General features: G+C 70.6%; 201 protein-coding genes, 3 tRNA genes, 5 pseudogenes and 1 riboswitch (2 of these 210 cut by a window edge). Of the genes and pseudogenes, 95 read left to right on the top strand and 114 right to left on the bottom strand.

Going from position 1 to position 228619, the window contains the following annotated elements; all coding sequences use genetic code 11:
- Positions 1 to 179, top strand: partial view of a DUF3105 domain-containing protein gene (locus CGL27_RS25170; protein ID WP_119990183.1) — the 3' end only. It extends 490 nt beyond the left edge of the window; only the last 179 of its 669 coding nucleotides appear in the window; its start codon lies off the left edge, out of view; its stop codon occupies positions 177 to 179.
- The gene (locus CGL27_RS25165) at positions 176 to 889 is read left to right on the top strand and encodes a DUF305 domain-containing protein (RefSeq protein WP_119990181.1); all 714 of its coding nucleotides are present in this window, start codon (positions 176 to 178) and stop codon (positions 887 to 889) included. The genes CGL27_RS25170 and CGL27_RS25165 overlap by 4 nt, the downstream gene beginning before the upstream one ends.
- Positions 890 to 925: 36 nt before the next feature.
- On the opposite strand, the gene CGL27_RS25160 is transcribed toward CGL27_RS25165, so the two are convergent.
- The 7 genes from CGL27_RS25160 to CGL27_RS25130 all read right to left on the bottom strand — a co-directional run bounded on the left by CGL27_RS25160 (position 926) and on the right by CGL27_RS25130 (position 5792).
- Complete coding sequence (locus tag CGL27_RS25160; protein ID WP_240450626.1) at positions 926 to 1519, bottom strand: TetR-like C-terminal domain-containing protein; 594 nt, start codon at positions 1517 to 1519, stop codon at positions 926 to 928.
- Between the two features lie 348 nt (positions 1520 to 1867).
- Entirely contained in the window at positions 1868 to 2200 is a 333-nt protein-coding gene (locus tag CGL27_RS25155; protein WP_119990177.1) for a hypothetical protein, read from the bottom strand.
- A gap of 256 nt (positions 2201 to 2456) precedes the next feature.
- Positions 2457 to 2867 carry a GNAT family N-acetyltransferase gene (locus CGL27_RS25150; protein ID WP_119994536.1) on the bottom strand — a complete coding sequence of 137 codons (411 nt, stop codon included), beginning with the start codon at positions 2865 to 2867 and terminating at the stop codon, positions 2457 to 2459.
- A 56-nt stretch (positions 2868 to 2923) separates the two neighbouring features.
- Positions 2924 to 3853 (bottom strand): protein kinase, encoded by a 930-nt coding sequence (locus CGL27_RS25145; protein ID WP_119990175.1) that lies wholly within the window; start codon positions 3851 to 3853, stop codon positions 2924 to 2926.
- Positions 3843 to 4457, bottom strand: a complete 615-nt coding sequence (locus CGL27_RS50195) for a hypothetical protein (protein WP_162953065.1) — start codon at positions 4455 to 4457, stop codon at positions 3843 to 3845. The genes CGL27_RS25145 and CGL27_RS50195 overlap by 11 nt, the downstream gene beginning before the upstream one ends.
- Before the next feature lie 65 nt (positions 4458 to 4522).
- The gene (locus CGL27_RS25140) at positions 4523 to 4969 is read right to left on the bottom strand and encodes a hypothetical protein (RefSeq protein ID WP_119990173.1); all 447 of its coding nucleotides are present in this window, start codon (positions 4967 to 4969) and stop codon (positions 4523 to 4525) included.
- A 478-nt stretch (positions 4970 to 5447) separates the two neighbouring features.
- Positions 5448 to 5792 (bottom strand): hypothetical protein, encoded by a 345-nt coding sequence (locus CGL27_RS25130; RefSeq protein ID WP_119990168.1) that lies wholly within the window; start codon positions 5790 to 5792, stop codon positions 5448 to 5450.
- A gap of 282 nt (positions 5793 to 6074) precedes the next feature.
- Between CGL27_RS25130 and CGL27_RS25125 the strand changes: the two genes are divergently transcribed.
- Together CGL27_RS25125 and CGL27_RS25120 are read left to right on the top strand one after the other, a co-directional pair.
- Entirely contained in the window at positions 6075 to 6818 is a 744-nt protein-coding gene (locus CGL27_RS25125) for a helix-turn-helix transcriptional regulator (RefSeq protein ID WP_119990166.1), read from the top strand.
- A gap of 3 nt (positions 6819 to 6821) precedes the next feature.
- Positions 6822 to 7292 (top strand): NUDIX domain-containing protein, encoded by a 471-nt coding sequence (locus CGL27_RS25120; RefSeq protein WP_119990164.1) that lies wholly within the window; start codon positions 6822 to 6824, stop codon positions 7290 to 7292.
- 75 nt (positions 7293 to 7367) lie between these two features.
- Here the strand turns inward: CGL27_RS25120 and CGL27_RS25115 are convergent, their stop codons facing one another.
- From CGL27_RS25115 to CGL27_RS25090, 6 genes are all read right to left on the bottom strand, one after another.
- The gene (locus CGL27_RS25115; RefSeq protein ID WP_119990162.1) at positions 7368 to 8702 is read right to left on the bottom strand and encodes a cytochrome P450; all 1335 of its coding nucleotides are present in this window, start codon (positions 8700 to 8702) and stop codon (positions 7368 to 7370) included.
- Complete coding sequence (locus tag CGL27_RS25110; protein WP_119990160.1) at positions 8699 to 9310, bottom strand: ATP/GTP-binding protein; 612 nt, start codon at positions 9308 to 9310, stop codon at positions 8699 to 8701. Before CGL27_RS25110 ends, CGL27_RS25115 begins: the two co-directional genes overlap by 4 nt.
- 13 nt (positions 9311 to 9323) lie before the next feature.
- Positions 9324 to 9683, bottom strand: a complete 360-nt coding sequence (locus tag CGL27_RS25105; protein WP_078642513.1) for a DUF742 domain-containing protein — start codon at positions 9681 to 9683, stop codon at positions 9324 to 9326.
- Positions 9680 to 10108 carry a roadblock/LC7 domain-containing protein gene (locus CGL27_RS25100; protein ID WP_078642512.1) on the bottom strand — a complete coding sequence of 143 codons (429 nt, stop codon included), beginning with the start codon at positions 10106 to 10108 and terminating at the stop codon, positions 9680 to 9682. Before CGL27_RS25100 ends, CGL27_RS25105 begins: the two co-directional genes overlap by 4 nt.
- 14 nt (positions 10109 to 10122) lie before the next feature.
- Positions 10123 to 11724 (bottom strand): ATP-binding protein, encoded by a 1602-nt coding sequence (locus CGL27_RS25095; protein WP_119990158.1) that lies wholly within the window; start codon positions 11722 to 11724, stop codon positions 10123 to 10125.
- A gap of 246 nt (positions 11725 to 11970) precedes the next feature.
- On the bottom strand, positions 11971 to 14685 hold the full coding sequence (locus CGL27_RS25090; RefSeq protein WP_240450625.1) for a SpoIIE family protein phosphatase: 2715 nt from the start codon (positions 14683 to 14685) through the stop codon (positions 11971 to 11973).
- 289 nt (positions 14686 to 14974) lie between these two features.
- Here CGL27_RS25090 and CGL27_RS25085 point away from each other — a divergent pair, with 289 nt between their 5' ends.
- Both CGL27_RS25085 and CGL27_RS25080 read left to right on the top strand, forming a co-directional pair.
- A complete protein-coding gene (locus CGL27_RS25085; protein ID WP_119990154.1) occupies positions 14975 to 15433 on the top strand; it encodes a hypothetical protein in 459 nt (152 codons plus the stop codon).
- Positions 15434 to 15481: 48 nt separating this feature from the next.
- Positions 15482 to 17020, top strand: a complete 1539-nt coding sequence (locus tag CGL27_RS25080) for an ATP-dependent DNA ligase (protein ID WP_119990152.1) — start codon at positions 15482 to 15484, stop codon at positions 17018 to 17020.
- Positions 17021 to 17131: 111 nt separating this feature from the next.
- Here the strand turns inward: CGL27_RS25080 and CGL27_RS25075 are convergent, their stop codons facing one another.
- Positions 17132 to 18337, bottom strand: a complete 1206-nt coding sequence (locus tag CGL27_RS25075; protein ID WP_119990151.1) for an alginate lyase family protein — start codon at positions 18335 to 18337, stop codon at positions 17132 to 17134.
- Positions 18338 to 18494: 157 nt separating this feature from the next.
- Here CGL27_RS25075 and CGL27_RS25070 point away from each other — a divergent pair, with 157 nt between their 5' ends.
- Entirely contained in the window at positions 18495 to 19559 is a 1065-nt protein-coding gene (locus CGL27_RS25070) for an endonuclease/exonuclease/phosphatase family protein (RefSeq protein WP_119994535.1), read from the top strand.
- Positions 19560 to 19636: 77 nt separating this feature from the next.
- Here the strand turns inward: CGL27_RS25070 and CGL27_RS25065 are convergent, their stop codons facing one another.
- Together CGL27_RS25065 and CGL27_RS25060 are read right to left on the bottom strand one after the other, a co-directional pair.
- Entirely contained in the window at positions 19637 to 20686 is a 1050-nt protein-coding gene (locus CGL27_RS25065; RefSeq protein ID WP_240450624.1) for a LysR family transcriptional regulator, read from the bottom strand.
- Between the two features lie 264 nt (positions 20687 to 20950).
- Positions 20951 to 23035 (bottom strand): PhoX family phosphatase, encoded by a 2085-nt coding sequence (locus CGL27_RS25060; protein WP_119990148.1) that lies wholly within the window; start codon positions 23033 to 23035, stop codon positions 20951 to 20953.
- Positions 23036 to 23305: 270 nt separating this feature from the next.
- Here CGL27_RS25060 and CGL27_RS25055 point away from each other — a divergent pair, with 270 nt between their 5' ends.
- The 3 genes from CGL27_RS25055 (at position 23306) to CGL27_RS25045 (ending at position 27876) form a co-directional block, all read left to right on the top strand.
- On the top strand, positions 23306 to 25468 hold the full coding sequence (locus tag CGL27_RS25055) for a VWA domain-containing protein (RefSeq protein WP_240450623.1): 2163 nt from the start codon (positions 23306 to 23308) through the stop codon (positions 25466 to 25468).
- A 160-nt stretch (positions 25469 to 25628) separates the two neighbouring features.
- The gene (metG, locus tag CGL27_RS25050; RefSeq protein ID WP_119990146.1) at positions 25629 to 27362 is read left to right on the top strand and encodes a methionine--tRNA ligase; all 1734 of its coding nucleotides are present in this window, start codon (positions 25629 to 25631) and stop codon (positions 27360 to 27362) included.
- A 118-nt stretch (positions 27363 to 27480) separates the two neighbouring features.
- Positions 27481 to 27876 carry a response regulator transcription factor gene (locus CGL27_RS25045; protein ID WP_119990144.1) on the top strand — a complete coding sequence of 132 codons (396 nt, stop codon included), beginning with the start codon at positions 27481 to 27483 and terminating at the stop codon, positions 27874 to 27876.
- Between the two features lie 55 nt (positions 27877 to 27931).
- Here CGL27_RS25045 and CGL27_RS25040 read toward each other — a convergent pair whose 3' ends face one another.
- Positions 27932 to 28861: an intradiol ring-cleavage dioxygenase gene (locus CGL27_RS25040; protein ID WP_119990142.1), complete on the bottom strand. Its 930-nt coding sequence runs from the start codon at positions 28859 to 28861 to the stop codon at positions 27932 to 27934.
- A 148-nt stretch (positions 28862 to 29009) separates the two neighbouring features.
- Positions 29010 to 30845 (bottom strand): aspartate--tRNA ligase, encoded by a 1836-nt coding sequence (gene aspS / locus CGL27_RS25035; RefSeq protein ID WP_119994532.1) that lies wholly within the window; start codon positions 30843 to 30845, stop codon positions 29010 to 29012.
- A gap of 117 nt (positions 30846 to 30962) precedes the next feature.
- On the opposite strand from aspS, the gene CGL27_RS25030 reads away from it, so the two are divergent.
- Complete coding sequence (locus tag CGL27_RS25030; RefSeq protein WP_119990141.1) at positions 30963 to 33149, top strand: SpoIIE family protein phosphatase; 2187 nt, start codon at positions 30963 to 30965, stop codon at positions 33147 to 33149.
- Between the two features lie 27 nt (positions 33150 to 33176).
- Here CGL27_RS25030 and CGL27_RS25025 read toward each other — a convergent pair whose 3' ends face one another.
- Positions 33177 to 33365 carry a hypothetical protein gene (locus CGL27_RS25025; RefSeq protein WP_119990139.1) on the bottom strand — a complete coding sequence of 63 codons (189 nt, stop codon included), beginning with the start codon at positions 33363 to 33365 and terminating at the stop codon, positions 33177 to 33179.
- Between the two features lie 281 nt (positions 33366 to 33646).
- On the opposite strand from CGL27_RS25025, the gene CGL27_RS25020 reads away from it, so the two are divergent.
- Positions 33647 to 34072, top strand: a complete 426-nt coding sequence (locus CGL27_RS25020; protein WP_119990137.1) for an ester cyclase — start codon at positions 33647 to 33649, stop codon at positions 34070 to 34072.
- Between the two features lie 135 nt (positions 34073 to 34207).
- Here CGL27_RS25020 and CGL27_RS25015 read toward each other — a convergent pair.
- Both CGL27_RS25015 and CGL27_RS25010 read right to left on the bottom strand, forming a co-directional pair.
- Positions 34208 to 35178 (bottom strand): annotated as a pseudogene (locus tag CGL27_RS25015) (pirin family protein).
- Positions 35179 to 35308: 130 nt separating this feature from the next.
- Positions 35309 to 35806, bottom strand: a complete 498-nt coding sequence (locus CGL27_RS25010) for an SseB family protein (protein ID WP_014053638.1) — start codon at positions 35804 to 35806, stop codon at positions 35309 to 35311.
- A 138-nt stretch (positions 35807 to 35944) separates the two neighbouring features.
- Here CGL27_RS25010 and CGL27_RS25005 point away from each other — a divergent pair, with 138 nt between their 5' ends.
- A complete protein-coding gene (locus CGL27_RS25005) occupies positions 35945 to 37771 on the top strand; it encodes an acyl-CoA dehydrogenase (protein ID WP_078642497.1) in 1827 nt (608 codons plus the stop codon).
- Between the two features lie 84 nt (positions 37772 to 37855).
- Here the strand turns inward: CGL27_RS25005 and CGL27_RS25000 are convergent, their stop codons facing one another.
- Together CGL27_RS25000 and CGL27_RS24995 are read right to left on the bottom strand one after the other, a co-directional pair.
- Complete coding sequence (locus CGL27_RS25000) at positions 37856 to 38239, bottom strand: hypothetical protein (protein ID WP_119990135.1); 384 nt, start codon at positions 38237 to 38239, stop codon at positions 37856 to 37858.
- Between the two features lie 17 nt (positions 38240 to 38256).
- Positions 38257 to 38805 (bottom strand): TNT domain-containing protein, encoded by a 549-nt coding sequence (locus CGL27_RS24995; RefSeq protein ID WP_237299045.1) that lies wholly within the window; start codon positions 38803 to 38805, stop codon positions 38257 to 38259.
- 391 nt (positions 38806 to 39196) lie between these two features.
- Between CGL27_RS24995 and CGL27_RS24990 the strand changes: the two genes are divergently transcribed.
- The 5 genes from CGL27_RS24990 to CGL27_RS24970 all read left to right on the top strand — a co-directional run bounded on the left by CGL27_RS24990 (position 39197) and on the right by CGL27_RS24970 (position 45608).
- Entirely contained in the window at positions 39197 to 40486 is a 1290-nt protein-coding gene (locus CGL27_RS24990) for a M18 family aminopeptidase (RefSeq protein ID WP_078642495.1), read from the top strand.
- A gap of 1 nt (position 40487) precedes the next feature.
- Positions 40488 to 42455 (top strand): BTAD domain-containing putative transcriptional regulator, encoded by a 1968-nt coding sequence (locus tag CGL27_RS24985; RefSeq protein ID WP_119990133.1) that lies wholly within the window; start codon positions 40488 to 40490, stop codon positions 42453 to 42455.
- 122 nt (positions 42456 to 42577) lie between these two features.
- Positions 42578 to 43282 (top strand): DUF4232 domain-containing protein, encoded by a 705-nt coding sequence (locus tag CGL27_RS24980; RefSeq protein ID WP_119990131.1) that lies wholly within the window; start codon positions 42578 to 42580, stop codon positions 43280 to 43282.
- A 391-nt stretch (positions 43283 to 43673) separates the two neighbouring features.
- Positions 43674 to 44663, top strand: a complete 990-nt coding sequence (locus CGL27_RS24975) for a hypothetical protein (RefSeq protein ID WP_119990129.1) — start codon at positions 43674 to 43676, stop codon at positions 44661 to 44663.
- A gap of 90 nt (positions 44664 to 44753) precedes the next feature.
- Positions 44754 to 45608 (top strand): helix-turn-helix transcriptional regulator, encoded by an 855-nt coding sequence (locus tag CGL27_RS24970; RefSeq protein WP_119990127.1) that lies wholly within the window; start codon positions 44754 to 44756, stop codon positions 45606 to 45608.
- A 14-nt stretch (positions 45609 to 45622) separates the two neighbouring features.
- Here CGL27_RS24970 and CGL27_RS24965 read toward each other — a convergent pair whose 3' ends face one another.
- Positions 45623 to 47437 carry an NHL domain-containing thioredoxin family protein gene (locus CGL27_RS24965; protein WP_119990125.1) on the bottom strand — a complete coding sequence of 605 codons (1815 nt, stop codon included), beginning with the start codon at positions 47435 to 47437 and terminating at the stop codon, positions 45623 to 45625.
- Between the two features lie 245 nt (positions 47438 to 47682).
- Here CGL27_RS24965 and CGL27_RS24960 point away from each other — a divergent pair, with 245 nt between their 5' ends.
- Positions 47683 to 48507, top strand: coding sequence for a maleylpyruvate isomerase family mycothiol-dependent enzyme (locus tag CGL27_RS24960; RefSeq protein ID WP_078642490.1), 825 nt, complete (start codon positions 47683 to 47685; stop codon positions 48505 to 48507).
- A gap of 152 nt (positions 48508 to 48659) precedes the next feature.
- Here the strand turns inward: CGL27_RS24960 and CGL27_RS24955 are convergent, their stop codons facing one another.
- From CGL27_RS24955 to pdhA (CGL27_RS24935), 5 genes and pseudogenes are all read right to left on the bottom strand, one after another.
- Entirely contained in the window at positions 48660 to 49955 is a 1296-nt protein-coding gene (locus CGL27_RS24955; RefSeq protein ID WP_078642489.1) for an MFS transporter, read from the bottom strand.
- Positions 49952 to 50611 (bottom strand): GntR family transcriptional regulator, encoded by a 660-nt coding sequence (locus CGL27_RS24950; protein ID WP_078647534.1) that lies wholly within the window; start codon positions 50609 to 50611, stop codon positions 49952 to 49954. Before CGL27_RS24950 ends, CGL27_RS24955 begins: the two co-directional genes overlap by 4 nt.
- Before the next feature lie 82 nt (positions 50612 to 50693).
- Complete coding sequence (locus tag CGL27_RS24945) at positions 50694 to 52112, bottom strand: dihydrolipoamide acetyltransferase family protein (RefSeq protein WP_119990123.1); 1419 nt, start codon at positions 52110 to 52112, stop codon at positions 50694 to 50696.
- A 22-nt stretch (positions 52113 to 52134) separates the two neighbouring features.
- Positions 52135 to 53115 carry an alpha-ketoacid dehydrogenase subunit beta gene (locus CGL27_RS24940; protein ID WP_078642487.1) on the bottom strand — a complete coding sequence of 327 codons (981 nt, stop codon included), beginning with the start codon at positions 53113 to 53115 and terminating at the stop codon, positions 52135 to 52137.
- Between the two features lies 1 nt (position 53116).
- Positions 53117 to 54282 (bottom strand): annotated as a pseudogene (gene pdhA, locus CGL27_RS24935) (pyruvate dehydrogenase (acetyl-transferring) E1 component subunit alpha).
- Positions 54283 to 54604: 322 nt separating this feature from the next.
- Between pdhA (CGL27_RS24935) and CGL27_RS24930 the strand changes: the two are divergent.
- Both CGL27_RS24930 and CGL27_RS24925 read left to right on the top strand, forming a co-directional pair.
- Positions 54605 to 55273, top strand: coding sequence for a response regulator transcription factor (locus CGL27_RS24930; RefSeq protein WP_119990121.1), 669 nt, complete (start codon positions 54605 to 54607; stop codon positions 55271 to 55273).
- 220 nt (positions 55274 to 55493) lie between these two features.
- Positions 55494 to 56531, top strand: coding sequence for a phosphotransferase (locus CGL27_RS24925; protein ID WP_119990119.1), 1038 nt, complete (start codon positions 55494 to 55496; stop codon positions 56529 to 56531).
- A 118-nt stretch (positions 56532 to 56649) separates the two neighbouring features.
- Here CGL27_RS24925 and CGL27_RS24920 read toward each other — a convergent pair whose 3' ends face one another.
- Positions 56650 to 58224 carry a protein kinase gene (locus CGL27_RS24920; RefSeq protein ID WP_119990116.1) on the bottom strand — a complete coding sequence of 525 codons (1575 nt, stop codon included), beginning with the start codon at positions 58222 to 58224 and terminating at the stop codon, positions 56650 to 56652.
- Positions 58225 to 58535: 311 nt separating this feature from the next.
- On the opposite strand from CGL27_RS24920, the gene CGL27_RS24915 reads away from it, so the two are divergent.
- Positions 58536 to 60179 carry a protein kinase gene (locus tag CGL27_RS24915; protein WP_078642482.1) on the top strand — a complete coding sequence of 548 codons (1644 nt, stop codon included), beginning with the start codon at positions 58536 to 58538 and terminating at the stop codon, positions 60177 to 60179.
- Positions 60180 to 60312: 133 nt separating this feature from the next.
- On the opposite strand, the gene CGL27_RS24910 is transcribed toward CGL27_RS24915, so the two are convergent.
- The 9 genes from CGL27_RS24910 to pdhA (CGL27_RS24875) form a co-directional block, all read right to left on the bottom strand.
- Positions 60313 to 60882: a bacterial proteasome activator family protein gene (locus CGL27_RS24910; protein WP_078642481.1), complete on the bottom strand. Its 570-nt coding sequence runs from the start codon at positions 60880 to 60882 to the stop codon at positions 60313 to 60315.
- Between the two features lie 63 nt (positions 60883 to 60945).
- The gene (locus CGL27_RS50190; RefSeq protein WP_162953064.1) at positions 60946 to 61500 is read right to left on the bottom strand and encodes a hypothetical protein; all 555 of its coding nucleotides are present in this window, start codon (positions 61498 to 61500) and stop codon (positions 60946 to 60948) included.
- A gap of 178 nt (positions 61501 to 61678) precedes the next feature.
- Positions 61679 to 62656, bottom strand: a complete 978-nt coding sequence (locus tag CGL27_RS24905) for an NAD(P)H-quinone oxidoreductase (RefSeq protein WP_119990114.1) — start codon at positions 62654 to 62656, stop codon at positions 61679 to 61681.
- 10 nt (positions 62657 to 62666) lie between these two features.
- A complete protein-coding gene (locus tag CGL27_RS24900; RefSeq protein WP_119990112.1) occupies positions 62667 to 63722 on the bottom strand; it encodes a potassium channel family protein in 1056 nt (351 codons plus the stop codon).
- Entirely contained in the window at positions 63719 to 65701 is a 1983-nt protein-coding gene (locus CGL27_RS24895) for a molybdopterin molybdotransferase MoeA (protein ID WP_240450622.1), read from the bottom strand. Before CGL27_RS24895 ends, CGL27_RS24900 begins: the two co-directional genes overlap by 4 nt.
- Positions 65698 to 66525 carry an NTP transferase domain-containing protein gene (locus tag CGL27_RS24890; protein ID WP_119990110.1) on the bottom strand — a complete coding sequence of 276 codons (828 nt, stop codon included), beginning with the start codon at positions 66523 to 66525 and terminating at the stop codon, positions 65698 to 65700. Before CGL27_RS24890 ends, CGL27_RS24895 begins: the two co-directional genes overlap by 4 nt.
- Before the next feature lie 29 nt (positions 66526 to 66554).
- Entirely contained in the window at positions 66555 to 67895 is a 1341-nt protein-coding gene (locus tag CGL27_RS24885; protein ID WP_119990108.1) for a dihydrolipoamide acetyltransferase family protein, read from the bottom strand.
- Complete coding sequence (locus CGL27_RS24880; RefSeq protein ID WP_059143781.1) at positions 67895 to 68944, bottom strand: alpha-ketoacid dehydrogenase subunit beta; 1050 nt, start codon at positions 68942 to 68944, stop codon at positions 67895 to 67897. The genes CGL27_RS24885 and CGL27_RS24880 overlap by 1 nt, the downstream gene beginning before the upstream one ends.
- The gene (gene pdhA / locus CGL27_RS24875) at positions 68944 to 70086 is read right to left on the bottom strand and encodes a pyruvate dehydrogenase (acetyl-transferring) E1 component subunit alpha (protein ID WP_119990106.1); all 1143 of its coding nucleotides are present in this window, start codon (positions 70084 to 70086) and stop codon (positions 68944 to 68946) included. Before pdhA (CGL27_RS24875) ends, CGL27_RS24880 begins: the two co-directional genes overlap by 1 nt.
- Positions 70087 to 70269: 183 nt before the next feature.
- Here pdhA (CGL27_RS24875) and CGL27_RS24870 point away from each other — a divergent pair, with 183 nt between their 5' ends.
- On the top strand, positions 70270 to 70758 hold the full coding sequence (locus tag CGL27_RS24870) for an Lrp/AsnC family transcriptional regulator (RefSeq protein WP_078642474.1): 489 nt from the start codon (positions 70270 to 70272) through the stop codon (positions 70756 to 70758).
- Positions 70759 to 70838: 80 nt separating this feature from the next.
- Here the strand turns inward: CGL27_RS24870 and CGL27_RS24865 are convergent, their stop codons facing one another.
- Complete coding sequence (locus tag CGL27_RS24865; protein WP_078642473.1) at positions 70839 to 71432, bottom strand: TetR/AcrR family transcriptional regulator; 594 nt, start codon at positions 71430 to 71432, stop codon at positions 70839 to 70841.
- Between the two features lie 2 nt (positions 71433 to 71434).
- Entirely contained in the window at positions 71435 to 72952 is a 1518-nt protein-coding gene (locus CGL27_RS24860; RefSeq protein WP_119990104.1) for a 3-hydroxyacyl-CoA dehydrogenase, read from the bottom strand.
- A 129-nt stretch (positions 72953 to 73081) separates the two neighbouring features.
- On the opposite strand from CGL27_RS24860, the gene paaN reads away from it, so the two are divergent.
- Positions 73082 to 74806, top strand: a complete 1725-nt coding sequence (paaN, locus tag CGL27_RS24855; RefSeq protein WP_119990102.1) for a phenylacetic acid degradation protein PaaN — start codon at positions 73082 to 73084, stop codon at positions 74804 to 74806.
- Between the two features lie 278 nt (positions 74807 to 75084).
- Here the strand turns inward: paaN and CGL27_RS24850 are convergent, their stop codons facing one another.
- Genes CGL27_RS24850 through CGL27_RS24840 form a run of 3 tightly spaced genes read right to left on the bottom strand, consistent with a single transcriptional unit; the run spans position 75085 to position 77817 of the window.
- Complete coding sequence (locus CGL27_RS24850; protein WP_119990100.1) at positions 75085 to 75846, bottom strand: TrmH family RNA methyltransferase; 762 nt, start codon at positions 75844 to 75846, stop codon at positions 75085 to 75087.
- Positions 75836 to 77083 carry an HTTM domain-containing protein gene (locus CGL27_RS24845; RefSeq protein ID WP_119990098.1) on the bottom strand — a complete coding sequence of 416 codons (1248 nt, stop codon included), beginning with the start codon at positions 77081 to 77083 and terminating at the stop codon, positions 75836 to 75838. Before CGL27_RS24845 ends, CGL27_RS24850 begins: the two co-directional genes overlap by 11 nt.
- Positions 77080 to 77817, bottom strand: a complete 738-nt coding sequence (locus CGL27_RS24840; RefSeq protein ID WP_119990096.1) for a DUF5819 family protein — start codon at positions 77815 to 77817, stop codon at positions 77080 to 77082. The genes CGL27_RS24845 and CGL27_RS24840 overlap by 4 nt, the downstream gene beginning before the upstream one ends.
- A 224-nt stretch (positions 77818 to 78041) precedes the next feature.
- On the opposite strand from CGL27_RS24840, the gene paaA reads away from it, so the two are divergent.
- The 6 genes from paaA to CGL27_RS24810 all read left to right on the top strand — a co-directional run bounded on the left by paaA (position 78042) and on the right by CGL27_RS24810 (position 82867).
- Positions 78042 to 78992 carry a 1,2-phenylacetyl-CoA epoxidase subunit PaaA gene (gene paaA, locus CGL27_RS24835; protein WP_119990094.1) on the top strand — a complete coding sequence of 317 codons (951 nt, stop codon included), beginning with the start codon at positions 78042 to 78044 and terminating at the stop codon, positions 78990 to 78992.
- Positions 78989 to 79285: a 1,2-phenylacetyl-CoA epoxidase subunit PaaB gene (gene paaB / locus CGL27_RS24830; protein ID WP_046088802.1), complete on the top strand. Its 297-nt coding sequence runs from the start codon at positions 78989 to 78991 to the stop codon at positions 79283 to 79285. Before paaA ends, paaB begins: the two co-directional genes overlap by 4 nt.
- Complete coding sequence (gene paaC, locus CGL27_RS24825; protein WP_078642466.1) at positions 79282 to 79983, top strand: 1,2-phenylacetyl-CoA epoxidase subunit PaaC; 702 nt, start codon at positions 79282 to 79284, stop codon at positions 79981 to 79983. Before paaB ends, paaC begins: the two co-directional genes overlap by 4 nt.
- Positions 79977 to 80516, top strand: a complete 540-nt coding sequence (gene paaD, locus CGL27_RS24820) for a 1,2-phenylacetyl-CoA epoxidase subunit PaaD (RefSeq protein ID WP_119990092.1) — start codon at positions 79977 to 79979, stop codon at positions 80514 to 80516. Before paaC ends, paaD begins: the two co-directional genes overlap by 7 nt.
- On the top strand, positions 80516 to 81625 hold the full coding sequence (locus CGL27_RS24815; RefSeq protein WP_119990090.1) for a 2Fe-2S iron-sulfur cluster-binding protein: 1110 nt from the start codon (positions 80516 to 80518) through the stop codon (positions 81623 to 81625). Before paaD ends, CGL27_RS24815 begins: the two co-directional genes overlap by 1 nt.
- Positions 81626 to 81718: 93 nt before the next feature.
- Complete coding sequence (locus CGL27_RS24810; RefSeq protein ID WP_119990088.1) at positions 81719 to 82867, top strand: acyl-CoA dehydrogenase family protein; 1149 nt, start codon at positions 81719 to 81721, stop codon at positions 82865 to 82867.
- A gap of 31 nt (positions 82868 to 82898) precedes the next feature.
- Here the strand turns inward: CGL27_RS24810 and CGL27_RS24805 are convergent, their stop codons facing one another.
- The 4 genes from CGL27_RS24805 to CGL27_RS24790 form a co-directional block, all read right to left on the bottom strand.
- The gene (locus tag CGL27_RS24805; protein ID WP_119990086.1) at positions 82899 to 83252 is read right to left on the bottom strand and encodes a rhodanese-like domain-containing protein; all 354 of its coding nucleotides are present in this window, start codon (positions 83250 to 83252) and stop codon (positions 82899 to 82901) included.
- A 43-nt stretch (positions 83253 to 83295) separates the two neighbouring features.
- On the bottom strand, positions 83296 to 84291 hold the full coding sequence (locus CGL27_RS24800) for a hypothetical protein (RefSeq protein ID WP_162953063.1): 996 nt from the start codon (positions 84289 to 84291) through the stop codon (positions 83296 to 83298).
- A gap of 58 nt (positions 84292 to 84349) precedes the next feature.
- A complete protein-coding gene (locus CGL27_RS24795; protein WP_119990083.1) occupies positions 84350 to 85894 on the bottom strand; it encodes a DUF2252 domain-containing protein in 1545 nt (514 codons plus the stop codon).
- Positions 85895 to 86126: 232 nt separating this feature from the next.
- The gene (locus tag CGL27_RS24790) at positions 86127 to 86504 is read right to left on the bottom strand and encodes a helix-turn-helix domain-containing protein (protein WP_078642460.1); all 378 of its coding nucleotides are present in this window, start codon (positions 86502 to 86504) and stop codon (positions 86127 to 86129) included.
- Positions 86505 to 86618: 114 nt separating this feature from the next.
- On the opposite strand from CGL27_RS24790, the gene CGL27_RS24785 reads away from it, so the two are divergent.
- Positions 86619 to 87272 carry an NAD(P)H-dependent oxidoreductase gene (locus CGL27_RS24785; protein WP_119990081.1) on the top strand — a complete coding sequence of 218 codons (654 nt, stop codon included), beginning with the start codon at positions 86619 to 86621 and terminating at the stop codon, positions 87270 to 87272.
- Between the two features lie 266 nt (positions 87273 to 87538).
- On the opposite strand, the gene CGL27_RS24780 is transcribed toward CGL27_RS24785, so the two are convergent.
- A tRNA-Leu gene (locus tag CGL27_RS24780) sits at positions 87539 to 87625 on the bottom strand.
- Positions 87626 to 87951: 326 nt separating this feature from the next.
- Between CGL27_RS24780 and CGL27_RS24775 the strand changes: the two genes are divergently transcribed.
- From CGL27_RS24775 to pknB, 6 genes are all read left to right on the top strand, one after another.
- Positions 87952 to 88794, top strand: a complete 843-nt coding sequence (locus CGL27_RS24775) for a DUF3662 and FHA domain-containing protein (RefSeq protein ID WP_078642458.1) — start codon at positions 87952 to 87954, stop codon at positions 88792 to 88794.
- 10 nt (positions 88795 to 88804) lie between these two features.
- Positions 88805 to 89323, top strand: a complete 519-nt coding sequence (locus CGL27_RS24770; RefSeq protein ID WP_078642457.1) for an FHA domain-containing protein — start codon at positions 88805 to 88807, stop codon at positions 89321 to 89323.
- Positions 89324 to 89398: 75 nt separating this feature from the next.
- Positions 89399 to 90985 (top strand): PP2C family serine/threonine-protein phosphatase, encoded by a 1587-nt coding sequence (locus CGL27_RS24765; protein ID WP_078647532.1) that lies wholly within the window; start codon positions 89399 to 89401, stop codon positions 90983 to 90985.
- 22 nt (positions 90986 to 91007) lie between these two features.
- Complete coding sequence (locus CGL27_RS24760) at positions 91008 to 92420, top strand: FtsW/RodA/SpoVE family cell cycle protein (RefSeq protein ID WP_078642456.1); 1413 nt, start codon at positions 91008 to 91010, stop codon at positions 92418 to 92420.
- On the top strand, positions 92417 to 93889 hold the full coding sequence (locus tag CGL27_RS24755) for a penicillin-binding protein 2 (protein ID WP_119990079.1): 1473 nt from the start codon (positions 92417 to 92419) through the stop codon (positions 93887 to 93889). The genes CGL27_RS24760 and CGL27_RS24755 overlap by 4 nt, the downstream gene beginning before the upstream one ends.
- A 167-nt stretch (positions 93890 to 94056) precedes the next feature.
- Complete coding sequence (gene pknB, locus CGL27_RS24750) at positions 94057 to 96069, top strand: Stk1 family PASTA domain-containing Ser/Thr kinase (protein WP_119990077.1); 2013 nt, start codon at positions 94057 to 94059, stop codon at positions 96067 to 96069.
- Between the two features lie 105 nt (positions 96070 to 96174).
- Here pknB and CGL27_RS24745 read toward each other — a convergent pair whose 3' ends face one another.
- From CGL27_RS24745 to CGL27_RS24725, 6 genes are all read right to left on the bottom strand, one after another.
- Entirely contained in the window at positions 96175 to 96915 is a 741-nt protein-coding gene (locus tag CGL27_RS24745; RefSeq protein WP_119990075.1) for a class E sortase, read from the bottom strand.
- A 40-nt stretch (positions 96916 to 96955) separates the two neighbouring features.
- Positions 96956 to 98437, bottom strand: a complete 1482-nt coding sequence (locus CGL27_RS24740; protein ID WP_205587746.1) for a class E sortase — start codon at positions 98435 to 98437, stop codon at positions 96956 to 96958.
- Positions 98434 to 99084 (bottom strand): aminodeoxychorismate/anthranilate synthase component II, encoded by a 651-nt coding sequence (locus CGL27_RS24735; protein WP_078642451.1) that lies wholly within the window; start codon positions 99082 to 99084, stop codon positions 98434 to 98436. Before CGL27_RS24735 ends, CGL27_RS24740 begins: the two co-directional genes overlap by 4 nt.
- Positions 99081 to 99257 (bottom strand): hypothetical protein, encoded by a 177-nt coding sequence (locus CGL27_RS50185; RefSeq protein ID WP_086710638.1) that lies wholly within the window; start codon positions 99255 to 99257, stop codon positions 99081 to 99083. Before CGL27_RS50185 ends, CGL27_RS24735 begins: the two co-directional genes overlap by 4 nt.
- Positions 99258 to 99341: 84 nt before the next feature.
- A complete protein-coding gene (locus CGL27_RS24730) occupies positions 99342 to 100019 on the bottom strand; it encodes a class E sortase (protein ID WP_119990073.1) in 678 nt (225 codons plus the stop codon).
- Between the two features lie 68 nt (positions 100020 to 100087).
- Positions 100088 to 100858, bottom strand: coding sequence for a DUF881 domain-containing protein (locus CGL27_RS24725; protein WP_119990071.1), 771 nt, complete (start codon positions 100856 to 100858; stop codon positions 100088 to 100090).
- Between the two features lie 145 nt (positions 100859 to 101003).
- On the opposite strand from CGL27_RS24725, the gene crgA reads away from it, so the two are divergent.
- A complete protein-coding gene (crgA, locus tag CGL27_RS24720) occupies positions 101004 to 101261 on the top strand; it encodes a cell division protein CrgA (RefSeq protein WP_030827826.1) in 258 nt (85 codons plus the stop codon).
- 335 nt (positions 101262 to 101596) lie between these two features.
- On the opposite strand, the gene CGL27_RS24715 is transcribed toward crgA, so the two are convergent.
- Both CGL27_RS24715 and CGL27_RS24710 read right to left on the bottom strand, forming a co-directional pair.
- Complete coding sequence (locus tag CGL27_RS24715; RefSeq protein ID WP_119994530.1) at positions 101597 to 102481, bottom strand: rhomboid family intramembrane serine protease; 885 nt, start codon at positions 102479 to 102481, stop codon at positions 101597 to 101599.
- 111 nt (positions 102482 to 102592) lie between these two features.
- The gene (locus tag CGL27_RS24710) at positions 102593 to 103126 is read right to left on the bottom strand and encodes a peptidylprolyl isomerase (RefSeq protein ID WP_078647530.1); all 534 of its coding nucleotides are present in this window, start codon (positions 103124 to 103126) and stop codon (positions 102593 to 102595) included.
- Between the two features lie 296 nt (positions 103127 to 103422).
- On the opposite strand from CGL27_RS24710, the gene CGL27_RS24705 reads away from it, so the two are divergent.
- On the top strand, positions 103423 to 104145 hold the full coding sequence (locus tag CGL27_RS24705; protein WP_119990069.1) for a DUF5324 family protein: 723 nt from the start codon (positions 103423 to 103425) through the stop codon (positions 104143 to 104145).
- A gap of 157 nt (positions 104146 to 104302) precedes the next feature.
- Here CGL27_RS24705 and CGL27_RS24700 read toward each other — a convergent pair whose 3' ends face one another.
- Positions 104303 to 105454 carry a response regulator gene (locus tag CGL27_RS24700; protein ID WP_078642447.1) on the bottom strand — a complete coding sequence of 384 codons (1152 nt, stop codon included), beginning with the start codon at positions 105452 to 105454 and terminating at the stop codon, positions 104303 to 104305.
- A gap of 187 nt (positions 105455 to 105641) precedes the next feature.
- Positions 105642 to 105714, bottom strand: a tRNA-Ala gene (locus CGL27_RS24695).
- Positions 105715 to 105832: 118 nt separating this feature from the next.
- Between CGL27_RS24695 and CGL27_RS24690 the strand changes: the two genes are divergently transcribed.
- Together CGL27_RS24690 and CGL27_RS24685 are read left to right on the top strand one after the other, a co-directional pair.
- Complete coding sequence (locus tag CGL27_RS24690) at positions 105833 to 106381, top strand: DNA-binding protein (protein ID WP_078642446.1); 549 nt, start codon at positions 105833 to 105835, stop codon at positions 106379 to 106381.
- A gap of 45 nt (positions 106382 to 106426) precedes the next feature.
- The gene (locus tag CGL27_RS24685; RefSeq protein WP_119990067.1) at positions 106427 to 108133 is read left to right on the top strand and encodes a serine/threonine-protein kinase; all 1707 of its coding nucleotides are present in this window, start codon (positions 106427 to 106429) and stop codon (positions 108131 to 108133) included.
- A gap of 152 nt (positions 108134 to 108285) precedes the next feature.
- Here CGL27_RS24685 and CGL27_RS24680 read toward each other — a convergent pair whose 3' ends face one another.
- From CGL27_RS24680 to dnaA, 11 genes are all read right to left on the bottom strand, one after another.
- Positions 108286 to 109641: a hypothetical protein gene (locus CGL27_RS24680; protein WP_119990066.1), complete on the bottom strand. Its 1356-nt coding sequence runs from the start codon at positions 109639 to 109641 to the stop codon at positions 108286 to 108288.
- A 211-nt stretch (positions 109642 to 109852) separates the two neighbouring features.
- A complete protein-coding gene (locus tag CGL27_RS52215; RefSeq protein ID WP_003958712.1) occupies positions 109853 to 109987 on the bottom strand; it encodes a DLW-39 family protein in 135 nt (44 codons plus the stop codon).
- Positions 109988 to 110179: 192 nt separating this feature from the next.
- Positions 110180 to 110253, bottom strand: a tRNA-Ile gene (locus CGL27_RS24670).
- A 61-nt stretch (positions 110254 to 110314) separates the two neighbouring features.
- The gene (locus CGL27_RS24665; RefSeq protein WP_119990064.1) at positions 110315 to 111094 is read right to left on the bottom strand and encodes a DUF3566 domain-containing protein; all 780 of its coding nucleotides are present in this window, start codon (positions 111092 to 111094) and stop codon (positions 110315 to 110317) included.
- Between the two features lie 3 nt (positions 111095 to 111097).
- Positions 111098 to 113722 (bottom strand): DNA gyrase subunit A, encoded by a 2625-nt coding sequence (gene gyrA, locus CGL27_RS24660; protein WP_119990062.1) that lies wholly within the window; start codon positions 113720 to 113722, stop codon positions 111098 to 111100.
- Between the two features lie 42 nt (positions 113723 to 113764).
- Positions 113765 to 115795, bottom strand: coding sequence for a DNA topoisomerase (ATP-hydrolyzing) subunit B (gene gyrB, locus CGL27_RS24655; protein ID WP_078642441.1), 2031 nt, complete (start codon positions 115793 to 115795; stop codon positions 113765 to 113767).
- A 310-nt stretch (positions 115796 to 116105) separates the two neighbouring features.
- Positions 116106 to 116648, bottom strand: coding sequence for a DciA family protein (locus tag CGL27_RS24650; protein WP_043237513.1), 543 nt, complete (start codon positions 116646 to 116648; stop codon positions 116106 to 116108).
- A gap of 8 nt (positions 116649 to 116656) precedes the next feature.
- A complete protein-coding gene (recF, locus tag CGL27_RS24645) occupies positions 116657 to 117799 on the bottom strand; it encodes a DNA replication/repair protein RecF (RefSeq protein ID WP_078642440.1) in 1143 nt (380 codons plus the stop codon).
- Positions 117800 to 117854: 55 nt separating this feature from the next.
- Positions 117855 to 118736 carry a phosphogluconate dehydrogenase (NAD(+)-dependent, decarboxylating) gene (gene gnd / locus CGL27_RS24640; protein WP_078642439.1) on the bottom strand — a complete coding sequence of 294 codons (882 nt, stop codon included), beginning with the start codon at positions 118734 to 118736 and terminating at the stop codon, positions 117855 to 117857.
- Positions 118737 to 118840: 104 nt separating this feature from the next.
- The gene (dnaN, locus tag CGL27_RS24635; RefSeq protein WP_119990061.1) at positions 118841 to 119971 is read right to left on the bottom strand and encodes a DNA polymerase III subunit beta; all 1131 of its coding nucleotides are present in this window, start codon (positions 119969 to 119971) and stop codon (positions 118841 to 118843) included.
- A gap of 828 nt (positions 119972 to 120799) precedes the next feature.
- Positions 120800 to 122608, bottom strand: coding sequence for a chromosomal replication initiator protein DnaA (dnaA, locus tag CGL27_RS24625; protein ID WP_119990059.1), 1809 nt, complete (start codon positions 122606 to 122608; stop codon positions 120800 to 120802).
- A gap of 437 nt (positions 122609 to 123045) precedes the next feature.
- Between dnaA and rpmH the strand changes: the two genes are divergently transcribed.
- The 9 genes from rpmH to CGL27_RS24580 all read left to right on the top strand — a co-directional run bounded on the left by rpmH (position 123046) and on the right by CGL27_RS24580 (position 129793).
- On the top strand, positions 123046 to 123183 hold the full coding sequence (rpmH, locus tag CGL27_RS24620) for a 50S ribosomal protein L34 (protein WP_009716483.1): 138 nt from the start codon (positions 123046 to 123048) through the stop codon (positions 123181 to 123183).
- A 24-nt stretch (positions 123184 to 123207) separates the two neighbouring features.
- On the top strand, positions 123208 to 123591 hold the full coding sequence (gene rnpA, locus CGL27_RS24615; RefSeq protein WP_078505643.1) for a ribonuclease P protein component: 384 nt from the start codon (positions 123208 to 123210) through the stop codon (positions 123589 to 123591).
- The gene (yidD, locus tag CGL27_RS24610; protein WP_014061973.1) at positions 123588 to 123905 is read left to right on the top strand and encodes a membrane protein insertion efficiency factor YidD; all 318 of its coding nucleotides are present in this window, start codon (positions 123588 to 123590) and stop codon (positions 123903 to 123905) included. The genes rnpA and yidD overlap by 4 nt, the downstream gene beginning before the upstream one ends.
- A gap of 3 nt (positions 123906 to 123908) precedes the next feature.
- Positions 123909 to 125048, top strand: coding sequence for a membrane protein insertase YidC (gene yidC / locus CGL27_RS24605; RefSeq protein WP_078642437.1), 1140 nt, complete (start codon positions 123909 to 123911; stop codon positions 125046 to 125048).
- A 15-nt stretch (positions 125049 to 125063) separates the two neighbouring features.
- A complete protein-coding gene (locus CGL27_RS24600) occupies positions 125064 to 125573 on the top strand; it encodes a R3H domain-containing nucleic acid-binding protein (protein ID WP_059143744.1) in 510 nt (169 codons plus the stop codon).
- Positions 125574 to 125684: 111 nt separating this feature from the next.
- Positions 125685 to 126398: a 16S rRNA (guanine(527)-N(7))-methyltransferase RsmG gene (gene rsmG, locus CGL27_RS24595; RefSeq protein WP_078642436.1), complete on the top strand. Its 714-nt coding sequence runs from the start codon at positions 125685 to 125687 to the stop codon at positions 126396 to 126398.
- A gap of 226 nt (positions 126399 to 126624) precedes the next feature.
- Positions 126625 to 127710, top strand: coding sequence for a ParA family protein (locus CGL27_RS24590; RefSeq protein ID WP_078642435.1), 1086 nt, complete (start codon positions 126625 to 126627; stop codon positions 127708 to 127710).
- Complete coding sequence (locus tag CGL27_RS24585; RefSeq protein ID WP_119990057.1) at positions 127707 to 128849, top strand: ParB/RepB/Spo0J family partition protein; 1143 nt, start codon at positions 127707 to 127709, stop codon at positions 128847 to 128849. The genes CGL27_RS24590 and CGL27_RS24585 overlap by 4 nt, the downstream gene beginning before the upstream one ends.
- 326 nt (positions 128850 to 129175) lie before the next feature.
- Complete coding sequence (locus CGL27_RS24580; RefSeq protein WP_078642433.1) at positions 129176 to 129793, top strand: GNAT family N-acetyltransferase; 618 nt, start codon at positions 129176 to 129178, stop codon at positions 129791 to 129793.
- 75 nt (positions 129794 to 129868) lie between these two features.
- Here CGL27_RS24580 and trxA (CGL27_RS24575) read toward each other — a convergent pair whose 3' ends face one another.
- The 7 genes from trxA (CGL27_RS24575) to CGL27_RS24545 all read right to left on the bottom strand — a co-directional run bounded on the left by trxA (CGL27_RS24575) (position 129869) and on the right by CGL27_RS24545 (position 139626).
- Entirely contained in the window at positions 129869 to 130198 is a 330-nt protein-coding gene (gene trxA, locus CGL27_RS24575) for a thioredoxin (RefSeq protein WP_078642432.1), read from the bottom strand.
- A gap of 42 nt (positions 130199 to 130240) precedes the next feature.
- Positions 130241 to 131191, bottom strand: coding sequence for a thioredoxin-disulfide reductase (trxB, locus tag CGL27_RS24570; protein WP_119990055.1), 951 nt, complete (start codon positions 131189 to 131191; stop codon positions 130241 to 130243).
- A 154-nt stretch (positions 131192 to 131345) separates the two neighbouring features.
- Positions 131346 to 132314, bottom strand: coding sequence for a hypothetical protein (locus CGL27_RS24565; protein WP_119990054.1), 969 nt, complete (start codon positions 132312 to 132314; stop codon positions 131346 to 131348).
- Complete coding sequence (sigM, locus tag CGL27_RS24560; RefSeq protein WP_119990052.1) at positions 132311 to 133000, bottom strand: RNA polymerase sigma factor SigM; 690 nt, start codon at positions 132998 to 133000, stop codon at positions 132311 to 132313. The genes CGL27_RS24565 and sigM overlap by 4 nt, the downstream gene beginning before the upstream one ends.
- 36 nt (positions 133001 to 133036) lie before the next feature.
- Complete coding sequence (locus tag CGL27_RS24555) at positions 133037 to 134752, bottom strand: protein kinase family protein (RefSeq protein ID WP_119990050.1); 1716 nt, start codon at positions 134750 to 134752, stop codon at positions 133037 to 133039.
- A gap of 110 nt (positions 134753 to 134862) precedes the next feature.
- The gene (gene murJ / locus CGL27_RS24550; RefSeq protein ID WP_119990048.1) at positions 134863 to 137220 is read right to left on the bottom strand and encodes a murein biosynthesis integral membrane protein MurJ; all 2358 of its coding nucleotides are present in this window, start codon (positions 137218 to 137220) and stop codon (positions 134863 to 134865) included.
- Between the two features lie 48 nt (positions 137221 to 137268).
- Positions 137269 to 139626 (bottom strand): DUF6049 family protein, encoded by a 2358-nt coding sequence (locus CGL27_RS24545; protein ID WP_119990046.1) that lies wholly within the window; start codon positions 139624 to 139626, stop codon positions 137269 to 137271.
- 181 nt (positions 139627 to 139807) lie between these two features.
- Here CGL27_RS24545 and CGL27_RS24540 point away from each other — a divergent pair, with 181 nt between their 5' ends.
- Entirely contained in the window at positions 139808 to 141298 is a 1491-nt protein-coding gene (locus CGL27_RS24540) for a CCA tRNA nucleotidyltransferase (RefSeq protein WP_119990044.1), read from the top strand.
- Here the strand turns inward: CGL27_RS24540 and CGL27_RS24535 are convergent.
- The 3 genes from CGL27_RS24535 to CGL27_RS24525 form a co-directional block, all read right to left on the bottom strand.
- Positions 141283 to 142641 carry an MFS transporter gene (locus tag CGL27_RS24535; protein ID WP_119990042.1) on the bottom strand — a complete coding sequence of 453 codons (1359 nt, stop codon included), beginning with the start codon at positions 142639 to 142641 and terminating at the stop codon, positions 141283 to 141285. The genes CGL27_RS24540 and CGL27_RS24535 overlap by 16 nt on opposite strands.
- A gap of 85 nt (positions 142642 to 142726) precedes the next feature.
- Entirely contained in the window at positions 142727 to 143809 is a 1083-nt protein-coding gene (locus CGL27_RS24530; RefSeq protein ID WP_078642424.1) for an inositol-3-phosphate synthase, read from the bottom strand.
- Positions 143810 to 143858: 49 nt separating this feature from the next.
- The gene (locus tag CGL27_RS24525; protein WP_078642423.1) at positions 143859 to 144575 is read right to left on the bottom strand and encodes a PadR family transcriptional regulator; all 717 of its coding nucleotides are present in this window, start codon (positions 144573 to 144575) and stop codon (positions 143859 to 143861) included.
- Between the two features lie 357 nt (positions 144576 to 144932).
- Here CGL27_RS24525 and CGL27_RS24515 point away from each other — a divergent pair, with 357 nt between their 5' ends.
- Both CGL27_RS24515 and CGL27_RS24510 read left to right on the top strand, forming a co-directional pair.
- Positions 144933 to 147617 carry a transglycosylase domain-containing protein gene (locus CGL27_RS24515; RefSeq protein ID WP_162953062.1) on the top strand — a complete coding sequence of 895 codons (2685 nt, stop codon included), beginning with the start codon at positions 144933 to 144935 and terminating at the stop codon, positions 147615 to 147617.
- 218 nt (positions 147618 to 147835) lie between these two features.
- Positions 147836 to 149323 (top strand): glycosyltransferase 87 family protein, encoded by a 1488-nt coding sequence (locus CGL27_RS24510; RefSeq protein WP_078642421.1) that lies wholly within the window; start codon positions 147836 to 147838, stop codon positions 149321 to 149323.
- A 34-nt stretch (positions 149324 to 149357) separates the two neighbouring features.
- Here the strand turns inward: CGL27_RS24510 and CGL27_RS24505 are convergent, their stop codons facing one another.
- The 3 genes from CGL27_RS24505 to CGL27_RS24495 all read right to left on the bottom strand — a co-directional run bounded on the left by CGL27_RS24505 (position 149358) and on the right by CGL27_RS24495 (position 152009).
- Complete coding sequence (locus tag CGL27_RS24505; protein ID WP_119990035.1) at positions 149358 to 150389, bottom strand: alanine racemase; 1032 nt, start codon at positions 150387 to 150389, stop codon at positions 149358 to 149360.
- 66 nt (positions 150390 to 150455) lie between these two features.
- Positions 150456 to 151574, bottom strand: coding sequence for a peptidoglycan bridge formation glycyltransferase FemA/FemB family protein (locus CGL27_RS24500; RefSeq protein WP_014061952.1), 1119 nt, complete (start codon positions 151572 to 151574; stop codon positions 150456 to 150458).
- 117 nt (positions 151575 to 151691) lie between these two features.
- Positions 151692 to 152009 (bottom strand): hypothetical protein, encoded by a 318-nt coding sequence (locus tag CGL27_RS24495; RefSeq protein WP_078642418.1) that lies wholly within the window; start codon positions 152007 to 152009, stop codon positions 151692 to 151694.
- 229 nt (positions 152010 to 152238) lie between these two features.
- On the opposite strand from CGL27_RS24495, the gene rpsF reads away from it, so the two are divergent.
- The 4 genes from rpsF to rplI all read left to right on the top strand — a co-directional run bounded on the left by rpsF (position 152239) and on the right by rplI (position 154019).
- A complete protein-coding gene (rpsF, locus tag CGL27_RS24490) occupies positions 152239 to 152529 on the top strand; it encodes a 30S ribosomal protein S6 (RefSeq protein WP_014061950.1) in 291 nt (96 codons plus the stop codon).
- Positions 152530 to 152611: 82 nt separating this feature from the next.
- Positions 152612 to 153208, top strand: coding sequence for a single-stranded DNA-binding protein (locus CGL27_RS24485; protein WP_059143727.1), 597 nt, complete (start codon positions 152612 to 152614; stop codon positions 153206 to 153208).
- A gap of 109 nt (positions 153209 to 153317) precedes the next feature.
- A complete protein-coding gene (gene rpsR, locus CGL27_RS24480) occupies positions 153318 to 153554 on the top strand; it encodes a 30S ribosomal protein S18 (RefSeq protein ID WP_003978893.1) in 237 nt (78 codons plus the stop codon).
- An 18-nt stretch (positions 153555 to 153572) separates the two neighbouring features.
- The gene (gene rplI, locus CGL27_RS24475; protein ID WP_014061948.1) at positions 153573 to 154019 is read left to right on the top strand and encodes a 50S ribosomal protein L9; all 447 of its coding nucleotides are present in this window, start codon (positions 153573 to 153575) and stop codon (positions 154017 to 154019) included.
- 130 nt (positions 154020 to 154149) lie between these two features.
- Here rplI and CGL27_RS24470 read toward each other — a convergent pair whose 3' ends face one another.
- Entirely contained in the window at positions 154150 to 155490 is a 1341-nt protein-coding gene (locus CGL27_RS24470; protein ID WP_119994529.1) for an MATE family efflux transporter, read from the bottom strand.
- Positions 155491 to 155950: 460 nt separating this feature from the next.
- On the opposite strand from CGL27_RS24470, the gene dnaB reads away from it, so the two are divergent.
- Positions 155951 to 157432 (top strand): replicative DNA helicase, encoded by a 1482-nt coding sequence (gene dnaB / locus CGL27_RS24465; RefSeq protein WP_078642416.1) that lies wholly within the window; start codon positions 155951 to 155953, stop codon positions 157430 to 157432.
- A 365-nt stretch (positions 157433 to 157797) separates the two neighbouring features.
- On the opposite strand, the gene CGL27_RS24460 is transcribed toward dnaB, so the two are convergent.
- Positions 157798 to 158907 carry an FAD-dependent monooxygenase gene (locus tag CGL27_RS24460; RefSeq protein WP_119990034.1) on the bottom strand — a complete coding sequence of 370 codons (1110 nt, stop codon included), beginning with the start codon at positions 158905 to 158907 and terminating at the stop codon, positions 157798 to 157800.
- 71 nt (positions 158908 to 158978) lie between these two features.
- Between CGL27_RS24460 and CGL27_RS24455 the strand changes: the two genes are divergently transcribed.
- On the top strand, positions 158979 to 159659 hold the full coding sequence (locus tag CGL27_RS24455) for a TetR/AcrR family transcriptional regulator C-terminal domain-containing protein (RefSeq protein WP_119990032.1): 681 nt from the start codon (positions 158979 to 158981) through the stop codon (positions 159657 to 159659).
- Positions 159660 to 159691: 32 nt separating this feature from the next.
- On the opposite strand, the gene CGL27_RS24450 is transcribed toward CGL27_RS24455, so the two are convergent.
- Complete coding sequence (locus CGL27_RS24450) at positions 159692 to 160456, bottom strand: IclR family transcriptional regulator (protein WP_240450621.1); 765 nt, start codon at positions 160454 to 160456, stop codon at positions 159692 to 159694.
- A 62-nt stretch (positions 160457 to 160518) separates the two neighbouring features.
- On the opposite strand from CGL27_RS24450, the gene CGL27_RS51060 reads away from it, so the two are divergent.
- The 3 genes from CGL27_RS51060 (at position 160519) to CGL27_RS24440 (ending at position 162345) form a co-directional block, all read left to right on the top strand.
- On the top strand, positions 160519 to 160644 hold the full coding sequence (locus tag CGL27_RS51060) for an FAD-dependent monooxygenase (RefSeq protein ID WP_205587745.1): 126 nt from the start codon (positions 160519 to 160521) through the stop codon (positions 160642 to 160644).
- A gap of 30 nt (positions 160645 to 160674) precedes the next feature.
- Entirely contained in the window at positions 160675 to 161604 is a 930-nt protein-coding gene (locus tag CGL27_RS24445) for an alpha/beta hydrolase (RefSeq protein WP_078642412.1), read from the top strand.
- Positions 161605 to 161742: 138 nt separating this feature from the next.
- Positions 161743 to 162345 (top strand): class I SAM-dependent methyltransferase, encoded by a 603-nt coding sequence (locus CGL27_RS24440; protein WP_119990028.1) that lies wholly within the window; start codon positions 161743 to 161745, stop codon positions 162343 to 162345.
- Positions 162346 to 162399: 54 nt separating this feature from the next.
- Here the strand turns inward: CGL27_RS24440 and def are convergent, their stop codons facing one another.
- The 3 genes from def to CGL27_RS24425 all read right to left on the bottom strand — a co-directional run bounded on the left by def (position 162400) and on the right by CGL27_RS24425 (position 163975).
- Complete coding sequence (gene def, locus CGL27_RS24435) at positions 162400 to 163038, bottom strand: peptide deformylase (protein WP_119990026.1); 639 nt, start codon at positions 163036 to 163038, stop codon at positions 162400 to 162402.
- A gap of 99 nt (positions 163039 to 163137) precedes the next feature.
- Positions 163138 to 163476, bottom strand: coding sequence for a thioredoxin (gene trxA, locus CGL27_RS24430; protein WP_078642409.1), 339 nt, complete (start codon positions 163474 to 163476; stop codon positions 163138 to 163140).
- Positions 163477 to 163543: 67 nt separating this feature from the next.
- Complete coding sequence (locus CGL27_RS24425; protein WP_014061942.1) at positions 163544 to 163975, bottom strand: MerR family transcriptional regulator; 432 nt, start codon at positions 163973 to 163975, stop codon at positions 163544 to 163546.
- 129 nt (positions 163976 to 164104) lie between these two features.
- Between CGL27_RS24425 and CGL27_RS24420 the strand changes: the two are divergent.
- Positions 164105 to 165492 (top strand): annotated as a pseudogene (locus CGL27_RS24420) (serine hydrolase domain-containing protein).
- A 319-nt stretch (positions 165493 to 165811) separates the two neighbouring features.
- On the top strand, positions 165812 to 167095 hold the full coding sequence (locus CGL27_RS24415) for an SGNH/GDSL hydrolase family protein (protein WP_119990024.1): 1284 nt from the start codon (positions 165812 to 165814) through the stop codon (positions 167093 to 167095).
- A 62-nt stretch (positions 167096 to 167157) separates the two neighbouring features.
- Here CGL27_RS24415 and CGL27_RS24410 read toward each other — a convergent pair whose 3' ends face one another.
- From CGL27_RS24410 to CGL27_RS24400, 3 genes are all read right to left on the bottom strand, one after another.
- Positions 167158 to 167613, bottom strand: a complete 456-nt coding sequence (locus CGL27_RS24410) for a GNAT family N-acetyltransferase (RefSeq protein ID WP_078642406.1) — start codon at positions 167611 to 167613, stop codon at positions 167158 to 167160.
- 98 nt (positions 167614 to 167711) lie between these two features.
- Positions 167712 to 168188, bottom strand: coding sequence for a MarR family transcriptional regulator (locus tag CGL27_RS24405; RefSeq protein WP_119990023.1), 477 nt, complete (start codon positions 168186 to 168188; stop codon positions 167712 to 167714).
- Between the two features lie 67 nt (positions 168189 to 168255).
- A complete protein-coding gene (locus tag CGL27_RS24400) occupies positions 168256 to 168762 on the bottom strand; it encodes a DUF2269 domain-containing protein (protein ID WP_119990021.1) in 507 nt (168 codons plus the stop codon).
- A 204-nt stretch (positions 168763 to 168966) separates the two neighbouring features.
- Between CGL27_RS24400 and CGL27_RS24395 the strand changes: the two genes are divergently transcribed.
- The 3 genes and pseudogenes from CGL27_RS24395 to CGL27_RS24385 form a co-directional block, all read left to right on the top strand.
- Complete coding sequence (locus CGL27_RS24395; protein WP_078642403.1) at positions 168967 to 169599, top strand: HAD-IB family phosphatase; 633 nt, start codon at positions 168967 to 168969, stop codon at positions 169597 to 169599.
- A 351-nt stretch (positions 169600 to 169950) separates the two neighbouring features.
- A complete protein-coding gene (locus CGL27_RS24390; protein WP_119990019.1) occupies positions 169951 to 171480 on the top strand; it encodes a globin domain-containing protein in 1530 nt (509 codons plus the stop codon).
- 151 nt (positions 171481 to 171631) lie between these two features.
- Positions 171632 to 172264 (top strand): annotated as a pseudogene (locus CGL27_RS24385) (pyridoxamine 5'-phosphate oxidase family protein); the annotation flags it as partial.
- A gap of 1085 nt (positions 172265 to 173349) precedes the next feature.
- Here the strand turns inward: CGL27_RS24385 and CGL27_RS24375 are convergent.
- The 5 genes from CGL27_RS24375 to CGL27_RS24355 all read right to left on the bottom strand — a co-directional run bounded on the left by CGL27_RS24375 (position 173350) and on the right by CGL27_RS24355 (position 177199).
- Complete coding sequence (locus CGL27_RS24375) at positions 173350 to 173907, bottom strand: NUDIX hydrolase (RefSeq protein WP_119994528.1); 558 nt, start codon at positions 173905 to 173907, stop codon at positions 173350 to 173352.
- Positions 173908 to 173949: 42 nt separating this feature from the next.
- On the bottom strand, positions 173950 to 174849 hold the full coding sequence (locus CGL27_RS24370; RefSeq protein WP_078642401.1) for a LysR family transcriptional regulator: 900 nt from the start codon (positions 174847 to 174849) through the stop codon (positions 173950 to 173952).
- A 197-nt stretch (positions 174850 to 175046) separates the two neighbouring features.
- Positions 175047 to 176186 (bottom strand): cystathionine gamma-lyase, encoded by a 1140-nt coding sequence (locus CGL27_RS24365; RefSeq protein WP_119990017.1) that lies wholly within the window; start codon positions 176184 to 176186, stop codon positions 175047 to 175049.
- Positions 176183 to 176794 (bottom strand): low molecular weight protein-tyrosine-phosphatase, encoded by a 612-nt coding sequence (locus tag CGL27_RS24360; RefSeq protein WP_119990015.1) that lies wholly within the window; start codon positions 176792 to 176794, stop codon positions 176183 to 176185. The genes CGL27_RS24365 and CGL27_RS24360 overlap by 4 nt, the downstream gene beginning before the upstream one ends.
- Before the next feature lie 24 nt (positions 176795 to 176818).
- Positions 176819 to 177199 carry a phage holin family protein gene (locus CGL27_RS24355; RefSeq protein WP_020870012.1) on the bottom strand — a complete coding sequence of 127 codons (381 nt, stop codon included), beginning with the start codon at positions 177197 to 177199 and terminating at the stop codon, positions 176819 to 176821.
- 65 nt (positions 177200 to 177264) lie between these two features.
- On the opposite strand from CGL27_RS24355, the gene CGL27_RS24350 reads away from it, so the two are divergent.
- The 3 genes from CGL27_RS24350 to CGL27_RS24340 all read left to right on the top strand — a co-directional run bounded on the left by CGL27_RS24350 (position 177265) and on the right by CGL27_RS24340 (position 178861).
- Positions 177265 to 177582 (top strand): cupin domain-containing protein, encoded by a 318-nt coding sequence (locus CGL27_RS24350; RefSeq protein WP_078642398.1) that lies wholly within the window; start codon positions 177265 to 177267, stop codon positions 177580 to 177582.
- A gap of 232 nt (positions 177583 to 177814) precedes the next feature.
- The gene (locus CGL27_RS24345) at positions 177815 to 178009 is read left to right on the top strand and encodes a DUF5326 family protein (RefSeq protein WP_078642397.1); all 195 of its coding nucleotides are present in this window, start codon (positions 177815 to 177817) and stop codon (positions 178007 to 178009) included.
- A 414-nt stretch (positions 178010 to 178423) separates the two neighbouring features.
- Positions 178424 to 178861 carry an SsgA family sporulation/cell division regulator gene (locus CGL27_RS24340; RefSeq protein ID WP_037954688.1) on the top strand — a complete coding sequence of 146 codons (438 nt, stop codon included), beginning with the start codon at positions 178424 to 178426 and terminating at the stop codon, positions 178859 to 178861.
- Positions 178862 to 179143: 282 nt separating this feature from the next.
- Here the strand turns inward: CGL27_RS24340 and CGL27_RS24335 are convergent, their stop codons facing one another.
- Positions 179144 to 180571, bottom strand: a complete 1428-nt coding sequence (locus tag CGL27_RS24335; RefSeq protein ID WP_119990013.1) for a YibE/F family protein — start codon at positions 180569 to 180571, stop codon at positions 179144 to 179146.
- A gap of 71 nt (positions 180572 to 180642) precedes the next feature.
- A riboswitch (TPP riboswitch) is annotated at positions 180643 to 180760 on the top strand.
- Between CGL27_RS24335 and thiC the strand changes: the two genes are divergently transcribed.
- Positions 180753 to 182522, top strand: coding sequence for a phosphomethylpyrimidine synthase ThiC (gene thiC / locus CGL27_RS24330; RefSeq protein WP_119990012.1), 1770 nt, complete (start codon positions 180753 to 180755; stop codon positions 182520 to 182522). (Overlaps the previous riboswitch by 8 nt.)
- Before the next feature lie 135 nt (positions 182523 to 182657).
- On the opposite strand, the gene CGL27_RS24325 is transcribed toward thiC, so the two are convergent.
- Positions 182658 to 184010, bottom strand: a complete 1353-nt coding sequence (locus CGL27_RS24325; RefSeq protein WP_119990010.1) for a tetratricopeptide repeat protein — start codon at positions 184008 to 184010, stop codon at positions 182658 to 182660.
- A gap of 574 nt (positions 184011 to 184584) precedes the next feature.
- Between CGL27_RS24325 and CGL27_RS24315 the strand changes: the two genes are divergently transcribed.
- The 3 genes from CGL27_RS24315 to CGL27_RS53215 all read left to right on the top strand — a co-directional run bounded on the left by CGL27_RS24315 (position 184585) and on the right by CGL27_RS53215 (position 186099).
- Positions 184585 to 184860 (top strand): hypothetical protein, encoded by a 276-nt coding sequence (locus tag CGL27_RS24315; RefSeq protein WP_119990005.1) that lies wholly within the window; start codon positions 184585 to 184587, stop codon positions 184858 to 184860.
- A gap of 200 nt (positions 184861 to 185060) precedes the next feature.
- Positions 185061 to 185351, top strand: coding sequence for a hypothetical protein (locus CGL27_RS24310; protein ID WP_119990003.1), 291 nt, complete (start codon positions 185061 to 185063; stop codon positions 185349 to 185351).
- A gap of 616 nt (positions 185352 to 185967) precedes the next feature.
- The gene (locus tag CGL27_RS53215; protein ID WP_267950672.1) at positions 185968 to 186099 is read left to right on the top strand and encodes a hypothetical protein; all 132 of its coding nucleotides are present in this window, start codon (positions 185968 to 185970) and stop codon (positions 186097 to 186099) included.
- A 206-nt stretch (positions 186100 to 186305) separates the two neighbouring features.
- Here CGL27_RS53215 and CGL27_RS24305 read toward each other — a convergent pair whose 3' ends face one another.
- Positions 186306 to 187076 (bottom strand): GntR family transcriptional regulator, encoded by a 771-nt coding sequence (locus CGL27_RS24305; protein ID WP_119990001.1) that lies wholly within the window; start codon positions 187074 to 187076, stop codon positions 186306 to 186308.
- Positions 187077 to 187245: 169 nt separating this feature from the next.
- Here CGL27_RS24305 and CGL27_RS24300 point away from each other — a divergent pair, with 169 nt between their 5' ends.
- From CGL27_RS24300 to CGL27_RS24285, 4 genes are all read left to right on the top strand, one after another.
- Positions 187246 to 187608, top strand: coding sequence for a hypothetical protein (locus tag CGL27_RS24300; RefSeq protein ID WP_119989999.1), 363 nt, complete (start codon positions 187246 to 187248; stop codon positions 187606 to 187608).
- The gene (locus tag CGL27_RS24295) at positions 187608 to 188918 is read left to right on the top strand and encodes an FtsK/SpoIIIE domain-containing protein (RefSeq protein ID WP_119989997.1); all 1311 of its coding nucleotides are present in this window, start codon (positions 187608 to 187610) and stop codon (positions 188916 to 188918) included. The genes CGL27_RS24300 and CGL27_RS24295 overlap by 1 nt, the downstream gene beginning before the upstream one ends.
- Positions 188915 to 189112, top strand: a complete 198-nt coding sequence (locus CGL27_RS24290; protein WP_014054507.1) for a hypothetical protein — start codon at positions 188915 to 188917, stop codon at positions 189110 to 189112. Before CGL27_RS24295 ends, CGL27_RS24290 begins: the two co-directional genes overlap by 4 nt.
- 300 nt (positions 189113 to 189412) lie before the next feature.
- Positions 189413 to 190786, top strand: coding sequence for a replication initiator (locus CGL27_RS24285; protein ID WP_119994527.1), 1374 nt, complete (start codon positions 189413 to 189415; stop codon positions 190784 to 190786).
- A 138-nt stretch (positions 190787 to 190924) separates the two neighbouring features.
- Here CGL27_RS24285 and CGL27_RS24280 read toward each other — a convergent pair whose 3' ends face one another.
- Positions 190925 to 192490, bottom strand: a complete 1566-nt coding sequence (locus CGL27_RS24280; protein WP_240450620.1) for a recombinase family protein — start codon at positions 192488 to 192490, stop codon at positions 190925 to 190927.
- A gap of 78 nt (positions 192491 to 192568) precedes the next feature.
- On the opposite strand from CGL27_RS24280, the gene CGL27_RS24275 reads away from it, so the two are divergent.
- Entirely contained in the window at positions 192569 to 192709 is a 141-nt protein-coding gene (locus CGL27_RS24275; protein ID WP_240450619.1) for a hypothetical protein, read from the top strand.
- A gap of 133 nt (positions 192710 to 192842) precedes the next feature.
- On the opposite strand, the gene CGL27_RS53575 is transcribed toward CGL27_RS24275, so the two are convergent.
- The 6 genes and pseudogenes from CGL27_RS53575 to CGL27_RS24250 form a co-directional block, all read right to left on the bottom strand.
- Positions 192843 to 193400: a DNA-binding protein gene (locus tag CGL27_RS53575; RefSeq protein ID WP_346345792.1), complete on the bottom strand. Its 558-nt coding sequence runs from the start codon at positions 193398 to 193400 to the stop codon at positions 192843 to 192845.
- Between the two features lie 9 nt (positions 193401 to 193409).
- Positions 193410 to 193667, bottom strand: a pseudogene (locus CGL27_RS53570) (Bro-N domain-containing protein); the annotation flags it as partial.
- 414 nt (positions 193668 to 194081) lie between these two features.
- The gene (locus CGL27_RS24265; RefSeq protein ID WP_119989991.1) at positions 194082 to 195236 is read right to left on the bottom strand and encodes a serine hydrolase domain-containing protein; all 1155 of its coding nucleotides are present in this window, start codon (positions 195234 to 195236) and stop codon (positions 194082 to 194084) included.
- Between the two features lie 104 nt (positions 195237 to 195340).
- The gene (locus tag CGL27_RS24260; RefSeq protein ID WP_119989989.1) at positions 195341 to 196189 is read right to left on the bottom strand and encodes a hypothetical protein; all 849 of its coding nucleotides are present in this window, start codon (positions 196187 to 196189) and stop codon (positions 195341 to 195343) included.
- A gap of 190 nt (positions 196190 to 196379) precedes the next feature.
- Positions 196380 to 197666, bottom strand: coding sequence for a metallophosphoesterase (locus CGL27_RS24255; RefSeq protein WP_119994525.1), 1287 nt, complete (start codon positions 197664 to 197666; stop codon positions 196380 to 196382).
- A gap of 231 nt (positions 197667 to 197897) precedes the next feature.
- Positions 197898 to 198998: a LacI family DNA-binding transcriptional regulator gene (locus CGL27_RS24250; protein WP_078642390.1), complete on the bottom strand. Its 1101-nt coding sequence runs from the start codon at positions 198996 to 198998 to the stop codon at positions 197898 to 197900.
- Positions 198999 to 199403: 405 nt separating this feature from the next.
- On the opposite strand from CGL27_RS24250, the gene hisC reads away from it, so the two are divergent.
- The 6 genes from hisC (at position 199404) to CGL27_RS50180 (ending at position 211264) form a co-directional block, all read left to right on the top strand.
- Complete coding sequence (hisC, locus tag CGL27_RS24245) at positions 199404 to 200483, top strand: histidinol-phosphate transaminase (protein ID WP_119989987.1); 1080 nt, start codon at positions 199404 to 199406, stop codon at positions 200481 to 200483.
- Positions 200484 to 200679: 196 nt separating this feature from the next.
- Complete coding sequence (locus CGL27_RS24240) at positions 200680 to 202287, top strand: cytochrome ubiquinol oxidase subunit I (protein WP_119989986.1); 1608 nt, start codon at positions 200680 to 200682, stop codon at positions 202285 to 202287.
- Positions 202288 to 202302: 15 nt separating this feature from the next.
- On the top strand, positions 202303 to 203304 hold the full coding sequence (gene cydB / locus CGL27_RS24235; RefSeq protein WP_119989984.1) for a cytochrome d ubiquinol oxidase subunit II: 1002 nt from the start codon (positions 202303 to 202305) through the stop codon (positions 203302 to 203304).
- Between the two features lie 22 nt (positions 203305 to 203326).
- Complete coding sequence (gene cydD, locus CGL27_RS24230; RefSeq protein WP_119989982.1) at positions 203327 to 207412, top strand: thiol reductant ABC exporter subunit CydD; 4086 nt, start codon at positions 203327 to 203329, stop codon at positions 207410 to 207412.
- Positions 207413 to 208205: 793 nt separating this feature from the next.
- A complete protein-coding gene (locus CGL27_RS24225) occupies positions 208206 to 209891 on the top strand; it encodes a GAF domain-containing protein (RefSeq protein ID WP_119989979.1) in 1686 nt (561 codons plus the stop codon).
- A gap of 533 nt (positions 209892 to 210424) precedes the next feature.
- Positions 210425 to 211264 carry a hypothetical protein gene (locus tag CGL27_RS50180; RefSeq protein WP_162953060.1) on the top strand — a complete coding sequence of 280 codons (840 nt, stop codon included), beginning with the start codon at positions 210425 to 210427 and terminating at the stop codon, positions 211262 to 211264.
- 58 nt (positions 211265 to 211322) lie between these two features.
- Here CGL27_RS50180 and CGL27_RS24210 read toward each other — a convergent pair whose 3' ends face one another.
- Positions 211323 to 212204, bottom strand: coding sequence for an HAD hydrolase family protein (locus CGL27_RS24210; RefSeq protein ID WP_240450618.1), 882 nt, complete (start codon positions 212202 to 212204; stop codon positions 211323 to 211325).
- A gap of 112 nt (positions 212205 to 212316) precedes the next feature.
- Here CGL27_RS24210 and CGL27_RS24205 point away from each other — a divergent pair, with 112 nt between their 5' ends.
- From CGL27_RS24205 to CGL27_RS24170, 8 genes are all read left to right on the top strand, one after another.
- Positions 212317 to 213225, top strand: a complete 909-nt coding sequence (locus tag CGL27_RS24205; protein ID WP_078642381.1) for an LLM class flavin-dependent oxidoreductase — start codon at positions 212317 to 212319, stop codon at positions 213223 to 213225.
- Positions 213226 to 213386: 161 nt separating this feature from the next.
- Positions 213387 to 214295: a zinc metalloprotease HtpX gene (gene htpX / locus CGL27_RS24200; RefSeq protein WP_078642380.1), complete on the top strand. Its 909-nt coding sequence runs from the start codon at positions 213387 to 213389 to the stop codon at positions 214293 to 214295.
- A 2-nt stretch (positions 214296 to 214297) separates the two neighbouring features.
- Positions 214298 to 214882 (top strand): hypothetical protein, encoded by a 585-nt coding sequence (locus CGL27_RS24195; RefSeq protein WP_078642379.1) that lies wholly within the window; start codon positions 214298 to 214300, stop codon positions 214880 to 214882.
- Between the two features lie 181 nt (positions 214883 to 215063).
- Positions 215064 to 215627 carry a hypothetical protein gene (locus tag CGL27_RS24190; protein WP_119989974.1) on the top strand — a complete coding sequence of 188 codons (564 nt, stop codon included), beginning with the start codon at positions 215064 to 215066 and terminating at the stop codon, positions 215625 to 215627.
- Between the two features lie 115 nt (positions 215628 to 215742).
- On the top strand, positions 215743 to 216822 hold the full coding sequence (locus CGL27_RS24185; RefSeq protein WP_078642377.1) for an ABC transporter ATP-binding protein: 1080 nt from the start codon (positions 215743 to 215745) through the stop codon (positions 216820 to 216822).
- A complete protein-coding gene (locus CGL27_RS24180; RefSeq protein ID WP_078642376.1) occupies positions 216812 to 217711 on the top strand; it encodes a hypothetical protein in 900 nt (299 codons plus the stop codon). Before CGL27_RS24185 ends, CGL27_RS24180 begins: the two co-directional genes overlap by 11 nt.
- Positions 217708 to 218634: an ABC transporter ATP-binding protein gene (locus tag CGL27_RS24175; RefSeq protein ID WP_059143685.1), complete on the top strand. Its 927-nt coding sequence runs from the start codon at positions 217708 to 217710 to the stop codon at positions 218632 to 218634. Before CGL27_RS24180 ends, CGL27_RS24175 begins: the two co-directional genes overlap by 4 nt.
- Before the next feature lie 15 nt (positions 218635 to 218649).
- Positions 218650 to 219378 (top strand): ABC transporter permease, encoded by a 729-nt coding sequence (locus CGL27_RS24170; protein ID WP_078642375.1) that lies wholly within the window; start codon positions 218650 to 218652, stop codon positions 219376 to 219378.
- Between the two features lie 562 nt (positions 219379 to 219940).
- Here the strand turns inward: CGL27_RS24170 and CGL27_RS24160 are convergent.
- From CGL27_RS24160 to CGL27_RS24145, 4 genes are all read right to left on the bottom strand, one after another.
- A complete protein-coding gene (locus CGL27_RS24160) occupies positions 219941 to 221233 on the bottom strand; it encodes an MFS transporter (RefSeq protein ID WP_119989972.1) in 1293 nt (430 codons plus the stop codon).
- Between the two features lie 79 nt (positions 221234 to 221312).
- On the bottom strand, positions 221313 to 222023 hold the full coding sequence (locus CGL27_RS24155; RefSeq protein WP_119989970.1) for a FadR/GntR family transcriptional regulator: 711 nt from the start codon (positions 222021 to 222023) through the stop codon (positions 221313 to 221315).
- Between the two features lie 111 nt (positions 222024 to 222134).
- Positions 222135 to 222884, bottom strand: coding sequence for a hypothetical protein (locus tag CGL27_RS24150; protein ID WP_119989968.1), 750 nt, complete (start codon positions 222882 to 222884; stop codon positions 222135 to 222137).
- A gap of 314 nt (positions 222885 to 223198) precedes the next feature.
- Positions 223199 to 224743, bottom strand: a complete 1545-nt coding sequence (locus CGL27_RS24145) for an MFS transporter (protein ID WP_119989966.1) — start codon at positions 224741 to 224743, stop codon at positions 223199 to 223201.
- Positions 224744 to 224918: 175 nt separating this feature from the next.
- Here CGL27_RS24145 and CGL27_RS24140 point away from each other — a divergent pair, with 175 nt between their 5' ends.
- Complete coding sequence (locus CGL27_RS24140; protein ID WP_078642369.1) at positions 224919 to 225923, top strand: Lrp/AsnC family transcriptional regulator; 1005 nt, start codon at positions 224919 to 224921, stop codon at positions 225921 to 225923.
- A gap of 198 nt (positions 225924 to 226121) precedes the next feature.
- A complete protein-coding gene (locus CGL27_RS24135; RefSeq protein WP_078642368.1) occupies positions 226122 to 226571 on the top strand; it encodes a phospholipase in 450 nt (149 codons plus the stop codon).
- A 133-nt stretch (positions 226572 to 226704) separates the two neighbouring features.
- Here the strand turns inward: CGL27_RS24135 and CGL27_RS24130 are convergent, their stop codons facing one another.
- Together CGL27_RS24130 and serS are read right to left on the bottom strand one after the other, a co-directional pair.
- A complete protein-coding gene (locus tag CGL27_RS24130) occupies positions 226705 to 227559 on the bottom strand; it encodes an HAD family hydrolase (RefSeq protein ID WP_119989964.1) in 855 nt (284 codons plus the stop codon).
- A protein-coding gene (gene serS / locus CGL27_RS24125) for a serine--tRNA ligase (protein WP_078642366.1) crosses the window boundary here: on the bottom strand, positions 227556 to 228619 show its 3' portion. It continues 214 nt past the right edge of the window; 1064 of the gene's 1278 nt are visible here — the last part of the coding sequence; its start codon lies off the right edge, out of view; its stop codon occupies positions 227556 to 227558. Before serS ends, CGL27_RS24130 begins: the two co-directional genes overlap by 4 nt.

The following is a 228619-nucleotide window of genomic DNA, read 5'->3' as shown; positions in this document are numbered from 1 at the left end:
ACTCGATGATCAGCCCCTACCAGGAGCAGGACGCGCCGATCGTCCTCAACGCCTGGGGCAACCAGCTGGACATCCAGAAGGCGTCGGACCCGCGGGTGGCCGCCTTCTTCAAGAAGTTCGTCCAGGGCAAGCAGACCCCCGAGCCCGGCGCCTACTGCACCAACGGAAAGACCTCGTGAGCGACGGAACCGCCGTCGGCCGCGCCGCACGCCGGCCGCTGGTGGCGGGGATCGCCGCCGCCCTCGCGCTGGTGACCCTGGTGGCGGTGGCCGTGCTGTGGCTGACGAGCGACCGCTCGGAGGGCACAACCGACACGGGTACGCCGAAGGACACCTCCGCCGAGGCCGGTTTCGCCCGCGACATGTCCGTCCACCACCAGCAGGCGGTGGAGATGTCGTTCATCGTGCGCGACCGCACCAGCGACGACGAGGTGCGGCGGCTGGCGTTCGACATCGCCAGCACGCAGGCCACCCAGAGCGGGATGCTGCAGGGCTGGCTGGACATGTGGGGGCTGGGCAAGACGTCCGAGGACCCGCCCATGACGTGGATGAAGAACGGCATGGACGGTATGGAGGGCATGGACCACGGCTCGATGAAGGGCATGGACGGCGGTGGCGCGTACAAGCCGCACGACGGCTCACTCATGCCGGGCATGGCCACCAACACCCAGCTCGACGAGTTGCGCAAGGCCAAGGGCAAGGCGGCCGAGGTGCTCTACCTGAAGCTGATGACCGCCCATCACAAGGGCGGCGTCGAGATGGCGAAGGGCGCGGTCGAACTGGTCAAGAACCCGACCGAGAAGCATCTGGCCACGACCATGGTCCAGGGCCAGCAGTCGGAGATCCAGCTCATGGCCGACATGCTCAAGGCACGCGGCGCGTCCTCCTGACGCCCCGCCGATGGCGCCCCCGCCCCGGGGGCGCCATCACCCCTCGCGATCCCCCTCGCGATCCCCCTCGCGATCGCCCTCGCGATCGCCCTCGCGTACGAACACCCCCGAGCGGGCGGCCTGATACGTCGTCTCCACGCTGGTGTGCACCAGCCGCTCGTCGATGAACCCGCGCAGAACGAGCACCCGGTAGTAGAGGGGCGCCGCCAGTGCGGCGATGACCTCCCGCGTCTCGGTGCCCTCGGGGATCTCCCCCCGTTCGACCGCCTGCCGCGCGATCAGGGTCACCTCCTCGGTGCGCCGCACGAACGCGGCGCGGACGATCTCCTCGACCCGGGAATCGTGCGCGGCGGCCGCGAGCAGCCCCTGGATGACGTTGCGGTTGCGCAGCGCGTTGTTGAAGTCCGCGATGGCCTGGGCGAGTTGCGTCAGGTCCCGCCGGAAGTCACCGGTGTCCGGGGTCGGCAGCGTCGCACTGTGCTCGGCCAGCAGATCGACGACGACCCCCTCCACCGTGCGCCAGCGCCGCCGGATGGTCGACACATGCACCCCCGACCGCCGGGCGAGCCGGTCAAGGGTGAGCGCGGCGAACGAGTCGCGGTCGAGCTCCTCGTACGCGGCCGCCAACACGGCGGCACGAGTCCGGGCCGTACGCCCCCCGGGGCGAGCAGACCCATGCGGTGGTCGCTCTGTCATGACGCGCCGACTCTACGGCCCCTCCACCTTCGTGAGCACCAGATCTTCACGACATCCGGGCGCCCTACGCCCGGTAACCCATTGCACGGCGTACACGCCCCTCGCTATTGTGACACCCGTTACCTAATGCGCGCGACAGCGCATTAGGCCAACAGGGCGCAGGTTTGCCGGACCTTCCTCACGAGGGGAAGGAAGGTCCAGCACGCCCCCTTCTAACGCGCTTCCGCTCCCCCGCGCTTACCGCTCCCGCTCGACACCAACAGCGCGGCAGGATCACCCCAATCAGCCCTGGTCCAAACGCTCGCCGAGCCTCGCTGACCGCCGCTCGGAGCCCTTGGTGTGCCACCACTCGAAGAGGCGGATGCGGAGCGACATGGCCACCGCCTGTACGAGTTCCTCCGGCGGGCTGCCGTCGAAGATCCGGTGCTCGGAACTGTCACAGTCCAGACGGACTCTCCAATGCCCGTCCGAGGCGATCAGTTCGACCGCCACCGTGAACCCCCGCCCCTGGTCGATGACCTCAAGCCCGAGGACTTCAAGACGGACCGAGCCGTCCTCAAGCCGCCCCGTCAAATACCGGGCGAGGAGGCCACGGACACCTTCGACAGATGGCACGGATTCCTTCTCCTAACAGGCAAGCGAGGTCAGCGATGCGGGCTTGTAAGCAGTGATGATCCCCTGCGGCTTGATTCGGGGGTCGGCTCCATAGGGATCCGGGTTGGTCACCACCCGGAACAGGATCCTCGGCGGACACGGGATCACTCGCCGCTCGTGGACACGAGCCGTGGCAACGCTTTGGGCCGTGCGTGGGCCACGTCCGGCGCTACCCTGCGCCCGGCTCCGCTCGAGGATCGCTCGCCGGCCCCCAAGCTCACGTCGTCGGCGTCATCCACACCATATGGACGTCGTTCACGGTGTTGAAGCCGAGTTGTTCGTACAGCGCGTGCCCTTCGGCAGACGCACGGAGCTGTACGTGTGAGCAATCGTGTTCGGCGAGCCACTGCAAGAGGGCGATCAGGCAGGCTCGGCCGTGGCCGCGACGCCGGTGCGAGGGGTCGGTGATCACGGAGTACACGTGTCCGACGTTGGCGGCGGTGGATCGAGGACTGGGGAGGCGTCTTGTGTATTCGCCAACGGCACAGGACAGCAGTGGGCCAGAGCCGGGGACACCGATCACGAACGCTGCGAACGACGGATCATGCTCCAGACGCTCGGCGAAGGCACCCAGGCACCTTCGCGCCCAGGTGTCGTCCGAGGGCGCCGGCCCCAGGCTGGTGAACATGACGTGCCGCAGCCGTACGAGCTCTCGTGCGTCGGTGCTGGTGGCACGCCGAACCTTCACGGGGCCATTCCGTCGACGAGGGCTGCCAGTTCGCCGGATGTGGGGCGCTTGTGCGGATCCGGACGCAGACAGGCCATCAGGGCCTCTTCGAACGCCGGGAAAGGCCACGGCCGCACCAAGGCGAGATCACGTGTAAGTCCCTCGGCGATATCCCGCAGCTTCCGCTCTCGCGGACCGTTCGGCTCGTGATAGGGCACGGGCCGCTGCCCGGTCCAGCACCAGAACAGCGACGCGCCCAGCGCCCATACATCGGACGCCGCTGCGACGGGGATGTGCTCGGACTCGGAGGTGTCCAGCACGGCCTGGGCGATTTCCGGGGCCGTGGTGTGGGTGAGAGCCCCCCGGTACGGCACGCGGTCGGTCTCCAGATCGGGCCGACCGGGGGTCACAGGACCGCACGCCAACGCATAGTCGATCAGCGTTGCCGTTCCGTCCTCGGTGACCAGCGTGTTGGTGGGCTGGATGTCGGCATGGGTCCAGCCAACGGCGTGGAGGGCCGCTCCGGCACTCGCCATCGACCGGGCACATGTGGTGAGGAGGAGGCGAGTGCGTGGGCTGCCATCATGCCGAGCCGGGGCGAGGGCGTTCCACATGGGGGCGCCCGGAGCCCAGGTCACGGCCAGCCAACGGCCCGCCTCCCAGTGCCCGGCCGCGACCAGGTAGCCGGAGGGGACGGCGGCCAGGCGATCGAGTTCGGCGATGACACGCGCCTCCCGATCGAGCTCGGCACATTTGTCGCGCTCCGCGTGGCCGCCTTCGGCATTGGCCTTCAGCGCGTACTGGCCGTTGGCAGCCACTACCTGCCATGCCCTCGACCCGCGCCGGTCCGAAACCCTCCGGGCCCCGGTGATCTGTTCACCACGCTCGGCCAGGTACGCGGCCAGGGCTCTTACCGGAGCCGCCCACAGCGCTCTCTCATCGGTCATGGAGTACCTCTCCTTCAAGCTGATGAGCCGCCCAGGACCGCACTCGCGACCATGTCACATCAAGATCCCCGCTCAGCCCGTCGGCCACGGCGAAGACGTCCCGGCCATCGTCGTGGGCCTGCGCGACGACGGCGGCCAGACGCGGCGTGCGGGATAAAAGTCGGGCGTCCACGGCGGGCACCGCGGCACGCACTGCGAGCAGTGGAAGCGGTGGCGGGACCACAGGCCGTCCCATGCGGTCGGTTGCCGTCTGCTCTGGCCAGAACTTGCCCGCCACGACGCCCACCGGGCCGTAGGCGGCTTTGAGAACCCAGTGCGGCCAGGTCAGCACACGTTCGCCAAGGTGCGGGGCGAGCTCGAGTGCGATCGCGGCGCACGCCAGTCGGGCACCTGCCGCTCGGCGCGTCCGTACGTCCTCGGCGGCTTCCACAGCGACGGCGAACACCTTTGACGCAATGGTCTCCAGGTCGGTGCCCGGAGTCGGCCGGTAGCGCATCCACCGGGTCTGCCCGGTCCGCGTCGCCGGGGACAGATACGGGCAGTTCGCTGTCACCGCATCCGTGTATGGGCCGAGGCCCACCGCCGCGGCATCGCCGACGCTCACCTGGCCGAGTAGAGGAGGTGAGAGCAGGGCCCTGGCGGATTGGGTCCGCCGAGGGCCTGCTGGCGTCATGGCCATCGTACGGGCGTGGTCCGAGTCGGTGTCGCAACCTCGTCGTCACCCTCGCCACCGCTCGGCACCGGCGAGCAGTCCCAGTCGGTGACCACGATGCCGGTGCGTTCGTACCGGCTGAGGGTGTCCCTGTCGATCCGGCCCGATGCGTCGGCGAACCACACCGGGGGCAGGGCGCCAAAACGGACGGTGTATTCGGCGACCCAGTCCACGCGACCCGCCCCCTTGACCGGCGCGTGGCCGATGGGAATGCCCGCGTAACGGAGGCAGAACGCGGCTATGGCACCCGAGTCGGCTGCCAGGTGGTGCCAGGCGGCATCGATGCGGGCGGAGAACATCGGCATCACACGGTCATCACCGCGTGACTGGCGTTCGGCGTAGAGAGTGAGGAACTTGCCGAGCTCGTCGAGTTCGGTACCGACAGGGCTGGTTGGTACATCCATGACGTTCCCTTTCTTGTCGGAGACGGGGGAGCAGGTTCAACGTCGCGCCGCCTCTCTCGGGGCGGCGCCGCATATACGAGGTGCAGGCTGCGTGTGGCCGTCGCCAAGGGCGGCAGCATCGTCCCCTGGTTCGCTGAGTCGCGGAGGTGGTCCAGCGTTGGTTCTGCGGTAGTTGTGCGTGCGGCCCACCCAGGCTGGGCCGGGCCTCAGTACCGCTGTCGGCCTCCGGGGTAGCGGACCGGTTCACGGCACTCCGGTGCGTCCGCAGGAGCGGGCTCAGCGCCCAGCGCATAACACAGAGCCGCGTGCAGTTGCTCCGCCTCGGCCACCGTCAGTATCAGCGAGGCAAGTGCGACGTGCTGCCCGGAGCGGACGACCTGAAGCGGCAGTGCCAGGTGTCCGTCCCGCGAGTGGCGCAGACCGCGACCCGGGACAGGCCCGACCTGCCACTCCTCTGCCCCAACGGATTGGGATCGGCTCATTCGCACGCTCCCCTCGCAAGCTTCGGGCCGTCTTCCGGGCCGTCCTGCGGCTCACCGTCGGCAACAGGCAGCCGCCCGCCCCGACTCTCGGCGACCAGTAGCGCATCACTCAGCGCCTGGCACAGGCACTTGGCGAGAAACCGCAGTTCCCGCTTACCGGCCTTGTGGTCGACCAGCATCTCGCCTGCATGACCAAGGAGTTGGTCACCTGCGTTGAGCTGCGCTGCCTCCATCTCATCGGCGAGCCTCGACAGCCGGCTCTTGCTGTTGTCATCCGTCACCAGATAGCAGCGCTTCCCGGCCGAGTTCGGCCACGGCAGCAGACGGGGCCGCGTGCTCACGGGGCCACCGCCTTCACGCCGAGCCCGACAGCCTCACGCCGGGGATCAGGCAGCGACAGCTCTAACAGCCATTCCACGAATCGAGCAGTAGCCTTCCGCACGTTGACGCCCCTTCACAGCGTTGACCACGCTCCCGGGCCGCCCACAGCGGTCGCGGGAGTCTTCTTCCGGATCATCGCGCTGTGACCAGGACGTAGGAACCTCTCCTAAACCCCACTTCGGGACGTCCCGCGTCGGGTAAAACGTCCCTAGTGCAGTCCCGACTTGTGGGGAGAGACTCAGGTGCCGAACGAGAGGCTACGCGCCGCAATGGCAGCCGGAGGCTGGACGTACGCCACCCTCGCGGGAAAGGTCGAGGTAGACCCCAAGTCCGTTGAAAGGTGGGTCAACCTCAACCGTACGCCGCGACGCAGCACGGCCATCCTGGCAGCGGAGACGTTAGGAGAAGACGTGCATGCCCTATGGCCAGCGCTCCGTCAAGCGCGCCCCGCCCGCGCGGTCAGCCCCGAGCTCGTGGCGCTCTACGAGCAGCGTGCGGACATCCCGGTATCCGCGTTCGTGGAGATGCTGACGCAGGCCCGCGAACGGATTGACGTGCTCGTGTACGCCGCTGTCTTCCTGCACGAGGCATATCCTCGCCTCAACGACCTTCTACGGGAGCGAGCCGCCGAAGGCTGTGCCGTACGTATCGCGGTCGGCGACGCCGACAGCCCCAACGTCCAGCAGCGGGGCCAGGAAGAGAAGTTCGGCCACGGCATCGAATCCCGCTGTCGGCTCGCTCTCCTGCACTACCGCGCCCTCATCGGCACCCCGGGCGTCGAGGTGCGGACTCACGGAACGACTCTCTACAACTCGCTCTATCGTGCGGATGATCAAGCCATGGTCAACGCCCACGTCTGGGGCGTGAACGCGTACGGAGCTCCCGTCTGGCACCTGCGCCGACACCGCGAGGGCAGCATGTTCGACACCTACGCCCAGAGCTTCGACGCCGTATGGACGACGGCGACGCCGGTACAGGGAGTGTGACTCGTGGCGCGGACCGAGTACTACGACGATCCGAAGGCACCCAAGCCGAACACCTTGGTTGTGGCCGCGTCCGCTGTCGTCACCGACGAAAGCGGATCCATCCTGCTCCAGCGCCGCCGAGACAATGATCTATGGGCACTGCCCGGCGGCGGCATGGAGATGGCTGACTCCCTACCGGGAGCGGCAGTCCGCGAGGTCAAGGAAGAGACCGGACTCGACGTAGAGATCACCGGACTCGTCGGCACGTACACCGACCCGCGCCATGTCATCGCCTACACGGACGGCGAGGTCCGCCGACAGTTCAATGTCTGCTTCACCGCCCGCATTGTCGGCGGCCAGCTCGCGATCTCCGACGAGTCCACGGAACTTCGCTTCGTCCCGCCCGAGGAACTTGCCGAGTTGTCCATGCACCACACACAGCGGCTCCGACTCCGCCACTTCCTGCAACACCGCGACCGGCCGTATCTCGGCTGACCCATGAATAACCAGGTCTCCTGGTTGTCCGGGTCCTCCGGTGATGCGCGACGCACCGCCGGGGACGGCGAAGGGTCAGTGCAGGTGGGCCGGGGTGAATCGGACCGGGAGGGCGGCCACGCCGCGCATCATCAGGGTGACCCGCCATTCGAGGTCGTCCGGGGCGACGGACAGGGTGACGTCCGGGAGGCGGTCGAGCAGGACCTCGACCGCGGCGCCGGCGATGACCTGGGCGATCTCACGGGCGGCCGGGGGGCAGCCGTGCTTGCCGTGGCTGAAGGCCATATGGGCCTGGTTGCCGCCCGCGCCGGAGTGGAAGTCCGGGCGTACGTCGGGGTCGGCGTTGGCCGCGGCGAGGCCCAGCATCAGGCAGTCGCCCTTTCTGATGCGGCGTCCGCCGAGCATGGTGTCCTCGGCGGCCCAGCGGCCGATCCAGAACGGGACCGGGGTGTCCTCCCACAGCACCTCGTTGAGCGCCTGGCCGACACTGCGCCGGCCGCCGGAGAGGGTGATGGCGAACCGTTCGTCCGTCAGCATCAGCCGGAGGGCGTTGCCGATCAGGTCGCTGGTGGGCTGCTGGACGGCGTAGACGCTGCCGAGCAGGTCGTTGACGATCTCGTCGTCGGTGAGCCCGGCCGGGTGGGACACCAGATGGGCGGCGACGTTGGCCTGGTCGGGGTTCTCCCGGACGCGCTTGATCAGCGCCTCCGTCCTGGTCTGCATATTCCGCAGCGCGAGGGGGGCGTCGGGTCCGGTGAGGTGGAGCGAATCGTCCTGGATGGCGGCGGATTCGGTGTCGTCCAGTCCGTACAGCCGGGTCACCACCCGCAGCGGGATCTGGCTGGCGTACTCGGCCACCAGATCGGCCCGGCCGCTGCCCGCGAAGGTGTCGATCAGCCGGTCGGCGACGCGCTCGCACTGCGCGCGCAGTTCGAACTGGTCCACCGACGCCAGGCCGTCCCAGATCGCCTCGGCCCGCCGCTGGTGCTCGGCGCCCTCGCTGAAGAGCATGGTCGGGCGGTAGCCGACGAAGGTCATCAACTCCCAGTCGGGCGGCACCAGATGCCAGGAGTGCCAGCGGCGGGAGTCGCGGGCGAACAGCCGGGCATCGGTGGTGACCCGGACCACCTCGCGGTAGCCGAGCACGGCCCAGACGGGGATCTTGCCGTCCAGCAGGACGGGCACGACCGGGCCGTGGTCCCGGCGCAGCTCCCGGTAGAGGTCCAGCGGCTCGTCCCGGAACCGCTGGTAGTCCAGCGGCAGCGACCCGGTGGGCACCACCCCGTCGGGCGGCGCGGGGGCGGACCGGAAGACGGGCTCGGGCGGGTCCTCGGACGAGTCCTCCGACAGGTCCTCGGGCAGGTCCTCCGACGGGTCCTCGAACGAGGGCGTGGGGTCAGGGGTGGTCACGCGGTGCCCTCCCCGGCGGCGCCGTTGGTGGAAAGGGAGTAGAGGTAGCGGGCGAGCGCGACCAGTACGGCCTTGCTGGAGTCGCGCTTACGGGCGTCGCAGTCGATCATCGGCACCTCGGGCGGGAGGTCGAGGGCCTCCCGCACCTCCTCCAGCGAGTGCTGCGGCTCGGTGAAGTTGTTGCGGGCCACGATGAACGGTGTGCCGTGGTGTTCCAGCCGGTCCAGCGCGTACCAGGAGTCGGAGAGGCGGTTGGTGTCCACCAGGACGACCGCGCCCAGGGTCCCGGAGAAGAGCCGGTCCCACAGGAACCAGAACCGCTCCTGGCCCGGGGCGCCGAACAGATAGAGCACCATCTGCTCGTCCAGGCTGATCCGGCCGAAGTCGAAGGCCACCGTGGTGGTGGTCTTGTGCCGCACGAACGAGGCGTCGTCGATGCCGACGCCCGCCTGCGTCATCGTCTCCTCGGTGCTCAGCGGGCGGATCTCGCTGACCGACCGCACCATCGTCGTCTTGCCGACGCCGAACCCGCCCACGATCACGATCTTGAGACCGTTGCTCGCGCTCTCCCGCAGCGGAGCGTGTCCGGTGCTGCCGGGGAGCGCCATGCTGACGGTGTCGTCAGAGATTCTGGAGTGCAACGAGCACCTTCTTCAGGGTTTCGGGCCCGGGCAGCCGGCCGCCGGGGCGGGCCGCCTGCGGATGGCGCGCGGTGATCCGGCCGGTGTCCAGCAGATCGCACAGCAGGATCTTGACCACGCTGACGGGCAGTTCCAGATACGAGGAGATCTCCACGACCGACAGGGGGCGGCGGCACATCCGCAGGATCCGGACGTGCTCGGACTGCATCCCGGGGGTGGGGTCGCTTTCGCTGACGATCAGCGTGACCATGTCGAACCGGCTCTCGTCCGCCCGGCTGCGGCCGCCGGTGACGGTGTACAGCCGGTCCGGCCCCTCCTTGTCCAGCGGCCCTCGGATCATGCCTTCGCCCCGCCGCCGCTGTCGCCCGCGGCCGCCCTCGGGGCGGCCCGCAGATGGTCGCCGATCTGCTCGACCAGCTCGTTCATGTTGTGGCCGATGATGCCGACATCGGCGTCGTCATGGGCCACCACGGCGAGATGGGCGCCTTCGCCGGCCTCGACGATGAACAGAATTCCCCCGTGGAACTCCGTCATCGACTGCCGTACGCCGCCGCTGCCGTCGCCGAACTCGATGGACGCGCCATGGGCGAGGCTCTGGATGCCCGACGCGATGGCCGCCAGCTGATCGGCCTGGTCCACGGACAACCCGGAGGAGAGGCACAGTTTGAGCCCGTCCCGCGACAGCACCAGCGCGTGGCGTGACCCCGGGGTCTTCTCCAGCAGGTTCTCCAACAGCCAGTCCAAGCTGCGGTCGGTGGTGTTCATCGGCGTTCCTTCTGTCACGGCTTGTCGTTCTCGGCAGGCTCGGCGGACTCGGCGGATACGGCAGGCTCGGCGGACTCGGCGGACTCGTTGTGCTCTGCGGATACCGAAGGCTCGGTGTCACACGGGGCACCGGTGGCGGAACCACCGCGGGCCGCCTGGCGGAAGGCGCCGAAGCGGGCTCCGGCTTCCTCGGGTCGTGGACGGCTGGTCTTGGCCTTGGGTTCCGCCTCGGCCGCCTGGGCGGCCGCCCGGGTGGCGGCGGCCAGCGTCTCGCCACGGCGCCGCTTGGGCAGTCCGTTGACGGGCCGTGGGGGCTGCGCCGCGGGCTCCGGCGCGGTGGGCTCCGGCGCGGACGACGGCGAAGGGGACGGCGAGGTGGCGGGTGCGGGGGCCGCCGCGGCGGGGGCCGCGGTGGTGGTGGCCGTGGACGCGACGGCCTGGGCGGACGCCTGCCGGGGGACCCCGGAGCGGACGGAGCCCGGTGCGTCGAGGACGACGGCGTCCTGGTTGACGTGCGTGATCAACTGCTGCGGGATCAGGACGACCACACCGGTGCCGCCCCGCGCGGACGGCCGGAAGGAGACGGTGAGCCCGTGCTTACGGGCCAGACAGCCGACGACGGCCAGGCCCAGCCGGGTGCCGGACAGGCTCATCAGGTCCAGGCTCTCGGAGGAGACGGACTTCTGGGCGCGGTCCAGGGCGGCCGGGCCCATCACGAGTCCGCCGTCCTCGATGGTCACCACGACGCCCGCGTGCGTCTCCTCGACGTACACATGCACCTCCTCGGTGGGAGGCGAGAAGCTGGCGGCGTTGTCCATCAGTTCGGCGAGGGCGTGCATGACGCCCTCGGCCGCGTAACCGGCCACCGCGGCGTTGCTGGCCGAGTGGACCCGTACCCGCTGGAAGGCGCTGATCCGGCCGATCGCGCCGCGCAGCACGGACTCCATGACGATCGGCTTGGTCCAGCGGCGCCCGGAGCGCGCACCGGTCAGCACCGCGATACTGTCCGCGATCCGGCCCGCCTGGGCGGTGGTGTGGTCCAGCTTCAGCAGATCGCCGAGGACGGTCTCGTCGTGGCGGTTCTCCATCTCCCGCAGATCGGCCAGCATGCTGGTGGCCAGCGCCTGGACACGGCCCGCGGCGTTGGCGCACGCGGCCATCGCGGAGGCGCGCATCCGCTCACCGTCGCCGATCTCGCGCAGCAACGCCCGCAATAGCTGCTGATGGGCCCTGCTGGTGGGGCGCTCCATGCGGGTGATCACGGTTTCCGCCGAGCCGCCCTCGCGCAGTCTCCGCACCGCGGACGGAATCGTTTCCTCGGCGAGCCGGGTGGCCTCGATCTCCTTGGCGGCGGCCGCGGTCTCCAGCTCTGTGACCCGCTCCTGGAGACGGCCGATGGTCCGCGAGCGGTTGGTGGCGACCGCGAGCGCCACCCCCAGCAGCACGGCGGCCACTCCGCAGAAGACGGCGACGGAGGCGCGCTGGGCGGAGGGCACGGCGGTGGTCACCCACAGTCCCGCTCCACCCGCGACGACGGCTGCCAGCAGGGGGACGGTCAGGGCCCCACGTGTCACCGAGGGCCCTTTGTGCGGATGGCTGGATATGTGTGCTGACATCTATCAGGTCCTCATGGGCGCGTTGAGGGTTTTTGGCTGGACCACGCGGACATCAAGCCGTGGGCGCCACATGTTAGTAGAGTCACGTCACTTTGACCGGTCCCGCTCATCACATGGAGCATGACGGTCCGTCAAATCGGAGCGTCGAGAAGCGTCACCTTCCGGACGCATATGCCGCTGCCATCGCTCGCAAGCGTTGCCGACCCGGAAACGTCACGGATCCGGAAGCGTCCCGCCCCCGAAGCTTCACGGAATCGCCAGCTCGGCCCAGATGACCTTGCCGTTCGAGGTGTAGCGGGTGCCCCAGCGCTCGGCGAACTGGGCGACCAGGAAGAGCCCCCGGCCGCCCTCGTCCGTCGTCGCCGCGTACCGCAGATGCGGGGAGGTGCTGCTGGTGTCGGAGACCTCGCAGATCAGGGCCTTGTCGCGGAGCAACTGCACCCGGATCGGGCCGGTGGCGTAGCGGATCGCGTTGGTGATCAGTTCGCTGAGCACCAACTCGGCGGTGAACGCCCCCTCGTCCAGCCCCCACTCCGCCAGCTTCCGCATCACCTCGGCGCGCACCCCGGCCACGGCGGCGGGGTCGGACGGCACGTCCCAGGAGGCCACCCGGTCGCCGCCCACGACCCGGGTACGGGCGGCGATCAGGGCGATGTCATCGCTCGGGTTGCTGGGCAGCAGCGCGTCCAGCACCTCGGTGCAGATCTCGTCGGGCGTCCGGCCGGGGTGGGACAGGGCGTCGCGCAGCATCTCAAGGCCGGTGTCGATCTCCCGGCGGCGGTCCTCGATGAGCCCGTCGGTATAGAGGACGAGATGGCTGCCCTCGGCCAGTTCCACCTCGGCGGTCTCGAACGGCAGCCCGCCCAGGCCCAGCGGGGGCCCGGCCGGGAGATCGAGGAACTCCACGGAGCCGTCCGGACGCACCAGCGCGGGCGGCGGATGACCGGCCCGCGCCATCGTGCACCGCCGCGTCACCGGATCGTAGATCGCGTACAGACACGTCGCCCCCGTGATCCCCTCGCTCCCACCGCCGTCACTGTCGAGTCCGCCAGGGCCCTCGTCCTGGTCGATCCGGGCGATCAGATCGTCGAGGTGCGACAGGATCTCGTCGGGCGGGAGATCGAGCGTGGAGAAGTTGTGCACCGCCGTCCGCAACCGCCCCATCGTCGCCGCCGCGTGCAGGCCATGCCCGACGACATCGCCCACCACCAGCGCCACCCGCGCCCCCGGCAACGGGATGACGTCGAACCAGTCGCCCCCGACCCCCGACTCGGCCGGCAGATAGCGGAAGGCCACATCCAGCGCGTTCTGCTCGGGCAGGGCGCGGGGCAGCAGGCTGTGCTGCAGGGTCACCGCCATGGTGTGCTCGCGGGTGTAGCGCCGGGCGTTGTCGATACAGACCGCGGCGTGCGCGGCGAGCTCCTCGGCGAGGGACACCTCCTCCTCTTCGAAGGGCTCGCGCTGCTTCATCCGCCAGAAGTTGACCACGCCCAGCAGCACGCCCCGGGCCCGCAGCGGCACGGTGACCAGGGACCGGATGCCGTATTCGATGACCTTGGCGGTCTGCTCGGGGTCCTGCGCCTGCCAGCCGGTGGCCTCGGTGAGATCGTCCTCGACGACCGGCTCACCCTCGCTCAGCCCGAACGCCTGGGGGGAGGTCGGGACGAACGAGAACACCCGGCCGACCGGATAGAAGGGGTGGCCCTGGCCGGGCCGGATCCCGTGGACCGCCTCCCGGCGCATCTCGACACCGCCGACCGCCAGCGGCTCATCGCCGCGCGCCACGGGCTCGGCCAGGTCGACCGTGACGAAGTCGGCGAAGCGGTCCACCGCCACCTGTGCCAGCTCCTCGGCGGTCCGGGCCACATCGAGGGTGGTGCCGATCTCCACGCTCGCGTCGTACAGCAGCTTGAGCCGCTTCTGGGCCACGTCGGCACGGCCGGAGAGGGCGCGCAGTTCGGTGGAGTCGCGCAGCGTGGCGACGCTGCCGGGCGGGCCGCCGTCGCGGTCGGTCAGCCGGTTGTTGATGGCCAGCAGCCGGTCGCCGGCCACCAGCACCTCGTCGGTGACATCGCGCCCGGAGGCCAGGACGTCGGCGACATGGGGATCCAGGCCCAGATCGTCGACCAGCCGCCCCTCCGGCCGCGGCGGCAGATCGAGCAGCCGGGACGCCTCGTCGTTGGCGAGCACCAGCCGCCCGTCGCCGCCGACGATCAGCACGCCCTCGCGCACCGAGTGCAGCACCGCGTCATGGTGCTCGTACATCCGCGTCATCTCGATCGGGTCCAGGCCGCGGGTCTGCCGCCGCAGCCGTCTGCTCACCAGGGCGGTGCCGCCGGTGGCGAGGACGAGAGAGGCGGAGACGGCGCCGACGAGCAGCGGGAGCTGGCGGTTGGCGAGCCCGCTCACCTTCCGGATCGTGATCCCCGCGCCCACCAGGCCGACGACCTTGTGATGGCTGTCGAAGATGGGCGCCACCGCATCCATCGCCTCGCCCAGTGTGCCAGGGCCGGTATCGACGGTGGTGTGCCCGCGCAGCGCCGGCTCGATGTTGCCGACGTAGTGCTTGCCGATCCGGTTGAGCTTGGGGTGGGTGAGCCGGATGCCCTTGTCGGTCGTCACCACAACGAAGTCGAGCCCGGACTTCTTCCTGACAGCCTCGGCCTTCGGCTGGAGCACCTTGGTCGGGTTGCGGGCGTGCAGGGCCTGCACGATGCCGGGGGAGTTGGCGAATGCCTCGGCGACCGCGACGGACCGGCCGCGGGCCTCGTCGGTGGCGTCGTGCCGCACCTGGAGCACCAGGGCGATGGTCGCCGCCGCGCCGAGCAGCAGCACGATCACGAGTTGGAGGACGAAGACCTGGCCGGCGACGCTGCGGACGCTCAGCCACGATCGAAAGCGCCGGCCCGCCACCTCCGGGCGCTCCCGGCGCCGACTCCGTGGGCGCCGACCGGGGATCATGCGGGCAGCCCACGATCGACCCATAAACCGGGCCATACACATACATCTACACCGGGAAATCCTGGAAGGCGAATCTCCGCTTCCGTCGGCTGGCACGAAACGACAAGGCACATACGGTACGCGACTTTCCGTGCCGGACCGATCACGGAACGCTGTGGCGGGGCGTATTCACGGTGGCGAGGTGCCGAAGCCGGGCGTCTATGCAAATCTGAGAAAAAGGGCAATTCACCCTTATTGCCGTCAATGGGCGCCGACTCGGCACCTATTGCGCCTGACGAAGGAGCCCGACATGGCCAGTCACGCCGGTGGAGTTCAGACAGGGGCCGCCCCGGGCCACGCGCACCGGGCGGTGAGCGGATGGCTCGTCTTCGCGGCGGTCATGATGATCTTCAGTGGGCTGATGAACCTACTCCAGGGCATCTCGGCCATCCGGACCGACCGGGTGTTCCTGGTCACGCAGAGCTATATCTTCCAGTTCGACCTCGCCGGATGGGGATGGGTCCACTTCGGCGTCGGCATCGCCCTCCTGCTCGCCGGGTTCGCGGTGTTCACCGGTGCGATGTGGGCCCGGGTCGCGGGGGTGGCGCTGGCCGGGCTCGCGCTGGTCGCCAACTTCCTGTGGCTGCCGTACTACCCGGTCTGGGCCACCGTGCTGCTCATCGTCGACGCCCTCGTCATCTGGTCGCTGTGCGCCGGGCCGGGCCGCAGCGGCGCGGAAGGACGCGGCGAGGCGGGACGTACCGCCTGAGAGCCGGGGTACCTGGCTTCCCGGCGGGGTGCGGGGCAGGCTGGAGCCATGCTGCTGGCTGATGTCGCGCTGACCTCCCGCCAGGTCGCGGCCACCTCCGCCCGCTCGGAGAAGATCGCCGCGCTGGCCCGGCTGTTCCGGCGTACGGAACCGGCCGAGGCGGCCGTGGTGATCACCTACCTCGCGGGCAAACTGCCCCAGCGCCGGACCGGAGTGGGCTGGTCCACCCTGCGCCACCGGCGGGAACCCGCCGCCGGGCCGACGCTCGCGGTGCTCGATGTGGACGAGGCCCTCACCCGGGTCGCGGCGGTCTCCGGCACCGGCGCGACGGCGGCCCGCAAGCGGCTGGTGGGCGAGCTGCTGGCCGCCGCGACCAAGGAGGAGCAGGGCTTTCTGCTCGGGCTGATCGGCGGGGAGCTGCGGCAGGGGGCGCTGGAAGGGCTGGCCGTGGAGGGGCTCGCCGAGGCGGTGGGCGCACCGGCCGCCGGGGTGCGGCGGGCGGTGATGGTCGGCGGTTCGCTGGGCATCGTCGCCGAGGCGCTGCTGGCGCGCGGCCCGGAGGCGCTGGCCGACTTCCGGCTCGAGGTGGGGCGGCCGGTGCTGCCGATGCTCGCGCAGAGCGCCAAGGACCTGGATGAGGCCATGGACCGGCTGGGACCGTGCGCGGTCGAGGAGAAGCTGGACGGGATCCGGGTCCAGGTGCACCGCGACGGCGAGGACGTACGGATCTACACCCGCACCCTCGACGAGATCACCGACCGGCTCCCGGAGGTCGTCACGGCGGCGCGGGAACTGGCGGTGGACCGGGCGATCCTCGACGGTGAGGTGATCCTGCTGGACGCCGAGGGGCGGCCACGGCCGTTCCAGGAGACCTCCGCCCGGGTCGGCTCCCGGCTCGATGTGGCCGGGGCGTCGGCCGCGCTGCCGCTGTCCCCCGTCTTCTTCGATCTGCTCGTCGTGGACGACCGCGATCTCCTCGACCTCACGGCCCACGAGCGCCATGCCGAACTCGCCCGGATCGCCCCCGGGCCCCGGCGGGTGCGGCGGCTGGTGGCCGACGACCCGACGGATCCGGAAACCCGGCGGGCGGCACGGGAGTTCGCCGCCGACGTGCTGGCCCGGGGGCATGAGGGGGTGCTGGTCAAGGCGCTGAAGGCGCCGTACGGCGCGGGCCGGCGCGGGGCGTCCTGGCTGAAGGTCAAACCGGTGCACACGCTGGATCTGGTGGTGCTGGCGGCGGAGTGGGGACACGGCCGCCGCACCGGGAAACTGTCCAACCTCCACCTGGGCGCGCGAGCGGCGGACGGCACGTATCTGATGCTGGGCAAGACCTTCAAGGGGCTCACCGACGCGATGCTGGAGTGGCAGACACAGGCACTGCTGGGCATCGCGGTCAGCGACGACGGCTGGGTGGTGCGGGTGCGCCCGGAGCTGGTGGTGGAGGTGGCCTTCGACGGGCTGCAGCGCTCGTCCCGCTATCCGGCGGGCGTCACGCTGCGGTTCGCGCGGGTGCTGCGCTACCGGGAGGACAAGCCGGCGGATCAGGCGGACACGGTCGAGGCGGTGCTGGCGCTGCGCGGCGAATGACCGGCCGGGGCCGGGAGAGCGCGAGATCTCGGGCGGTCCGGGGGCCAGGACCGCGAGACCACGAGACCCCGGGCCGCCAGGCGGTCCGGGGTCGGGCGGGATCGGGAGCGATCAGGAGGGGTTCTCCGCGTGGGTCAGGGTCTCCCAGCCCAGGAAGAGGCTGTTGGTGCCCGCCGGGCGCTGCTGCTCGGTGAGCTTCTGGGTGTTGGCCATGGCGATGCCGAGGCGGGTGTGCAGGGCGTTGTAGCCGACCTCGGTGATCGGGCCGAGGCCCCGCTTGACGCTGCCGCCGCACAGCCAGGACGGCACGCCCTCGCCGAGTTCGTACTTCGACTGGAAGCCCAGCGCCTGCCGCAGCCGCTCGCCCACCTCGGGGTAGAGGTCCTGGCCCTGGATGCGGCTGGTCTCGGCGACATGCGCGATGGAGGCGATGCCGTATCCGGTGTGAGTGAAGTCGCGGCAGGTCTCCTGGGTGAGGCCGGTGACGAAGGTCGTCTGGCCCTGCCAGTACTTGACGATCTTGTCGCGGGTGTCCAGGCCGCTGCCGGGCGCGGTCCTGGGCAGGGAGCCGTCGGACTGCAGGTAGATATATGCGGGGACGCGGCCGCGGAACTTCGCGACGGCCTTGTCGTAGCCGGCCCGGTCGTCGAGGAAGACGGAGATGCCGGTGGCGGCCTCCATCATCACCAGTTCCCAGTTGCCGTTGGAGTTCGAGCCGCCGATGACCTTCGGGAGGTAGACGTTCCGCAGCATCGTGGAGAAGCGGCTGATGGAGGCGTCCGACCAGCCGTCATAGGTGTAGCGGATGATCTCGGCCGCCCGGGGCCAGGAGGATCCGGCCCAGCCGGTCTGCAGCGGGGCGTTGCTGTTGGTGTGGTCCTTGATGGTGGCCGACCAGGCGTCCATGATCTGGATCGCCTTCTCGGCGTAGCGGCTGTCGCGGGTGATGTACCAGGCCAGCGAGAGCGAGTAGGCGGCGAGCGCGTCCTGGCGCTCATCGGTGCAGCCGAGGTTGGGGTCGGAGTACGGACCGCATTCGACGACCGCCCGCGGCTTGGGGGTGCGCGACAGCGAGGCGTACGGGCTCGACAGCATCGCGTCGTACGCGCCCTTCCAGGGCTGCGCGCCGGCGTTCACCTTGGAGCGGACGAAGTCGAGCTGGGCCTGGCTGACCAGAACGCCGGGGTGGGTGAAGGCCGCGGCCTTGGGTTCGGCGGACCGCTTGGTCTGCCCGGCCGTGGCCGGGCCGCTGAGGACGCCCGCGAACAGCGCGGCCAGCGCTGCGGCGAGGGCGAGATACAGGGCTCTGGTGCGCATGGGGGCGGCTCCTGACGGTGGGGTTCGCGTATGTGAACGACGGATGCCGACATGAACTCCTGCGATGCTCCGGGAAGTTAGCTCATGAACACGTCAAGGTCTAGACCTGCGGGGCGTAGGAGAGAATGTGCGCCCCGCCCCGATCGAGAGGCCCAGCGTGGAGACGACAGTCGCGGAGGACCAAGGCACAGGCCCCGGCGCCCCGCGCGGCGCCCGGGGCACCTGGGGCGCGGTCGCCCGGCTGCTCCGGCTCCCCGGCGGACGGGCCCGGCGGACGGCGGCCTGGTCCGCGATGGTGCCGCTGGCCCTGGTCAGCGTGGTGGTGCTGTGCCGGGCCGCGGACATCGACGGCATCACCCCCATACCGCAGCTACTGGCCTTTCTGCCCTGGCTGCTGGTCCCGGCGGCGCTCGGGCTGCTGCTCGGCACGGCCGCCCGCTGGCCGCTGGGGTGCGGCTGGGCGCTGGCGGCGGCCGCGGCCACCGGGTGGTTCATCCAGCCGTACGACGGCGGCACCCCGCCCGAGCCGCACGGACCGGTCCTCGCCCGGCTGCGGGTGATGACCGCGAACCTCGAGTTCGGCCAGGCCAGGGACGGGCTGCTGACCGCGCTGCGCCGGGAGCGGCCCGACCTGGTCGCGGTGCAGGAGTGCGACACGGAGTGCGCCGAGGCGCTGGACTCGGCCGCCGTCCGCGCGGCCTACCCGTACCGGAGCATCGCCCTCGGCGACAGCCCCGCCGCGGGCTCGGCGATCCTGAGCCGCCACCCGCTGACCCGCGCGGAGGGGGTGCGCGGGACGCTGCGGATGCCGGGGGCGGTCGTCCGGATCGCCGGGCAGCGGCTGCGGCTGCAGGTCGCGCATCCCATGCCGCCGATGCCGGGCCAGTTGGACGTCTGGCGCACCGAGCTGGGGCGGCTGCGGGCCTACGCCGCCGGGCGGGGCGAGGAACCCACCCTGATCGCGGGCGACTTCAACGCCACCCAGGACCATGCCGCCTTCCGGTCCGTCCTGGACACCGGGCTGCGGGACAGCGCACGGGCCACCGGGGTCTCCCGCACGCCGAGCTGGCCGAGCGCCACGGCCCCGGTGCTGGGGGCGCAGATCGACCATGTGCTGGCCAGCCGGGCACTGCGGCCGCGCACGGCCCGCTTCCTGGAGCTGCCGCACACCGACCACCGCGCGCTGCTGGTGGAGCTGGACCTGTACGGACCGCAAGGCTGACCGGCGGCTCAGCTCTCTCTCGGGTCGCGGCTCAGCCCTCGCTCGGGTCGCGGCTCAGCCCTCGCCCGGGTCGCGGCTCAGCTCTCGCTCGGGTTGTAGGAGTTGGCCAGCTCGAACGGATCGGGCTCCAGGCCCGCCGTGGGCCAGCGCTGCTCCCGCTGCCAGCGCGCGTTCTCCTGGGCGAGCGCGTCCCAGAGCAGATTGAGCGGATGGGCCGCGTCATAGGACGCGCGCTCACCGCGCCGGGTGAAGGCGCCCAGCAGCACCTCCAGCCGGGGCCCGGTGTCATTGACCAGCTCGACCGCGCGCAGCCCGCGTCCGTACGCCACCCGCGGATCGCCCGCCGCGTCCGCGACCCCCTTGGTGACCAGCATGCAGCCGCGCAGCAGACCGGAGCGCAGCAGCTCGAAACCGTAGTTGACGGTGTCGATCTCGGCGGCGATGCGCAGCTTGTTGCGGTAGTCGCCGCCGAACCAGGTGTGCAGCACCCCGGCCATCAGCCCGCTGGCCGAGACCACCAGCGGCAGGGAGCGCAGCGCGCTGCTCGGGGCGGTGGGGCCGGGCAGCTCGGCCTCGGACAGATTGGTCAGCAGCGAGACCCCGCTGCGGCGCCACTCCATCACATCGAAGGCGGCGAGTTCATCGTCGCCCTCGGGCCGGGTCACCACGGAGCCGCACACCAGGTCGACATCCTTGGCGCGCAGCTTGGCCAGTACGTCCCGGGTGCGCACATGGCCGACCTTGAGGTCGATGGCGCGCTGCCGGAACTCCTCGGACACCCGCTCCCCGGCGCCCGCCAGATAGCTGAGGGTAAATCGCGTGGTGCCCACCACCAGGGTTTTTCCCAGGCGGCGCCGTGACTCATGGATGCCGTCCAGCCACTCGCCGAGAGTTCCGCGCGCCAATTCGACCAGGGCTTCTCCGGTGCCGGTGAACAGCACGTCCTTGCCACGCCCCTGCTTGAGTATGAGGGGTTCGCCGCAAAGCTCGCGAAAGTTCCGGTTCATGGTGTCGATCTGCTTTTGCACGCTGGACTGTTCGCGGCCAAGAATCCGTGCGGCGCCCAGTGCGGTACCGGCCTCATGGACCATGATCAAGGTGCGCAACTGGTCCATCGTGGTGTCCATGAGCGCGAGTGGACTCTGCGCCCAACGGCCACGCCGATCCGTCGTCGGTGGTCCGAGCGACCCGGGTCTCACCATGAATTCCCCCCGCTTTTCAACTTCTGCCGTTTTCCTGACTCCAGAGTTTAGTCAGCTGTCCACCCGGATATCCGGGTCCGATATGAGCGAGAGCAACCCCGCTTTTCCGGACTCCTTACGCGCGCGCCCCCCGCGAGCCGCTGCGGCGGCTCGCGGGGGGCGCGGGCTGGGGCACGAGGCCCTTGCGGGTCAGGCGCCGATGTCGCCGCCGTCCCGCCGCCAGACGCTGACCACGGACGGCCGGGTCAGCTTGCCCGGGCCGTCGGGCCAGGTGGACGCGGGCTTCTCCACGCTCGCGCCGTCGAGCTCGCCCGGGTGCTGCACGGCCACCAGCACCCGCCGCTCCTGCACGATCGGGCCGCAGGTCTCGGCGCCGCTCGGCACGGTCAGGAACTGCTTGACCTGGCCGCGGCGGCTGCCCGCCGTCGCCACGCCGAACAGCCCGTCGTGGCTGCCGAGCGCGTTGCCGTCCGTGGAGATCCACAGATTGCCGTGCACATCGAAGGTGATGTTGTCCGGGCAGGAGATCGGGCTGACCTGGTCCTTGGGGAAGCCGCCGAAGTAGGTGCTCGGGTCCTCGGGGTCGCCGCAGACCAGGAACAGCCGCCAATTGAAGCGGGTGGAGCCCGGGTTGTTCCAGCGCTCGGTCAGCTCCAGGATCTGGCCGTGCTTGTTGGCGTTGCGCGGGTTGGCCTCGTCGGCCGCGGCCTTGCCCGTCTTGCCACGGTCCGAGTTGTTGGTCAGCGCGATGTACACACGACCGGTGCGCGGGCTCGGCTCGACGTCCTCGGGGCGGTCCATCTTCGTCGCACCGGCCTTGTCGGCGGCCAGACGCGTGAAGACGTACACCTCCTCGGCGGTCATCCCGTCCACGAAGGAGCGGTCGCCGCAGGCCAGCGGGATCCACTCACCGGCGCCGTCGAACTCGCCGTCCTTGGGAAGCTGTCCGGTGCCGTCGATCTCGGCGGACGGGCTGTCACCGGTGAACTTGGCGACGTACAGCGTGCCCTCGTCCAGCAGCGTGCGGTTGTGCTCACGGGCGATGCGGCTGTTGCCCTTCATCATCCGCTTGGCGGAGACGAACTTGTAGAAGTAGTCGAACTTCTCGTCGTCGCCCATGTAGAGGACCGGACGGCCGTCGGTGGTCAGCCGGGGCTCGGCGGCCTCGTGCTTGAAGCGGCCCAGCGCGGTCAGCTTGCGCGGGGTGGAGTCGGGGTCGAACGGGTCGACCTCGATGACCCAGCCGAAGCGGTGCGCCTCGTTGGGCTCCTTGGCGAGGTCGAAGCGGTCATCGAAACGCTCCCACTTGCGCTCGGAGGCGCCGTCCTTGAAGCCGTAGCGCTTCAGGCCCGCCTTGACGGTCGGGTCGGTGACCTTGTCGGGGTTGGCGAAGTACTGGTTGAAGTTCTCCTCGCCGGAGAGCACCGTGCCCCACGGGGTGATGCCGCCTCCGCAGTTGTTCAGCGTGCCGAGGACGCGCTTGCCGGACCGGTCGGCGGAGGTACGCAGCAGCTTGCTGCCCGCCGCCGGGCCGGTGACCTCGAACGGAGTGGTCGCGGTGATACGGCGGTTGAGGTGGTGGCGGGGCACGGCGGTGAGCCGGCCCAGCCGGCGCTCCTCGGCCGTCATCACCACGGACAGCCCGTGCGCGGCCCAGGCGATCTCGGCCTGCTCGCGGGTGGGGTTCTCCGGGTCGTACCCGGCGAACATCAGCACCTCGTCGGTGTACTCATGGTTGACCACGAGGAGCTGATGGCCGCGCTCGCCGGGGACGTCCAGCACCGCCATGTAGTCGTTGTTGTAACCGAACTGGCCCGCCTGGGCCTTGGCGCTCTGCTTGGCCGGGTCGAACGCGGGCGCACCGCGCAGGATCGGGTCGCCCCAGCGGAGCACCACGTTCTGGTCGTGGCCCTCGGCGGTGACCACGGTGTCCTGGGTGTTGGGGGCCACCGGCGAGAAGCGGAGGCCGCGGGCGGCCTTGCTGTCCTTCGCCTCGGCGGCGGCACCGGCGGTGGCGGCCGCGTCGCCCGACGCGGCGGCTGCCTGCGGCGCCCGCTCGAGCGCCACGGCTCCGGTCGCGGCAGCCACGGTCATCACCGCACCGGCCCGCAGAAGGGAACGGCGGGAGGCGGCAGCGGCGACAACGTCGCCCACGTAGGCGTTGTCAGAGGTGTTCGGCGTCTCGTGAAAGCAGGCGTCGCCACAGCGGTACCGGCACGTCAGCGCGGAACGACCGCCCGGGTGTGAGCTGATGAGCGGCAGAAGGTTGCGCACGTCTTCCCCTCCGTAAGGGTGTCACGTATGAGCTTCGAAGGGCCCCGCATGGGCAGTACGCCGACGCGGTCCGGGCCGACATGACGTCGGGATCCTTTGGCGGCGAAGCTATGGGCGTAGAACCGCACGGTGGCGACGAACGCCTGAACCAGAGGTGAACGAAGCGCGAGCGGAATCGGCGGAAGAGGGCCGCCGGGCGGCCAGCTAGCCTTTCGGCACCACGGTCATGCACCGCCATGCACCGCACTCGACACGTGAGAGGTATCTCCCATGGGCATACGGGACCTACTGCGCAAAGTTTTCGGCCGCTCCCGAACCACGGGGGTGGACGAAGCTTCTGCCGCGCCGGAGGCGGAGGTTGTCCCGGACCCCCAGTCGGCCGAGAAGTCGGCACAGCCGACGGTAGAGCAGACGGCAGACGAGAAGGCCGAGTCCAAGGCGTCGTCGGACGCCGAGCCGAAGGCCGAGTCCGACGTCGAGCCGAAGGCCGAGGTGGAGGCCGAGCCCGAGCCGAAGGCTGAGCCGAAGCCTGAGCCGGCCGCGGACATGACCCCGGCCCCGGACTCCCCCGACGACGAATCCGCGCACGACCCGGCCCTGTCGGCTCCGCTGAAGTCCCTCGACGAGATCCTGAAGTCCCCGGCGCCCGAGGACACGACAACCTCCGGCGACGACGCACCGATTGAGGCAACGGCAGCGGCCGACGCGAAGGAAACGGCCCCCGCTGAGGCGAAGGCAGAGGCGGACGAGCCCAAGCCCGCCGCCGAGGCCGAGGCAAAGGCCACGCCCGAGCCGGACGTTGAAGCCCAGCCCACGCCTGCGGACACTGCCGACGCCACGTCCCCCACCACCCCCGCAGCCGACGCCGAACCCGAGCCGACGCCCGAACCGGCAGCCGAGGCCGAAGCCGAAGCGGAGGCGGATGCGGAGCCCGCCACCGCGCCTGAGGCTGCCGCAGCCGCGGACGCCCCGTCTGCGGAGGCGAGTGCCGACGCCGGAGCCGAGGCGAAGGCAGGCGCCGAGGCCCCTGCCGAGACCAAGACCGACGACGAGCCCGCCGAGACCACGGCCAAGGCCGTGGCGGAGGCCGAGCCTGCGCCCGCAACCGACCCCGCGCCGGAGACCGCCGAGCCGGTGACGGAGACCGCCGACGCATCCTCGGCGGAGGCCGACACCACGCCCGAGGCCGAGGTTGCGGAGGACCCCGCGCCGGAGACCGCCACGGCGGAGACGGCAACCTCCGCAGCGCCCGAGGCGGCCGCAGAGACCGCCGCGCCCGAGGGTGAGGCAGCGGCAGAGGCTGGCGACGAGGCCATGCCCGCGGCCACGAGCGACGACAAGCTCGCTGCGGCAGAGGCCGAGGCCAAGGCCAAGGCGGAAGCCGAACCGGAGGCCACGGCGGAGGCCGAGCCCGCGGACGACGGCGATGCCGCGGCGGCTCCGGCGGCGGCGAGTGCCGATGCCGAGCCCAAGGCCGAAGCCGAGGCGGCAGCAGAAGCTGACGACGAGGCCGCCCCCGCGGCCACGAGCGATGACGAGCCCGCCGAGGCGGAGACCGAGCCCGAGCCCGAGGCCGCGGCCAAGGCCGACGACAAGCCCGCCGAGGCGGAGACCGACCCCGCGCCCGAGGCCACCCCCATGGCCGACCCCGCGCCGGTGGCGGTCGCTGCCGCCGCCCCCACCGCCGCCAAGACCGACGCACCCACCACCGCCACCGCATCCGCGATCACGCCCGCCGACCTCGAATCGCGGGCGCCCGGGCTGGTCGGGGCGTTCGCCGCCGCGGGGGAGGCCATCCAGGCGCATGGGCTGGCCGGGCAGCGGGCGGTCGTCTACCTCGTGCTGGACCGGTCCGGGTCGATGCGGGGGTACTTCAAGGACGGCACCGTGTCGCACCTCGCCGAGCAGGCGCTCGCCCTGTCCGCGCAGTTCGACGCCACCGGCACCGTGCCCGTCGTGTTCTTCTCCACCGACATCGACGGCACCGCCGACCTCGAGCTGGACCAGCACACCGGCCGTATCGAGGAGCTCCACGGCTCGCTCGGCCACATGGGGCGGACGAACTACCACACCGCCGTCAACGCGGTCATCGAGCACTACAAGGCGTCCGGCACCACCGACCCCGCGTTCGTGATCTTCCAGACGGACGGCGCGCCCACCGCCAAGACCGCCGCCGAGAAGGCGCTGTGCGAGGCGGCGGGACTGCCGCTGTTCTGGGAGTTCCTGGCGTTCGGGGACCCGGAGGCGAAGGGGTTCGACTTCCTCCGGAAGCTGGACACCGCGCCCGCGCTCGCCGTCCCGGAGAAGCGGGCGGTCGACAACACCGGCTTCTTCCACGCCGGGCTCGACCCGCGTACGGTCGCCGACGCCGAGCTGTACCGGGAGATCCTGAAGAAGTTCCCGGGCTGGCTGGCCGCCCGTACGCAGGGCTGACCAGGGGGCCGCACCACACCCGGCAACCCACCGAGCACCACACCGGGGGCCATCCGCCGCGGAAAAAACGCCGCGCGGGTGGCCCTCGTCACTCGGATACGATATGGGCGGCTCAGTAGAGCCAGACGCACTTACCGTATCGACTCGGGAGCAGCCTGCAATGGCTCGACACCTCATCACCAGCGCCCTTCCCTACATCAACGGGATCAAGCACCTGGGCAACATGGTGGGGTCCATGCTCCCGGCCGACGTCTACTCCCGCTATATGCGCCAGCGCGGCCATGACGTCCTCTACATCTGCGCCACCGATGAGCACGGCACCCCGGCCGAGCTGGCCGCCAAGGAGGCCGGGCTGCCGGTCGACGAGTTCTGCGCCCAGCAGCACGAGGCACAGAAGGCGATCTACGACGGCTTCGGGCTCGCCTTCGACTACTTCGGCCGCAGCTCCTCCGCACAGAACGTGCAGATCACCCAGACGATCGCGCGTGAGCTCAAGGCGAACGGCTTCATCGAGGAGCGCTCGATCCGCCAGGTGTACTCCAACGCCGACGGCCGCTTCCTCCCCGACCGCTATATCGAGGGCACCTGCCCGCACTGCGGCTACGACAAGGCCCGCGGCGACCAGTGCGAGAACTGCACCCGCGTGCTCGACCCGACCGACCTGATCGACGCCCGCTCCGCGATCAGCGGCAGCAGCGATCTGGAGGTCCGGGAGACCAAGCACCTCTTCCTCCTCCAGTCCAAGCTGGCGGAGGAGGTCGCCGCCTGGGTCGACGAGCGCGGCAAGGACTGGCCGACGCTGGCCTCCTCGATCGCCCGCAAGTGGCTGACCGAGGGGCTGCAGGACCGGGCGATCACCCGCGACCTGGACTGGGGCGTGCCGGTGCCGGCCGACACCTGGCCGGAGCTGGCGGCCGAGGGCAAGGTCTTCTACGTCTGGTTCGACGCGCCGATCGAGTACATCGGGGCGACGAAGGAGTGGGCGGACCTGAACCCGGAGCACCGCGACTGGAAGTCGTGGTGGTACGACGTGGACGAGGCGGTCCGCTACACCGAGTTCATGGCGAAGGACAACGTCCCGTTCCACACCGTGATGTTCCCGGCCACGCTGCTCGGCACCCGGGACGCCTGGAAGAAGGTCGACTACGTCAAGGCGTTCAACTGGCTGACGTACTACGGCGGGAAGTTCTCCACCTCCCAGAAGCGCGGGGTGTTCACCGACGCCGCGCTCGAGGTGCTGCCCGCCGACTACTGGCGCTACTTCCTGATGGCGAACGCCCCGGAGTCCGACGACACCTCCTTCACCTGGGAGCACTTCACCGCCACCGTCAACAAGGACCTGGCCGACACGCTCGGCAACTTCGTCAACCGCGTACTGTCCTTCTCCCGTAAGCGGTTCGGCGACGAGGTCCCGGCCGGGAAGGCCGCCGGGGAGGCGGAGGGGCGCCTGGGCGAGGAGATCGCGCGGCTGCTGGCGGAGTACGAGGAGCACATGGACACGCTCCAGTTCCGCAAGGCCGCTGCGGCGCTGCGCGCCCTGTGGAGCGCGGGCAACTCCTACCTGGAGGAGAAGGCCCCCTGGCTGGAGATCAAGACCGACCAGGAGGCCGCGGCCCTCACCCTGCGTACGGCGATGAACCTCATCCACCTCTACGCGATCGTCTCCGAGCCGTTCATCCCGGCCTCGGCGCGGGCCATGCGGTCGGCGTTCGCGCTGAGCGAGGACACCGCGGTCTGGGTCGGCCGGGAGGAGGCGAAGGCGCTGGCTTCGGTTCCGGCGGGCACGGCCTTCACCGTTCCCCCGGTGCTCTTCGCGAAGATCACCGAGGAGGACCTGGGGTCCTTCCGGGAGCGCTTCGGGGGCGCGGAGCAGAACGGAAACGGCGCCGCGTAGCAGGTCGGCGAGCGGCGCCGGATAGCCGCTCATGCGCGTGTTGATCGCGCGGCAACCGTTCGTTTAGTCCTCTCGGTGACCCTGTGGAGTCCATAACCACCGGGGAGTCGAGGAAGCAGTGCCGGACGCACGTGTCACGGTGACGGTCCACGGCCCCGACCCGCTCAGCCGGGCCGGGGTCGTGCGTCATCTGCAACAGCAACCCAGCGTCGAGCTGGTCGACCGGCCAGGCCCGCCCGGCGACGAACCCCGCGGCGCCGTCGCCGTCATGCTCGCCGAGCGCCTCGACGACCGCGCCGGGGCGGAGCTGCGCCGCCTGGTGCGGGGCGGTCGGCAGCGGGTGGTGTTGATCGCGGGCGAGCTCCGTGAGACGGAGCTGATGGCGGTGATGGAGTACGGCGTGCAAGCCGTCTTATGGCAGCACCGGACCACGCCGAAGCGGCTGTTGCGCGCCGTGCACCGGGCCGCCCGCGCGGACCGTGGCACACCGTGCGGCGTGGACCGGAGGCTGTGACCCGACGACGCCCCAGGGCTTCACCTCACCTCAGGGCTTACTTCACCCCAGGGTTTCAGAGGTCCGTGCCCTCGTGTGTCGCGTCGGGGTCGACCCCCAGGGTGAGGCTTCCGGTGACGCCCTTCTCGATCTTTCCCTTGCGGTACTCGAGGTTCAGCAGACCACCCTGCGCGCCGTTGCCGGGGTAGATCCCGTCCTCGTCGAGGGTGGTGCGCTCGGTGGTGCTGGTGTTGTACGGGGCCGCCTCGGCCGAGGCGAGCACCGCCTCCTCGGCGAAGAAGAGCTGACCGGTGTGGCAGGTGTGGCCGCCCTCGTAACCGGCGTCCGTGAGCTTGCCGCCGACGTGCACCTTGGTGTGGATGTGCACACAGCGGCCCCGGTACCAGCCGGGGAAGACCGTGGTGAACTCGACGAAGCCGTGCCGGTCGGTGAGCTGGGTGCCGCGCAGATACCGCTTGTCGTCGGTCGGCTCCTGGTGACCGCCGCCGGGCGGGGCACCGGTCGGAGCGCCCGTCGGGGCGTCGGTGGGCGGCGTCCCGGTCGGCGGCGTCCCGGTGGGCGGGGTGCCGCCCCCGCCGCTGCTCGAGCTCTCATAGCCCGAGTAGAGCCCCAGCGCGTCGCAGTGCCAGATGTCGACGGCGGCCCTCGCCACCGGTTTGCAGCTGTCGGAGTCGATCACTTTGAGGCGGAGGGTCATCGGAATGCCCTCCTTGTGCTCGGTGATGTCCTTTCTGATCTTGTCCGCGTCGATGTAGTACGGCCCCTCGGTCGTCTCCGAGGTGAGCCGGTAACAGACCTCCCCGGACGGGGAGGAGGCGGAGGCCGAGGGAGTGGTGGAGGTCGCGGACGTCTCGCCCGCCGAGGCGGTGGTGGCGATGGCCGTTCCCAGGCCCGCCACCGCGACGGCCGCGCCGCCCGCCACCACGACCCGCCGCCTCGTCAGATCCCGCTGGGGATCGACGTCGTTGCTCTGCTGTTCGGTCATGGCCCGGGACAGTAGGGAGGCAACCTGGCAGCCCCATGGGTGCCGGCTGTGAATGGCTGTGCGAAGCGCGTCATTCGGCCATCCGCAGACGCAGGGCGGGGGCGCGCCGTTCGGCACGCCCCCGCCCTGTGGGTCTCGTCCGGCCCGTCTACTCGGCGGACTTCTCGGCCTCGGCGGCCGTCTTCGCCGCGTTCTCTGCCTTCTCGGGGCTCTCGGCCTTCTTGACCTGCGGCGGCTTGCGCACCGACAGGTGCAGCTCCCGCAGCCGGGCCTCGTCCACCTCGCTGGGCGCGCCCATCAGCAGGTCCTGCGCGTTGCCGTTGAGCGGGAAGGCGATGGTCTCGCGGATGTTGGGCTCATCGGCCAGCAGCATCACGATGCGGTCGACGCCGGGGGCGATACCGCCGTGCGGCGGGGCGCCGAAGTGGAACGCGCGCAGCATGCCGCCGAACTCGCGCTCGACCTCTTCGCGGTCGTAGCCCGCGATCGCGAACGCCTTGTACATGACGTCCGGCTCGTGGTTCCGGATGGCGCCGGAGGACAGCTCCACGCCGTTGCAGACGATGTCGTACTGCCAGGCCAGAATGTCCAGCGGGTCCTTGGTCTCCAGGGCCTTCAGACCGCCCTGCGGCATGGAGAAGGGGTTGTGGGAGAACTCGATCTGCCCGGTGTCCTCGTTCCGCTCGAACATGGGGAAGTCCACGATCCAGCAGAAGCGGAAGACGCCGTCCTCAAAGTGGCCGGTCCGCTTGGCGGCCTCGACCCGCACCGCGCCCATGATCTTGGAGACCTCGTCGAACTCACCCGCGCCGAAGAAGATCGACGTGCCGGGCTTGCCCTGGACTTCGGTGATCAGCTTCTCGACGTCCTCGTCGGTGAGGAACTTCGCGATCGGCCCGGTCAGCTTGGCGTCCTCGCCGATCCGGACCCAGGCCAGCCCCTTGGCGCCCTGCTCGACGGCGAACTCGCCGAGCTGGTCGAAGAACTTCCGGGGCTGGTCGGCGGTGTCGGGCACGGCCAGCGCACGCACATGCTTGTCCGCGAACGCCTTGAAGCCGGAGCCCTCGAAGATGTGGCTGACGTCCCGCAGCTCGAGCTGGGCCCGCAGATCCGGCTTGTCGGAGCCGTACTTCAGCATGGCCTCGCGGAACGGGATCCGCGGGAAGGGCGAGGTCACATGACGGCCGCCGCCGAACTCCTCGAAGAGCTCGGTCATCACCTTCTCGATGACGCCGAAGACGTCCTCCTGCTCGACGAAGCTCATCTCGACGTCGAGCTGGTAGAACTCGCCCGGCGAGCGGTCGGCGCGGGCGTCCTCGTCGCGGAAGCAGGGCGCGATCTGGAAGTAGCGGTCGAAGCCCGCGATCATCAGGAGCTGCTTGAACTGCTGCGGGGCCTGCGGCAGCGCGTAGAACTTGCCCGCGTGCAGCCGGGAGGGGACCAGGAAGTCCCGGGCGCCCTCCGGCGAGGTGGCGGACAGGATCGGGGTCGCCAGCTCGTTGAACCCCTGCGCGGTCATCTTCTGCCGGATGGCGGAGATGACGGCGGAGCGCAGCATGATGTTGCGGTGCATACGCTCGCGGCGCAGGTCCAGGAAGCGGTACTCCAGGCGCCGTTCCTCGCCGACCCCGTCCTCGGGGAAGACCGTGAAGGGCAGCGGGTCGGCGGCGCCGAGCACCTCGACATCGGCGACCTCGACCTCGATCTCGCCGGTGGGCAGTTCGGGGTTGACGTTGTCCGCGCCGCGCGCGATGACCCGGCCGTCGATGCGGACGACGGTCTCCTTGCTGATCGAGCTCAGCGCCTCGTTGGCGGCGGTGTCGGGGCGCACCACGAGCTGGACCAGGCCGTAGTGGTCGCGGAGATCGATGAAGAGGATGCCACCCAGGTTCCGTCGATTGTGGAGCCAGCCGGAGAGCCGGACGTCGGTGTCGACGTCAGCGGCGCGGAGCTGACCACAGGTGTGCGACCGGTACCGATGCATCATTCATCCAAGTCGTCTGATCGGGAGGCGTGCGTACCCTCGTGAACTTCCGGCCAAGCCTACCGGCGCCGCGACCCTCACTGGTAAGCGGTTGGCAAATCCCCATAAGGTAGCGCAATGCGCACCGAGGACCTGCTGGCCGCCATAGCGACCGGCCTATGGCGTTGGGACAGTGTCTCGGGCGCCGTCAGCTATGACGCGGAGGCGGCCCGGCTGGTGGGCCTGCCCGCCGAGGCCGTCACCCTTCCCGAGGCCGCCGCCCGCGCGTGTTTCCACCCCGCGGACTGGCTGGAGGTCAAGGCGATCGTCGACCTCGCGGTGGCCGAGGGCACCCTGGCCGAGGCCCGGCTGCGCGTCGTGGACGAGAAGGGCACCGTGCTGCGGACCGTGCGCACCCGGTCCCGGCCGATAGCGCGGGGCGGCAGCGAGGACGGCTACTACCTGCTCGGCACCCTCCAGGAGGTCCCCGACCCGCTGCCCGGCACCTCGGCCGCGGGGCCGCCGGTCACCGGCGACTGGCGGCGCAACCGCGAGGCGTTCCTGCTGGACGCGGGGCGGGCGCTGGCGGAGGCGATGTCCACCGCCGAGGTGCTGCGGGTCGCGGCGGGGCTGTCCATGCCGGGCTTCTCCCCGGAGGGGCTCGCGGTCTTCGGCGTCCAGGGCGAGCGGATCTCGGTGATCGGCCACCACGGGCCGCGGACGGGCGCCGATCACCCCTTTCACGACATCGGGCTGGGCACCGACTATCCGGCGGCCGAGGTGGTCCGCACCGGCCGGGCGGTCTATCTGCCCACGCCGGAGGAGTACCGCGGCCGGTTTCCGGCCGCCTGGTCGCTCGGCCGGCCCCGTAAGCGCCGGTCCTGGGCGTTTCTGCCGCTGATCGTCGCGGGCCGCACCATCGGCGCGTGGATGGCCGGATTCGCCCATCCGGTGTCGTTCTCGCCCGATGAGCGCTCGGTGCTGACCACCATCGCGCGGATGCTGGCCCAGGCGCTGTCCCGCACCGCGCTCCAGGAGACCGAGCGGGAGCTGGCGGACGGGCTGCAGCGCTCGATGCTGCCCGCCAGCAAGCCCGATATCCCGGGGCTGACGGTGGCCGCGCGCTATGTGCCGACCGGCGGCGGACTGCAGGTCGGCGGCGACTGGTACGACGTGATCGGGCTGCCCTCGGGGCGTACCGCGCTGGTGATCGGCGATGTGCAGGGCCACGATGTGCGCGCCGCGGGGATCATGGGGCAACTACGGATCGCGGTCCGGGCGTACGCCTCCGAGGGACACCACCCCGACGCGGTGCTCTCCCGCGCCTCCCGCTTCCTCGCCGGGCTGTCGGCGCCGGACGGCCCTGACGGCCCGGACAGCCGGTACGACCCGAGGTTCGCGACCTGCCTCTATATGGAGGTGGACCCGGTCGCCGGCACCCTGGACATCGCCCGCGCGGGCCACCCCGACCCGGCGGTCCGGCTCGCCGACGGCACGATGATGGTCAGGCCCACGGCGGGCGGGCTGCCGCTGGGCATCGACCCGGACACCGACTATCCGACCACCCGGGTGGTGCTGGAGCCCGGCGAGACGCTGCTGATGTGCACCGACGGGCTGATCGAGACCGGCGGGCACGATCTGGAGACCGGCTGGGACCGGATCCGTAAGGTCTTCGAGCGGCCCGCCACCCTCACGAACGACACCGGCACCCTCCCCTCCGACGACCTCGACTCCGACGACCTCGAAGCCCTCGCCGACTCCCTGGTGCAGGCCGTGCACGGGCCGCCCTCCCACCACACCACCGGGCCGCTCGCGGACCGGCGCGAGGACGACATAGCGCTGTTGCTGATCTGCCGGGAGGCGGAGGTGTGCCTGGTCGGGCCCGGTTCGGCGCCGGTGCGGCGGACGGCGGTCACGGTCGCGCAGGCCGAGCCGGAGCGCATAGCGGGCACCCGGCAGCAACTGCGCGACATGCTGCACGACTGGGCCGACCCGGACCAGGTGGAGTCGGCGGTGCTGATGCTCTCCGAGATGGTCACCAACGTCCTGGTGCACACCGACGGGGACGCCCTGCTGGTGGCCGAGGTCAGCGGGCGGCACGGGGCCCGGCGGCTGCGGCTGGACGTCGCCGACAGCAGCGATGAGCTGCCGCACCGCCGGCGGCCGGGCGAGCTGGCCTCGTCGGGGCGCGGGCTGCTGCTGCTGGAGATGCTCGCCGACAACTGGGGGGTGGATCCGCGCGGCGACGGCAAATGCATCTGGTACGAGCTGCACGAGGCCGCGCCGGATGGCGCGGCCCCTTCGTCCCCGCCCGACGGCGCCTAGTCCTCCTCGGCCGTTCGTGGTGTCGGCTCAGGAGACCGGCGCGCTCGAAGGTCCGCACACGGCGTGTGTCATGGCGCGGGCGCTGCCGAGATAGGCCATGGGGTCGGCGAGTTCACGGATCCCGTGGTCGCCGAGAGCGGCGACGGTTTCCGGGCGTGTGAGGAGTTCGTCGACCAGCGGCCTTCTGGTCACCGCGTTCGTCAAGGAGAGCGGCATGGTCTTCCACGACGGCCACTGGCAGCCCGTCGAGCCCTGAACCAGCGGCGGGGAACACAACGGGCGCCGCGCGGGCTTGACCTTGCCGCGGCGTCAACGATTTCACTGGAGTCATGCGGATCGAAGAGGGGCGACACAACCGCCTGACCGTGGCCGCGAACCGGCCACCGGCAGCGGGAGCCGCATGCCGTGCTCAGGCCGTCGGCAGCCGCCCGCCGCATTTCACGGAGCGGCACCCCGTACTCGACCCGAGCCCCTGAGCCGTCCGAGGAAGGATCCCGATGAACACCACCACGGCCGAGAAGAGCTTGGCCCTCATGCGCACCGCGTACCAGCGGTTGCAGAGCGGCGACGTCGACGCGTGCGAAGCACTGCTGGCGGAGAAGTTCATCGCCAACCTCCCCGGGATGCCCGACCCGCTGTACGGACGGGAGGTCTGGAAACAGGGCACGCAGGCCATGTTCGAAGCATTCCCCGACCTGCGGATCGATGTCGAGGACATGTTCGGCGTCCACGACAAGGTCGCGGTACGCGTCCACTTCCGTGGCACCCACCAGGGCATGTTCCAGGGCGTGGCCGCGACGCACCGGCCGGTCAGCTTCCGCAGCATCGAGCTCTACCGCATCGAGGGCGACAAGATCGCCGAAGAATGGGTGGCCCCGGACATGACGAGCCTCACGCAGCAGATCTTGCCGCCCGGCTCATGAATGTTCAGGGCGACGAACAGCCCGAGAACGGCGGTGACGACCACCGCACCGATCCGTCGTAGGCCGCCCCACGGCCCGCGCCGGTTCGCGGGCCGAAAGACCGGGTCAGCGACCCACAGGAAGCGTCGGCGAGCCCTACAGTCCGCCCTCGGACATCCCGTGCACGGCCGGGATCGTGCCCAGCCGCCCCTTCTGGAAGTCCTCGAACGCCTGCTGGAGCTCCTTGCGGGTGTTCATGACGAACGGGCCGTAGTGGGCCATCGGCTCGCGGATGGGCTGTCCGCCCAGGAGGACGACTTCGAGCTCCGGAGTGTGGGAGTCCTGCTTTTCGTCCGCGCGGACGGTCAGCGCGCCGCCGTCGCCGAAGACCGCCGTCTGCCCCAGCTCGACAGGGCGGCGCTCGGTGCCGACGGTGCCGCGGCCCGCGAGGACGTACGCGAGGCCGTTGAAGTCCTCCCGCCACGGCAGGGTGATCTCCGCACCCGGTGCCAGCGTGGCGTGGATCATCGTGATCGGCGTGTGGGTGACACCGGGACCCTGGTGGCCGTCCAGCTCACCGGCGATGACCCGCAGCAGCGCGCCGCCGTCCGGGGTCGTCAGCAGCTGCACGTTGCCGCCGCGGATGTCCTGGTAGCGCGGCGCCATCATCTTGTCCCTGGCCGGGAGGTTCACCCACAGCTGCAGACCGTGGAAGAGGCCGCCCGACACGACCAGCGACTCCGGCGGCGCCTCTATGTGGAGCAGCCCCGAGCCGGCCGTCATCCACTGGGTGTCGCCGTTGGTGATGGTGCCGCCACCGCCGTTGGAGTCCTGGTGGTCGAAGATCCCGTCGATGATGTACGTGACGGTCTCGAAGCCGCGGTGGGGGTGCCAGGGGGTGCCCTTGGGCTCGCCCGGCGCGTAATCCACCTCACCCATCTGGTCCATCATGATGAACGGGTCGAGGTGCTGGTAGTCGATGCCCGCGAAGGCCCGGCGCACCGGGAAGCCCTCCCCTCGAAACCGCCGGGGGCGGTGGTGACGGCGAGCACGGGGCGCGGTCGCGCCTCGGCGGGTGCCGCGACGCGCGGCAGGGTCAACGGGTTCTCTACGGTCACTGCGGGCATGACGGCCTCCTCGGTCGTTCACGATTCAACTTAATTGAATGGTGAACGACTCGCAAGAGGGCCTTTATTTCCACCCGAGCACCCCGCGAGGCGAACGGCGATATCAGGACCTATCCGGGCCTGGCCGGGCCTATCCGTACATACGCCGCATGGCGAAGTCCACCATCTGCTCCACCGCCTTCGCGTCGAAGACGATCCGGTGCTCGCCCTCCATGTCGAGGACGAAGCCGTAGCCGGTGGGCAGCAGGTCGATCACCTCGGCGCCGGTGATCACGAAGTACTTGGACTCCTTGCCCGCATACCGCCGCAGCTCCTTGAGCGAGGTGAACATGGGGATCACCGGCTGCTGGGTGTTGTGCAGCGCCAGGAAGCCGGGGTTGTCACCGCGCGGGCAGTAGACCTTCGAGCCCGCGAAGATCTGCTGGAAGTCCTCGGCCGGCATCGAACCGGTGGTGAAGGCGCGCACCGCGTCGGCGAGCGACGGCGGCGAGGGCTCCGGGTAGAGCGGCTGCTGGCCGTAGCCCGCACCCGCCTGCGCGTGATGTGACGCATGCGGCTGCTGTTGCGGCGGAGGTGGCGGAGCGGCATAACCCTGCCCTGCGCTCGCGTTCTGGTCGTAGCCGTACATGCGAAGAAGCGTACTGAGTCACAGTTACCCGGTTGAGGGTTGCCCTTTATTACCCACGGGTAGCATCATGGCGACAGCTGATCCGATACGCGTCAACGCAGAGGTCCTGGCCTCCCGATCCCTTACGGAGCCGTCGCCATGGGGCACTACAAGTCGAATCTCCGCGACATCGAGTTCAACCTCTTCGAGGTGCTCGGGCGCGACACGGTGTACGGCACCGGCCCGTTCGCGGAGATGGACGTCGAGACCGCCAAGAGCGTGCTCGCGGAGATATCCCGGCTCTCCGAGCACGAGCTGGCCGAAAGCTACACCGACTCCGACCGGAACCCGCCCGTCTTCGACCCCAAGACCCACACGGCGCCGCTTCCCGAGTCGTTCAAGAAGAGCTACCGGGCCTACATGGAGGCCGAGTGGTGGCGGCTGGGCGTCCCGGAGGAGCTGGGCGGCACGGCCTGCCCCCGCTCGCTGCTGTGGGGCTCGGCCGAGACCATCCTCGGCTCCAACACCCCGATCTGGATGTACGCCTCGGGCCCGGCCTTCGCGGGCGTGCTGCACGACGAGGGCACCGAGGAGCAGCTCAAGATCGCCCAGCTGATGGTGGACAGGCAGTGGGGCTCCACCATGGTGCTGACCGAGCCGGACGCCGGCTCCGACGTCGGCGCGGGCCGCACCAAGGCCGCCCAGCAGGAGGACGGAAGCTGGCACATCGAAGGTGTGAAGCGGTTCATCACCTCCGGTGAGCACGACCTTTCCGACAACATCATCCACTTCGTGCTGGCCCGGCCCGAGGGCGCGGGGCCCGGCACCAAGGGGCTGTCGCTGTTCATCGTCCCCAAGTACGACTTCGACTGGGACTCCGGTGAGCTCGGCGAGCGCAATGGCGTCTACGCCACCAACGTCGAGCACAAGATGGGTCTGCGGGTCTCCAACACCTGTGAGCTGACCTTCGGCGCCGACCACCCGGCCAAGGGCTGGCTGCTGGGCGACAAGCACGACGGCATCCGCCAGATGTTCAAGATCATCGAGTTCGCCCGGATGATGGTCGGCACGAAGGCCATGGCCACCCTCTCCACCGGCTACCTCAATGCCCTGGAGTACGCCAAGGAGCGGGTGCAGGGCCCGGACCTGGCGGCGTTCACCGACAAGACCGCCCCGCGCGTCACCATCACCCACCACCCGGATGTGCGTCGCTCGCTCATGACGCAGAAGGCGTACGCGGAGGGCCTGCGCGCCCTGGTCCTCTACACCGCCTCCGTCCAGGACGAGATCCTGGTCAAGGAGGCCGCGGGCGAGGACGCCTCCGCCCTGAGCCGCCTCAACGACCTGCTGCTGCCCATCGTCAAGGGCTACGGCTCGGAGAAGGCGTACGAGCAGCTCGCGCAGTCCCTGCAGACCATCGGCGGCTCCGGCTACCTCCAGGAGTACCCGCTGGAGCAGTACATCCGGGACGCCAAGATCGACACGCTCTACGAGGGCACCACCGCCATCCAGGGGCAGGACTACTTCTTCCGCAAGATCGTCCGGGACCAGGGCCAGGCCCTGACCGTCGTCTCGGAGGAGATCAAGAAGTTCCTGGCCGAGGCCGCCGGGGGCGAGGAGCTGGAAGCCGCCCGCGACCAGCTCGCCCAGGCCGCGGTGGACCTGGAGGCGATCGTCGGCGCGATGCTCACCGACCTGGCCGCCACCGAGCAGGACGTCAGCTCGATCTACAAGGTCGGTCTCAACTCCACCCGGCTGCTGCTGGCCTCCGGCGACGTGATCATCGGCTACCTGCTCCTCAAGGGCGCGGCCGTCGCCACCGAGAAGCTGGGCACCGCCTCCACGAAGGACCGGTCCTTCTACGCGGGCAAGATCGCCGCCGCGAAGTTCTTCGCCCACGAGGTGCTGCCGGGCGTCTCGGTGCAGCGCTCGATTGCCGAGTCGGTCGACAAGGGGCTCATGGACCTGGACGAGTCCGCGTTCTGAGAGCTCTCTTCCCTCGTCCAGGGGGCCGGCCGTCCCATCCTCCAGCGGGGCGGCCGGCCCCCTGGCCTGTGCGCGTGGATGTCGTCACCGCTCCTGGTCACCGTTCCGCGTTTCGTCGGGCGGCCGCTCCCGCAGGGCCCGTTCGACCTCCTCCCGGGCCCACCGCCGGAGGTCCTCGCCCTGGGCGAGTAGCTCGTCGACCGACTCGCCCCCGCCCTCCGGCGGGCGCGGGCGGGCCCTCAGCTTCTCCAGCAGATCCCGGCACGCCTCGTCCTCCGTGGCGAACCGGCTGATGTCCCGGTCCAGGGAGCGCTCCCTCAGCCCGGTCTCCCAGCCGCCGTCCGCAGCGGGGCGCAGATAGTAGTAGGCGTCTGGCTGCACCGGGATGTCCTGCACTCCCGGGATGTCGTACAGCGCGTCCGGCACCTGTTCGTCGCGCAGGGTTGTGACGAGTTCCGTTCTGTCCACCGGTTCAGGATCCGCCCTCAGTTGAGTGCGCGCAGATTACCCGCCGCGACAAGCTGGGGGATCGAAGGACCGGTCAGATACTGGAGCCCGAAGCCGGGTTGTCCGAACCATGGCCGGATGGGACCCGCCTCGACCAGGAAGGGCTCGGTGACCTCATAGAGGTGATAGCCGTTCGGATACGCCGGGTCGATGGTGTTGAGGTTGCTGGGCGGCAGCGCGCGCTCCTCGTAGGGCGTACCCGCCGGGGCGAGGAAGTGGCCGAAACCGCTCCCGAAGAGATCGACCTTCTGACCGACCTTCATCCTGATCGTGGTGTGCAGCGGTGACCCGTTGAGCAGAACCCAGCCGTCGGGGTAGGGGAACCACCAGCCGCTCGTCTGCTCGTTCCAGTAGCAGTCGAGGAACGCGGAAGAGGTGCGGAAGTGGTCGAGCCGTTCATAGTTTTCGAGCATCCGCCCGATCGCGCCGTACCGGGGGAGCTGGGCGGGGCCGAGCCGCCAGTCACCCTGGTAGTAGCGCTCACGCGGCGGGTTGGGTGCGATGCTGGTCCCCCCGATGCGGTCCATGGTCGGACAGGGAGGGTGGCCCTTGCCCTCACCATCCCCGCCGTTCCCCGGACGCGGGCCGGGCGAGGGCGCGGCTGCCGGCTCCGGAGAGGCCACGGGCGCGAGCCCCGCGGCGAAATCCGTGACAGGCTTGGCCATGGCAGGTCCGCCTGCGCACAGCAGCAGCAGCGACCCCAGAACGACAAGCAGGTGGCGAAGAACGCGCATCCGGTATCCCCTTGAGTTACGACTCAGTGCGGCGTTGCTCGGTACACGGGGAATATCGACCGATTCTCCCGAATTCTCGCCTTACCTGACGTGCTTTCATCAGATTGGATCAACGTGGCCCCACGGATGGATGCCACGACCCGCACCAGGGCGAGCCACCCCCCGGCGAATCTATGCTGAGCACATGAGCGCACAACCCGGCATCGACCGCGGCCACACCGATGACCTGATGTCCTTCCTCCGCGCCAGCCCATCGCCATACCACGCTGTGGCGAGCGCCGCTGAGCGGCTGGAGAAGGCCGGGTTCCAGCGGGTCGAGGAGACCGCGCCCTGGGACGGCGCGGCCGGTGGCCGGTTCGTGCTGCGAGGCGGTGCGATCATCGCGTGGTACGTACCGGAGGGGGCGGACCCCGCCACTCCGTACCGAATTGTCGGTGCTCATACCGACTCTCCCAATTTGCGAGTCAAGCCGATTCCCGACACCGGTGCGCACGGCTGGAGACAGATCGCCGTCGAGGTCTACGGCGGGGTGCTGCTCAACACCTGGCTCGACCGCGACCTCGGGCTCTCCGGCCGGATCTCGCTCAGGGACGGCTCACACCATCTCGTCACCATCGACCGGCCGCTGCTGAGAGTGCCCCAGCTCGCCGTCCACCTCGACCGGTCCGTCAACACCGAGGGCCTCAAGCTGGACAAGCAGCGCCATATGACGCCCATCTGGGGGCTCGGCGGCGTCGAGGAGGGCGACCTGATCCGCTTCGTCGCCGAGGAGACCGGTGTCGCGGCCGAGGAGATCGCCGGCTGGGACCTGATGACGCACAGCGTCGAGCCGCCCGCCTACCTCGGCCGGGACCGCGAGCTGCTCGCCGGGCCCCGGATGGACAACCTTGTCTCCGTGCACGCCGGTACGGCCGCGCTCATCGCCGCCGCCCGCCCGGAGCTGCCGTACATCCCCGTACTGGCCGCCTTCGACCACGAGGAGAACGGCAGCCAGTCCGACACCGGCGCCGACGGCCCGCTGCTCGGCACGGTGCTGGAGCGCTCGGTCTTCGCCCGCGGCGGCGCGTACGAGGACCGGGCCCGCGCCTTCGCGGGCACCGTCTGCCTGTCGTCCGACACCGGCCACGCCGTTCACCCCAACTACGCCGAGCGCCATGAGCCGGGCCACCACCCACGGCCCAACGGCGGCCCGATCCTCAAGGTGAACGTCAACCAGAGATACGCCACCGACGGCGCCGGGCGGGCCGTCTTCGCCGCCGCCTGCGAGCGCGCCGGGGTGCCCTGGCAGAGCTTCGTCTCCCATAACTCGATGCCGTGCGGCACCACGATCGGTCCGATCACCGCCGCCCGGCACGGCATCGCCACCGTCGACATCGGCATCGCGATCCTGTCCATGCACTCGGCACGGGAACTGTGCGGAGTGCAGGACCCGCGGCTGCTGGCCAAGGCACTGCACGCCTTTCTGGAGGGCTGAGTTGGACTTCTCCGTGCTGGGACCGGTGACCGTCATCGCGGGACCGCCGGCAGCGCCCATCGAGCTTCCGCTGGGGCCCGCCAAACGGCGCAGCGTGCTCGCGATGCTACTGCTGCGGCCCAACGCGACGGTGTCCGTGGAGCAGTTGATAACCAGCCTGTGGGAGGACGAGCCGCCCGCCCACGCCCGGACCGTCATCCAGGGCCATGTCTCCCGGCTCCGCGCCGTGCTGGCCGAGGGCGGCGCCGAGGACCACGGTGTGGAGCTGGCCACCCACAGCTCCGCCTATCTGCTGCGCATCCCCGAGTCCCTGATCGACACCCAGCGCTTCGACCAGCTGACCGCGCAGGCCAGCCCGGAGTCCGCCCCCGGCGAGGCGGTCCGGCTGCTCCGCCAGGCGCTCGGCCTGTGGCGCGGCCCGGCGCTCACCGGGACCGTGGCCAGCCCGCCGTTCGCGGCGGCCGCGCACGCCCTGGAGGAGCGCCGGCTGAGCGCCGTGGAGGCCCTGGCCCGGGCGCACAAGGCGCTGGGCGAGCATGAGGAGGCGGTGCGCGCCCTGCACCCCGCCGCCGTCGCCAACCCGCTGCGCGAGGGGCTGATCGCCGCCCTGATGCTGGCTCTGTACCGCTCCGGACGGCAGTCCGACGCGTTCGCCTGGTTCCACCGCACCCGGCAGTTGCTCGACGACGATCTGGGGGTCGACCCGGGCCAGCGGCTGAGCGCCGCGTACCAGGAGATCCTGCGAGCGGCCCCCGAGGCGGACGGGCCGCAGGGCGGCGCCGAGAGCGCCGGAGCGCCGGGCCCCTCGGGGCAGCCGGTGCCGTCGGCCCCGTCGCACCAGCAGTCCATGGCCGCCGCATCGGCCGCCGCGCCCGTACCCGAGCTGCTCCCCCGGCCTCCGGCGGGCTTCCACGGCCGGGGTGCGGAGCTGGCCGAGCTGACCCGGCTGACCCAGGGCAGCGCCGAACCGGCCCAGGGCGGCGCGGCGGGCGGCTCCGGCGGCTATCCCCAGGAGGGCGGTATCGCGCTGCTCACCGGGCCCGCCGGGGTCGGCAAGACCGGTCTGGCGGTCCACTGGGGCCATGCCCAGGCCGCCGCCTTCCCCGACGGACGGCTCTTCGCGGATCTGCGCGGCTTCAGCGGCGGCGAGGCGACGGTGCCCGCCGAGGTGCTGCGCGAGTTCCTGCTCGCCCTGGGCACCCCGGCCGAGCAGATCCCCACCTCGACCGAGGCCGCGTCCGCGCTGTACCGCTCGCTGGCCGCCCGCCGCCGGCTGCTGGTGGTGCTGGACAACGCGGGCAGCTCCGCCCAGGTGCGCCCGCTGCTGCCCGGCGGACCCCACTGCGCCACGCTGGTCACCAGCCGCAGCAGGCTGGACGGGCTGATCGCCACCGACGCCGCCCGCCCCGTACGGCTGCACGCCCTCGGCACCGAGGACGGGGCGGCCCTGCTGGGCGCGCTGCTGGGCCCCGCCCGGGTCGCCGAGGACCCGGAGGCCGCGCGGGAGCTGGTGGCCCTGTGCGACGGGCTGCCGCTGGCGCTGCGCGCCGCCTCCGCCCAGCTGATGGCCCGGCCCCGCTGGCGGCTGGCCCGGCTGGCCACCGCGCTGCGCGACGAGCGCCGCAGGCTGGCGTTGCTGTCGGCGGAGGACACCGGAGTGGCCGCCGCGCTGCGCAACTCCGTGGCCCGGCTCTCGGCGGACGACGCACAGCTGCTGCGGGCCCTGGGCACCGGTTTCGCGCGGGAGGTCAACACCGCCGAGGCGGCCGCGCTGTCGGGGGCGGACCCCGAGCTGATCCAGGACTCCCTGGAGCGGCTGGCGGAGATGCATCTGCTGGACGAGGAGGCCACCAACCGCTACGTCATGAGCGACTTGGTGAAGCTCTTCGCCCAGGGCGACGGGAGCGGGCGCGGCGAGGGGTCCGGCGGGGCCTCCGGCGAACCGTCACAGGGGCCTGAGCAGCGGTGAACAGCGGGGCGTTAGCGGGACGTTAGCGGGCGGCAGCCGTTCACCAGCCGAACGGCAGCGGGTCCGGACAGGCTTGAGCCGTACCGGAAAACGCCCGAACGCCCGCTGAGGGGAGACCCGCCATGCCGCTCACCACCGCTCGCCTCGCCCACCGCTCCGGCACCCTGCGCTCGGTCGCGGCCGGCCTTACGGTCGTCGCCGCGGGCATCACCCTCGCGGCGTGCGGCACCGCCGACGCGTCGGGCGTGAAGACGGCCGGCAAGGCCGAGAGCATGGCCTCGGCCGTCCCCACCGTCCCCACCGCCAACGAGGAAGGCCTCCAGGGCGGCGCCCAGCAGGCCGCGCGGGGGACGGTGGCGGGCGGGGCCGACGCCGGGGCCCAGGGCGGTCTGCGGGCCGACGGCGGCGTCGAGGGCGATACCGGCGTCTGCCGTCTCGACACGATGTCGGTGAGCGTCACCTCCGTCCCCCGGCCGGCCAACCATCTGCTGCTGGAGATCACCAACCAGTCCGGGGTGACCTGCCGTCTCATCGGCTCCCCCGTGGTGCGGTTCGACGACGGGCGGGCGGCCGTGCCGCAGGACGGGGACACCCGGCCCCAGACGGTCGTCACGCTGCCGCCCGGCGAGAGCGGTTACGCGGGCCTGACCACCTCCGCGGCGAACGCCCCGGCCGCCGACGGCCGTAAGGCCACCGGGTTGACCGTGTCCCTCCCCGGCGAGGACAGCCGCCGCGCCGTCGATCTCCCCGGCGACTCGGTGGAGGTCGGGGACGGGACGGAGGTCGGCTACTGGCAGAGCGACGCGTCCGACGCCCTGCTCTGGTGACCGCTTGACCTTCCCTCCGGTGATCGCTCGCCCCCTCCGGTGATCGCTCGACCTTCCACTCCGGTGACCGCTCGATTCCGAGCCACCCAGCTGGGCAGCTAGCCGCCTCCCCCCGGCTACCTGCCCCGGACGGCCCCCGCCTCGGCGGGGGCCGTCTCGTCATGTCCCACGGCACCGCCCTCCGTGTCCCGCTCCTGGCCTCTCCCGTGGGCGTCTTGGCAGGTCATCAGGGGCGCGCCCGGATGGGACCTCCCAAAGGACGGCTCGGCCCCCGAAAGGCCCCGCCCCGCGGCCCACAGTGGTTCCCGTCGCCGCGGCGAACGGCCCGACGGCCTCGACCGAGCCGTGCCGACGTCCGCCGTCGGCGCTCTCACCAAGGGGGAATCCAGAGATGACGCACTCCATCAGCGGCGGCCGACGCCGGATCTTCCTGCGCAGGGTGGTCCCCGCGATCGCCGCGGCGGGCATCGGCGCCACCGGACTCGTGGGCTGCTCGGGCGGAGCCGACACCGCGGGCCATGACGCCAAGGCGGCGAAGGCCGGGAAGGTCGCCGAGAAGGGCCTGACGAGCCGCGACACCACATCGGCCCAGGGCGGGGCCGCGGCGCTCAAGCTGAAGACGACCACGGGGGAGTTCGGCACCAAGGCCGCGGCCACCGCCGACTTCCCCACCTGGGGCACCCGCTGGGTGGTCCATCAGAGCGCCGACACCGGCTCCCCGTCCGTCGGCATGCTCAACAAGGACGCCCCGGGCCAGGACCGCATCACCGCCGACTACCAGGTCAACACGGGCAAGAAGGTCTGCGAGGACGGGGCCTGCTCCACCTACATGGCCCATATCACCGGGCCGGTCAGCGGCTTTGTGACCGTCGTCGCGGTGGACATCCCGCAGGACTCGCTGCCCGGCGTCCCGGTGCAGAACGGCGGTGGTGAGCCGCCGGAGCCGCCGCAGACCGGCGGCACCCGCGCGGAGGCGCTGCAGCGGGCCGCCACCTGGCTGACCGCCAACAACGGCGGCCGGGTGCCGTACAGCCAGGCCCAGGTCTGGAAGGACGGCTACCGCCAGGACTGCTCGGGCTATGTCTCCATGGCGCTGGGCCTGCGGGCGCCCGGCCCCAACACGGTGGGCCTCACCGGCTCCGGCATCACCAAGCCGATCGCCCTGAACGACCTGCGGCCCGGGGATCTGCTGATCGACGCGTCCGGGAACAACAACACCCGCCATGTCGTGATGTTCGAGAAGTGGAACGACGCCGCCCACACCTCGTACACCTCCTACGAGCAGCGCGGCGACTTCGGGACGGATCACACGACCCGTCGCTACGGACTGGAGCCGGGCAGCGAGTACCAGCCCTACCGGCCGCTGAAGTTCACGGACTGATGCGTTCCTGACCCGGTTCCTGTAACGAGCGGCACGTCCACCTCGGGGGTGTGGACGTGCCGCTCGGCATGTTCATGATCCCGTGCTGCAATGGTGTACGTGCCAGCGCATCCGAATCGCCCAGAGAACCCGCGACGCAAGCCGCTTGCCCCGCTGCCCGAGGAACTCTCCGGCCCGGTACGGGAATTCGTGACCGCACTGCGCCGGATGCACGGCGAACTGGGACTCAGCCTGAAGGAACTGGAGGGGCGGCTGCCCGCGAGCCGGTCCTCCCTCTCCCGCTATCTGCGCGGCCAGAGCCTCCCCGACGAGCGGCTCCTGGTCCAGTGGGGCAAGCTCTCCTTCACCGCCGAGGACCGGCTGCCCGAACTGGTGACCCTGCTGCACCGGGCCACCGAAGCCGAGGCCGCCGGGCAAGGCGCCGAGGGGACCGGGCCGGAGCCCGGCCCGGCCGCGCCGCCGCCCCCGGGGCAGTCTCCGGAGGGCCGGCCGGCCCGGCGCCGGCTGCGGCTCACGCTCGCGGCGGTGGGCGCCGTCGTCGTCATCGCCGGGGGCACGGCCGGCGTGATCGCCCTCCGGTCGTCCGACGACGGCGGGTCCCCGGGCGGCGCGGCGGGCTCCTCGCCCCTGGGCGACGCCCGGATCACCGTCTACAACGCCGAGAAGGACTGCCGGCACCAGCGCGTCCGTGCCTGCTCCCTGGGCCTGGCCGAGGATCCGTATGTGGCCTACCGCCCGTCGAACATCGTGGGCCGGGCCTGGCACGGCGACGTGCTGCGCGCCGACTGCCGCATCGCCAACGGCGTCACGGTGACCGACGAGGCGGGCGGGCACAGCAGCATGTGGTTCCGCGTCTTACAGGACGGCAAGCGGATGTGGGTGCCGGGCATCCGGATCCGCCAGGACCAGGTGCAGTACTCCACGCTGCCCAACTGCCCGGACTGACCGCCGGTCCGGACTCAGCCGTCCATCCCGGCGAGCACCAGCGGCAGCCGCCTCGCGCCGCCCTCGGTGATCCGCACCGGGACGCCCCAGTCCTGCTGGTGCACATGGCAGGCGGGGTACTCGTTAGCTGGATCGTCGTCGCAGGAGGCGGCCATCGCCGAGACGTGCAGCACGCCCTCGGTCATGCCCTCCGTAAGGACGAGCTCACGGTTCAGATCCGTGCCCGCGCCGTCTCCTTCGGCCAGCAGCTCGGGCGGGGTGGAGCTGACCAGCAGCCGGGTGGAGGGGCCGTAGCGGGTGTCCAGCTTCTGTCCCTCGGGCGCCTGGAAGACCACGTCCAGCCGGAGCGTCCCCGGGGCGATGTCGGTCGCCGCCCGCTGGGTGCGGTGGGCCACCGCGTCGACCCTTACGGCCTCCTCCGGAAGCCGCAGCCGGGTCAGCCGGTGCCGGGCGGACTCCACCACGACGATGTCCCCGTCGGCCAGGACCGCGCCGGAGGGCTCGCGCAGATCCGTGGCGAGCGTGGAGACCTCGCCGGTGGCCGGGTCGAAGCGGCGCAGCGCGTGGTTGTAGGTGTCCGAGATCGCCACCGAGCCGTCGGGCAGCGCGGTGACGCCCAGCGGATGCTGGAGCAGCGCCTGTTCGGCGGCGCCGTCCCGGTGGCCGAAGTCGAAGAGCCCGGTGCCGACGGCCGTACGGATGGCGAAGCCGTCGCCGTCCCGCTCGACGTACCGCACCGCGGACGTCTCGGAGTCCGCGATCCACAGCCGGTCCTCGGTCGCGGCGAGCCCGGAGGGCTGGGCGAACCACGCCTCCTCGGCGGGGCCGTCGACCAGACCCTCGTTGGTGGTCCCGGCGGCGGCCCGTACGGTCCCGGCCTCCGGGTCGTACGTCCACAGCTGGTGGACGCCCGCCATGGCGATCCACAGCCGGCCGGCGAACCAGGCGACGTCCCAGGGGGAGGACAGGTCGACCTCCCGGGCGGGCCCCTCGGTGGGCGACCCCTGCCACCACTGGCGGCCGGTCCCGGCGAGCGTGGTGACCTCGCCGGTGGCCGGGTCGAAGCGGCGCAGCGCGTGGTTCACGGTGTCGGCGACGGCCACGGTGCCGTCGGGGAGCAGGGCGAGCCCCTGGGGCTCGCTGAAGCTGGCCCGCTCGCTCGTGCCATCCGTAAGGCCGCGCTCGCCCGCGCCGATCCGCCGCACCACGCTCTCGCCGTCCGCCGCGAGTTCCACCAGCTGATGGCGGGTGGTGTCCGAGACGAGGAAGGTGCCGCCGGGCAGCAGCAGCGCCTTACCGGGGAAGCGCAGCTCGGTGGGGACCGGCTCCGGCGGCACGTACGGGCCGTCGCCGCGCCGCAGGGTGCCCTTGGCGGCGTGCTCGGCCTCGAGCTGTCCCACGAGGGTCTCCAGGGCGTGTGCGTGGCCCTCGCCCGCGTGCTGGGCGACCACATAGCCCTCGGGGTCGATGACGACGAGGGTGGGCCAGGCCCGTACCGCGTACTGCTTCCAGGTGGCCAGCTCGGGGTCGTCGAGGACCGGGTGGTGCACCTCGTAGCGCTCGACCGCGTCCACGACCGCCTGGTGCTCCGCCTCGTGGACGAACTTCGGCGAGTGCACCCCGACGATCACCACGGTGTCGCGGTGCTTCTCCTCCAGCTCGCGCAGCTCGTCCAGGACATGCAGACAGTTCACACAGCAGAACGTCCAGAAGTCGAGGATGACGATGCGCCCTCGCAGGTCGGTGAGGGTGAGGTCGTTGTCGCCGGTATTGAGCCAGCCGCCCCGGCCGATCAGTTCGGGGGCGCGGACGCGTGCACGTGGAGCCATATCCCCATGAAACAGCAGCCCCACCCGCGTCATTCCCCCCGCCCCCCGATAGCTTTCGACCGATATGCGGGAGTCTGTCCGGAGATAAGGCAGGGGCGGGCGCACACTACCATCGCGAGCGGGCCGCCGGCCGCCGATCCCGGCCTACGATCAGAGCCGAAAGCACTGCCCGTGCGCTCGTGGGCAGCGTAACTTGAACGCACACACCAGCACCCAGCCCGCGCACCAACCGCCCGAGGGGTCCCGTGACCGTCCATCCCAGCCTTCAGACTTCCATCGACGCCTGGACGCACTCCATCGACGCGATATCGGAGTTGGTGAATCCGCTCGCGGAGCGCGAGTGGAACCTCGCCACCGAGTGCCCGGGATGGTCGGTGCGGGACGTCGTCTCGCATGTGATCGGACTCGAATGCGAGATGCTCGGCGACCCCCGCCCCATCCACACACTGCCGCGCGACCTTTTCCACGTCACCAACGAGCTGTCGCGGTACATGGAGGTCCAGGTCGACGTCCGGCGCTGTCACACCGCGCCCGAGATGACCTCCGAGCTGGAGTACACCGTCATCCGGCGGGGCCGCCAGCTACGGAACGAGAAGCGCGCCGCGGATGCCATGGTGCGCTGGCCCGGCGGCTCCGAGGTGACGCTGGGGGAGGCCCTGATGAAGCGGGTCTTCGACGTCTGGGTGCATGAGCAGGATCTGCGCCGGGCCCTGAACAAGCCCGGCAATCTGGACTCGCCGGGCGCCACGATCACCCGTGACCTACTGCTGTCGGCGCTGCCGAAGGTGGTCGCCAAGGACGCGGGCGCGGCGCCCCAGTCGGCCGTCGTCTTCGATGTGAACGGCCCGCTGGAGTTCATGCGGACGGTGCGGGTCGACGCGGACGGCCAGGGCAGCATCGACGGCAGCGTCTCGCTCGGGCCGACGGCCACCCTGTCCCTGGACTGGGAGACCTACGTCCGGCTGGCCTGTGGGCGGGTGCGGCCCGAGGCGGTCTCCGAGCGGCTGAAGATCGAGGGCGATCAGCAGCTCGCCGAGGCGATCCTCGGGCACTTCGCGATCACGCCGTAGCGCGGCCCGGAGGGTCGGGGCGCACAGCGTCTGGGATCACGCCGTGGCGGCACCCGGAGAGTCGGGCCGTACAGCCCGTGAGGTCACGCCGTAAGCCCCCTGGGGTCACGCCGTGAGCCGCCTCGGGGAGCTCGCCGTGACGCCCCTGGGGGTCACGCCGGTACGTGCACGGCCTCGACACGGCTCGCGACCACGCGCTCGCGCTCCCGGCGGTGCGCCCGGCCGCGCAGCCGCAGGATCTGGCTGATGCCGAGCGCCTGCAGCACGAACACCGAGGCGAACGCGATCCGGAAGTTCTGGCCGGTCAGGTCCAGCAGCACGCCGACGGCCAGCAGTGTGGTCATCGAGGCCGTGAAGCCGCCCATGTTGACGATTCCCGACGCGGTGCCGATCCGCTCGGGCGGATTGGCGGGCCGGGCGAAGTCGAAGCCGATCATCGACGCGGGCCCGCAGGCGCCGAGCACCACACACAGCACCACCAGCAGCCACATGGGCGCGTGGGCGGACGGCCAGACCAGCACGGTGCCCCACAGCAGCGCGGTGGCGCCGACCGTGCCGAGGGCCAGCGGGGCGCGGGCGGCGTGGTGCCGGGCGATGACCTGTCCGTAGACCAGGCCGACCGCCATGTTGGAGAGCACCACGAGGGTCAGCAGCTGGCCCGCGGTCGCCTGGGACAGCCCCTCCGCCTCGACCAGGAACGGCATCCCCCACAGCAGCAGGAAGACCATCGCCGGGAACTGGGTGGTGAAGTGCACCCACATGCCGAGCCGGGTGCCGGGCTCGCGCCAGGCGTCCGCGATCTGCCGGCGGACGTAGTCGGCGCCCAGGTGCGTGGCGGGCGCGGGCTCGAAGCCCTTCGGGTGGTCCTTGAGGAAGAACAGCACCAGGACGAAGACGGCCAGGCCGCCGAGCGCGCTGCCCGCGAAGGTCGTGGTCCAGCCGACGCCGTGCAGGGCCCGGGCGATCACCAGCGTGGAGACCAGGTTGCCCGCCATGCCGAAGAGCCCGGAGATCTGGGCGATGAGCGGCCCCCGGCGGGCCGGGAACCAGCGCGAGCCGAGCCGCAGCACGCTGATGAAGGTCATCGCGTCACCGCAGCCGAGCAGCGCCCGGGAGCCCAGCGCCATCGCGTAGGAGTGGGAGAACGCGAAGCCGAACTGCCCCAGGGTGAAGAGCACCACTCCGAGCATGAGCACCTTACGGGTGCCGAGACGGTCGACCATGAGCCCGACCGGTATCTGCATCCCGGCGTAGACCAGCACCTGCAGGATGGAGAAGGTCGACAGCGCCGAGGCGTTGATGTGGAAGCGCTCGGCGGCGTCGATACCGGCGACGCCGAGGCTGGTGCGATAGGTGATGGCGACGAAGTAGACGGCGACGCCCAGACCCCACACGGCGACGGCACGACGGCCGCCGGGCGGATCCCCGGGCAACTGGGCCGAGGTCATCGCTCCTCACCCCGGGCGAGGTTGTTCACCCAGCTGATGTGGCGCTGCACCAGCCCGGACGCGAACCCGGCGTCCCCCGCGCGCAGGGCCCGGAGGATCTCCGTGTGCTCGGTGATGTTCTTGGCGATACGGCCGGGCTCGGCGTGCATGGTGGCCACGCCCATCCGTAGCTGGCGGTCCCTCAACTGGTCGTAGAGCTGAGCCAGGATGGCGTTTCCCGCCGCCCTGACGATCGCCGCGTGGAAGCAGCGGTCGGCGGCCGCGAAGGCGGCCAGGTCCCCGGCCGCCGCGTGCACCTTCTGCTCCTCCAGCAGCTCCTCGAGCCGCCCCAGGAGCTGCTCCCCGGCCGGGACGACCTTGGCGACCGCGTGCTGCTCCACCAGCAGCCGGGTCTCGACCACGTCCGCGATCTCCTGGGAGGAGACGGGCAGCACCAGGGCGCCCTTCTTCGGATAGAGCTTGAGCAGCCCCTCGGCCTCCAGGCGCAGCAGGGCCTCCCGGACGGGCGTACGGGAGACCCCGACGGCGTCCGCGAGTTCGCCCTCGCTCAGCAGTGTGCCGCCCTCGTAGCGGCGGCCGAGGACGGCTTGTTTGACGTGGTGGTAGACGCGTTCGGCGGCAGGGGGCGGCTTGGTGGCCGTATCGGCGGGACTCATGATGCGCACATCATAGATACAAGATGCATGCGCACTCATCCCCCGTCCGCGATGCGGACGGGGGATGAGGTCTGCCGCTACATCACGCCCAGGTGATCAGGCGCTTGGGGCGCTCAAGGACGGCCGCGACGTCCGCGAGCACCTTGGAGCCCAGCTCGCCGTCGACCAGCCGGTGGTCGAAGGAGAGCGCGAGCGTGGTCACCTGGCGGGGCTTGACCTCGCCCTTGTGGACCCACGGCTGGAGCTTGACGGCGCCGAAGGCGAGGATCGCGGACTCACCGGGGTTGAGGATCGGCGTGCCCGCGTCGATGCCGAAGACGCCCACGTTGGTGATGGTGACCGTGCCGCCGGACATCTCAGCCGGGGTGGTCTTGCCCTCACGGGCGGTGGTGACCAGCTCACCCAGGGCGGACGCCAGTTCGGGCAGGGTCTTGGCGTGGGCGTCCTTGATGTTGGGGACGATCAGCCCGCGCGGCGTGGCCGCCGCGATGCCCAGATTGACGTAGTCCTTGTAGACGATCTCCTGGTTGTCCTCGTCCCAGGTGGCGTTGACGTCCGGGTTGCGCCGGATGGCCACCAGCAGGGCCTTGGCGACCAGCAGCAGCGGGTTGACCCGCAGCCCGGCCATCGCCGGGTCCTGCTTGAGGTCGGCGACGAGCTTCATCGTGCGGGTCACGTCGACCGTCACGAACTCGGTCACATGCGGGGCGGTGAAGGCGCTGTTGACCATCGCCTGCGCGGTGGCCTTCCGTACGCCCTTCACGGGCACCCGCCGCTCCCGGCCCTCCACGGCCCTGGACGGGGCCGCCACGGGCGTCTCCCGGGCCGTCTGGACGGCCTCGGCGGCCGCGTGGACGTCCTCGCGGGTGATGATCCCGTCCGGCCCGCTCGGGGTGACCGCCTCCAGGTCGATGCCCAGGTCCTTGGCCAGCTTGCGGACCGGCGGCTTGGCCAGCGGCCGGGCGGGCCGGCCACTGCCGTTCAACTCGGGCGAGGGCGCGGCCTCGGGGCGCGCGGGCGCGGGGGCGGGCTCCTGGGGCGCGGACGCCCCGGCGGAGGGGGCGGGCGCGGAGCGCTGGGGGCCCGGCAGCGGCTTGCGCGGACGGCGCTTGGTGGAGGCGGGCGCCGCCCCGTAGCCGACCAGATTGGCCTGGCGGCCCTCCTTCTCCGCGGGCTCGGCGGCGGGCTCCTCGGCGGGCTTCCCGGCGGCGGGAGCGGCCTGGGGCGCCGCCTCCCCCGCACCGGGGTCGGTGTCCACCGAGATGATCGGCGTGCCCACGTCCACGGTGGTGCCCTCGTCGAAGCGCACCTCGTGCACCACGCCGTCGAAGGGGATGGGCAGTTCGACGGCGGCCTTGGCGGTCTCGACCTCGCACACCACCTGACCGTCGGTCACGGTGTCGCCCGGCGCCACGAACCACTTGAGGATCTCGGCCTCGGTCAGCCCCTCGCCCACATCGGGCATCTTGAACTCACGGAAGCGCTGTTCGACTGCGGTCATCGTCACGATCTCCTCAAGCCCTTCAGTACGCCAACGCACGGTCTACGGCGTCGAGCACCCGGTCCAGCCCCGGAAGGTACTCGTCCTCGAGCCGTGACGGCGGGTACGGCGAGTGGAAGCCGCCGACCCGCAGCACCGGGGCCTGGAGGTGATAGAAGCACCTCTCGGTGATGCGTGCGGCGATCTCCGACCCGGTGCCCAGGAATACCGGAGCCTCGTGGACGACGACCAGCCGCCCCGTCCGCTCCACGGAACGCTGGATGGTGTCGAAGTCGATCGGCGACATCGACCGCAGGTCCACGACCTCGATCGACTTGCCCTCCTCGGCGGCGGCCGCGGCGGCGTCCAGGGCGACCTTCACCATCGGGCCGTAGGCCGCGAGGGTCAGGTCCGCCCCCGGCCGCACCACCCGGGCGGCGTGCAGCGGACCGGGGATCGCGGCGGTGTCGACCTCGGACTTGTCGTGGTAACGGCGCTTGGGCTCGAAGTAGATCACCGGGTCGTCGCTGCCGATGGCCTGCTGCAGCATCCAGTAGGCGTCGGAGGCGTTGGCGGGCGAGATCACCTTCAGCCCGGCCACATGCGCGAACAGCGCCTCGGGCGACTCGCTGTGGTGCTCCACCGCGCCGATGCCGCCACCGTACGGAATGCGGATGACGACCGGCAGCTTGACCTTGCCGAGCGACCGGGCGTGCATCTTGGCGAGCTGGGTGACGATCTGGTCGTAGGCGGGGAAGACGAAACCGTCGAACTGGATCTCCACGACCGGGCGGTAGCCGCGCAGCGCGAGCCCGATCGCGGTGCCCACGATGCCGGACTCGGCGAGCGGGGTGTCGATGACCCGGTCCTCGCCGAAGTCCTTCTGCAGCCCGTCGGTGACGCGGAAGACGCCCCCCAGCTTGCCGACGTCCTCGCCCATGATCAGGACCTTGGGGTCGGACTCGAGGGCCGTGCGCAGTGACGCGTTGATCGCCTTGGAGAGCGACATCTTCTCGGCGGCCATGTCAGATGCCCTCCTCAGCGGTGACGAACGAAGCCTGGTACTCGGCGAACTGCGCCCGCTCCTCGTCGACGAGCGCGTGCCCGTCGGCGTAGGTGTGCTCGAACAGCGCCATGTCATCGGGGTCGGGCATGGCCCGCACCGCGTCCCGTACCCGCTTGGCCAGCGCGTCGCTCTCCCGCTCCAGCTCGGCGAAGTACGCGTCGTCGGCCAGGCCCTCGCGGGTCAGCAGGGTGCGCAGCCGCAGGATCGGGTCCTTGGTCTCCCACAGCTCCCGCTCCTCGGGGGAGCGGTAGCGCGTCGGGTCGTCGGAGGTGGTGTGGGCGCCCATGCGGTAGGTGAACGCCTCGATGAGCATCGGGCCCTGCCCGGTGCGCGCCCGCTCCAGCGCGGCCTTGGTGACGGCCAGACAGGCGAGCACGTCATTGCCGTCCACCCGCACCCCGGGGAAGCCGTAGCCCTGGGCGCGCTGGTAGAGCGGGACCCGGGTCTGCTTCTCGGTGGGCTCGGAGATGGCCCACTGGTTGTTCTGGCAGAAGAAGACCACCGGGGCGTTGTACACCGCGGAGAAGGTGAACGATTCGGCGACATCGCCCTGGCTGGAGGCGCCGTCGCCGAAGTAGGCCAGGACCGCGGCGTCGGCGCCGTCCTTGGCGACACCCATCGCGTAGCCGGTCGCGTGCAGCGTCTGCGAGCCGATCACGATGGTGTACAGGTGGAAGTTGTTGCTGTTCGGGTCCCAGCCGCCGTGGTTCACCCCGCGGAACATCCCCAGCAGGTTGGTCGGGTCGACGCCCCGGCACCAGGCCACACCGTGCTCGCGGTAGGTGGGGAAGACGTAGTCGTCGTCGCGCAGCGCCCGGCCGGAGCCGATCTGCGCCGCCTCCTGGCCGAGCAGCGACGCCCACAGGCCCAGTTCGCCCTGGCGCTGCAGGGTGGTCGCCTCGGCGTCGAACCGCCGTGTCAGCACCATGTCCCGGTACAGACCGCGCAGCTCCTCCGGGGTGGGGTCGATGGCGTATTCGGGGTGCTCGACACGCTCGCCCTCGGGGTCAGCAGCTGTACGAGTTCGGTCTGGCCCTCAGGCTGCTTCTTGGCGTCCCGCGCGGTGGTGCTGCGCTTGGCTCCGCTGCGGCGCGGCTTGCGCGCGGCAGTGCTCTCCACGGTCACGTGTGCTCCTCCGTCTGTCCGGCCCCCGGGATCCGCCGGCGGCCAGTTGCGGCTCGCCCGTTCCGTCTCGGCACACGGGGTGGGTGCGCCGAGGCATGGCCGGGCGTGACAGGTTCCCGGCGGCTGGCCCTGCACAAGGCACGTTACCCAGTGCGTCGCATGTCTGCGAAACCCCACCTGACCTGCAATTTTGCTTGGATTTCCAAGTAAACCGCGCGAGGGGGGAAACATCCACTGGTCACAGCCCCGCAGGCCGCCGGACAAGCGCACGTTATCCCGCAGGACAAGGGCACGGGAAGACATCGTGTGTGAGACTGGATCCGTGCGCGAAGAAGGAAAAATAGGGATTTTCCTGGTTGACGACCATGAAGTCGTCCGACGCGGCGTACGGGACCTGCTCGCGAGCGAGCCGGACATGCAGGTGGTCGGCGAGGCGGGCACCGCGGCCGACGCCCTGGCACGGATCCCGGCCGCCCGGCCGGATGTCGCCGTCCTGGACATCCGGCTGCCCGACCGCAGCGGGGTCGAGGTCTGCCAGGAGATCCGCGCCCGCTACGAGAACATCCGCTGCATGATGCTCACCTCCTTCGCCGACGACGAGGCGCTCTTCGACGCCATCATCGCGGGCGCCTCCGGCTACGTCCTGAAGGACATCCGCGGCGAGGAACTGCTCTCCGCCGTCCGGGACGTGGCCGCGGGCCGGTCGCTGCTCGACCCGGTGGCCACCGCCCGGGTGCTGGAGCGGCTGCGCGGCCAGACGGCCGCCAAACCGGACGACCGGCTCGCCGCCCTCACCGAGCAGGAGCGCCGGATCCTGCTGCTGATCGGGGAGGGGCTCACCAATCGGGCGATCGGCGAGCGGCTCCATCTCGCCGAGAAGACGATCAAGAACTATGTCTCCAGCCTGCTCGCCAAGCTGGGCATGGAGCGCCGGTCGCAGGCGGCGGCCTATGTCGCCCGGATGCAGGCGACACAGCCGCAGAAACGCTGACCCCCGCCTCCCGACCCGCCACCTCGATCAACCGCCGGTCCCGGTCAGAGGGGCGCCCCAGTCGACCAGCCGCACCACACCGGCGCCGCGCCCCGTCTCCGCGCCCCGTCTCCGCCCACCGGCGCCGCGCACCGTCTCCGCGCCCCGTCTCCGCGCCCCGGCGCCGTGCCCCGTCTCGGCGCGCCGTGGCGGTGATGCCCGGTGATCTAACATCTGGCAGGTGCCGCGCTCACATGTACACTCCGCCGAGGCCGCTCCCGACGGGGAAACCCTGGGCGCCCTGCTCCGCCGCTACGACGGCGCCGGTGAGGCCGTCTCCTGCGAACCGCTCACCCAGGGGCTGCTCAACCGGGGCTACCGCCTCGCCACCACCCGCGGCTGGTTCTTCCTCAAACACCACCTCGACGGCGACCGCACCGCCATCGCCCGCCAGCACCGGGTCACCCAGCGGCTGGACGCGCTCGGGGTGCCCGTCGCCCCGCCGGTCCCCGACGCCGACGGCCGTACGGTCGCCGTCATCGGCGGCCGCTGCTACGCGTTACACCCCTGGATCGACGGACAGCACCGCGCCGGCGGTGAGCTGACCGCCCCCCAGTGCTGGCGGCTGGGCGGGCTGCTCGGGCTTGTCCACACCTGTCTGGAGCGCGTCATGCGCGCCCGTACGGGCGACCGCCGGCCGCCCGAGGAGGCGGCCGACCCCGAGGACACCTTCGACGTCATCGACGAGCTGCTCACGCTGATCCGGGGGCGCCGGGACCGCGACACCTTCGACGAGCTCGCCGAGCACCGCCTGGTCGAGCGGCGGGCGCTGCTGGAACGGCACGCCCACCGCCGCCCGGAGGCCCACGCCGTCCCGGTCGCCGGGTGGGTGCACGGCGACTTCCACCCGCTGAACCTGCTCTACCGCGACACGGAACCGGCCGCCATCGTCGACTGGGACCGGCTCGGAGTGCAGCCGCGCGCCGAGGAGGCGGTCCGGGCCGCCGCGATCTTCTTCGTACGGCCCGACGGCACCCTGGAGCTCACCAAGGTGCGCTCCTACGCACGGGCGTACCGGTGCACGGCGGGGGCCGGGGCCTCGGAGATGGCCGCGGCCGTGCACCGGGTGTGGTGGGAGCGGCTCAACGACTTCTGGATGCTGCGCTGGCGCTACCAGCGCGGGGACCGGCGCGCCGATCCGCAGTTCCCGGCGGCCGCCGCGCTGGTGGTGTGGTGGACCCGGGAGTACGACGCGGTCCGGGACGCCTTCTGCGGGTGACTTCCGCGGCTGGAAGGGGCGCCTTCTCCTAACGGCCCGCGGGGCGCCCCCTTCATGCGTAGAAGGGGGCGCCCCGCGGCTGCGGCTGGAGGAGGCGCCAGAGGCGTCCCCGGAGCCGTTACGGGATGCCGCCGTCCGTGGCGCCCGTCGTACCGGTGGGATCGGTGGTGGGCTCGGTCGTCCCGCCGTCGGTGGGCTCGGTGGTCGGGTCATTGCCGCCCGGGGTGGTCGGGTCGCCGGTGGGCACGTTGGTGCCCGGGTCCGTCTGCGAGTCCGTCGGCTGATCCGTGGGGTTGTCGGAGTACGAAGGCGTCGGGTCCTCGGTCGGGGTGTAGTCGTCGCCCGTGTTCCCGGCGGTGGAGTCGTCGGTCGGGGCCGAGTCGTCGCTCGTGTCGTCGGTCGGCTTGTCGCTCGGCTTGGTGGTCTTGTCCTGGGTGACCGACGTCTTGGGCTTGCTCGGCTGCTTGTCGCCGTCGTTCTTGCCGTGCTGCACGGCGAAGGCGACCCCCACCGCGACCGCGATCATCGCGAGCACCGCGATCAGCCACACCTTGCCGCGGCCCTTACGGCGGCTGGAACCGCCGTGGTAGCCGCCGCCACCACCCCCGGGGCCGGTGACGATCGGCTGCTGGGAGGTCTCGCCGTGACCGGGGTGGGGCAGCGCGGTGGTGGCCCCGGGCACGCCCGGCATGCCCATGGCGGGAGTAGCGGCGCCCAGGTGCTGGGTGACCGGGCCGGTGCTCCAGACGCCGGTGTGGCCGCCCGCCTCGTGGAGCATCTGCAGCGCGTACTGGACCATTCCGCGCATTTCCTCGGCGCTCTGGAACCGGTCGTCCGGGTCCTTGGCGAGGGAGCGCATGACCAGGCCGTCCAGCTCCGGCGGCACGGTGCCGGAGGTCTCCGAGGGCGGCACCGGGGTGTCCTGGACGTGCTGGTAGACCACCGACAGCGGGGTCTCCCCGGTGAACGGCGGGCGAAGCGCCAGCAGCTCGTAGAGCAGACATCCGGTGGCGTACAGGTCGGAGCGGTGGTCCACGGCCTTGCCGAGAGCCTGCTCCGGCGAGAGGTACTGGGGGGTGCCCATGACCATGCCGGTCTGGGTCATCGTGGACTGCGCGCCGTGCAGGGCGCGGGCGATGCCGAAGTCCATCACCTTGACCGCGCCGCTGTGGGTGATGATCACGTTGGCGGGCTTGATGTCACGGTGCACGATGCCGTGCTGATGGCTGTAGGCGAGCGCCTCCAGCACCCCGGAGACGATGATCAGCGCCTGATCCGGCGGCGGGGCCTCGGCGTTGAGCAGCAGATCGCGGATGGTCCGGCCCTCGACCAGCTCCATGACGATGTACGGCACGGTGTTCTGGCCGACGGTGTCCTCGCCGGAGTCGTAAACCGCCACCACGGCATGGTGGTTCAGCCCCGCGACGGACTGTGCCTCGCGGGTGAAGCGGGCCTTGGACACCGGGTCCTCGGCCAGATCGGCGCGGAGCAGCTTGACCGCGACCGTACGGCCGAGCCGGAGGTCCTCGGCGGCGAAGACTTCCGCCATACCGCCACGGCCAAGACGACCGGTAAGCCGATATCGACCATCGCCGACAAGCCCTCCGTTACCCCACGCTTCGGGCAAATCCGGCATGCCGGACCCGCTGGCGTCAGGTTCGGAGGGCCCCTGGGCGCTCTGGGTCTGTGCCATCGGTCCTCGCCGTCTCGTTCTCGGTGGGGGTCTGGTCGAGATCGCCCCGCCCACGGGCGGTACGGTTCCTGCTAGGCACGCTACAGCCTTCGCGCCGTACATCGGTTGGTGATGGACCGGCCATCAAACCTGTTGACGCTAAAGCGATGCAAATCGCGTGACGGGTTCTTGCTCATCCGGTCACGGAACGGGCACGCGGCTTGACGTGTCCGTGGCCTGGGGCAGACTTGGCCACGATATCCAGAACATCAAGATCAATGCGTCGAAACGTGCGCGTCAGAGTAGTGAGTGCGCCGAGGGGGAAGTACGAAATGAGCCAGTACGGCGCACCAGGCAGGTATCACGGCCAGTCTCTGGCGAACGGCCGCTATCAACTGCGTGACCTGCTGGGCGAGGGCGGAATGGCCTCCGTTCACCTGGCCTATGACTCCGTACTGGACCGCCAGGTCGCGATCAAGACGCTGCACACCGAGCTGGGGCGCGAGCAGTCCTTCCGCGAGCGGTTCCGCCGCGAGGCCCAGGCTGTAGCGAAACTCACGCACACCAATATCGTCTCGGTCTTCGACACCGGCGAGGACTCGGTCGACGGCTCCCTGATGCCGTACATCGTCATGGAATACGTCGAGGGCCAGCCGTTGCGCGCGGTTCTGGACACCGATGTCCGGCAATACGGTGCGATGCCGACCGAAAAGGCGCTGAAGATCACCGGCGATGTGCTGGCGGCGCTGGAAATCAGCCATGAGATGGGGCTGGTTCACCGCGACATCAAGCCCGGTAACGTGATGATGACCAAGCGTAATGTGGTCAAAGTCATGGACTTCGGCATCGCCCGCGCCATGCAGTCCGGGGTCACCTCCATGACCCAGACCGGCATGGTCGTCGGCACCCCGCAGTACCTCTCCCCCGAGCAGGCGCTGGGCCGCGGCGTGGACGCCCGCAGCGACCTGTACTCGGTCGGCATCATGCTCTTCGAGCTGCTGACCGGCCGGCTGCCCTTCGACGCGGACTCGCCGCTGGCCATCGCGTACGCGCACGTCCAGGAGGAGCCGGTCGCGCCCTCCACGATCAACCAGTCCATTCCCCCCGCGGTGGACGCGCTGGTCGCCCGCGCCCTGAAGAAGAACCCGAACGAGCGCTTCCCGACCGCCGAGGCCATGCGCGACGAATGCGCCCGGGTCACCCGTACCGGGCAGACCGGCGCCTCCCCGATCATCATCAGCGGCGGTCCGCCGGCCCGCAGCGGCGTCGGTGTCGGCTCGGCGGTCTTCCCGCCGATCGACCAGCAGACGCCCGCCCCCGGCCCCGGCAGCGTCCAGACGCCGTATCAGCCGCAGCCCTCCCCCGGGCAGTTCGGCGCCTTCGGCCCGTCCACCCCGGCCCCGGCCACCACGCCGATGGGGCAGCACGGCTACCAGACCCCGGCGCCGTCGTACCAGGGCCCCAGCACCCCGCCGCCGTACAGCATCTCGCCCTCGGCGCCGTCCGGAGGCGGCGGCAACGGCAACAAGCGCGTGATCATAGGCTCGGCCGTCGTCGCGGCGGTCGCGGTCATCGCCGTGGTCCTGGCCATCGCGTTCAGCGGTGACGACGGCTCCAAGGACGAGAGCAAGGGGGGCGGGGGCCGCGCCAAGCCGTCGAAGCCGTCGGCCTCCGACACCGCCGCGGGCTTCCGCATGGGCGACAAGACCAAGACGATCGAAACATCGAAGTGCACCGACGCCTACGAGGACTCCGACGAGAAGGGCACGTACTCGGTGCCCGACTTCCAGAACCTCTACATCGACTCGGTGAAGAAGTGCATCCGGGCCGCGGGCTGGAAGTACCGCGTGGTGACCCAGGACGAGAATCTGTGGGGCAAGGGCACCGTCCTCAATTACACGTACCGGAACTACGAGCCGTACAACCCCAAGACGGACACCATCGAGCTGACCGTCTCCACGGGTAACCCGGGGTAGCCACGGCTCTGGGGGGCGCCGACCACGCGCCCGGCGCACCCCCGCCCGGCGCACCCTCCCCCGACGCATACGACGCCGCGGGCCGCACCTTCCGGTGCGGCCCGCGGCGTCGTTTCGGCGTACGGTGCGTGGCTCAGAGATACGGACCCGAGCGGGCGCCGCCCGGCTTGAGCGCGTCCTCGTCCTCCTCGCCCCCGCCGAGCCCGGGCGGCAGCGCCCGGCGCATCTGCTCAAGCTGGGCGCGCGCCGCCATCTGCTGCGCGAACAGGGTGGTCTGGATGCCGTGGAACAGGCCCTCCAGCCAGCCGACCAACTGGGCCTGGGCAATGCGCAGTTCCGCCTCGGTCGGCACCGCCTCGTCCGTGAAGGGCAGCGACAGCCGCTCCAGCTCCCCGATCAGCTCGGGTGCGAGCCCGTCCTCCAGCTCCTTCACCGAGCTGGAGTGGATCTCCTTGAGCCGGACCCGGCTGGCCTCGTCGAGAGGTGCGGCGCGCACCTCCTCCAGAAGCTGCTTGATCATGCTGCCGATCCGCATGACCTTCGCCGGCTGCTCGACCATGTCGGTCACGGGAATCTCGCGCGACTCGTCGTCCCCACTGCCCTCGCCAGAAGCAGGACCGACGCCGCCGAGTGCCATGCCGTCCGGACCGACGACCAGGACGTGCGGGGTCTCCTGCGCTCGTTCGTTCATCGGCTGGTTCATACCCCTATTGTTCCGCACCGGCATCCGGTCCGGCGGGCGAGGGTCGAGGATTCGGCGCCGATGTCAGCGGCGGCGCAGCCGCAGACCGAAGAACGCCAGGCCGAGGCCGAGACCGGTGAGCGCCAGACCGGTGCCCAGCGGCAGCACCCGCATCGCCCGCCCGCTGGGCTCGGCGGCGGTCCGCTGAGCACCGTAAGGCTGCCCGGAGGGGAGCGGCTCGCGCGCCTGGTGGCGGTCCGGGCGCTGCGGCATGGGGAGGGAGGACGGCGTCCACTCGGGCACCAGCGAGAACCGCCCGGCCCCCTCGTCGCTCTCGCCCTCGTTCACGGTCTCGTTCCCGTCTCCGTCCCTGTCTCCCTCCCGTGGCCCGGCCGAGGGGTCCTCGTCCGACGGTGACGGGGCGGGGGGCCGGGTGCGGCCGGGGTGCGTACGGCCCTCGCCCGCCCGGGTGCCCGCCAGCCCGCCACCGTCGTCATCGGCGTCGGCGTCGGCGCGGGCGGCGGGGGTGGTGGAGGCCGCGGAGGCGGCGTCGGCGGCCTGGGCCGCCTGGGTGGCGGTCAGGGCGGTGCCCGCCAGCAGAGCCGCCGCGGGGAGTGTGCGGAGTGTCGCAGGGTTCACGGTGGTCACCCTCCCGTGCCGAACCGTTGCGTAACGGGATCAGCGTCACATGAGGGTACGCACCGGGCACCCTGGGCGCCGCCGTACGGACCGCGACGCCGCCGTGGCTGCGCCGCCGCCGTCCGTACGGCCGGGGCCCGGTCAGTGCCGGGCCCGGCCCCGGGCCTGCCCGGGCCGCTCAGGTCGTCAGGAGGATCTTCCCCACATGCGCGCTGGACTCCAGCAGCCGGTGGGCCTCCGGGGCATCCCGCATCGGGATGGTGCGGTAGACGACCGGGCGGACCCGGCCGCCCGCGATCAGCGGCCAGACGTGCTCCCGCACCGCCGCGATGATCGCCGCCTTCTGCGCCAGCGAGCGGCCCCGCAGCCCGGTGGCCGTCACGGCGGCGCTCTTGGCGAGCAGAGCGGCCAGGTTCAGCTCGGCCTTCGCCCCGCCCTGCAGCCCGATGATCGCCAGTCGGCCGTTGGTGGCGAGCGTCTCCAGATTCCGGGCGAGGTACTTCGCGCCGACGATGTCCAGGATGACGTCCGCCCCGGCCCCGTCGGTGGCCCGGCGGACCTCTTCGACGAAGTCCTGCTCGCGGTAGTCGATCAGGATGTCGGCGCCCAGCTCCCGGCAGGCCGCCAGCTTCTCCGGGCCGCCCGCGGTCACCGCGACCCGCGCCCCGACCGCCTTGGCGAGCTGGATCGCCATCGTGCCGATACCGCTCGATCCGCCGTGCACCAACAGCGTCTCGCCCGGCCGGAGATGGGAAATCATGAAGACGTTGGACCATACGGTCGCGGTCACTTCGGGCAGCGCGGCGGCCGTGACCAGGTCCACGCCCTCCGGGAGGGGCAGTAGCTGCCCCGAGGGAACCACCACCTTCTCGGCATATCCACCGCCCGCGAGCAGGGCGCACACCTCGTCGCCCACGGCCCAGCCGGTGACGCCGGGGCCCAGCGCCGAGATCCGGCCCGAGCACTCCAGTCCGGCGTAGGGCGCGGCTCCGGGGGGTGGCGGATAGACGCCCTGGCGCTGCAGCACATCCGCGCGGTTGACGCCGGCGGCGGCCACGTCGACCAGGACCTCGCCCTCACCGGGTACGGGATCGGGTACCTCGGCCCATACCAGGGCTTCGGGGCCACCGGGTTCGGGAATCGTGATCGCATGCATGGCCGCGAGGCTACTCCTGGACCATCGGCGCGCGAACGATCGTGATCAGCCGGTCGGCCGCCTGCAGCGGGCTGGCGTCGGGGTCGTCGTACGCGAGCAGACGATGGCCGCGCAACACCGACACCACGAGGTCATCGGTGTCCCGCACCGACTTGCCCACCTCCGCCTTCACCACCGTGCGCTCCACCAGGTCCAGGCCCGAGCCCTGCTGGATCAGATCCTCGATCACCGCCCCGGCCGTCGGACTCTGCACGCTCATGCCCAGCAGCCGGCCGGCCGCGCTGGCGCTGGTGATCACCGCGTCGGCTCCGGACTGGCGCAGCAGCGGCGCGTTCTCCTCCTCGCGCACCGCCGCCACGATGTTGGCGCCCCGGTTGAGCTGCCGGGCCGTCAGCGTGACCAGGACGGCGGTGTCATCGCGCTGGGTGGCGATCACGAACTGGCGGGCGCGCTGCGCCTCCGCGCGCAACAGCACATCGCTGCGGGTCGCGTCGCCCACCACCCCCGCGAACCCGTCCGCGTTCGCCGCCTCGATCACCTTGTGGTTGGGGTCGACCACGACCACCCGGTTCTTGGCCAGCCCCGTCGCGCAGAGGGTCTGCACCGCGGACCGCCCCTTCGTGCCGAAGCCGACGACGACGGTGTGATCACGCAACGCTGACCTCCAGCGGTTCAGGCGGTACTGCTCGCGGGTTCGTTCGGCCAGGACTTCCAGGGTGGTGCCGACCAGGATGATCAGAAACAGCACGCGCAACGGCGTGACCAGCAGGATGTTACTGAGCCGCGCGCTGTCGCTGTACGGCACGATGTCGCCGTATCCGGTCGTCGACAGCGTGACGGTCGAGTAGTAGACGGCGTCGAGGAAGTCGACGCCGTCGTCGGAGTTGTCGTGGTAGCCGGAGCGGTCGACGTACACGATGACCACTGTTAGCACCAGCACCAGCAGCGCCAGCAGCAGCCGGCTCGCGACCTGGCGCAGCGGGCCCGCGCGGAAGCGGGGCAGATGGACACGGTGGCCGCCGTCCCCGGGGGTGCGGGCGGCCGCGTCATGGCTGGGCAGCTTCACGCCGGGCCCTCCTCGGGGGATATGTCCTCGCCGTCTCCGTGGCCCGCTGCCTTGTCCGTGCGGCGGCTCGCTTGGGGTGCGCGGCGGGCTCGGTCCTTTGGGCTGGCCTGGTCTGTGCCTCGGCTGGCTCGGCCCGTGTGGCGCGTTTGGTCCGCGTGGCGCGATTGGTCCGCGTGGCGCGATTGGTCCGCGTGGCGCGATTGGTCCGCGTAGCTCAGTTGCTCTGTCGCGATCGCCGACCACGGGAGATCCAGCACCTCGACCTCGGTGCCCCGCTTCGCCCCGCCGGGCGGGATCACGGCGAGGCCGTCGGCCACCGCGATTCCGCGCAGCATGGCCGGGCCGTTGAAGCGCAGCGGCACCGCCGCGTCCTGCCGGAAGGTCACGGGGACCAGCCGGGTGTCCCGCGGATGCCCCTGTACAGCCTCGGCCAGCGGGGCCGGGCCGGGGGCGGGGGCCGGGCGGCCCGTCAGCGTCCGTAGCAGCGGCTCCGCGAGGGTCAGCAGACCGGACACCGCCGCGAGCGGATTGCCCGGGAGCCCCACCAGATGCCGGGCGGGGCGGGTCTGGGGTCCGGGATTTTCGGCCTTTTCTGACTTCTCGGAGCTCGCGGGTACGAGCCGGGCGAGCAGCATCGGGTGGCCGGGGCGCACCGCGACCCCGTCCACCAGCAGTTCGGCGCCCAGGCGGCGCAGGGTGGGGTGGACGTGGTCCACGGGCCCCGCGGCCGTACCCCCGGTCGTCACGACGACATCGGCGGACGACTCGGCCACCGCCGCGCACACCGCGTCCGCCTCGTCGGCCAGCCGCCGGGTGCTCGTGACCTCGGCACCGAGCGCCCGCAGCCACGGCCCGACCATCGGCCCCAGCGCATCCCGGATCCGGCCGTCCTGCGGCAGCCCCTCGGTGAGCAGCTCATCGCCGAGGACCAGCACCTCGACGCGCGGCCTGCGCACCGTCGGCAGCTCGTCGTACCCGGCCGCGGCGGCCAGGCCCAGTACGGCCGGGGTGACCAGCGTCCCGGCGGGCAGCAGCTGATCGCCGCTGCGGCACTCCTGGCCGCGGGTGCGGATGTCCTGGCCGAGGACGACGGGGTGAGCGGCGGACGCGTGGAGCCAGCCGTCGCCCGCGTCGGTGCCGTACTCGCTGCGCAGCACGGCGGTGGCGCCGGGCGGGACGCGGGCGCCGGTGGCGATGCGGACGGCGTGGCCGTCGGGCAGGGCGGCGGCTTCACCGTGTCCGGCGAGGATGCCGTGGTCCTGGTCCTTGTCATCAGTCGGCAGCCGCCAGGGGCCGGGGCCCGCGAGCGCCCAGCCGTCCATGGCGGAGGTGTCGAAGGGCGGCAGGTCGGTGAGCGCGGCGAGCGGCGCGGCCAGGACCTGCCCGAGCGCCTCGGACAGCGGCCGCATCACCGGGGCGGCGTGGGCGGCCTCCTTGACGGCGGCGCGGGCGGCGATGGCGCGGGCGTCGGGCCAGGAGGTGGGGCTGTGGTGCGGTTTGTCCATAAGTGGGTGCGGGTGGGAGGTGGGTGCGGCTGGGGTGCGTTTCGGGTACGGGGCCGGGGCCTGCGGGGCGGGGGCTCTGGACCGCGTGTTTTTGCTGCCAGTGCCCTCTGGCGTCGAGTTACCCAGAAATTGGCGCCACACGTATACGTCGGCTTCCAGATCCGCCTCTCCGCCCCCGTCCCCTCCCGTCTCATCGCGGCACTCCCGTCGTTTCGCCGGCCGCTCATGGGCCAGGTCGAGCGCGGTCTCGGCCCAGTCCGTCCCCGTCGGGTCGGCGCTGTCGTCCCGGCCTCGTTCCGGGGCGGGCCGGTCCCGGCGGCCATTGGCCAGGTTCAGGGCCGCGTCCGCCCAGTCCTCGTCCTCCTCGCCGAGTGGCTGCTCCGGACCCTGCGGTGGGGATTCGTTGGCCAGCGCCAGCGCCTCGTCGACCTCTCGATCGAGCGGGTCCCCGTCCCGGGGGTTGCGTGGTGTCACTGCTCCTCGGCCCAACGCGCGGCCAGCGCCGCGGCCTTCTCGGTCGCGGCGGCCACTGCCTCCGGGCCGCCGCCCTTCTGGGCCGCGGCGTAGCCGACGAGGAAGGTGGTCAGTGGGGCGGCGGGCCGGGCGACGCCATGCGCGGCGTCACGGGCCAGATCGAGTAGCGCCGCGGTGTCGACATCCAGGTCGATCCCGAGTTCGGCCTTGACTGCGGTAATCCATTCGTCCAACACGCGTCCATGCTCCCTGATGCGCGCTCGAGCCGTGGTGATGTCCTCCCAGGTGTCGCAGTCGAACGATGCCGTGGGGTGCTGGAGGCGGGCCAGGGCCAGCTCGGAGACGAGCAGGCGCAGGGGCAGCCCGCCGAGGCCGCCGTGCTCGGTGGCGAGGAGGGCGATCTCGCGGCGCAGCGGCTCGGCGCGGTAGGCGGCGACAAGGGGCTGCTCGCGGCCGTCGGAGTCGATGAGCTGGGCGCCTTCGGTGCCCTCGACGCCGTTGAGGAGGGTCTCCACGGTCTCGGGGGTGAGGAAGGGCAGATCGGCGGAGAGGACGAGGACGACCGGAGCGGTGGTCTGCCGGACGCCCGCGTCGACGGCCGCGACCGGGCCGCCGCCGGGGGGCTCCTCCCGGGCCCACCGCACGGGCCGCACCGTGGGCCTGCGCGGGCCGACGACAACGGTCCGCCCGGCGCCGGGACAGGCGTCCAGCACCCGGTCGAGCAGGGCTCGCCCGCCCACCCGCAGTGCGGGCTTGTCCACCCCACCGAGCCGCCGGGCGGCGCCCCCGGCCAGGATCACCGCGTCATACGCACCTGGAGTCACCCCATGAGTATGGCGCCGCCGGGCAGCCGCTACAGCCGTCGCAACAACACCAGGGGCTGCTCCACACAGTCGGCCACGTAGCGCAGGAATCCGCCGGCGGTGCCCCCGTCGCACACCCGGTGGTCGAAGGTGAACGACAGCTGCACCACCTGGCGCACCGCCAGCTCGCCCTGGTGCACCCAGGGCTTCGGGGCGATCCGCCCGACCCCGAGCATCGCCGCCTCGGGGTGGTTGATGATCGGCGTCGAGCCGTCGACCCCGAAGACCCCGTAGTTGTTCAGGGTGAAGGTGCCGCCGGTGAGCTGCGCGGGAGCGAGTGTCCCGGTCCGCGCGGCCTCGGTCAGCCGGGCGATCTCCTCGGACAGCCCCTCTATGGTCCGCGTCTGTGCGTCGCGCACCACGGGGACCACGAGGCCCCGGTCGGTCTGCGCCGCGAAGCCGAGGTGGACCTCGGGGAGCCGGATGATCTCCCGGCCTGCCATGTCCACCGTGGCGTTGAGCTCGGGGAAGCGCGCCAGGGCCGCCGTGCAGATGCGGGCCAGGAGGGCGAGCACCGAGATCTTGGGCCCGCCCGCCGCGTTCATCGCCGCGCGGGCGGCGAGCAGTTCGGTCGCGTCGGCGTCCACCCAGCAGGTCGCGTCGGGGATCTCGCGCCGGCTGCGCGCGAGTTTGTCGGCCACGGCGCCCCGCACCCCGCGCAGCGGCACCCGCTCCCCCGCCGGGGCGACCGCGGGTGCAGCGGCGGGCGCGGGCGCGGGTGCGGGCGCGGGGGCGGGTGCAGCGGCGGGCGCGGGTGCGGGCGCGGGCGCGGCGGCGGGTCCGCGTGCGGGAGCCGCCACCGCTCGTTCCACGTCCGCCCGCAGAATCAGCCCCTCGGGGCCCGAACCCTTGAGCCGGCGCAGATCGACGTCGTGCTCCCGGGCCAGCCGCCGTACGAGGGGCGAGATCACCGGCAGGGGCCCGGCGGGGGCCACCGCCACCGCCTCGCGCAGCGGCCCGGGGGAGAGCTGGACGCGACGGCGCCGCGCGGCGGGACCGGCCGTTCCATAGCCGACCAGCACATTGCCCGATCCGCCGTCGGCCGCGCTCTCGGTGACCGGCGGAGCGGAGCCGTCGTCCGAGCCCTCCGGCACGGCGACCGTGATCAGCGCTGCCCCGACCGGCACCTCCGCGCCCTCCTCACCGTAACGGGCCGTCACCACGCCGCCGTAGGGGCACGGCACATCCACCATCGCCTTGGCGGTCTCGACCTCGACCACCGGCTGGTCGACCGCGACCACATCACCGACCTGGACCAGCCAGCGCACGATCTCGGCACCGGTCAGCCCCTCGCCCAGATCGGGCAGGGTGAACTCCCGTACGACAGCCATCAGACGGCGCTCCCCTCGGTCCACTCCGACTCCCACTGCAACCGGGCGACGGCGTCCAGCACCCGGTCCACACCGGGCAGATGGTGCCGCTCCAGCATGGGCGGCGGGTAGGGGATGTCGAATCCGGCGACCCGCAGCACGGGCGCCTCCAGATGGTGGAAGCAGCGCTCGGTGACCCGGGCGGCGATCTCCCCGCCGGGCCCGCCGAAGCCTGTGGCCTCGTGGACGACGACCGCGCGGCCGGTGCGGCGCACGGAGGCGCACACCGTGTCGTCGTCGAAGGGGACGAGCGAGCGCAGATCGACGACTTCCAGGTCCCAGCCCTCGGCCCGGGCCGCCTCGGCGGCTTCGAGGCATACCGGCACGGAGGGGCCGTAGGAGATCAAGGTGGCGCTGCGCCGGCCTCCGGTGGCGGGCCTGCGCACCACCGCGCGCCCGATCGGCGGCACCTGCTCGGGGGCGTCGGCCGACCAGTCGGCCTTCGACCAGTACAGCCGCTTGGGCTCAAGGAAGATCACCGGGTCGTCGGAGGCGATGGCGGCGCGCAGCAGCCCGTAGGCGTCGGCGACGGTCGCGGGGGCGACGACATGGAGGCCGGGGGTGGCCATGTAGTAGATCTCGGAGGAGTCGCTGTGGTGCTCGACGCCGCCGATGCCGCCCCCGTAGGGCACCCGCACGGTGATCGGCATCGGCATCGCGCCCCGGGTGCGGTTGCGCATCCGCGAGACATGGCTGATGAGCTGCTCGAAGGACGGGTAGGCGAAGGCGTCGAACTGCATCTCGACCACCGGCCGCAGCCCGTACATGGCCATGCCCACGGCAGTGCCGAGGATGCCCGCCTCGGCGAGCGGCGTATCGGTGCAGCGATCCTCGCCGAACTCCTTGGCGAGCCCGTCGGTGATCCGGAAGACGCCACCCAGGGTGCCGACGTCCTCGCCGAGGACATGGACGGACGGGTCGGCGGCCATGGCGTCACGCAGCGCGCGGCCGAGGGCCTGGGCCATGGTGGCGGGCTTACGGGCGGTGTCGGCCCCGATGGCGGTGGTCATCACTCCCCCTTCCCGGAGTCGCCGGCCTCGACGTCGAGCTCCGCGCGCAGCTGGGCCGCCTGCTCGCGCAGCTGGCTGGTCCGGTCGGCGTAGACGTGCTCGAAGAGCTCCATGGGGTCCAGGACCGCGTCCTGGTGCATGCGCGTGCGCAGATCGGCGGCGAGCCGCTCCGCGGACTCCCGCGCGGCTTGGACTCCCTCGTCGTCCAGCAGACGGCGGTCCCGCATGGCGTCCTCCAGGAGCGCTATCGGGTCGTGTGCCCGCCATGCCTCGACCTCGGAGTCGGGGCGGTAGCGGGTGGCGTCGTCGGCGTTGGTGTGGGCCTCGATGCGGTAGGTGACCGCCTCGACCAGGGTGGGGCCGCCTCCGCCACGGGCCCGGCGCACCGCCTCCGCCAGGACCTGGTGGACGGCGGCGACGTCATTGCCGTCGACGACGCGGCCGGGCATCCCGTACCCGACCGCCTTGTGGGCGAGGGAAGGCGCGGCGGTCTGCTTGGCGAGCGGGACGGAGATGGCGAAGCCGTTGTTCTGGACGAGGAAGACCACCGGGGCGTGCCAGACGGCCGCGAAGTTGAGGGCCTCGTGGAAGTCGCCCTCGCTGGTGCCGCCGTCGCCGACCAGGGCGAGGGCCACGACATCGTCGCCCTTGAGGCGGGCGGCGTGGGCGAGGCCGACGGCGTGCGGCAGCTGGGTGGCCAGCGGGGTGCACAGCGGGGCCACGCGGTGTGCGTGGGGGTCGTAGCCGGAGTGCCAGTCGCCGCGCAGCAGGGTCAGGGCGTCGACGGGGTCGAGCCCGCGGACCACGGCGGCCAGAGTGTCGCGGTAGCTGGGAAAGAGCCAGTCGCGGTCCTCCAGCACCAGCCCGGCCGCGACCTGGCAGGCCTCCTGGCCGGTGGAGGAGGGATAGACGGCCAGCCGGCCCTGCCGGGTGAGGGCCGTGGCCTGGGTGTTGTACCGGCGGCCTCGCACCAGCTCGCGGTGGAGCCGGGTGAGCAGATCGGGGGAGATGCCGGCGGCAGCGGCGGTGCCCAGCAGGCGGTACGGCTCCGCGTCGGGCAGCAGCGGCTCGGCCTCTACGCGGGGCTGCCAGCCGGGCGGGGGAGTGGGCCGGTAGGCACCGGGCTGCTCAAGGACCGTCATGTCGCGACCTCCTGGGCGTGGCGTACGGCGGGAGGGCGGGGCGTGCCGTGCGGCATCGCCCTCCCCCTACCGATTGTTCGGTCGTTGACGCATTTTGGCTACAGGCGACCCAAGCCTGTGGACAAACGGTTCTCCAGCGCCTGTGATGAAGACAGGACGTCCATGAAGGGGAGGCGGGACGATATGCGGGGCGAACAGATGGCCAATCCGGACGGCAAACCCCCGGCACGCCCCCTGGATGACATCGACCACGACATCCTGCGTCTGCTCCGAACGGATGGCCGCGCCTCCATACGCTCCGTGGCCGAGCAGGTGCACGTCTCGCGCGCCAACGCCTACGCCCGGATCAACCGCCTGATCGACGACGGGGTGATCCGCGGCTTCAGCGCCCGGGTGGACCAGGAGCGGGCCGGGCAGGGCGCGTCCGCGTACATCACGCTGAAGATCGTCCAGAACTCCTGGCGCACCGTGCGCGAACAGCTCCGGCAGCTCCCAGGGGCCGCCCACATCGCCCTGGTCAGCGGGGACTTCGATGTGCTGCTGCTGGTGCACACCGAGGACAACCGCTCGCTGCGCGAGCTGGTCCTCACCCGGATCCAGGCCATACCGGAGGTGCTGAGCACCCGGACGCTGCTGGTCTTCGAGGAGACGGACCTGGACTCGGAGCCGTAGCGGGGGCTGGGGCGGGCGCGGCCGGCCACGACGGCGCCGCGGACGATCGACGGCGTCTCGGTGCACCTCCAGCGGAGCGCTCAGCGCTCCGTGCGCAGGCCCGCGAAGGCCGTACGGACCACGGCCTCGGCCACTTCCTGGGAGGTCGCGGCCCCGCCGCGGCCCGGCCGGTACCACTCCACAATGGAGTTGATCATGCCGAAGAGCAGCCGGGTCGCCAGCCGGGCGTCCACATCGGACCGCAGGTCGCCATCGGCCGCCGCCCGCTTGAGCAGGTCGGCGACCTGGTGGTCGAACTCCCGGCGCCGCTCCATGGCCCACCGCTCGGTGTCCGTGTTGCCCCGGACGCGCAGCAGCAGGGTGACGTAGGGCAGCTCCTCCATCAGCACCTCGCTGGTGCGCCGGGTCACATGCTCCAGCCGTTCGATCGCCCGCCCGTCGCGTGCGGCGGGCTCCTGGAGGATGCCGAACAGCCCGTCCAGCGCACGGCTTATGGCGAGCCGGAGCAGCTCCTCCTTGCCCTTCACATGGTGGTAGATGGAGGACTTGGAGATCCCGGCGGCTCGGGAGAGGTGCTCCATGGAGGTGCCGTCGTAGCCACGCTCGTTGAACACCTCCACGGCGACCGCGAGCAGCGATTCGGGCGTGTAGGTGTCGCGCTTGGCCATGGTCATGATTAGAGCAGCCTCTCATCGGCGGCGGCACGCCGGATCAGCGCCTGGGAGGGGGCGTAGCGGCCGGTCGGACAGGCTTGGTGGAGGTTGCGCAGGGTGTCGCGCACCCAGCGGGCACCGAGCGCGTGCCCCCAGGCCAGCGGTCCGCGCGGGTAGTTGACCCCTGTCAGCATGGCGGTGTCTACGTCCTCGGGGCTCGCCACCCCGCGGGCGACGGCGTCCTCGGCGAAGTCCACGAGCATCGCGACCGTGCGGGCCACGACCATGCCGGGGACGTCCTGAACCACGCTGACCGCCTTACCGAGCGCCTGGAACAGGCCGATCGCGGACCGCAGGGACTCCTCGGTGGCGGCCGGGGACGGTGCGAGGGCGATGCGGGTGGCGGTGCGGTAGTCCAGCGCCAGGTCGAAGCGGACCGACGCGGCGAAGGGGTCGTCGGTGGCGGTCGTGCCGTCGGTGAGGGACAGGCGGGTGCCGTCGGGCAGGGCGAGATGTCCCCCGACGGGCTCGCGGGTCACCGGGATGCCCGCTTCCTCCATGAGGCCCACCAACCCTTGTGCCGGCCCCAGGTCGCCGTGGAGGGCGACCTTCGCGGGCGGCTCGCACGGCCCGGCGGTGTGCGGGGCGGGCCACCCGGCGCCCTCGGAGTGGTCGAACCAGCCGTGGCCCGTCTTGCGCCCGAGCCGCCCGGCGGCCACGAGCTGCCGCTGGGCGAGCGACGGGGTGAATTTCGGATCGTGGAACAGCGCTTCCCACACGGATCGGGTGACGGCCTCGTTCACGTCCTGGCCGATCAGGTCGGTGAGCTCGAAGGGGCCCATCCGGAAGCCGCCGGACTCCCGCAGCACGGCGTCGAGGGTGGCGGGGTCGGCGGCGCGCTCCTCGTACGCCCGGAACGCCTCGGCGTAGAAGGGGCGGGCGATCCGGTTGACGATGAATCCGGGGGTGTCGGCGCAGCGCACCGGGGTCTTTCCCCAAGCCGCGGCGGTGGCGTGGGCACGGTCGGCGGCGGCCTCGTCCGTGGCGGCGCCGCGCACCACCTCCACCAGCGGCATCAGCGGGGCCGGATTGAAGAAGTGCAGTCCAAGGAGGCGGCCGGGGCGGCGCAGGACACCCGCGACGGCTGTGACGGAGAGGGAGGAGGTGTTGGTGGCGAGCAGACAGCCGTCGGAGACCACCGACTCCAGCGCGGTGAACAGCTGCTGCTTGGCGCCGAGCTCCTCGAGGATCGCCTCGACCACCAGCTCCGCCTCGGCCAGGTCCGCGAGGTCGGCGACGGGGGCGAGCCGGCCGAGGGCCGCGTCACGGTCGGCGGCCGTGAGGTGTTCCTTGGCGACCAGCCGGCCGAGCCGGGCCGCGATGGCGTCGGCGGCCTGGGAGGCGCGGCCGGGCGCCGCGTCGTAGAGCCGCACGGGATGGCCCGCGGCCAGCGCCACCTGGGCGATCCCCTGGCCCATCGTGCCGGTGCCGATGACGGCGACGACGCCGGCACGGTCGATCCCACGGTCGATCGCAGTCATGCCGCAGATCCTTTTCGACGAAGTTATCCACAGGTTCGTCAGGCCCCCTTGTCCCGACCGATCGTTCGGTTACTCTAACTCTGTCGCCCATTCCAGCCCAGCCCCAGCTCGACGAGGAGTTGGTCAGTCGTGACCGCCGCACTCACCACCGCGCAGTTGACGCAAGAGCACCGCCCCACCCTCGACCAGGCCCTGGAGGCGATCCGTACCCGCGCCTATTGGTCCCCGCACCCCGAGCACCCGAAGGCTTACGGCGGCGAGGGCCAGAGCGGGCGCCCGAGCCTGAGCGTCGCCGAGGGCCAGGCCGCGTTCGAGGCGCTGCGCGGCCGGCGCATCGAGCTGGACCAGCCGGGCACCGACGGCTGGACGGGCTCCGAAGTCTCGCCGTTCGGCGTCGAGATGGGCATGGAGTATCCGCATCCGGACCTCGACGCGCTCCTCCCCGCGATGCGGGCGGGCATGCCCGCCTGGCGGGAGGCCGGCCCGGAGACGCGGGCCATGGTGTGTCTGGAGATCCTGGCCCGGATCGGCGCCCGGTCGCATGAGTTCGCCCAAGCGGTCATGCACACCAGCGGACAGGCGTACATGATGGCCTTCCAGGCCGGTGGCCCCCACGCCCAGGACCGCGGCCTGGAGGCGGTGGCGTACGCATTCGCCGAGCAGACCCGCACCCCCGGCGCCGCGGACTGGTCCAAGCCGCAGGGCAAGCGCGACCCGCTGCGCCTGCGCAAGACGTTCACGGCCGTCCCGCGCGGTATCGCGCTGCTGATCGGCTGCAACACCTTCCCGACGTGGAACGGCTATCCGGGCCTCTTCGCCTCGCTCGCCACCGGCAATCCGGTGCTGGTCAAGCCGCACCCCCAGGCTGTGCTGCCGCTGGCGCTGACCGTCCAGGTGGCGCGCGAGGTGCTGAAGGAGGCGGGGTTCAGCCCCGATCTGGTGGCGCTGGCCGCCGAGCAGCCGGACGAGGGGATCGCCAAGGTCCTCGCCGTCCGCCCCGAGATCCGCATCATCGACTACACGGGCTCGACCGCCTTCGGCGACTGGCTGGAGACCCACGCCCGCCAGGCCCAGGTCTTCACCGAGAAGGCGGGGGTCAACACGGTGGTGATCGACTCCACCGACGACTACCAGGGCATGCTGGCCAACCTGGCGTTCTCCCTGTCCCTCTACAGCGGCCAGATGTGCACCACCCCGCAGAATCTGCTGATCCCCCGCGGCGGCATCACCACCGACGCCGGCCCCAAGACCTACGACGAGGTGGTGGCCGACCTGGCGGCGGCGGTGGACGGGCTGCTGGGCGACGACGCCCGGGCGAGCGCGCTGCTGGGCGCGATCGTGGGCCCGCGGGTCCAGGAGCGGCTGGAGGCCGCGCCCGGCCTGGGCGCGGTCGCCCTGGCCTCGCGTACGGTGACCCACCCCGACTTCCCGGGCGCCACGGTCCGTACACCGCTGATGGTCAAGGCGGACGGCGCCCGGAAGTTCTGGGAAGGGGCTGACGCGGACGCGCCTTATCTGTCCGAGTGCTTCGGCCCGGTCTCCTTCGCCGTCGCCGTCGACTCCACGGAGGACGCGGTCGCGCTGCTGCGCCGGACCACCCGGGACAAGGGCGCGATGACGGTCGGCGCGTACACCTCCTCACCGGAGGCGGAGCGGCTGATCGAGGAGGCATGCCTGGAGGAGTGCGCCCAGCTGTCGCTCAATCTGACCGGCGGGGTGTATGTGAACCAGACCGCGGCCTTCTCGGACTTCCACGGCTCGGGCGGCAACCCGTCGGCCAACGCCACGCTGTGCGACGGGGCGTTCGTGGCCGGCCGCTTCCGGACGATCGAGGTCCGTCGCCCGGCGGAGTAACGGGCCCAGTGGGCGGGGCGGCGCGGGGCCGGTCACCGCGCCGGCCCCGCCTCGACACCGTCTCGGGCGGGTCGGGCGGGTCAGGCGGGTCGGCGGGTCGGGCCTGAGCGGATCGGCGGAAGTCGGCTGTGGTTCGGAGGCGCCCTGAAGGGGCGCGGGGCTGTGTCGATGTGCGGCTCCGCCGCGGCTGTGTCCATGTGCGGCTCCGCCGCGTGGGCGACCCGCCACGACGGCGCCGCAGATGATCGACGGCATATCAGGGCCCTCCAGCGGAGCGCTCAGGCCGGGCGATCGGGGCCGCCCCAGTGGAAGAGGGTCATGGCCACGCTGGTGGCCAGGTTGTAGCTGGACACCTGCGGCCGCATGGGGAGGGCCACCAGCCTGGTGGCCCGTTTCCGCAGCTCCGGCGAGATCCCGTGCCGCTCGGAGCCGAAGGCGAGCAGCGCGTCATCGGGGATGGTCACGGACCGGATGTCCTCCCCCTCCGCGTCCAGCACATACAGCGGCCCTTCCGGAAGGGCGTCGCCCGGCAGCCGCTCGACGGCGGTGGCGAAGTGAAGCCCGGCGCCGGACCGCACGGCGTTCGGATGCCAGGGATCGATATCGCCGGTGGTGACCACGCCGGTGGCCCCGAACCCGGCGGCGAGCCGGACCACGGCCCCGACGTTCCCCAGGTTGCGGGGGTTGTCCAGGACGACCACCGGGGCGGTCCGGGGCCGCTTGGACAGCTCGTCCAGATTCCCCTGCCGGCCGCGCCGTACCGCTAGCGCGGCGACCCTGGTGGGGTGCACCCTGGGCACCAGATCGCGCAGGGTCCCGGCCTCCACCTCCACCAGGAGATCCGCGATCGTCTCGGTGAGATCGTCGGCCAGGTCCGCGGCGAGTTCCATGGCGGCCGCCTTGTCGCTGGTAACCGCAGCGCGCACCTCCGCGCCGAACCGCAGCGCGTGCTTCAGCGCGTGGAAGCCGTCGAGCAGGACGGTCTCGGGGGCCGTCGCGCGCCAGTGCCGTACGGCCTGCGCGGCCTCGTCATCGATCATTCCCCCAGCGTACGAGGGTGTCGGCCGCAGTTTCCCCGTCGCTCTCCCGCACCCGCTGCCCCGGCAGCCACACCGCGCGCGCCGTCAGCCGGTCCCGGGCCCGGCCCAGTCGCGCCGCGGCCCAGCGCAGGAAGTTCGTCGGCAGGAAGACCGAGTCAGCCGCGATCACGGCGAGCGAGAAGAAGGGCAGCCCCAGCATTACGGCGATGCCGAGGTGCTCCAGCATCAGCAGGACGAGCATCACGTTCTTGGCCCGCCGGTTGAGCAGGGTGAACGGGAACGCCACCTGGACGATGACCGTGCCGTAGGTCAGCACCATTACCAGGGTGCCGCTGGACGCCATGATGTCGGTCAGCCCCGGCCAGGGCGAGAAGTAGTCCAGATGCAGCGGGTAGTAGAGGGCGGTGCCGTCCTGCCAGCGCGAGCCCTGGATCTTGTACCAGCCGGCCGTGGCGTACAGCAGACACACCTCGGCCATGATCACCAGCAGGGCGCCGTTGTGCGCCACGTTGGCGAGCGCGTCCAGAACGGTGCGCGGCTCCCCCGGTGCGTAACGCTTGACGAGCCACCAGCCGGCCTGGACGATCCACAGCCCCCACAGGACGGTGGCCCAGCCCAGCCCGGGCAGGGGGCCGTCGGAGATCAGGGAGAGCCGGGCATCGGTGAACAGCTGTACCCAGAGCAGGGCGGTCCCGGTGAGGGCCCACAGCACGATGCCGGTGGTGTCGCGCGGCGGCTCCTCACGGTCCGTCTGCCGGGCCGCCCGGCGCGCGTCCAGCGACCACATCTGACCGCATCGGGTCAGCACCAGGTACATCGACATCAGATGGATGAGATTGTCGCCACCGTCCCCCACGAAGATGGAGCGGTTCTGCAGCGACAGCACCCCGACCATGAACAGCACGGACATGGTGCGGGTGCGCCAGCCCACCAGCAGCAGCGCGCTGGAGACGAGGGCGAGGGCGTAGACGGCCTCGAACCACACCCCGCTGTCGGACCACATGAGCGCGCTGAAGGCGCGGTTGCCATCGATCAGCCGCGCGGCCATGTCCCAGTTCCACGGGCCGTCCGGTCCGTACAGCTCCCGGCGGTGAGGCCATTCGCGCACCAGGAAGAGGAGCCAGGTGAAGGAGAAGCCGATGCGCACCACGGCGCTCTGCCGGGGGCCGAGCGCGGATCCGGTGACGCGGGCATAGCCATGCGCCACGGCGGTCTGGAGGCGGGCGGAGGGGGTCACCGGCTCTTCGCCTCCGGGATGTCATCGGTGGTCACCGTCCACCACGGCAGCGTCCGGTAGATCGTCTTGGTGTCGATCTTCTCGTCGCTCCAGGACGGTGGGGCCACCGGAGTGGTCGCGGAGCGCACCTGTATTCGCTCCACGGCGCCGCCGTCCTCCTCGCGGCCGAAGCGGAGCATCACGATCCGGCGGATGTACTGCTCGGAGAGGCTGCCGCGCATGCCCTGCGGCCGCTCCTGCGCGTCATGCGAGCCGACGTAGAACTCCCACGCGCGGCGCAGCTCGTTCTGCTGGGTGTGGCTCGGCAGCGGGTTGTGGCGGATGGCCGCTCCGTCCTGGGCCGAGAGGTCGCGCCAGCCGGTGGTCGCGGTGCCGCCCTCGCGGGTGCGGATCTCGGCGCGGGCCTGGACGGCGATGTTCTGCTGGAGCGGGTTGGGGGCGAAGAGCTTCCAGACCCGTTCGAACTCCGGATAGATGTAGTCGTCGATCGCCGCGCCGTGCCGCTTGGTGAGGGTGTTGGGCGGTGAGACGGCCAGAAAGGCCGCCGAGAGATGGATCGCGGCGGCGACGGCGGCGACCGCGATGCCCACCGCGATGATGAGCTGTGCGGGCAGGGAGAGCGCGGTGAGCGGTTCCGCCGCGTCGTAGTCCGGTTCCGGCCCAGTCGGTTCCGGTTCCGTCGGCTCTGGTTCCACCGGTTCCGGCTCCGTCCCGGCCACACCCCGCCCCGCCATACCCCGCCCCGCTCCCGATGGTCCAGGTCCTCGCGCACGCCGGTCGGCCGCGCGCCGCATGGCCCCCACGCCCCCGGCACCGTACCCATGTGGAACCACTCGGCACAGCGTCCTCAGCGTTATCCACAGGGTTGACACCCTACGTTCCTCAGCACACCATTGAACCGAACGATCGGTCGGTCGGCTGGCCGGTCGGCGGAGACGGATGGGCGGAGGGGCTTCGCATGACGACGATGGCGGCGGACGCGGGGGCGTACGAGGCGGTGTTCGACGCCGCCCTGGCCGCGGACGAGCGCATCGAGCCGCGCGACTGGATGCCCGATGACTACCGGGCCACGCTGGTGCGGCAGATGGCCCAGCACGCCCACTCGGAGATCATCGGCATGCAGCCGGAGGCCAACTGGATCAGCCGCGCCCCCTCGCTGCGGCGTAAGGCGATCCTGATGGCCAAGGTCCAGGACGAGGCGGGCCACGGCCTGTATCTCTACAGCGCGGCCGAGACCCTGGGCACCAGCCGGGAGGAGCTGCTCGACAAGCTCCACAGCAGCCGCCAGAAGTACTCCTCGATCTTCAACTACCCCACGCTGACCTGGGCCGACGTCGGAGCCATCGGCTGGCTGGTGGACGGCGCCGCGATCACCAACCAGGTCCCGCTGTGCCGCTGCTCCTACGGACCCTACGCACGGGCGATGGTCCGGATCTGCAAGGAGGAGTCCTTCCATCAGCGTCAGGGGTATGAGCTGCTGCTGGCCCTGAGCCAAGGCACCGAGGCCCAGCACGCCATGGCGCAGGACGCGGTGGACCGCTGGTGGTGGCCGTCGCTGATGATGTTCGGCCCGCCGGACGACGCCTCGGCCCACTCCGCCCAGTCGATGGCCTGGAAGATCAAGCGCCACTCCAATGACGAGCTGCGCCAGCGCTTCGTCGACATCTGCGTCCCCCAGGCCGAATCCCTCGGCCTCACCCTCCCCGACCCCGAGCTGCGGTGGAGCGAGGAGCGGGAGCATTACGACTTCGGGCCGATCGACTGGGACGAGTTCCGCGAGATCCTGCGGGGAAACGGCCCGTGCAACACCCAGCGGATCACCCAGCGGCGCCGGGCCCATGAGGAAGGCGCCTGGGTGCGCGAGGCAGCCGCGGCACACGCGGCCAAGCACGGGAAGGCACAGGCATGAGCGGCAGCCCGAGCGCCGAGTGGCCGCTGTGGGAGGTGTTCGTCCGCAGCAGGCGCGGACTGTCGCACACCCACGCCGGATCCCTCCACGCCCCCGACGCGGAGATGGCTTTGCGGAACGCACGGGATCTGTACACCCGGCGCTCGGAGGGCGTCTCGATCTGGGTGGTGCCCTCCGCCGAGATCACCGCCTCCTCCCCGGACGAGCGGGATCCGTTCTTCGAGCCGTCCGCCGACAAGCCCTACCGCCACCCCACGTTCTACGCGATCCCGGAGGGGGTGCGGCATCTATGACCGCGGCCCTCGCCCTGGGCGACGACGCGCTGGTGCTCTCCCACAGGCTGGGGGAGTGGGCCGGGCACGCCCCCGTGCTGGAAGAGGAGGTCGCGCTCGCCAATATCGCCCTCGACCTGCTCGGCCAGGCCCGGGTGCTGCTCTCGCTCGCCGGCGACGAGGACGAGCTGGCCTATCTGCGCGAGGAGCGGGCGTTCCGGAACGTGCAGCTGGTCGAGCAGCCCAATGGTGACTTCGCCCAGACCATCGCCCGCCAGCTCTACTTCTCCACCTACCAGGAGCTGTTGTACGAGCGGCTGGCGCGCGGCACCGGCCCCTTCGCCCCGCTCGCCGCCAAGGCGGTCAAGGAGGTGGCCTACCACCGCGACCACGCCGAGCAGTGGACCCTGCGGCTCGGCGACGGCACGGAGGAGAGCCATGAGCGCATGCGGCGGGGGCTGGACGCGCTCTGGCGGTTCACCGGTGAGCTCTTCGAGCCGATCGAGGGATGCGAGGTGGAGTGGCACACGCTGCACGACACCTGGCTGACCCGGATCACCTCGGTCCTGGAGCGCGCCACCCTGGCGGTGCCCGAGGGGCCGCGGCGCGGCGGCTGGGCGGCCGGCGCGGGGCGCCAGGGCCTGCACACCGAGCCGTTCGGCCGGATGCTCGCCGAGATGCAGCATCTGCACCGCAGCCACCCGGGGGCGACATGGTGACGCCCACGCCCTCCGCGGCACCCACGCCTCCCGCGTCCGGCACCACCCCGCTCGAGGAGGAGCTGCTGCGGCTGGCCGGATCCGTACCGGACCCCGAGCTGCCGATGGTGTCCCTGGCCGAGCTGGGCGTGATGCGCGGGCTGCGACTGCTGGGGCCGGGCCGGGTCGAGGTCGAGCTGACGCCCACCTACACCGGCTGCCCGGCGCTGGAGTCGATGGCCACCGACATCGAGCGGCTGCTCCATGACCACGGCGTCCCCGAGGTCGCCGTGCGCACGGTCCTCTCCCCGCCCTGGACGACGGACGCGATCAGCGCCGAGGGCCGCCGCAAGCTGGCGGAGTCCGGCATAGCGCCGCCCGCGCCGCACCGCGCGGCGGCGGGCGGCCCGGTCCCGGTGGCCCTGGCGGTGCGCTGCCCGCAGTGCGGCTCGACCGAGACCGAGCTGCTGAGCCGCTTCTCCTCCACCGCCTGCAAGGCGCTGCGCCGCTGCACGGCCTGCGGTGAACCGTTCGACCACTTCAAGGAGTTGTGATGGCCGCGGAGGCGGTGAAGCGGGCCACGCCCCGCCACGGCGCGTTCCACCCGCTGCGGGTGGCGGCGGTCGACCGGCTCACCGATGACGCGGTGATGGTCACCCTCCTGGTGCCGCCCGCGCTGCGGGAGACGTTCCACTTCACGGCGGGGCAGCACATCGCGGTGCGCCGGTTCGCGGACGGCGCGGAGATCCGCCGGACGTACTCGCTGTGCACCACGGCCCCGGGCGCGGAGGGCCCGGAGTTCCTGCGGATCGGAGTGCGGCTGGTCGAGGGCGGTGAGTTCTCGGCCTATGCCCTCAAGGAGCTGGCGGTCGGCGGGGTCATGGAGGTGATGGCCCCGGCCGGCCGTTTCGTCCTGGAGCCCCGGCCCGGCCATTTCGCGGCGGTCGTCGGCGGCAGCGGCATCACCCCCGTGCTGTCCATCGCGGCCACGCTGCTCAGCCGGCAGCCCGAGGCGCGCTTCTGTCTGATCCGCAGCGACCGCACCGCGGCCTCGACGATGTTCCTGGAGGAGGTCGCCGACCTCAAGGACCGCTGGCCCGACCGGTTCCAGCTGGTGTGCGCGCTCTCCCGGGAGGAGCAGCAGGCCGGGCTGGTGTCCGGGCGGCTCGACGAGGAGCGGCTGACCGCGCTGCTGCCGGCGCTGCTGCCGGTCGCCTCGGTGGACGGCTGGTTCCTGTGCGGGCCCTATGGTCTGGTGCGCGCCGCCGAGCGGGCGCTGCGCGGCCTCGGGGTCTCCCGCGGCCGGGTCCATCAGGAGATCTTCCATGTGGAGGCGGCCCCCGCCGAGGACGTCTCCCCCATACCGGATCCGGCCCGTGCCCCGTCGCAGAGCTCGGTCACGGCGACCCTGGACGGCCGGTCGGGCACCTGGCCGGTCCAGGCCGGGGAGCCGCTGCTGGAGACCGTGCTGCGCAACCGGGCCGACGCGCCATATGCGTGCAAGGGCGGGGTCTGCGGGACCTGCCGGGCCTTCCTGGTCTCCGGCGAGGTGCGGATGGACCGTAACTTCGCGCTGGAGCCGGACGAGGTGGAGGCGGGCTATGTGCTGGCCTGTCAGTCCCATCCGGTGGGCGAGCGGGTGGAGCTGGACTTCGACCGCTGACGTCCCGAGCGCGGCACCGGCGTTCCCTTCTTGTAGAACCTGTTCTATCTTGACGGGCCGTCAGATAAAGCCGCGGCGCGGGAGGTACGGACAGTGGACTTCACCTTCACCGAGGAGCAGCAGGCGGCCGTCGAAGCGGCGAAGGCCGTCTTCTCCTCCGTCACACCGGACAGCGTGCCCAGCCCCGCGCTGACCGCCGGCGCCGTCGCCGAGGACTTCGACCGTGCGCTGTGGCGGAAGCTCGCCGAGAGCGATCTGCTCGGCCTGAGCCTCGACCCCGAGTACGGGGGCTCGGGCCTCGACCCGCTCGCCCTGTGCCTGGTGCTGCGGGAATGCGGCCGGGTGCTGGCCCGGGTGCCGCTGCTGGAGTCCAGCGCCGCGGCGCTGGCCGTGCAGCGCTACGGCGGGGCCGAGTTGCGCACCGCCGTGCTGCCCCGGGCCGCGAGCGGTGAGCTGGTCCTCACCACGGCCTCCAGCGGCCGCACCGGCCATGGCCCGGCCGAACTCGCCGTCCAGGCGCGGCAGAACGGGGACGTCTGGATGCTGGACGGCGTCCAGACCGCGGTCCCCTGGGCCCATGGCGCCGATCATGTGCTGATCCCGGCCCACACCGGGGAGGGCCGGACGATCCTCGCCCTGGTCCCCCGCGACCATGAGGGCGTCGTCCTCGATGAGCAGATCTCCACGAGCGGTGAGCGGCAGGCCGAGATCCGGCTGGACGGAGTGCGGCTCGCCGACCGCGAGGTGCTGGCCGCGGACGGCGCCTGGGAATGGCTGCGCGATCTCCTCACCACCGGCACCTGTGCGCTCGCGCTGGGGCTCGGCTCGGCGGTGCTGGACCTCACCAGCTCCTATGTGAGCGAGCGCGAGCAGTTCGGCTTCCCGCTCGCCAGCTTCCAGGCGGTCGCCGTGCAGACCGCCGACCGCTATATCGATCTGCGGGCCATGGAGGCCACGCTGTGGCAGGCGGCCTGGCGGCTGTCCCTGGACGAGGAGCGGCCGACGGCGAGCGGGGCGCTGCCCATCGCGGGGGATGTCGCCGTCGCCAAGATCTGGGCCGCCGAGGGCGTGCGCCGCGTCGTGCAGACCGCACAGCATCTGCACGGCGGCTTCGGCGCGGTCACCGACTACCCCCTGCACCGCTACCACGCATGGGGCAAGCAGCTGGAGCTCTCGCTGGGATCCGCCGCCGCCCATGAGGAGGCACTGGGCGAACTCCTCGCCGCCCACCCCCTCGGCTGACCGGCGAGTCCCGCCGATCATAGGGAAACTCCTAGAGCACAAAGGCCCCTTCGGCGGTGCCGTCGGGGCCGCTCACCATCGGCCGGCCCGCCGCGTCCCAGGCGAGCATCCCGCCGTCCACATTCACCGCGTCCAGGCCCTGCGCGACCAGATACTGCGTCACCTGCGCGGAGCGGCCGCCGACCCGGCACATCACATGTACCCGCTGCCCCTCGCCGACCGCCGCGGTCAGCTCATCGAACCGCGCCACGACCTGGCCCATCGGGATGTGCAGCGCGCCCTCGACATGCCCGGCCGTCCACTCGTCGTCCTCCCGGACATCCAGCAGAAGGCCATCGGCCGGTACCGCCGCCGCCTCCATCTGGGGAAGCTGGGCAAAATGCATCAGACACACCTCTCACATGACATCGGCAGCTGCGGCAAACCTACTACCGCACCAGCTCCGCGAGCCGGGTCTCCTTCTCCGCGGCCTGGGCCAGCAGCTGCTCGGCGATCTCGTCCAGCAGCCGGTCGGGGTCTTCCGGCGCCATCTTGATCATCGCGCCGATCGCGCTCGACTCCAGCTCCGCGGCGACCGCGGCCAGCATCTCCTTGCGCTCGGCCAGCCACTCCAGCCGGGCGTACAGCTCCTCGCTCCGGCTCGCCCGCCGCTCCGGCGGAGGCGGACCGGCCGCCCACTCCTCGGCCAGCGCCCGCAGCGCCTCCTCGTCCCCGGCCGCGTACGCCGCGTTGACCCGCACGATGAAGGCACCGCGCCGCTCCCGCTCGGCCTCCTCCTCGGCCAGATCCGGATGGGCCTTACGGGCCAGCTCCCGGTAGATCCGGCGGGCCTCCTCGCTCGGCCGCACCCGCGGCGGCGGCTGTACGGGCCGCTCGGTGAGCATCGCGGCCGCCTCCGGCGAGAGCCCCTCGGAGTCGATCCAGCCGTGGAACAGCTCCTCCACGCCCGGCATCGGCTGTACCAGCCCCCGCGCCTCATGGGCCTTGCGGATGTCCTCCGGATCGCCGGTGCGCGCCGCGACCGCCTCGGCGATCAGCGCGTCCAGCTCGTCGAGGCGCGAGTACATCGGCCCGAGCCGCTGGTGGTGCAGCCGGGAGAAGTTCTCCACCTCCACCCGGAAGGTCTCCACCGCGATCTCGAACTCGATCAGCGCCTGCTCGGCCGCACGCACCGCCCGCTCCAGACGCTCGGCGGCCTGAGCCTCCTCCTGGGCCCGGGCGCCCTCGGCGTCCCCGGAACCGGCGTCCCCGGACGACCCCGCGTCCCCGGGCCCGGCATCTCCGGACCGGGATTCCTCGGACCAGGGCCCCTGGGACCGCGTCTCCCCGGGCCATGTCTCCCCGGACCGGTCGTGCGACTCCGCCTGGGGCTCCGCGTCCGACACCGACTGCCGTGCCTGCTGCTGCGCTTCCGGATTCGTCACCCGCTCAGACTACGTCCGGCGGTGATCGGCGACCGAGCTCGCACCCCCGCCCCGCGCCTCACACCCCCATCTCGGCCGCTATCCGGCCGTTGCGCACCGCCACGACCAGCGCGGAGTGATCCGCTTCCGTGCGATCCGCGTACGCCACCGCGAAGGCGGCCACCGCCTCGTCCAACTCCTCCCCCTTGCCGCAGTAACCAGCCAGCAGCCGAGGGTCCGCGCTGTGGGCATGCGCCCGCGCCAGCAGCGCGCCGGTCATCCGCCCGTAGTCGTCCATCTGGTCCGCGGCCAGCGCCGCCGGGTCCACGCTTCCCTTGCGGTTGCGGAACTGCCGCACCTGGTAATGCCGCCCGCGCACCGTCGTCCACCCCAGCAGGATGTCGCTGACCACCTGCATCCGCTTCTGGCCGAGCACCACTCGCCGTCCCTCATGTGTGACGTCCGGCACCTCGAAACCGGCCTTCGCCACATGCGGCAGCAGCGCGGAGGGGCGCGCCTCCTTCACCTGGAGCACCATCGGCTCACCCCGGTGGTCGAGCAGCAGCACCACATAGGAGCGGGTGCCCACACTGCCCGTGCCGACCACCCGGAACGCCACATCGTGCACCTCGTACCGCGAGAGCAGCGGCAGCCGGTCCTCCGGCAGCGTGCCCAGATATTCGGCGAGCGAGGAGGCCACCGCCGCCGCCTCCTCGTCCGGCACCCTCCGCAGCACCGGCGGCGCGTCCACGAAGCGCCGGGCCTCCGGCCGGCCCGAGGAGCCCTCCTCGCCCGGCACGGGCTCGGTGGACCGGGCCGCGTACCGCGCGCTGGTGTTCCGCCGGGCCTTCTCGGAGATCCGCTCAAGCGTCCCGACCAGGTCCTTGGCGTCCGTGTGGGAGACCAGCTCCTCGTCCGCGATCGCGTTCCACGCGTCCGCCGCCGGCAGCTTGGCCAACAGCCGCACCGTGCGCCGATAGGCGCCCACGGCGTCCTGAGCCGCCGCCCGGCAGGTGTCCTCGTCGGCTCCCGCCTCCCGGCCGGCCAGCACCAGCGAGACCGCGAGCCGCTTCACGTCCCACTCCCACGGGCCGTGGACGGTCTCGTCGAAGTCGTTGAGATCGATGATCAGGCCACCGCGCGCATCTCCGTAGATCCCGAAGTTGGCGGCGTGGGCGTCGCCACACAGCTGTGCCCCGATACCGGTCACCGGCGTGCTCGTGAGGTCGTGCGCCATCAGCCCGGCGGCCCCGCGCAGAAAGGAGAAGGGGCCCGCGGCCATCCGCCCCACCCGGATCGGGGTGAGCTCCGGCAGCCGCCCGGCGTTCGACCGCTCGACCGCCGCCACCGGATCCGGCCGCCCGTCAGCCCTCGGCGTCCCGGCATGCACCGAGCGCGGCACCCGCTTGCGCAGCGCCTTGCCCATCTGCCGGGGAGACGGCCCGTCACCGCGCCAGACGGCGAAGCCCGGAACCGGCGGCAGCCGCCGGGCCGCCCCGCCCGCGGGGCCCTCGCCGCCCGGCCCCCGCTCGCCGTTCTGTCCGCTCTCTCCGCTCCGGCCGCTCCCGTCGCCCCGGCCGCTCTCGCCGCTTCCGCCGCCCTGACCGCTCCGGTCGTCCGTCATCGCGCCCCCGCCTTCCTCGCACACGACATCGACTGAGCAGACCGTACCCCCTGTCAGCCCACCCCGTCAGAGCCTGTGGAAAACCTCGGCGATCATGGTGAAACCCCTGATCAGACGCGACTCAACTCGGCCCGGCCCTGCCCCGGCCCCAGACTCGGTCACGGAACCAGTCCCGGTCCCGGGCCCAGGGCCAGACTCGGTCACGGAACCAGTCCCGGCCCCGACCCCAGGCTCAGCCCCGGAACTGCTTCGGGCAGTCGTCGCCGCCCGAGGGCAGATGGCTCTCCGCCCACCGCGACAGCTCCTTCAGCGCGGGCTCCAGCGCCTTCCCCGCGTCGGTCAGCCGATAGGCCACCCGCAGCGGCGGCCCGGCGTCGACCTCCCGCACCACCAGACCCGCCGCGGAGAGCTCGGTGAGCCGGTCCGACAGCATCCGCTCACTGATCCCCGGGATGGCTCGCCGAAGCTCGGCGAAGTACGCCGCCTGCTCCGTCAGCACGGCCACGATGAGTCCCGTCCAGCGCTTGCCGAACAGCTCGAAGAACCGCGTCATCTCGCCGTCGACCTGCTTGCAGGCCTGCTCGTTGTGCTCCCCACGATCCTTCGCCATGGAATACAGACTACTGCGTTCTGGTTCGGGGCTGCAGAAAAGTAAGCTACTGTGTCATCAGTAGGTACGTAGGTATTACGGGCTCCTGCCGAGCCCTCTTCACTGGAGGCATTCATGCCGACTCTTCTGCACATCGACACGTCCGTCTTCCCCGGTGAAGCCTCCGCTTCCCGCTCGGTCACCGCCACCTTCCGCAAGGAATGGGAAGCCCAGCACCCGAACGGCACGGTGATCTATCGCGACCTTGCCGCCGAGCCGCTGCCGCACCTGGACGGCCTCGCCGCCGCAGCCGGTTTCGCCGCTCCCGATCAGCGCTCGCCCGAGCAGCACGCCGCGTTCGCCCTGCGGGAGACCCTTGCCAGCGAGCTCGAGCAGGCGGACACGGTCCTGATCGCCGCCCCGATGTACAACTTCACGATCCCCTCCACCCTCAAGGCGTGGCTGGACCACGTGATCATCATGGGCCGCACCGCGGGCGCCGAGCAGACCACCACCTCGGGCACCCCGACCGTCGTCGTCGCCAGCCGTGGCGGCGGTTACGGCCCCGGCACCCCGCGGGAGAGCTTCGAGTTCGTCACGAACTACCTGGGGAAGGCGCTGGGCGACGGGCTCGGCCTCGATGTCACCTTCGTTGTGCCGGAACTCACGCTGGCCCGCAGCAATCCGGCCATGGCCGAGCTGGTCGACGCCTCGGACACCTCCAAGGCGAAGGCCCACGAGGAGGCCGCGATCAAGGCCAAGGAGCTCGCCACCCGCTTCGCCGCCTGATCAGTCCGACCAACTGATCAGCCTGACGGTCGGCCCCAGCCTGACCATCCGATCAGCCTGACCGCCTGACCGCATGACCCAGCCTGACCCGCCCGATCCCGTCCCACCCGGGCATCAGGCCACAGGGGCCTCCCCTCCCAGGGGAGGCCCCTAGCCATTTCCCTGCGAAGGCAAGGCCCCTGTAAGACCCCGACAAGACCCCTGCCACAACGCGAAACGGGCCTCCCAAAAGCGACTTTCGTCACTTCCGAGAGGCCCGCTCCGACTGGTGCGCGAGGGGGGAGTTGAACCCCCACGCCCTTTCGGGCACTGGAACCTGAATCCAGCGCGTCTGCCTATTCCGCCACCCGCGCATGGGTGCTGCCGTCCGGCCACTCGCCTCGCTCCCCGGTTGATCGTTTCGATCCGTCCGGTTCGTGTGGAGCGCCTTTCGACATCCAGAACATTAGCACGCCCTCCGGGGTGCAATCACACCCGTTACCGGCGCCCCCGCCCCCACCCGTCCGTGGAGCGTCACGGTTGCGGGACACTGTCGTCAGGGCACCTCTACGATCCCTGTGAGAGGTGACACTGCTCCACAGGGCCAGGAAGGGGAACCACCCGATTTCCCGACGCGTGGATACGATCAGTAAGCAGTACCAGGACGGCATAGAGCACGAGTGACGGAAGGAGGTGCCCCGTGGGAGTAATGAAGCGCTTCGAGCAGCGTCTTGAGGGCCTCGTGAACGGCACCTTCGCCAAGGTGTTCAAGTCCGAGGTCCAGCCGGTCGAGATCGCCGGCGCCCTCCAGCGGGAGTGCGACAACAACGCCACGATCTGGAACCGCGACCGGACGGTCGTCCCCAACGACTTCATCGTCGAGCTGAGCACGCCCGACTACGAGCGGCTCAGCCCGTATTCCGGACAGCTCGGCGACGAGCTGTCCGGCATGGTCCGCGACTACGCCAAGCAGCAGCGTTACACCTTCATGGGTGCCATCAAGGTGCATCTGCAGAAGGCCGACGACCTCGACACCGGCCTGTACCGGGTGCGCAGCCGGACCCTGGCCTCCAGTGAGTCCCAGGACGCACAGCAGGCGGCGGGCCGCCCCGGCGCCGGAGCCCCGCAGCAGCGCCCCGGCGGTTACGGCTACCCCGCCCAGCCCGCCGGTGCCCCGCCGATGCCGTCCACGCCCCCCGGCGCCCGTCCGGCGCCCCACACCAGCGGAGCCGGGGCCGGCGCCGGAGCCCAGCAGCAGGGCCAGACCCGCCGCTGGATCGAGATCAACGGCAGCCGCCACCAGATCTCCCGGCCCACGCTCGTCATGGGCCGCTCCACCGACGCTGACGTGCGGATCGACGATCCCGGTGTCTCCCGCAGACACTGCGAGATCCGGGTCGGAACCCCACCGACCGTCCAGGATCTCGGGTCGACCAACGGCATCGTGGTGGACGGACAGCACACCACGCGCGCTACGCTCCGCGACGGCTCGCGGATCGTCGTGGGCAGCACCACCATCGTTTACCGGCAAGCCGAAGGGTGAAGCGGGGGCAATGTCAGAGCTGACCCTCACGGTCATGCGGTTGGGTTTCCTCGCCGTACTGTGGCTGTTCGTCATCGTGGCCGTCCAGGTCATCCGCAGCGACCTGTTCGGGACCCGCGTGACGCAGCGCGGTTCGGCGCGGCGCGGCGCCCCCGACCGGCCGCAGCAGCAACAACAACGGCAGAGCGCGCCACCGCCGCAGCGCCAGCAGTCCGGTGGCCGCGGCCGCCGCGGTGCCCCCACCAAGCTGGTGGTCTCCGAGGGCACGCTCACCGGCACCACGGTCGCCCTCCAGGGGCAGACCATCACCCTCGGCCGTGCGCACGATTCAACAATCGTGCTGGACGACGACTACGCCTCCAGCCGGCATGCCAGGATCTACCCGGACCGTGACGGCCAGTGGATCGTCGAGGATCTCGGGTCCACCAACGGCACGTATCTCGACCGGACCCGGCTCACCACACCGACACCGATCGGGCTGGGTGCGCCGATTCGCATCGGCAAGACCGTCATCGAGCTGCGGAAGTAGTAGGACCATGACGACCGGAGGGTGGGCAGCGTGGTTGGCAAGGGGCTGTACCCGGAGCCGACAGGCGAGGTGCGCATGAGTCTGTCACTGCGTTTCGCGGCCGGATCGCATAAGGGCATGATCCGGGAGGGCAACGAGGACTCCGGCTATGCCGGTCCCCGGCTGCTCGCCATCGCCGACGGCATGGGTGGCCAGGCCGCCGGCGAGGTCGCCAGCTCCGAGGTGATCTCCACCCTCGTCCAGCTCGACGACGACGTCCCGGGCTCGGACATCCTGACGTCCCTCGGCAGCGCCGTGCAGCGGGCCAATGACCAGCTGCGCGTCATGGTCGAGGAGGACCCCCAGCTGGAGGGCATGGGCACCACGCTCACCGCCCTGCTGTGGACCGGCCAGCGGCTCGGCCTGGTGCACGTCGGCGACTCGCGCGCGTATCTGCTGCGCGACGGTGTGCTCACCCAGATCACCCAGGACCACACCTGGGTGCAGCGCCTGGTCGACGAGGGCCGGATCACCGAGGAGGAGGCGGGCACCCACCCGCAGCGCTCCCTGCTGATGCGCGCGCTGGGCAGCGGCGACCATGTCGAGCCCGATCTGTCCATCCGCGAGGTCCGGGCCGGGGACCGCTATCTGATCTGCTCCGACGGCCTGTCCGGTGTCGTGAGCCACCAGACGCTCGAGGAGACCCTCGGCAGCTACCAGGGCCCCCACGAGACCGTGCAGGAGCTGATTCAGCTCGCCCTGCGCGGCGGCGGCCCCGACAACATCACCTGCATCGTCGCCGACGTCCTCGACGTCGACGGCGGCGACACCCTGGCCGCCCAGCTCAACGACACCCCCGTGATCGTGGGCGCGGTCGCCGAGAACCAGGTCCCCCTCGGGGACGGCGGCGCCGCGCACACCCCCGCCGGCCGCGCGGCAGAGCTCGGCCGGTCCGTACCGCAGCAGGGGGACCCGCACGGCGGCTTCGGACCGCCCGGCAGCGGCGACCCGGCCATGGGCGGTCTGCCGCAGGGCAGTTACGACGACTACGCCGACGGCGACTTCACCAAGAAGAGCGGCGCCAAGGCCTGGGCCAAGCGCTCGCTCTTCATCGTGCTGGGCCTGGCCGTGATCGGCGGCGGGCTCTACGGCGGCTATCGCTGGACCCAGACGCAGTACTACGTGGGCTCCAACGGCGACCATGTCGCGATCTACCAGGGCATCAGCCAGGACCTCGCCTGGATCAAGCTGAACAAGGTCCATGAGGACCACCGCGAGATCGAACTCAAGTACCTCCCGGCCGACCAGCGCGGCCGTGTGGAGGACACCATCACGGTCAGCGGGCTCGGCCAGGCCCAGGACAAGACCAAGGACCTCGCCACCCTCGCCGGCGCCTGTAAGAAGGCCGACGCCCAGGAGAAGGCCGAGGACAGCCAGAAAGACCTCACCGGCGGCAAGAAGGACAAGAAGGGCGGCTCCGGGGGCAGCCCCTCCAACAGCGCCGACCCGTCCCAGAGCGGCGCCCAGTCCGGGGACGACAAGACCGAGAACCAGCTCGGGGCACGCACCGCGAAGGCCACGACCAAGCCCACGCCGACGACGTCTCCCACTCCGAAGCCCGGCCCCACCCTCTCGGAGGAGGAGAAGAAGTTGGTCCCGCAGTGCAGCAGCACCCAGCAGTGAAGCCGTAAGGGGCCGTCCACCCATGAGCAGTAGTACGACCAACACGACGACGATCAGTACGGCCGGGCCGCCGAGCAGGCGGAACACCGAGCTGGCCATGCTCGTCTTCGCGGTGATCATTCCGGTCTTCGCCTACGCCAACGCGGGCTTGGCGCTCAGCGACGAGATGCCCTCCGGCATGCTCAGCTACGGCATCGGACTCGGTCTGCTGGCCGCCGTCGGCCATCTGGTGGTCCGGAAGTTCGCGCCGTACGCGGATCCGCTGCTGCTGCCGATCGCCACGCTCCTCAACGGGCTGGGCCTGGTGCTCATCTGGCGGCTGGACCAGTCCAAGCGACTGGCCCAGCGGGCGGAGAGCATCGGCCAGGTCTTCGCGCCCTCGGCTCCCAACCAGCTGATCTACTCGGCGCTGGGTGTCGCCCTCTTCGTCGGCGTGCTGATCCTGCTCAAGGATCACCGCCTTCTTCAGCGCTACACCTACATCTCCATGGTGGTGGCGCTGATCCTGCTGATCCTGCCGGTGTTCTTCCCGCCCCGGTTCGGCGCGCGCATCTGGATCACCCTCGGCAGCTTCTCCATCCAGCCCGGCGAGTTCGCCAAGATCATCATCGCCGTGTTCTTCTCCGGCTACCTGATGGTCAAGCGGGACGCGCTCGCGCTGGCAAGCCGCCGCTTCATGGGGCTGTACCTGCCCCGCGGCCGCGACCTCGGCCCTATCCTGGTGGTCTGGGCAATAAGCATCCTCATCCTCGTCTTCGAGACCGACCTGGGCACCTCGCTGCTGTTCTTCGGCCTCTTCGTCGTGATGCTGTACGTCGCCACCGAGCGCACCAGCTGGATCGTCTTCGGTCTGCTGATGTCCGCGGTCGGCGCGGTCGGCGTCGCCACCTTCGAACCGCACGTCCAGCAGCGGGTGGACGCCTGGCTCGACCCCTTCGCGGCGTTCAAGACCGGGGGCAGTGACCAGATCGCCCAGGCGATGATGGCCTTCGGCTCCGGCGGGGTCTTCGGCACCGGCCTCGGCCAGGGCAACTCCGACCTCATCGGCTTCGCCGCCAACTCCGACTTCATCCTGGCCACGATCGGCGAGGAGCTCGGGCTCGCGGGCACCATGGCGATCCTGCTGCTCTACGGCCTGATCGTGGAGCGCGGTGTGCGCACCGCCCTCGCGGCCCGCGACCCGTTCGGCAAGCTGCTGGCCATCGGCCTGTCCGCGGCCTTCGCCATCCAGGTCTTCGTCGTGGCGGGCGGTGTGATGGGCCTCATCCCGCTGACCGGTATGACCATGCCGTTCATCGCACAGGGTGGTTCGTCCGTCATCGCCAACTGGGCACTCGTCGCCATTCTGATCAAGATCAGCGACACCGCGCGCCGTCCGGCGCCGACGCCCGCTCCCACCACAGACGCCGAGATGACCCAGGTGGTCCGACCGTGAACAAGCCGCTGCGCCGAATCGCGATCTTCTGCGGACTCCTCGTCTTCGCCCTGCTGCTGCGGGACAACTGGATCCAGTACGTCCAGGCCGACGAGCTCAAGAACCACGAGAAGAACCGCAGGGTCCTGATCGCCCGTTACGGCCAGCCGCGCGGCAACATCATCGTCGACGGCCGGCCGATCACCGGATCCGTCGAGACCAACGGCACCGACTTCAAGTACAAGCGCACCTACAAGAACGGTCCCATGTGGGCACCGGTCACGGGGTACGCCTCGCAGGCCTTCGACGCCAACCAGATCGAGAAGCTCGAAGACCAAATCCTTACGGGCAACGACGACCGCCTCTTCTTCAACCGGACGATCGACATGATCACCGGCAAGAAGCAGAAGGGCGGCGACGTCATCACCACCCTGAACGGCAAGGCCCAGAAGGCCGCGTTCGAGGGCCTCGGTGACAAGAAGGGCGCCGTCGCCGCGCTCGACCCGCGCACCGGCAAGATCCTCGCCCTCGCCTCCACCCCGAGCTACGACCCCTCGAAGATCGCGGGCGCCTCCAAGAAGGACTCTGACGCGTACAACGCGCTCAAGCCGGACGTCGACAAGGACGACCCGATGCTCAACCGGGCGCTGCGGCAGACCTACCCGCCCGGCTCGACCTTCAAGGTCGTCACCGCGGCGGCCGCGCTGGAGAACGGCAAGTACGCCGACATCGACGGGCCGACCGACTCCCCGGACCCCTGGAAGCTCCCGCTGTCCACCCAGCCCCTGCCCAACGAGGGGAACATCCCCTGCAAGAACGCCTCGCTGCGGCAGGCGCTCCGCTACTCCTGCAACACGGTCTTCGGCAAGCTCGGTGACGACCTCGGCAAGGACAAGATGCTCGAGGAGGCCGAGAAGTTCGGCTTCAACAAGGAGGTCCTGACGCCGGTCCGCACCAACGCCAGCGTCTACCCCGAGAAGATGGACCAGCCGGGCAACGCGATGTCGGCCATCGGCCAGTTCGACAACCGGGCCACCCCGCTGCAGATGGCGATGGTCGCCGCCGCGGTCGCCAACGACGGCAAGCTGATGAAGCCGTACATGATCGACTCGCTGCGCGCGCCCAACCTCAACACCATCGAGCAGACCGACCCGGAGCAGATGAGCCAGCCGCTCAGCTCGGAGAACGCCCAGAAGCTCCAGAGCATGATGGAGACCGTGGTCAAGGAGGGCACCGGCACCAGCGCCCAGATCCCGGGTGTCACGGTCGGCGGCAAGACCGGTACCGCGCAGCACGGCGTCGCCAACAGCAAGAACCCCTATGCGTGGTTCATCTCCTACGCCAAGGGGGATGACGGCTCGCCGGTCGCGGTCGCGGTGGTCATCGAAGGGTCCGACACTCTCCGTGGCGACATCGCCGGTGGCAAGCTGGCCGCGCCGATCGCCAAGAGCGTGATGCAAGCCGTACTGGAAACCCAGAGTGACAAGTGACCCCCGTCACGTCCGGATGCCAATCCCGCACGTCGCCGTACCGGTCCGGTATCAGATAGCGACTGAGGCCGGGTCCCGTAAGACGTGCCGGGTACGGTATGCGCGAGCAGCACTTCGCCGGCCCCCACAGGTGCGGCCGGGAACCACGGAAGAGGGCTGGAGTAGCTATGGAAGAGCCGCGTCGCCTCGGCGGCCGGTATGAGCTGGGCTCAGTGCTCGGCCGCGGTGGCATGGCGGAGGTCTACCTCGCGCACGACACCCGCCTCGGCCGTACTGTCGCTGTGAAGACGCTCCGGGCGGACCTCGCCCGTGACCCGTCCTTCCAGGCCCGGTTCCGCCGAGAGGCCCAGTCGGCCGCCTCGCTCAACCATCCCGCGATCGTCGCGGTCTACGACACCGGCGAGGACTACGTCGACGGTGTCTCGATCCCCTACATCGTGATGGAGTACGTCGACGGTTCCACGCTGCGTGAGCTTCTCCACTCGGGCAGAAAGCTGCTCCCCGAGCGCTCGCTGGAGATGACCACCGGAATCCTCCAGGCCCTTGAGTACTCGCACCGCAACAACATCGTCCACCGGGACATCAAGCCGGCCAACGTCATGCTCACGCGGGACGGCCAGGTCAAGGTGATGGACTTCGGCATCGCCCGCGCCATGGGCGACGCCGGTATGACCATGACGCAGACGGCCGCCGTCATCGGCACCGCCCAGTACCTCTCCCCCGAGCAGGCCAAGGGCGAGACCGTCGACGCGCGCAGCGACCTGTACTCCACCGGCTGTCTGCTCTACGAGCTGCTGACCGTAAGGCCGCCGTTCGTGGGCGACTCCCCGGTGGCCGTCGCGTATCAGCATGTGCGGGAGGACCCGCAGCCGCCGAGCACATACGACCCCGAGATCACCCCGGAGATGGACGCCATCGTCCTGCGGGCGCTGGTCAAGGACCCCGACTACCGCTACCAGTCGGCCGACGAGATGCGTGCCGACATCGAGGCGGCCCTGGAGGGCCAGCCGGTGGCCGCCACCGCCGCGCTGGGCGCGGTCGGCTACGGCTCCGACGACCAGCCCACCGCGATGCTGCGGCCGCAGAACTCCGGTGCCGGGGCGCAGACCTCGATGCTCCCGCCGATGCGCGAGGACGACGGCGGCTTCGGATACGACGAGCGGCCGGACCGCGGCCGGGGGCGCGGGGGCTCCGGCAAGAAAAGCAACCTCTCGACGATCCTGCTGATCGTCGCGGGGATACTGGTGCTGGTCGGCGCGATCTTCATCGGGAAGTCGCTGTTCGGCGGCGGTAAGAACGACGACATGGTCCCGGTCCCCAATCTCGTCGGCAAGACGATCGCCGACGCCAAGAGCCAAGGGGAGAACGGCGACTTCAAGATCAAGAACGTCGGCTCCAAGTTCTGCGAGAACGCGGACAAGGACACCGTCTGCGAGCAGACCCCCGAGAGCGGCGGCGAGGTCAAGCGGTACGGCGTGGTCGAGCTGACCATGTCCAAGGGCCCCAAGCCCGCGGCGAGGGTCGAGGTGCCGGACGTCCTGAACGTGCAGTACGCGTCGGCCAAGGGCCAGCTCGAGGCCAAGGGCTTCAAGGTCGAGCAGAAGACCCAGCAGTCCGACCAGACCGCCGGCAAGGTGATCGACCAGGACCCGAAGGGCGGCAAGAAGGTCGCGAAGGGCGCCACGATCACCCTGACCGTCGCCGAGGCACAGCAGAAGGTCGTCGTCCCGGACGTGACCACGCAGAAGGTCGCGGACGCCACGGCCGCCCTCGAGGGGAAGGGCCTCAAGGTCCAGACTCAGGAGGTCGACAACGGCGACGCCGAGGCCGGTACGGTCACCGACCAGACGCCCAAGGGCGGCCAGGAGGTCCTGCCCGGTTCGACGGTCACGCTGACCGTCGCCAAGGCCGCCGCGGAGAACGTGCCGGTCCCCAACCTGGGCGGCCAGAAGCTCAAGGACGCCAAGAAGGCGCTCCAGGACCTGGGCCTGAACGTGGGCAACATCGCCGGTCCGCAGGACGACGAGGCCACCGTGGTGGCCAGCCAGCCCGGTGCGGGCACCCAGGTGCCCAAGGGCCAGTCCGTGAACCTCATCACGGTCGCCGGGCAGGGCAACGGAGGGAACGGCAACGGAGGCGGGGACGGCGGAGGCATCTTCGGCGGCCAGAACGGCTTCTAGACGCTTGGCAGTGACACGGGGAAGCCCCCGGCATCCTGAGAAGGGTGCCGGGGGCTTCTTCGTGCTCAGGGACCGTCCGAGGGGCAGGAGGCCGTCCCGAGGGGGTCAGCGCAGTTCCTTGGGGGGCGTGCGGTCCGCGTCGACCTTCTCGGTGCGCTCCAGTTCGCCCCAGACGACGTAGCGGTGGCGGGAGGTGTAGACGGGGGTGCAGGTCGAGAGCGTGATGTAGCGGCCCGGCCGCTTCCTGCCCGACTCCTTCGGGACCGCGTTCAGCACGTCCACGTTGTACTTCGAGGTCTCCGGCAGCGTCGCGTAGACCTTGTAGACGTACCAGGTGTCGCGGGTCTCGAAGACCACCGCGTCGCCGTCGTGGACCTTGTCGATGTTGTGGAACTTGGCGCCGTGACCGTCCCGGTGCGCGGCCAGGCTGAAGTTGCCCTTTTTGTCCCACGGCATCGCGGACTTGACCGGCTGGGTGTAGTAACCCGCCACGCCGTCGTTGAGGGTCTCGGTGCTGGTGCCCTTCTTGACCAGCACCTCGCCGTTGTGCATGGACGGTACGTGCAGGAAGCCGATGCCGTTCTTGGTGTCCAGCCTGCCCGGCCCCTGCTGCGACCAGTGCTTGCGCACCCGGTCGCCCTGCTTCTTCGCCTCACGGTCGGCCAGGACGTTGGTCCACCACAGCGAGTAGACGACGAACAGGGCGAGAATCAGCCCCGCGGTGATCAGCAGCTCGCCGAAGACCGCTATGGCCGCGGCTACCCACCCACGGCCGGGACGACGGCTGGGCGTTGCGGGCGGGCCGGGGTGCCGGTCCTGCCGCTCGTCGTGGTCGGTCCGTGCCACCGCGTCGTACCCCTTTTTCTGGTTTCCCGGCTGTACCCGCTCATTCGACCAGAGCGTCCGGCTTTCCCTTGCTACGCGGCCGCTCCTCGACCATCTTGCCCCAGAGGATCATCCGGTAGGTGCTGGTGAATTCGGGGGTGCAGGTGGTCAGCGTGATGTACCGGCCCGGCTCGGTGAAGCCGGAGCCGGGCGGCACCGGCTTGATGACGCCGGTGTTGGACGGCGACGTCTGCGGCAGGATGCTGCTCATCGCATAGGTGTAGTACCGGCTCTGCGTCTCGACGACGATCTCGTCACCGGGCTTGAGGCGGTTGATGTAGCGGAACGGCTCGCCATGGGTGTTGCGGTGCCCGGCGAGCGCGAAGTTGCCCTTCTTGTCCCACGGCATGGCGGTCTTCAGCGGGCTCTTGCCGTAGTGGCCGACCATGCCGCGGTCGAGGACCTTGTGCTTGTCGATGCCCTCCGCGATCGGGGCCTTCACATCCAGCTTGGGGATATAGATGATCGCGAACCCCTGCCCGGGGGAGAAGGTGCCCGGGTTCCGGTCGTCGCCGCCGTTCTCGTCCCACTTCTTCTGCAGGTTGTTCGCGGCGCCGTTGGCCTGCTGATGGGCACGGATGTTCGTCCACCACAGCTGATAGGTGACGAAGAGCAGCATCACCACGCCGAGCGTGATGAACAGCTCGCCGACCACCCGGCTCGCCACCGCCCCGGGGCTGTCCTTACGGGCCCGCGCGGCGCGCTTGGCCTCCATACGGGTGCGGGGCGGGGCGTCCCCGGCGCTCCCCGCGCCCTCCGTGGGCCCTGTGGCGCCCGCCTCGGCCGTGCCGCGCCGGGCGCGGGAGCCATGCCGTCCGGCGCGCTTCCCGGCCCCCTGGGCGGCCTTACGGCGGGCGGCCCGGCCGCCGGGCGGGGGCTCGGCACCGCTGTCCCGGTCCGGTTCGACCTTGCGCAGCGCCATGGTCTGGTCGGCGGGCGCCGCCTCCACAGCGCGCAGAGCGACCGTCTCGTCGTCGCCCCGGGGTGTCACCGGGGGCAGGACGGCCGTCTCCGCGGCCTCCGGGACGCGTGCGGACGGCTCGGAGGAACGTGAGGGCGTCCCCGGGGCCCGTACGGGCGTCTGAGCGGCGTGTGCGGACCCTGAGGGGGCCGAGGGGGCCGCGCGGGCGCGTCGGCGCCCCGTGGGCGGCCCGGCCGCCTCAGCGGCCTCCTCCGGCCCGGCGGGGGCCGGGCCGGCGCGCCGTCGACGGCCGGTGGGCGGCGGCACGGAGAGCGACGCGGTGCCCATGGCCCGCCCAGTGGGCCCGGCCGGGGCGGAGTCCGGCAGCGGGTCGGCCAGAGGGTCCCGAAGACCCTCCGCGGCCGCCGCGAACGTGTCCGGACCCGCATGCGCGCCATGGGCGTCGCGGCCCCCATGCGCGCCCTGGGCGTCATGCTGCTCATGAGACCCGTACGGCGCGTACGGGGCGGGCTCCCGGGCGCTGTGACCGGCGTCCTCGCGCTCAGGGCGCGGTCCGGTCACTCGCCGGCCTTACCGCCGACCGCCCCGACCACCGGGGCGAGCCCCGCGGACCGCCCCACGGCATCCGTGTCCCCGCACTCCACCAGCCAGTTGGCGAGCATCAGATGGCCCCATTCGGTGAGGACCGACTCGGGGTGGAACTGGACGCCCTCGACCCGCAGTTCACGGTGGCGCAGCCCCATGGCGATGCCGGTCTCCGTCCAGGCCGTGATCTCCAACTCCGGGGGCACCGTCCCCCGTTCCACGGCCAGCGAGTGGTAGCGGGTGGCGGTGAAGGGCGTGGGCAGTCCGCTGAAGACGCCGGCGCCCTCATGGGTCACCAGCGAGGTCTTGCCGTGCAGCAGCTCCGGGGCCCGCCCGACGACGCCGCCGTAGGCGACGGCCATGGACTGCATCCCCAGGCAGACGCCGAACACCGGTACGCCGGTGCTCGCGCAGTGCCGCACCATGTCGACGCAGACCCCAGCCTCCTCCGGGGTGCCGGGCCCGGGGGACAGCAGGACTCCGTCGAAGCCGTCCTGGGCGTGGGCGAGGGAGACCTCGTCGTTGCGCACCACCTCGCACTCGGCGCCGAGCTGGTAGAGGTACTGGACGAGGTTGAAGACGAAGCTGTCGTAGTTGTCGACGACCAGGATGCGCGCGCTCATCGCGGACCCGCCATTCCCTCGTCGACCGTCACGTCATTGAACGGCAGCAGGGGCTCCGCCCAGGGGAAGACGTACTGGAAGAGCACGAAGACGATCGCCAGCACCAGCACGAGCGAAATCAGCGCCCGCATCCATGCGTTACCCGGCAGATGCCGCCAGATCCAGCCGTACATGCCATCCCTACTCACCGATGACGAAGTCGATTGCAGCACCGGAGTGCAGCACCAGAGTAAGGGGCGAGGGGTGGGGCCGGAGGGTCAGCTGTACAAAGCCTTGGGCTTGCCTTGGGCAACCGATTGGGTCGCGTCGAGGTGCGCCCAGGTGATCAGGCGGTGGCTGTGGCCCCACTCCGGCTCACAGGTCGTCAGCGTGAGATAGCGCCCGGGGCGCCGGAAACCGGACGCGCGCGGCACCGGATCGATCACCCCGGTGTCGGTCGGCAGGGTGCGGTAGGGCCGCCGGTCGACGCGATAGGTGAACCAGGTGGTGCCGTCGGTCACTACCACCGCGTCACCGGGACGCAGCGCGGGGAAGTCCTTGAAGGGGTCGCCGTAGGTGCGGCGGTGCCCGGCGACGGCGAAGTTGCCGAGGGAGCCGAGGCGGGCGGTGCGGGAGTAGTGGCCGAGCCCCTTCTTCAGGGTGCCGGTCGCGGTGCCCTCGAGGACGGGCTTGGCCCAGCCGGCGCCGAAGCGCGGGATGTACATGATCGCGAAGGAGTCGCCGGACTCGTAGCGGCGGGGCTCGGACGAGGGCTCGGCGCCGGCGGTGACCGTGCCGGTGGCCCATCGGTCCTGGAGGTGATCGATCTCGCCGTCCATGGCGCGGTCGGCCCGCACCGAGGTCCAGTACAGGACGTAGACCACCAAAAGGATGATCAGGGCTCCGACGGTGACGCAGATCTCACTGAGCGTCCTGACGATCAGCCGCGTTCTCATCGGCCCCCACTGTCCGCCCCGCTGACCCCGTGCCGCCGGCCCGTGCCGCGTACCGGTGTCCGCCGGTGCTATCCGATGGGCTGTGCCTGGTGCAGCTCCACTGTGCCGGAGTAGCCGGGAAGAGTCACCGTGTCGTGCTGGTCGACTTTCCAGCCGAGGCCGTACGCGTCGACATAGCTGCGGTAGTTCTGGATCGCGGGCGAGGCGGTGAGGGCGGTGCTCAGCTTGCCCCGGTCACCCACAGCGGTGACCTTGTAGGGCGGTGAGTAGACCTGGCCCTGCAGGATCAGGGTGTTGCCGACGCAGCGCACCGCGCTGGTGGAGATCAGCCGCTGATCCATGACCTTGATCCCCTTGGCGCCGCCCTGCCACAGCGCGTTGACCACGGCCTGCAGGTCCTGCTGGTGGATGACGAGATCGTTGGGCTGGGGATCCGGGACGCCGGGGATCTGCGGGGTGGCGTTCGGCGGGGCGTCGGTGAGGGTGACCGTAAGGCCGGCTCCGGAGAGTTTCCTGGTGCCGGCGGTCTTCTCCAGCTCGGCCAGCTTGCGGCGCTCGGCCTGGGTGCTGCCGTTGTCCCGCCGGGCGAGGGCGTCGACCTCGGAGCGTATTTTGCCGGTGCTGTCGTCCAGGGTGCCGTTCTTACGGCTGCGTTCCTGGATGAGATCGGAGAGCCGCAGCATCGATTCATCGCTGCGGATGTTGGTGCCCTGAGCCGTGTTGAAACTGGTCCAGAAGATGACTCCGGCCAGCGCGAAGACCGCGCCGGTCAACAGTCGCACGGGCCGGAACCGGGGGCGGCGGGACGCCGGGGTGGGGGAGTCAGCGGAATTGCTCAACGTACCCTTACTCCTTACGACGCCGCGGAAGGACTACGCTAACGGACGTGTGGGGGAGGGACGTGGTCCCCGTCGCTGTCCCGCCCCGGCGCCGTCCGTACACATCCCCGCGCGGTCACGCAGCGCATCGACAGGAGAGTTCCTCGTGCCGAAGTCACGGATCCGCAAGAAGGACGACTTCACGCCGCCGCCGGCGAAGCAGGCAGCCAGCATCAACTTGAACAGCGGCCGCCGGTGGGTGGCACCACTGATGCTGGCCATGTTCCTGATCGGCCTCGCGTGGATCGTCATCTTCTACGTGACCACGGGCGATATGCCGGTCGAGTCGCTCGGCAACTGGAACATCGTGGTCGGCTTCGGCTTCATCGCCGCGGGGTTCGTCGTCTCCACCCAGTGGAAGTGACCCGGCTGTCCCCACGCCGGCCCCCGGGTTGTCCACAGAGTTATCCACAGCCGGGGAAAACTCAGAAGATCTGTGGATAACCTCCGCCGTGTTGACGCCGGTGTGACTGGCGACCGGCGTCTGTTCGATCGTTCACACCCCCGCCTTCCTGCGAAAACGCAGGTCAGTCGGGGGTCGTACGCAGGTTCTCCACAGGTTGCGTATGATCCACCACTTGCTGTGGACAACTGACCGGGCCCGGCTCGGTCCAACGCGCCGGAGATCGCCGGGAACCGTCCACGGCGCTACGGGAGGACATCCGCGGCGGCCTGCCGAGCGCCGGCCGACCGCGCCGCTCAGCCGGTGAGCTGGATCGTCCGGATCCACACCATCGCGATGATCGCGAGCAGCACCAGGGCGCAGGTCCCGCGCTGCACCAGCGCCCGCTTCTCGCGGGGCGCGTGCACCATTCCGTACGCCACCACCGTGCCCGCGACCAGGCCGCCGACATGGGCCTGCCAGGCGATTCCGGACCAGGTGAAGGTGAAGAGCAGATTTAGCGCCAGCAGCGCGATGACCGGCCGCATGTCGTAGTTCAGCCGGCGCATCAGCACGGCGGTGGCGCCGAGCAGGCCGAAGATCGCGCCGGAGGCGCCCAGCGACGGCTGATTCTGCGCGGCGAGGAGATAGGACAGCGCACTGCCGCCCAGCCCCGACAGTATGTAGAGCACGATGAAGCGGACGCGGCCGAGCGCGGCCTCCAGCGGCCCGCCGATCCACCACAGCGAGAGCATGTTGAAGGCGATGTGGATGAGCTGCTGGTGGAGGAAGATCGAGGTGACCAGCCGCCACCACTGGCCCTCGGCGACTCCGACGATCTGCGTCGCGCCGGGGTCGTAGGCCCGCCCGACCAGGTCGAGATCGTTCACCAGCCGGTCGCCCGCGGACAGCGCCGCGAGCCATACCGCGATGTTGATGGCGACCAGGATCTTGGTGATCAGCCGGGGGTCCGAGGTGATCGTGCCGCCGGCCATGGTGCGCGGCTGGGCGGCACGCGGCGGGGGACCGGCGGCCGAGGCCCCGGCCCCGGCGGGCACCCGTCCGCTGACGCACTCAGGGCAGTGGAACCCCACAGAGGCGCTGATCATGCACTCGGGGCAGATCGGGCGCTCACAGCGGGTGCAGCTGATGCCGGTCTCCCGCTGGGGGTGCCGATAGCAACAGACCGCCTGGTCCTCCATGATGTCCCCTCGCCCCTTGTCCACTTCTGATCGGGCGTTCCCCCGCCCCGCTTGTTCACACGGACACTTGTTCACACGGACAAGCGGGGCATGAAAGTTCCCCGTACGGGCTCAGCCCTCGCGGGTCTCCACGACGACCGACTCGATGACGACGTCCTGGAGCGGACGGTCGGTGCGCGGGTTGGTCGCGGTGCCCGCGATCGCGTCGATGACCTTCTTGCTGGCCTCGTCGGCGACCTCGCCGAAGATGGTGTGCTTACCGGTCAGCCATGCGGTCGGGGAGACCGTGACGAAGAACTGCGAGCCGTTGGTGCCCGGGCCGGCGTTGGCCATGGCCAGCAGGTACGGCTTGTTGAAGGCCAGGTCCGGGTGGAACTCGTCACCGAACTCATAGCCGGGACCACCGGTCCCGTTACCCAGCGGGTCCCCGCCCTGGATCATGAAGCCGCTGATCACCCGGTGGAAAACGGTGCCGTCGTAGAGCTTCTCCTTGGCCTTCTTGCCAGTGGCCGGGTGCGTCCACTCGCGAGTGCCTTCGGCCAGTTCGACAAAGTTCTTGACCGTCTTGGGGGCGTGGTTCGGCAGCAGCCGGACCACGATGTCGCCATTGTTCGTCTTCAGGGTGGCGTAAAGCTGCTCGGCCACGATCAACCTTCCATCGTTTTCACTTCCGTCTCCTGATCCTCGCACGGACGCAAGGCCGACGAGTAGCCGCGGAGGCGGCGCCGGGCGCGCCGATCCGCGTGGTTTCAACGAGAATCCTCCCTATGACCCAGATGCCCGGTCACACATGCTGGCCGGGCTGCGAACGGGCATGATCTCCACAAACAGGCATGATCTTTCTTGGGATGGAAACACGAAACTGGGCAAATAGAGCGCGCGACGAAAACGCACGACTCTGAACCCGGGAGCTTGACCACGCCACCGAGGAGGAGGATCCCGTGACCCGCATTGACAGCGTGCGAGCCGCGACCGGCACAGCCAAGGGCAGCGTCCTGCACGCCGCGGAGGCGGTGGCGCCCTACGCCGGCACGGCCAAGGACACCGCATCGCGCTACGCGCACGAGGCCCGCGTACGGCTGGCGCCGAAGGTGTCGACCGCTGCGCACCAGGCCCGGTGCACGGCCGGTGCCCAGTACCACGCCCATATCGAGCCCAGGCTCAACCAGGCCCGCGGCACCCTGCCGCCGAAGGTGGACCAGGCCGCCACCCGGGCCGCCAAGCGCACCCGTAAGGCAGCCCGCCACGCCGCCGACTACACCGGTCCGCGGATGGAGCAGGCGATGGCCGGGGTGCGCGCCGCCGCCGGACCGGCGCGCGAGGAGGCCGCCGTCCGTACGGCCGCGGCCATCGCGGCGCTGCGCACCCATGTGACGGCCGCGGAGATCGAGAAGCTGGCCAGGAAGCACCGCCGCCGGGCCCGGGCCGCCCGTGTCGCCAAGCGTGCGGCCTTCATCGGACTGGTCGGCGCGGGCGTCTTCGCCGCGTGGAAGTGGTGGGACAAGCAGGCCAACCCCGACTGGCTGGTCGAGCCCCCGGCGGCGACCGAGGTGGGCGACCGCGAGCGGCTTTCGGCGGTGGACGGCAGCGACCAGAGCGCCCTCGACCCCGAAGTGCAGGCCAAGCAGGCCGAGGCCGAGACCCGCAGGGACGACGAGCGCTGAACGACGCCGCACACGGCGTCCGGCGCGGCCCTCCGCGAGGGGCGGGAGATCGGGTGATCTCCCGCCCCTCGTCCCGTCTCCGGCCCCGGATCAGCCCGGCCCGCTCCGGTCGTCGGCCCGGCACGACCCAGCCCGCACCGGGCCGTGGGACTCCGGCTCAGCCCGCCGGGTCCTCCCCCTGGGAACGGCGCTGCCGGCGCTCCAGGAAGATCTCGGTGAAGACCGAGACCTTGGCCCGCAGCGCCCAGGGGTCGAACGGCTTGGCCATGTAGTCCACCGCACCGGCCGCATAGCCCCGCGAGGCGTTCTCGGGATCGGCGCCCATCGCCGTGAGGAAGATGATCGGGATGTCGCGGTTACGGGAACGCCGCTTGATGTGGGCCGCCGTCTCATAGCCGTCCATCTCGGGCATCTGCACATCCAGCAGGATCACCGCGAAGTCGTCATGGTCGAGCAGCGCCTTGAGGGCCTCCTGACCGGAGGTCGCGGTCACCAGCTCCTGGTCGAGCGTGGCCAGCACGGCCTCCATGGCCAGCAGATTGTTCTGCTGGTCGTCCACCACGAGGATCTTCGGCCGCGGCCCGGTGCCCCGCTTGGGCGCCGCCGGTCCCTCCGGGACCGCGGGCTCGTCCTCCGGCTGCGGCACCGCGGCCGGGGGCTGGGACTCCACCATGGCCAGCTGGCGCTCCAGGACCAGGCAGCGCTCCTCCGCCAGCCGGCCCCGCAGCCGCACGTCTTCCAGCTCCTCGGTGAGCCGCCCCACCTCCTGGCGGAGCAGATCCCGCTCCTTGATCAGCTCCTTCCGGTCCGGGAGCTCCCGCTCCAGCGCGTCCGCCCGGGCGCGCTCCGTCGCCCATGCCGCCTCGGCCTGGTTCAGCCGCACCTCGAGATCGGCGATGCGGTGCTTGCGGTCCAGCAGCGCCTCGCCCAGCACGTCCTGGTGCGCCATGGACACCCGCGCGTCCCGGTCGGCGTCGGCCAGCTGGATCTGCAGGATCTCCATGGCATGCCCGGGGGAGCGGCTGGTGCGGACCGCGGCCCGGTGCAGCTCCCGCACCAGTTGGATGGCGGCGGGGGTGGGAGCGACGCCCCGCCGCGCCGCGAGATCGGTGAACAGATCGAAGACGAACTCCCACGGCGGGATGCGGGTGCCGCTCAGAAACCGCGAGATGGTGCTCGGATCCCGGTGTCTGCGCACGGCGTATCTGCGCACCGAGATCCCCAGCCCCAGGAACAGCTTCCTCAGCTCCACAGCGAAGGCCCGGCACTCCTCGGGCAGGTTCTCGCCCAGCGGATGCAGCTCACCCATCGTGTCCCCCTGTACGGCGGCCCGCGCCGATCAGACGACTCCCGGGCGATCTGCCCGAGTTGTGGAAAACACCCTGGAGCATCCCGCGGGTGTTGCGCCGGGCAATGACAGGAGTGGCAACACCGATATCAAGGGCGAAACAAACCAGCCAGGGCATCGATCACGATGTCCTGGCTGGTGACGAAGGTGGAGCCTAGGAGAGTCGAACTCCTGACATCCGCCATGCAAAGACGGCGCTCTACCAACTGAGCTAAGGCCCCGTCGCCGATCAGGATACCTGCTACCTGCCACCATTCCCGACCGGGTATCGCTCGTGCGTAGCGCTCTCCGTAGGATGCCACGCAAGATTCGCGGCAGCGAAGCGAAGGGGAGAGCGAGATGGACGCAACACAGCAGGATGCCACCGCGCGCGCACGGGAGCTTCAGCGCAGCTGGTACGGGGAACCGCTGGGGGCGCTCTTTCGCCGTCTCATCGATGATCTCGGTCTGAACCAAGCCCGTCTCGCCGCTGTGCTCGGGCTGTCCGCGCCCATGCTCTCGCAGCTCATGAGCGGCCAGCGCGCCAAGATCGGCAACCCCGCCGTAGTCCAGCGGGTGCAGGCGCTGCAGGAGCTGTCCAGCCAGGCGGCGGACGGCAGGGTCAGCGCCGCCGAGGCCGCCGAGCGCATGGAGGAGATCAAGAAGTCCGCGGGGGGCTCGGTCCTCAACTCCACCCAGTCCACGGCGACGAGCACGGGCGCCCCGACCGTTCGGCGAGTGGTGCGCGAGATCCAGTCGCTGCTGCGGTCCGTGGCGGCCGCGGGGGACATCATCGATGCCGCCGACTCCCTCGCCCCGACCCACCCCGAGCTGGCAGAGTTTCTCCGTGTGTACGGCGCCGGGCGGACCGCCGATGCGGTCGCCCACTACGAGGCGCACCAGAGCTGACGGGCTGAACTGCTGACGAGTCGATGACGGGGCGGGCACGGCGCGATGGGTGAGATCTTCGCGGGCCGGTACGAGCTGGTGGACCCGATCGGGCGTGGGGGCGTGGGCGCCGTATGGCGCGTCTGGGACCACCGCCGCAGACGGTACGTGGCAGCGAAGGTGCTTCAGCAGCGTGACGCCCATACGCTGCTGCGCTTCGTCCGGGAACAGGCCCTGCGGATCGATCACCCCCATGTGCTGGCGCCGGCGAGCTGGGCGGCCGACGACGACAAGGTGCTGTTCACCATGGATCTGGTGGGCGGCGGCTCGTTCGCCCATCTCATCGGGGACTACGGCCCGCTGCCGCCCCGCTATGTGTGCACCCTGCTCGACCAGCTGCTCTCCGGACTGGCCGCGGTCCACGCCGAGGGCGTGGTGCACCGGGACATCAAACCCGCGAACATCCTGCTGGAATCCACCGGGACCGGGCGGCCGCATGTCCGGCTGGGCGACTTCGGCATCGCGCTGACCAAGGGCGAGCCGCGCCTCACCGAGGCCAACTACGTGATGGGCACGCCGGGTTACTTCGCGCCCGAGCAGATGATGGGCGACGACCCGGACTTCCCGGCGGACCTCTTCGCCGTGGGGCTGGTGACGCTCTATCTGCTCAACGCGCACAAGCCGGACGCGGAGGCGCTCGTCAAACTCTTCGAGCAGGGAGTGCCGAACGCGCCCACGGGGGTGCCGGAACCGCTGTGGCAGGTGATCGCGGGTCTGCTGCAGCCGGACCCCGAGGACCGCTTCCGCACCGCCACGGGAGCGCGGAAGGCGCTGGCGACGGCCGTCGACCTGCTGCCCGAGGCCGACCTGGACGACGACGCCATCGAGGTCTTCGACCATCTCGGGCCGCTGCCCGCCGGGTTCGACCACAACGGACCGACCCGGCCGCGCCGCCGCCACGCGAAGACGGACCCACCCCGAGAGAACGGCGCGAACGGCGCGGCGCCCTCCCGGCCCCAGCCCACCGCCGACGCGGGCCCCACCGCCGAGGCGTCCGCACCCCAGCCGGCCGCCCCACAGCCGTCCATGTCCGACACCGGCAGCTTCACCCTCCCGCCGCCGCTCCCCCGGACCGACCAGCCAGGGACACCGCACACCGAGCCCCCGCCCGGCCAGGCCCCGCACACCGGGGCTCCCGGGGCTCCGTCCTCCGGCGTCCCGCACGCCGAGCCCCCGCACGCCCAGACGCCCCTGAGCCGGACCCCACCGCCCCAGCCCGCGGGCCCTCCGACTCCAACACCCCCGCCGCCGACCGCCCGGCCCGCGACTCCGCCCCCGCCGGTCCAGCGGCCGTCGATGCCGCGGTCGATGCCCCACCCACTGACCCCGCCGACCCCCTCGACGGCGGCCCCGCTGCCACCGGCACAGCCGCCCGTGCACCATCCGCACCACGCACAGCAGCCCCCACACCCCGTACAGCCGGTGCACCACGCACACCCGCATACGCCCACCCCCGCTTCCGCTCCGACCGCGGCTCCCTCGCCGACACCGACGCCAACGCCGACACCCACGCCGACTCCGACTCCGACCCCGACACCAACGCCGCCCCCGCGTGACTTCCCTTCTACTCGTCCATACACCGCCGAGCGGCCGCGGGTTCCCTCGACAACGCGGCGACGCCCCGGGCCGTCCCGGAAAGCGGCGCTCTCGATCCTGATCGTCGCGGCGGTGTGCTTCGCCGTCGGCGCATGGGCGCTGGTGGCAGCGGGCTGAGCACGGGCGGGCCCGCGAGCTGAGCACGGACAGACCGCGAGCTGACATCGCCCATGCGCCGCGACGGCGCCCCCGCCGACGTCACCGCCACCGGCGTCACACCCCCGGCGGCTCTCCCCTGACGCACCACCCAGCGAAGGCAGCGCCCCCAACTACCACCCAGGCGGCGGCCCGTACCGCTGCGCCGCCGCCCGGCGCCGGGCGGCGAGCGTCCACACGCCGAGCCCGAGCACCAGGGCCGTCCCCGTGCCGATCCCCGCGTACCCCACCACCCGCAGCGTGGTCTTCTTCGAGTCGGCGGCTCCGGAGCCAGGACTCGCCATCCGGTCGTCGTCCGCGGCGTCCGGATGGCGCTTGGCCACCTTCCGGTCGGCCGCCGTGAGGCCGAACCCCGCCTCGACCGGATCCTTGTCGTAGCTGGGCCCGCCACGCGCAGAGCCCGCGACCCGTACCCGCAGGACGACCGGCACCGGGCCGTTCAGATGCGGTGCCACCTGCGGCGGGTTGAGGGTGACCGCCAGGAAGTACCCACCGCTGAAGCTCATCGCGCGGACCGTGGAGCCGGTGTTGGCATACCTGTTTCCGTAGGCCACCGGCGCGGTGGCCACCTGGGTGCGGGGCGATTCGCCGTCCTGCACGGCGGGGATGCCCCGCTTGGCGAGCCCGCGCGCCGGGTTGTACGCGTGCATCGCCAGGGCGCGGTCGAGCAGACGGGTGCTCTGGTCCTTGCCGTCGGCGGACAGTTCGGCGGCGGCGGTGAGGCGCTGCCCCCAGTCGACGGGCACCCGGTAGAAATGCGTCTCCCCCGGCATGATCTCGTCCTTCCACACCCCGCTTCCCAGGGTCGGCGCGTCGGTGAACCCGCGTCCGCCGCGCCGCGGCCAGGGAGTGCCGTCCGGCGGCTTGGGTGCCGGTGTGCTCCAACTCCCCTCCGGAGCCGCTCCCGTGGCCCCGCCCTTCACCGGTGGCTCCACCATCACCCGGAGCTCCACAGGCCAGCGCTCCGGGTCCGGTGACCCGTCCTGGCGCTCCACCGTCACCACATAGCGCCCCGCCTGATGGCAGGAGGCCGGGCCGGAGTCGATCTGTCGGGAGGCGTAGTCGGCGAGGGGATAGGCGACGCCATTGGTTTCGATCTTCGGGGCGGCGGTGCCGCAGACGCCCCCCTCAGGGCTCTCCAGCGTCACCTTCACACCATCGCGGTACGAGGTCACGTCCGCACCCGGCCGGGGCGCCGCGACGGCCGAGACATAGGCGGCCGACTTCGTGTCGAGCGTCACGCCGTAGTACCGCTTCTCGCCCGGCCCGACGCTGTCGACATAGGTGCGGCCGACCGCCAGGGATGGGGCGCCCGAGTCAGCGTCGGCGCCGGATATCCGGGTGCCGCGGGTCTCGTACGCCCGGGCCCCGGCGGCGCCGTCGGCGAGGGACGTCCCCGGTGCCGCGGCCACCGCGCACAGTGCCGCCACCGCGGCGAGACCGGCCCTGACCTTGCGGCGGTCCTTCATCGCGCGTCACTCCTCGTCGTACCGGCCGGTCGGCCCGTTCAACTTTGCCTGTGCAAGCTATTCGTTTGCGAGAGTGAAACACGCAGGCCCCCCGTCATCCCATCCCCCGGCGCCCCCGCCCCTTCCCCGCACGGCGCCAGTAAAGCCGACGGGGCCCCGACCGCTCCAGCGGTCGGGGCCCCGTACTGGGACTGTCTTAGGAGCTAGGAGCTCACACACCCGAACCTGCGGGCACGGAGTCGGTCGCCTCCGTCCACAGATCCTGCTCGGCGCGATCCGCCTGGATCTGGCGGTACACGAGGAGCCCGCCGATGGCGGCCAGTGCGACCAGGAGCAGCTTCTTCACCGCGCTACCTCGTCTCTTTCTTGACGTAGGGGACCTCTGGCGCCCGATGATACACACCGACCGATACCGATCGGTGACCTATGACCGGCATTGGCCGATGAGAAACCGGGCAGGAACCGGGGATCAACTCCCGGCCCCCCATACGACATCAGCCCGGATGAAGAAAATCTCCATCCAGGCTGATCGCGACGGTGGGGCTAACAGGACTTGAACCTGTGGCCTCTTCCTTATCAGGGAAGCGCTCTAACCGTCTGAGCTATAGCCCCGCGCTGCACCGAAAGATTAGCGCACGACCTGCCCCGTCCCAAAATCGGTAACGACGGGCCGCTACTCGTCCTCGGCCAAGGTCAGCTCGACGCCACCCACGAAGCCCGCCGACAGGTTGTAGATGAAGGCCCCGAGCGTGGCCAACGCGGTGGCCAACACCACGTTGATCACGGCGATGATCCCGGTGAACCCGAGGACACGCGGAAGTGACAGGAAGGACTCCAGGTCGAACCCGCTGCCCTCCTGCGACTCCGTCGCATCGCTGATGGTGCCGCCGACCGCGCTGAAGACGCCCATGGCGTCCATGACCATCCACAGCACCGCCACCGCGATCACGGTGCAGATCCCCAGCGCGATCGCGAGCAGGAAACTGACCTTCATGACCGACCACGGATCGACCCTGGCGACCCGCAGCCGCGCCTTACGGGTCCGCGGCGCCTGACGGGCCCCCGCGGGCGTACGGGGGCGGCGGACGGCCGTGGCGGCCTGCTGGTGCCCCGACTGGGCGGCCTGGCCCGGCTGCCCGGGCACCGCGGAGCCGACCTGCCCGGCCCCGCCGCCGGGCGGCGGGGCGTAGGCCTGCGGCGGGTGGTACGGCTGCGCGGGCTGGGCAGGGGCCGGACGCTCGTTGGGGAGCGGGCTGGAGTACTGGGGCTTCGGATGCGGATCGCGCTGCGGCCGCAGCTTCCGGGTCTCCGTCACCGACGCGGGGGCGGAGTCCCCGGCCGGGCCACGGGCGCTTTCCCCAGCGGTGGTGCCGCCCGCCGAAGTCGGGGCTCCCGACCCCGGACGCCCTCCGGCGTCCGCACCGCCGCCCGCGGCACCCGTGGCTCCACTCACGACTTACTCCTCGGTCTCGTCGGCCGGGGGCGGTGTGCCCTCGACCGCCTCGGACGCGGCCTCCTCGGCTGGCGCGCTCCCGGTCGCGGAATCTTCCTCGACCTCTTCAGCCTCACGACCGGCCTCGGCGTTCCGGGCGATGCCGACGACGGCATCGCGCTTGCCCAGGTTGATCAGTTGGACGCCCATGGTGTCACGGCCCGTCTCCCTGACCTCATTGACCCGGGTACGGATCACGCCACCGCTGAGCGTGATGGCGAGGATCTCATCGGTCTCCTCGACCACCAGCGCCCCGACCAGGGAACCACGGTCCTCGACGATCTTCGCTGCCTTGATCCCGAGGCCGCCGCGCCCCTGGACGCGGTACTCGTCGACGTTGGTCCGCTTCGCGTACCCGCCGTCGGTGGCGGTGAACACGAACGTAGCGGGCCGGACGACATTCATCGAGAGGAGTTCATCGTGCTCGCGGAAGCTCATGCCCTTCACACCGGAGGTCGCGCGCCCCATCGGCCGCAGCGACTCGTCCGTCGCGGTGAACCGGATCGACTGGGCCTTCCTGCTGATCAGCAGCAGATCGTCCGCGGAGGACACCAGCTCGGCACCGATCAGCTCGTCCTCGCGGCCGTCCTCCATCTCCCGGAGGTTGATCGCGATCACGCCGCCCGAGCGGGGCGAGTCGTAGTCCTTCAGCGGGGTCTTCTTCACCAGGCCGGACTTGGTGGCGAGCACCAGATACGGCACCGCCTCGTAGTCCCGGATGGCCAGGATCCGCGCGATCTTCTCATCGGGCTGGAACGCCAGCAGATTCGCGACATGCTGGCCGCGCGCCTCCCGGCCGGCGTCCGGCAGCTCGTACGCCTTCGCCCGGTAGACCCGGCCCTTGTTGGTGAAGAACAGCAGCCAGTGGTGAGTGGTCGAGACGAAGAAGTGGGAGACGATGTCGTCCTGCTTCAGCTTCGTCCCGCGCACGCCCTTGCCGCCGCGCTTCTGGGAGCGGTAGTCCTCGGTCTTGGTGCGCTTCACATAGCCGCCACGCGTGATCGTGACGACGATGTCCTCCTCGGCGATCAGGTCCTCGATGGACATGTCACCGTCGAAGGGCACCAGCTTGGTGCGCCGGTCGTCGCCGAACTTCTCGACGATCGCGGTCAGCTCCTCGCTGATGATCTGCCGCTGCCGCTCGGGCGAGGCCAGGATCGCGTTGTACTCGTCGATCTTGGACTGCAGCTCGTCATGCTCCTGGATGATCTTCTGACGCTCCAGGGCGGCCAGCCGCCGCAGCTGCATCTCCAGGATCGCGTTCGCCTGGATCTCGTCGATCTCCAGCAGGCCCATCAGGCCCCCGCGCGCGGTGTCCACCGTGTCGCTGCGCCGGATCAGCGCGATGACCTCGTCGATCGCGTCCAGGGCCTTGAGCAGACCGCGCAGGATGTGCGCCCGCTCCTCGGCCTTGCGCAGCCGGAAGCGGGTCCGGCGGACGATGACCTCGATCTGGTGAGTCACCCAGTTGCGGATGAACGCGTCCAGCGAGAGGGTGCGCGGCACACCGTCGACCAGCGCCAGCATGTTGGCGCCGAAGTTGGTCTGCAGATCGGTGTGCTTGTAGAGGTTGTTGAGGACGACCTTGGCGACCGCGTCCCGCTTGAGCACGATGACCAGGCGCTGGCCGGTGCGCGAGGAGGTCTCGTCGCGGACGTCGGCGATGCCTCCGACCTTGCCGTCCTTCACCAGGTCGGCGATCTTCTGCGCGAGGTTGTCCGGGTTCACCTGGTACGGCAGCTCGGTGACCACCAGGCACTGCCGGCCCTGGATCTCCTCGACCTCCACGACCGCGCGCATCGTGATCGAGCCGCGCCCGGTGCGGTACGCCTCCTCGATGCCCTTACGGCCGACGACCAGCGCGCCGGTCGGGAAGTCCGGGCCCTTGATCCGGTCGATCAGGGCCTCGAGCAGCTCCTCCTGGGTCGCCTGCGGATTGGCCAGGAACCACTGGGCGCCCTCGGCGACCTCGCGCAGATTGTGCGGCGGGATATTGGTGGCCATGCCGACCGCGATCCCCGCCGAGCCGTTGACCAGCAGGTTCGGGATACGAGCCGGGAGGACCGTCGGCTCCTGGTTACGGCCGTCGTAGTTGTCCTGGAAATCGACGGTCTCCTCGTCGATGTCCCGGAGCATCTCCATGGCCAGCGGGTCCATCTTGCACTCGGTGTACCGCATGGCCGCCGCGGGGTCATTGCCCGGGGAGCCGAAGTTGCCGTTGGAGTCGACCAGCGGCATCCGCATGGACCACGGCTGAGCAAGCCGCACCAGGGCGTCGTAGATCGACGAGTCGCCGTGCGGATGGTAGGTGCCCATGACGTCGCCGACGACGCGGGCGCACTTGTAGAAGCCCTTCTCGGGCCGGTACCCGCCGTCGTACATCGCGTACAGCACCCGGCGGTGCACCGGCTTGAGGCCGTCCCGGACGTCGGGCAGCGCACGGCTGACGATCACGCTCATCGCGTAATCGAGGTACGAGCGCTGCATCTCCGTCTCGAGGCCGACCGGCTCGACGCGGAGTGCGGCGCCTTCGGCGACCTCGTCGGGGGTCAGTTCATTGGGCGTGTTCGGGGTGTTCTCGTCGGCCATTGCTGGTCAAAGTCCTTCTGTCGTCTGCGGCTGGGGGCCGACTCAGATGTCGAGGAAGCGGACATCCTTGGCGTTGCGCTGGATGAACGAGCGCCGTGCCTCGACGTCCTCACCCATCAGGACCGAGAACAGGTCGTCGGCCTGCGCCGCGTCGTCCAGGGTGACCTGGCCCAGGACGCGGTGGTCGGGGTCCATCGTGGTGACCCGCAGCTCTTCGGCGTTCATCTCGCCCAGACCCTTGAAGCGCTGGACCGAGTCGTCCCTGATGCGCTTGCCCTGTTCACGGCCGACCTGGATCAGCGCGTCCCGCTCCCGGTCCGAGTACGCGTACTCGAAGTCGTCCCGGCCCCACTTGATCTTGTAGAGCGGCGGACGGGACAGGAAGACATGCCCCGCCTCGACCAGCGGGCGCATGAAGCGGAAGAGGAAGGTCAGCAGCAGGGTGTTGATGTGCTGGCCGTCGACATCGGCGTCCGCCATCAGAATGATCTTGTGATAGCGGAGCTTGTCGATGTCGAAGTCCTCGTGCACCCCGGTGCCGAAGGCGGAGATCAGCGCCTGGACCTCGTTGTTCTGGAGGATCTTGTCGACCCGGGCCTTCTCGACGTTCAGGATCTTGCCGCGGATCGGGAGGATCGCCTGATACTGCGGGTTACGGCCGGACTTGGCCGAGCCGCCGGCGGAGTCACCCTCGACGATGAAGATCTCGCACTTCGACGGGTCATTGGACTGGCAGTCGCTCAGCTTGCCCGGCAGCGACGCGGTCTCCAGCAGCCCCTTACGGCGGGTCAGATCCCGCGCCTTACGGGCCGCGACCCGGGCCGTCGCCGCCTGGATCCCCTTGCGGACGATGTCCGCCGCCTCATTGGGGTAGCGGTCCAGCCAGTCGGCGAGATGCTCGTTGACGATCTTCTGGACGAAGGTCTTGGCCTCCGTGTTGCCCAGCTTGGTCTTGGTCTGGCCCTCGAACTGCGGCTCGCCCAGCTTGACCGAGATGATCGCGGTCAGACCCTCGCGGATGTCCTCACCGGTGAGGTTGTCGTCGCGCTCCCGGAGCAGCTTCTTGTCGCGCGCGTACTTGTTGATCAGGTACGTCAGCGCGGCGCGGAAGCCCTCCTCGTGGGTACCGCCCTCATGAGTGTGGATGGTGTTCGCGAAGCTGTAGACACCCTCGGTGTACTGGGTGTTCCACTGCATCGCGATCTCAAGGGAGAGCATCCGCTCCTTGTCCTCGGCCTCGAACCCGATCACCGTGGGGTGGACCAGCTCACCCTTGCGGGAGTTGAGGTAGGTGACGAAGTCGACGATGCCGCCCTCGTAGTGGTACTTCACGGAGAGCGGCTTGCCCTCCTCGTCCACATGGGCCTCGCGCTCGTCCTTGAGCGAGATCGACAGGCCCTTGTTGAGGAACGCCATCTCCTGGAAGCGCCGGGCCAGCGTCTCGAAGGAGTACTCGGTGGTCTCGAAGACGTCCGGGTCCGCCCAGAAGGTGACCGTGGTGCCGGTCTCCTCCGTGGCCTCGTTCCGGGCCAGGGGCGCGGTCGGCGCTCCCGTCTTGTAGTCCTGGGTCCAGCGGTAGCCGTCCGTCTTGACCTCGACCGACACCTTCGAGGACAGGGCGTTGACGACGGAGACGCCGACGCCGTGCAGACCGCCGGAGACGGCGTAGCCGCCGCCGCCGAACTTGCCGCCCGCGTGCAGCACGGTCAGCACGACCTCCACGGCCGGCTTCCCCTCCGAGGGGACGATGCCCACCGGGATCCCGCGGCCGTTGTCCACGACGCGGACGCCGCCGTCGGCGAGGATCGTGACCTCGATGCTGTCCGCGTGACCGGCCATGGCCTCGTCGACGGAGTTGTCGACGACCTCTTGGACGAGATGGTGGAGGCCGCGCTCACCGGTGGAACCGATGTACATACCGGGTCGCTTGCGGACCGCCTCCAGCCCCTCCAGGACGGTGATCGCACTGGCGTCGTACGACGGCGAAGCCAGGGCCTCGCTGTCGGGCGTGGACGGGATGTTTTCGATGGGGTTGCCGGAATCGGCCACGAAGCGCCCTTTCTGGCACAGCACAAGCCGTCTCCGGGCAGGCAGGAGCGGCTGCGTCGTTCAACATGTGTCCGCAAGCGCTCGGTGCGCCAGCGGCGACGGCGTACGGCCCCAGTCTACCGGTAGCGCCGACAAGAATGGGGGCTTGCTGGCGCCTGAGTCCGCATGTGCCGCCCTGAACCGGCTGCCAGCGACTCCCCATATGCGGGGACGGGCTCCAAGAGGCTCACACCGCCACTCAGCGCTTCGAGCTGTCAACCACCGGCAACCGTGACCGGGGTCTCAGCAGTCACCCTGTTACCACCGGTTAACACGGGGGCGCACAAGCCCCCGGTCAGCCGTAGGTATCGCCCGGGCCGGTGGAGCCCGGGGAGCGCAGCGGGCCGTAGCGGCGGGCCGGGCCGCCGGGGCCCAGGACCTTGATCATCTTGACGGTGCCATGACCCAGATCCGCGTTCAGCCGGGCCACGAGCTGCGGGGCGAGCAGCCGGAGCTGGGTCGCCCACGCCGTGGAATCACAGCGCACCGTGAGCACCCGGGCGTCCTCGTCGTACCGCTGGGGCTCGCAGTGCTGCGCCACCTCGGGCCCCACCATCTGGGGCCAGCGGCCCATCACCCCGCCGACCGCGGCCGGGGCCTCCCAGCCGCGCTCGGTGATCAGCCGGTTGATCGCCGCACCGAGCGGAAGCGGATCACGGCCATCGGCGCGCGCGCCGGAGCGCAAGCCTCCTCTGCGCGCCTGCTTCTTCTGCTGGGCCGCGGCTCCCCGGGCGCGCGCCTGCTCCTTGGCGGCGCGCAGCGCCACCCGCGCAAGATCGACGCCCGAGGGCTCGGGCACCGGCGAGGGCCCCGCGGGCTGATCCATTCCATCGGTCATTCCGTCGGTCATACGCGCCGCACCTCGCCCTCGGACACCGCATAGCGCGTGCCGGACAGCACCTGCGGAACGTCATCCTCCACCGCCGCGGTCACCAGCACCTGCTCCCCGGGGGCGACCAGCTCGGCCAGCCGCTCCCGGCGCCGCTCGTCCAGCTCCGCGAAGACGTCGTCGAGCACCAGCACCGGCTCGCCCGCCTCGGTGCGCAGCAGATCGTAGGAGGCCAGCCGCAGGGCGAGGGCGTACGACCAGGACTCGCCATGGCTGGCGTAGCCCTTCGCCGGGAGCCGGCCCAGCTTGAGGACCAGGTCGTCGCGGTGCGGGCCCACCAGCGTGACCCCGCGCTCGATCTCCTGCTTACGGGCCTCGGTGAGGGCGGCCATCAGCAGCTCGTACAGCTCCTCGCGGCCGCCCGCGTCGGCCAGCCCCTCACCGGCCGAGCCGCGGTACTCCAGCAGCACGGGGCCGCCGCCCGGGGCGAGCTGCTCGTACGCCTTGTCGGCGAGCGGCTGGAGCACGGCGATCAGGTCGAGCCGCTGCGCGAGCAACTCGGCACCGGCCCGGGCCAGATGCTGGTCCCAGACGTCGAGCGTGGACAGGGCCGCGTCGCCGCCGCCGCTGCGCGAACCGTGCCGCCGGGCCAGGGCCGCGGTCTTCAGCAGGGTGTTGCGCTGCTTGAGCACCCGGTCGTAGTCGGAGCGGACCCCGGCCATCCGGGGCGCCCGCGCGGTGATCAGCTCGTCGAGGAAGCGCCGGCGCTCGCCCGGATCGCCCTTGACCAGGGCCAGATCCTCGGGCGCGAACAGCACCGACCGCAGAATCCCCAGCACATCACGCGGTCTGACCTGCGAGGACCGATTGATACGGGCGCGATTGGCCTTGCCCGGGTTGAGCTCGAGCTCGATCAGCTGCTGCCGGTCGCCCTGGACGACCGCGGCCCGGACCACGGCCCGCTCCGCGCCCATGCGCACCAGCGGGGCGTCCGAGGAGACCCGGTGGCTGCCGAGGGTGGCGAGATAGCCGACGGCCTCGACGAGATTGGTCTTGCCCTGGCCGTTGGGCCCGACGAAGGCCGTGACGCCCGGGTCGAGCGCCACCTCGGCCCGGGTGTACGAGCGGAAGTCGGCGAGCGAGAGATGCGTGACGTGCATAGTGGGCTGCGCCGACCTCCCCCGGCTGAACTGCTTGCGCCACCCCGTGGGGTGGTTACTTGTCGCTGCTCTCGACCGCATGACCGCCGAACTGATTGCGCAGCGCGGCGATCATCTTGATCTGCGGCGAGTCCTCCTGGCGGGAGGCGAACCGGGCGAAGAGCGACGCGGTGATCGCGGGCAGCGGCACGGCGTTGTCGATCGCCGCCTCCACGGTCCAGCGGCCCTCACCGGAGTCCTCCGCGTAGCCACGCAGCTTCGCCAGGTGCTCGTCCTCGTCCAGGGCGCGCACGGCCAGGTCCAGCAGCCAGGAGCGGATGACCGTGCCCTCCTGCCAGGAGCGGAAGACCTCGCGGACGTCGGTGACCGAGTCCACCTTCTCCAGCAGCTCCCAGCCCTCGGCATACGCCTGCATCATCGCGTACTCGATGCCGTTGTGGACCATCTTCGCGAAGTGGCCCGCGCCGACCTTGCCGGCGTGGACGGCGCCGCCCTCGCCCTCGGGCTTGAGCGCGTCGAAGACCGGCTGGACCTGGGCCACATGCTCGGCGGCGCCGCCGTACATCAGGGCATAGCCGTTATCCAGACCCCAGACACCGCCGGAGACACCGCAGTCGACGAAGCCGATGCCCTTGGCGTTGAGCTGCTCGGCATGCTTCTCGTCGTCGGTCCAGCGGGAGTTCCCGCCGTCCACCACGATGTCGCCGGGCGCCAGCAGCTCGGCCAGCTCGTCGATGGTGATCTGAGTGGGGACGCCTGCCGGAACCATGACCCACACCACGCGCGGGCCCTTGAGCTTGTTGACGAGCTCATCGATGCTGTGGACATCGGCTACATCCGGGTTCCGGTCGTAGCCGATAACGGTGTGGCCTGCGCGGCGAATGCGCTCGCGCATGTTGCCGCCCATCTTGCCGAGGCCGATGAGACCGAGCTCCATCAGTGATCCTTCATGCCGTAGTGCGTTGCGTTTCGCGGTGAGTCCGAGCCTACGCCCGCGGGTAGCCGCACAGATGTGGGCTACACCTGCTCATTCGCTCGCTCTCAGCCGCTGAGTCGCACCGGCATGATCAGGTACTTGTACGCCTCGTCCGCCTCGGCGTCCATGGCGGGCTTGCCACTGAGCAGCGCGGGCTTGGTCGAGGTGGTGAAGGACAGCTGGGCGACCGGCGAGTCGATCGCGCTGAGGCCGTCCAGCAGGAACGTCGGGTTGAAGGCGATCGAGATGTCGTCGCCGTCGAGCTGGGCGTCCACCCGCTCCACAGCCTGTGCATCGTCGCTGGAGCCGGCCTCCAGGATCAGCACGCCCTGCTCGAAGGTGAGCCGCACCGGGGTGTTCCGCTCGGCGACCAGGGCCACACGCTTGACGGCCTCGACGAACGGGGGTGTCTCGATCACCGCGACCGAGTTGAACTCGGTGGGGAAGAGCGTGCGGTACTTCGGCAGGTCGCCCTCGAGCAGCCGGGTGGTCGTACGGCGCCCGGCGCCCTCGAAGCCGATCAGGCCCTCGCCCGCACCCGAGCCGGAAAGCGCGAGCGCGACGGTGTCACCGCTGGTCAGCGACTTGGCGGTGTCGAGGAGCGTCTTGGCGGGCACCAACGCGACGGCGGAGATGTCGGGGGTCTCGGGCTTCCACAGGAACTCGCGGACCGCGAAGCGGTAGCGGTCGGTGGAGGCCAGCGTGACGGTGTCGCCCTCGATCTCGATCCGCACACCCGTGAGCACCGGCAGGGTGTCGTCACGGCCGGCGGCGATGGCGACCTGGGCAGCGGCGGCGGCGAAAACCTCACCGGGGACGGTGCCGGTCGCGTTCGGCATCTGCGGCAGCGCCGGGTATTCCTCCACAGGCAGGGTGTGGAGTGTGAATCGCGAGGAGCCGCAGACGACGGTCACCCGCACCCCGTCGCTGGAGATCTCCACAGGACGGTTGGGGAGGGCGCGGCAGATATCGGCGAGGAGCCGGCCGGAGACGAGGACCGTGCCGTCGTCCTCGATGTCGGCCTCCACGGAGACGCGGGCCGAGACCTCGTAGTCGAAGCCGGAGAGGCTGAGCGCGCCTTCCTCCGCCTTCATGAGGATGCCCGCGAGGACGGGCACCGGCGGTCGGGCCGGGAGGCTGCGGGCCGTCCAGGCCACCGCCTCCGCGAGTACATCGCGCTCCACCCGGATCTTCACCGTAAGCCGCCTCCTGCTGTTGCTGGCTCGCCCTGCTGGCCTTCGTCGTCGGCTGAGTAGCCGGAGACCAGTCTGACGCACGCCGCCGACAGTCGGTGCGGCTCGGGGTCAAGTCGGTGCGCGGGGTGTCGGGCGGCTCGGCCCGAGGTTGTGCACAGGCCCCACTTCGAAGCGATTTCCTCGCTATAACTCTGTGGTCGTAGTAGTAGGGCCTGTGGAAACCGTGGAAAACTGACTTTGCCCTGGTCAGCGGCGGTTTTTTGTCCACCGGCCCTGTGGGTGACGGCGGTGGACAACCAGGGTTGTCTGTGGATGCCGAAGAGTTCTGCACATGCGATGCACAGACATCGCCTGGTTCTCCCCAGCGTCGTCCCCAGTTTTACCCACCTTCCCCACAGCCCAACCCGCCTCCTTGGTGTGACGCCTTTCACTCGCGCCGGTGACCGTGGCCATTTCGTTGCCGAACAGTGGACAGCGGTGTGGAGAAGCTGTGGGCAACGGGCCTTCGGCTGTGGGTTGCCGGTGGACAAGCTGATGCGCGGCCTGTGGGCATCTCGATCATCCACAGTCTGTGGACTCCCGATAGCCACAATTCCACAGCCATCTGACCTCGGCGAATGCCCTTCCCACCGGCCACCCTGTGGACACGATCGGGACAACTCCCACGTCCCCAGGGTGTGGACGGTGGATGGGCCGCGTATCTGTGGAGAACCGGGCCGGCCGGGCCGGGAATCGAACAGCTCGTAGGGATGAACGACGAAGGGCGCCCCGGGAGTTATCCCTCCCGGAGCGCCCTTCAGCGGTTCGCGGTGGCCCCGCGGGCCCCTCTCAGCCGTTCTTGATGCGGTTGGTCAGCTCGGTCACCTGGTTGTAGATGGAGCGCCGCTCGGCCATCAGCGCCCTGATCTTGCGGTCGGCGTGCATGACCGTCGTATGGTCGCGGCCGCCGAACTGCGCGCCGATCTTGGGCAGCGACAGATCGGTCAGCTCCCGGCAGAGATACATCGCGATCTGCCGCGCGGTGACCAGCACCCGGCTGCGGGAGGCGCCGCACAGATCGTCGACCGTATGCCCGAAGTAGTCGGCGGTCGCGGCCATGATCGCGGTGGCGGTGATCTCGGGAGCCGCGTCCTCGCCGCCGGGGATCAGATCCTTCAGCACGATCTCGGTGAGTCCGAGGTCCACCGGCTGCCGGTTCAGGCTCGCGAAGGCGGTGACGCGGATGAGCGCGCCCTCCAGCTCACGGATGTTGCGGGAGATCCGTGAGGCGATGAACTCCAGCACCTCCGGCGGCGCGTTCAGCTGTTCCTGCACCGCCTTCTTACGGAGGATCGCGATACGCGTCTCCAGCTCCGGCGGCTGCACATCGGTGATCAGACCCCACTCGAAGCGGTTGCGGAGCCGGTCCTCCAGGGTGACCAGCTGCTTGGGCGGCCGGTCGGAGGAGAGCACGATCTGCTTGTTGGCGTTGTGGAGCGTATTGAAGGTGTGGAAGAACTCCTCCTGCGTCGACTCCTTGCTCGCCAGGAACTGGATGTCGTCGACCAGCAGGATGTCCATGTCGCGATAGCGCCTGCGGAACGCGTCCGCCTTGCCGTCGCGGATGGAGTTGATGAACTCGTTGGTGAACTCCTCCGAGCTCACATAGCGCACCCGGGTGCCGGGATACAGGCTGCGCGCGTAGTGACCGATGGCGTGCAGCAGGTGGGTCTTGCCGAGCCCGGACTCCCCGTAGATGAACAGCGGGTTGTACGCCTTGGCCGGCGCCTCGGCCACGGCGACCGCCGCGGCGTGCGCGAAGCGGTTGGACGCGCCGATGACGAAGGTGTCGAAGAGGTATTTGGGGTTCAGCCGCGCGGTCGGCTCACCGGGCCCGGACGCGGGCGCGGGCTGAGCGGCGAGCGGGCCGGGGGCGCCGGTCTGCGAGGGCAGGACGGGCGGTCCGCCGCGGGCGCGCTCGAGCGGGTCGGGCAGGTCGTGGCGCTGCTCGTACGGCGGGCGCTCGGGGCCCGGGCCGGGACCGCCCGGCCCGGGGCGCTCGGCGCCCGGACCGCGGTAGTCGCCGCGTCGCTGGGGGTCGTACGGCTGCTGGTCATAGCCGGACGGGGCGTGCTGGGAGGCGTAAGGATCGCCCTCGGGGAAGCCGCCGAGCCGGGGCTGCTGCCAGCCGTAGTCGTCACGGGGCCGCGGCCAGGCGCCCGGTTCGGGGCGCGACTGCTGATAGCCGGGGTAGGCGGGGCGGGCCGACGGCAGATCGTCCGGCGCCTGGCGGCCATAGCCGTCCCGGCCGTCGTAGCTCTCGTAGGACTCGCGCTGCTCGCGCTGGACCTGCGGCGGGACGACCGGTTCGCCGGCGGACTCGTCGACGGTGATCGCGATGCGGATCGGGCGGCCGCACTCCCGGCTCAGCGTTTCGCTGACGACGGGGGCCAGCCGGCCCTCCAGCACGCCCTTGGCGAATTCATTGGGGACGGCGAGCAGCGCGGTGTCGGCGACCAGCGCGAGGGGCTGGCACCGCTTGATCCAGTGCTCGTCCTTGGCCTCGACGCCTTGTCCGCCCTGTCCCGAGCTCTCTCCCAGCAGCCGCTCGAGCACGCGTGGCCACACTGCGGCAAGATCGGCAGGTACGTCAGCCACAGGGCACGCTCTCTCAGCTCGCTGGGTGGGGGACGCCGACAGGTCCCACGAATGCGTGGTTCTCGGGACGGGCGTGAAGGAATCGGAGCCCAGCCACGGTAGTCAGGCCGGGGTACGCGGTTCAAGTCGTTGTCCACAGGGTGTGTACAAATGTGCCATGCGATGTCGCCGCGCGTTCCCTTGCCCCTAGGCTGGGAGGGGAACCGCGCTGTCTTGGTGTCGGCCACCGGTTTGACCGGATGGCGTAACCGCGCGTACCGTAACCAGGTCGAGTTGTCGATGGCTGCTGCCGCCTGCCTCCGATGGGCAAGGATCACGGGCGAGATGACCCGTGATCGTGAAGCGGTGCACTCGGGCGTATTGCGAGCTACTCGTGGGCGCACGGTGACAGCCAAGCGATAGACCGCCACCATCCAATTCATTTCTGGAGCCCCCGAGTGAGCAAGCGCACTTTCCAGCCGAACAACCGTCGCCGCGCGAAGACCCACGGCTTCCGGCTGCGTATGCGCACCCGTGCCGGCCGCGCGATCCTCGCGTCCCGCCGTAGCAAGGGTCGCGGACGCCTGTCGGCCTGAGCAGCCTGATCCAAGGTCCATGACGTGCTGCCTACCGAGCATCGGCTGAGGCGGCGCGAGGACTTCGCGGCCGCGGTACGCCGAGGACGCAGGGCCGGTCGCCCGCTCCTTGTCGTGCATCTTCGCACCGGCCTCACCAGCGGTGATACGGACCCGCACGCACCCGGGGAGAGTGCTCCTCCGGCGCGTGCGGGTTTCGTCGTAAGCAAGGCGGTCGGCGGCGCCGTCGTCCGCAATCTGGTGAAGCGGCGACTGCGTCATCTGATGCGGGACCGCATCGATCGTTTTGGCGCAGGTAGCCTTGTGGTCGTACGGGCGCTGCCCGGCGCGGGTGAGGCGGGTCACGACCAGCTGGCCCGCGATCTCGACACGGCAGTGCAGCGGCTACTGGGAGGGGTGCCGCGATGAAGTACCCGCTGCTGTGGTTGATCAAGCTGTACCAGTGGACCATCAGCCCGATGCTGGGACCGGTCTGCAAGTACTACCCGTCGTGCTCGCACTATGGCTACACGGCCATTGACCGGCACGGCGCGGTAAAAGGAACGGCGCTGACGGCCTGGCGCATCTTGCGCTGCAACCCCTGGTCGCTCGGTGGCGTCGACCACGTTCCGCCCCGGAAGCGTCCGGTGTGGCACCAGCGGCTGCGGAACCGCCTCGGCGGGCATCCGACTGTGGAGCCTGCCGCACAGCCCGAGACCCAGCCCAACGCCCAAGGAGCCTGATTCGTGGACACGATCCTCGGTCCTCTTTATGACGTAGTTTCCTGGATCATCGTCCAGTTCCACTCGTTCTACAGCCTCATTTTTGATCGAGACAGTGGCTGGGCGTGGGGTCTGTCCATCGTTTCGCTGGTGGTACTGATCCGTATCTGCCTGATCCCGCTCTTTGTGAAGCAGATCAAGTCGACGCGGAACATGCAGGCGCTCCAGCCCAAGATGAAGGCGATCCAGGAGCGCTACAAGAGCGACAAGCAGCGTCAGTCCGAAGAGATGATGAAGCTGTACAAGGAGACGGGGACCAACCCGCTCTCCAGCTGCTTGCCGATCCTCGCCCAGTCGCCGTTCTTCATTTCGCTGTACCAGGTCCTCAACCACATCGCGAACAACAAGACGGTCGGCGTCATCGACCAGACGCTGCTGGACAGCGCCCGTAACGCCCATATCTTCGGTGCTCCGCTGTCGGTGAAGTTCATGGACTCGGCCTCGAAGGTCGAGTCCCTCGGCGCCTCGCTGACCGATGTCCGCATCGTGACGATCACCATGATCATCCTGATGTCGGCGTCGCAGTTCTTCACCCAGCGCCAGCTGATGACCAAGAACGTCGACCTCACGGTGAAGACGCCGTTCATGCAGCAGCAGAAGATGCTGATGTACGTCTTCCCGGTCATGTTCGCCGTCTTCGGCATCAACTTCCCCGTCGGTGTCCTCGTGTACTGGCTGACCACCAACGTCTGGACCCTGGGCCAGCAGATGTTCGTCATCCGCCGTAACCCGACCCCGGGCAGCATCGCCTTCAAGGCCCGCCAGGAGCGGCTGCGGGCCCAGGGCAAGCTGAAGGAGGAGCCGGCCGAGGTCGTCGCGAAGCAGGCGGCCGAGACGGCGCGTGCCAACCGTCAGCAGCCCAAGCGCCAGACCAAGTCGCAGCGCTCCACGACCGGCCACAGCAGGGCCGGCGCGCAGTCGGATTCCTCGGCCTCCACCGAGAAGTCCGCCGAGGCCAAGCCCGACGAGAAGCAGGGCGCGGGGCAGAAGAAGGGCGCGCAGGGCGGCAAGCCGGCCGGTGGCTCGGCTTCCGGCTCCTCGCGTGGCGCGAAATCCGGCCAGCGCAAGGGCCAGCAGCGCCCCAAGCACCCGTCCAAGAAGTAACGAAGGAGTCCATCCGTGACGGAAGGCACCACCCCGGCCGCCGAGGGTGTCGACACCCTGTCCCGCCTTGAGCAGGAAGGGGAGATCGCGGCCGACTACCTCGAGGGGCTGCTGGACATCGCGGACCTCGACGGCGACATCGACATGGACGTCGAGGCCGATCGCGCAGCGGTGTCGATCATCAGCGACTCGACCAGCCGCGATCTGCAGAAGCTGGTCGGTCGCGACGGTGAGGTGCTGGAGGCCCTTCAGGAGCTGACTCGCCTCGCGGTGCACCGGGAGACCGGCGACCGCAGCCGGCTGATGCTCGACATCGCCGGATACCGGGCCCGTAAGCGTGCTGAGCTGACGGAGCTGGGCACCAAGGCCGCGGAGGAGGCGAAGGGCACCGCTCAGCCGGTGAAGCTGAAGGCGATGACGCCCTTCGAGCGGAAGGTGGTGCACGACGCCGTGGCCGCCGCCGGGCTGCGCAGCGAGTCCGAGGGCGAGGAGCCCCAGCGCTGCGTGGTCGTGCTTCCGGTCTGAAGCGGTTCCGCATCGTGATCCACACGGCCCCGTCTGTACGCAGACGGGGCCGAATCTTGTCAGCCTTACATCATCGTTCAGCACAGTGTTCGGTACGGAAGGACGGTCCCCGTGACGGAAGCAGCGGAGCTCCCCCCGGCGCCCCCCGAGGCAAGGGACGTATTCGGTGACCGCTTCCCGGAGGCCGTGCGCTATGGCGAGCTGCTGGCCGATGTGGGAGTGACCCGCGGGCTGATCGGCCCGCGCGAGGTGCCGCGGCTGTGGGAGCGGCATCTGCTGAACTGCGCCGTGCTCTCCGAAGTGGTGCCCGAGGAGGTCACCGTCTGCGATGTGGGGTCGGGAGCCGGGCTCCCCGGTATCCCGCTCGCCCTGACCCGGCCGGATCTCCAGATCACGCTTCTGGAGCCCTTGCTGCGGCGGACGAACTTTCTGCGGGAAGTGGTCGAGCTGCTGGGGCTGGAGCATGTGACCGTGGTGCGCGGTCGTGCCGAGGAGGTCCTCGGGAAGCTGACCCCGATGCATGTGGTGACGGCTCGGGCGGTGGCCCCGCTGGACCGGCTGGCCGGCTGGGGGGTTCCGCTGCTGCGCCCGTACGGCGAGATGCTGCTCCTGAAGGGCGACACCGCCGAGGAGGAGCTGAAGCAGGCCCGGGCCGCGTTGGGCAAGCTGGGTGTGGTGGAGACCTCGGTGCTGCATGTCGGTGAGGGAGTGGTCGACCCGCCCTCGACGGTGGTGCGGGTTGAGGTCGGGGAGAGCCCCGGAGGTGTGCGCTTCGCCGCGAAGCGGGCCAAGGCTGCTCGCCGGACACCGCGCCGTCGGCCCTGAGTCGAGGGCATTGCTCCATACAAGCTGGCAAAACTACGCATACCGGAGTGTCGCGACCAATCGGCGAGGGCTCCCGTGCATCGTGTTTCACGTGAAACGTCGCTCCCTGCTGCATGGAATCATCAGTCGCGGTCGTGCGGCGGCCTCGCCCCGCGACCGCCGACCCCGTATGAACGTGGATTCATCCACAGGAGAACGGACCTCGCTGGTTCACGACCCCAAAAGCATGGCAGGCTCTGCTTATTGCGAGCCTGATGTCGAGGAGAGTGAATCCTTGCGGTCCGACGCCAACATCGCGGGGCCGATGACCGATCCGGTCCCCGGCCCCCGTACCGAATCGCCGGGGGAGGATGTTTCACGTGAAACGCCACCCCCGATGGACGACACCCCCATTGGCCGTGCCGCTCAACTGGCGGTAGAAGCTCTGGGCCGCGCCGGCGAGGGTCTGCCCCGGCCGGAGCAGACCCGGGTGATGGTGGTCGCCAACCAGAAGGGCGGGGTCGGAAAGACCACGACCACGGTCAACCTGGCCGCCTCGCTCGCCCTGCACGGTGGTCGGGTGCTGGTGATCGACCTCGACCCCCAGGGCAATGCTTCGACGGCGCTGGGGATCGACCACCATGCCGAGGTCCCATCGATCTATGACGTGCTGGTCGACAGTAGGCCGCTGTCCGATGTGGTGCAGCCGGTCCCGGATGTGGAGGGGCTCTTCTGTGCCCCGGCCACGATCGATCTCGCCGGTGCCGAGATCGAGTTGGTCTCTCTGGTGGCCAGGGAAAGCCGACTGGAGCGGGCCATCCAGGCATATGAGCAGCCGCTGGACTACATCCTGATCGACTGCCCGCCCTCGCTGGGGCTGCTGACGGTCAATGCGCTGGTGGCCGGCGCCGAAGTGCTGATCCCGATCCAGTGCGAGTACTACGCGCTGGAGGGATTGGGGCAGCTGCTGCGGAACGTGGATCTGGTGCGGGGCCATCTCAACCCCAAGCTCCATGTCTCGACGATCCTTCTGACGATGTACGACGGCCGCACCCGGCTGGCCTCCCAGGTCGCGGACGAGGTGCGCAGCCACTTCGGCGGTGAGGTGCTTCGGACGAGCATTCCCCGATCGGTGCGCATCTCCGAGGCCCCCAGCTATGGGCAGACCGTCCTCACCTATGACCCGGGGTCCAGTGGGGCGCTCTCCTATCTCGAGGCGGCCCGCGAGATCGCCCTGAGAGGCGTCGGCGTGCACTACGAGGCCCAGCACGTTCATGCCTTGCCCGAGCTCAGCCAGCACGACCAGCACAGTATGCAGGAGGGGATTCAGTGAGTGAGCGACGCAGAGGACTGGGCCGTGGGCTCGGTGCCCTGATCCCTCCCGCGCCGAAGGGGGCGGACAACGCCGCGTCCTCGGCGGGGGCGGGAACGGTCACGACGACCGGGGCCACCACCTCACCGACCGCGGTTCCGGTGCTCACCCAGGAGCGCGGAGTGGCGGCGGCCAAGGTGGCCGCACTGTCGACGCACACCGTTCCGCAGGAGCCCGAGCCCGCACCGCGGGAGGCGGAGCCCGAGGTCGCACCGGCGGCGATGCCGGAGGAGGTGGCCGGGGCGCACTTCGCCGAGCTGCCGCTGGACTTCATCACCCCCAATCCGCGGCAGCCCCGTGAGGTCTTCGACGAGGACGCGCTCGCCGAGCTGGTCACCTCGATCCAGGAGGTCGGTCTCCTCCAGCCCGTCGTCGTACGGCAGTTGGCGCCGGAGCGCTATGAGCTCATCATGGGCGAGCGCCGCTGGCGGGCCTGTCGTGAGGCCGGGCTGGAGAAGATCCCCGCGATCGTCCGGGCCACCGACGACGAGAAGCTTCTGCTCGACGCGCTGCTGGAGAACCTGCACCGGGCCCAGCTGAACCCGCTGGAAGAGGCGGCGGCGTACGACCAGTTGCTGAAGGACTTCAACTGCACGCATGACGAACTGGCCGACCGCATCGGGCGCTCGCGTCCGCAGGTCTCCAATACGCTGCGGCTGCTGAGGCTCTCCCCGTCCGTTCAGCGCAGGGTGGCGGCGGGGGTTCTCTCCGCGGGCCATGCGCGGGCGCTGCTCTCCGTGGACGACGCGGAGGAGCAGGACCGGCTGGCTCATCGCATTGTCGCCGAGGGGCTCTCGGTGCGTGCGGTGGAGGAGATCGTCACCCTGATGGGATCGCGATCGGGCGGTACGACGAAGACCAAGAGCCCGAGGGCGGGTGCGAGGGTGTCCCCCGCGCTCACGGATCTGGCGTCACGTCTCTCCGATCGGTTCGAGACGCGGGTGAAGGTCGACCTCGGTCAGAAGAAGGGAAAGATCGTCGTCGAGTTCGCCTCGATAGAGGATCTCGAGCGGATCCTCGGCTCGCTGGCTCCCGGTGAGGGGCCGGTGCTGGAGCAGCCGCTCTCCTCGGAGGGCGGAGCGGAGGACGACGACGAGTGAGGCGCTGTCCGTGCGGCCATGCCGCACGGAAAGGGCAGTGCGGGGCGGGTCGTGTTCCGACCTGGTCGGAACACGACCCGCTGTTTGCCCAAGGGCGGTATCGGTGCAATCTCGGCACGGATACGATGCGATCAGGCAGGGCGGATCCAGGTGGAGGCGCCGCATGTGGAGGGCAGGGCCATGCGATCGGTGAGCCGCACCGGACTGGTGGCCACAGGATTGGGCCTGGGAGCTGTCGGCGGCTTCGTCGGCAGTCTGCTCAGGGAGCGTAGTGCGCTGTCAGCCGCCCGTGGCGCGGCTGGCCACGGAAGTGAAGGACTGGCTTCATGGGGCGTCGGCTCGTACCGCTCACGTTGGACAACCTCCCGGACATCCCCAAGCGCTGTCGCGCCTGTGTCTTCTGGGAGCTCGATCCGGTCAGTGGCGAGGCAGCCGTAAGGGCCGGTCGGCCGGAGCTGGAGAAGGAGGCATGGATCTCGGCCGTGCTGCTGGAGTGGGGATCCTGCGGCCGGGTGGTCTATGTCGATGAGGTTCCGGTGGGCTTTGTGCTGTACGCGCCTCCGGCGTATGTACCGCGCTCCACGGCCTTCCCGACCAGTCCGGTCGCGGCGGATGCCGTCCAGCTGATGACGGCGTGGCTGATGCCCGGATACCAGGGGCAGGGGCTGGGCCGGGTGATGGTGCAGACCGTCGCCAAGGATCTGATGCGCCGGGGCTTCAAGGCGGTGGAGGCGTTCGGGGACGCCACCTGGAAGGAACCGGCGTGTGTGCTGCCCGCCGATCATCTGCTGGCCGTGGGCTTCAAGACCGTCCGGCCGCATCCGCGCTATCCCCGGCTGAGGCTTGAGCTGAGGACGACGATCTCCTGGAAGGAGGATGTCGAGCTGGCGCTGGACCGGCTGCTCGGCGCCGTCCAGAAGGAGCCCGCGCTTCGGCCGCTGTAGAGAGTTCCACGTGAAACACGAAAGGGGCTGCCCCATGGGCAGCCCCTTCGCGCATCAGCGCGACGTGTGGTTCGCTCAGCCGATGAAGTCGGCCAGGTCGCGCTCGATGGCGGCCTTGGGCTTGGCGCCGACGATGGTCTTGGCGACCTCGCCGCCCTGGTAGACATTGAGCGTCGGGATGGACATCACGCCGTACTTGGCGGCCGTCGCCGGGTTCTCGTCAATGTTGAGCTTGGCGATGACGATCTCGTCGGGGTGCTCGGCCGCGATGGCCTCCAGCGAGGGGGCGATCTGGCGGCACGGACCGCACCAGGCGGCCCAGAAGTCGACGAGTACCGGCTTGTCGCTCTTGAGGACCTTCTCCTCGAAGTCGGCGTCCGTCACGGTGACCGTGGCACCGGCCATGGCAATCTCCTTAGTGAGTTGGTGCAGGGGTGGGAAGCGAAGTCAGACGGTGGCGTCGCCCTGGCCCAGCGAGGCGAGGTACCGCTCGGCGTCCAGCGCCGCCGAGCAACCAGTGCCGGCCGCGGTGATTGCCTGACGGTAGGTGTGGTCCACGACGTCGCCCGCGGCGAAGACACCCGGCAGGTTCGTCCGGGTGGTGGGCGCATCCACCTTGAGGTAGCCCTCGTCGTCCAGGGCCAGCTGGCCCTTGAACAGCTCGGTGCGCGGGTCGTGGCCGATCGCGATGAACAGTCCGGTGACCGGCAGCTCCGAGGTCTCGTCCTTCTTGACATCGCGGAGGGTGAGACCGGAGAGCTTGCCGTCGCCGTGGATCTCCTCGACCGCGCTGTCCCAGACGAACGAGATCTTCGGGTCGCCGAAGGCCCGTTCCTGCATCGCCTTGCTGGCGCGCAGGGTGTCCCGGCGGTGGACCACCGTGACAGACTTGGCGAACCGCGACAGGAAGGTCGCCTCCTCCATGGCCGTGTCGCCGCCGCCGATGACGGCGATGTCCTGGTCCTTGAAGAAGAACCCGTCACAGGTGGCACACCAGGAGACACCGCGGCCGGAGAGCTCGTCCTCGCGCGGCAGACCCAGCTTGCGGTGCTGAGAGCCGGTGGTCACGATGACGGTCTTGGCGCGGTGGACCGTACCGGCGGAGTCGGTGACGGTCTTGATCTGCTCGGTGAGGTCGACCGCGACCACATCGTCCGGGATGAGCTCGGCGCCGAAGCGCTCGGCCTGAGCCCGCATGTTGTCCATCAGGTCGGGGCCCATGATCCCGTCCCGGAAGCCGGGGAAGTTCTCCACATCGGTGGTGTTCATCAGGGCACCACCCGCGGTCACGGAGCCTTCGAAGACCAGCGGCTTCAAGGAAGCGCGGGCGGTGTAGAGCGCGGCCGTATAGCCCGCGGGCCCGGAACCGATGATGATCACGTTGCGGACGTCGCTCACGGATGTCTTCCTTGTCTCTGCCGACTGCCGGACTGCTGACTGGGCGGGCGGCTCCGGGTTCCCCCGGAATTCCGCTGCCACCCCACCCAACGGATCCTACGGGTCAGGCATTCCCGAGCACTGTCAGGCAGGGCCCCGGGGCGCGCGGTGTGCCTCAGGGGCGCGGATAGGTCCGGGTCACCAGAAGCTCCCCGGGAGACGACGGAGACGCCGAGGCGCAGGACGCGTCGATCACAAAGGCATCGACGAGCGAGCTGTCGGAGGGGTGCGGGAGGACGACGATATAGGCGGTCTGGCCGTCGTAGGTGTCCTGCTGCGCCGCGAGAGCCGGTTCCTTGCGGCCGGTGCCGCTCTGTACACAGGAGGGCACGTTCGGGTCGTCGTCGGCGCGCAGCGGCACATCGGGTGAGTTGCCCTGCCCGGTGACCCCGTTCGACGCGGTGGACTTCCGGTCGGCGAGCAGCTCGTGCACGCGGTCCTTGAGGGTGCCCGAGGAGAGGGTGGACTTCCCGGAGCTCTGGCTGGCCTGGGCCTGGGTGCCGCTGTCGCCGTGATCGCCCGAGGAGCCGCCCTGGATGAAGAAGGAGCCGATGCCGATCACCGCCGCGGCGCATGCGCCGCCGAGGACGACCTTGGGCCAGCGGCGGCTACGGCCCGGGCGGGCGCCGGGTCCGGTGGACCCTCGTCCCGGTCCGGTGGCCCCGCGCGGGCGCCCAGCGGGGCGATCCGCCGCGGTGAAGGACTTGGACGGTGGCTTCACGGTGTCGGAGGCGGGGACGTCGTTGGCGGTTTCACGTGAAACCGGCGTGGGCGCCGGGTCCGGATCCGGAGTTTCACGTGAAACATCGGCCATCGCCTCGGGAGCGGTCGCGTCAAGGAGCGCTTCGGCGGCCAGCGCCGCGTCGATACGGCCCGCGATATCGGCGGGCATCCGCACCGGCCCTGGCAGGGTCCCGAGCAGGGAACGGATCTCTTCCAGGGACGTCGATACGTCCGCGCACAGCACGCAGCTCGCGAGGTGAGTGCGCACGTCGACGGCGCGGGACGGAGAGAGCAGACCCTCGGTGAGTGCGGAGATCTCCGCGACTTCAGGGTGCTCGTCCGTGTCCGTCGAGGATGTCACGCTCGCCCACCTCCGCCCTTCACGGCATCTGTGTCGTTCGGTCCTGCCGTCGGTGGGACGGACGTCCCCTGCGTCCGGTTCCTTCCCCCGCCCGAGGGTGAGCTACCCCTCCCGCTGGGGTGGAGATGTGAGAGCAGTGGCAGCAGTCGTGCGCGGCCCCGTGCACAGCGGCTCTTCACGGTGCCGGTCGGCACGTCCAGGACCTTCGCCGCCTCCGCGACGGGATAGCCCTGCATGTCGACCAGCACCAGGGCCGCGCGCTGCTCGGGAGGGAGGGTGCGCAGCGCCCGGAGCAGTTCGCGGTGGAGATCACCGCGTTCGGCGGGAGCGGCGGCTGATTCATGGGGTTCCAGAAGTTGCTCGAGCCGCTCGGTGTCGTCCACGGGGGAGGTGCGACGGGAGGCGGCCTTGCGGGCCCGGTCCAGGCAGGCGTTGACCGTGATCCGGTGCAGCCAGGTCGTCACGGCGGACTGGCCCCGGAAGGTGTGCGCGGCGCGGTAGGCGGAGACGAGCGCGTCCTGGACCGCGTCGGCCGCTTCCTCACGGTCGCCGAGGGTACGCAGCGCCACCGCCCAGAGTCTGTCGCGGTGGCGCCGCACTATTTCGCTGAAGGCGTCCGGGTCGCCGTCGACGTGCCGGGCAAGGAGCTCGCCGTCGCTCGCCCCGCCGATGGTGGCGTCGTCCAACGTTGAGCCCCTCCCCTCTCGGCCGACCGTAGAGGGTCAGCCCTTGACCTTGATCTCCGAGATGCCGCCACGGTAGCGATCAGCGGTGCTGGCCGGAAGCTCGGTGATGTGAACCAGGACGAAACGCGTCCGTACTGGCTTGTCGAGAACGGTGGTCAGCTTCTTCCCGGCGCTCTTCAGATCGGTGAGGTGCTTGGAGAAGGCGCTGAGTGAGGTGGGGTTGGAGGCGGAGGGGTCCGCGGCGAGAACTTCCACCTTCTGGCCGGCGCGGTAGAAGTCGATGTCGATACTCGCGACGCTTTTGGCGCTGCCGAGGTCGACGACGATGCCGCTGCCCTGCTTTCGCCTGGGCAGGTTACCGAAGTTCGGGTAGTTCCAGAACTCCTTGGTCACCCAGGCGGTGCCCGCGTCGCCGTCCACGGCTCCATCGACCTTGTCCGGGGCGAAGGGCGGGTCCAACGGGGAGAACTCCGTGGCGCTCGCGATGTCGAGCGGCTTGCCCACGAGCTGCTCGCCCTTGCCGTCGTCCTTCTCGCTGGAGGACTTGCCCGGGTCGGTCTTGTTCTCCTCCTTGAGGAGCGTGTCCGCGAGCTGCCAGCTGCCGAGGCCGAGGGCGGCGATCAGAAGCGCGGAGACGGTCCACTTGAGGGCCTTGCCCGTGCGGCTCTGCAGTGGCGGCGGAGGCGGCATGGGAACGGCCGGGCGGGCCGTGTGCGCGGCGCCGCCACGGTTCGGCGGCTGGCCGTATACGCCCTGTTGGTACGTCGTGCGCGAATACGCCGGCGAAGGGGTGTAGGCGGGCTCGGGCGGCCGGATGCGCGGCATGGCCGCGACGGCCTTGGCCAGCTCCTCGGGGGTGGTGCAGGGCTGGTCCTGACGGGAAGCGGTGGCTCCCTCGTTGACCAGGGCGCGCATCGCGAGCTCGGACAGACCGCGGTGCACTCCCGCACGGACCTGGTCGGGGGCGATCAGGCCCACGCCCTTGGGCAGCCCGGAGAGGCCGTAGGCGTCGGTGTCGTACGGCCAGCGCTGAGTGAGCGCCGCGTACAGCAGCGCGCCGATCGCCTCGGTATCCGTGCGCTGAGGGTGGTCGACGCTGATACCGCGCAGGGCGGCCATGACGGCGAGTCCCCGGATGCGGTACTGGCCGGATTCGGTGCGCAGCACGGAGCCGGGGTTCAGCCGCAGATGGGCCAGGCCCTCGCGGTGAGCGGCGGCCATGGCCTGGGAGACCTGGCTGACCAATTGGTACGCGTCGTGCGGCTCGAGCGGCCCGGCGGCCAGCACGGCGGTGAGTTCGGTGGCGTCTGGAAGCCACTCATGGACGACATAGACGAGATCGTTCTCCTCGACGGCGTCGAGGACCTGGACGAAGCGCGGATCGCCCAGCAAGGCCGCCGAACGGGCGGCGGCGAGCACCGGCCTGGCGCGCGGATGGTCGGCGGGCAGGACATGCACACCGACAGCACGCCGCAGTTTCTCGTCCACGGCACGCCAACTGCTGAATCCGTCCAGACGGGTGACGCACTCCTCCAGACGGTACCGTCTGGCCAACTTGTGACCGCTGTGCAGCTCGAGGGGGCTCGCTTCGGCCGCGGCGCCCACCTCTTCGGTGACCGCGGCCTCCGTCCCCTTACCGACCTTCTCTTTCGTCCCCGCCCCGTCGGCCGTGGCCTTGCCCGCCTCGGCGGTCAGCGGCTCCTCTCCGCCGCTGTCGGCCACGTCGACGGCAGCCGTGCTCCGTTCCGCCACCGTCGTTCCTGCCTCCCCATCCGTTGCGCCTACTCCGAGCCAAGACAATTGTGCCCACAGTCCGCCGCTATGCACGACACACGGTGGTGGACGATGGTTGTGCTCAATGATCAGCGTCCGAGTCGTCCGCGCACCATACCGACCATGGCCGTCAGCTCCTCAACGCGCATCCGTTTCGCAGCAATGTAGAAGACCGCGATAAGAACGAGACCGCCGCCCAGCAAACCCGCTACAGAGCCCGCGATGCCCATTCCGAGGATTTGCATGATGGTGTACGCCGAGCCGCCGCCCAGGAGGGCTGCGGGGATGCTGGCGCCCGTGAGGCGGGTGTAGGTGCGGATGACGCGGGGGCCGTCCAGATCGCCGCCCAGCCGCTTGCGCAGCCGCTTCCAGGCCACGCCCACGCCGGTGGCGTAGGCCAGGCCGTAGGCGGCCGCCATACCGGCGACGGCCCAGCGGGCGGGGAGGACGACATAGGCGAGTGCGGAGCCGGCGGCGTTGACGGCGGCGACGATCACCGTGTTGTAGAAGGGGGTGCGGGTGTCCTCGTAGGCGTAGAAGCCACGGAGGACGACGTACTGCACGGAGAAGGGGATGAGTCCGAGGCCGAACGCCATGAGGATGTAGCCCATGGCTTGGGCCGTTTCGGTGCCCGAGGTCCCGAAAAGCAGTGTGCAGAGGGGGATACCGAGCGCGATGAAGCCGAAGGCGAGGGGGACGATGGCGACGGCGGAGGTGCGCAGGCCCTGCGAGATGTCGTCGCGGACCGCTCCGGGGTCGCCGTCGTGGGCCGCCCGGGAGAGCCTGGGGAGCAGAGCTGCCATCACCGACACGGTGATGATGGCCTGCGGCATGTTCCAGATGAGCTGAGCACTCGTGTAGCCGACGTAGCTCGCTCCTGGGTGGCCTCCGTTGTCGGCGTCCGTACCGGCCGCGGTGGCGAGCTGGGTCACCACGATGTTGCCGGCCTGGTTGGCGAGCACGAACAGCACGGTCCACTTGGCCAGTTTGGCGGCCTTGCCGAGTCCGTGGCCACGCCAGTCGAAGCGTGGCCGGAAGCGGAAACCGGCTGCCCGGAGATAGGGGAACATCGCCAGGGCCTGGACGGTGAGGCCGAGGAGTGTGCCGATGCCCAGCAGCCGGATGCCTTCCGGCGTGATGGTCGTGACACCCATGTTGGAGTTGCTGGAGGTGCCGAACACCCAGATGAAGAGGCCGAAAGTGGCGATGACGACAATGTTGTTGAGGACCGGGGTCCACATCATCGCGCCGAACTTGCCCCGGGCGTTGAGGATCTGACCGACCACCACGTGCACGCCCATGAAGAAGATGGTGGGCAGGCAGTAGCGGGCGAAGGTGACCGCAACCTCGTTGGAGGGGGGATCGCTGGCGATGTCCGCAGAGAGCATCCGGATCAGTGCCGGAGCCGCGAACAGCGAAACCGCGACGAGGCTGCCGAGCGCGACCATCGTCAACGTGAGCAGACGGTTGGCGTAGGCCACTCCGCCGTCGTCATCCTCCTTCATCGCGCGCACGAGCTGTGGGACGAAGACGGAGTTCAGGCCGCCGCCGACGGTGAGGAAGTAGATCATCGCGGGCAGCTGATAGGCGACCTGGTAAGCCTGGCCGAGGCTGGCGGCGCCGAGGCCCGCGACGATCACCATCTGTCGGACGAAGCCGGTCAGGCGGGAGACCAGGGTGCCCGCGGCCATCAGCGCGCTTGACTGCAGCAGGCTCCCGGCCCGGCCCCCTGAGGGCTTCTTCGGCTCCGGCTCGGCCGCAGGGGCGGTCACGACGGGAGCGGCCACCGTGGGAGCGGCGGCCGTGGCATGGGCGGACTCGGATCTCGACGGTCCGGGAACCGGTGCCTGCCCCTGTGTGGGCGCCTGCCCGTGCGGGTAGTTCTCCGGGCCCTGCGGGTAGCCCTGGCCCTGGGCGGCCCGGGGGTCGTAGGGCTGCTGATCGCGGTAGAGATGCGCGAAGGCGTCCTGCTGCGGCTGCTGTGGCGCGCCGTAGCCGTCGCCGGGCCCCGGATAGCCGGGCCCCGGCTGACCGCCGGTGTACGGCTGCTGTGCCGCGCCCTGGTGGCCGGGGGCGGCGTCGGAGTGCCAAGCGCGCGGATCGGGGCCCTGCGGCGTGGGGGGCTGCTGGTAGCCCCCCTGCTGCGGTGTGTGGGGGGCGTGCCGGTCGTACAGCGGATCCGTCAGCGGGTCGTGGGCGTAGCGATCCTGCGTCGGATACGGGTAGGGCGTGAAGCTGCCCGTCGCGTACGTATCGTCCAGATACGGATCCGGTGCGTAGTACTGCTGGCCGTACGACTGGCGCGGATCGGCCTGGGGGGCCTGGTGGGCGTCGCCCAGATACGGATCGCGCTGGTGCGGTTCCTGTCCGTAAGGGTCGTGGGAGCCGTGAGGAGAAGGCTGCGGCGGTGGTGGCACTCGGCCATCACCGTCATACGGCGCGTTCATCGCTACCCCACCTCATCGTCCGCTGCGGCCGACCGGCCCCGGCTTTGCTCAACGCTCCACTTTCTCACCCGAGCCGGACGGGCCAGCGCTTTGCGATCCGGTGTCCGCCGCCGGGTCACTCGGCTGCTCGGGCACGAGGGCGTGCGCGGGGTCACGCCGGTCGGTCTCCGGGGCCTCGCTGTCGTCCTCATCCTGCCCGTGTGCCGTCTCGGCGTCTTCCCCGTCTCCGCCGTCCTCACCGCTCCTGGCGGCCGCGCGCTTGCGCTGGACGTAGATCCGGACACCGGCGAGGACCAGCAGCAGCACACCGCCGGCGATCACGAGAATCACGGTCGACGTGATTTCGGTGACATTCACCTCGAACAGCATCTCGCGGCCGTAAGGCTGTCCGTCCGGGGTGTAGAGCTGGGCCGAGACCCACACCGGGCCGTTCGCGTTGGCCGTGGTCCCGAACTTCACGGACTGGCTGTGGCCGCCCTCCACATTGACCAGCTGAGGGTCGCTGATCGCCAGCCGGTTGCCCTGCTGGGAGCGGAGGACGAGCCGTAGCTCGACACCCTGCACCAGGTTGTTCTGGAGAGTCACCGGGACGGTCGCGCTCCGCCCGGAGAGGGTCATGTCCGTCTTGGGGACCAGGCGCACCTTCTTGGTGAGCCCGGACAGATAGGTCTGCACGTCGTGCCGGAAGCCGGCCGCGTTCTGTGCCTCGCTGCGCCATGAGGTCGACATCTCGCGCCTGATCGCGTTCCCGAAGGGAGTGACCACCCGGTACTTGGCGGTGAGAATCGGCTCGAAATTGTCCAGGGTGTTCTGGGTCTCCTGGATCCTGTCGAACGCCTCGGTGGGCAGTTCCCGCGCGCGCAGCGACCGGGGGTACGAGCGGGAGCTCGGCACCCGCTGGGTGGCGCTCGGGTCGGGCTTCGCCTTCGCGGCCTGTCCCAGGCTCAGCGGCTGCGTCCACTGCCCGGAGAGGCCCTCCAGGGCCGCCGCCATCGCCTGCGCCTGGCTGGTGGTGGGCGTCCGCTGGGGGGCGACCACGATGCTGCGCTGCTTGTCCGGCGCCTGCAGGTTGAACATCTGGCTCTGGGCCAGGAATGTCTGGATGGCGAGGGTGGAGTTCTCCGCCTTGGACATGTCGCCGGTGAAGGCCGTCGACAGCCGTGCGTCGGCGACCACCGCCGTATTGCCGCCGCCGATCTGGCGGGCCGCGGTGGGGGTGTAGGGGAGCCCGCCGGTCTCGCGCAGGCTGTCGCTGCGGGCGATGACGTTGTGCGCGCCGGCGGAGGTGGCGACGTCCACGATCGAGGAGTCGATCGCGCCGTCCACGGGCCAGGCGAAGTCCGTGCGCGGCCTCACCCCGAGGATGGTCTCCACGGTCGTCGAGGCGAGCTCGGTGGCGCCCTGGAGGTGGCTGAGGGTGCCGCTGACGTTCTTACCGCGGTGGGCGAGCGAGGCGAGGTCGGGGTCGGCGAACGGCAGCGCGACCACCTGCTTGCCGTCCACGGCCTTCTGCAGGGCGTCGAGCCACTGCTTGGCGACCGTCTGGCCGCGGCCCGCCTTGGTCCCCTTGCCCGAGGGGTTCTGGACCTCGTACTTCTTGGTCATCGCGTCGACCGTGGCGAGCAGGTCGGGGTCGATCACCCAGGTGATGGGGAGGTTCTTCCCCAGGGCGACCATCTGCTGGAGCCGGCCACCGGGGGCCAGCTCCTTGGCGAGGCGGTCGTCCCGGAAGATCGGAGTGCGGTCCTCGTCGTTGTCCGTGCGCGCGGTCACATGCGTGGCGGAGATCAGCGGCCACAGATAGGTGAGCTGGGACTTCTTCGTGGCCGTGCCGGACTGCCAGGGCAGGAAGGTCCGCTCGATGCCCAGCACCTGCGGCCAGGGCTCACTGGAGGTGCCACCGGTGAGCGAGACGCCGAGCTGATAGACGCCGTTCTCCCCCAGGTGCAACTGGTCCACCGGTATGGAGAGGGAGAAGTCACGGCTGGTGCCGGCGGACAGCTTGCCGATCTTCTTGGCGTATTTGCCGTCCACCTCGGTGCCGTCGAGGCCCTCCGTATAGCCGGTGCGGTGGGCGGCGGTGTCGATCGAGCTGCGGCCGTCCATGGTCGGACCTACGCGGAGGCCCACCCGGGCCCCCGACACCGTGTTCTTGGTGTCGTTGGTGACGGTGCCGCTGACGGTGAGGGTGTCGCTCTTGTTCGGCGCGGTGGGGGTCAGCGAGGTGATGGAGACGTCCACCGACCGTGAGCCGGTGGCCTTGCTCTCCGCGTGGGCGGCGGGCGCCGCCGGAATCTGTGTCAGGCCCGCGAGCATCGGCGCCGCGGCGAGCAGGGCCGCTGTGCGCCGCAACCATCGTCGGGCGCGAGCGGAAGTTGTCCCCCGGAGGTCTGCCGCATCGGCCACGCGCTCGCCCGTCCCTTGTCGTCAGTAGGTCGTCAGTGGTCGTCGCACTGTGCGTCCACGAAATGGTAACGATGCCCGCTGTGGCGAAGTGCTGTGGATGGCTCCACAAGATCGTTACGCAGTGGTGGTCCGCATCGGGTGTGGAGTCCGCGGGGCGCACGGCCACGTACCCTGTTCTGTTGTGCCGAACGCCAACAATGACAGCCGACCCCCGCAGCCGACCAATGAGCTCAGCCAGGTGCAGCGCCGCGCCGTGGGCGAGCTCCTGCGGGTCTCTCCCGTCGCCGACGATCTTGCCCGTCGCTTCCAGCAGGCCGGTTTCCGCCTGGCTCTGGTCGGTGGCTCGGTACGGGACGCGCTGCTCGGCCGGCTCGGTAACGATCTGGACTTCACGACGGACGCTCGGCCGGACGAGGTACTGAAGATCGTACGGCCGTGGGCGGACGCGGTGTGGGATGTCGGCATCGCCTTCGGCACCGTCGGCTGCCGTAAGGACATGGCCGCAGGAAGCGGGTCGGATCAGAGCTTCCAGATTGAAATCACGACTTATCGGTCGGAAGCCTATGACCGGACATCCCGGAAGCCCGAGGTGTCGTACGGCGACTCCATCGAGGAGGACCTGGTCCGTCGGGACTTCACGGTCAACGCGATGGCGGTGGCGCTTCCGCAGAAGGAGTTCATCGACCCGCACCACGGTCTGGAGGATCTCGCCGCCCGGGTGCTGCGCACCCCCGGGACGCCCGAGGAGTCCTTCTCCGACGATCCGCTGCGGATGATGCGTGCCGCGCGCTTCGCCGCGCAGCTGGACTTCGAGGTGGCCCCCGAGGTGGTCGCCGCGATGACCTCGATGGCCGACCGTATCGACATCGTCTCGGCCGAGCGGGTACGTGATGAGCTCAACAAGCTCATCCTGGCCGACCACCCCCGCGAGGGGCTGCGGCTGCTGGTGGAGACCGGGCTCGCCGACCGCGTCCTGCCGGAGCTCCCGGCGCTGCGCCTGGAGCGTGATGAGCACCACCGCCACAAGGATGTGTACGAGCATTCGCTGACGGTGCTGGACCAGGCCATCGACCTGGAGACCGAGGGGCCCGATCTGGTGCTGCGGCTGGCCGCGCTGCTGCATGACATCGGTAAGCCCAAGACGCGCCGCTTCGAGAAGGACGGCCGGGTCTCCTTCCACCACCACGAGGTGGTGGGAGCCAAGATGACCAAGTACCGGATGACGAAGCTCAAGTACTCCAATGAGCTGATCAAGGACGTCTCGCGCCTTGTCGAGCTGCATCTGCGCTTCCACGGCTATGGCACGGGGGAATGGACCGACTCGGCCGTCCGCCGCTACGTCCGTGACGCCGGGCCGCTGCTGGACCGGCTGCACAAGCTGACCCGCTCGGACTGCACCACCCGCAACAAGCGGAAGGCGACGGCGCTCTCGCGTGCCTACGACGGCCTCGAGGGGCGCATCGCCCGGTTGCAGGAGCAGGAGGAGCTGGACTCGATCCGCCCGGATCTGGACGGCAACGAGATCATGAAGATTCTCGGCATCCCTCCGGGGCCGCAGGTCGGCAAGGCGTACAAGCATCTGCTGGAGATGCGGCTGGAGCACGGTCCGATGGAGCGGGACACCGCGATCGCCACGCTCCAGGAGTGGTGGGACGCTCAGTCGGAAGGCTGAGCCCCTCCGGTTTCACGTGAAACATCGACCCGCTGGGCGTGGTCCCGGTCATGTTTCACGTGAAACCTGACGAGCAGCGCGGTGGCCGCGTAGATCAGCGCCACACAGATCAGCAGCGGGGCCGATCTGCCGTCCGGTGGCAGTATCACCGCGGCGACCGCCGCGGCTCCCACGAAGGCGACGTTGAACAGCACGTCGTAGAGGGAGAAGATCCGGCCGCGGAAGTCATCGGCGATGGCGGACTGTACGACGGTGTCGGTGGCGATCTTGGCGCCCTGGGTGATGAGCCCGAGGACGAACGCGGCGATCAGCATGGGGGCGGGCTCGAAGGGCAGCCCGAGACCCGGTTCCAGCAGGGCCGCGCTTCCCGCGCACACCATCACCCAGGAGAGCCGGCCGTCCGGCCGGGAGGACGCAGGGGTCCTGAGCCGGGCCACCGCCCAGGGCGTGATCACCGCCGCCGCGAAGAAGCCCGCCCCCGAGACGCCGACGGCCAGCCCCAGAAGTGCGAGCCCCTCGGACTCGGTGTCGGCCCATGCGTAGCGGCAGAGCATCAGCACCGTCACCGTGAGCGCCCCGTAGCAGAAGCGCATCAGCGTCATCGCGGCCAGCGCCACAGTGGGATCCCGGCGTTCCAGTAGATGGCGTACACCCGCGACCAGACCCCGCGCGGTGCTCATCAGGGCCGCGGGGAGACGGGGCTGAAGGGCCGCGGGATCCGGTCCCAGCAGGCCCGGTGCCATCGACAGGGCCGTGAGTCCGGCGATGAGATAGAGCGCGGCGCCCAGCAGGACGACCAGCGCGTCCGACGAGGTGCCTCCCGGGCCCGACAGCCGCACGATGAAGGCGAGGCTGCCCCCGGCCGTGGCGGCGAGCGTTCCGGCGGTGGGCGAGAGGGAGTTGGCCATGACCAGACGTTCCTGGCTGTCGACGACCCGCGGCAGGGCCGCCGAAAGACCGGCCAGCACAAAGCGGTTCACGGCCGTCACCGACAGGGCCGAGACGTAGAAGAGCCACTCCGGCACCTGGCCGAGGACCAGTACGGCGGTTCCGGTGGCCAGTCCCGAGCGCAGCAGATTGCCGTAGAGCAGCACCTGCCGCCGGGGCCAGCGGTCCAGCAGCACTCCGGCGAAGGGGCCGAGCAGGGAGTAGGGGAGCAGCAGGACGGCCATGGCGGAGGCGATGGCCGCGGCGGAGGTCTGCTTCTCCGGGGAGAAGACCACATACGTGGCGAGTGCGACCTGGTAGACGCCGTCAGCCGCCTGGGACAGCAGGCGGATGGCCAGAAGGCGCCGGAAGTCACGCAGTTGCAGCAGTACGCGGAGATCACGCACAACGGGCATGGCATCAGCCTCACACACCACACGGGCCTCCGGGTGTATTACCCGAAGGCCCGTGATCACGCGGCGGGAATCAGTGCATGGCGCGTCAGCGCTCGACCTCGCCCTTGATGAACTTCTCCACGTTCTCCTGCGCCTCGTTGTCGAAGTACTGCACCGGCGGCGACTTCATGAAGTACGAGGAGGCGGAGAGGATGGGGCCGCCGATGCCGCGGTCCTTGGCGATCTTCGCGGCGCGCAGCGCGTCGATGATGACACCCGCGGAGTTCGGGGAGTCCCACACCTCGAGCTTGTACTCCAGGTTCAGCGGGACATCGCCGAACGCGCGGCCCTCCAGGCGGACATAGGCCCACTTGCGGTCGTCCAGCCAGGCCACGAAGTCCGAGGGGCCGATGTGGACGTTGTCGGCACCCAGATCGCGGTCGGGGATCTGGGAGGTGACGGCCTGGGTCTTGGAGATCTTCTTGGACTCCAGGCGCTCCCGCTCGAGCATGTTCTTGAAGTCCATGTTGCCGCCGACGTTCAGCTGCATGGTGCGGTCCAGGATGACGCCCCGGTCCTCGAACAGCTTGGCCATCACGCGGTGCGTGATGGTCGCGCCGACCTGCGACTTGATGTCGTCACCGACGATCGGCACCCCGGCCTCGGTGAACTTGTCCGCCCACTCCTTGGTGCCGGCGATGAACACCGGAAGGGCGTTGACGAAGGCGACCTTGGCGTCGATGGCGCACTGGGCGTAGTACTTGGCGGCGTCCTCGGAGCCGACCGGGAGGTAGCAGACCAGAACGTCGACCTGCTTGTCCTTGAGGACCTGGACGACGTCGACCGGGGCCTCGTCGGACTCGTCGATGGTCTGGCGGTAGTACTTGCCGAGTCCGTCGAGCGTGTGGCCGCGCTGGACCGTGACACCGGCCGTCGGCACGTCGCAGATCTTGATGGTGTTGTTCTCGCTGGCGCCGATGGCGTCCGCGAGGTCCAGGCCGACCTTCTTCGCGTCCACGTCGAAGGCGGCCACGAACTCCACGTCGTTCACGTGGTAGTCGCCGAACTGCACGTGCATCAGACCCGGCACGCGGGTGTCCGGGTCGGCGTCCTTGTAGTACTCGACGCCCTGTACCAGCGAGGCGGCGCAGTTGCCCACGCCGACGATGGCTACACGAACCGAACCCATTCCGGTTGCTCCCTGTGTGTACTGGATGAGGCCCCGCGGCTGCCGGGCCTCACTTGGCGGTGTCATCGGACGGATCCGGCCGGGATCCACCCCGGTGCCGGGGCGGGCCGTCCGCATCTCCTGACTGGTCCTGCTCCTGCTGTGGCGGCCGGTCCTCATCCCGCTCGATCGCCCGGTCCTGCCCGGCGGTGCCGTCGCGCTGGTCGCGCCCGGACCGCTCGCTCTCGATCAGCTCGTTCAGCCAGCGGACCTCGCGCTCCACCGACTCCATCCCGTGCCGCTGCAGCTCGAGGGTGTAGTCGTCCAGCCGCTCGCGGGTGCGGGCCATGGCGGCGCGCATCTTGTCCAGGCGCTCCTCCAGGCGGCTGCGCCGCCCTTCGAGCACCCGCATGCGAACGTCTCGTGACGTCTGGCCGAAGAAGGCGAAACGGACGCCGAAGTGCTCGTCCTCCCAGGCGTCCGGCCCGGTGTGGGAGAGAAGCTCCTCGAACCGCTCCTTCCCCGCCGCCGTGAGCCGGTAGACGATCTTGGCCCGGCGGCCGGAGAGGGGCGCCGCGAGGGCGTCCTGGGAGGCGCTGCCGGATTCCTCGATCAACCAGCCGTTGGAGACCAGCGTCTTGAGGCAGGGATAGAGGCTGCCGTAGCTGAACGCCCGGAACACCCCGAGTGACGTGTTGAGCCGCTTGCGCAGCTCGTATCCGTGCATCGGGGACTCGCGCAGCAGGCCGAGGACGGCGAACTCCAGGACGCCGGAGCGTCTGCTCATTCCCCGCCTCCCCTCTCCTCCGAGCCAGCTATGTCGAGCTGATGTATCGACTCGATACATCAAGACGATAGATCCGTGCCCCCGGCGGGACAAGAGGGCCCACGGTGAACGCCGTCACATCATCAATTCGTGGCATTCAATCTGACGGTTATGGAGTGAAGGTGGCGGCTGGGCGGGTTTTGACCGTGCGTACTCTGTTCGCCATGCAGACCTATGGGAACCAAGTGACGCCGCGATGCGTCCTCGTCCCGGATGCAGTGCGTCCGGTTGCCTGGTGCGACCGGACCGCACATTGGGGGGACCGGAAGCCATCTGCCGCTTTCAGGCGATAGCGCCTGCCCGAGGAGAAGTCGTTCCATGAGCGAGCACCGTCGCAAACCGCCGCAGCCCCAAGGCGGCGGACGAGCAGCGGCCCGGCGAGCCGGACAGCAGTCGTCCGGCCGCCGCGCAGCACCGACGCACAACGCCGCAGCCGGGTCGGACGCCACCCCCCAGGGGGAAGAGCGTCCTTACAGCGGCCGCGCGGCGGCCCGCCGCGCCGCACAACGCGGCGGCGGCCGTAGACGAGGAGCCGATCCGGGCGCGGGCGGCGCGGGCCACGGCGGTCGCGGTGGCGGCCGGCGGGGGGCCGGCGGCGGCCGCGGACATGACTCGGGGGGCGATGGGCACCCCGGCAAGAAGCGCTTTATCGACTACCCGCGTGGCGGAAGGTCGGGTTTCCGGCGCTGGGTTCCGTCCTGGAAGCTGGTGACGGGAACCTTCCTCTTCTTCTTCGCGGTGCTGCTCGGCGCCGTCGGCATAGGGCTGTGGCTGGTGCAGGTGCCGACCGCCCAGGCCGCGTCCCAGACCCAGAAGAACGTCTACTACTGGGCCGACGGCAAGCAGATGGTGGTCTCCGGCGGTGGTGACCTCAACCGTCAGATCGTCCCCCTCAGCAAGATCCCCAAGTCCATGCAGAACGCGGTGATCTCCGCGGAGAACGCCAGCTTCTACCAGGACTCCGGCGTTGACCCGATGGGTATCGCGCGCGCGGTCGTCAACATGGCGCGGGGCGGCGCGACCCAGAGTGGGTCGACCATCACCCAGCAGTTCGTGAAGAACACCTACCTGGACCAGTCGCAGACGCTCACGCGCAAGGTCAAGGAACTGTTCATCTCCATAAAGGTGGGCGCGACCAAGGACAAGGACTACATCCTCGGGAGCTACCTGAACACCGCCTACTACGGACGCGGTGCCTACGGCTGCCAGGCGGCGGCCCGCGCGTACTACGACCGTGACTGCTCGGCCCTGACGCCCAGCCAGAGCGCCTTCCTGGCCTCGACGCTGAACGGCCCCAACCTCTACGACCCCAACGGCGGTTACGGCGCCGCGGCCACCAAGGAGGCCAACACCAAGCGGGCCAAGCAGCGCTGGGAGTGGATCCTGCGGCGTGAGGTCGCCGTGCACAGGCTGAGCAGGACCGAGGCCCAGGAGTGGATCGGCAAGGGTTTCCCGATGCCGCAGGACCCGAAGGTGGCCACGAACAAGCAGGGCCAGATCGGCTACCTCACCGACCTCGCCGACAACTACATCATCGCCAACACCGGAATCAGCAAGTCGAAGCTGGACAAGGGTGGCTATCAGATCCATACCACCTTCGACCGGAAAAAGATCAGTGAGCTGACCCGGGCGGTCGAGAAGGTCTCCAAGGAGAACATCAAGCCGAAACTGCGTGAGCCGGACAAGCACGTCCAGTTCGGCGGCGCCTCGGTGGAGCCCAAGACGGGCAAGATCCTGGCCATCTACGGCGGCAAGAACGCGCTGGAGCACTACCGCAACAACGCCGACTACACCGGTGTCCAGGTGGGCTCGACCTTCAAGCCCTTCGTGATGGCCGCCGCGATGACCAATGGCGTCCGCGATCCGAAGGGCACCCGGGAGCAACCCGATTCCGAGCGCACCCTGGTCTCGCCGAGCAGTGTCTACAACGGCGACAACAAGTTGACCCTGCGGGACTACGACGGCACCGTCTGGCACGACAAGGACGGCAAGGAGTGGCACCAGCGGAACGACGGTGACGAGGACAAGGGCCCGGTCAGCCTGCGCACCGCGATGCAGTACTCGGTGAACACCCCGTTCATCCAGCTGGGCATGGACGTCGGCACCGACAAGGTGCGGGACTCGGCCCTGGCCGCGGGCCTCAGCAAGGAGCAACTGGCCTCGATCACCCCGACGTTCTCGCTCGGCACCTCCGCGCCCAGCGCCATCCGGCTCGCCGGGGCGTACGCCACCTTCGCGGCCAGCGGCGAGCAGGCCGACCCGTACTCGGTGGAGCGGGTCGAGGACAAGAACGGCCCCGTCTACGACCACAAGCAGGACGCCCAGCTCAAGCGGGCGTTCGACTCGAACGTGGCGAACAACGTCACCGACGTCCTGGAGAACGTGGTCGAGCACGGCACCGGCACCTCGGCGAAGATCGGCCGTCCGGCGGCGGGCAAGACCGGAACCACCGACGAGAACAAGTCGGCCTGGTTCTCCGGCTACACCCCGCAGCTGTCCACCGCGATCGGCATGTGGCGGGTGGACGACCAGGCCAAGAGCCAGAAGTTCCTGTCCATGCGCGGTGTGGGCGGTCAGAAGACGATCCACGGCGCGTCGTTCCCGGCGGAGATCTGGGCCGACTACATGCGCGGTGCCCTGCAGGGCAAGCCGGTCAAGGACTTCCCCGCGGCCACCCCGATCGGCCAGAAGGTCTTCGGCGAGGACGCGAGCCCGAGCCCGACCCAGACGACGGAAAAGCCTTCCGAGTCCCCGTCGGAGTCCCCTTCGGAATCTCCGTCGGAGTCGCCCTCGGAGTCGCCGTCCGGCAGCCCGACCCCGACGGACACCTGTGACCCGCTGGACTTCAACTGCAACGACAACGGCGGGAACCAGAACGGCGGCAACCAGAACGGAGGCCAGAACGGCGGTCCGGGCGGTCCGACCACATCACCGACCTCGGATCCGCCGGGCGGGCCCGGAGGCATATTCGGCGGCCCGTCCGGGGCCCGGCGGGAGGACTAGCCCGTAGCCCTGTACGACCCGTTCACCACTCGCCGGCCGCGCCGGAGCGAACCCCGCTCCCGGCGCGGCCGGCGCCGTTCCGGGCCCTGAACGGCCCTCTGCGCCCCTCGCACCCTGCTTCCCGCTCCGGGGACCCGCCGAGCCGTCCGCGGCGCGCTCAGCGGCCGCTGGGGCGGTCCTGACTCCTGCCGCCAGGCTCGTACGGCAGGATGGGGGCCATGAGCGTGCGCGAGGACCCACAGGCCGAGCCCGTCAGGCCGACCGCCGAGGACCCGCTGGCCGCGGCCGGCAGCGAGCTGATCGGTGGGCCGGCCGGACGCCGGGCTCTGCTCGGCACGAGCTGGTGGACCCCGGTGCGGATCGTGGCGATCGCCGCCATCGGCATGTTCGCCCTGGGCATGGCGCAGAAGCTGCCGTGCTACGACGGCGGCTGGTTCTACGGCGCCACCGCCCAGTACACCCACGCCTGCTACTCCGACATACCGCACCTCTACAACGGCCGCGGCTTCGCCATCGACCTCGTCCCGTACTTCGACCGCATACCGGACAGCGTCTCGGGCGGGATGCAGTACCTGGAGTACCCGGTCCTCACCGGCCTCTTCATGGAGGTCGCCTCCTGGCTGACCCCGCACGGCGGCTCCATCCAGGACCGTGAGCAGATCTACTGGCTGGTCAACGCGGGCATGCTCATGGTCTGCACCGCGGTCATCGCGGTCTGTGTGGCCCGTACGCATCGCCGCCGCCCCTGGGACGCCCTGCTGGTCGCCCTGGCCCCCGCCTTCGCGCTCACGGCCACCATCAACTGGGACCTGCTCGCCGTCGCCCTTACGGCCGCCGCCCTGCTGATGTGGTCCCGCAGCCGCCCGCTGGCCGCCGGTGTGCTGCTGGGGCTCGCGACGGCCGCGAAGCTCTACCCCGGGCTGCTGCTCGGTGCGGTGCTGGTGCTCTGCCTGCGGGCCGGGCGGCTGAGGGCCTTCTGGACGGCGACGGGCGGAGCCGCGGCCGCCTGGCTCGTGGTGAACCTCCCCGTGATGATCACCACGCAGGGCGGTGGCCTGCACATCCGCGAGGGCTGGAAGACCTTCTACACCTTCAGCCAGGAGCGCCCTGTCGACTTCGGCTCCCTGTGGCTGATCATCTCGCAGCGCACCGGGAACCCCCTGGAGGACGTCAACACCTACGGAACCCTCCTGATGGTCCTGGCCTGCATCGGGGTGGCGGCGCTCGCCCTGTGCGCCCCGCGACGTCCGCGCCTGGTCCAGCTCTCCTTCCTGATCGTCGCGGCGTTCGTGCTCACCAACAAGGTCTACTCACCGCAGTACGTGCTGTGGCTGATCCCGCTGGCGGCACTGGCACGGCCGCGCTGGCGGGACTTCCTGGTCTGGCAGGCGTGCGAGGTCATGTACTTCCTAGGGATCTGGATGTACCTCGCGTACACGGGCAGCGGCGACCAGCACCGGGGGCTGCCCGCGGAGGGCTATCAGCTGGCGATCGCCGTGCATCTGCTGGGGACGCTCTATCTGTGCGCCCTGATCGTCCGGGACGCGCTGGTGCCGGAGCGGGACCCGGTGCGCAAGGACGGGGCGGACGACCCCGGAGGAGGCGTGCTGGACCGGGCCCCGGACGCGTTCGTGCTGGGACGGGCGCGGCGCGCTTCCCGGTACGAAGGCGCGGCGCTGGTGGACTGGGGTGTCCACCGGGAGTGAGCCCCGGACGGGAGCCCCTCCCGGCGGCGCGGCCTCATCGGTCGAAGAGCCGGTCGAACTGCGTCGTGGTGTGCCGCAGATGCGCCACCAACTCGTCCCCCACCTGGGGTGCCTGGACATCACCGGGCACGAACAGGATGGACACCTGCATATGCGGCGGCTCGGCGAACCACCGCTGCTTGCCCGCCCACACGAACGGCGAGAGATTGCGGTTGACGGTCGCGAGGCCGGCGCGGGCGACCCCCTTGGCGCGGGGCATCATCCCGTGCAGCGCCTTGGGCGCCTCCAGACCGACGCCGTGGGAAGTGCCGCCCGCGACGACGACCAGATGGCCGTCGGAGGCGGACTTCTGCTGGCGGTAGCCGAAGCGGTCGCCCTTCGCCACCCGGGTGACGTCGAGCACCGAGCCCCGGTACTCCGTCGAATCGTGGTCGCCCAGCCACAGCCGGGTGCCGATGCGCGCCCGGAAGCGGGTCTGCGGGAACTGCTGCTGCAGCCGGGCCAGTTCCTCGGCCTTGAGGTGGCTGACGAACATGGTGTGCAGCGGCAGCCGTGCCGCCCGCAGCCGGTCCATCCAGGCGATGACCTCCTCGACCGCGTCCAGGCCGTCGGTGCGGTCGAGCGGAAGGTGGATGGCGAACCCCTCCAGCCGGACGTTCTCTATCGCGGCGTGCAGCTTGGGCAGGTCCTGCTCGGTGATGCCGTGCCGCTTCATGCTGCTCATGACCTCGATGACCACACGCGCGTTCACCAGGCCGTAGACGCCGTCGACCGACGAGACCGAGCGGATCACCCGGTCCGGCAGCGGCACCGGCTCCTCGCCGCGCCGGAAGGGGGTGAGTACGAGCAGGTCACCGCTGAAGAAGTCCTTCATCCGGGCGGCCTCGTAGGTGGTCCCGACCGCGAGGACGTCGCTGCTCATGCGGGCCGCCTCCTCGGCCAGGCGCTCATGGCCGAAGCCGTAGCCGTTGCCTTTGCAGACCGGGACTATCCCTGGGAACTGCTGGATCACCGTCTGCTGGTGCGCCCGCCAGCGCGCGGTGTCGACGTAGAGGGTGAGCGCCATTGGCCGGTCCCGGAACCTTTCTCGTTGCCGCGGTGTATTGGAAGTATGGGAAACAGCGAATCGTGGTCAGCGACGCGACATGTAGATGTCGAGTGCCTTGTGCAGGAGCTTGTTGAGCGGGAAGTCCCACTCGCCGAGGTACTCGGCAGCCTGCCCACCGGTGCCCACCTTGAACTGGATCAGACCGAAGAGATGATCTGTCTCATCGAGGGAGTCGCTGATGCCGCGCAGGTCGTAGACGGTCGCGCCCAGCGCGTACGCGTCGCGGAGCATCCGCCACTGCATCGCGTTCGAGGGCCGGACCTCGCGCTTGTGGTTGGCGGAGGCGCCGTAGGAGTACCAGACATGGCCTCCGACGATCAGCATCGTGGCCGCGGCCACGACCTCGTTCTCGTGCATCGCGAAGTACAGCCGCATCCGGTTGGGGTCCTCGGTGTTGAGGGCCGTCCACATGCGCTGGAAGTAGCTGAGCGGGCGGGGCCGGAAGTGGTCGCGTTCCGCGGTGATCTCGTAGAGCCGCTGCCACTCGGGCAGATGCTCGTAGCCGCCCTGGACGACCTCGACACCGGCCTTCTCGGCCTTCTTGATGTTGCGGCGCCACAGCTGGTTGAAGCCCTTGTGGACATCCTCCAGGGAGCGGTTCTCCAGCGGCACCTGGAAGACGTACCGCGGCTGGACGTCACCGAAGCCGGCCCCGCCGTCCTCGCCCTGCTGCCAGCCCATGCGCCGCAGCCGCTCGGCGACCTCGAAGGCGCGCGGCTCGATGAAGGTGGCCTCGACATCGCGCAGCCGCTTGACGTCGGGGTTCTGGATGCCCGACTTGATCGCGGTGGAGTCCCAGCGGCGGATGATGACCGGCGGGCCCATCTTCACGGAGAACGCGCCCTGCTGCTTCAGATGCGCGAGCATCGGGCGCAGCCAGTCCTCGAGGTTGGGCGCGTACCAGTTGATGACCGGGCCCTCGGGGAGATAGGCGAGATAGCGCTTGATCTTGGGCAGCTGCCGGTAGAGGACGAGGCCGGCGCCGACGAGCTGGCCCGTGGCGTCGAACCAGCCGAGGTTCTCCGAGCGCCACTCCGACTTGACGTCAGCCCATGCCGGGACCTGCATGTGGCTGGCCGCGGGCAGGCTCTGGATATACGCCAGATGCTGCTCTCGGCTGATCGTCCTCAGGGTCAGGCTCATGCGGGGCGCTCCTCGGCAGGTGTGTCCCCAGGGTCGGGGCTCCGGCTCTCGCGCCGAAGCCTACTGCGACCGGGACGCGCCCCGTTCGGGCCTGGGGCAACCAGGCTCCGGGCGGGCTCAGCCCAGCACGCCGCCGAAGAGCCCTCCGTGTGCCATGCCGAGGTAGAAGCCGACCCCCGCGGCACCGAGTCCGATGATCAGCACGAACCGCTCACCGGTGGTCGCGGAGATCAGCTGGCCCCAGGCGCCAGTGATCATTCCGACCAGCCCGGTCCATGAGCTGACCAGGTGGAGCTGGGTGAAATGAGCCGTGACGAAGGCGATCGCCCCGATCACCAGCGTGGTCACGGCGAAAGCGTTCTCAACGGGATGCGACTTGCCATCGGTGTCCAGGAAGGAGAGCAAGCCGTGATGGGGTCGTGCTGCCTGTGCCATGGGGCACCTCCAGGTAGGCACATAGAGCAAAGCGGCGAACTGTAACGCCGCTCACACCCGATGTGTACAGATTGCGGGCTAAGACGCCCGGATTTCAAGCGGGAGGCCGTAGCCGGGTACTGTGTACCGTCCGCGGTGGTGTCTGCACAGGCGCTGAAGCGGATACGCATCACGACCCTCCTGCCACGGAACGACCGTGGCCGCTGAGTCCAAAGGAGGTGGGTTCCACATGCGTCACTACGAGGTGATGGTCATCCTCGACCCCGATCTCGAGGAGCGCGCTGTCTCCCCGCTGATCGAGAACTTCCTTTCCGTCGTCCGTGAGGGCGAAGGCAAGGTCGAGAAGGTCGACACCTGGGGCCGTCGTCGTCTCTCGTACGAGATCAAGAAGAAGCCCGAGGGCATCTACTCGGTCATCGACCTGCAGGCAGAGCCCGCGGTCGTCAAGGAGCTCGACCGCCAGCTGAACCTGAACGAGTCGGTCCTCCGGACCAAGGTCCTCCGTCCCGAGACCCACTGACGCGTAAGCGTTCAGCGGTCATCGGGGCCGTATCGCAACGAGTAGCAAGCAGCCCAGCAGTACCCGCCGAGAGGTTCCCCCAATGGCAGGCGAGACCGTCATCACGGTCGTCGGCAATCTCGTCGACGACCCCGAGCTGCGTTTCACCCCGTCCGGTGCGGCGGTCGCGAAGTTCCGCGTCGCGTCCACTCCCCGTACCTTCGACCGGCAGACCAACGAGTGGAAGGACGGCGAGAGCCTCTTCCTCACGTGCTCGGTGTGGCGGCAGGCCGCGGAGAACGTGGCCGAGTCCCTTCAGCGCGGCATGCGCGTCATCGTGCAGGGTCGTCTGAAGCAGCGGTCCTACGAGGACCGTGAGGGGATCAAGCGCACGGTCTATGAGCTGGATGTCGACGAGGTCGGCGCCAGTCTGCGCAACGCCACAGCCAAGGTCACCAAGACCACCGGTCGCGGTGGTCAGGGTGGTTACGGCGGCGGCGGTGGCGGCGGCCAGGGCGGCGGAGGCGGTTGGGGCGGCGGCCCCGGCAACTCCGGCGGCGGTCAGCAGGGCGGCGGCGCTCCGGCCGACGACCCGTGGGCGACCGGCGCTCCGGCCGGCGGCCAGGGCGGCGGCGGTGGTGGCTGGGGCGGCGGCTCCGGCAACTCCGGCGGCGGCTACTCGGACGAGCCGCCCTTCTAGGCCCGGAGCGCTGTTTCACGTGAAACCACGTGAAACCACGTGAAACAAACAGCGCTCGGTCTGGTCAGGGCGACCAGCACATACTTCTTGATCACACTGGAGAGAGACAATGGCGAAGCCGCCTGCTCGCAAGCCTAAGAAGAAGGTTTGCGTGTTCTGCAAGGAGAAGATCTCCTACGTCGACTACAAGGACACGAACCTGCTGCGGAAGTTCATTTCCGACCGCGGCAAGATCCGTGCCCGCCGGGTCACCGGCAACTGCACCCAGCACCAGCGTGACGTCGCCACGGCTGTGAAGAACAGCCGTGAGATGGCACTGCTGCCCTACACCTCCACCGCGCGATAAGGGAAGGGTGACCCAGTCATGAAGATCATCCTCACCCACGAGGTCTCCGGCCTCGGTACCGCCGGTGACGTCGTGGACGTCAAGGACGGTTACGCCCGTAACTACCTCGTTCCGCGTGGTCTGGCGATCCGCTGGACCAAGGGCGGCGAGAAGGACGTCGAGCAGATCCGCCGCGGTCGTCGCATCCGCGAGATCGCCACGATCGAGCAGGCCAATGAGGTCAAGGCTCGGCTCGAGGGCGTCAAGGTGCAGCTGAAGACCCGTGCTGGCGACGCCGGCCGGCTGTTCGGCTCCGTCACCCCGGCCGACATCGCTTCGGCGATCAAGGACGCGGGTGGTCCGGACGTGGACAAGCGCCGCATCGAGGTGCAGTCGCCGATCAAGACCCTGGGCGCGCACCAGGTCTCGGTCCGTCTGCACGCCGAGGTTGCCGCCAAGGTCGGCGTCGAGGTCGTCGCCGCCTGACGACCGTGACGGTCGCCTTTGGCACCGTGCACCGGAGGGCCGCACCCTGTGGGGTGCGGCCCTCCGCCGTGCCGGGGGACCGGCGGCTCTGATCTTTTCCAGGGATGCGCGTGCCGTGGTCCGGCGGGGCTCAGCCTCGTACCGCGCCGGTGATGATCCAGCGGCCGGAGCGGGTGCGCAGCCACAGGGTCGCCAACCGGACCGACATCATCAGCGCCATCGTGCACCACAGCGCGGTCAGCCCGCCGCCGAACGAGGGGACCAGCAGCGCCACCGGGGCGAAGGCGGCGAGGGTGACAATCATCGCCCGGGCCAGATACGGCCCGTCGCCCGCGCCCATCAGCACGCCGTCGAGGACGAAGACCACACCCGAGACCGGCTGGATGAGGGCCGTCACCAGCAGGGCGGGCAGCAGGGCGTCCCGTACCGCGGCATCGGTGGTGAACAGGGGGATGAACAGTGGCCGGGAGGCGACCACCAGCAGGCCCAGCGCCACGCCGGAGGCGATGCCCCAGTGCACCATGCGGCGGCAGGCGGCCCGGGCCCCCTCCTCGTCGCCCGCTCCCAGATAGCGTCCGATGATCGCCTGGCCCGCGATGGCGATGGCGTCCAGGGCGAACGCCAGCAGACTCCACAGGGTGAGCACGATCTGATGGGCGGCGATGTCGGTGTCGCCGAGGCGGGCCGCCACGGCCGTCGCGATCAGCATCACGGCGCGCAGCGAGAGCGTACGGATCAGCAGCGGTGTCCCGGCGTGGGCACAGGCCCTGATTCCGGCGGCATCGGGCTTCAGCGAGGTGCCATGGCGCCGCGCGCCCCGGATGACCACGGCGAGGTAGACGGCGGCCATGGCGTTCTGGGCGATCACCGTGCCCCAGGCCGAGCCCGCGATGCCCAGCCCGGCCGCGTAGACCAGGGTGACGTTGAGCGCGGCGTTGGCCCCGAAGCCGCCGATGGCGACATACAGCGGGGTGCGGGTGTCCTGGAGGCCACGGAGGACTCCGGTGGCGGCGAGCACCACCAGCATCGCGGGGATGCCGAGGGTGCTGATCCGCAGATAGGTGATGGCGTAGGGCGCGGCGGTGTCCGAGGCGCCGAAGAGGTCGATGAGGGCGGGGGCGGTGGGAAGGGCCACGGCGATGACGGCGGCGCCGAGCAGCAGGGCCAGCCAGATGCCGTCCATGCCCTGCCGGATCGCTCCGGCGAGGTCGCCCGCGCCGACGCGGCGGGCGACCGCCCCGGTGGTGGCGTAGGCGAGGAAGACGAAGATGTTGACGGCGGTGGCGAGCAGGGCCGCGGCGACGCCCAGACCGGCCAGCTGGGTGGTGCCCAGATGGCCGACGACGGCGCTGTCGACCATGACGAAGAGGGGTTCCGCCACGAGCGCGCCGAAGGCGGGAAGCGCGAGTGCGACGATCTCGCGGTCGTGGTGGCGCAGGGTGTTCCGCGCGCTCGTGGGGGCCTGTGTCATGAGGGCAATGTAATCGTCCACAGGTAAGAGACACAAGCTATCTACGATCCTTACAAGGCGGCGTGCGGGACGATCTTCTCTGCGCCCTTTGTCGTGATCTTGCGCCGGGGGCGGAAGTTTTTCTTCTGCACAGCTTCTGGATAGAGAAACCGCAGGTCAGGGTTGGGCTCTCGGGGTGATTGTGTGTTTGTCCACAGCGCTGTCCCCCGACCCGTGCACAGGTTCGCGCGACTTACCCACAGGATGGATCCCATCATCCACATGCCCTGTGGATAACCAAGTTGGCTGGCGGTCCCGACGGGCCTACCGTGGTCCGGCGCCCGCCACCCGATTCGGCCCTGGAATCCCCAGCCTCCGATGCGCCGTGTCCGGAAAGCCGGCCGCTCAGTTGTGTCATAGCCGTGCCGTAAGAAGGACGGGCACGGCGAGGTTCGCTTCGCGGACGGGAGGAGGTGACGGGGTGAGCGTTCCCGAGCCCATGGACGACCCCTGGGCGGATTCCGGCCCGTCCGACCGGTTCCCGTCCCCCCGCTTCCGTCGCGGTGAGGGCGGCGGCCGGGGGCGCGACGGTCAGCAGGACCGCGACGGAGGGGGCGGCTCCGCCTGGGAGGGCTCCGGCTTCGAGCGCGTTCCGCCCCAGGACCTCGACGCCGAGCAGTCCGTGCTCGGCGGCATGCTGCTCTCCAAGGACGCCATCGCCGATGTGGTGGAGGTCCTCAAGGGCAATGACTTCTACCGGCCCGCCCATGAGACCGTCTACCAGGCCATCCTGGATCTCTACGCCAAGGGCGAGCCGGCCGACCCGATCACGGTCGCCGCGGAGCTGACCAAGCGCGGTGAGATCGCCCGGGTCGGCGGCGCCTCGTATCTCCACACCCTCGTCCAGTCGGTCCCCACCGCCGCCAACGCCGAGTACTACGCGGAGATCGTCCACGAGCGCGCCGTGCTGCGCCGCCTCGTCGAGGCGGGCACCCGCATCACCCAGATGGGATACGCGGCGGACGGGGACGTCGACGAGATCGTCAACAACGCCCAGGCGGAGATCTACGCCGTCACCGAGCAGCGCACCAGCGAGGACTATCTGCCGCTCGGCGACATCATGGAGGGCGCGCTCGACGAGATCGAGGCGATCGGCTCACGCAGCGGGCAGATGTCCGGGGTGCCCACCGGCTTCACCGACCTGGACTCCCTGACGAACGGTCTGCACCCGGGCCAGATGGTCGTCATCGCCGCCCGGCCCGCGATGGGTAAGTCCACCCTGGCCCTGGACTTCGCGCGGGCCTGCTCGATCAAGCACAACATGCCGAGCGTGATCTTCTCGCTGGAGATGGGCCGCAACGAGATCGCGATGCGTCTGCTCTCCGCCGAGGCCCGGGTGGCGCTGCACCATATGCGCTCCGGCAGCATGACCGACGAGGACTGGACGCGGCTGGCCCGGCGGATGCCGGATGTCTCCCAGGCCCCGCTGTTCATCGACGACTCCCCGAACCTGTCGATGATGGAGATCCGCGCCAAGTGCCGCCGGCTCAAGCAGCGCAGCGATCTGCAGTTGGTCGTCATCGACTATCTCCAGCTGATGCAGTCCGGCGGCGCCCGGCGCCCCGAGAGCCGTCAGCAGGAGGTCTCGGACATGTCGCGAAACCTGAAGCTGCTGGCCAAGGAGCTGGAAGTGCCGGTCATCGCGCTCTCCCAGCTCAACCGAGGCCCCGAGCAGCGCACGGACAAGAAGCCGATGGTCTCCGACCTCCGAGAGAGTGGATCCATCGAGCAGGACGCGGACATGGTCATCCTGCTCCACCGCGAGGACGCCTATGAGAAGGAGTCTCCGCGCGCGGGTGAGGCGGATCTGATCGTGGCCAAGCACCGTAACGGCCCGACGGCCACGATCACGGTCGCCTTCCAGGGCCACTACTCGCGCTTCGTGGACATGGCGCAGACCTGATACGAGGTTGTGTGGGATCTCATTTCCCGTGTCGGAATCTCATGGTCGATGTCGGATGGAAGTCGGATCCGACATCGACCGTGAGACACCGCAGTTCAGCGAGCCACGCCGCGGCCGTCGGCCGGCGACGCCCTCGGTTCACCGACACGGAGTTGAGACGCCGAGCGTCCGACACGACGTGAGACAGCGGACGGACTTGCAGGTCACGCGCCCGACGTCCGACACGAGCCGCGAGACCCTACAGGTTGCAGGGTCTCGGATTTCGTGTCCTGACCTCAGCGGAGACCGCATCTCAGTGGAGACCGCGCCGGAGGTCATGATCGCGCCGGCTGGACGACCGGCTTCCTGGTCGTATTCGGGTGCCTTCAGCCAGGTTGGAAGAATGCGAGCATTTTCCGGGCGGCGTCCGGCGATGTCAGCAATTCCTGCATGTCCGCGGACATCCGGGCGGCAGCGCTGGTGCGTTCGAACATCTCGCGTTCGTATTCTTTGACGGCGGCGGGAAGGTCGTCCGGGTGCGCGGCCAGCGCCAGACCGAGCAGGGCGCCGTCGAGCAGCGCCATGTTGGCGCCCTCTCCCACCGGCGGCATCAGGTGCGCGGCGTCGCCGAGCAGCGTGATGTCCGGCGTCGACGGCCAGGTCAGGCCGACCGGGAGCGTGGTGATCGACCGCGGCACGATCGTGTCGTCGCAGGCCGCGATCAGTGCGGTGAACCGTGAGTCCCAGCCGGGGAGCAGGTCGATCAGCCGCGCCCGGGCGGCGGCCGGGTCGTCGAACGGGATCCCGCTGGTAGCGAACCAGTCCGCGGCGGTGTTGTAGAAGCTGAGGCCGATGCGAACGCGGCCGTCGCCGTTGCGCTGCGCCGCCAGGGATAGTCCGTTGCCGAGCACCCAGCAGTTGCCGCGCCCGACCATCGCCGCGAGGTCGGGGTGCGTGCGGTCGATGTCGGGAATGCCGACCTCGACGATGTTCTGGCCGATATGCGCCGGGCGGGCGTCGGTGAGCAGCGCGCGGACCCGGGACTGCGCGCCGTCCGCGCCGACCAGCAGGTCATACGTCGCACTGCTGCCGTCGGTGAAGTGCAGCAGGCCGTTGTCGGCGGATATGAACGCGTGCCCCCAGCGCACCACGTCTTCGGGGAGGGAGTCCAGCAGCAGGTCGCGCAGATCGGCGCGGTCGACCTCGGGTCGCTCAAGCGGGGCGTCGTCGGGTGTGTCCTCCTGGAGCAGCAGGGTGCCATCCGGTTCCAGGAGCCGCATGTCCTGGCCTTCACCACGGGCGATCGCGTAGAACTGGTCGATCAGACCGGCCTCGCGCAGCGCCCGCTGGCCGGAGTGGATGTCGAGCATGCCGCCCTGACCGCGCGCACCGCGTGACGATTCCCGTTCGTACACGACGGCGTCGATGCCGTTCACGTGCAGCACCCGGGCAAGGACCAAGCCACCCAAGCCGGCTCCGACGATGGCGATGGTCATGGTTGCCTCTCCTTCGATACGCCGTACTGGTCAATACACTGTATCGCCCGATGCGGTGTATTGTGAGCGGCATGTTGGTGTGGGAGAGGCCGGAGCCACCGAATCGACCCGTGCCGGCCCCGTTGAGCCGGGAACGGATCGTGCGAGCGGCGATCGAGCTGGCCGACACGGGCGGCCTGGCTGCGGTGTCGCTGCGCAAGGTCGCCACCGCGCTGGACGTCCGTCCGATGCGGCTGTACGGCTACATCGCCGGCAAGGAGGAGTTGCTCGACCTGATGGTCGACGCCGCCCACGCCGAGATCCGGCCGGTCGGAGACGGCTGGCGGGAGGCGCTCCGGTCTCTTGCCGAAGCCACTCGGCACGCCGCTCACGAGCACGAATGGCTCGCCGATCTACTGGGTGGCCGGCCCCAGCTCGGGCCGCACGCGCTGGCCAGTGGGGAGACCGTGATGGCCGCACTGGGCGACGTCGACGTGGACGCCATCATGCCGATGGTCGCCGCGGTCAACGCGTACGTGATCGGCGCGGTGCGCCGGGAGATCGCCGAGCGGCGTGCCGAGCGGACCACCGGGATGGACGAGAAGCGTTGGCAGGCCTCACTCGGGCCCTATCTGGAGCGAACCTTCGCCACTGGCCGATTCCCCGCGCTGGCCACGGTGGTGCGCGATGCCGCCCACCTGGACGCCGACCACACCTTCCGGATCGGCCTCGACTTCCTGCTCGACGGCATCGAAGCCCGCATCTCAAGGTGACGCGCGGCTGAAGGACCGGCCACGTCGTCATCTCATGTCGCGGGTCGGAGTCCCACCGTCCGGGAGATCGCCAGGCTCGCCGTTCGCAGCGCGACTCGAGCGGTGACCTGGGTGACGCCCTCGGCGGGCGCGACGAGTGACAGCGCGCCCAATGACTCACCGCGACGGTTCAGAATCGGGGCGGCGACGGTCGACATCGTGGTGGGTCCGGTGCGCAGCGGGTTGGGCCCCGTCATGGCACAGACGCCCTCCCTGCGGACGGTGGCGATGAGTCGGCGGAGCCGGCCCGCGTCGGTCGCGCCGGCCAGCGCGTCATCCCGCACCGGCTCGGGGGCGTGGGCCAGCAGGGCGACGCCGATGCCGGTTTCGGCGAGGGGGAGGCGTCCGCCGACCCGGTACTTGACCGCTGCCGCGTCCCGGGCCGACAGGCGCTCGACGAGTACGGCCTCGTGGCCGTCGCGTACGGCGAGGAGAACGTGCTGGCGGGTGACCCGGTGCAGGTCCTCCATGAACGGGAGCGCGGCGGCGCGCAGTCCGTGGCCGCGGGGAGCCAGCGAGGCGATCTCGAGCAGCCGCAAGCCGACGACGAAATCGCCGTTGTCGAGGCGCTCGAGGGCACCCACACCCATCAGCTGGGCCGCGATCCGCGATGTGGTGCTCTTTGGGAGACCCGCCCGAGCCGCGAGCGTGTGGAGTGGCAGGCCCTCCCCGGCCTCTGCGAAGGCGCCCAGGACCCGGAACGCCCGCTCCAGGATCGGCTCGCCGTGCGGCGGCCGTCCCGGGCGACGGGTCGGCACCGGCGTCCCACTCATCGAAATCGCCGGTGCGCGTCGCTGGTCACAGCTCGAATACTAGCGACGTGACTCACCCGCACGACGACGCGCAGACCGCGGTGTTGGCCGCCGGCGCCGGCCCCGCTGGACCGGCCGCCGCGAGCGAACTGGCCCATCACGGCATCCGATCCGTCGTGACCGTGCACCGGTGACGATGGACACCGGAGACCAAGGAGACAGCAATGGCGACCGACCCCGTGCTGCGCGACGTCTACGTCCCGCACGCCTATCCCGAGCAGCGGGCCGATCTCGGTGAGATCACCATGAACTACGCCGAGGCCGGTGAGCCGGACAAGCCCGCCGTGCTGCTGATCCCCGAGCAGACCGGCTCGTGGTGGGGGTACGAGGAGACGATGGGCCTCCTCGCCGAGGAATTCCACGTCTACGCCGTTGACCTGCGGGGCCAGGGGCGCAGCAGCTGGACCCCGAAGCGGTACAGCCTCGACAACTTCGGCAACGACCTGGTCCGGTTCATCGCCCTGGTGGTGAAACGCCCCGTCATCGTCGCGGGCAACTCCTCCGGTGGCGTCCTCGCGGCGTGGCTGTCGGCGTACTCCATGCCCGGGCAGATCCGGGGCGCACTGTGCGAGGACGCCCCGTTCTTCGCGTCCGAACTCGTCACCACGTGCGGCCACTCGATCCGCCAGGGGGCGGGCCCCGTGTTCGAGCTCTTCCGCACCTACCTCGGCGACCAGTGGAGCGTCGGTGACTGGGAGGGCTACTGCCGCGCGGCCGGCGCCTCGTCGTCGCCGGCGGCGGGATACTTCGTGGCGGACGAGATCCCGCAGCACCTGAAGGAGTACGACCCGGAGTGGGCGCGGGCCTTCTGGGAGGGCACCGTCGGACTGCACTGCCCGCATGAGCGCATGCTCGCCCACGTCAAGACGCCGGTGCTCCTCACACACCACACGCGTGGCATCGACCCGGATACCGGCGACCCGCTCGGTGCGCTCTCCGACGAGCAGGCCGCCCGGGCCAGGCAGTTGATGGAGTCGGCGGGGGTGAAGGTCGACTACGAGTCGGTGCCGGATGCGTTGCACATGATGCACCAGTTCGACCCGCCGCGGTACGTCAAGATCTTTACACAGTGGGCGGCCACGCTGGCGGCGTGATCGGGTGCCGCGGTCGGAACCGGTCGTCCCCCTCTGACAACTGCCCGTTCTTCGTGGTTTCGGCAAAAAACTTTGTCGATTCGCCATGGGCGGGGGCAGGTTGGTGGCGGACGCGACCCCACCACGTAAGGCAGGGCCATGGACACACAGTTCTGGGATGACTTGTATCGCAGCCGCGACCAGCTCTTCAGCGGCGCGCCCAACGGAGTGCTCGTCACCGAGGTCACCGACCTACCGCCGGGGCAGGCGCTCGACGTGGGATGCGGTGAAGGCGCCGACGCACTCTGGCTGGCCCGGCGCGGCTGGCAGGTTACCGCGGTCGACATCTCCCGGGCCGCCCTGGAACGCGCCGTCGCGGCCGCCACGGACGTCGAGGGCCGCGTGGCGTGGACACGCGCCGACCTGACCGGCACACCGCCCCCTGCCGCCGCGTTCGACCTGGTGTCCGTCCAGTACTTCCCGCTCGCACACCAGCCGGACCACACGGCGCTGCGCGGTCTGCTGGACGCCGTCGCACCCGGCGGCACCCTGCTCTTCGCCACCCACGCGCTCGCCGATCTGTCCCCGGACCCCGAGCAGGGCTTCGACCCCGGCGACTACTACCAGCCCGACGAGATCGCCGGGCTCCTCGACGACGACTGGACCGTCCTGGTCAACGAAACCCGCCCACGTACCGCTCCGGCCCCCGCAGGCACCCATCACACCCGGGACACCGTCCTGCGAGCGCGACGCCTGCGGTAACGGCGGTCACGGCGGGGTCGATCTCGGCCGCCACCCGCCCGGGGGCGGGCCGGGTCAGGGCTGCGGCTGGTGGCCCAGGGCCGCCGCCTTCTCCACGCGCCGGGCGAGGACCTGCTCATGGAGGTCCGTCATCTGCCGCAGCGCGTCCTTACGGTCGCGCTTGGAGAGCCGGTCGATGTAGAGATGCCCGGAGAGATGGTCGGCCTCGTGCTGCAGACAGCGGGCGAAGTAGCCGGTGCCCTCGATCACCAGCGGGTTGCCGTCCTTGTCCACGCCGCGGACCACGGTCCGATCGGTGCGCGGTACGTCCATCCGCGCGCCGGGTACGGACAGACAGCCCTCGGCGTCCTCGATGAGCAGCCGCTCGGCCGGATCGGGCTGGTCCAGGACGGGGTTGATGATGTGGCCGACGTGCCGTACGCCGTGGTCGTCCGGGCAGTCGTAGACGAACAGCCGCAGATCGACGTCGACCTGATTGGCGGCCAGCCCGGCGCCGTCGGCGATGTACATGGTGAGGAACATGTCGTCGATGAGGGCGCTCAGCTCGGGCGTGCCGAACTCGGTCACCTCGCGGCAGGAGCGGCGCAGAATCTCCTCACCGACCTCGGTGATCCGGCGCGGTGAGCCGCGCTCGGCCTCGGGGGGCAGCGCCGGATACGAGCCGACGGGTTTCCCCTGCACCAGGACGCGCACCGCTGACCTCACCTTTTCCGCCCCCACTGATGGCCGCCCCCACTGATGGTCATGTCCGGCCAACGTAGCAGGGGCGGTTCGGCCGCGGCTCCGGCTCAGTCAGATCGCCTCGGCGAGCTCCTCCAGCAGCCGCCGCTTGCTCCGGGCCCCGACCAGCGACCGCACCGGCTCGCCCGCCCGGAACAGCATCAGCGTCGGCATCGACAGCACCCCGTACGCGTTGGTGGTGGACGGGTTCTCGTCCACGTCCAGCCGCACCACCTTCAGCCGGTGGCCCTCCTCCTGCGCGATCTCCGCCAGCACCGGCGCGATCATCCGGCACGGCGGGCACCACGAGGCGGTGAACTTCACCAGCACCGGCAGCTCGGCCGTCAGCACCTCTTCGCCGAAGGTGGCGTCCGTGACCGTGGCCACTCCCCCGGTGTGTGTCAGCGACATCTCATCTCTCCTTCGGAGTCGTTCGGAGTCGTTCGGAGCCGTTGTGGTGACGGCGGGACGGCGGGGCTCACGGCCCGGGCGGCGTCAGCTCGCAGCGCGGCTCCGGGGCCCCTGCGGGCGCCGTCGCCGCGGCCTCCAGCGCCGCGCGGGCCAGCTCCGCCTGGGCGAGCTGTGTCCCGACCCGCTCCCGGATGGCGCTCAGCCGGCCGATGCACTCGTCCAGCTCGGCCAGCTTGCGCCGGTAGACCTCCAGCGAGGCGGGGCAGGAGTCACCGGCCGGATGGCCGGATCGCAGGCATTCGACGAACGGACGCGTCTCCTCCAGCTCGAAGCCGAAGTCCTGCAGCACGCGGATCTGCTGGAGCAGCCGCAGATCGTCCTCGTCGTACGACCGGTACCCATTGCCGGTGCGGCGCGCGGGCAGCAGCCCGAGCGACTCGTAATAGCGCAGGGTGCGGGTGGTGGTACCCGCCCGTTCGGCCAGCTCTCCGATCCGCATGTGCTGACGGTAGACCTTGACCCTGACGTCAAGGCCAGACCGCGGGGCGGTCCCGGGCGGTGCCCCGGCCGTTGACGATCGGCCGGCCGATGGCTGCCCGCTGTCGGACCTCCGCCGTACAGTGCCGACATGACCACACGCGACGCGGATGAGTTCACGGAACCGCTGCCCGCCACCCGCCGTGCCCTGCTGCGGCGCGTCGCCCTCGGCCAGACCGAGGGCCGTGCCCCGTCCCTGGTGGGGGCCGTGGTGCGGGAGGGGCGGCTGGTGTGGACGGGCTCGCGCGGCCACGTGGACGGAGCCGCACCGGACGCCGACACCCAGTACCGCATCGGCTCCTTGACCAAGACCTTCGTGGCGGTGCTGGTGCTGCGGCTGCGCGACGAGGGGCTGCTGGACCTCGGCGATCCGCTGGCCGAGCATCTGGACGTGCCGGAGGCCGAGGGCGCGACCGTGGCCCAGCTCCTCTCCCACACCTCGGGTCTCGCCGCCGAGGCCCGCGGCCCGTGGTGGGAGCGCACACCCGGGGCGCTGCGGCCCGGGACGGCCGATATCTTCGGGGAGCGCCCGCTGGTCCACCCCGCGGGCCGCCGTCACCACTACTCCAACCCCGGTTTCGCGCTGCTCGGCGCGCTGGTCGAGCGGTTGCGCGGAGCGCCCTGGGGCGAGGTGCTCGCCCATGAGGTGCTGGAGCCGCTGGGGATGGGGCGTACGTCGCTCGAGCCGCGCGCCCCGCACGCCGGGGGCTGGGCCGTGCACCCCTGGGCGGATGTGCTGCTGCCCGAACCGGCCGAGGACACCGGGCGGATGGGCCCGGCCGGGCAGCTCTGGTCGACCGCCGGGGATCTGGCCCGCTTCGCCGCCTTCCTGCTGGACGGGGACGAGCGGGTGCTCGGCGCGGAGACGCTCGCCGAGATGCGGGAGCCCGCCGTCGCCCCCGAGGAGAGGGACTGGGACGGCGGCTATGGCCTGGGGACACAGCTCGTCCGCCACAGCGGGCGGTTCCTCCATGGCCATACCGGCTCCATGCCCGGCTTCCTGGCCTCGCTGTGGGTGAGCGCCGAGGACCGGCTGGCCGGGATCGCGCTGGCCAACACCACCTCGGGGCCCTCGATCGGCGCCATCGCCGCCGACCTCATAGGGATCGTGGCCGAGCACGAGCCCCGTATCCCCGAGCCCTGGCGGCCGCTGACCGAGGTCGATCCGGCGCTGCTGGCGCTGACCGGCCCCTGGTACTGGGGCCCTCGCGCCTACCATCTGCGGCTGCGCGCGGACCGCGGACTGGAGCTCTCCCCGGCCACCCAGGGAGGCCGGGCCTCTCGCTTCAAGGCCGAGCCGGACGGCACCTGGACGGGGCTCGACGGCTATTACGCGGGGGAGACGCTGCGGCTGGTCGAGGGGAGGGCGGCGCCCCAGCCCATCTGGACCTGGGCACCTTCGTGTTCACCCGGGAGCCCTACGCCCCGGACGGCGTGGTGCCCGGCGGGGTCGACCCGGAGGGCTGGCGGGCGCTCTGAGGGACGGGGGCGGGGTGCGGTGATCCGGGGGACGCGGGCCCCGGCGGTGCGCAGGCTCCGGTGCTCGTAGCCTGACCCCGCCAGTGGTACGCACGGCCGGGGGCTGGGTCGGCGGTGCGGTGGGCGGCAGGTTGGTCCCCGGTACTTCGGTACTCGGTACGCCGGTACTCCCGTGCTTCGGTGCGCCCGGTACTCAGGTGCTCTCGTACTCCCGTACTTCGGAACTTCGGTACGGCGGCGCTCAGGTGCTCCGTACTCCGTGCCCCGTACGGGAGCGGCCTGGTCCGCCCTTCCCCCGCCCTCCCTCAGGAGCCCCGCCATGCGCTCGTCCACGCTTCGCCTCAGCGCCTCCCTGCTCGCCCTCACCACCGTCATGGCCGCCTCCGGGACGGCCACCGCCCGGCCCGGAGGCCCGGCGGCCGGCCGTGACCGGCCGGAGACGGTCTGGTCGGCCGGGTGGGCCGCCCCCGTCCAGCGCCCCAGTTCGGGCTTCGAGAAGAACTGGGCCGAGAGCGGTTTCGCCGAGCGCACCGCCCAGACCTTGCGTCAGGTCGTCCGGGTCACCGGCGGCGGCACCGCCGCCCGGATCAGGCTGTCGAACCGCTATGGCACCGCGCCGCTGCGGATCGCGGGCGCGACCATCGCCCGTACCGCGCACGGCGCCTCCGTCCAGGGCGCGAGCCTGCGCGCGCTGACCTTCGGGCACCGGCGGCCGGTGGAGATCCCGGCGGGCGGTGAGACGGTGAGCGACGCGGCCCCGCTGCGCGTGGTGCCTCGTCAGCCGGTGACGGTCACGCTGTACTTCGACCGTCCTACCGGTGCCGCCACCTTCCACGCCCAGGCATACGCCCGCGGCTACCGCGCGGACGGTGACCACCGTGCCGATCGCACCGGGACGGCCTTCACCGAGACCACCCACTCCTGGTACTACCTCTCCGATGTCGAGGTCACCGGCGGCCCCGGCCACCCGGGCACAGTGGTGGCCTTCGGCGACTCGATCACCGACGGCTTCGGCTCGACCGACGACGCCGACCACCGCTGGCCTGATCTGCTGGCCGAGCGCCTCGCGGCCGCGGGCACTCCGCGTCCCGTCCTCAACTCCGGGATCGGCGGCAATCTGCTGCTGCACGACTCGGCCTGGTACGGGGACCGGGCGGGCGCCCGCTTCCGGCGCGATGTCCTGGACAAGCCGGGCGTACGGTCGGTGATCCTGCTCGAGGGGCTCAACGACATCGGCTTCAGCGAGGTCGATCTGCCCACCTACAAGCCCAATCCGCAGGTGTCGGCGGAAGAGGTGATCGCGGGTTACCGGGAGCTGATCGCGCCGGCCCATGCCCGCGGTATCAAGGTCATCGGCGGAACGATCCTCCCGTTCAAGGGCGCTGAGTACCACACCCCGCGCTCCGAGGCGAAGCGCGCCGCGATCAACGAGTGGATCCGCACCTCGGGCGCCTTCGACGCGGTCGTCGACTTCGCGAAGGTCATGGCCTCGCCGTCCGATCCGCTGCGGCTGGACCCGGCGTACGACTCGGGCGACTTCAAGCACCCGAACGACGTGGGCTACCGGCGGATGGCCGAAGCCATCGACCTGGGGGCGCTGTGAGACCGCCACGGAGATGAGGCCAGGTCATGTCGGCTCAGACAGGTCGGCCCGGACGGGCCGGGTCAGGCCAGCGGCAGCTTGAAGCCGACGTGGCTGGCCTCGAAGCCGAGCCGCTCGTAGAAGCGGTGGGCGTCGATACGGGTCGCGTCCGAGGTGAGCTGCACCAGTGCGCACCCCTCGCGGCGCGACTCCTCGACGGCCCATTCGATCAGTTGGGTGCCGAGCCCGCCGCCGCGCTCCTCGGAGTGGATCCGGACCCCCTCGATGATCGAGCGGGTGGCGCCGCGCCGCGACAGCCCGGGGATCACGGTCAGCTGGAGCGTGCCGACGATGCGGCCGTCCCGGACCGCGACGACCAGCCGCTGCTGGGGATCCCGGTCCAGCCGCTCGAAGGCGGCGCGGTACGGGGCCGGGTCGTCCAGGGACTCCCGGTGGGCGCCGAGCGGGTCGTCCGCGAGCATGGCCACGATCGCCGGGATGTCGTCGGCGGTCGCGCGCCGTATCTCGAAGTCGCTCATGCGGTGAGCCTACGCCGGGGCCCGCGAGGCCCTGACGGGCGGCAGCGAGGGGCCAGGGCCAGGCAGCATCCCGACCGGTGGCGATCAGCACGCCGCGATCAGTACGTGGCGGTCAGCCTCTCGACGGCGGTGACCAGCGGTGCCAGCTCCGGCCGCCGGGCGGCGTCGCCCAGGGCCTCGCGCAGCGCCGCGTCGTGCGTCGGCCGCGCCTCCTCCAGGAGCTTGAGCCCCTCGGCGCTGACGTTGGTGTAGATGCCGCGGCGGTCGCTGGGGCAGATGTAGCGGGAGAGCAGCCCGCGGTCCTCCAGCCGGGTGACCAGCCGGGTCGTGGCGCTCTGGCTGAGCACGACGGAGTCGGCGAGCTGCTTCATCCGCAGATGTCCGCCGTCGCCGTCGTGCTGTCCGCTGAGGACGTTGAGCACGGAGAATTCGCGGACGCTCAGATCGTGCCCGGCCTGCAGCGCACGCTCGATATGCGTCTCTATCCGGCCGTGCAGGGAGGACAGGGCGCACCAGCCCTGGGCGAGGGCCTGCCCCGCGGGCGGGGCGACGGCGCAGTGCGTCTTCTCCGGCATGGAACCCCTCCTTGGTGGGTGAGCGGATTCCAGGATAGTCCAGCGATGAAAAAGACCGCGTATGCAATTATCGGCGCTTTGTCGCCCGCAGCCGACGCCCCCGGGCGGTCAGCCCCCAGGGCTTGATCACCGAGATCGCGGTGAGAAAGGTATAGACGCTCAGGCTGACCGACGGCGCCACGACCAGATCCGTGGTCGCCCCGACCGCCTGGCCCGCCACCACATCGGCCATCGCGGTGTTGATGCTGGCGCGCAGGGCGAACGCCGTGGCGGCGGTGGTGAGCAGCGTCAGCCAGAACTTCACGTACACCCACCGGTGGCGCGCCAGCCCCCACGGCGTCCCCAGCGACAGCACGATCCCGCTGGCCAGCGACAGCAGGCTGATCGGAATCAGCAGCCAGTCGCCCAGCACATTCATGGACCGGTACACCGCCCCGGCCTCTTCGGCCGAGTCGGCCACGGCCCCGGTGATCCCCAGGGCCAGCATCCCGAGGGCCAGTCCGAGCCATCCGACGGAGACGACGACATGCACGACGAGGAGGCCCCGGCGGACGGGGCGGGTGAGCTGCTGCATGCCCCCACCGTGGCGGCGCCGCGGCCCCCGCGGCGTCTGACGGCAGGAGTATCCACACGTACTCCCGGCGGCGGGCGCGGGCGGTGACGGCGGTGCCGGCCAGAGCAGGGCAGGACCGAGGCGGCGGCGGGGCCCGGGCCGTCGGCAGGGCAGGGCAGGACCGGGGCGGCGGGGCCCGGAGGGTTGCCTCTACGCTCGGCTGATATGACCAGACTGCATCTGTTCGATCTGGACGGCACACTCATCCACGGCTCCGCCGCCGCGATCGAGATCTCCCGGCAGCTCGGTCTGGAGCGGGAGATCGCCGCGCTGGAGCGGGGCTTCGCGGGCGGGGAGATGACGACGGCCCAGTTCGCGGAGCGTGCCTGCGCGCTGTGGGAGGAGCTGACGGAGGAGCATGTGGCGGCGGCGTTCGAAGGGGCGCCGTGGCTGGCGGGGATCCGTGAGGTGTGGGCGGACATCCGGGCGCGGGGCGAGCGCTGTGCGGTGATTTCGCTCTCGCCGGGCTTCTTCGTGTCGCGGCTGCTGGAGTGGGGCGCGGACGCCACCTACGGATCGGCCTGGCCCGCCGTGCCGTTCCGGGAGCCGGTGGATCCGGCGGGGATTCTGACCCCGGCCGCGAAGGTCCGGATCGCCGATGAACTCTGTGCGAAGTTCGGGTTGACCAGGGATCACTGCGTGGCCTACGGGGACTCACTCTCGGATGCGGAGCTGTTCACGGTGGTGCCGGTCTCGGTCGCCGTGAACGCCGACCACCATGTGAGCGAAATCGCATCCCACGCCTATGCCGGTCGTGATCTCCGGGAGGCTTACGAATTGATGGGTAACCGCACGTAACTATCGGTAATTACACGAGTTGGCGGGTGTAACGAGTGCGGTGTACTTGGGGCTTGTGAATTCATCCGGGGCCGGTAGGGTCGAGTCCGGTTCCGTGCGGCGTGCTGTAACGGGGTCAGAACGGGCATCCCGGGCCAACCAGCATAACGGGAACGCGGCCCCCGTTTCCCGGACTTCGGGCTATGTGCCCGGGGCGGGGAACGAGCGTGGCATGCTGCCCGGAAGAGAGTCACGGAGAGGGTCGGTACGACCATTCTCGCTTGAACCAGGGCACCAGGACGGGGAATTGCGGGCACATTCCGGCAGCGGAAGTGCGAAGACCGACAGAAAGATGTTCGAGGCGAGGCAACCATGGACGCTCCGACCACCACATCGTCGGCCGGCAGCGACGGCTCCGGCGGAAACAGTGGCGACTGGGGCTGGTTCACCCCGAGCAGGCGACCGGCCGAGGAGCAGGGGTCCCCGGACCGGCAGAGCGATGAGCGTGCGCCCAGCCGCCCGGTGAATCCGATACGGCCGGTCGGCACCGGAGCCGACCGACGTACGCCCGTGGAGCCGCCCCCCGCGCCCGGTCCGGGGGCGTCCGGTCCGCGAGCGGGCGACCGCCGGGTGGATGACCGCCGGGTGGACGAGCGCGGGGCCCCCGGCCCCGCGGCCCCCGGGCGCGAGGAGCATCAGCGTCCCGACGAGGCGGCCCCGGCCCCGCAGGACGTCCGGCCCGGCCCCGACTCGCCGTTCGCCATCCCCGAGACCGCCTCGCCCGACGCGATCCTGCTGCGCCGCACGATGGCCGAGGTACAGCCCGTCAGCGACAAGGTCACCTCGTATTTCTACGCGCTGCTCTTCGTCCAGCACCCCGAGCTGCGGCCGCTCTTCCCCGCCGCCATGGACGCCCAGCGCGACCGGCTGTTCAAGGCGATACTCACCGCCGCCCGGCTCGTCGACGACCCCGACATCCTCACCGACTTCCTCTCCCGGCTCGGCCGCGGCCACCGTAAGTACGGCACCCAGCCCGAGCACTACCCCGCCGTCGGTGAATGCCTGATCGGCGCGCTCACCCGCTACGCGGTCACCACCTGGACCGACGAGGCCGAGGCCGCCTGGGTGCGTGCCTACACCGCGATCTCCCAGATCATGATCGACGCGGCGGCCGAGGACGAGCTGCGCGCCCCCGCGTGGTGGCAGGCCGAGGTGGTCGGGCATGAGCCGCGCACCCACGACATCGCCGTGATCACCGTCCGCCCGGATCAGCCGTACCCCTTTCTGGCGGGCCAGTACACCTCAGTGGAAACGCCCTGGTGGCCGCGGGTGTGGCGGCACTATTCGTTCGCCTCGGCGCCGCGCTCCGACGGGCTGCTCTCCTTCCATGTGAAGGCCATCCCCGCCGGATGGGTGTCCTCCGCGCTGGTGCACCGGGCCCGCCCCGGCGATGTGATCCGCCTCGGGCCCCCCGCCGGGTCCATGACGGTCGACCACTCCAGCGACAACGGGCTGCTCTGCCTGGGCGGCGGCACCGGTATCGCGCCGATCAAGGCACTGGTCGAGGACGTCGCCGACTACGGCCGCCACCGTCCGGTCGAGGTCTTCTACGGCGCCCGCAATGATCATGACCTGTACGACATCGACACCATGCTGCGGCTGGCGCAGAGGCATCCGTGGCTCGCGGTCCGCCCCGTCGTCTCCGACGGCCCGACCAACGGCCTCAGCGGCCGGCTGCCGGACGCCGTGCGGCAGTACGGCCCGTGGAACGCGTTCGACGCGTATCTCTCCGGGCCGCCCGGGATGATCCGCAGCGGTGTCGACGCCCTGGTGGGCATCGGCATTCCGTCCCACCGCATCCGGCACGACTCCATCGAGGAACTCGCCGCCGCCGCGGAATAGGACGCGGACGGCAGACGGCGAAACACCGACATGAGGCAGGCATTCCGGCGATTCCGGACGGCGAATCAGTAGGACGGGGACGAGAACCGTGGACAGTGCGGAGCACCTCGACGATCGCGCGCGGCGTCCGGGGAGCGACGGCGAACACCTTCTGCAGCGGCGACTGGACACGGTGGACCGCGCCGACCGCTTCTACGACGAACAGGTGCTGGACCACCTCAACGTCCGGATGCGGGAGTTCATCGACCGCCAGGAAATGTTCTTCCTGGCCACCTCCGACGGGCACGGGGAGTGTGACAACACTTTCCGTGCCGGTCCGCCCGGCTTTCTGCGGGTACTCGACGCGCGCACGCTGGCCTATCCCGAATACCGGGGGAACGGCGTCCTGGCCAGCCTCGGCAATATCCAGGAGAACCCCCACGTCGGCATTCTCATGGTCGACTTCTTCCGGGACCGGATCGGGCTGCACGTGAACGGCCGGGCCCGGGTGGTGGAGGACGCCGCGATGCGCGAGGCGCACCCCGGCCTGCCGGTGGACCCGGTACGGGGGCGGCGCGCGGTGGTGTGGGTCGAGGTGACCATCGAGGAGGCGTACATCCACTGCGCCAAGCACATCCCGCACCTCCAGAAGGTCCCGGCGCAGCGACGCACCGGCGGCGGCGACAACCGGCACCACGGCCCCTCCGGTGACCAGGCCCTCGAGCACGACCGGGAGCGGGACTGGGGGACGGACGACGTCAAGCGGAAGGGCGGCGACTTCTTCGGCGCCGCCGCCGAGGCGCGCGACGGCCGCAGGAACCCGCCCGCCCCGCCCACCACCGCCCCCACGACCCCACCGACCCCGCGACCGGCGGAGCTGCCCGGCCGGCCCGCCCCGGTGGCCCCGGCGGTCCGGGTGCTGCCGGCCCCGCCTGTTCCGTACGCCCCAGTGGTCCCGGGTACGGAGACTCTGGCCATGGCAGCCGTCTCGGGCCCTCAGACCCCGGTCACCCCGGCGGCCCCGGCCGTCCCGGGCCTTCAGGCCCCGCCTGTCCCGTACGCCCCGGTGGTTCCGAGCGCTCGGCCCCTGGCCACGCCGGCCGTCTCGGGCTCTCGGACCCCGGCAGCGCCGGTGGTCCCGGGTCCTCAGGCCCTGGCCACCCGGGCGGTCTCGGGCCCTCAGATCTCAACCGTCCCCGCTGCCCCGGACCTTCAGGCCCCAACCGCCCCTCCGGCAGTCTCGGCCGCCCTGGGTCCCCAGATCCCGGCAGCCCCGGCGGTCTCGGACCCTCAGACCCTTGCGGTCCCGGTGGGCCAGGACCCTCAGACCCCGGCGGTCCCAGTGGTCTCGGGCTTCCAGGTCCAGGCGGCTCCGGCCGCCCCGAGCCCCGCCCTGGCCGTACCGCCCGTCCCGGCCGCTCCACCGGTGTCGCGGCCGGTGGACCTTCCTGGCGAGGCCGCGCGGGCCGCCCAGGCCGTCTCGGCCTCGCGGGCCCCGGCCGCCCCACCCGCCCTGCGGCCGGTGGACCTTCCCGGCCGGACCGTTCCGGCCGACCCGGGCCCGCAGACCCCGGCCGCCCCCGCAGACTCGGACGCTCAGACCTCAGGCGCCTCAGGCACCTCAGCCGTCCCGGACCCCCAGACCCCACCGGCGGCACAGGCCGAACCGGCTGACTCGGCTGGGCAAGCGCCGCAGCCCTCGGTGGCGCGCGCCGATCTCAGCCCGGCCATCCGGCCGGAGGTCCGCCCCGACGCGGGGCCCGAGACCTGGCGTGAGGAGGCCGAGCGGGTGCTGGCCGAGGCACGTCAGCGGGCGGCCCGGAAGACCCAGCAGCCGTTCGGCGGCTGGTTCCGCTAGGTCCTGCCCCGCGAAGACCCGCCCGGCAGTCCCTAGCCGAGGTCGTCCGCGAGCAGGGCCAGCACGCCCTCGATGTTGGCGTCGAGGTAGGCCCGCAGCGAGGGCGGCACCACCCCGACCGAGGCGATCCCCTCGCGGGTGAACGGGACGCTCACCACCTCGTACTCCCCGCACGGCTCGTCCACCTCCGGGCCGTGCCGCCGGGTGAGGTCCATCGAGGCGAGTCTGCAGACGAAGAAGTGCTGCACCTTCACTCCGCCAGAGCCGCCAGAGCCGCCAGAGCCGCCAGAGCCGCCAGAGCCCTGGGCGCCTTCGGCGCCCTCCGCGCCGTCCGCGCCCTCATCGGGATGGGGGACGGTGTCCACGAACGCGGGCACCACATCGGTCACCTTCGCCCCCAGCTCCTCGTCCACCTCGCGGTGCAGGGCCTCGACGACGGTCGCGTCCTCGGGCTCCATCCCGCCGCCCGGAGTGATCCAGTACGGCGCCTGGCCGGGCTTGGTGCGCTTGATCAGGAGCATCCGGGGCGCGGCCTCGCCCTCGAGGAGAATGGCGCGAGCGGTGCGTTTGACCACAGGTCGTTCGGTCATGCAGGACATCTGCCGCACCCTTGGCCCCGCGAAACCACTTACTCACCAGTCGACAGCCGCGCGCAACAGCCATTCGTGCGCCCGCGCGATATGCGGCAGCGCGAGCGCCCCCGTCCGCACCACCAGGAAATAGGTGCGCAGCGGCGGCACCGGCGGGTTGAGCAGCGCCACCACCTCCCCCGCGTCCAGCGCGTCCATGCACAGATAGCGCGGCAGGACGCCGAGCCCGGCGCCCTCCGCGACGCAGGCGAGCACCGCGCGCAGATCGGGCGCGATGATCGTGCCGGCGGTGACCGGCCGGGTGTCGAAGACGGCCGACCAGTAGCGGGTGACCAGCGGCAGGCTCTCGTGCACCTCGACGACGGGCAGCGCCTCCAGCGCGCGTACCCCCTTGACCTGGAGCACCGCGGGGCCGCCGAGCCGGGCCGCCCAGCGCGGGGCGGCGACCAGCACATGCTCCTCGTCGCACAGCGGGGTGGCGGCCAGCAGTCGGCCCCGCGGCCGGGCGGTGGTGATGACCAGGTCGTGATGGCCCGCGCCGAGCCCCTCGAACAGCTCCTCGGTGCTGCCGAAGGCGCAGCGCACCGCCAGTCCCTGGGTGACGAGGGTGGTCAGCGCGGGCAGGGCGCGCAGCGCGGTGAACTCGGGAAGGCCCGCGAGATGCAGGGTGCGCAGCGCCGAGCGGTCGTCGTCGAGACCCGCCTCGGTGATCTCCACGAGGGCGTCGAGATGCGGCGCGGCCTTGTGGGCGAGCTCGTCCCCGACGGTGGTGGGGACGACGCCGCGCGCCGTACGGAGGAACAGAGGGCGGCCGAGCTGCCGCTCCAGGGTGCGTATCTGGCCGGTGACGGCGGGCTGGGAGAGCCCGAGCAGCCCGGCGGCGCGGGTGAAGGACCCGGCGCGGTGAACCGCGACAAAGGTGCGTAAGAGGGCCAGATCCATGCGGTTCCCCTCGCCTCGGCGCGCCCCGAACGCATGCCAACTATAAATATGCCGATAGGTCCATGTCGCTACTGTGATTGGACACTGACGCTGAGTCAACTAGCCTTGTTCGAGCGGTTCTCCACGAGAAGAACCGGGGCGTCTCAAGCCACGAGGGGGGAGGCTTGAGACGCCCGCACAGGCCTACCCGCCCGCTTTCAGCCACCTGCCGCGGCGCCGGCCGCGTCGAGCGCCCGCAGTACATCGGCGATCAGATCGTCCGGGTCCTCCGCGCCCACCGAGAACCGGATGAACCCCTCGGGCACCGCGTCGCCGCCCCACCGTCCGCGCCGCTCCGCCGTGGAGCGCACCCCGCCGAAGCTGGTGGCGTCGTCCACCAGCCGCAGCGCGTCCAGGAAGCGCTCCGCGCACTCCTTGTCCAGCAGGGTGAAGGAGACCACGCAGCCGAAGCGCCCGCCGCGCATCTGCCCGGCCGCGAGCCGGTGGGCGGGATCGGTCGGCAGACCGGGGTGGCGCAGCCCGGTGATCTCGGGGCGCTCGCGCAGCGCCTCGGCGAGGGCCAGGGCGGTCGCCGCCTGGCGGTCGACGCGTAGCTGGAGGGTGGCCAGGGAGCGGTGGGCGAGCCATGCCTCCATGGGGCCGGGGATCGCGCCCACCGTCTTGCGCCAGGCCCGCACCTCCGCGGCGAGCCGCGGATCGCGGCAGGTCACATAGCCGAGCAGCACATCGCCGTGGCCGGTGAGCGCCTTGGTGCCGCTCGCCACGGCGAAGTCCGCGCCGAGCTCCAGCGGGCGCTGGCCGAGCGGGGTGGCGAGGGTGTTGTCGACGGCGACCAGCGTGCCCCGGGCGTGCGCGGCCTCGGCGAGCCGGCGGATGTCACAGACGTCCAGTCCGGGATTGGACGGGGTTTCCAGCCACAGCAGCTTCGTCCGGTCGTCCAGGGCGGCCAGCTGGGCGTCCTCGCCGGTCGGGGCGGTGCGCACCGTGACCCCGTAGCCCTCCAGCCGCTCGACCAGCGCCGGGAGGAGCTGATAGCCGTCCGACGGCAGTACAGCCGCGTCGCCCTGGCGCAGCTGGGACAGCAGCACGGCCGAGATCGCGCCCATCCCGGAGGAGAAGACGACCGTCTCGGCGTCGGTGCCCGGTGACTCCAGCTCGCTGATCGCCCGCTCCAGCAGGGACCAGGTGGGGTTGGCGTCCCGGCCGTAGGTGTAGGGGCCGACGGGGTCGCCGGGGAGGTGGTAGTGGGCGGCGAAGACCGGGCCCGGCAGCGTCGGCTCGTACGCCTCGGCCTCGGGCAGCCCGGCCCGTACGGCGCGGGTGCCATCGCCGGTCATGCGGGCTCCTTCCCCGCGTCGGGGCCATTGGCGGCCGACGCGCTCTTCTTGCTCTCGGCGCTCTGGGCGGCCCTCTCCGGGGTCTCCTCGGCGGTGCTCCCCGCGGCGTCGACGGCCTCGGTGACCGCGTCCAGCAGCCCGCCGCCGGCGGCCTCGATCATCTCCAGGCACTCCTCGAAGTCGTCCGTCCCGCCGAAGTAGGGGTCCGGTACATCGAGGCCGCCCAGCGCGTTCTGGTCCGCTTCCGGGTCGTAGCTCCGCAGTAGCCGTACCTTCGCGGCGTCGTGCGGGGTCGGCGCGAGCGCGCGCAGCTCATGCAGATGGCCGCTGTCCAGGGCGATCACCAGATCGAGGTGATCGAACCAGTCGGCCCGGAACTGCCGCGCGATGTGATCCTGCTCATAGCCGTGGGCGGTGAGTACGTCGATGGCGCGGCGGTCGGCCCCGTCGCCCTCGTGCCAGGGCCCGGTGCCCGCGCTGTCCACCTCGACACGGCCGTCCAGCCCGGCCTCCGCGGCGTGGGCGCGGAAGACGGATTCGGCCATCGGCGAGCGGCATATGTTGCCGGTGCAGACAAAGCAGACACGGTAGGGCGACGGGTCTCTCATGCCTCTCATCATCCCCGGCCGGGGTCAGTCCTTGTCATCGGGCAGCACGACGTGCAGGGCCCACGCGACTATGGAGACGATCAGGCCACCGAGCACCGCGGTGCCGAAGCCGTCGACGTCGAAGCTCAGATCCAGCTTTCCGGCCAGCCAGGAGGTCAACAGCAGCATCAGGGCGTTGATCACCAGCGTGATCAGCCCGAGGGTCAGGATGAACAACGGAAAAGCCAGGAGCTTGACGATCGGCTTGACCACCACGTTCACCACGCCGAAGACCAGGGCGACGAGAATGAGGGTGAGCGCTTGGCGGCCGGTGTTGTCACCGGTGAGCGTGATGTCCTTGAGTAGCCAGATGGCGACGCCGAGGGCACCGGCGTTCGCGATCGTCTTGACGAGAAAATTCTTCATGGTTGAGATCGTCGCAGACAGGCCCCGCGGCAGGCAGGGGCCCCGTAGGCAGGGGTGGAGAGCGAATGAAGGCGTTCCGGCTGGATGAGCTGGAGGCGGAGCGGGCCGCGAACAACGGCGCGTATCTGCAGTTCCTGCGGGAGCGGAACATGTCCGTGGGGCTGTACGCGCTGGACGCGGGCCAGCCCGACCCGCAGTCGCCGCACAACCAGGACGAGGTCTACCTGGTGGTGAGCGGCCGGGCGTCGGTCACGGTGGGAATGGAGACGACGCAGGTGGCGCGGGGCAGCGTGGTGTACGTACCGGCGGGCACGGCGCACAAGTTCCACCACATCACCGAGGACCTGAGGGTGCTGGTGGTGTTCTCGCCGCCGGAGGGCTGAGGCCGCCCGAGGGCTGAGGCCGGCCGAGGGGTGGTGCTGCCCGAGGGTGGTGCCGCCTGAGGCTTGTCCACCGTGCAGCCGATGCGTGGCGGGACGGTCCCGTAGGGGTCCGCTCAGGGGAGGACGGGGGGTGAGGGACGCCCGCGCGCTTCCGTCCCGTCCTAGCATCGAGGCAGGGAAGACCGGCCGTCGGCGTCCGGACCCACGGCTCGGAGAGAAAGCAGGGAGTTACGTGACCACGAAGGGGATATTCCGGGGCTTGCCGTGGTGGGTGACCTGGATCGCGATACCGGTCCTCATCCTCGCCGTATTCGGCGGCCTGGTCATGAGCGTGATCGGGTTTCTGGTGAGCTTCGTCTTCAAGGCGCTGCTGCTGGTGGCGCTGATCGCCGGGCTGATCTACGTCGTACGGAAGTTCACCGCCTGACCCGCCCCGCGGCGCTCGCCGCGTCGTCCAGGGCCTGACGCATCCCCGCAGGCCCTGCGGACCCCCACCGCGCGTGGATACGCCGCGCGAGGGATACCGCCGGGGCGGGAGCGCGGTCCGGCGCCACCCATGCCGTTAGAGTGCGAGACCTCGGCGTTCTTCCTCTCGGCGTCTGCCTCGCAACAACACCCCGGGGGTGCCTGTTGACGACAGCGATCTTCGATACGGCCGGTGCGCCGGCCCCGATCTCCCGCCCACCGGGCCCACGTCGTCCGGCCCCGCGGGTCTCCCCATGGCAACACTGGCCATTTTCGTTCCCTCACACGAGGCAAACCGACTCCGCACAGCAATCGAGTCGCTACGCTCCAGAGTCGGCCATGCGCAAACAACCCGGGGCGGCGAACGATGCGTGACATGCGTGACACAGTTCAGGCGGAAGTGACGATGACCTTCCTGGTCTCGCAGGATCTCTCCTTCCGGATCCCGGTCGAGCTGTCCTACGACAGCAGCGACCCCTATGCCGTCGAGATCACCTTCCATTTGCCCGGCGACGCGCCGGTGAGCTGGGCCTTCGCGCGGGAGCTGCTGCTGGACGGGCTGAGCAAACCCACCGGCGAGGGGGATGTGCGCATTGCTCCGGCCTCCCCCGAGGGGCTCTCGGACGTCTTCATCAGACTCCAAGTCGGCTGTGAACGGGCCCTGTTCCGGGCCGGGGCCGCCCCTCTGGTGGCCTTCCTCGATCGGACGGACCGGGTGGTGCCTTTCGGCCAGGAGCCGGCGGCCTGCGATCCGGTCGGCGATCTCGACGCCGAACTCCACCGCATCCTGGCCGAGGACCGGTACGCGGGCTGAGCGCCGGATACGCGGCGGCGGGCCGAAGACCGGTGTGCCGCGGCCGAACCGTCCGCCATCACCGAACCGTCCGCCATCACCGAACCGGCCGGATCACCGAGCCAGCCGGGCGGCGTGCCCGGTGGCTGAGCGGCTCGTCGCCCAGCGGCTCGTCGTGTCCCTGCCCGGCGGCCCAGCGTGCCCTCCCCGATGGCTCGTCGTGTCCTCGCCCAGCGGCTGTGTCCCCGCCCGGCGGCTCAACGTGCCGTTGCCCGACAGCTCAACGTGTCGTCGCCCGGCCGCTCAGCGCGTCTTGGCCCGGCGCCGCCGCCCGCGTCCGCCCCGGCCGGTGCTGGCTCCCTGGGCGCCGCCCGCGTCGGCCCCCCGCTCCGCGCCGCCGTCCGTGGCCGGGGCGCGGTCCGCGGAGACCACGAGCACGGCCAGCGCCGTGGTCACGGGCACCGAGGCGACGAGCCCGATGCTGCCCACCAGCGTCCGTACGATCTCCTGCGCGACGATCTCGCTCGTGGCGACCGTGCCCACACCGGTGTCCGCGATGGAGAACAGCAGCAGCAGCGGAAGCGACGCGCCCGCGTACGCCAGCACCAGCGTGTTCACGACGGAGGCGATGTGGTCCCGCCCGATCCGCATCGCCGCCCCGTAGAGCCTGCGCCGGGACGCGGTCGGGTCCGCGGCCCTCAGCTCCCACACCGCCGAGGTCTGGGTGACCGTCACATCGTCCAGCACGCCCAGCGAGCCGATGATCACGCCCGCCAGCAGCAGCCCGCGTATCTCGATGTTCGGATAGAGGCCGTGCACCAGCCCGGTCTGGTCGTCCGTATTGCCGGTCAGGCTCGCCCAGGCGATGAACAGCGAGCCCAGCACCCCGATCAGCAGCAGTGACACCAGTGTGCCGAGCACGGCGACCGATGTACGGGCCGTCAGCCCATGGCACATATAGAGCGCGAGAAGCATGATCGCGCTGCCCCCGACGACCGCGACCACCAGCGGATTGGAACCCTGGAGTATCGCCGGGAGGATGAACAGCGTCAGCACCCCGAAGCTGATCGCCAACGCCACCAGCGCGAACACCCCGCGCAGCCGCCCCACCACCACGACGGCGAGCGCGAACAGCCCCGCCAGCAGCGCCATCGGCATCGACCGGTCGACGTCGGACACGGAGTACTGCAGGTCCTTGGGCGCCTTGGGGGCGTACGCCAGCTTCAGCTCCTGCCCGGCGCTGAACTGACGCGAGGCGTTGGGCTGGACGATTTCGGGGAAGGTGCGGCCTTTGTCCTTGCCCGAGGTGACCTCGATGGTGGCCTTCTCGCAGACGCTCTTCTTCCCGCCCTGCCCGGGGGCGCCGTTCTGGGCGGCGCTGTCCTGGCCGGGCTCGGTGGGCGCCTGCGGCTGGGCGTTGACGTCGGCGCAGTTCACCTCCTCGACCTTCACCACCCGTCCGGCGACGGTCTGCTGGTCGAAGCCGAGACCGCTGCGGCCGCTCGCCTTGTGGTCGGGCGTGCCGCCCGGCCAGAGCACGATCAGACCGGCGACGACGGCGACCGCGAAGGGGATGAGCACCGCCGCGATGATCTTGCGGAGGCGGGCAGAGACGGGAGCGGCGGGGCCATGACTGTGGGAGTGGCCGTGGGAATGGCCGTGGCCGTGGTCGTGCGCCTGATCGGAGGGGCGGGGCTGCTCGGGCGGGTGGTCCTGCTGGATGGCGGTCACGGTCGCATCATCGCAAGAGGAGTGGGCCCCCTGTTCAGCACTGTGGATAAACCGTTAGCGTGGGCACGAACCTTTGCAATCGCGGGAGCTCGGAGCACCGGGCTGAGAGGGCGCTGACGCTGACAGCTGCGCCGACCGCTGAACCTGTTACCGGGTAATGCCGGCGTAGGGAGTGGGTCTCATGACTCAGCAGGATGCATCATCGCGCGCCGAGAAGGCCGAATTCGGCTGGCATAAGGGATATGTCGCGGGTTCGCGCCCGGACCTTCACGTCCCGGTCCGCCGAGTGCACCTCACCAACGGCCAGGATGTGACGCTGTACGACACCTCCGGCCCGTACACCGACCCCACCATCGAGACGGATGTCCGCCGTGGCCTGGCGCCGCTGCGGCAGAACTGGATCGTCGCCCGCGGCGACACGGAGGAGTACGCGGGCCGTCCCGTCCGCCCCGAGGACGACGGGATCAAGCACACCTCGCCCCGCGGGGGGCTGCGCAACCTCGACGCGGTCTTCCCCGGCCGCCCGCGCCAGCCGCGGCGCGGCCGAGCGGGCGGCCCCGTGACCCAACTCGCCTATGCGCGGCGGGGCGAGATCACGGCGGAGATGGAGTACGTGGCGATCCGCGAGAACGTCTCCCCCGAGGTGGTCCGGGAGGAGATCGCGGCGGGCCGCGCCGTCCTCCCGGCCAATGTCAACCACCCGGAGATCGAGCCGATGATCATCGGCAAGCGGTTCCTGGTGAAGGTCAACGCCAATATCGGCAATTCCGCCGTCACCTCCTCCATCGAGGAGGAGGTCGAGAAGATGACCTGGGCGACCCGCTGGGGCGCCGACACGGTCATGGACCTCTCGACCGGCCGCAACATCCACACCACCCGCGAATGGGTGCTGCGCAACTCCCCGGTCCCCATCGGCACCGTGCCGCTCTATCAGGCGCTGGAGAAGGTCGACGGCAGGGCCGAGGAGCTGACCTGGGAGATCTACAAGGACACGGTCATCGAACAGGCCGAGCAGGGCGTCGACTACATGACCGTCCACGCCGGCGTCCGGCTGCCGTACGTCCCCCTGACCGCCCGCCGCAAGACCGGCATCGTCTCCCGCGGCGGCTCCATCATGGCGGCGTGGTGCCTCGCCCACCACCAGGAGTCCTTCCTCTACACGCACTTCGAGGAGCTGTGCGAGATCCTCGCGGCGTACGACGTCACCTACTCGCTGGGCGACGGACTGCGCCCCGGGTCGATCGCCGACGCCAACGACGAGGCGCAGTTCGCGGAGCTGCGCACGCTCGGCGAGCTCAACCGGATCGCCAAGGAGCATGGCGTCCAGACGATGATCGAGGGCCCGGGCCATGTCCCGATGCACAAGATCAAGGAGAACGTCGACCTCCAGCAGGAGATCTGCGAGGAGGCCCCGTTCTACACCCTGGGCCCCCTCACCACCGATATCGCCCCCGCCTACGACCACATCACCTCCGGCATCGGCGCCGCGATGATCGCCTGGTGGGGCACGGCGATGCTCTGCTACGTCACGCCCAAGGAGCACCTGGGCCTGCCGGACCGCGATGACGTCAAGACCGGCGTGATCACCTACAAGATCGCCGCCCATGCGGCCGACCTGGCCAAGGGTCATCCGGACGCCCAGGCATGGGACGGCGCGCTCTCCGACGCGCGCTTCGAATTCCGCTGGGAGGACCAGTTCAACCTGGCCCTGGACCCGGACACGGCCCGCTCCTTCCACGACGAGACCCTCCCGGCGGAACCGGCCAAGACGGCGCACTTCTGCTCCATGTGCGGGCCCAGGTTCTGTTCGATGAAAATTAGCAGAAGCATCACAGAGCAGTTCGGCGGCGACGCCGACGCGACGCCCGAGGAGATCGAGGCGGGGATGCTCCAGAAGTCCAGGGAGTTCGCGGCAGCGGGCAACCGCGTGTACTTGCCGCTCGCGGACTGATCTCCTGCCCGTGCCAGTGAGCGGTGGAGGCTTCTTACGGCTTCCATCGCTCACTGTGTCCCCACCACGAGATCGCACAACATGATCCGGGCCCCGCTTCATGAAGATGCGGGGCCCGGATCATGTGTGTCGGGTTCAGAAGGGAAGTTCGGGTCGGGCGGTGCCTCGTTTGATGGTCATGATCTGCTCGTGGAAGTCCCGTGCAGCGGCCTCACGCGGGTACCTGGCGCGCAGTTCCTTGTCCAGCTCGTCGGCGACTAAAAGCAGGGACGGGAGGGACTTGCGGTCGGCTTCCAGAGCCACTGTGCCCATGCCGATGGCTTCTTCGATCTCGCCCGTGCGGGCGGCGGCGACTCCGAGGGTGAGGCGGGCTTCTGCGGCGCGCATGGGCGAAATCTCGGTGCCGTCGGGGCCGGTGCTGATGCGGATCACTGAACGGGCGTGGGAGGCGGCGCGCTCGTCGTCTCCGAGGAGACGGTAGGCGTCCATTTCGTAGAAGTCCCACTTGTCCGGGTCGATGATGAAGTGATGTTCGGGGTGGTCCGGCCTGGGGAGTCGGTCCAGCCTGGCACGCCCTGCGTCGAGGGACTGGCGGACGAGGCGGGCGTCTCCCATGCGAGCGGCGGCGCGTGCCTTGTGGGCGTAGAGCTGGACGCCGACGGAGTGTGTCTGGTCCGCCAGGTGCCCGGCCTCGACGGCGTCGAGCATGTCTTGCCAACGGCTCTGCGTCAGGGCGAACCACGCTTCGATCTCCCACGCCCAAGCCTTGATCTCGCTGTGCCCTGCCTCCTCACCTACCCGGAGTGCGGCGGCCTTGCTGAGATTGGCGGCCTCGCGCTGACCCCGGTCGTACTGGACGCACGCGTTCAGAAGGAACAGCCATCCGGTGTCCACGAGCAGTTCCCGGTGCTGGCGGAGGGTCATCCGGCCTTCGAGCTGCTTGGTGACGTATTGCAAGCCGTTCCGGGTGCGGTCGTGCAGGTAGTCGGCATCGGCGTAGGGGTAGGCACGGGCCAGTTGGTCGATGCCTTCCTCGATCGATTCCAGGGCCGCGCTGTTGATGCTGGACATTTCCGTGCGCCGGAGCATCTCGGCGATGTCCCAGAGGCCAGCGCCACCCTGTGAGATCAGGGTGCTTGGATCTTCCAGATGAGTGGTTCTGGCGGGTCGTTCCAGCTCCCAGGGGCGCGGGGCGACTCCCGCGAGGTGACCGGGGATGCGCAGACCGTCCACCACTTCAAGGATCTTGTGGAACTGAGTGATCCGTGGGCGAGCGCCCTTGCCGTCGGTCTCGGGCCGGGCCATCTTGCCGATGTGCTCGCGCTTGTAGCCGACGGCCTCGGCGATCTTGGCGTAGCTGATGTTTCCGTGGATCTTGGCCAGTCTGAAGACTTCGCCGAAGTCATGGTTGGCGATCGCCGACCGCACGTCTGCGCGCTCCAGTACGTGAGGCGGCAGAGCTGCCGGTGTCGGTGCAGCTTCGGTCATCTCACTTCCCCATCGTGATTGACCTACGTCTCTTCTGGTTCGATCTTCCTTCTGATCTGTGTGCCCTCTCGTCTCGCGAGTGTACCCACGAGGGGGGTCCCCAAGAGGGGGGAGCGACGGCCGGGACATGGGGTGCAACCTCGGGTCACCCTGCCGGGAGGGTCTCGGCAGATGTGATCAGAGACGGCGGTCCATGTCGTGAACGTGAAGGAAACCCGGCGACGTGAACACGCGATGAGTACGCGGCCTCGTTTACTGCCGTGGCCGAACACGGCAGGGCGGCCCTGTTACCTGGTGACGGATGACAGCGACAGTCCGCTGTCCCAACTCGCTGACGAGATGGAGGCAGTACAACTCCACACTGCATCCGAACTTCTGGGCCGCGCGGGCATGTTGCTTGCTGACCCCAAAGCGGGCGAGGTTGAGATGCGGTTCTTGGTCAAGCGCCTGTGTGAAGGGCTGCGAGACACACTGAGGGTCGCCGAGAGTCGGGGCGGGCGCCTGCCTGCCTTATCTGACGGTGAGCCGCACGATCGCCCCGATGGCCCTTCTGCGCATGAGGGCGGGAGGCCGAATGAGTAGGGCTCTGCCCGGGGCCTCGAAGGAGTGGCACGTCGGTCCCGTGCCGGGGCTGGGTCTGCGCCGTGAAAAGGACGGTCACCTTGTGCTGCCTCTGGCGGTGGCCCGCTGCGGAAAGCACCTCGCGCTTGCGCCGCTGGTGCTGACGGTGGCGGAGGCAGAGCAGTTGCATGCCGCCTTGTGCTACGCGCTCGGCGGCGAGCCTGCACCCGAGGACGCGCCGGAGTGCCGTAAGCCGGTCCGTTACCCGGGTGGCCGACACAAGTACTGAGGTCGGTTCGGACGGAATCACGCGCAACAACTGAAGAAGCAACACCGGACCACCCCTCCGCCTGGACAGCTCGGGGTGGTCCGGCTGGGGATCGATCACGAACCCCGGTGCCGATGGTACCGGGGTCGTTGTCGTGCTCCCGCTCGACGTGGCCCGGTCGTTGATTGTCAGTTGGCTTGCAGAGAAAGGGACTTGACCAAATGTGCGGCCCTGGGGACGACGGGTTCGAGGGAGAAGCGGCAGACCTGGAGGCGGGGATATGGGTGCGCGGAGTGGACTACCTGAGCGGCTGGCGGGACGCACGGGAAGCGACTGCCGAGCTGGGCGATGCGCTGAGCCTCGTCGGCGTGGAGGCGGCAGGGCTGCGGCTGCGTGCCGCTTCGGGCACGGACGGCTCCGGGGTGGTGAGGCTGGAGTTGTCGGCGGCGTCGGCGCGTGAGGTGGCGATGCTGGCGCGGGTGACGGCGGCCCGGCTGGGCAGGGCGGGTTGATCGGGGTGGCCGGTGGCGGGCGTGTGGTGCTGGATCGGCGCGCTGTGGGCACGCCGCCGGCCGTAGCGGCTTTTGGGCGGGAGCTGCCACGGGGCGAGAGAACAGGGGGCCTTACGCTGGCCCGGCGAATCGGGCGGGTCTGTGATCCTGCCCGCGTTTGCGACCGATTGGCCCCCTGTTCTTAGAGGCTCGCCCCGTGGTGGCTGCCTAAAAGCCGCGTAGGCCGTCGGCCCCAGCGACAACGCCCCCGCCCCGGACGGCGGTCGGCACCTCGGCGAGCGATCACGGGTGCGCTGGGAGTGCGGGCGGTGGGCGTCCGACGGGACCGGCGGCCACGCCGCAGCCCGGCGGGGCGGCCAGACCGCCCGGCGCGCCGAAGGCGCGCCCTTGAGTAAGTGAAGACAAGTTTCGACAGTTCGCCGCTCGGGGCGCTCTAGCCATGGCGGCTCTGCTGACGGGATAAGCTCGTCCTGGTAGGGCGTCAGCACCTCTGTGTGCAGCTCCTTCTGAACTGCGGGACTCCGTATCGGAGCCTCGGCCAGCGGGTCTTATCCGCGTCCGAGCTCCGGCCTGGAGGCCCGTCTCAGGCGGGAGTTGTCGCGATGAGAGGAGAGCGATGTCCGACCGACAGCGGAGAGCGTTGATCGACTGGGAGCAGATCAAACAGGGGTTGCAGGCAGCGAAACCGTGGGTGGAGCTGATAGCGAACCTGACCGGTCTGCTCCTGCTAGTCGTCAAGGCATTCTGACTGCCGGGGTCTGTGCAGAAGACCCCGGCAGCCGGTTCCGCTACGGCCTGGCGGAGCACTGCTCCTGCCAGGCCATTTTTGTCACTGCCAGCACTGACAGGCTGACACATAAAACTTACACCACAGTGCATGGTGAAAAAGGAATATGCAACGCCCATGCCAGCGCTGACCTCGCGTTTTGCAGCTGGTCAAGCGGTTATGCCTAGTCAGGCGGGGCGTAGAGCGCGGGGGCTGTCGGCGGAGATGCGGTAGCCGAGTTGGGCACGGTCGGCGCTGGCGCGGAGTTCTTCGAGGATCAGCGGCCTGTCGTGGGTGCCGAGTGTGACGCGGGCGGTGTAGAGGATCGGCGTCGCGTCGGGGACGTCCAGCGTGCTGCGCTCGTCAGGCAGCGGCATATGGGCATTCACGGTCTCGTGCCAGGTCAGCTTGTGCCCGGCGGCAGTGAGGATGGCATAGATCTGTTCCGGCTCGGTGTCCGGCGCCTCTGCCAGCTGCTCGACCTCATCGGTGGTGGCGAACGGGATGAGCACGCGATGGAGGGCGTGGGTGCCGGTGTCGGGGTCGGTGAGTAGTCGGTCGATGCCGAAGAGGGCTTCCCCTTCGTCCAGTCCGAGTAGCGGGGCCGTGGTCGCCGTGGTCGTGGTGCGGTGCACGGCGGGTTCTTCGGCCTGCTCCCACGCGCGATGTCCGACGCGGAATGCCTTGCCGCTACGGGTGATGGTCCGCTCGATGGTGACGGCGGGGGCGGGCAGGGCGCGGACGTAGCTGCCCTTGCCGTGGATGACCTCGATGAGTCCTTCCGCGCGGAGTGCGGCGATGGCCTTGCGGACGGTGGGACGGCTGACTTTGTAGCGCTCGATGAGCTGGGTCTCTGAGGGGAGTGGAGCCCCGGGCTTGTACTCGCCTGCGGCGATGCCGCTGCGGATCTCGGCTGCTACCTGCTGGTACAGCGCTCCGGGGCGTTGGATCTCTCCCATGCCTGGCTCTCCTCGTCACCTGTCATGTGCGGTCCTGACGTGAGCTGATGTCACTCGTAAGCATAAGTACTTGCCTCCCGGCGTCAAGACAGGCATAGTCCTAACTCGTAAGCATGAGTGACGTCACGTGACGTGTGACGTCTCGACTGGCCAAGGAGGCCCACAACCCATGCAGTCCATACCTGTGGACACCACCCGGCTCGGCGTACTGCGGTGCGCGGTCGGGCCTGAACCGAAGATCGCGGATTTTGAGAGCAAGGAGGTCAAGAAGGACCGGGACGGCAACACGATCTACACCGTCGCCGTGACGGTGCGGCAGGACGGGCGGCGCGTCTCGGTGATCGAAATCGCCGTCCCCGGAGAGCCCAAGGGCGTCGTGGAGGGCTCGGAGGTGCGGGTGACGGGCCTGGAGGCGTTTGCCTGGGCCATGGGCGACCGTCACGGCGTCAGCTTCCGGGCCGCTGCTATCACCCCCGTATCGGCCCCGGCCCCGGCCCCGTCGGCGTCGGCGGGCAAGGGCGGTGGTGCCTGATGAGTCAGCTCCTGTTCGCCATCGTGCTGGTGGCGCTGGCCTGGACGGTTGCGCTCGCCACCCGTCTGCCGGAGCGTTGGCCCAACTGGCGCTGGTACCTGACCGGCTACCCGCGCACCGCGCTGCGGGTGATGGTCACCTGGCGCAAGGTCGCTCACCTCAATGACCTCACCGTCTCCCACCAGCCCAACCGGCGTCTGCTGGGTGACCTGGCGGTCAAGGGCGACCCCTTGCGCACCCACGCCCCGCGCTGCTCCATCCCCCGTCCTACACCGAACGGGCTGTCGGTGCGGGTGCGGCTGCACGCGGGGCAGACCCCGGCCCCGTTCCTGGCGGCGGCTGAGGCGTTAGTGCACGCGTGGCGGGTGCACGCGGTGCGGATCGTCTCCCCTGAACGCGGCATCGTGCTGATCACCGCGACGGCGGCTGATCCGCTGGAACACCCCGACCGGACCACGGGGGAGGTGTCGGCGTCGCTGCTGTCGGCGGTGGTTGGCGCACTGGAGACCGGTGGCGCGTGGGTGATGAACTTCCGCCGGGTGCCGCACTGGCTGATCGTCGGCGCAACCAGGTCGGGGAAGTCCACGCTGATCGCCCGGCTGATCACCGAGCTTGCCCCGCAACCCGTCGCCCTGGTCGGCATCGACTGCAAAGGCGGCATGGAACTGGGCCTGTTCGAACAGCGGCTCTCGGCCCTGACAACCTGCCGCAGTCAAGCGGTCGCCGTGCTCGGCGCGCTGGTGGTCGACATGCAAGACCGCATGCGCACCTGCCGTGCGGCCGGGGCCCGGTCCATATGGGAGCTGCCCGAGAAGGAACGCCCCCTGCCCGTGGTGGTGGTCGTGGACGAGATAGCCGAGCTGTACCTGACCAACGGCAGCAAGGAGCAGCGGGCGGAGGCTGAGCAGTGCTCGACCTACCTCCTGCGGCTGGCTCAGCTCGGGGCGGCCCTCGGGATGCATCTGGTCGTGGCCGGGCAACGGGTCGGCTCCGATCTCGGGCCGGGTGTCACGGCGCTGCGGGCCCAGTTGAGCGGGCGTGTCTGCCACCGGGTCAACGATCCTGGCACCGCTGAGATGACCCTGGGTGATCTGAACAAGGACGCTGTGGCGGTGGCGCAGTCCATCGGGGAGGCCGAACAGGGCGTCGCCGTGACTGCTGGTGATACGGGCGGCTGGATGCGGGGGCGGTCGCACCTGACCACCCGCGCTGAGGCCCAAGTCACGGCGGCTGAGAACGCGGGGCTGGCGTTCCGCCTGGCTGGGGTCGCCCGTGCGCTGGAAGAGCTGGACGGCGGTGAGGGCGCATGAGTGAATCCCTGGTCCTCTCCCTGGCGCTGCTCTTCGGGCTTGCCACGGTCCTGCTCCTGCGCTCCCGCGCGGTGCGGTGGTGGGAAGCGCTGTTGATCGGCCTGTTCGGCATGTACCTGGGCCAAACCCCCGTCATCGACAGCACCAACGGGCTCGTGAACTGGCTCCTGTCCGGCTTCACCCACAACAGCTAGACCACCTCGGGAGGCCCCACCAGATGCCCATGCGCCGTGTCCGCTGCCCCGTCTGCAAGGGGGAGCGCTACCGCAGGACCCGCACCGGACACCGGCGGCGCTGCCGCTGCTGCCGGGGCACCGGCACCATCCGCTAACCCACACCCCAACCCGCTCACGAACGGGAGTGATCGCCATGGACGACACCCACCCAACCGCAACCATCCGTGCCGCTACGGCGGCCCACCCTGGGAGGTCCCCACCATCACCGCCGAGACCACCTCGGCTGACAGGCGCGCTCGCCTCGACCGTGCGGCGCGCCTGCGTCAGCTCTCCGAAGTTAACCAAGACCTGATCCGCCTCGTCCAAGACCCCCGCTTCAGCCGCTGGGTAGAGCAGATCACCGCTACCGGCGGCTGCGCCCACCCGATCCACCTCACCGGCTCCACCACCACCCGCGACACGCGCACGGGTGAGGTACTGCATCACTACGACACCCGTAACGAGCCTGGCGAACGGCTCCTGATCCGCTGCCGCAACCGTCGCCAAACCGTCTGCGCTCCCTGCTCACGCCTCCACGCGGGCGACACCTTCCACCTGGTGCGGGCCGGACTCGTCGGCGGCAAGACCGTACCGGCGGATGTGCGCGAGCGGCCCCGGTTGTTCCTCACCCTCACGGCACCCAGCTTCGGCCCCGTCCACCGCACCACTGCTGACGGGCAGCGCTGCCGACCGCGCCGCAATGGCGGAGAGTGCGAACACGGCCGTCCCATCGGCTGCCCGGCCGTCCACGACGCAGACGACCCGCTCACCGGACAACCGCTGTGCCCCGACTGCTACGACTACCCGGCACACGTCCTCTGGCACGCGCACGCGGGACGGCTATGGAAGGCATTCACCGACAACCTGTACAACCACCTCGCTGCCCGCGCCGGCCGCACCCGTACCGTCCTGCGGCGCGCCCTGCGTATCTCGTATGCGAAAGTCGCCGAGTACCAGAAGCGTGCGGCGGTTCACATCCATGCCGTGGTGCGTCTCGACGGCGCACACGGGCCGGATGATCCGCCTCCGGCCTGGGCGACGCCTGACGGGCTGCTGGCCGTGGTGCGCACCGCTGCTGCGGCCGTACGTCTCCGCACCCCCTACAGCGGGGCCCTGGGAGAACACGAACTGCGCTGGGGCGCCGAACTCGATGCCCGGCCGCTCCGGGCCTTCGGCAGCGGTGAGGGCCTGGCCGATGACGCCGTGGCCGCGTACGTCGCCAAGTACGCCACCAAAGGGGCCACCGACACCGGGGCCGGACTCGATCACCAGATCACCAGCCCAGACGACATCGCGGCGGCCCCCGTGTCGGCACACGTTCGTGCCCTCATGTACGCCTGCTGGCGCCTCGGCGGCCTGGGGGAGCTAGAGCCGCTCCGGCTGCGCGCCTGGGCTCACACGCTCGGCTACCGGGGCCACATCCTCACCAAGTCACGCGCCTACTCCACGACGTACGCGGCACTCCGCGCTGAACGCGCCAACCACATGGGTCACGCCGACATCCCTGCGGCGGTCACCGAACGGAACTGGCGCTACGTCGGCTCCGGCCACACATCCGGTGCTGCACTCGTCGCTGCCGGAATCGCCGAGGACATCGCCCAGAACCGCGCTGCCGCTCTCGAATTCCTTCGGTCTGAGGGTGATGCTGTCTGAGCACTCCTCCGAGGAAGCCGAGCAGGGCGGATAGGGAACAGGCGGCAATACGCGCGTGGATCGACCGACAGCTTCGCGAGTCTCCCCCACTCTCCGACGATCAGCTACGGAGCGTGGGGGAGATCCTCGGACTTCAGCTCATTCGGAGGTCCGCCACACAGGCTTGAGCAGATCCGGATCGAAGGTCTTGTTGCCCTTCCCGCCCGGTACGGCGACCACGGCACTCAAGACCTTCTTGATCGCGTCACGCTTCTGCGTGAGTGTCTTCGACTTCCACGACTTCCTGACGTCGTCCGTGGCCTCTTCGGCCTCCGCTTTCATAGCCTCGTGCGCCTTCTCCTCGGCGCGCAGCTCCTTGATCCGCCGTTCGAGGACAGGGAGGTTCCGGAAGAACGCCTCATCATCGATGTCCGTGTCCTCGTCATCGTGCCAGCGACGTTCAAGCTCCTTGCGACTCTTTAGCGCGCGTTCCAGCGCATCGGCCTTGTCCCAGTCCGGTACTTCCTGGGCCTTGGTCGCGGCGTCCCGTTCCAGCTTGGCGATCACCAGCTTCTCGATCACGTCGTCTGTCTTGTCACCACGCTTGTAGGTCTTGTTGCAGCCACCGTCCACGGTCTTCTTGCACATGTAGGCGTGCTTGTACTTGAGCCAGTCGTTCGCCTTGAGCCCGATCATCTTGTTGTTGCAGACCGTGCCGTCTTCCAACACGCTGCCGCAGCGCAGGATGCCGGTCAGCAGGTACTTGTGGACCAAGCCACCGCGCGGCGTGCCAGTTCCGCCACCGCGCTCCCTGATCTTGGCCGTGACGGCAAACCACTGCTTCGGCGTGATGATCGCGTCCCACTCGCCCACGATCGGCTGTTCATCGCCGTCGCGCACAAGCTCACTCTTGATCTCGCGGTATCCACAGAGCCGTGCGTTCATCAAGACCTGCTTGACGGTCTGGTACTGGAAGGGATTGCCCCGGCTCGTGATGAACCCGGCTTCCTTCCACTGGCGCGTGATCTCCGAGATTGAGGCACCCGCGATTACGTCGTGCACAGCCTTCCGGATCGCGTCGGCCTCCTCCTGGCGCAAGGTGACCTTGTCGTCCTCCCACCCGAAGGGACGCCACGCCGCAACGGCCTGTCCACGGATCGCCCGGCTGCGGTGGCTGTTCCGGCTTCGGCGCTGTTTCTTCCTCGTCTCGCTGAGGGACATGGCGACTCCGACAAGTCCCTTGATCTCGAACCCTTCGGCGTACAGGTCCTGGATGCCGTTCGAGTCGTGGTAGACGCGGCCCTCGTGTGAGGTGAACGCCTTCAGGTACCGTTCCCAGTCGCTCGGGCGCCGGTACAAGCGGTCGTCGTTCACGGCCATGACGCCGTGGATCGGGTGCCCCTCTGGCGTCGCTCCTGCCGCAAGATCGGCAAGCAACTGCTCGAAGTCGTCGCGAACGACGCTCTCCTTGCTGGCGCTCTTGTCGTTGTCCGTGTAGCGGTAGACGATCAGCCACCCGAACCTGCGGGCGCTCTCGGCCATGTCCCTGTGCTGGTCCTCGATGCCGTGGGCGTCCTTCACTCGGCCGTCGAACGAGATCCGCGCGTAGCAGACCACGCACTTTAACTCCGGGTCGGCGGCCAGCATGGCGCGTACTTCCTCGACGGACGGCACCCCCTCGGGTACACCCCGCAGCTTGCTGACGACCTCTTCCCGCTTGCTCACCGTGTTCCCCCTCGGTCCGTTGAACGGGCTGCTGGAACGACGGTAGCGCATGTGGAGGTTTTATTAATGCTCTACTCGATGAAGATCTCCCAAGACATCCGCCGCGAACACGGCGGCGCGATGGACGCGGCGGAGGCGGAGGCCGAGGCCGGTATGGCCCAGAAGTCCAGGGAGTTCGCGGAGGCGGGCAACCGCGTGTATCTGCCGATCGCGGACTGAGGCGCGGACGCGTAGGCCGAGATCGCCGGTGAAGCCCGGCAAAGCAGCGCCTGCGGGGTGAAACAGGCGATACGCTGCGGGACGGGTCCGAAGCCGCAACTTGGATTTGCGACTTCGGACCCTCAGCGTGCCGCTACGCGGGCGGAAGCTCAGCCACGTAGATCGGATGTCCGCTGTCCGTCAGTCCGTTCTGACGGATGCAGCGGTGCTTCTGGAGGAACCGCAGACAGGCGTGCACCCGCTGCCGAGTGAGCCCCGTCTTGGCCGAGAGCGTCTCCAGCGAGTGGCCGATCTGCCCGGCTTCGGCCAGCGTGGGGAGGATGTAGACGGCCACCGCCCATACGTCCTCGGTGATGCTCAGCCGGTCCTTCCACTGTGCGAACAGGTCCTCCGTCCTGAGCCTCAGCTCCCGCTTGTCCGCCTCGGGCTCCTCGCCCGGTCGGCAGCCCAGCGCATCGAGGATCCGCGACCACGCCTGCTCGGACCGATGCAGGGAATCCAGTACCTCCGTATGGAAGCGTTCGGCCCGCGTCTCCAGTCGGACGATCGCGTCCATGAGCTCGCTCGGTGGAGTGGGGCGGGAGATCTCGGAGACTTCCAGCGCGTATGAGCCCTCGCGTTGGACGGTGGCGATCACTCTCGAGACCCACTGTTTGAAGGGCAGGCACGCGGGCTTGGTGCAGCCGTTCACTAGGAGGATAAGTCCTTCGAGATCGACGAGCTGCAAGTCTCGGCGCCATTCCCTACCTGCGGGAATGCTGAGACTGTGACTGGAAGTCACAGTCTCAAGAGACTCTCGCCGCTCCTCCGGCACATGATCGAGCAGAGCCTTGCGCGTCGTGGTGTAGCCGAGCTCTCGGCACACATCGGCAGCGGGGAACCAGTGCTCTCCGTTGGGCAGGGTCAACCTTCGGACCCGGGCCCCCGTGGCCGCGTAGACGAAATCGTTGACGTCCATGGCGTCGTGCCGGGCGGACGGGCCCGGCGGTGTGTTGTGTTTGCGCATCGCGCATCACCTCCACCGATGGACGCTAAACATCACCGCCCATCAATTCCCCCGAATAGGCGGAAGTTCCCTCGATCGGTGGATAATTGATCGATCTGAGGACAAACCGCGCACCAGCGCTGATCCGGCTGGTGCTCGGGGTCGCTGGCCCCCGAGCCCGGGATCCGGGGTCCGGAGGCTTCGCCAGGTGGCGACAGGTCTCCCAAGACATCTCCGCGAACACGGCGGCGCGATGGACGCGGCGGAGGCGGAGGCCGGTATAGCCCAGACTTCACTGCTGAGTAGCGGACGCGGGCGCTTTCCTCTTCTTCCCGTTGGTCCGTTTCACGTGAAACATCCCTTCGAGAGCGCGGGCCGCGGGGTGGTTCACGCGGTGAGTGCGGCGACGACCCGGTTGGCCATCTCCTCCTGGGTGGTCAGCGGCGTGGGGGCGTAGGAGAGGACGAAGCGGAGCGCCTGGTCGCGGGTGGCGAACATGCGGGTGCGGTAGCCGTATGTCTCGCCGGTCTTCCCCCAGAACGTCACACCGTTCACCGTGGCCTTCTGCAGGCCGAGGCTGTAGCGGGCCGGGGTGCTGTCCAGCATCCGTACGGAATCCGGGGGCAGAGTGAAGAGCTTGTCCAGCGCGTGAGGCGGCAGCAAGGCGCCGGAGAACAGGGCTCGCTGAAAGCGGGACAGGTCGTCGAGGGTCGAGACCAGCTCGCCTTCGCCCCAGGCGCTGGACTGGTTGTACACGGTGATATCGCGCAGCGACCCGTCGGTCATCCGCAGATAGCCGTGCACATGAGGACCGTGGAGGCGGGGGTCCTGGCCCGGCAGCAGGGTCCGGGTCAGGCCCAGCGGGCGCAGGACGCGGGACTCGATCGCCTGGCCGTAGGGGCGGCCGGTCAGTTTTTCGATGATCAGGGCGAGCAGGACGTAGTTGATGCCCCGGTACTCCTGTGTGGTCCCCGGAACGAACTTGAGCGGGTCGTGGGTCACCGTCTCGACCCACTCCCGCGGTGTCCACCGGTCCCATCGATGCCGCAGGACCCCTTCCGGAGTGCTGTCGTCCGGCAGTCCTCGATGGTCGGGCAGTCCGCTGGTGTGGTTGAGCAGCTGGGCCACGGTGATGCGGCGGGAGAAGGCGGAGGGCAGCAGATCCGGGAGGTACCGTCCGATGGGGGCGTCGAGCTCCACCCGGCGCTCGGCCCACAGTTGAAGGACCACGGTGGCCACGAACGCCTTGGTGACGCTGCCCGCACGGAAGCGGTCGTCCGGGCGTACGGCCCGCCCGCTCCCGAGGTCCGCCGCCCCGGCCGTGCCGTACCAGTGGTCGCCTCGGCGGTCGACGCGCAGTTGCGCGGAGGTGGCGGGCGGATGGGAGAGATCGCTGATGGCGGCCTGCAGGGCGGCTTCGTCGGGCGCCGTGGTCGATGCGGTGGTCCCCGCCGCCGCGCGGGCCTCGGTGTTCCCGGCCACGGCCAGCAGCGTTCCGGCCGCGCAACCACCCATGAAGGTGCGTCGGGTCAAGGAAGTCATGGTCAGTCATGCTGCCGAGGCAGCCGCGCCCCGCCATCCGGGATGACCCCACGTGCACCCTCACGCGCGCCCGGAGTGTCCCCGGGGTGGCCCCGGGACGCAGGCTAGTCCGGCTGGTGCTCGGGCCCACCGTAGTCGGGGCTGGTGAAGTCCGGGCTGCTGTAGCGGGGGCGGGCCTTGGGGCCTTCGCCCTCGGTGCTGAAGCCGGGGCGGCTGTAGCCGAGGTGCGGGGTGCGGCTGACCGTTTCGGGGTTGGTCGGGACGTAGGCGGAGGGGGACGGGGCCGAGGGGTTGGCCATGGCCTCGCGGAGGAACGGCAGGATGCCGCGCTCCAGCAGGGCCTGGCGCCAGACCTCTCTGGCGCGGTCCACCTCCTCGAGCTGCTCGCTGCGCGCCTCGCCCCGGATCGCGCTGGAGCCGTTGCGCAGCGCGGTCAGGAGCAGTCCGACGGCGGCGATCAAGATGCCCGCGGCGGTCAGCGCGGCGAAGAACCAGCCCGCGGTGACCATCGGCTGGGCGATGGAGGGGGCCGGGTCGAGGACGTTGAGGACGTAGCCGACGATGAGGAAGATGATCGCGGCGGCTCCGGCGAGCACCGGCGCCAGCACCGCGAGCATGGCGACGAGCCCGGCCCCCGCGGCGTCCTGCATCGCGCCGGCGAGCCCCACCGTGCCGTCCGGGTGCTCGCGCTCGCTCACATCCCCGGCGAGCGGGAAGAGCGGCGCGGGCTCGCGCAGTTTGGCGCGAGTTTCGCGGTAGTCCTGATATTCGGCGGCCGCGCATGCCGCTATCGCGGCCGAGGCGCCGAGTGCCATCGTGCGCAACTGCTCGGCAGTGAGCCGCTGCCCGACACCGGTGAGGGCCGGGCGATGGTCCGCGGTGCGCAGTGCCTCGTCGAGAACCCGCTCGAACTCCGGGCGGTCCTCGGTCAGCAGGTGCGGAGCGCTTTTCATGGTGCATCCCCCGATGCTCCGTAGGGCCGTGACGCCGGCTTGCGCCGGGCAGTCGGGCGGAAACGGAGGAGAGCCTGCGACGGATAAGCCGATGGTAGAGCCGATCCGGCGCGGGGTGACAGCAAGTTTCGCGAATTGCTCCCGCGCCGGTGAAGCTCTCTATCTGCCCCGAGCAGCGTCCGCCGAACCCTCAGTCGGTCAGGGGAAGTTGAACGACCAGCAGTTTTCCGGCCATGGTGACGCCGCCGTCCATGGCCACGGCGAGATTGTCGGCGTAGACATGCGGGCCCTCGACCGCGGGCGTGCCGCCGTCCTCGCCGTCCTCGGATCCGACCTCGCCGAGCAGATACGGGATGGGGCTGTGACCGTGGACGATGCGCTCGCCGCCGTAGGTGTCGAGCAATTCGCGGGCCGCCATGGGCCCGGTGTCCTCGTCGCGGAAGGCGAACCGCTTGGTGAATTTGCGGAACAGGTCCCAGCATTCGTCGGCGTCGCTGCGCTGCAGCGTCTCGGTGACGGTGTCGTTGACGGCCTCGATCGAGTCGCCGTAATCCAGATAGGCGGTGGTGTCGGAGTGGACCAGCAGATGCCCGTCCTCCTCCGCCATCGCGTCCAGCCGGGACATCCACTGGAGGTGGTGGTCCTCGAGCCGCTCCATGTCACTGCGCTGGCCGCCGTTGAGCAGCCAGGCGGCCTGGAAGGAGGCGGTTCCGGCACCGGAGTTGACGGGCGTGTCGCCGAACCGCTTGGCGCCGATCAGCAGCAGCTCGTGATTGCCCATCAGCGCCTTGCAGTAGCCGCCCGCGGCCGCGGCCTCGGCGGAGAGCTGCATGACCAGGTCGATGACGCCGATGCCGTCCGGGCCACGGTCGGTGAAGTCGCCGAGGAACCACAACCGGGCGTTGCCCGCGGCCCAGTTGCCCTTGGGGTCGATCAGGCCCTCGGCGGCGAGCGCCTCGCGCAGCTCGTCGTGGTAGCCGTGGACATCGCCCACGACGTACAGCGGGCCGGGCCCCTCGTCCTCGGCGAGCGGGCCGTGCTCGGGCTCGGGCAGCGAGGTGAGCGCGACGGTGGGGCGGTCCTCAGGCGGGACGAGCGGGGTGTCCGGGATGGTGTGCCCGGGGCCCAGGACCGGGAGCCGCTCGGTCGGGGTGTACTCGGCGGGCGGCGGCGTGGCGGGCGCGGGCGGCGCTTCAGGAGCCGGAGCCCCTGGTGCGGGCGCGCCCGGTGCGGGCACCCCTGGAACCGGCGCCCCGGGCGCGGGAGCCCCTGGTGCGGGCGCGGGTGGCGGCACGGGCGCGGCGGGGCCCGGCGCCGCGGGCGCGGGCCCGGGCGGTACGGCTCCGGGCGCGCCCATGCTGGGCGGGGTGAACGCCCCGTACGCGGGCGCGGGCGGGGCGTTCACCCCGTACGCGGGCACGGGTGGGATCGCAGCCGTGGTCCCTGCCGTGGCTTCCAGACCGGCCCCCTGAGTCATCGACCCCTCCACCATCACGCCGCCGTCCCACCTTGTGGACCTTGCCTGGTCGTCGGCGGTCCGCAGTGTCGTCCGCCCATCATAGGAATGACCGTGAGGGCTTGTGACGCACCAGGGTGCCGTCAATCGGTGCCCGCTCCTGCTTGGTCGGACTTTTATCCCGGATTGGCCCGGTAGGGGAAGCCCATTGGGCTCAGGCCCTCCTCGGGTCATCCTTGAGTCGCCCTCAGGTCAGCCTCCGGCACGGCTGCGCGGGGCGCTGACCGTCGTACGCGGCGGACGGCGCTGTGACGACGTCCGCACGATCAATTCGGTGGGTATGACCTGCTCGACGGGGTGGTCGGTGTCAAGTCCCTCGATGGCGTCGATGAGCAACTGTACGACCGCCGTGCCGATCCGGCGGGGTTTGAGTGAGAGGGTCGTGATGGGCGGCTCGGTGGTGCGGTAGACGGTCGATTCGCTGCAGCACACCAGCAGCAGATCGTCCGGGACGCGCAGTCCGTAGCGGCGGGCGGCGGCGAGCAGATCGGTGCCGTTGGGGTCGAAGAGGCCGTAGACCGCGTCGGGGCGGTCGGGGCGGGCGAGCAGCCGGTCGGCGGCGACGGCACCGGCACAAGGGTCGTGGGCCGGGTACGCCTCATAGACCGGATCCTGTCCCACGCGTTCGCACCATCGCAGGTACGCCGTGGTGGACAGCCGGGTGTAGGTGTCGGTGGACGTCCCGGTGAGCAGTCCGATCCGGCGGGCGCCGGCCTCGGCGAGATGGTCGAGCAGTCCGATTACCGCCGCCTCGTGGTCGTTGTCGACCCAGGCCGTGACGGGGAGGGCGCCGGCCGGGCGGCCGTCGCTGACCACGGGGATGCCCTGGCGTAAGAGCTCGGTGACGACCGGATCGTGGTCGGAGGGGTCGATCACCACGGTGCCGTCGAGGGCGACGTTGGACCACACGTCGTGGCGGGAGGTGGCGGGGAGGATGACGAGGGCGTAGCCGCGGGCCAGCGCGGCGGAGGTGGCGGCTCGCGCCATCTCGGCGAAGTAGGCGAACTCGGTGAAGGTGAAAGGTTCATCCCCGTACGTGGTCACGGTCAGGCCGATGAGGCCGGACTTGCCGGTACGGAGGGTGCGGGCCGCTGCGGACGGGCGGTAGCCCAGCCGCTCGGCGACCTCGCGGACATGGCGGCGGGTGGCCTCCGGGAGCCGGCCCTTGCCGTTGAGCGCGTCGGAGACGGTCGTGATCGAGACCCCGGCGGCGGCGGCCACATCCCGGATGCCCGCCCGCCCTAACCGGCGGCCGGCCGACCGGCTCACCTGGTGCTTCCCTGCTGCTGTCATGGCCAGCCGATAGTAGGGCTCGGGTGGGAGGGTTGCGCGATTCCGCCATCGGTATTCGGAAGGCACGTTTCTGCATGAACGCCCCCCTCAATTCCCTTGGAAGTGAAGCCAGTTGGAGGATTCACCGGGCCTCTGGTCGCCCCTGGCATATCCACGCCTGCTGATTGATACATGTCTCGAAGAGGTCTCAACTCACCTGCACGAGTGATGCGCGCCACGGCGCTCGCCACCGGCGCGCGCGGAAAAGTGGGGCGCTCCCCCCGGTGGGTACGCGGGCGCCGGGGGCGGGTACGCGGCGGCGCCCGGCGGGTACGCGAGACGGGGGAATCCTCATAAGGTGTGCAGTATTGCCGTGTGCGAACGCTGTGCACGGCCCGGGACAGGATGGGTCGAGGAGGACTGTCGGTGACCGAGAAGAGCCCCAAGCTGCGTGCCGCGCTGGACGGCATTCCGACGTACAAGCCCGGCAAGCCGGCCGCCACGGGGGGTCCCCTGGCCTTCAAGCTGTCCTCCAACGAGAACCCCTATCCGCCGCTGGCCGGGGTGCTGGAGACCGTGGCGGACGCCGCCGCGTCCTTGAACCGCTACCCGGACCTCGCCTGCACCGCGCTGATCGCCGAGCTCGCGGAGCGCTTCGAGGTGCCGCTGGAGCATCTGGCCACCGGGACCGGTTCGGTCGGCATGGCCCAGCAACTGGTCCAGTCCACGGCGGGGCCGGGCGATGAGGTGATCTACGCCTGGCGGTCCTTCGAGGCATATCCGATCATCACTCAGATCGCGGGCGCGACCTCGGTGCAGGTTCCGCTGACCGATGCCGAGGTCCACGATCTGGACGCGATGGCCGATGCGATCACCGACCGCACCCGGCTGATTTTCGTCTGTAACCCCAACAATCCGACCAGCACCGTCGTGCGCCGGGCCGAGCTGGAGCGGTTCCTGGACCGGGTGCCGTCCGATGTGCTGGTGGTGCTGGACGAGGCGTACAACGAGTTCATCCGGGACGAGCGGGTCCCCAACGGCGTCGACCTCTACCGCGACCGGCCGAACGTCTGTGTGCTGCGCACCTTCTCCAAGGCGTACGGCCTGGCGGGGCTGCGGGTCGGCTACGCGATCGCCCATGAGCCGGTGGCGGCGGCGCTGCACAAGACCGCGGTGCCGTTCGGCGTCAGCCAGCTCGCCCAGGACGCGGCGGTGGCCTCGCTGCGCAGCGAGGACGCGCTGCGGGAACGGGTGGACGCGCTGGTCACCGAGCGGGGCCGGGTGTGGGAGGCGCTGACCGCCCAGGGGTGGACGGTCCCGGACTGCCAGGCGAACTTCGTCTGGCTGCGGCTGGGGGAGCGGACGCTCGACTTCGCGGCGGTGTGCGAGGCGGCGGGCGTGGTGATCCGTCCGTTCCCGGGTGAGGGAGTGCGGGTGACAATCGGCGAGCGCGAGGCGAACGAGATCTTCCTGCGGACCGCGGAGGAGTTCCGCAAGGAGCTCTGAGCCCGGCCTGAGCCCCTGGGCGCACAAGGGGCCCATCGGCCCCTCCGTAAGGTGCGCAGCATACCCAGACGTGCCCCATTCGCCCCCTCCCACCCCCTGTGGGAGGGGGCGAAGCCATGTGCGTATCATTGCTTGTGAATGTGAATACGTTCACAAGCTCGTTCGCGGGCAGGCACGACCGTAAGGAGAGATTCAGGTGAATCTGGCTCTGGCGCCGGAGACGCTGGCCCGATGGCAGTTCGGCATCACAACCGTCTACCACTTCCTCTTCGTGCCACTGACGATCTCTCTCGCCGCCATCACGGCGGGTCTGGAGACCGCCTGGGTCCGCACGGGCAAGGAGAAGTACTTCCACGCCACCAAGTTCTGGGGCAAGCTCTTCCTGATCAATATCGCGATGGGCGTGGTCACCGGCATCGTGCAGGAGTTCCAGTTCGGCATGAACTGGTCGGACTACTCCCGCTTCGTCGGTGATGTCTTCGGTGCTCCGCTCGCGATGGAGGCTCTGCTGGCCTTCTTCTTCGAGTCCACCTTCATAGGTCTGTGGATCTTCGGCTGGGACAAGCTGCCCAAGAAGATCCACTGCGCCTGCATCTGGATCGTCTCGATCGGCACGATCCTCTCGTCGTACTTCATCCTGGCCGCCAACTCCTGGATGCAGCACCCGACCGGCTACACCATCGACAAGGCCACCGGAAAGGCCCAGCTCACCGACATCTGGGCGGTGCTGACCCAGAACACCACCCTCGTCGTGGTCTTCCACACCCTGACCGCGGCCTTCCTCACCGGCGCCGCCTTCATCATGGGCATCTCCTCCTTCCATCTGCTGCGGGCCAAGCGCCGCCAGGAGCGCGGCGAGGAGCTGGGCGAGCAGCGGAAGAAGCAGATCGGGGCGATGCGGACCTCGCTGCGGGTGGGCCTGGTCGTCGCGGTCATCGCGGGAATCGGCACGGCGCTCAGCGGTGACCAGCTCGGCAAGGTGATGTTCGAGCAGCAGCCGATGAAGATGGCGGCGGCCGAGGCGCTGTGGGACACCCAGGCGCCCGCACCCTTCTCGATCTTCGCCGTCGGCGATGTCGGCAAGGGCCACAACAGCGTCGAGCTGGAGGTCCCCGCCGCACTCTCCTTCCTGGCGCACAGCAACTTCACCGACGCCGTCCCCGGGATCAATGACATCGCCCAGCGGGAGGCCGACGCCTACGGCGGTCAGCCCGATGACTACATCCCCAGCATCTTCATGACCTTCTGGGGCTTCCGGCTGATGATCGGCTTCGGCATGACCTCGTTCGTCGCCGGGCTGATCGGGCTGTGGACGACCCGGCGCAAACGGTGGCTGGCACCCGCCTTCCGCACCGGCGAGGACGAGGTGCCCCGGCTCATGCTCACCAAGAAGCGCGAGATGAGCCCGCTGCTGTCCACCTGGTCCTGGCGGATCGGCATCCTCACCATGGGCTTCCCGCTGATCGCCAACTCCTTCGGCTGGATCTTCACCGAGATGGGCCGGCAGCCCTGGGCGGTCTACGGGCTGATGAAGACCGCCGACGCGGTCTCCCCCGGCGTCAGCCAGACCGAGGTGCTGATCTCCCTCGGCGTCTTCACGCTGCTGTACGGGGTGCTCGCGGTGGTCGAGGTGCGGCTGCTGACCAAGTACGCCAAGGCAGGACCGGACACCGACGAGAAGCCGCCCGCCAAGGACCCGAAGCTGCGGCTGCCCTCGGGCGGTCCGGGCGGTCCGGGCAGTCCGGACGGCGGGGCCGCCGCCGAGGACGAGGACGCCGACAAGCCGCTGACCTTTGCGTACTGACGGCCGGAGAGAATCATGAACCTTCACGACTTCTGGTTTCTGCTGATCGCCTTCCTGTGGACGGGCTACTTCTTCCTGGAGGGCTTCGACTTCGGCATCGGCGTGCTGACCAAGCTGCTCGCCCGCGGCCGCACCGAGCGACGGGTCCTGATCAACACGATCGGGCCGGTGTGGGACGGCAATGAGGTCTGGCTGATCACGGCGGCCGGGGCGACCTTCGCCGCCTTCCCCGACTGGTACGCGGCGCTCTTCAGCGGCTTCTATCTGCCGCTGCTGGCCATCCTGGTCTGCCTGATCCTGCGCGGTGTCGCCTTCGAGTACCGGCACAAGCGCTCCGAGGACCGCTGGCAGCGCAACTGGGAGCATGCGATCTTCTGGTGCTCGCTGCTGCCCGCCTTCCTCTGGGGCGCGATCTTCGCCAATCTGGTGCACGGGGTGCCGATCGGCCGGGACGGGAACTACGCGGGCGGTCCGTCGGACCTGATCACGCCGTACGCGCTGCTGGGCGGGGCGGTCACGCTGGTGCTGTTCACCTTCCACGGCGCCGTCTTCGCCGCGCTCAAGACGTCCGGGGACATCCGGACGAGGGCACGGCGGTATGCGACCGGGCTCGGACTGGCCACCGTCGTGGTCGCGGTGCCGTTCCTGGTCTGGACGCAGAGCGACAGCGGGAACGCCCGCAGTCTGGTGGCGGTCGTCATCGCCGTCCTGGCGCTCGCCGTGGCGCTGGTCATGAACCGGCGGGGGCGTGAGGGGTGGGCGTTCGGGCTGTCCGGGGTGGCCATCGCGGCGGCCGTCGCGATGCTCTTCCTCGCCCTGTTCCCCGACGTCATGCCCTCCTCGCTGGACCCGAAGTGGAGCCTGACGGCGGCGAACGCGGCCTCGAGTCCCTATACGCTCAAGATCATGACGTGGGTCGGGGCGATCATGATGCCGCTGATCATGGCCTACCAGGCGTGGACGTACTGGGTCTTCCGTAAGCGCATCGGTACCCGGCACATCCCCGCCGACCACTGATGCTTCGGGTGGTGTGTTTCACGTGAAACCAATCGACCCCCGGCTGCTGCGGTACGCACGGGCCACCCGGTTCTTCCTGGTCGCCTCCGTGGCGCTGGGCCTGGCCGGAGCGGGTCTGGTCATCGCGCAGGCGATGCTGATCGCCGAGATCGTGGTGGGCGCCTTCCAGCGGGGCGAGGACGTGGCGGCGCTGACGCTCCCGCTGGGGCTGCTGGCGCTGGTCGCCGTCGGCCGGGCGGTCGTCTCCTGGCTGACCGAGCTGGCCGCCCATCGGGCCGGTGTGGCGGTCAAGTCGGAACTGCGGCTCCGGCTGGTGGAACGGGCCGTCCGGCTCGGGCCGAGCTGGCTGGACTCCCAGCGGACCGGTGAGCTCACCACCCTCGCCACCCGGGGCATCGACGCGCTGGACGACTACTTCGCGCGCTATCTGCCCCAGTTGGGGCTGGCCGTGGTGGTGCCGGTGGCGGTGCTCGCCCGGATCGTCACCGCGGACTGGATCTCCGCGCTGATCATCGTCGCCACGCTGCCGCTGATTCCGCTGTTCATGATGCTCATCGGCTGGGCCACCCAGTCCCGGATGGACCGCCAGTGGCGGCTGCTGTCCCGGCTGTCCGGGCACTTCCTCGATGTCGTCGCCGGACTGCCGACCCTCAAGGTCTTCGGCCGGGCGAAGGCCCAGGCCGCCTCGATCCGCGCGATCACGGCCGACTACCGGCGGGCCACGCTCAAGACGCTGCGGCTGGCCTTTCTGTCCTCCCTGGCCCTGGAACTGCTCTCCACCGTGTCGGTCGCCCTGGTCGCGGTCGACATCGGAATGCGGCTGGTGCACGGCGAGATGGATCTCTTCACCGGGCTGGTGGTGCTGGTGCTCGCCCCCGAGGCGTATCTGCCACTGCGGCAGGTGGGCGCGCACTACCACGCGGCGGCGGAGGGGCTGGCGGCGGCGGACGAGGTGTTCGCGGTGCTGGAGCGCGAGCCCTCGAACACGGGCGGTGCGCCGGCCCCCGATGCCCGGAGCGCCGCGCTCACGCTGGACGGGCTGGTGGTCCGCCACCCCGGGCGCAGCGAACCGTCCCTCGCCCGGACCTCGTTCGAGATCCGCCCGGGGGAGACGGTCGCCGTCGTGGGCCCCAGCGGTGCCGGAAAGTCGACGCTGCTGAACGCCGTGCTGGGCTTCGCGGCACCGGACGAGGGCCGGGTGCTGATCGGGGGCCGCGACCTGGCCGCGCTGGACCCGGAGAGCTGGCGGCGCCAGATCGCCTGGGTGCCCCAGCGCCCGTATCTCTTCGCCGGGACGATCGCGGAGAACGTCCGGCTGGCCCGGCCGGACGCCGATGACGCGGCGGTACGGGCCGCCCTGCGGGAGGCGGACGCGCTGCGCTTCGTCTCCGCGCTGCCGGACGGGATCGAATCCCGGCTCGGCGAGATGGGCGCCGGGCTCTCCGCGGGCCAGCGGCAGCGGATCGCCCTGGCGCGCGCGTTCCTGGCCGACCGGCCGGTGCTGCTGCTGGACGAGCCGACGGCGAATCTGGACGGTGAGACGGAGGCGTCGGTCGTCGAGGCGGTGCGGCGGCTGGCCGAGAGCCGCACGGTGCTGCTGGTGGTCCACCGCCCGGCGCTGCTTCCTCTCGCCGACCGCGTGCTGCGGCTGCCGGGGCCCGACGCTTCTGGTGGACTGGTCCTCCTGCCGGCCGCTCGGCGCGAATCGACGGTGGGCGGCGTGCGCCCGGGGCCGACCGTCTCGCTCCGGCCCGCCTCCGATGAGGGCGGCGCCCACCTGTCCGTCGCGTGTGCCGCCGGGCACCCGCGTGCTGGGGTGCACGGATCCGCGGCGGGCGCGGTCACGGAGGCGGGGTCGGCGCCGGGTCCGTCGGCCTCACCGGCCACGGATGAGCGTGCCGACGTGGCGCGGGTGCCGGGCCGTGGGGGCTCGGCAGCGGGTCGGCCCGCCATCGGTCCCGACGGCGGGCTCCTCCGCTCGGGGCCCGGCGCGGACCTTCCGCCCATGTGCTCCGCGCCGGACGCTGACACGGGCTCGGAGCGATCACCGGCCGTCGTGTCCGGTGGCGCGTGGGAACCGGCGGCGGACGCCGAATCCGGCGGGCGGCTGGGCGAGGCGCGCACGGGGGCGGACGGCGCGGGCTCGGCCACGCGGGATGGGTTGGCCCCGTCGCATGGTCCGGCCGCGGGGGACGGCTTGACCGCGCGGGATGGCTTGAGCACGCGGGACGGTTTGACCGCGCCGGTCGGCCTGACCGCGCCGGGCGGCCCGGTCGCGTCGCGTAGCTCGGCCGCACGTCCGCGCCGGGGCGCGCTGGGGCGGGTGCGGGGCGCCGCGCGTGGCGGGCGGGGGCGGTTCGGGCTGGCGCTGCTGCTCGGGAGCCTCGCCCTGCTGAGCGCGGTCGGGCTGATGGCCGTCTCCGGTTGGCTGATCTCCCGGGCCGCGCAGCAGCCGCCCGTGCTCTATCTGATGGTGGCGGTCACCGCGACCCGGGCGTTCGGGATCGGCCGGGCCGCCTTCCGCTACGCCGAGCGCCTGGTCTCCCATGACGCCGTGCTGCGGGTGCTGGCCGAGCTGCGGGTCGCCGTCTACCGGCGGCTGGAGCGGCTGGCGCCCGCGGGGCTCGGCCGGACGCGCCGCGGCGATCTGCTCTCCCGGCTGGTGGCCGATGTGGACGCCGTCCAGGACTACTTCCTGCGCTGGCTGTTGCCCGTCGGCACCGCGCTGACCGTCGGCGCGGCCTCGGTGGGCTTCCTCACCTGGGTGCTGCCCGAGGCCGGGGCCGTGCTGGCGGCGGGGCTGCTGGTGGCGGGGGTCGCGGTGCCCGTCGTGTCCGGGGCGCTGGCGCGACGGGCGGAGCGTCGGCTGGCACCGGCGCGCGGGGCCCTGTCGGCACAGGTCGTCGATCTGCTGGCCGGGGCCGCCGAGTTGACCGTCGCGGGCGCGCTGCCGCGCCGGCTGGACGCGGTGCGCCGGGCCGATGGGGTGCTCACCCGGATCGCCCGGCGGACGGCGGCTGCCGCGGGCACCGGTGCCGGGCTGTCCGCACTGGTCTGCGGGCTGACCGTGGCGGCCGCGGCGTGGGTGGGGGTGCCGGCCGTGGCGGACGGCCGGATCCACGGGGTGTGGCTTGCGGTCGTGGTGCTGACCCCGCTCGCCGCCTTCGAGGCCGTCGCGGGGCTGCCGCTCGCGGTGCAGCACCGGCAGCGGGTGCGGCGGGCCGCGGAGCGGGTGTACGAGGTGCTGGACGAGCCGCTTCCGGTGCGCGAGCCCGACGCGGCGCGGCGCGAGGAGGCGCCCGGTGCGCCGTATCCGCTGGTGCTGCGCGGGATCACCGCCCGCCACCCTGGGCAGTGCGTCCCCGCGCTGGACGGATTCGGCCTGGAGCTGCGACCGGGCCGCCGGGTCGCGGTCGTCGGCCCGTCGGGGGCGGGCAAGAGCACGCTCGCCCAGGTGCTGCTCCGCTTCCTGGACACCGACGGCGGCACGTACACCCTGGCGGGCCGGAACGCCGCCGCCCTGGACGGGGACGCGGTGCGGCGGCTCGTCGGTCTCTGCGCCCAGGACGCCCATGTCTTCGACAGCTCGCTGCGCGAGAACCTGCGGCTGGCCCGCCCCGGCGCGAGCGATGACGAACTTCGCGCGGCGCTGGCCGCGGCCCGGCTGCTGGACTGGGTGGACGGGCTGCCGGACGGCCTGGACACGCTCGTCGGCGAGCAGGGCGCACGGCTCTCCGGCGGTCAGCGGCAGCGGCTGGCACTGGCCCGCGCGCTGCTGGCGGACTTCCCGGTGCTGGTGCTGGACGAACCGGCCGAACATCTGGACCTGCCCACGGCCGACGGGCTGACGGCCGACCTGCTGTCGGCGACCCAGGGGCGCACCACCGTCCTGATCACGCACCGGCTGGCGGGCCTGGACGCGGTGGACGAGGTGATCGTGCTCGACGGGGGCAGGGCCGTCCAGCGCGGGACGTACGGGGAACTGGCCTCGGCCGACGGGCCGTTCCGCCGGATGCTGGAGCGCGAGGCCGTGGAGAGCGGAGCCCTGGTGGGCGCCGGACACCCGGGCCCTGCGCACGTGGGCGTCGGGCACCCGGGCGCTGGCTAGGCGGCTCCGTCCGGCGGGTCTTCGCGGGCCCCGTGATGTCTGGCACTGCGGCTCCGGCTACGGCTGGAAGGCGCCTCCCCCGGCACCGCAGGGAAGCGCCCCGGCAGCAGAACGGCGCGGGCCACGGCCGATAGCCCGCAGCGGACGCAGCGAGCCACGGCCGCCAGCCCGCAGCGGGCTGTGGCGCCAGCTGTCGCGGGCTGTGACAGCAGACGGGCGCGGGGCCCGGCACCGGACGGCGCGGGCCCTGGCAACGGCTGCCGCGGGCTGCGGCACGAGTTGCGGTGGGCTGCGGCACTAGACGGGCGCGGGCCGCGGCAACGGACGGCGCGGTCCGGGGCAATGGCCGTAGCGGGCTACGGTACGAGCTGCCGCGAGCCACAGCGCTAGCCGTCGCGGGCCGCGGTACTAGACGGGCGCGGGGCCTGGCAGCAGACGGCGCGGGCTGCGGCGCTAGCTGCCGCGGGCCGCGGCATCAGGCAGGCGCGGGCCGCGGCATCAGGCAGGCGCGGGGCGCGGCACCGGACGGCGCGGGCCCTGACAACGGCTGCCGCGGGCCACGGCACTAGACGGGCGGGGCGCGGCATCAGACGGGCGCTGGCCGCGGCACCGGCCACAGCGGGCTACGGCGCCAGCAGCCGTGGGCCACGGCGCCAGCCTCAGCGGGCCTCGCGGTGCCAGTCGACTGATGTCGAAGGCGTCGGCCGACCGATGCGCAGGCGGCGAAGATCCACCGGACCGGGCCCAGCGCGAGCAGCGGCGTTCATCTGCGCCATTCATTAGGCTCGACGGCATGGCGGCCGCTGCGCCCTCCCCCGACCCCCTGGACCTGGCCGCGGAGGCGACCCGGGGTCTGCGTGGGCTGTCCACCGAGCTCACGGCGCGACTGCCGCGGCTGCTGGAGGCGATGCGCTCGCTCGGCGACGGGCCGGACGCGCACACCGTCCTCGACCGGATCGTTCGCACCGCGGCCGAGCTGGTGGGCGCTCGGCGTGCCGCGATCGGGGTGCACCACGCCGACGGCGACGCCGCCGGAGGGCAAGGCGGCCTGGCCGATGTGGTCACCTACGGCGACACCGACACCGACACCGAGGCCGACCGGGAGCGGTGCGCGGCGCTGCTCGCCGACGCACGGTGCACCGGAGCGCCATCGGCCGCCCAGCCGCCGGGCTCGTATCTCAGCGTTCCGCTGCGGGTCGGGGAGGAGGTCTTCGGCACCCTCTGCCTCGCCGGGAAGCGGGACGGCGGTCCGTTCACCGAGTCCGACCGGCATCTGGTCGAGGTGCTGGCGACGGAGGCGGGGATCGCCATCGGCCACACCCGCGTCCAGGGGGCCACCCGGCAGCGCGAGCGCTGGATCGAGGGATCGGTGGCCGTCACCCAGGCGGTGTTGTCCGGCGGCGCCGGGGAGGGGCCGGCCGTGGTCGCCGAGAAGGTCCGGGAACTCGCGGACGCGGTGGTGGGGATCGTGCTGCTGCCGGAGGAGGGCGATGGCGGGCTGAAGGTCGCGGCGGTGGCGGCCGAGGAGCGGTCGGGGCTGCTCGGCGCCGTACTTCCGGCCCGCTCCCCGGCTGTGCCGAGGCTGCTGGCCGGGCAGCCGGTCGTCATCGAGGATCCGGCCGCCGACCCGCTGCTCGGTACCGGCGTCCCCGGGCGCTACGGGCCGAGTCTGATGGTCCCGCTGAGCAGCGGGGACCGGGTGGTCGGCGTGCTGGCCACCGCGCGCGAGCCCGGCGCCCGGCCGTTCACCGACACCGAGCGCACGCTGGCCGCCCAGTTCGCGGCGCAGGCGGCGGTCGCGCTGGTGCTCGCCGAGGCACAGCGCGACCGGGAGCGGCTCGCGGTCCTCGAGGACCGCGACCGGATCGCCCGCGATCTCCACGACCTCGTCGTCCAGCGGCTCTTCGCTGCCGGGATGCTGCTGGAGAGCGCGGAGCGCCAGTCGGACGCGCCGGAAGTGCGGGAGCGGATCGAGCGGGCCGTCGAGGAACTGGGCGCCACCATCCAGGAGGTGCGGACGGCGATCTACGCGTTGCAGCAGACACCGCCGGAGACGCCGCCCGGGCTCCGCGGCCGGGTGCTGCGGGAGGTCAGGGCGGCCGCCGTGCCGCTGGGCTTCCAGCCGTCCCTGACCTTCGTGGGACCGGTGGACTCCCGGATCGGCACGGCGACCGGCGCCCATCTCGTCGCGGCGCTGCGCGAGGCGCTGTCCAACGCCTGCCGGCATGCGCGGGCGGAGCGGATCGAGGTGGTCGTGGACGCCACCGGGCGGCTTGCGGACGGGCGAGCGTCGGTGCGGCTGACGGTCGCGGACGACGGGGTGGGCGTGCCCGCGGGCGGGCGGCGCAGCGGTCTGACGAACCTGGTGCGGCGGGCCGAGGCGCTGGGCGGGTCGAGCGGCGTCGGGCCCGGGCTCGGGGAGGGTGGGCGCGGTACGGCGGTGGTGTGGGAGGCGCCGCTGCCGAGCGAGGGCGCCTGACGGCGCTGTGTGCCTGACGGCGGCCGTGCGCCTGCGTCTGCACGCCTGACGCCGCCGCACGCCTGACGGCGCTGTGCGTCTGACGCCGCCGCACGCCTGACGCCGCCGCACGCCTGACGCCGCTGTGCGTCTGACGGCGCCGTATGCCTAATGCGGCTGTGCGCCTGCGTCTGCCGTGCGCCTCGCCGCTGTGTGCCTGACGGCGGACGTACGCCCGAAGGCGGCCGTACGCCCGAAGGCGGCCGTACGTCCGACGGCGCCTGGGCGCCTGACGCCGCCGTACACCTGACACGTCGCCGCCGGGCGAGGGGGGTGATGCCTGGCGGGCCGTTGTGTGCCCGACACGCCGCTGTGGGGCGCTGGTTGTCGCCCGCCCGGCCCAACGCCTCACCTACGCGGGCCAAGTAGCGCGCCGTCGGAGTGCGGGGCGTGGTGGCCGACGGTGGGATGAGCCTCGCGGGCCGTTCGGAACTTCGTATCCCATTGCACTCCGCGACAGATGTTGGCCCGACCGCGGGGAAGGAAGTCATGACGTGAACAGCCAGAGTCCCACTCCCAAGCGATCCCGGACGCGTCGCCGGGTCCTCTTCGCCACCCTTGCTGCGGCGAGCCTCACCGGCCAGGTGCTGACCATGTCCCCCGCCGCTCAGGCGGACGACACCCTGGGCGGAGGCCGTCCCAAGCCGCCTCGGCCACCGTCCATCATCCACGGGGTCCAGGAGTTCACCACGGACGGCACCTTCACGCCTCCCGCGGGCGTCACCTCGGTGCACATCCAGGCGTGGGGAGCGGGCGGCGGTGGCGGCGGCGGTGGCGGCGGCGCCAGCGCCACGGCCACGGGCGCCGGCGGCACCGGTGGGGGCGGCGGATCCGGCGGCTTCACCTGGTGCGTCATCCCGGTGACGCCCTTCGCCACCTACACGGTGGACCTGGGCACCAGTGGTGGCCCCGGTACCGCCGGTCCCGGTGGTACCGGCACCGCTGGCGCCGGAGGCGCCGGCGGCACCGGCGGCAACGGTGGCGCGACGTCCCTGGTCTCCACCAGCGGTACCCAGCTCATCGCCGGCGGCGGCACGGGCGGCACGGGCGGTGGCGGCGGTTCGGCCGCTCCGGGCATTCCGGGCAAGGGAGGCACCGGTGGCACCGGCGCCTGCAACAGCCTCTCCGCGGTGAACCGCACCGGTGAGAACGGGGCGTCCGGTGCCGACGGCGGCGCGGGCGGCGACGCGGTCGACGGCATTGTCGAGCTGCCCCCGACGAACACCAGCGCGGGCGGCGACGGCGGCGTCGGCGGCCCCGGCGGCAACACCCCGGGCAGCGCGGGCGCCGCCGGCACGGCCGGTGGCAACGGCTACCTGGTCTTCTTCTGGTAAACGCGGTCGTGCGATCCACCGCCCCCCGGCCCGACGGCCGGGGGGCGGTCCCGTGCGCTCAGCCCGCCAGGATCCGCTCGATGACGGCGGCGACGCCGTCCTCGGTATTGCTCGCCGTGCGGTGGGTGGTCGCGGCGAGCACCTCCGGATGGGCGTTGGCCATCGCGTAGGAGGTGCCCGCCCACATCAGCATCTCCAGGTCATTGGGCATGTCGCCGAAGGCCACGACCTCCGCGGCGGCGATCCCGCGCTCGGCACAGCACCGGGCCAGCGTGCTGGCCTTGCTGACCCCGAGCCCGCTGACCTCCAGCAGGGCGGACGGGCTGGAGCGAGTGAAGTCGCCGTAGGCCCCGGCCACCGAGCGGGCCAGCCGGAGGAAGGCGTCGGGCGCCAGCTCGGGGTGGTGGGCGAGCAGCTTGAGGACCGGCATGTCGGCGTGCGCGAATCCGTCGTGGAGCAGCTTCTCGGCGGGGGCGACGATCGCGCCCGGGTCGAGGTGGAACGGCGGGTACTCCGGTTCGTAGAAGATCCCGCCGCTGCGCTCGACCGCGAAGGACGTGCCGGGGGCCGCCTCGCGCAGCGCCTCCACGACGGCGAGGGCCTGGTCGGCGGCGAGCGGGCAGACCTCGATCGGCAGCCCGCCCTGGTGCAGATCGACCACGGCGGCGCCGTTGGCGCAGATCGCCAGGCCGTGGCCGTGCACATGGGCGCTGACGACGTCCATCCACCGGGCCGGGCGGCCGGTGACGAAGAACACCTCGATGCCCGCCCGCTCGGCCGCCGCGAGCGCCGCCACAGTGCGGTCGGAGACCGTCTTGTCGTCCTGCAGCAGGGTGCCGTCGAGGTCGGTGGCGATCAGCCGGGGCCGGGCCGGGGCGGGGCGGGAACGCTCTGTGGCCGGGGTGTTCGGCCGCTCGGTCGCAGGAGTCACGGCAACCATCCTCCCGCATATGCCGCTCATCAGTGCCGGGGCTGTGCTCGGGTGGGTCCTCGGGAGCCTACGGCGTTGATATCGGTGCGGCGTTGTCACACCCACCGCTTAGGCTCGCCCTATGCGAGTGAGCACCGTGATCCTGCCCGTCTACCGCTGGTCCGAGCGCGGCCGGGAGATATGGCAGCGCGCCGAGGAGCTGGGTTTCCACGCGGCGTACACGTATGACCACCTGTCCTGGCGCAGCTTTCGCGACGGGCCCTGGTTCGGGGCGGTCCCGACGCTGACGGCGGCCGCGGCGGCGACCTCCCGGCTGCGGCTGGGCACCCTGGTCACCTCCCCGAACTTCCGGCATCCGGTGACGCTGGCCAAGGAACTGATCACGCTGGAGGACGTGTCCGGCGGGCGGATCACCCTCGGCATCGGCGCGGGCGGGTCCGGCTTCGACGCGACGGCGCTGCTGCGGGCCGCCGAGGAGCCGTGGTCGCCCCGGGAGCGGGCGGACCGCTTCGGCGAGTTCGTCGAGCTGCTCGACCGGCTGCTGACGCACGAGGTGGTGACGCACGAGGGCACCCACTACAGCGCCCACGAGGTGCGCAACATCCCCGGCTGCGTGCAGCGGCCGCGGCTGCCGTTCGGGGTGGCCGCCACCGGTCCGCGCGGGCTGCGGCTCGCGGCGCGATACGGCCAGGCGTGGGTGACCACGGGCGACCCGAAGATCGCCGAGACCGGCACCCCGGCCGATTCCGTGGCCGCCATCGCCGGTCAGATCGAGCGGCTGGGCCAGGCGTGCGCGGAGGCCGGACGGGACACCGGCGACCTCGACAAGATCCTGCTCACCGGGTTCACCCCGGAGGCCACCGGGCCGCTGAGCTCGGTGGACGCCTTCGTGGACTTCGCCGGACGCCATGCCGAGCTGGGCATCGACGAGATCGTGCTGCACTGGCCGATCCCCGATTCGATCTTCGCGGCCGACCTCGAGACCTTCGAGAAGATCGCGATGGAGGGCGCGGCACAGATCGCCGGTTAACGGGCGGCGTGGAACGCCGGATAGCGGGCGACACGGATCGCCGGATAGCGGGCGCGGCGCGGATCGCCGGATAACCGAATAAAGGGCGCGGCGCAGATCGCCCTATAAGCGGCAGAATCGGGTATAGAGCCTTTGGTGTCGCGTTACTGGGGAGGCATCCCATGCCGCATACCCGCTATGCCCCGGACCGGGGGCTGACCACCCGCATGGTCACGACGATGTTCTTCATCGGGCTGCTCTATGTGGTCTTCATCGGTGTGCTGCTCGCCGTGTTCAAGGGCGCCTGGCCGCTGATCGTGATCATCGCGGGAGGGCTGTTCGTGGCGCAGTTCTGGTTCAGCGATCGGATCGCGGCGTTCAGCATGGGCGCCCGGGAGGTCACCCCGCAGCAGGCCCCTGAGCTGCACGGTGCGGTGGACCGGCTGTGCGCGCTCGCGGACATGCCCAAGCCGCGGGTGGCCATCGCCGACACCGATGTGCCGAACGCCTTCGCCACCGGCCGCAATCAGCGCAACGCGCTGGTGTGCGCCACCACGGGGCTGCTGCGGCGGCTGGAGCCGGAGGAGCTGGAGGGCGTGCTCGCCCATGAGCTCTCGCATGTGGCGCACCGCGATGTGGCGGTCATGACCATCGCCTCCTTCCTCGGCGTGCTGGCGGGCATCATGACCCGCGCAGCGCTGTGGGGCGGTCTCAGCCGGGGCAGCCGCAACAACAACGTGGGCATCGCGGTGCTCCTCATCCCCCTGATCAGCGCCGTGGTCTATGCGATCAGCTTTCTGCTGACCCGGCTGCTGTCCCGCTATCGCGAGCTGTCCGCCGACCGCGCCGGCGCACTGCTGACCGGGCGGCCCTCGGCGCTCGCCGCCGCGCTGACCAAGGTGACGGGGCAGATGGCCCAGATCCCGACCCGGGATCTGCGCAAGGTCGAGCCGTTCAACGCCTTCTTCTTCGCGCCCGCGCTCTCCGGGGAGAGCGTCAGCCGGCTGTTCTCCTCGCATCCGACGCTGGAGCGGCGGCTCGACCAGCTCGCCCGCATCTCCACCCAGCTCGGCCAGGCGGGAAGGGGCTGAGCGTGAGGATCTTGGACGCCATCCTGGGCCGCAGCAAGCCGGTGCGCCCCGACCTCGACCGGCTCTTCGGGCTCCCGGGGGCCGCGGTCAGTCTGGAGGCGGGGGCGGGGTTCACCCCGACCGGGCGGGGCTCGGTCTGCTTCGCGAGCGTGGAGGGCGGCGCCTTCTCCCAGCTCCAGCGGGATGTGCGGGAGCTGCTGGACGCGGACACGGACCGGGGCGGGGTGCCCGTGGAGTTCAGCCAGGACGCGTACGGCTACACCTGGCTGCTGGCCCGGCAGCAGTCGGACGATGTGCCCTCCCTGGTGAACGATCTGCACGCGGTCAATTCGCTGCTCCAGGACGGCGGGTTCGGGCCTCAGCTGCTGTGCTCGCTGATCGGCTTCCAGGACCCGGCGGGGCGTTCGCTCGCGTTGGTGTATCTCTACAAGCGCGGCACCTTCTATCCCTTCGCGCCGCTGCCGGGCGCCGCGGAGAAGCGGGACAACGCGCTGGAGCTCCAGATGCGGGCGCTGCTCGGGGACGATCTGCGGATCGAGGAGGACCTGAGCCGCTGGTTCCCGGTCTGGGGCGCACCGGGTCTCTAGCGGTCGGGTTCCCCGGCGGACGGACGGCGCGACCCCCCAAGTGAACCGGCCCCAACTCCCCCCGGGCGAAGGGGAATCCACGGATCGGACAGGGCCTCAGGCATAGGAATGGGCTCACGGGGCACCTTCTACCTTCGACATCGCATGCCGGAAGGTGACCTGACGCCCGGGGGAGGGCCGAATGAACTACTTGCGCGGCTTCATCCCATGGATCGCCCTCGCGGTCGTGTCGACACTGGGCTGGCAGTGGGGCGCCCTGGCCGGGCTGGTGCTGGGTGGCGCGATGCTGGTGCGGGCCCGTAAGGCGGGCATGGCGGCCGACGCCCTCATCCTGGAGTGCAGCACGGTGGCCTTCTTCACCGCGCTGACGATCTGGGCCTTCGCCCGGCCGGACAGCGTACTCAAGGACTACGTCGGGGCGCTGGCGCTGAGCTGGCTCGCCGTCACCGCCTGGACGACGCTCGCCGTGGGGCACCCCTTCACCACCGGTGTCGCCCGCCGCCAGGCACCGCCCGAGGTGTGGGACACCCACGTGTTCAAGCGGATCAATGTAGTGATCACCCGCGCCTGGTCCACCGCCTTCACGCTCTCCGCCGCGGCCATGGTCGTGGTGATCTCCGCCGGTCTGGGCATGGCCGCGGCGCTCGCGGTCCAGTTCGCGGGGTTCGTCCTTCCGGCCCTGTTCACCGCGTGGTACCCAGGATGGGCGCGGTCGCGGCTCACACCGGCCGCACACCGGGCATAAGCCTCCGGAATACCTGTGGATACCCGGGGTAACCCCCGCCCATCGGAGCCCGTCCCTTACGGGCGCGTCAGACCCGAGGACGAGGGGAATCCCACCGTCTGGAGTGACGCCGCCCGTGGCTCACACCACTACGGTCGAACATGTGACTGTGATCGCCACCGAAAGTCTGAGCAAGCGGTTCCCCCGCGTCACCGCGCTCGACCGGCTGTCCGTCGACATCGCACCAGGGGTAACTGGCCTGGTGGGTGCGAACGGCGCCGGTAAGTCCACGCTGATCAAGATCCTGCTCGGGTTGTCCCCCGCCAGCGAGGGCCGCGCTTCCGTGCTCGGTCTCGATGTGGCCAAGGACGGCAGCGCCATCCGCGAAAGCGTCGGCTACATGCCCGAGCACGACTGTCTGCCGCCCGATGTCTCGGCGACCGAGTTCGTCGTCCACATGGCGCGCATGTCCGGGCTGCCGCCCTCCGCCGCCCGTGAGCGCACGGCCGACACGCTGCGCCATGTCGGCCTGTACGAGGAGCGATATCGCCCCATGGGCGGCTACTCCACGGGCATGAAGCAGCGGGTCAAGCTGGCCCAGGCGCTGGTGCACGACCCCCGCCTGGTCCTGCTGGACGAGCCGACCAACGGCCTGGACCCGGTCGGCCGCGATGAGATGCTCGGTCTGATCCGCCGCGTCCACACCGACTTCGGCATCTCGGTCCTGGTCACCTCGCATCTGCTCGGCGAGCTGGAGCGCACCTGCGACCACGTCGTGGTCATCGACGGCGGCAAGCTGCTCCGCTCCAGCTCCACCAGTGACTTCACTCAGGCGACGGCCTCGCTCGCGGTCGAGGTGACCGACACCACCGATCACCCGGACGGCACCAAGGCGCTGCGCACCGCCCTCGACCGGGCCGGGCTCACCGTCCAGACCGCCGGCCGCGACGCCGACGGGACGCCCGGCTCCGACCATGTGCTGCTGGTCGACGTCGCGAGCGAGGAGACGTACGACACGGTCCGCGACACCATCGCCGACCTCGGCCTCGGCCTGGTCCGCATGGAGCAGCGCCGCCACCGCATCGCGGAGATCTTCCGGTCCGACGACGATGCGGACGCCCCGGACGCGTCGGACGCACCGGACGGCACGACGAAGCCCGCAGGACCGGCCGGCGCAAGCGCACACGGGAACGGAGGTGCCGTCGATGCCGTCTGAGACCGTGACCCAGCAGCGTGCCGACGTCATTCACAACATCGGCTACCGCCATTACGACGGCCCGCGCCTCGGCCGCGCCTACGCCCGCCGCTCGCTCTTCTCCCAGAGCCTGCGCGGCGCCTACGGCCTCGGCCGCTCGGCGAAGTCCAAGGTCGCGCCGATGCTGCTGTTCGCCGTGATGTGCATGCCCGCCGCGATCATCGTCGCGGTGGCCATCGCCACCAAGGTGGACGAGCTCCCCGTCGAGTACACCCGCTACGCGATCATGCTGCAGGCCGTGATCGGCCTGTACACCGCGTCCCAGGCGCCGCAGTCCGTCTCCCGGGACCTCCGCTTCAAGACGGTCCCGCTCTACTTCTCGCGGCCCATCGAAACGATGGACTATGTGGTGGCCAAGTTCGCCGCCATGGCCTCGTCGCTGTTCATCCTCACCGGCGCGCCCCTGCTGATCCTCTACGTCGGGGCACTGCTCGCCAAGCTGGACTTCGCCGATCAGACGAAGGGCTTCGCGCAAGGACTGATCTCCGTGGCTCTGCTCTCGCTTCTCTTCGCCGGCATCAGCCTGGTCGTCGCCGCGCTCACCCCGCGCCGCGGCTTCGGCGTCGCCGCCGTCATCGCCCTGCTGACCATCTCCTACGGCGCGGTGTCCGCCGTCCAGGCCATCGCCTGGGACCAGGGCAACTCCGGCCCGGTGAGCTGGATCGGGCTGTTCTCGCCGATCACCATCATCGACGGGGTGCAGACGGCCTTCCTCGGTGCCACCTCCTCCTTCCCCGGCGGGGTCGGCCCCGGCACCGGAACCGGGCTCGTCTACATCCTCGTTCTCCTCGGCCTGATCGCCGGCTCGTACGGGCTGCTGATGCGCCGCTACCGAAAGGTCGGCCTGTGACCACGATCGCCATCGACAACGTCTCCCGCTGGTTCGGGAACGTCGTGGCCGTCAACGACGTGACCATGAACATCGGCCCCGGTGTCACCGGGCTCCTCGGTCCCAACGGCGCCGGCAAGTCCACCCTCATCAACATGATGGGCGGCTTCCTGGCCCCCTCCACCGGGTCCGTGACCCTGGACGGCGCCCAGATCTGGCGCAATGAGCAGGCTTACCGCCACATCGGCATCGTCCCCGAGCGCGAGGCGATGTACGACTTCCTCACCGGCCGCGAGTTCGTGATCGCCAACGCCGAGCTGCACGGGCTGCCCGATCCGCGTGGTGCCGCCCGTAAGGCGCTCGACACCGTCGAGATGGACTACGCGGGCTCCCGGAAGATCGCCACGTACAGCAAGGGCATGCGCCAGCGCGTGAAGATGGCCTCCGCGCTGGTGCACGAGCCGTCGGTGCTCCTCCTGGACGAGCCGTTCAACGGCATGGACCCCCGGCAGCGGATGCAGCTCATGGACCTGCTGCGGCGGATGGGCGCGGAGGGCCGCACCGTGCTGTTCTCCTCGCACATCCTCGAGGAGGTCGAGCAGCTGGCGGCGCATATCGAGGTGATCGTCGCGGGCCGCCACGCCGCCTCCGGCGACTTCCGCAAGATCCGCCGGCTGATGACGGACCGTCCGCACCGCTATCTCGTACGGTCCAGCGACGACCGCGCGCTCGCGGCCGCCCTGATCGCCGACCCGTCGACCACCGGTATCCAGGTCGACGCGAGCACCGGCGCCGACGGCGGACTGCACATCCAGGCGGTCGACTTCGCCCGCTTCACCGAACTGCTGCCGCGGGTCGCCCGTGACCAGCACATCCGGCTCCTCACGGTCTCGCCCTCCGACGAGTCCCTGGAAAGCGTCTTCTCCTACCTCGTCGCGGCCTGAAAGGAGCCCATAGCGATGTCCTCGCTCTACCACCCCACCGTCGCACGGCTCACCTACCGGGCCCTGCTCGGCCGCCGCCGGGCGCTGATCCTCTTCTCACTCCCCGGTCTGCTGCTGTTGATCTCGCTCGCCGTAAGGCTGCTGACCGGAGCCGACGACGAGACGGCCGACGCGATCCTCGGCGGCTTCGCGATGGCCACCATGGTCCCGCTGATCGGCGTGATCGCCGGTACGGGCGCGATCGGCCCGGAGATCGACGACGGCTCGGTCATCTATCTGCTGGCCAAGCCGGTGAAGCGGCCGACGATCATCTTCACCAAGCTGATCGTGGCGATCGGCGTCACGGTCGCCTTCTCCGCCATCCCCACCCTGCTCGCGGGCTTCCTGCTGAACGGCAACGCCAATCAGCTTGCCGTCGGCTACGCCGTCGCCGCCGCCGTGGCCTCGGTCGCCTACAGCGCGGTCTTCTTGCTGCTGGGCACCGTGACCCGGCATGCGGTGATCGCGGGGCTGGTCTACGCCCTGGTGTGGGAGACGTTCTTCGGCAGCCTGGTGGCCGGGGCCCGCAAGCTCAGCGTTCAGCAGTGGGCGCTGGCACTCGGGCAGAAGGTCGCGGACGGCGATGTGATCTCGTCGGATGTCGGCCTGACGACCGGCGTCATCCTGCTGCTGGCCGTGACCGTGGGCGCGACCTGGTACGCGGGCCGCAAGCTGCGCACGCTGACCCTCGCGGGGGAGGAGTGACCACCGGCGCGACCTTCGCGACCCGCGCGAGGTGACGCCCGGCGCCCGGGGGTTCGTGCACGCCTTACGGGCGCCAGGGGCTCGTGCGCGCCTTATGGCGCCCAGGAGTTCGTGCACGCCTTACGGCCGCCACCGAGCAGGGACGGCGGAGCGGCCGCCGGTTGTCTCCGCGGTGGCGGCGGTCGTCGTGACGGCCGCCGCCGCGGCGTGTCCGGGGGCCGCGTTGGCTGGCCCAGGGCGGAGGCCACGGCCGCGGACGAACCGAGCAGAACGGTCGCCGCCACACAGGCCACCGTCCAGGGGGCCCGCAGCACCCTCCGCCATGGCCGCCGGGTGCCGCCTCCCGCCGCAGCCCGCGTGCCGTGGGCGGTCTTCGCCTCGGCCACGCCGCTCGTACCGCTCGTACCGCTCGTGCAGCTCATGCCGTCCTCCGGTCCTCGTCGATGCCGACGACACCGAGAGTGGCGGCGGGAGTTGTCGGTCGGCCCTCCGTGGCCTGAGGGGCGGCTGTGAAGGCGTGAGGCCGCTCGGCGGGCTCACGCCGTTCGGCCCTCCGGGCCGCTCAGGACCGGATCTTGCGGTCGCGTCCCGCGCCCAGGCCCAGCACCGCCAGCACCCCGCACACTGCCAGCATCAGCGTGAGCGGCAGCCCCCAGCCGTCGATGGTCTGGTGCACCACGCCGAGCGCCAGAGGGCCCACCGCGGCCAGCAGATAGCCCCAGGTCTGCGCCATTCCGGACAGCCGCGCCGAGGTGTGGGCGTCCCCGGTCCGCAGCACCATCATGGTCAGCGCGAGCCCCACGGCCCCGCCCTGCCCGACGCCGATCAGCGTCGCCCAGACCCACGCCCCGGCGACGGGAGCCACCAGCAGGCCCGCGATACCGGCGCCCATCAGCGCCGCGACCGCGACGGCCAGCGTCCGCTGGGAGCGCATCCGCCCGGCGAGGGTGGGCACCACGAACGAACCGACCATCTGCAGCATGGTGCTGAACGCGAACACCAGCCCGGCCGTGTTCTTGCTCATGCCGTGGTCGGTGAAGATCGTCGGCAGCCATGCGATGCAGACGTACGCGATCGACGACTGCAACCCCATGAACAGCGTGACCTGCCAGGCCAGCGGGGAGCGGCTCAGCTTCGGCCCCGCGTCCGGCGTCGTCCTTACGGGCGTCGCCGCGGGCTCACCGTGGTGCGTTCCGCGCCGTGCGAGCACCGTCTGGGGTATCCAGACCAGCGCCGCGACCGCCGCCAGCAGCGACCAGGAGGCGAGCGAACCCCGCCAGCCGCCGAGCGCGTTCTCCAGCGGTACGGCGGAGGCGGCGGAGACCGTCGCCCCACCGATCATCGAGGTGGTGTAGAGCGCGGTCATCCCGGCGGCCCGGTGCGGGAAGTCACGCTTGACCAGGCCCGGCATCAGCACATTGAGGAACGCGATCCCGCTGCCGACGAGGGCGCCCCCGGCGAAGAGCGCCATCACCGGCGGCGCCACGCGCAGCAGGATGCCGCCGATCAGCAGCGCCAGCGCGCTCAGCAGCACCGCCTCGGTGCCCCAGCGCCGGGCGAGCCGGGGCGCGAAGGGCGAGGCCAGGCCCATGAAGATCAGCGGAATGGTCGTGACCAGGCTGCCCATGGTCGCGGACAGCCCGAAGTGGCCGCTGATCTCACCGAGCAGCGGGGAGACCCCGGCGAGCGCGGCCCGCATGTTGAGCGACGCCAGCACGATGCCGATCAGGAGAAGAGCGGGGTGGGCCCGCAGGGTGCGCCGCGCGGCGGCCACCTCGGGGGTCGGCCGCAGATCCGTCTCGGCGTCCACGAGCAGGGGTTCGGCCTCGGGGCCGGGGGTGTGCGGGCGTGGCAAGAAGAGCTCCGTTCCGGTCGTGGTGGGGGGTGGTGGGGTTGGAGTGGTCCGGGTCGCGGTGAGGCCCGCCGAGAGGGGCTCAGTCGGTGGCGAGCAGGGCTTCGACGGCGCGTTTCGGCGCCTCCAGCAGCGCCCGCGCCGCCGCCTCCGCAGCCGCCGGGTCGCCGGAGGCAATGGCGTCGACCAGGGCGCGGTGGTCGGCGGGGACGATGCTCGGCACCTCGCGGTCACCGAGCGAGGCCACCAGCGAGTCGCGCACCGAGCCGCTGAACCAGCCGTAGGTCGCGCTCAGCGCGGCGTTGTGCGCGGCCTCCACCACGGCGGTGTGGAACTCCAGGTCATGGGCGGCGTGCAGCTCATGGTGGGCGTCAGCGGACCGCTCCCCTGACTGCCCGAACGCCTCGAGCGACTCCAGCGCCGCTCGCATCCGCCGCAGATCGTCGGGACTGTGCCGGAGCGCGGCCAGCCGCGCGCCCTCCGCCTCCAGCGCGATCCGCAGCTCCAGCACATCCCGGATCCCGGCGCGCCGCACACCCCGCATGACCTCGGCCGGGTCGGTCGTGGAGACCACGAAGGTGCCCTCGCCCTGCCGGGACTGCAGCATCCCCGCGTGCACGAGGACGCGGACCGCCTCCCGGACCGTGTTCCGGCCGACCTGGAGCTGCTCGGCGAGGGCATGCTCGGTGGGCACGCGGTCGCCGACCTTCCACTCACCCTCGGCGAGCTGCGCCCGCAGCTGCTCCACCACGGTGTCGACCAACGACTGCCGCCCAGCCGCCCGCAACGCCATCTCTCTCGGCTCCCTCACTCGATTCGCCCGGTTACCCAGTCATCCTACAATTTCCACTGGGGAAGCCCGGTGGGCAGGGCGCCACCCCGCCCACCGGGCTCCTCCGATCCGCTACCCGCGCTGCCGCTTGGCGCGCCGCGCCCGCCGCTGGACCGACTCGGCCTTGAGCGTGGCGACGTCCCTGCGGACCTCGGTCATGTCGTCACCGAGATCGCAGAGCCGCTCGCTCATGGCGCAGATGACCCGCCCGTGCGCGTCGAGCCGCCGGTCCATCCCGTCCAGCCGAGCGGAGACCCTGGCCATCCACGGCGCCAGCTCGCGCAGCGTGGAACCGACATCCGCCAGACACGCCTCGACGGCGTCGAGGCGGCCGCCGATCGGCCCGGCCAGCATCCGCTCGGTGAGGATCCGTTCGAGCGGGAGCTGCTCCGTCCCGGCTTCCGCTCCGCTCCGGGTCGACTCCTCGACATCGAGGAGATAGGTACGTACCCGCATGGCGGTATCGCTGTCCCGCAGCAACATCGCGACGTTGAGCACCGCCCGGCGGGGGTAGAGGGTGAGGTGGGCGCGGCCCTGTGGATAACTCGAATCTGAAAGGTCCAAGTTGGACCTTTCAAAGACTTGCAGGTCAGCGCCTCGAAGGATGTGCATGCCGCTGCTGTGGAACTCCTCCCGGTGGCGTTTGGTCAGGCTCTTGACGGCTTCTTCCCCAACCTCGAAGTACTCCGCGACCATGCGCGTGGTGATATGCAGCCCATCCGGCAGCATGGTCAAGATCTTGACCTTGTCGAGGACATCCGTCCGTTCGATGACGCTGTCGCGCAGTGCGCGCGACTCCAGTAGTGCGATCTCAGGTGGCATATGTGTGCCTTCCGGTCTGAAATTCGGGTGATGGTCACGCCCCACCAGTCAGGGGCTAGGCCGCCCGTATCCAGGGACCAGGAGCGGAGGCTGCCGACCTCTTTCGGACCCAACCGCCGTGACATCGCCGCCCGTCGATCCGTCGCCCGGCCGAGGCTCCAACTCGCGTTGCCGCCGCGCATAACGCGTATATGGAAGAACGATCCGATCGCGTAAGGGTTACTCGCACCGCGTGCGTTGACGGACGTCTGCCTCACGCAGCGAAGGGGCGGGCGCCATCGGGCGCCCGCCCCTTGTGACCTGTCGTCCACCGCTCAGGCGTGGACCGGCTCCGCCGGGGATTGCTCGGGGGTCGGCTTCGGGGGCGCTCCGCCGGGGCCGCCGCGGACGACGGCGAGGACCAGCAGGCCCGCCGCCAGGGCGGCGATGCCGGAGATCAGGCAGATGCGGTCGAGTCCGGCCGCGAACGACTCGTGGACGAGCGTGCGCGCCGCGTCCGCGTGGGCCGGGGGCGCGGTGGCGATGACGGCGTCGGCGTGGCCGCCGCTGATGGCCTCGGCGGCCTGTCCGGCCGCCCGGGCCGGGACGGTGCCGCTGTCGTCGACCATGTCCCGCACCCGCGTCGCGAAGACCGTGCCCAGGACGGCGATCCCCAGGGCGTAGCCCAGCTGCCGGAAGGTGTTCACCGCGCCGCTGGCCATGCCCGCCCGCTCCGGCGGGGCCGAACCAAGGGCCGCCGAGACCAGCACCGGCATGGCCAGGCCGATCCCCAGACCGGCCAGCGCCAGGCCCGGGACGAAGGCCGTCCAGTCCGCGTCCGGGGTCACCATCGCCGCGTTCACCAGCGCGCCCGCGCCCACCATCAGCAGTCCGCCGCCGAGCGCCCGCCCGGGGGCGACCCGGTCCAGCAGCCGTCCGCCCGCCGCGCCGACGACCAGTGAGACGCCCGCCATCGGCGTCACCGCGAGCCCGGCCTGCACCGGGCTCATCTCCAGCACCGACTGCAGCCACAGCCCGGCGTAGGTGAGGTACGGGAAGGCCCCCGCCTGCAGCAGCAGGGCCGCCGCCATCAGCACCGCGAACGTCGGGCGGCGCAGCAGCCCCAGGTCCAGCAGCGGCTGCCGCTTTCCGCGCTCCACCACGGCGAAGGCGAGCAGCGCGATCGCGGCCGTCACCAGTGCGGCGACCGTGCCGGTGTCGGCCCAGCCCTCCTCACCCCCGCGCATCAGCCCATACGTCAGCGCCCCGGCGCACGCCGTGAACGTGGCGGCGCCCGGCCAGTCGATCCGTACGCCCGGCGCGCCGCGCGACTCCTCGATGGAACGGAGCGTGATCCACACCGCGATCGCCGTCAGCGGCAGATTGACCAGGAAGATCGCCCGCCAGTCGACGTACTCGGTCAGCACCCCGCCCAGCACCGGGCCGATCGCCGCGGCCGCCCCGCTCGTACCGCCCCACACCCCGAAGGCGATACCGCGGTCGCGGCCGGAGTATGTCGCCATCAGCAGCGGGGTGTTGGTGGCGAACATGGCCGCCGCCCCCACCCCCTGGACGGCGCGGGCCGCGATCAGCACCCCGGCGTCCGGTGCCAGACCGCAGACCAGGGAGGAGACCGCGAACACCGCGAGGCCGACGACATACAGCCGCCGCCGCCCGTAGAGGTCCGCCGCCGAACCGGCCACCATCAGCAGCGCGGCCAGCGCCAGCGCGTAGATGTCCATCACCCACTGGAGGGAGGTGAAGGACGCGTCCAGTCCCCGCGCCACCTGGGGCAGCGCGGTGTTCACAATCGTGACGTCTATCAACAGCATGAAATTGCCGAGCGTGATGGCGGCAAGCGGCCACCATGATCTGCGCATGACTGACTCCGGGATTCGGAACGTGCCGGCCAACGTGCTGCCGACAAGGGGACGCGAGGGCCGATCCCGATGACGGTCCGGCGGTCCCCGCGGCTCTTACGGTCGTCCTGACCGGTCCGCTCCTCCAGCCGGCACCGCCCCGGTGGCGATATCCGACGTCCGCTAGCTTTGTGCGGTGGAATCCGACGCGTACGACGACCTGGACCGGGCGCTGGTGCATGCCCTTCAGCTCGACGGGCGGGCCCCCTTCAGCCGGCTCGCCGAGGTGCTGGGCGTCTCCGACCAGACCGTGGCCCGCCGCTACACCCGGCTGCGGACGACGGGAGCGGTCCGGGTGCTGGGGCTCACCGACCCGGCGGCGGTCGGCGATGTGGTCTGGCTGGTGCGGGTGCGGTGCCTGCCGGACGCCGCGCTGCCGGTGGCCGAGGCGATGGCCCGGCGGACCGACACCTCCTGGGTGCATGTGCTCTCCGACGGCACCGAGGTCGCCGCGTCGACACGGGCGGCGTCCGGCCTGGACAGCGACGCCCTGCTGCTGCGCAAACTCCCGCAGACGCCACGGGTGGTGGGGGTGAGCGCGCACTGCGTGCTGCATGAGTTCTACGGCGGCGAGCAGGGCCTGGTCAACAAGACCGAGGCGCTGACGGCCGAGCAGGTCGGTCGGCTGCGCACGCCCGCCGCGGACCGGTCGAAGGGGCCGCGCGGACCGGTGGGCGCCGAGGACGGCAAGCTGCTGGACGTCCTCGCGCGGGACGGGCGGGCGCCGCTGGCCGAACTGGCCGCCGCCACCGGCTGGTCGCAGTCGACGGTGCGCCGCCGGCTGGCCGATCTGCGCGCCGACGGCACCCTGTACTTCGACGTCGACTACACCCACCGGATGTTCGATCAGAGTGTCACCACCACGATGTGGCTGTCGGTAAGGCCGTCGGATCTCGCCGCCACCGGGCAGACACTCGCGGACCACCCCGAGGTGGCGTTCGCATGTGCGACTACCGGGACGAAGAATCTGATGGCGACCGTGGTCTGCGCCGATGTCCGGGCCCTCTACACCTATCTGACGACCCGCATCGCCGAACTGCCCTCCGTGCTGGACATGGAGACCGCCCCGATCCTCCGACGGGTCAAGGGTCCGGGGCCGCTGTTCGCCCCTCCCTCCCGGGTGTCCCGGCGCACCTCCTGAACGACCCGCGCAGCGGCGCCAGTTGGAGGAAGCTCCGAAACTCTGCTGGTCGAACTCTGTTCATCTCTACGTCGGTGTAGATCTTGACGGTTGTCAGGGACCTGCCCAACTCTTGGCGTGCGCTGGATCACACCGCGCCACCCCCCGCGCCACAAGCCTTTTGAGGGGGTGTCAGAAGTGAAAACGGAGGGAACCCGAATGCGTCGTCTCGTCACGAGTCTCGCGGCCACCGCTGTCACCGCGGCCGCCGCCATCGCCCTGGCCGCACCCGCCCAGGCGGCCCCCGCGGACAAGCCGCAGGTCCTCGCAAGCTGGACGCAGACCAGCGCCAGCAGCTACAACACCTGGGTCGCGGCGCGGAACAACCAGGGTGCCTGGGCCGCCTACGGGTTCGACTGGTCCACCGACTACTGCAGCAGCTCGCCCGACAACCCCTTCGGCTTCCCCTTCCAGACCGCCTGCGCCCGCCATGACTTCGGCTACCGCAACCACAAGGCGATGGGCATCTTCGACGCCAACAAGGCGCGCATCGACAGCGCCTTCTACGAGGACCTCAAGCGGGTGTGCAGCGCCTACAGCGGTGCCACCAAGACGTCGTGCGACGGCACGGCGTGGACCTACTACCAGGCGGTCAAGATCTTCGGCTGACCCCTCCTGGACCGGGATCCCTCGGCGGCGGCCGAGGGATCCCGATCACCGCTGCCGGGCCCGGATGCCGGGCGGTCCGCCGAGGCGGCCGCGCCGGCATCCGGCCGGTTCACCGGTCACCGGTGCGCTGCCGTTACCGGCGCGCCGCCGGGAAGAGCCGTTCCAGCACCACGGCGATGCCGTCCTCCGCGTTGGAGGCGGTGATCTCGTCGGCGACGGCCTTCAGATCCTGGTGCGCGTTCGCCATCGCGACAGCGTGCTTCGCCCAGCCGAACATCGGAACGTCATTGGGCATATCGCCGAACGCGATCGCGTCGTCGGCGGTCATCCCCAGCCGGCGCGCGGCCATCGAGAGGCCCGTGGCCTTCGTCAGCCCCAGCGGCAGCAGCTCCACCAGTCCGGTGCCGGCCATCGTGACCCCGACCAGGCCCCCGGCGGCCGTCCGGGCGGCGTCCGCGAGGGCGTCGTCGTCCAGCTCGGCGTGCTGGATATAGAGCTTGCTGATGGGCTGCGACCACAGCTCGGCCGGGTCCGTGAACGGCACCCGGGGCATCCCCTCGTGGTCCATCCGGTAGCCCTCGCCGAACAGCACCTCGCCGTCCAGCCCGTCGCGGGCCGCGGCCAGCGACAGCGGGCCGATCTCCGCCTCGATCTTCTCCAGCGCCAGCAGGGCCACCTGGCGGTCCAGCGTGACGGAGGTCAGCAGCCGGTGCTCACCCGCGTGGTAGAGCTGTGCGCCCTGACCGCACACCGCGAGCCCCTGGTAGCCGAGGTCGTCGAGTATGTGCCGGGCCACCGGGACGGTGCGTCCGGTGACCACGATGTGCGCGGCGCCCGCCGCGGTGGCCGCGGCGAGCGCGTCACGGGTCCGCGCCGAGACGGTGTGGTCGGGGCGCAGCAGCGTGCCGTCGAGATCGGTGGCGACCAGTCGATAGGGGAGCTCGTCCGGCGCTCCGGCGAGCTCGTCCGTCGGTCCGGCGTTCGTCACCGTGCGACCGGTTCCAGGACCTCGCGTCCGCCCAGGAACGGCCGCAGCGCCTCGGGCACCCGCACCGAACCGTCGGCCTGCTGGTGGTTCTCGAGGATCGCGACGATGGTTCGGGTGACCGCGCACAGCGTGCCGTTGAGCGTGGCCAGCGGACGGACCTTCTTGCCCTCGCGCATCCGGATCGACAGCCGCCGCGACTGGAATTCGGTGGTGTTGGAGGTCGAGGTCAGCTCGCGGTACTTGCCCTGCGTCGGGATCCACGCCTCGCAGTCGAACTTCCGCGTCGCCGACGAGCCCAGGTCACCCGAGGCCAGGTCGATCACCCGGAACGGCAGCTCCAGCGAGGTCAGCCACTGCTTCTCCCAGTCCAGCAGCCGCTGGTGCTCGGCCTCGGCGTCCTCCGGGGTCGTGTAGACGTACATCTCGACCTTGTCGAACTGGTGCACCCGGAAGATCCCCCGGGTGTCCTTGCCGTACGACCCGGCCTCACGGCGGAAGCAGGAGGAGAACCCGGCGTAGCGCCGCGGGAGTGCGTCCGCCTCCAGGATCTCGTCCATGTGGTACGCGGCCAGCGGGACCTCGGAGGTGCCGACCAGGTAGAGGTCGTCCTTGTCGAGGTGGTAGACGTCCTCGGCGGCCTGGCCGAGGAAGCCGGTGCCCTCCATGGCCTTCGGCTTGACCAGCGCCGGGGTGAGCACCGGGGTGAAGCCCGCCGCGGTGGCCTGTGCCATCGCCGCGTTCACCAGTGCGAACTCCAGCAGGGCGCCGATGCCCGTCAGGTAGTAGAAGCGGGAGCCGGAGACCTTGGCGCCGCGCTCGGTGTCGATCGCGCCGAGCAGCTCGCCGAGCTCCAGATGGTCCTTGGGCGCGAAGCCCTCGGCATCGAAGTCGCGCGGGGTGCCGATCGTCTCCAGGACGGTGAAGTCGTCCTCGCCGCCGACCGGGACCTCGGGGTGGACGAGATTGCCCAGCTGGAGCAGGAGCTGCTGGGTCTCGTCCGCGGCCGCGTCCTGCTCGGCGTCGGCCGCCTTGACGGCGGCGGACAGCTCGCCCGCCTTCT

This window comes from Streptomyces sp. 11-1-2 (assembly GCF_003595545.1).
Classification (GTDB): Bacteria; Actinomycetota; Actinomycetes; order Streptomycetales; family Streptomycetaceae; genus Streptomyces; species Streptomyces hygroscopicus_B.
This window is presented reverse-complemented; position numbering and strand designations above follow the sequence as displayed.

Bases quoted from the DNA above. Each gene is read 5' to 3' on its own strand.
- CGL27_RS24970 (WP_119990127.1), top strand. From the start codon at position 44,754: ATGGTGTACGTGCCAGCGCATCCGAATCGCCCAGAGAACCCGCGACGC.
- CGL27_RS24915 (WP_078642482.1), top strand. From the start codon at position 58,536: ATGAGCCAGTACGGCGCACCAGGCAGGTATCACGGCCAGTCTCTGGCG.
- CGL27_RS24210 (WP_240450618.1), bottom strand. From the start codon at position 212,204: ATGGTTGCCGTGACTCCTGCGACCGAGCGGCCGAACACCCCGGCCACA.
- CGL27_RS24965 (WP_119990125.1), bottom strand. From the start codon at position 47,437: ATGGCTCCACGTGCACGCGTCCGCGCCCCCGAACTGATCGGCCGGGGC.
- rplI (WP_014061948.1), top strand. From the start codon at position 153,573: ATGAAGATCATCCTCACCCACGAGGTCTCCGGCCTCGGTACCGCCGGT.
- CGL27_RS24795 (WP_119990083.1), bottom strand. From the start codon at position 85,894: ATGACGGACGACCGGAGCGGTCAGGGCGGCGGAAGCGGCGAGAGCGGC.
- CGL27_RS25095 (WP_119990158.1), bottom strand. From the start codon at position 11,724: ATGTCAGCACACATATCCAGCCATCCGCACAAAGGGCCCTCGGTGACA.
- CGL27_RS24530 (WP_078642424.1), bottom strand. From the start codon at position 143,809: ATGGGTTCGGTTCGTGTAGCCATCGTCGGCGTGGGCAACTGCGCCGCC.
- CGL27_RS24885 (WP_119990108.1), bottom strand. From the start codon at position 67,895: ATGGCTGTCGTACGGGAGTTCACCCTGCCCGATCTGGGCGAGGGGCTG.
- CGL27_RS24765 (WP_078647532.1), top strand. From the start codon at position 89,399: ATGAGTCTGTCACTGCGTTTCGCGGCCGGATCGCATAAGGGCATGATC.
- CGL27_RS24255 (WP_119994525.1), bottom strand. From the start codon at position 197,666: ATGACTCAGGGGGCCGGTCTGGAAGCCACGGCAGGGACCACGGCTGCG.
- CGL27_RS24440 (WP_119990028.1), top strand. From the start codon at position 161,743: ATGGACACACAGTTCTGGGATGACTTGTATCGCAGCCGCGACCAGCTC.
- CGL27_RS24940 (WP_078642487.1), bottom strand. From the start codon at position 53,115: ATGGCCGCCGAGAAGATGTCGCTCTCCAAGGCGATCAACGCGTCACTG.
- CGL27_RS24735 (WP_078642451.1), bottom strand. From the start codon at position 99,084: ATGAGCGCGCGCATCCTGGTCGTCGACAACTACGACAGCTTCGTCTTC.
- CGL27_RS53215 (WP_267950672.1), top strand. From the start codon at position 185,968: ATGTCCGACCGACAGCGGAGAGCGTTGATCGACTGGGAGCAGATCAAA.
- CGL27_RS25020 (WP_119990137.1), top strand. From the start codon at position 33,647: ATGAACACCACCACGGCCGAGAAGAGCTTGGCCCTCATGCGCACCGCG.
- CGL27_RS24535 (WP_119990042.1), bottom strand. From the start codon at position 142,641: ATGCCCGTTGTGCGTGATCTCCGCGTACTGCTGCAACTGCGTGACTTC.
- CGL27_RS24470 (WP_119994529.1), bottom strand. From the start codon at position 155,490: ATGACACAGGCCCCCACGAGCGCGCGGAACACCCTGCGCCACCACGAC.
- CGL27_RS24650 (WP_043237513.1), bottom strand. From the start codon at position 116,648: ATGACCGATGGAATGGATCAGCCCGCGGGGCCCTCGCCGGTGCCCGAG.
- CGL27_RS24840 (WP_119990096.1), bottom strand. From the start codon at position 77,817: ATGGCGGGGCGGGGTGTGGCCGGGACGGAGCCGGAACCGGTGGAACCA.
- CGL27_RS24690 (WP_078642446.1), top strand. From the start codon at position 105,833: ATGGACGCAACACAGCAGGATGCCACCGCGCGCGCACGGGAGCTTCAG.
- recF (WP_078642440.1), bottom strand. From the start codon at position 117,799: ATGCACGTCACGCATCTCTCGCTCGCCGACTTCCGCTCGTACACCCGG.
- paaC (WP_078642466.1), top strand. From the start codon at position 79,282: ATGACCGCGGCCCTCGCCCTGGGCGACGACGCGCTGGTGCTCTCCCAC.
- CGL27_RS24455 (WP_119990032.1), top strand. From the start codon at position 158,979: ATGTTGGTGTGGGAGAGGCCGGAGCCACCGAATCGACCCGTGCCGGCC.
- thiC (WP_119990012.1), top strand. From the start codon at position 180,753: ATGACTCAGCAGGATGCATCATCGCGCGCCGAGAAGGCCGAATTCGGC.
- paaB (WP_046088802.1), top strand. From the start codon at position 78,989: ATGAGCGGCAGCCCGAGCGCCGAGTGGCCGCTGTGGGAGGTGTTCGTC.
- htpX (WP_078642380.1), top strand. From the start codon at position 213,387: ATGCCGCATACCCGCTATGCCCCGGACCGGGGGCTGACCACCCGCATG.
- CGL27_RS24495 (WP_078642418.1), bottom strand. From the start codon at position 152,009: ATGGCACAGGCAGCACGACCCCATCACGGCTTGCTCTCCTTCCTGGAC.
- CGL27_RS25065 (WP_240450624.1), bottom strand. From the start codon at position 20,686: ATGGACACCACGATGGACCAGTTGCGCACCTTGATCATGGTCCATGAG.
- CGL27_RS24340 (WP_037954688.1), top strand. From the start codon at position 178,424: ATGCGTGACACAGTTCAGGCGGAAGTGACGATGACCTTCCTGGTCTCG.
- CGL27_RS24135 (WP_078642368.1), top strand. From the start codon at position 226,122: ATGCGTCGTCTCGTCACGAGTCTCGCGGCCACCGCTGTCACCGCGGCC.
- metG (WP_119990146.1), top strand. From the start codon at position 25,629: ATGGCTCGACACCTCATCACCAGCGCCCTTCCCTACATCAACGGGATC.
- CGL27_RS24295 (WP_119989997.1), top strand. From the start codon at position 187,608: ATGAGTCAGCTCCTGTTCGCCATCGTGCTGGTGGCGCTGGCCTGGACG.
- trxA (WP_078642409.1), bottom strand. From the start codon at position 163,476: ATGTCGCTGACACACACCGGGGGAGTGGCCACGGTCACGGACGCCACC.
- paaD (WP_119990092.1), top strand. From the start codon at position 79,977: ATGGTGACGCCCACGCCCTCCGCGGCACCCACGCCTCCCGCGTCCGGC.
- CGL27_RS24305 (WP_119990001.1), bottom strand. From the start codon at position 187,076: ATGGGAGAGATCCAACGCCCCGGAGCGCTGTACCAGCAGGTAGCAGCC.
- CGL27_RS24955 (WP_078642489.1), bottom strand. From the start codon at position 49,955: ATGACCTCGGCCCAGTTGCCCGGGGATCCGCCCGGCGGCCGTCGTGCC.
- CGL27_RS24865 (WP_078642473.1), bottom strand. From the start codon at position 71,432: ATGACCATGGCCAAGCGCGACACCTACACGCCCGAATCGCTGCTCGCG.
- pdhA (WP_119990106.1), bottom strand. From the start codon at position 70,086: ATGACGGTCCTTGAGCAGCCCGGTGCCTACCGGCCCACTCCCCCGCCC.
- CGL27_RS24310 (WP_119990003.1), top strand. From the start codon at position 185,061: ATGTGCGGCCCTGGGGACGACGGGTTCGAGGGAGAAGCGGCAGACCTG.
- CGL27_RS24400 (WP_119990021.1), bottom strand. From the start codon at position 168,762: ATGCAGCAGCTCACCCGCCCCGTCCGCCGGGGCCTCCTCGTCGTGCAT.
- CGL27_RS24485 (WP_059143727.1), top strand. From the start codon at position 152,612: ATGGCAGGCGAGACCGTCATCACGGTCGTCGGCAATCTCGTCGACGAC.
- yidD (WP_014061973.1), top strand. From the start codon at position 123,588: ATGAAGTACCCGCTGCTGTGGTTGATCAAGCTGTACCAGTGGACCATC.
- CGL27_RS25090 (WP_240450625.1), bottom strand. From the start codon at position 14,685: ATGATCCCCGGTCGGCGCCCACGGAGTCGGCGCCGGGAGCGCCCGGAG.
- CGL27_RS24515 (WP_162953062.1), top strand. From the start codon at position 144,933: ATGAGCGAGCACCGTCGCAAACCGCCGCAGCCCCAAGGCGGCGGACGA.
- CGL27_RS24425 (WP_014061942.1), bottom strand. From the start codon at position 163,975: ATGCGGATCGGAGAGCTGGCCGAACGGGCGGGTACCACCACCCGCACC.
- CGL27_RS24365 (WP_119990017.1), bottom strand. From the start codon at position 176,186: ATGACCGGCGATGGCACCCGCGCCGTACGGGCCGGGCTGCCCGAGGCC.
- CGL27_RS24790 (WP_078642460.1), bottom strand. From the start codon at position 86,504: ATGGCGAAGGATCGTGGGGAGCACAACGAGCAGGCCTGCAAGCAGGTC.
- CGL27_RS24260 (WP_119989989.1), bottom strand. From the start codon at position 196,189: ATGAAAAGCGCTCCGCACCTGCTGACCGAGGACCGCCCGGAGTTCGAG.
- CGL27_RS25100 (WP_078642512.1), bottom strand. From the start codon at position 10,108: ATGAACACCACCGACCGCAGCTTGGACTGGCTGTTGGAGAACCTGCTG.
- CGL27_RS24510 (WP_078642421.1), top strand. From the start codon at position 147,836: ATGAGCGTGCGCGAGGACCCACAGGCCGAGCCCGTCAGGCCGACCGCC.
- murJ (WP_119990048.1), bottom strand. From the start codon at position 137,220: ATGAACGCGCCGTATGACGGTGATGGCCGAGTGCCACCACCGCCGCAG.
- CGL27_RS24250 (WP_078642390.1), bottom strand. From the start codon at position 198,998: ATGACAGCAGCAGGGAAGCACCAGGTGAGCCGGTCGGCCGGCCGCCGG.
- CGL27_RS24950 (WP_078647534.1), bottom strand. From the start codon at position 50,611: ATGAGTCCCGCCGATACGGCCACCAAGCCGCCCCCTGCCGCCGAACGC.
- rpsF (WP_014061950.1), top strand. From the start codon at position 152,239: ATGCGTCACTACGAGGTGATGGTCATCCTCGACCCCGATCTCGAGGAG.
- CGL27_RS25150 (WP_119994536.1), bottom strand. From the start codon at position 2,867: ATGTTCACCAGCCTGGGGCCGGCGCCCTCGGACGACACCTGGGCGCGA.
- CGL27_RS24275 (WP_240450619.1), top strand. From the start codon at position 192,569: ATGAAGATCTCCCAAGACATCCGCCGCGAACACGGCGGCGCGATGGAC.
- CGL27_RS24350 (WP_078642398.1), top strand. From the start codon at position 177,265: ATGAAGGCGTTCCGGCTGGATGAGCTGGAGGCGGAGCGGGCCGCGAAC.
- aspS (WP_119994532.1), bottom strand. From the start codon at position 30,845: ATGCATCGGTACCGGTCGCACACCTGTGGTCAGCTCCGCGCCGCTGAC.
- CGL27_RS24995 (WP_237299045.1), bottom strand. From the start codon at position 38,805: ATGGACCGCATCGGGGGGACCAGCATCGCACCCAACCCGCCGCGTGAG.
- CGL27_RS24190 (WP_119989974.1), top strand. From the start codon at position 215,064: ATGAACTACTTGCGCGGCTTCATCCCATGGATCGCCCTCGCGGTCGTG.
- CGL27_RS24460 (WP_119990034.1), bottom strand. From the start codon at position 158,907: ATGACCATCGCCATCGTCGGAGCCGGCTTGGGTGGCTTGGTCCTTGCC.
- CGL27_RS25040 (WP_119990142.1), bottom strand. From the start codon at position 28,861: ATGACCGAACAGCAGAGCAACGACGTCGATCCCCAGCGGGATCTGACG.
- CGL27_RS24265 (WP_119989991.1), bottom strand. From the start codon at position 195,236: ATGACTTCCTTGACCCGACGCACCTTCATGGGTGGTTGCGCGGCCGGA.
- CGL27_RS24375 (WP_119994528.1), bottom strand. From the start codon at position 173,907: ATGACCGAACGACCTGTGGTCAAACGCACCGCTCGCGCCATTCTCCTC.
- CGL27_RS24580 (WP_078642433.1), top strand. From the start codon at position 129,176: ATGGGGCGTCGGCTCGTACCGCTCACGTTGGACAACCTCCCGGACATC.
- CGL27_RS25085 (WP_119990154.1), top strand. From the start codon at position 14,975: ATGGCCAGTCACGCCGGTGGAGTTCAGACAGGGGCCGCCCCGGGCCAC.
- CGL27_RS25030 (WP_119990141.1), top strand. From the start codon at position 30,963: ATGCGCACCGAGGACCTGCTGGCCGCCATAGCGACCGGCCTATGGCGT.
- CGL27_RS24715 (WP_119994530.1), bottom strand. From the start codon at position 102,481: ATGGAGGACCAGGCGGTCTGTTGCTATCGGCACCCCCAGCGGGAGACC.
- CGL27_RS24155 (WP_119989970.1), bottom strand. From the start codon at position 222,023: ATGGCGTTGCGGGCGGCTGGGCGGCAGTCGTTGGTCGACACCGTGGTG.
- CGL27_RS24975 (WP_119990129.1), top strand. From the start codon at position 43,674: ATGACGCACTCCATCAGCGGCGGCCGACGCCGGATCTTCCTGCGCAGG.
- CGL27_RS24505 (WP_119990035.1), bottom strand. From the start codon at position 150,389: ATGGCGCTCACCCTCTACGTCGACACCGCGCGCTGGCGGGCGCACCAG.
- gnd (WP_078642439.1), bottom strand. From the start codon at position 118,736: ATGGAGCTCGGTCTCATCGGCCTCGGCAAGATGGGCGGCAACATGCGC.
- CGL27_RS25075 (WP_119990151.1), bottom strand. From the start codon at position 18,337: ATGCGCACCAGAGCCCTGTATCTCGCCCTCGCCGCAGCGCTGGCCGCG.
- trxA (WP_078642432.1), bottom strand. From the start codon at position 130,198: ATGGCCGGTGCCACGGTCACCGTGACGGACGCCGACTTCGAGGAGAAG.
- CGL27_RS24785 (WP_119990081.1), top strand. From the start codon at position 86,619: ATGCCGACTCTTCTGCACATCGACACGTCCGTCTTCCCCGGTGAAGCC.
- CGL27_RS24315 (WP_119990005.1), top strand. From the start codon at position 184,585: ATGAGTAGGGCTCTGCCCGGGGCCTCGAAGGAGTGGCACGTCGGTCCC.
- CGL27_RS24355 (WP_020870012.1), bottom strand. From the start codon at position 177,199: ATGAAGAATTTTCTCGTCAAGACGATCGCGAACGCCGGTGCCCTCGGC.
- CGL27_RS24770 (WP_078642457.1), top strand. From the start codon at position 88,805: ATGTCAGAGCTGACCCTCACGGTCATGCGGTTGGGTTTCCTCGCCGTA.
- CGL27_RS25105 (WP_078642513.1), bottom strand. From the start codon at position 9,683: ATGATCCGAGGGCCGCTGGACAAGGAGGGGCCGGACCGGCTGTACACC.
- CGL27_RS24370 (WP_078642401.1), bottom strand. From the start codon at position 174,849: ATGGATCTGGCCCTCTTACGCACCTTTGTCGCGGTTCACCGCGCCGGG.
- CGL27_RS24205 (WP_078642381.1), top strand. From the start codon at position 212,317: ATGCGAGTGAGCACCGTGATCCTGCCCGTCTACCGCTGGTCCGAGCGC.
- cydB (WP_119989984.1), top strand. From the start codon at position 202,303: ATGAACCTTCACGACTTCTGGTTTCTGCTGATCGCCTTCCTGTGGACG.
- CGL27_RS24905 (WP_119990114.1), bottom strand. From the start codon at position 62,656: ATGCATGCGATCACGATTCCCGAACCCGGTGGCCCCGAAGCCCTGGTA.
- CGL27_RS24910 (WP_078642481.1), bottom strand. From the start codon at position 60,882: ATGAACCAGCCGATGAACGAACGAGCGCAGGAGACCCCGCACGTCCTG.
- CGL27_RS24590 (WP_078642435.1), top strand. From the start codon at position 126,625: ATGGCAGGCTCTGCTTATTGCGAGCCTGATGTCGAGGAGAGTGAATCC.
- CGL27_RS24990 (WP_078642495.1), top strand. From the start codon at position 39,197: ATGAGCGCACAACCCGGCATCGACCGCGGCCACACCGATGACCTGATG.
- CGL27_RS24170 (WP_078642375.1), top strand. From the start codon at position 218,650: ATGTCCTCGCTCTACCACCCCACCGTCGCACGGCTCACCTACCGGGCC.
- CGL27_RS25055 (WP_240450623.1), top strand. From the start codon at position 23,306: ATGGGCATACGGGACCTACTGCGCAAAGTTTTCGGCCGCTCCCGAACC.
- CGL27_RS24445 (WP_078642412.1), top strand. From the start codon at position 160,675: ATGGCGACCGACCCCGTGCTGCGCGACGTCTACGTCCCGCACGCCTAT.
- CGL27_RS24405 (WP_119990023.1), bottom strand. From the start codon at position 168,188: ATGCCGGAGAAGACGCACTGCGCCGTCGCCCCGCCCGCGGGGCAGGCC.
- CGL27_RS24700 (WP_078642447.1), bottom strand. From the start codon at position 105,454: ATGGGTGAGCTGCATCCGCTGGGCGAGAACCTGCCCGAGGAGTGCCGG.
- CGL27_RS25080 (WP_119990152.1), top strand. From the start codon at position 15,482: ATGCTGCTGGCTGATGTCGCGCTGACCTCCCGCCAGGTCGCGGCCACC.
- CGL27_RS24415 (WP_119990024.1), top strand. From the start codon at position 165,812: ATGCGCTCGTCCACGCTTCGCCTCAGCGCCTCCCTGCTCGCCCTCACC.
- CGL27_RS25110 (WP_119990160.1), bottom strand. From the start codon at position 9,310: ATGGCGCTCCCCGGCAGCACCGGACACGCTCCGCTGCGGGAGAGCGCG.
- CGL27_RS24360 (WP_119990015.1), bottom strand. From the start codon at position 176,794: ATGAGAGACCCGTCGCCCTACCGTGTCTGCTTTGTCTGCACCGGCAAC.
- CGL27_RS24225 (WP_119989979.1), top strand. From the start codon at position 208,206: ATGGCGGCCGCTGCGCCCTCCCCCGACCCCCTGGACCTGGCCGCGGAG.
- CGL27_RS25145 (WP_119990175.1), bottom strand. From the start codon at position 3,853: ATGACCGATGAGAGAGCGCTGTGGGCGGCTCCGGTAAGAGCCCTGGCC.
- CGL27_RS24760 (WP_078642456.1), top strand. From the start codon at position 91,008: ATGAGCAGTAGTACGACCAACACGACGACGATCAGTACGGCCGGGCCG.
- CGL27_RS24880 (WP_059143781.1), bottom strand. From the start codon at position 68,944: ATGACCACCGCCATCGGGGCCGACACCGCCCGTAAGCCCGCCACCATG.
- CGL27_RS24860 (WP_119990104.1), bottom strand. From the start codon at position 72,952: ATGACTGCGATCGACCGTGGGATCGACCGTGCCGGCGTCGTCGCCGTC.
- CGL27_RS25005 (WP_078642497.1), top strand. From the start codon at position 35,945: ATGGGGCACTACAAGTCGAATCTCCGCGACATCGAGTTCAACCTCTTC.
- CGL27_RS50185 (WP_086710638.1), bottom strand. From the start codon at position 99,257: ATGTACGGCTGGATCTGGCGGCATCTGCCGGGTAACGCATGGATGCGG.
- paaA (WP_119990094.1), top strand. From the start codon at position 78,042: ATGACGACGATGGCGGCGGACGCGGGGGCGTACGAGGCGGTGTTCGAC.
- CGL27_RS24325 (WP_119990010.1), bottom strand. From the start codon at position 184,010: ATGACCGAAGCTGCACCGACACCGGCAGCTCTGCCGCCTCACGTACTG.
- CGL27_RS24150 (WP_119989968.1), bottom strand. From the start codon at position 222,884: ATGCCACCTGAGATCGCACTACTGGAGTCGCGCGCACTGCGCGACAGC.
- CGL27_RS24300 (WP_119989999.1), top strand. From the start codon at position 187,246: ATGCAGTCCATACCTGTGGACACCACCCGGCTCGGCGTACTGCGGTGC.
- CGL27_RS24525 (WP_078642423.1), bottom strand. From the start codon at position 144,575: ATGAGCAGACGCTCCGGCGTCCTGGAGTTCGCCGTCCTCGGCCTGCTG.
- rpsR (WP_003978893.1), top strand. From the start codon at position 153,318: ATGGCGAAGCCGCCTGCTCGCAAGCCTAAGAAGAAGGTTTGCGTGTTC.
- CGL27_RS25140 (WP_119990173.1), bottom strand. From the start codon at position 4,969: ATGGATGTACCAACCAGCCCTGTCGGTACCGAACTCGACGAGCTCGGC.
- CGL27_RS24390 (WP_119990019.1), top strand. From the start codon at position 169,951: ATGGACGCTCCGACCACCACATCGTCGGCCGGCAGCGACGGCTCCGGC.
- CGL27_RS24870 (WP_078642474.1), top strand. From the start codon at position 70,270: ATGCGGGGCGAACAGATGGCCAATCCGGACGGCAAACCCCCGGCACGC.
- gyrA (WP_119990062.1), bottom strand. From the start codon at position 113,722: ATGGCCGACGAGAACACCCCGAACACGCCCAATGAACTGACCCCCGAC.
- CGL27_RS24410 (WP_078642406.1), bottom strand. From the start codon at position 167,613: ATGAGCGACTTCGAGATACGGCGCGCGACCGCCGACGACATCCCGGCG.
- CGL27_RS24850 (WP_119990100.1), bottom strand. From the start codon at position 75,846: ATGATCGATGACGAGGCCGCGCAGGCCGTACGGCACTGGCGCGCGACG.
- CGL27_RS24395 (WP_078642403.1), top strand. From the start codon at position 168,967: ATGACCAGACTGCATCTGTTCGATCTGGACGGCACACTCATCCACGGC.
- CGL27_RS24290 (WP_014054507.1), top strand. From the start codon at position 188,915: ATGAGTGAATCCCTGGTCCTCTCCCTGGCGCTGCTCTTCGGGCTTGCC.
- CGL27_RS24500 (WP_014061952.1), bottom strand. From the start codon at position 151,574: ATGAGCCTGACCCTGAGGACGATCAGCCGAGAGCAGCATCTGGCGTAT.
- CGL27_RS24920 (WP_119990116.1), bottom strand. From the start codon at position 58,224: ATGGCACAGACCCAGAGCGCCCAGGGGCCCTCCGAACCTGACGCCAGC.
- CGL27_RS24980 (WP_119990131.1), top strand. From the start codon at position 42,578: ATGCCGCTCACCACCGCTCGCCTCGCCCACCGCTCCGGCACCCTGCGC.
- CGL27_RS24145 (WP_119989966.1), bottom strand. From the start codon at position 224,743: ATGCGCAGATCATGGTGGCCGCTTGCCGCCATCACGCTCGGCAATTTC.
- CGL27_RS24815 (WP_119990090.1), top strand. From the start codon at position 80,516: ATGGCCGCGGAGGCGGTGAAGCGGGCCACGCCCCGCCACGGCGCGTTC.
- pknB (WP_119990077.1), top strand. From the start codon at position 94,057: ATGGAAGAGCCGCGTCGCCTCGGCGGCCGGTATGAGCTGGGCTCAGTG.
- CGL27_RS24945 (WP_119990123.1), bottom strand. From the start codon at position 52,112: ATGACCGCAGTCGAACAGCGCTTCCGTGAGTTCAAGATGCCCGATGTG.
- CGL27_RS24180 (WP_078642376.1), top strand. From the start codon at position 216,812: ATGCCGTCTGAGACCGTGACCCAGCAGCGTGCCGACGTCATTCACAAC.
- CGL27_RS25025 (WP_119990139.1), bottom strand. From the start codon at position 33,365: ATGCCGCTCTCCTTGACGAACGCGGTGACCAGAAGGCCGCTGGTCGAC.
- CGL27_RS24685 (WP_119990067.1), top strand. From the start codon at position 106,427: ATGGGTGAGATCTTCGCGGGCCGGTACGAGCTGGTGGACCCGATCGGG.
- CGL27_RS25010 (WP_014053638.1), bottom strand. From the start codon at position 35,806: ATGTACGGCTACGACCAGAACGCGAGCGCAGGGCAGGGTTATGCCGCT.
- CGL27_RS24730 (WP_119990073.1), bottom strand. From the start codon at position 100,019: ATGAGAACGCGGCTGATCGTCAGGACGCTCAGTGAGATCTGCGTCACC.
- CGL27_RS24805 (WP_119990086.1), bottom strand. From the start codon at position 83,252: ATGCATTTTGCCCAGCTTCCCCAGATGGAGGCGGCGGCGGTACCGGCC.
- CGL27_RS24680 (WP_119990066.1), bottom strand. From the start codon at position 109,641: ATGAAGGACCGCCGCAAGGTCAGGGCCGGTCTCGCCGCGGTGGCGGCA.